This window comes from Methylocystis rosea (assembly GCF_003855495.1).
Lineage (GTDB): Bacteria > Pseudomonadota > Alphaproteobacteria > Rhizobiales > Beijerinckiaceae > Methylocystis > Methylocystis rosea_A.
The window spans coordinates 1,587,501-1,807,593 of record NZ_CP034086.1 but is presented as its reverse complement, the minus strand read 5'-3'; the positions used below and the strand labels follow the sequence as shown (position 1 = coordinate 1,807,593).

The window sequence follows — 220,093 nt, the reverse complement described above, 5'->3', positions numbered from 1 at the left end:
ATGATCGTGGATGACAAAATCGAAATTGAGAACGCCGGCGAGACGCTTCTTCGCCTCGTCGACGATGCCGACCGTTTCCATAAAAGCTTCGCGCGTCGGGATGAGCGCGGCCCGGTTCATCTGCGCCCAGGCGTAATATTGAATATGCGCGATCTCGATGCGCTGCGCATCGACCTCGACGGCGAAATCGATGATCTGCGGCAGATGCGCAATGTTCTGCCGGTGCATCGGCGCATTGATCGTCAACCCCATGCCGAATTCGCGCGTCCATCGCGCGACGTCGCGCTTCTTGGCGACGCCGCCCTGATAGCCAGAGATTCGGTCGGCGCTCTCGGGAACGACATCCTGGATGGAGACCTGCACATGATCGAGGCCGATCTCGGCGAGACGCTGCAACCGCTCGCGCGTCAGCAGAACGGCGGAGGTGACGAGATTGGTGTAGAGCCCCGCGTCGACCGCCTGTGCGAGTATCTCTTCAAGATCGCGTCGCACGGTGGGTTCGCCGCCGGAAAGATGCAGCTGCAGCGCGCCGATCGACGCCGCCTGACGGAAGGTCTCGCCCCATTCATGGGCGGTGAGTTCCGTATTCGAGCGCTCGAGCTCCAGCGGATTGGAGCAATAGGGACATTGCAGCGGGCAGCGATGGGTAAGCTCGGCGAGCAGCCCCGCAGGTCCACCCGCGAATGGCGCGATCGACGCGGCGAAGGCGGACGGCGGCGGCGCTGCGAATTCGTCGGTCCCGTCGCGCAGCAGTCGCTTGTCGGCGAGCCCCTGCAGCAGCGCGGTAACGTCGCGCGTGATGATGTCGAGGGGCGCGGAATATTGCTGCGCGAGGCGCGCGCACAGATCGGCGAGGCGCGTTGCGCCGTCGATCGCGCGCAGCACGATGAGCCCAATCGGATCGAGTTCATAGGCGCGCTCGGGCGCGAGAATAACCGTTCGAGAGCGCGCGCGGTCTTCATGCAGCCGCGCGTAGCGCGTGAAGGCCGGACGCGAATCCGGCGCAATCACGAACCGCGAGGCGTGCGCCTCAGACATTTGCTTCTCCTGGCCGCCATGCGCCGGGCGGGATCGGCCCGGGCGTGACGTAGGCGTGATGTAATGCGTCAAGCTGCGCCCACAAGACGTCGCATTTGAACCGCACGGCGCCGACGCAGGCTTCCTGTTCGGCGCGGGTTTTGGCGTTATCGAGCACATAGCCGAGCGCAAACTCGGAATCGCGCGGCGCCTGGGTCAGCCGGCGTTTGAAATAGGCCATCACCTGGTCGTCGACGAAATCGTAATTTTCCAGCATTCCGACGATGCGTTCGCGATGGATCGACGGCGCGAAGAGTTCGGTCAGCGAAGACGCGACCGCAACGACGAGCGCCTGCTCGACGACAAAGCGCACATAGGCTTCGACGGCGAATTTTGTCGCGGGCAGGGCGCCGCGCCGGGATGTCACGTAATCGCGCGAGAAGCCGAGCGCGTCGGTAAGCACAAGCCAGCGCTCGATGCCGCCGCCTTCTTCGCCAAGTCCATCATGATCATGGATGCGATGTATCCACTCGCGGCGCAGCTCGCGATCATGGACGCGGCTCATGAAAGCGGCGTCCTTGCGCGGCACCGCCTCCTGATAGCAGTAGCGGTTCAGCGCCCACGCGGCGACCTGATCCTTGTTGAGCTTGCCGCCGTGCAGCAGCTTATGAAACTCGTGCTTGTCGTGATAGCGCTCGGCGCCAACCGCCCGGATCGCAGCTTCGAATTCGTCGCGGGGGAGGGGCGCGACGCCGCGCCAATCAATGGCTACGATCTCGTTCACAGGTCGACCTCCATGCCATCCTCGCCGATTTCCCAGCCGGCCGCTTGAGCGGTCGCATATGCGTCCGAGAATTCGTTGAGCAGAGGATTGGAATTGTTGATGTGCACATAAATTTTGCGGTTCACGTCGAGCGGCGCGAACGCGGCGATGGAGCCGTCGGCGCCGCTGACATTGATGTGGCCCATGCGCGAGCCGGTCTTGCCGAGCAGGCCTTGCTCGATCATCTCGTTTTCGTGGAAAAGCGTGCCATCGAAGAAGACAAGCTTGGCGCCGCGGAGCCGATCGGCGAGGTCCGCGTCAACCTTGGCGCATCCCGGAATGTAAAAGAACGAGTCGCCAGTTCCGGCTTCGATGATCTCCAGCCCCAGTGTGTCGCCGGCGCTTGTTCCGAAATTCGGCGCATTGGCGTTTTCGAGGTAGAGCGCGATCTTGCCCGGAACGGGAAAGGCGCGGATCGCGAGACCGAGATCGATGCCCGCTCCGGTGACAGGCACGGCTTCTTCTATGCGAAGCTCAATGCGGGGCACGAGCTGCGTCTGCAGGATCGTAAAAATCGGATTGGCGCCGAGCGCATCGAGAACCCGTCCTGCGGCGTAGAGGCTGAACGGCTGCGCTTCTCGCATGTTGAGAAGACCCGCGACATGGTCCACGTCGCCATTTGTCAGCGCCACCGCCTTGATCGGGCTCGCGCGCAAACCGTCGTCAGGGCCCGGAGCAAGCTCGGGCGTGGCGGCGATTTGCTCGCGCAGATCAGGCGAGGCGTTGAGCAGCAGCCAGTCTGCGCCATTGGCGCTCACCGCCAATGAGGACTGTGTGCGCGGCAAAAAGCCGGGCGCTCCGGCGCGGACAGCCCGGCAATTCGCGCAGTTGCAATTCCATTGCGGGAAGCCGCCGCCGGCGCCCGACCCCAAGATTATGATCCGCATTGGCTTTTCGACATAGCGGGCGCGCCGCCACGTCGGATCTCCCTGAATGTTATTTTCTTGGCACTATGCGCAGGCGACCCACATTCGCGCAAGTGCGACCGATTTGCGCGGGCTTCATGAAATGTCGAGACTTTTTCCCTGTTGCGGCGGGCGTCTCGCCCCGCTTTGGTCGCTTTCTTTCGTCAGAAACGACGGTGGAGAGGCGAAGCGCCTCAGTCGAAGCGCGCCGCTGCGGATTCAGTTCCGAACAGGCGCTGGATCGAGCCAACCAATTTGCGCACTCATGGAAAAGAAACGCTGACGCGCTTATGCGCGCTCTTGATCGCGGCATCGCTTGGCGGCTGCGTGTCGGACGGCATGCGCATGGTCGACGGCCACGTCGGCAACGCCGTTTCTCTTGCCTCTGGAGCCCAGGGGGAGCCGTCGGACGTCGCCATTTTCGTCGCTTCGACGCGGCGTTCCGAAGGCGCGACAGACGACGGCCGCGCGCATTTTTCGCTGACTTCGATTGGCGTCCCGCTCAACCATCGCGCTGGAAGCCTCGAGCGTCCAAGCTTCGGCGGCGCCGATCGGCGTCGGCATTTCACAGTGCTGTCGAAGCGCAACATGGATGAGCGCGAGTTCTACGGCGAAGTCGCCTCGCACGTCTCGGGTCGCATCGGCAATTCGCGCGACGTGCTGCTTTACGTGCACGGCTTCAACACCGGAGTCGAGGAGGCGCGCTTTCGTCTGGCGCAGATTGTCGCCGACGGACGCTTCTCTGGCGTTCCCGCGCTCTTTACCTGGAATTCCCGAGGCGGGCTGTTCAACTATGAGTCCGACAAGGAAGCGGCGACAGTCTCACGCGATGCGCTTGAGAAGTTCGTCGTCGAACTGTCGCGCACGCCGGGCGTCGGACGGATTCATGTTCTCGCCCATTCGATGGGCGCGTGGCTGACGATGGAGACGCTACGCGGCGTCGCGCAGTCCGGCCATCCGGATCTCGACGGCAAACTTGGCGAGGTCATGCTGGCCGCGCCCGACATTGATCTTAATGTTTTCCGCCAACAGGTTGCGCGCGTCGATCCTAGGCATGTGTCGATCTTCGTCGCCAACAATGATCGCGCGCTGTCGCTCGCGTCGCGCATCGCCGGAGACCGTCCCCGTCTCGGCGCGATGAACCCCACCAATCCTGAAGACAAGTCGGAGCTGGATCGATTGGGCGTCGCCGTGCATGACATCTCGTCATTCTCGACGGACTTCGTCGGCCATGGCGCCTTCGCCGAAGCGCCCGACGTGGTGCGAAAGATCGGCGCGCAGCTGACGGCCCCGCGCCCTGGCGAGGCCGAGACGCAAGCGGTGATTGACGCGAGCGGCGGAACCGCCCCCGTCGGGCCGCCGCCGCTCAATCAGAAAGTCGAGGTCCAGCCGCTGGCGCCGCTCGCCGCCGCTCAGTGACAGTTACGTATGAGGACCCCCGACTCCGCCACTCTCTCCGCGAAATTTCAGATCGATCCCAAAAGCGGGTTACGAGAAGCACAAATGGCAGCCCGGCCAGGAGTTTGCGTTCATCCCCAAAGGATCTGGCGTGCTGCTCGTTCCCGTGCCGGAGCGCGATCAACTGGCAGAAGTCGCGAAGGGGGCAAAGGCGGGAAATTATCGTGATCGCAAAGATCGCTTTTGACGCGCCAGCGCTTATTGCTTACGGTCACGCCTCTTTGAGCGCCGCCGCTTTTTCCGCCTCCGCTTTCGCGAGCTTGTTATAGCGCCTCACGCTAAGCGGAATAGCGGCGAGGAACGCGACGCTCAGCACGGCGAGCAGCTCCATCGGATAGATCGCCAGCAGCAGCGCCGTTACGCCAACCCCGAAAAGCACCGGAATGACGAGGTCGCGCGGTATGCGCCCGATGCGCTTGCCGGAGAAATGCGGAATGCGGCTCGCCATCAGGAAGGCGATGCCGAGCACATAGACGATGTAAAACGGCGTCATCGCCTTGGATGCCGGCAGCTCCAAGACGGAGAAATGCAGATAGAGCGGCAGCAACACCGTCACGGCGCCGGCGGGCGCCGGCATGCCGACGAAGAATTCCGCATGCCAGGCGGGCTTGCTCGGATCGTCCATCGTCACATTGAAGCGGGCGAGCCGTAGTGCGCCGGCGATGGCGAAGACGAGCACGGCGAACCAGCCGAGGCCTTTGATCTCGTGCAGCGTCCACAGATACAGCAACAGGCCGGGCGCGACGCCGAAATCGACGAAATCCGAAAGCGAGTCGAGTTCCGCCCCGAAGCGCGACGTGCCCTTGATGGCGCGCGCCAAGCGGCCGTCCAGCCCGTCGAGCACCGCCGCGGCCATCACCGCCGTCACGGCCGTTTCAAATCGTCCTTCGATTCCATAGCGGATCGCCGTCAGCCCCATACACAGGGCGAGCAGCGTCACGAGATTGGGAAGAACGATGCGCAACGGAATGTTGCGAAATCGCAGCCGACGCTGTTCGGAGGGCGTCAGGGTTCCTTCTTGCGAATCGCGCCCGGAGAAGAAGGGATCGGCCATGACTTGTTCAACCCGCCTTGAATGACAGCGCAGGGGCGCCGGCGGTCATGTCAGCGAGGATCGTCTCGCCGGCGATGGCGCGAGACCCGATAGCCACCATGGGCCGGGCCGATGACGGCATGTAGACGTCGACGCGCGACCCAAAACGAATGAGGCCAAAACGGTCGCCGACGCCGATCTGCTCGCCTTCCTTGACGAATCCGACGATGCGCCGCGCGACGAGTCCTGCGATCTGCACCACTCCAAAGCGGCCCGACGGCGCTTCGATGACCATGCCGCTGCGTTCATTGTCGTCGCTGGCCTTGTCGAGGTCGGCGTTGAGGAACAGGCCCGGCTTATAAGCGATTCTCGAAATGCGGCCGGTGATTGGCGCACGGTTCACATGCACGTCAAAGACGCTCATGAACACGGAGATGCGCTGCATCGGCTCGGCTCCTAGGCCGAGTTCGGCCGGCGGCAGAAAGAAGCCGACCGCGCTGACGACGCCGTCCGCGGGCGAGATGACGAGCCCTTCGCGCAGCGGCGTCACCCGCGGCGGATTGCGGAAGAAATAAGCGCACCAGGCGGTGGCGATGAAGCCCATCCAGCCGAGCGTCGGCGACAGCCAATCCAGCAGGAAGGAGACGGCGGCGAAACCGGCGATGAAGACGTAGCCTTCCGGATGGATCGGGACGAGCGACTTACGGACGGAATCGATGATCGACATGCGGGCCTGCTTTCGTGGCGGGCTGATCAGCGCGCGCGTTTCCTTTGCCATGTTGCGGCGCCAAAGTCACGGATGCGCGGCCTCTGATCATGGCAGCCGAAGGATGCGGCAGGCGTCGCCCTTCGTCAGGGGCGTCGCGCCCGGCTCGCGGATCAGCAGCGCTTGCGATTGCGCCAGCTCGGTGAGCAGCGACGAGTCCTGCAGCGGCTGCGGCGTTGCGACGAGGCGGCCATTTTCGTCCAGGGCGAGCCGCGCGCGCATATAGTCGCGCCGCCCCTTATTGGCCGGAAGGGCGCTTCCTGCGATCGCCAGTTCGGTCCGATCGCCGCCGGCGTCTGGATCGCCCTGCAGCGCGCGCAGGAGCGGCGCGAGAAAGACCAGCGCGCAGACAAAGGAGGCGACCGGATTGCCGGGCAGGCCGAGGATCCGCGCGTCGCCCAGCGCGCCATGGATCAGGGGCTTGCCTGGGCGCATCGCGATTTTCCAGAAGTCGAGCGACATGCCCTGCCGCGCCAGCGCCGGACGCAGCAGGTCGCGGTCGCCGACCGACGCGCCGCCGAGCGTCACTAGAACGTCGGCGCGCGCCTCTCGCGCGAGGCCGACGCCGCGTTCGAGTTCCGCGAGATCGTCGCGGAAGATGCCGAGGTCGATCACTTCGGCGCCGGCGTCTTCGGCGATGGCGGCGACCGCGAGATTATTGCAGGAGATGATCTGCGAGGGGCCGGGCTCGGCGCCAGGCGGCACAAGTTCGTCGCCTGAAGCGATGATGGCGACGCGGGGACGCCGCGCGACAGGAACCGCGGCATGGTTCATGGCGGCGGCGAGCGCGAGTTCGGCTGGGCCGAGGCGCACGCCGGCGAAGAGCGCGACCGCGCCTTCGCGAAAGTCGAGGCCAGCTCCGCGAATATGCGGGCCGGGCGGCGCGCCTGCCGTCAATGCGCCGTCGGCGACGACAGCGTCTTCTTGAAGCAATATCGCGTCGGCGCCCTCCGGGACCGGCGCGCCGGTAAAGATGCGCACAGCTTCGCCCGGCTGGAGCGCCGCGCCATAGCCGCGGCCTGCGGCGCTTTCGCCGACGATGCGCAGCGGCCCCGAAGCAAGGTCAGCGGCGCGCAGCGCAAAGCCATCCATGGCCGAGACGGCGACGGGCGGCTGGCTGCGGCGGGCGACAAGGTCGGCGGCAAGCGTGCGGCCGCGCGCCCGCGCCAGCGGGGCCAGTTCTTCGCCAAGCCGTGAAGCCCCAGCGAGCACCCGCGCAAGGGCGTCGGGAACGGAAAGAAGCTTATCCACGCGAAATCTATCCCCCGTTCGCGACGCGGCGGAAAATGAAAGCACAGAGGCTCTCGGCCGTGAGCGCGGCCAGCACGACCATCGCAAGCGCCGCGTCAATGTCGATGTCGGGATAAGCGATGGCGCCGCCCAAGTCGAACTATTCGGCGCGTCGCCAGTCGCCGGACTTGCCGCCGCGCTTTTCGACGAGTTCGACGCCCTCGATGCGCATGCCGCGATCCGCCGCCTTCAGCATGTCGTAGATGGTCAGACAGGCGACCGAAACGGCCGTCAACGCCTCCATCTCGACGCCGGTCCTGCCAGTGACAGACGCTTCGGCCAGGACGCGCAGGCCCGGCAGCGCGTCATCGGGCGTGATCTCGACCGAGATGCTCGACAGGGGCAAAGGATGGCACAGCGGAATGAGGTCGCTCGTCTTTTTCGCCGCCATGATGCCCGCAACGCGGGCGACGCCGAAAACGTCGCCCTTCTTGGCCTGACCCTCGACGGCGAGACGCAGAGTTTCGTGCGCCATCACCACATGGCCACGGGCGAGCGCCACGCGCGACGTCTCGGCCTTCGCCGATACGTCGACCATATGCGCTTCGCCCGTTGCGCCGATGTGAGTCAGCGCGCTCATGTTACGCGCCGGCGGGGAACTTATGCGCGCCGGAGTTGTGATTGGCCGTTGCGCCTTGCAGGAGTTCGCGCGTAGCCGCTTCGACGTCGTGCTTGCGCATCAGGCTTTCGCCGACGAGAAAGGTGAAGATGTGCGATTTTTCCAGGCGCACGCAGTCGTCATGCGTCGTGATTCCGCTTTCGGCGACGATAATCCTGTCGCGCGGAATCTTCTCGGCGAGCCTCTCACTGACTTCGAGCGACACTTTGAAGTCATGGAGATCGCGATTGTTCACGCCGATCATACGCGTCTCCAGCGCCAGGGCGCGATCAAGCTCTTTCTCGTCATGCACTTCAACGAGCACGTCCATGCGCAGATCATGCGCGGCGGTGTTCAGCGCCTTCGCTTCGTCGTCGTCGACGGCGGCCATAATGATGAGAATGCAGTCCGCGCCGTAAGCGCGCGCCTCATAGACCTGATAGGGATCGAACATGAAATCCTTGCGGAGCGCCGGCAAATGCGTCGCTTTTCGCGCGGCTTCTAGGTCTTCGAGTCTGCCTTTGAACGAGGGCGTGTCGGTCAGCACTGAAAGACAGGCCGCGCCGCCGGCTTCATAGGAGCGCGCCAGTTTCGGCGGATCGAAGTCTGGGCGAATGATTCCCTTGGACGGGCTCGCCTTCTTGATCTCGGCGATGAGCGCGATGCGACGCTCGTTCAGTTTCTGCTCGATCGCATGGACGAAGCCGCGCGGCGGATCATGATCGCGCACGTTGCGCTCGAGCGTCGCGAACGGCATGCGCACCTTGGCCTCGGAAATCTCGGTGCGCTTATAAGCTTCGATCTTTCTTAGGATGTCGGTCATCTTCTCGCCTGCGGCGAAGACAGGCCGCGACCGCCCTCGCTCGAACTCGTTCCGCCGACTGCCGGCTGCTCATGAATAGCCGATAAACCCGCGCAATCCTATCCCGATCGAGGCCAAGGCCGATCAGGCGTCTCGATTGGAGCAGCGGATCAGCGCGTCGAGCTTATCGCGCGCCGCGCCGGAATCGATCGCCGCCTCAGCGAGCGCCGCGCCTTCGCGCACATTCGCGGCGCGCCCGGCGACGACCAGCGCCACGCCGGCGTTGAGGACGGCGACGTCGCGGTAGGCGTTCTTGGCGCCCTCCAGAACGGCGCGCAGGGCTCTGGCGTTATGCGCCGCGTCGCCGCCGACAAGCGCCTGAATCGTCGCGCGGGGCAATCCGGCCTCCTCCGGCGACAGCTCAAAGCTGCGGATCTCGCCGTCTTCGAGCGCGACGACATGGGTGACGGCCGTCGTCGTCGCTTCATCGAGCCCGTCGCCGCCATGCAGCAGCCAGACGCGCTTTGCGCCGAGCTCCCGAAGCGCGCGGGCCAAGGGTTCGAGCCAGTCGCGGGAGAAGACTCCAATCATCTGCCGTTCGACCCGCGCGGGGTTACACAAAGGGCCAAGCAAATTGAAGATCGTGCGCACGCCCAGCTCGCTTCTCACCGGCGCGGCGTGGCGCATGGCCGGGTGGTGCGTCGTCGCGGCCATGAAGCAGATTCCGGCGTCTTGAAGCGATGCGGCGGCGGCGGCTGGCGAAACGCCGACCTTGACGCCGAGTTCGCCGAGCACGTCGGAGGAACCCGACAGCGACGTGGCCGCCTTGCCGCCATGTTTGGCGACGATCGCGCCGGCCGCTGCGGCGATGATCGCGGCCAAAGTGGAAATATTGTATGTGCCGGCGCCGTCGCCGCCGGTCCCGACGATGTCGATTGCGCCGGCCGGCGCTTCGACCGGCGTCATCGCGGCGCGCATCGCCTCGGCGGCCCCGATGATCTCGTCGATTGTCTCGCCGCGCAGGCGCAGGCCCATGAGAAAGGCCCCAAGCTGAGCGGGCGTGGCGTCGCCACGGAAAATCAGCGAAAATGCCGCTCTCGCCTCGTCACGGGCAAGGGGCGCGCCGGAGACCAGCGCGGCGATGTAGGATTTGAAATCCTCGCTCACTGTCGTTCAGCGCCGTGGCGCAAGGGCAGGGCCGCCGGCCGAGGGCTGCAGGCGACCTTCGAAGCGGTCCTCACGCCGCCTTCTCACGCCGCCGGGGGCCCTCGTTCCACTCCTGCGCGAGATCGAGGAAATTTTGTAGAATTTTGTGGCCGTGCTGCGAGGTGATGCTCTCGGGATGGAATTGCACGCCATGCGTTGGGAGCGTCTTATGCGACAGCGCCATGATGAGGCCGTCAGGCGTCTCGGCGGTCACCCGCAGGCAGTCGGGAAGGGTGTCGCGGCTGACGATCAGCGAATGGTAGCGCGTCGCCTGGAACGGCCCCTCGATGCCGCGAAACACGGCGTCGCCGTGGTGGAGAATAGTGGCCATCTTACCGTGGATCGGCAGCGGCGCTCGAATGACGTCGCCGCCAAACACCTCGCCGATCGACTGATGGCCGAGGCAGACGCCGAAAATCGGCACGGTCTCGGCGGCGGCTGAGATCAGCTCCATGCAGATGCCCGCCTCATGCGGCGTGCAGGGGCCGGGCGACAGCACGATCGCGTCGGGTCCCCCAGCCAGCACTTCGGCGACCGAAACGGCGTCGTTGCGGTGTACCGTGACGTTCGCGCCCAGCTGGCCGAAATAGTGAACCAGGTTGAAAGTGAAGCTGTCGTAGTTGTCGATAAGCGTGACGTTGGACATTGGGCTGCTGTCCAGCCTCCTGGCGCGGGTTTGACAGTGCAATAGGCCGGGTGGCGGGCTTACGCAACCGTCGGACGGCGATCGTCTCGCGGCGAGAAGCGCCAGTCCGGCCGAACATCTTTGATCATCATGATCTCAGCCAGCGACTGGCGGGTCAGAAGACCCAAGAATCGACCCTCCTCGTCGGTTACGCCGACCGCCTCTCCGCTCGTGAGCATGGGCAGGGCGGCGTCGATGTTCTCGCGGCCATCGATCGTCGCGGGCTCCTGGCGAACGAAAGGCGCGATCGGCGCGCCGGGTTCGGCAGCCCGCAACGCTTCGATGATGTTGGCGCGCGACAGGAATCCGCTAAGCCGGCGCGAGGCGTCCACGACCGGGAATTCGTCCTGAGACGTGGCCAGAAGGATATCAACCGCTTCGCGCACGCTTGAGCTGCGTTCGATCACGGCGATGCGCGTCTCCATGGCGTCGGCGGCTTTCAGGCCACGCGCCGCCTCGGACATCGACGTCATCTGCGCTTCGCCCGCCGCCGCGATATAGACGAATATCGCGATGAACAGCAGCAGCGGATTTCCGAACAGCCCGAGAAAACCGAGCAGGAAAGCGAAGCCCTGACCGATCTGCGCGGCGATGCGCGTCGCACGGCCCTTGCCAATCCAGATCGAGAGCGCCGCCCGCAGCACGCGGCCGCCATCCATCGGAAAGGCCGGGATCAAGTTGAACGCGGCAAGAAAGATATTCACGGCCGCCAGACGTTTTAAGAGATTGACGGAGGGGTCGCTGATCTGGATCCCGTCGGACACGTCGACGGCGCCAAGAAACAGGATCAGCAAAGCCGCAATGACGAGATTGACCGCCGGACCCGCCAGCGCGATCAGCAGCTCCTGGCGGGGCTTATCGGGCATTCTTTCCATGTCGGCCACGCCGCCGATCGGCAGCAGCGTGATCACCGGCGAAACGATGCCATAGCGCCGCGCCGTCAATATGTGGCCGAACTCGTGCAGCACGACGCAGACAAAGATCGCGACGATGAACAGGATACTGTCGCGCGCTGCGACGGCGCCGCCGCGCTGGTAAGCCGCAAAGCCGATCCAGCCCAGGAGCAGCAGGAACGTGACGTGAATGCGCACGGCGGTTCCCTTGAAGGAGCCGATCGTGAGGGACCATCGCATTTGAGCTCCTGCGGTCGTGGTTAACAGCCGGTAAGATAGGACTACGCGGCGGTTTGCGCTAGAGCGCTTCCCCCTCACATGGATCATGTGATCGATCAGGAAGCGCTCAAAATCAAAATGTTGGAGCAGGTTCTCATCGAAAAAGTCTGTCAACTTTTTCGGAACCTGCTCTAAGCGCGGGATGCACGAAAAACGCCGGCGAAGCGGCCCTGGGGCGCTTGCCGGCGATAGAGAGACAACAGGCGAGAGACGAGAAGAAAGCGAGATCGCGTCAGAGGCGATAGCGGACCTGATCGGTCCAGAAGCGCTCCAGCCGTGAAAGCGACGTATTGAGGGTGCGAAACTCGTCGCAGGAGACGCCGCCGATCTGCTCGACCGTCAGCGCGTGCTTCTCATAAAGCTGCGCAACGATATCGTGAATTTGCTTGCCCTTCGGAGTCAGGCTGATGCGCACCGAACGGCGATCAAGGCGCGAGCGCGCATGATGCATATAGCCCATGTCGACGAGCTTCTTGACGTTGTATGAGACATTGGAGCCGAGGTAATAGCCGCGCGTGCGCAATTCGCTCGCGGTCAACTCCTTGTCGCCGATGTTGTAAAGCAGCAGCGCCTGCACGGAATTGACGTCGCCAAGATCCCGGCGGTCGAATTCGTCCTTGATGACGTCGAGCAGACGGCGGTGAAGGCGTTCGACGAGCGTGAGCGCTTCGAGATAAACCGGTCGGATCTCGCTGGCGCGATCCTCGCGGGCAGGGGCTGTCTTGGTCATGGCGCTCATCGTCTTCTCCATCAGGGCGGATGCATCGCGCATCTCTTGATCGGCGTTCGATGAGATCAAATTAGATCGGCGCAGGTGAAAGGCAGTTTAAACAACAGCATGAATCGTGCGTTTACCCCGATAGGGGCTGTTTGCGGTGAATGAGAGATGAACTTAAACGTTCGATTTACGCTAAGATTCCTCTAACAAACCTTGCGCATCAGGAAGCTTTTGGCGGTTTCCTGTCGAATTTGCGGCGACGGCGGCGTTCGCGCATGCGCTGCGCCTCGATATCGCGTCCGGCCTCGAAGGTCAGCCCGAAATACATGGCGATCAGCACGGCGTTGACGCCGATCAGCCAATAACCGCCGGTGAAGAATCCCGGCATGCTGAGCGTAAGAAAAATCTGCGCGCTGGCGACGAGCAGCCACAGCACGCCGCCCCAGGGCGTCGCCAGCCACAGGCCGACGCCGGCGATGAGATCGAGCACGGCGAAGAAAATAACGGCGGAGGCTGCGCTCTGCGGCATGGTTTCGAAGATCGAGCGTTCGGCAGCGAGAATGATCCGCCACTGCATCAAGCCTTGCACGAGCCAAAATAACGCGACGATGCGCATGAAGCGCGAGAGCAGCACGCCCCATTTTGCGGCGTCGCCGCCATTAGGTTCGCCGACGCGAATTGCGCGGTAGGGATCGTCGCCGTCGTCGTAGATCGTTGGGCCATCCATCAGATGCGCCGCCGCCTGTTTCGCTGTCCGTGCGCTTTGGCGGAAATGGCTACTGCCCCCGCCGCGCGCGCGTTGCGAAGCGAACCGCTTCCTCGGCGGCGCGGAAAAGCGCTTTCGCCTTGTTGACGCATTCGCGGTGTTCATACTCCGGTTCGCTGTCGTAGACGACGCCGGCGCCTGCCTGCACATGCATCTTGCCGTCCTTCACGATCGCCGTGCGCAGCACGATGCAAGTGTCCATTTGGCCGCCGGCGCCGAAATAGCCGATGCAGCCGCCATAGATGCCGCGCTTGTCGGTCTCAAGCTCGTCAATGATCTCCATGGCGCGCACTTTCGGCGCGCCAGAGACAGTGCCGGCGGGAAACCCCGCGGCGAGCGCGTCGATGCAATCGTGGCGCGCATCAAGCTCGCCTTCGACATTGGAGACGATGTGCATCACGTGACTGTAGCGCTCGATGGTGAAACTGTCAGTGACGCGCACCGTGCCGGTCTTTGCGACGCGGCCGACGTCGTTGCGGCCGAGATCGAGCAGCATGAGATGTTCGGCGCGCTCCTTTTCATCGGCGAGGAGATCCGCCGCCAGACGCTCGTCCTCCGCCTTCTCCTCGCTGCGCCAGCGCGTGCCGGCGATCGGGCGAATCGTCACCGTGCTTTCGGCGACGCGCACGAGGATCTCGGGACTCGAACAAACGATCTGGAATTCGCCGAAATCGAGAAAGCATAAAAAAGGCGCCGGGTTCACGCGGCGCAATGCGCGATAGAGCGCAAAGGCGGGCAAAGCGAAAGGCGCGGTGAACCGCTGCGACAGCACGACCTGGAAGATGTCGCCGGCGCGAATATATTCCTTGGCGCGCTCGACCATCTCCAGAAAACGAGATGGCGGCGTATTCGAAACCGGCTCCTGAGCGAGGAGTTGCGCGTCGGCGCCGCCGTCGCGATGCTCCAGCGGCGCCTCCAGCGTCGCAACGACTTTGTCGAGGCGCGCGAGCGCCGCTTCATAGGCCGCCTTCGCCGCGACGCCGGCTTTCGGCCGAGCCGGCGTGACAATGGAGATTTCGTCGCGAACCGTGTCAAAGACGATCATGACCGTCGGACGCATGAAAAGCGCGTCAGGCGCGCCGATCCTGTCTTCCTTGGCGGGTCCGAGGCGCTCCATCTGGCGCACCATGTCATAGCCGAGGTAGCCGAAGACTCCCGCCGCCATCGGCGGCAGCCGCACGGCCTGCGGCACGGCGGATTCGGCGATGAGCTGACGCAAGGCGACGAGCGGCGCTCCCTCGCAAGGCGTGAAGACGCTCGCGTCGTCGAGCGCGGCGCGATTGATTTCCGCTCTGTCGCCGAGGACGCGAAAAATCACGTCCGGGTCGAGGCCGATCATCGAGTAGCGGCCGCGGGCGGCGCCGCCTTCCACGGATTCGAGCAGAAAGGCGGCGCCGCGCCGCTCGCGCGTGAGCTTGAGATAGGCGGAGACCGGCGTTTCGAGATCGGCGACCAACCGAGTCACGACCAGCTGCGGCCGATCTGCGTCATATTCGGCGCCGAAGGCGTCGAAGTCGGGCTCGAACAGCGCGCCGCTCACTTGTCGCGTTCCGCTCCGGTCGCGGCTTCCAAGGCCTTCTGGTTGATGTCGACGCCGAGCGCCTTCTCGAGGCCGCCGACATATTGCTCCAGCAGGTCGTTGTGAAACGCAGGCTTCAGTTGCTGGGCGATCGTCTTCGCTTCGATCGAACTCGGGTCGAACACGGGAGTCGTCGAGTCGCGCACGAAAAACACCAGCCGCCCATTGTCGACGACGGCGGAGCCGGCGTTGCGCGGCGCGACATCGAAGAATCGAACGATGACGTTGGTGTTGAAGTCGGGCCGCGCTTCGCGCTTCACGTCATTGGCGCGTTGGGTCTGAACGCCCACTTCCTTGGCGACGTCTTCGATTGACCGGCCCGCGTTCAGCTTGGCGACGATTTCATCGGCCTTGGCGGCGAGCGCCTTTTGCGCCGCGTCGCTGCGCATGGCGTCGACGACGGCCGCCTTCACCTCTTCGAATGTCTTCTGCCGGGCGGGCTCGATGCCATTGACCTCGTACCAGACATAGCCGCCGTCACGCGTCGCGACGGTATCGTTATCGACGCCGATGTCCGATGCGAAGGCGGCCTTCACGAGGTCTGGACCGGAAGGAAGGCCGGCGATCGGCTTGCCGCTGCGGTCATTGCCTGCGTCGTCGACGCCGTCATAGACCTGCGTCTCCAGCCCCACGGCCTTTGCGGATTCGGCGAGAGTTTTGCCGGAGGCGCGCTGATCCTCGATGGCCTCATGGAGCCGGCGCACTTCAGGCATCGCGCCCTGCGCGGCGATTTCCGCGCGCAGTTCCGGCTCGGCCTGCTCGAAAGTCTTGTTGTAGACCGCCGGGGCGATGCTCTTTACCTGAGAGACGACGGCCCCGAAGGCGGTATGAACCGGCTCGGTGAGCCCCGGACTGGGAAGCGCAAAAACCGCCGCGCCGACTTTGGGATCGCCGAAGTCGCGCTGCTCGACGAGGCCGAGGTTGACGTCCTTGGGATTGAGTTTGAGCTCGGCCGCCATCGCCTCGATGTCGGCGCCGGCTTTGAGCTTGGCGAGCGCAGCTTCGGCTTCGGTGTCGGTCTTGAACACGATCTGCCGTACGTCACGCTTTTCCGGCATGCCGTAGCGCTTCGATTTGACCTCCTCGTAAAGCTTGCGCACCTGCTCGGCGGGCACGCTCTCCGGCTTCCCGACCGTAGAAGGGCTGACGACCAGCGCCGTCAGCTTGCGGTATTCCTTGGCGCGGAAGGTCTGCTCGCGTTCGTCGAAGTATTTTTTCAGCTCTTCGTCGGATGGCGTCGCTGCGGCGCCGACCAGCGACGGCGGCAGAATGACGTAGTCGATCGTTCGCGACTCATTGCGGAAACGATAAATCGCCTCGACCATCAACTTGGGCGGCTCGACTCCGGCGACGGCGATGTCTGTAATCGTCTTGCGCAGGTAAGCGTTCTTCTGATCCGCGACGAAACCCCGCTCGGTGAAGCCGGAGTCATTGGCGATCTGCTTGAAGCGCATGGCGTCGAATTTGCCGTCGGGCCCCTGAAACACCTTTTCAGACGCGAGCAGACGCTGGGTGGTCTCATCGCTTGCCGCCAGCCCGAGCTGGCGCGCCTTTTGGTCAAGCGCAACTTCCGTGACGAGGCGCTCGAGGATCTGAAGGTCCAGCCCCGCCTGATGCGCTTCTTCATTGGTGATTGCGCGCCGCATCCGCTGCTGAATGCGGCGGAGCTCGTTCTGATAGGCGCTGCGATAGGTCTCGACCGTGACTTCGCCGCTGCCGACTCGGGCGAGCCGCTGGGCGGTCATGCCGCGAAACACGTCTCCGACGCCCCAGATCGAAAAACTGATGACGATGACGCCCATGACCAGCGCCATGATGGTGCGGCCGATCCAGTTCTGCGAGGCGACGCGCAGGCCTTCTAGCATGGGTATTGCTTCCTTGGGTGTGTTATCCGGCTTCCCGGTTTTGGCGGCGGACTATAGGGAGGGGGCGGGCGCGTGGCAATGCGCTCCGCCCAGAACCGCCGACGCGTCGAAATGCGCTATTGCCCTGTGTTTCGAATGCCTGCAGTCTCCCCCGACGAGAACCCCGCTGAACAGTTCCAAATCGGAGCGCGCGCCGGACATGAGAGCCGATAATGGATGAAACCGTTAACGCCGTAGGTGAGGCCGGCGGAGAGGCTCTCGTTACCAAAGTCGCGGCTGAGCCCGCGGACGTCCAAGCGGCCGAGCCCGCGGCGCTTCCCCGCGCGCCACATCAGGACGTGCGTCGCCTGCGGGCTGACGCCGAGGCGGTGCGGAAGGCGTTTGAATCAGGAGAATTTCCCTACAAGACCCGCCTGAGCGAGAAGGTCTACCTGCGGCACATGGAGCTCCTCCAGGTGGAGCTCCTCAAGGCGCAAAACTGGGTGAAGGAGACCGGTCAACGCATCGTCTTGCTGTTCGAGGGGCGCGACGCCGCCGGCAAGGGCGGCACCATCAAGCGCTTCATGGAACATCTCAATCCGCGCGGCGCGCGGGTCGTCGCCTTGGAAAAGCCTTCCGAGCGCGAGCGCAGCCAGTGGTATTTCCAGCGCTACATCCAGCACCTGCCGGCGGCGGGCGAGATCGTTTTCTTCGACCGCTCCTGGTACAATCGCGCCGGCGTCGAGCGGGTGATGAATTTCTGCACCCCGAACGAATATCTCGACTTCATGCGCCAATGTCCCGATCTTGAGCGCATGTTCGTCAATTCCGGCGTTCGCCTCTACAAATATTGGTTCTCGGTGACGCGCGAGGAGCAGCAGCGCCGCTTCCGCTCGCGCATGAATGATCCCTTGAAGCAGTGGAAACTATCGCCGATCGATCGCGCGTCGATGGACAAATGGGACGATTACACCGAGGCGAAGGAGGCGATGTTCTTCTTCTCCGACACGGCCGACGCGCCCTGGATCGTCATCAAATCGGACGACAAAAAGCGCGCGCGCCTTAATTGCATGCAGCACTTTTTATCGAGCCTCGATTATCCGAATAAAGATCATAGCGTCGTACACGGGCCCGATCCGCTCATCGTCGGCGCCAGCGCACATGTTATCGGCCGCGACGAGCACATTCTGGGCAAGTCGCTTGCGATGGACGCCGAGAAGAAGCGCAAGCGTTCCCGCTAGAGCTTTACGGTATGGGCGTGGATATCGCGCCCGGAGTGCCGCGCCAAAATCTCCTGCGTTGACGAAAAGACGATCGGAGCGCTGCGCGAGGCGCTCGACGATGAGTACAAGGCTCGCGCGACCTATCAAGGCGTGATCGACAGATTCGGGCCGGTCAGACCTTTCGTGAATATCATCGAAGCCGAAGAGCGCCACGCGCATGCGCTTCTCCGTCTTTTTGAACGCTTCGGCATTGAGCCGCCGAAGGACAGATGGGCGGGTCATGTCCCGGCTCCCTCGAGTCTTGCCGAAGCGTGCGTCGATCCGGTGTATGAGCGCTCTCTTCCTTGCATTGCCGTTGCACCGGGTCTTTGCCGCTATTGTCACGGCCCAGACTGGTTTGAACATGATCGTTGAGAGAGACAGCGGTCCTTCGCTCAACGCGCCAGCATCCAACCGCCGAGGCCAATGAGAACGACTCCCCCGATCAGGCGACTGATGGCGGCATAGCGGGTATTGACAATTTTCTGCACGGCGAAGGCCGCCAATCCGAAGATGATGAGATCGTCCAGCATGAAAAAGGCGACATAGAGCCCGATGTAGGCATAGTGCAGAGCGATCGGCAGATCGGTCAACGCAAGCAAGTGCGTGTAGATCGCCGGCAATGCTGCAGAGCAGATGAATTCGATCGCGTTCACGGCGAAGGCCAGCGCAATCACCATGACGAGGCTAGCGATCCCTACGGGCGCGGCGACGATCCTGCGCCCCCACTGCATTGTGCGCTGGCGCTGCTCCATGTCGCCCACGTCGCAGACGATCTCTCCGCGGGTTGCGGCGACGCCGATGAGATGGTCGAGGCCGAAACCGATGGCCGTCAGCGCGATGAGCTGCGTGAGCGGACGAATATATCCAATGAAGAGAAAAGTGTTGAGCCACGCGGTCATGAACAGGAAGTACAGGACTCCTGAAGCGAGCACGAACGTGCCGACCAGCCACCAGATTTTTTGTCGATCCTGAATATTCACGATGAGAGAGATCAGGTAGATCAGCACCCACATCGCGCATGGATTGAACCCGTCCGACAAGCCCATGAGCGCTGTCAGCGCGAGAAGGGAATGATGCGTCGGATCAACTTCGCCGATGAGAGGAATGATGATTTTCGATTCGGCGGCGCGTCGCGCGCCAGTTTCCTGGCCGGAAAGCAGCGCGAGAATTTCGCGCCCAGTGGTTTGCGCTGAGTCAAAGCCAATGACATAGCGCGAGCCGCGCACGAAGAGGGGAACGGCTGGGTCTTCTAGGCCGTAGTGCTTCACGACTCTTCGAAAGAGCGCCTCGCTCGACGGCTTTGAAATATCATGTAGCACGTAAGCGATCTTGCGCCCCTGTTTGAGAAACTCGATGGCTTCATGGCAATGCGGACAGTCGGGCGAGAAAAACACATGCAGCCGGCCATCTTCTCGCCATTCGGTTTGCGCAGGTTGCGACCCGGGCCGCTCTGCGAATTGCAGCCACGCGAAGGCGAGGCCAAGGAGAGCGACAAGCGCAATGCGCAACGGAAGAAGTCTCAAGCTTTGGCTCCTTTGCGAATGCGGAGAATGAATGTAGCAGGCTCAAGGCCGGAACCGCCGCCGGTGAAGCGTTCTTAATTTTCATTTCGTTGAGCTTTGGCCGAGTAGGGCATTGGTTGGTCGCGACAAGCGTCATCTTCAAAAAAAATTCACCATAAAGTTAAGGCTATGCTTGCACTGCAGATAACGCCTGTTTAGAAAAGGAACGCTGAAGCTGGAAGAGGCGCGAATCGAAGCCCTTCCCCTTCCTAAAAGGGCCCGAGACGCGCGCTCGGTCGACTGAGCCCTGACAGCCATTCGGCGGCGCGACCGCCGTTTCATCGAGCGCCCCAAAAGGAACTCTTATGCTGCGATCTCTCGGTCTTGCAGGAATGATGACGGCTGTACTTTTGACGGCGCCCGCCCAGGCTTTCGATGTTATGGCGCCCGACTACGGCGGACGCGTGGAGCAATATGAAGCCAGGCTTGCCCGGGCGCGGGCTCGCGGCGAGCCGATCCGTATTGGCCCGACTGAATGCGATTCCTCATGCACGCTCTATCTGGCGAATCCCCAGTCCTGTGTTTCCGAGGGCGCGGTTTTGGGCTTCCATGCGCCTTGGTTTGGCGGGCCCGAAGGGGGCGTCGTCGATCCGCGCATGACCGCGGTCTTCGCCGCACATTATAAGCCCGGGCTGCGTCAGGCCTTCATGGCTCACGTGCGACGCCACGCGCATCAGGCCCCCGGCCCGATGCTGCGCATCACCGGCCGCCAGCTCGCGGCGTATGGCTATCGCCTCTGCTGATTTAGGGTAGATCGATGTGCGCGGAGACTTGATCGGGAGATCGCAGCGCTCCGCGCTCATACCAGCCCTTGCTCCGATTGACGATCCAGACAACGCTCAGCATCACTGGAACTTCGATCAGGACGCCAACAACCGTGGCGAGCGCCGCGCCCGAGTCAAAGCCAAAGAGGCTGATGGCCGCCGCGACCGCCAGTTCAAAGAAATTGCTCGCCCCGATCAGCGCCGAAGGGCCGGCGACGCAATGGGCTTCTCCCGCCGCGCGATTGAGCAGATAGGCGAGCCCGGCGTTGAAATAGACCTGGATCAGTATCGGCGCCGCGAGCATGGCGATGATCGCGGGTTGCCGGATGATCTGTTCCCCCTGAAAACCAAAGAGCAGAACGAGCGTCGCGAGCAGCGCGATCAGCGACGCCGGGCCGATATGCGCGAGCGCCTTCGCGAGGCCTTTTTCACCGCCTGCCGCGAGCAACCGTTTGCGGGCGACTTGGGCGACGATCACCGGAACGACGATATAGAGAACCACCGAGAGAAACAGCGTGTCCCACGGCACGACGATCGAGGACAGTCCAAGCAGCAACCCGACGATGGGCGCGAAAGCGACGATCATGATTGCGTCGTTGAGCGCGACCTGGCTCAGCGTGAAATGCGGCTCGCCCTTGATGAGATTCGACCACACGAACACCATGGCGGTGCAAGGCGCGGCTGCGAGCAGGATCAGGCCGGCGATATAAGAGTCGATCTGGTCCGCCGGCAGATAGGGTCGAAACAGATAGCCGATGAAAATCCATCCGAGCAGCGCCATGGAAAAGGGTTTTATCGCCCAGTTGACGGCGAGCGTGACGCCAATCCCGCGCCAGTGACGGCCGACTTCCGCAAGCGCGGCAAAGTCGATCTTCATCAGCATCGGCGTGATCATCAGCCAGATGAGCGCGGCGACGGGCAAATTGACCTTTGCGACCTCCATCGCGCCAATGGCGTGAAACACGCCCGGCAAAAAATGGCCCAGCGCGACGCCGGCGACGATGCAGAGCGCCACCCAGAGCGAGAGATAGCGTTCGAAAATAGTCATGGCTTACTCCGCGACCGCGTTCGGCGATGTTGCGCCTTCCATCTCGCCGATCTCGCGCAGGCGCTGACTGAGCGCGAGCTTGTCGAGGCGATGCAGCGGAATCGCACAGAACTGATCGACGCGGTTGCGCAGATAGCGAAAGGCCGTGGCGAAGGCGCGCTGCTTTTCTATGTCGCTTCCTTCCACCGCCGCAGGGTCTTCGATGCCCCAATGCGCCGTCATTGGCTGACCGGGCCATGCCGGACAAGCTTCACCCGCTGCGCTGTCACAGACGGTGAAGACGAAATCCATGCGGGGCGCGTCAGGGCGGGCGAACTCGTCCCAGCTTTTGGAATGATAGCCTTCGGAAGGAAGGCCCATCGTCTCAAGCGTTTCGAGCGCGTAAGGGTTCACCTCGCCCTTGGGATGGCTGCCGGCGGAATAGGCGTGGAACCGGCCGGCGCCGCGCTCGCGCAGCAGCGCTTCGGCCATGATCGAACGCGCACTGTTGCCGGTGCAGAGGAACAACACATTGTAGATCCTGTCGGTCATTGGCGAGACTCACATTTGATGCGTGCAAGAGAGTCGGCGGGGGCGCATGGCGCGCCGCCGCAACAGTCTTCGGCAAGGAAGCGCGCCAGCGCATTCAGCCGAGAAAGATCCGCCCGATAGACGATGCTGCGGCCGGTGCGGGCGCTGATGACGAGCTTCGCCTGCGAAAGAACGTTGAAATGGGCGGAGAGCGTGTTTTGTGGAACGCAGAGCGCGCGGGCGACGTCGCCGGCCGGCAGACCCTCGGGCTCGTGCCGGACGAGCAAGCGGAAGGCTTCGAGCCGCGTCGACTGCGAAAGCGCGGACAGACAGGCGAGAGCCGCTTCTATTTCCATAAATCCAGATATATCGAAATCAAATGACGGCGCAATGACATTTCCGTAGGGCGCGCCACATTGTTGCGTGCCTTTAGCTCTGTTACCGAGGCGTATTGTCAGGAGCATTTCGCATGACTCGTCGTCCGCTCGTCGCCGGAAACTGGAAAATGAACGGGCTGCGCGCCTCGCTGGCCGAGATCGAGGCGATGGGCGCCGCCTATGACGATGCGCTGCGCGCGCGCGCCGAACTTATCGTCTGCCCGCCGGCCACCTTGATTGCGGTTGCGCGCGATAGCGCGGCGCGCGGAGGCTTGGGCCTTGGCGGGCAGGATTGCCATGCCGCCGCCAGCGGCGCTCACACGGGCGACATTTCCGCCGAGATGCTCAAGGACGCCGGCGCGTCCTACGTCATCGTCGGCCACAGCGAGCGCCGTTCGGACCATGGCGAGACCGACGCCGACGTTCAGGCGAAGGCCGCCGCCGCCCTGCGCGCCGGGCTGACGCCGATCATTTGCGTCGGCGAAACGCGCGCCGAGCGAGAGGCAGGCGACGCGTTGAGCATTGTCGGCGCGCAGATCGAGGGTTCGCTCCCCGCCGACGCGCCCCCTTACATTGTCGTCGCCTATGAGCCGGTGTGGGCCATCGGAACGGGGCTGACGCCGACAACCGAGGACGTCGCCGAAATGCACGCCTTCGCGCGCGAGCGGATCGAAGCCAGGCTCGGCGGCGGCAAGAGCGGCGATGTGCGCATTCTCTATGGCGGCTCGGTCAAGCCGTCGAACGCCCGCGAATTGATGCATGTCGCCAATGTCGACGGCGCGCTGGTCGGCGGCGCGAGTTTGACGGCCAAGGATTTTATCGGCGTCGCGAGCGCCTATCGCCGATCAGGCGAAGCTGGACAATCGGACGGGCTCGAATAAAGTCATCTCTTCAGAGGGTTTGTTTTCAGTAATTGTTTGAAAGAGGGGCCCGTCATGAGCCAGAATGATTTCGGCGTCATCGAACTGGTCGATCAAGACCGCGTCTATCCCGGCTCGCGATTCAGCGAAGTGCGCGACGCGATGTTCGCCAATCCCTATCAAAAGGTCTGGGGCGCGCCCGGCGAGCCGCCGCTCCCCTTCGTGATGCCGACCTTTTTCGACATGTTGCGCGCGCTTTGGCGGGGCAGGCACTTTTTGACGCAAGCCGCCGAGCGATCGGTCGATGCGCGCAGTGATCTGAGGTGGGGGCCTGACGAAAAAGGCTTCAGACGCATCGTGCATCCCTGGGGCGTCGTTCTGACGGGGCTCTGGGAAATCACCGAGGACAGCGGCTACACCGGCTATTTCCAAAAGGGCAGCAAGGCGCTTGTCGTCGCCCGCTATTCCAACGGCGGCGCGGTGAAGCGCGGCAAACCGCGCGGGCAGGGCATCGCCGGCAAGCTCTTCCCGACGACTGATCCCCACCATAAAGAGCCGCTGCAGACGGCGAACTTCTTCACGATCGACGATATCGTCGGCGCGTCGACGCGCTACATCAACGATGTCGATTTCGTCAATGCGCCGAACGTCACGCTCTCAAACGATTGGGCGACGTCGCCCATCGTCATGACGGCGGGCGTCGTGTTCGCGATCACCGATAAGGATCCGACCGAGCGGCAGCTTCATGAAGTCGCGGAGCTCGGCAAACCTCGCGACCTTCCCACCCGCGCCCCCCGCTTCATGCGCTTAAAGCTTGCGCCGGGTCATCCGCGCATTGAAGGAGAGGACCTCGATTCACGCGACGAATTGCTCGCGATGATGTTCGACAAGGGCGATCCAACGCCGAGGCGCGAGATTGTTTTCACCATCGAGGTCACCGAGGATGGCGAAGTGACCGGCCGCACCGGATTTAAGAAAGGAACGTTCCGCAATTGGCGGCGGATCGGCGCGCTGACGTTCGACAACGCCGTCGTTTCCTACAACGGCGATCACGTCCTTCATTTCCACCATCCGAATTGGCGCATCGATCGCAACGATCCGGCGACCAGGTTCCGGCCCGCGCCAACGGGCAGCGAAGCGGAAAAGACCGAGGCGATGTAGGCTTGCCGCCTCGTCAAGCGACCGATATAAGCGCGACGCCTACACCATGCTCCAACGACGAGGCGACGCGCTCCTATGGCGATCGAACGCACTTTTTCCATTCTCAAGCCCGACGCGACGAAGCGCAATCTCACCGGCAAGATCAACGCGCTGATCGAAGAGGCGGGCCTGCGCATCGTCGCTCAGAAGCGCATCCGCATGTCGCGCGAACAGGCGGAAGCTTTTTACGCCGTGCATAAGGAGCGCCCCTTTTTCGGCGAACTCGTCGACTTCATGATTTCCGAGCCCGTCGTCGTGCAGGTGCTCGAAGGCGAGAACGCCATCGCGCGCTACCGCGAAGTCATGGGCGCGACCAATCCCGCTAACGCCGCGCCGGGCACGATTCGCAAGGAACATGCGCTGAGCGTCGGCGAGAATTCGGTGCATGGCTCCGACGCGCCGGAAACCGCGGCGGTGGAAATCGCGCAGTTCTTTTCCGGCAACGAGATCGTCGGCTAATCTGTGCGACATGCCCGCGCTTGGCGCGGGCATCCAGCCTTTATGACATGTGACAACGTGAATGGCCGGGCCAAGCCTGGCCATGACTCTTGCCGCGCGGCTCCTGACTATGCCGGCGCGTTCTCAGGAAAATACGCCTGCATGATCCTGTCGCGATAGGCGACGAGGTTGGCGTTCGCCAGCGCCGCGTTGCGAACGGCGCTCTCCGACATCGGCGATAAGACCGACGCCACAAAGGCGAAGACCGTAGCGTCGGCGCCGCAGGGCGCGTCGCCGAAGAGATAGGGCTTGTCGCCGATCAGCGTCGCGAGCGCTTCGATGTCGCGCACGCCGAGCGCCTCGATTTCCGACGGGCTGTGACGGCCCATGCCCTGCGCCCAAAGCGATTTGGCGATCTTGCGACGAATGAACCATTTCGCCAGCGGGCGCGCGAGGGCTGGCACGCTCGAGAAAAAACGCGCCGGACCGCGTTCGAAATTGGCGTCGTCCATCCAGCGGGTATGGACGATGATCCAATAGAGATGTTCTTCGCACATCTTTTCGACGCACCAGCCGATCGCCTTTTGCTCGGCGCTTAACTGTGCGTCGAAGTCCACGCCGTATTTCTTTTCGATATGGAAGCGGATGAAGGTCGAATCGGCGACGGTTTCGCCGTCGTCGTTGACGTAGGGCTGCTTGCCCTTCGGCGCTTTCGAGAAGCCGCTGCGGTCTTCGACGTAGTCGAGGCCGGCCATCTTCAGAAGCACCATCGCTTTCGTCACGAAAGGCGATGCGTCCGGCAGTCCGGCGACGGGGCGGAAGCAGTAAAGCGTGATCGTCATGAAATTCCTTGGGTCGGCGCGATGGCGCCGGGAACGATAAGGGCCGCCTCGCGGGGCGCCGGCGCCGCGAGCACGCGATTGCCTTCGATCCGCACGGCGCCCGACGCGACCAGCCGCAGCGCCATCGGATAGATGACATGCTCCTGCGCAAGCACGCGGGCGGCGAGGGTGTCCGGCGTGTCGTCGTCGAGCACAGGCACGGCGGCCTGCGCGACGATCGGACCTTCGTCCATTTCCGGCACGACGAAATGCACGGTGGCGCCGTGAATCTTTACGCCGTCGGCCAGCGCACGCTCATGCGTGTCGAGTCCGCGATAGGAGGGCAGCAGGGCAGGGTGGATATTGAGCATGCGCCCGCGCCAGAGGCCGACGAACCAGGGCGTGAACATGCGCAGAAAGCCGGCGAGGCAAATGAATTGGATGCGGTAGGTTTCCAGCACCAATTGCAGCGAACGCTCGAATTCCTCGCGTCCGGCGTAGATCTTGTGGTCGACCGCGGCCGTCGCGACGCCGGCGGCCTTCGCCTTGGCGAGACCTGGCGCATCGGGGCGATTGGAAAGCACAAGGGCAATTTCAGCCGGAAAGCTGGGGTCCCTGGCGGCGGCGATCAGCGCGTCCATGTTTGAGCCGCGACCCGAGATGAGAATCGCGGTGCGCAGCCGCGTCACAACGTCAGAGTCCCGTGCGTAACGACCCGCTCGGCGTCCGTCTCGATGACTTCGCCGATGCGCACCGGCTTCTCGCCGACGGCGCGTAACGCCGACTCCACCTCGCTCGCGGCGGGCTCGGAGGCCACCACCACCATGCCGATTCCGCAGTTGAACGTGCGCAGCATCTCGCTCGCCGCGATGCCTCCCGTCTCGGCGAGCCAACGGAAAACCGGCGGAGGCGCGAACGTCGACAGATCGAGCGCGACGCCGAGCCCGCTGGGCAGCACGCGCGGGAGATTGTCGGGAAAGCCGCCGCCGGTGATATGGGCGAGGGCGACGATATGCGGCGTCGCCTTTAAGGCCGCGAGCAGGGGCTTCACGTAGATGCGGGTCGGCGTCAACAGCGCCTTCGCCAGATTGAGGTCTCGCGCGAAAGGCGCGGTGGCGCTCCACGCTAGTCCGGCGTGCTTCACAACGCTGCGTACGAGCGAATAGCCATTGGAATGGACGCCGGAAGAAGGCAGTCCGAAAAGCACGTCGCCGGCATGGACATCGCGGGGGAGAAGGCGATCACGCTCCGCGGCGCCGACCGCGAAGCCGGCGAGGTCATAGTCGCCGCGCGCATAGAGGCCGGGCATTTCGGCGGTCTCGCCGCCAAGCAGGGCGCACCCCGCCTCGACGCAACCGGCGGCGATGCCCTTCACCACCGACGTCGCGACGTTCGGGTCGAGTTTGGCCGCCGCATAATAATCAAGGAAGAAAAGCGGCTCGGCGCCCTGAACGATCAGGTCGTTGACGCACATGGCGACGAGATCGATTCCGATCGTCTCATGCAGGCCGGATTCGATCGCGATCTTCACCTTGGTGCCGACGCCGTCGTTTGCCGCGACGAGGACAGGATCGGAAAAGCCGGCCGCCTTGAGATCGAACACGCCGCCAAAGCCGCCGATCTCGCCGTCGGCGCCGGAGCGCCGCGTCGAACGCACGGCGGGACGGATCATGTCGACGAACCGATTGCCTGCGTCGATGTCGACGCCGGCGCCAGCGTAGGTAAGGCCCGAATTTCTCTGTTGCATTTCATCCTTCGCGTCGTGGGCGCCGGCGTTAGATGGGCGCAAGCGGCGGCGGCTGTCAAATCCGCTCGGAACGGCTACGCTCTTGTGCGCTTGCACAAAGTTTTTTCGGTAGCGCGGCATATGAATGTCGCCGCAAAGGAGCAGCGCCATGAAGATTGTATTCACTATTGACGATCTCGCGGCGGCCCGCGACGCCGGCGCGATTGACGCCGCGTCATTCGAGCGGCTGTCGCAGTTTCTTGCATCGCGGCGCGCGGCCCTCGCGGAGGAGACGTCCCAAGCGCCGCGCTATGACGTCGTCAACCTGCTTTGGTACGCCGGCGCGCTGATCGTGCTCGGCGCCATGGGCATGTTTTCGACGACGGCCTTTGGGCTTTGGGGCGACAAGGCGCTGCTGGTCACCGCGATCGTTTACGCCGCCATGTTCGCCTTCGCCGGCGCTTATCTTTGGCATAGGCGCGGCTTGCACACGCCGGGCGGGCTGCTCATCGCCTGCGCAGTGGGGATGGCGCCGCTCGCGATCTTCGCGCTGCAGTCGATGTTCGACGTCAGTCCGGCGGGGGAGGCGCGCCCGTACCGCGACTTCTACATTTGGATTCAGTCGAGCTGGCTTCCTATGGAGCTTGGAACGATTGCGGCGGCTTCTGTCGCGCTGCTCGCTTTTCCCTTTCCGTTCCTCGTCATGATCATCGCCTTCGCGCTCTGGTTCATGTCGATGGATCTGACGCCCTGGCTGATGGGCGTTGCAGAATTTTCATGGGATCAGCGGGCGACGGTGAGCATGTATTTTGGACTCGCCGTGCTGGCCGTCGCCTGGCTCGTCGATCTCAAGCGGTGGCGGAACGGCGATTTCGCTTTCTGGCTGCATCTCTTCGGGCTGCTGGCCTTTTGGGGCGGGCTGACGGCCCAGCACAGCGGCGACGAATTGGGCAAGGCGCTCTATTGCGCCGTCAATGTGGGACTGATTTTTCTGTCGCTCTTCCTGATGCGCCGCGTCTATGCGGTATTCGGCGCCGTCGGCGTGACGACCTATCTGAGCTATCTCGCCGGCAGCGTTTTCAAGGATTCGATCCTCTTCCCCTTCGCGCTGTCGGGCATCGGCGTTCTGCTCATCGTCTTCGGTCTGTTGTTTCACCGCTATGGCGCCGCCATCGGCGAAACGATCGGCGAATTGTTGCCGGCGCATTTGCGCGGATTGCGCCCAGCGCACGCCCGCGATCAGGACTCCGCATGAGCGTTTGCCGAGTTGGCGGCGCTTCAGCGGGAGTTTCTGGATTGATTGCGCTTTAGGCGGCGGCGGATTATATAGGCAAAATCCCAACATGGACTGTCGTTCTGTGGGTCGCTGGCGCCGGGCGGCGCGGCGCCAGACGTCGCCCCCATGCCTGATCAAGGAGTTTGCAGATGGGCAACGCCCCGCTGATGCCGAAGGCCACGGCCGTTTGGCTCGTCGAAAATACATCGCTGACGTTCGATCAGATCGCCGATTTCTGCAAATTGCATCCGCTGGAGGTGAAAGGCATCGCCGACGGCGAGGTCGCGGCGGGGATTCGTGGCCATGATCCGATCACCTCCGGGCAGCTCACGCGCGAGGAGATCGAAAAGGCCGAGAAAAACTCGGACCATCGCCTCCATCTCTCCGTCTCCAAGGTCGTCGTGCCGGAGGTCAAAAAGGCGCGCGGTCCGCGCTATACGCCCCTCTCGCGCCGCCAGGACCGTCCGAACGCGATTTTGTGGCTCGTGCGCAACCATCCGGAGCTGAAGGACGCCCAAATCATGCGTCTCGTCGGCACGACAAAGACGACCCTGAAGGCGATCCGCGAGCGCACCCATTGGAATTCCGCGGCGCTGACGCCGATGGACCCGGTGACGCTCGGGCTTTGCTCGCAGATTGATCTCGACTTTGAGGTCAATCGTGCGGCGAAGGACAAGCCGGCGACCGTGGAGGATCATGGCCAGACGCTGGTTCCCGCAAGCGTCACCACCAGTCCGCGGCCTGAGCCGTCCACGACCGAGGACGTCTTCGGCAAGGCCAAGCCAGCGGCGCCGCCGGACGATGAAGACAATTTCGACGCCGACCGCGTATTCGGACGGCTCAAGGACGTCGATTTCGGCGAGTAACGACGCAAGTCTTCGCGCGAGCGCCGATTGATCAACCGGTAGCCCGCGCGTATCTTGCACATAGAGCTTAGCCGCGCGGACTGACGCACATCGCGCTGGCGAGCGTTGCTTTCGCCGTGTTCACATTCTCGCTCGCTGGCGAACCTTTGGACTCTCCGGATGACCAACTCGCCTTATGATCGCGACCTCGAACGAAATTCCGCCAATTTCCAGCCGCTGACTCCGATCACCTTTCTGGAGCGCGCCGCAGCCGTCTTTCCCGAACGCATCGCGATCGCGCACGGCCAGCTGCGGCGCAATTATCGCGATTTTTACGCCCGCAGCCTGCGGCTCGCGAGCGCGCTGGAGAAGGCGGGGCTTGGTCGCGGCGACACCGTCTCAGTCATGCTCGCCAACACGCCGGCGATGCTTGAATGCCACTACGCCGTCCCGATGATGGGCGCGGTGCTCAACACGCTGAATACGCGGCTTGACGCTTCGATCCTCGCCTTCACGCTCGACCATGCCGAGACGAAGGCGCTGATTGTCGATCGGGAATTTTCAGACGTCATTCGCGACGCGCTCTCGCTCGCGAAGGCGACGCCCGTCATCATCGACTACAGCGATCCGGAATATGACGGGCCCGGCGAGCGGTTGGGCTCGATCGAATATGAGGACTTCCTGCGCTCGGGCGACCCCGATTATCAGTGGTCGCCGCCGGGAGATGAATGGGACGCGATCTCGCTCAATTACACCTCCGGAACGACGGGCGATCCGAAAGGCGTCGTCTATCATCATCGCGGCGCCTATCTGACCGCGCTCGGCAATGTGCTTACGGGCGACATGGGCCGCCACCCGGTCTATCTGTGGACGCTGCCGATGTTCCATTGCAACGGCTGGTGCTTCCCCTGGTCGATTTCAGTCAACGCCGGAACCCATATCTGTCTGCGACAGGTGCGCGCCGGCCATATCTATGAGCTGATGGCGGAGCACGGCGTCACGCATCTCTGTGGCGCGCCCATCGTCATGTCGACGCTTCTCAACGCGACCGAATCGGAAAAGAAGCCGCTGACGCGAACCGCGCGTTTCTTTACGGCCGCGGCGCCGCCGCCGCAGGCGGTGCTCGCCGGCATGAAGGCGGCCGGATTCGAAGTTACGCATCTTTATGGACTGACCGAAACCTATGGCCCCGCCGCCGTCAATGAATGGCACGACGACTGGGATTCGCTGGACAGCGGCGCACAGGCGCAGATGAAGGCGCGTCAAGGCGTGCGCTATCTCGTTCTCGAAAATCTCGACGTGATTGATCCAGACAGCATGCAGCCGGTGCCGCGCGACGGCGCGACGATGGGCGAGGTCATGTTCCGCGGCAACGTCGTCATGAAGGGCTACCTGAAGAACAAGAGCGCCTCGGAAAAAGCCTTCCACGGCGGCTGGTTTCATTCAGGCGATCTGGGGGTGCGCCATCCCGACGGATACATCCAGCTGAAGGACCGTTCGAAGGACATCATCATTTCGGGCGGCGAAAATATTTCCTCGATCGAGGTGGAAGACGCGCTGTTTCGTCATCCCAAGGTTCGCGCCGCCGCGGTGGTCGCCGCCCCTGACGACAAATGGGGCGAAACGCCTTGCGCCTTTGTCGAGCTGAAGGATGGCGAACAGGCGACGGCGCAGGAGCTGATCGAGTGGACGCGCCAGCATTTGGCGCATTTCAAATGCCCGCGCCACGTCGTCTTTTGCGAGCTGCCGAAGACCTCGACAGGAAAGATTCGCAAATATGTTCTGCGCGAACGCGCTCGAGAAATCTGGCCGGCGAGCGCGACGGCGGCGTCCCTTTAGAGGATCCAAAAGTACGGCCTTAAAAAAGAGAGAAGCCAGCAGTCTTGACGACTGCCGGCTTCGCGTCGGGGGCGGAAGGCCGAGACTTTCCGCGCCCCGCTATGTCGCTTGAATCTAGAAGAAGAGTCCGAGGCAGCCGCCCGCGAGACCGCCGACGACAGCCGCCGCGATCGTGTTGGGGATGCCGCCGAGCGCGACGGAGGCGAGACCGCCGAGGATCACGGCGCCGATGCCAGCGAAGATGTAGGTGTTCGTGGTGATTTCGAGTTCTTTCTCAGCCATCGTTCTTCACTCCTCTTATTTTCGTTCCCTGAGTCGCGCCTTGTCCGCCGGCGCATTCTCATCCCATGGGCGCGTCATTTCGACGCAGGCCGGAGGTTAGCACAAGTTGGCGCTGAGTCAATTGCGCATGCGACAGGATGTCGCGCATGTAACTAAATGATAAATAATAGCGTTCGGAGCTTGATGCGTTTTTTGCCGTTCAATAGTGAAAAAGAAATTTCGATTTCCATGCGCTTCTGCGGCGGTTTCGGTCGCGGAGCGCTCGCTTCAATTCGTTTTCGTCGAACACGGACGTTATACCCCCTGCCGATGACAAAAAAGAACGCTGACGTCGATTCCGTCGATCCCGTGGCGCGCAAACCGGATCGCGGTTTGAAAGCCACACTCTCCCCGCTTCGGCCGTTGCTGCCTTATGCGCTGCGCTACAAGCGAACGATCGTTTTCGCTTTCGTCGCGCTCCTCCTGGCCGCGGGCGCGACCCTCACCTTGCCGCTCGCCGTGCGCGGCATGATCGACCACGGCTTTTCGGCCGACAGCGCCGGCGCGGTGAACGCCTATTTCGGCGCATTGATCGCGGTCGCCGCGACGCTCGCGATCGCATCTGGCACCCGCTACTATTTCGTCATGACGCTCGGCGAGCATGTGGTGGCCGACCTGCGCGCCGATCTCTTCAAACATCTCACAGCTCTCGACGCCGCCTTCTACGACACGGCGAAGACAGGCGAGCTTCTCTCCCGGCTGACCGCCGACACGACGCAGCTGAAGTCCGCCTTTGGCTCATCGGCGTCCGTCGCGCTGCGCAATCTCTTCATGTTCTTCGGCGCAATCGTCATGATGGTGGCGACGAGCCCCAAGCTTGCCGGTATGACGCTCGCGGCCATCCCGATCATCGTTCTGCCGCTCATCGCGTCAGGCCGGGCGGTGCGTCAGCGCTCCCGCTCCGCTCAGGACACTCTGGCGCAGGCTTCCGCCTATGCCGGGGAAAATCTCTCGGCGGTGCGCGCCATGCAAGCGAACGGCGCGCAGGCGTCGACGACGGCGCGATTCACGCGCGCGGTGGTGGCCGCCTATGACGCGGCGCAGGCCGCGACGCTGCTTCGCGCTATCGTGACCGCCGGAGCCATTCTCGTCGTCTTCACGAGCATTGTCGGCGTGCTCTGGTTGGGAGCCCAGGACGTGCTCGCCGGGCATATGACGTCGGGCGTTCTGTCCCAGTTTGTTCTCTATGCGGTGCTTGGCGCAAGCTCGCTCGGCGAGCTCACTCAGACCTGGAGCGAACTCTCCGCCGCCGCCGGCGCCGCCGGCCGGATCGCCGAAATTCTTGCCATTCAACCGCGCATCGTGGCTCCGGCGCGGCCGACTCCGCCGCCGGCGCGCTGGCAGGGACGCATCGCCTTCGATCATGTGCGCTTCGCCTATGCGACGGCGCCGGAGAAGCCCGCGCTGCAAGATTTCTCGCTCGTCGTCGCGCCCGGCGAGCGCGTCGCGCTGGTCGGGCCGTCCGGCGCGGGCAAATCGACAACCTTTGCGCTGCTCCTTCGCTTCTACGACGTCGACTCCGGCTCCATTACTCTGGACGGCGTCGACCTGCGCGATCTCGATCCCGTGGCGCTGCGCCGGGCGATCGCGCTCGCTCCGCAGGATCCGGTGATCTTCGGACTCTCCGTCGCTGAAAACATCGCCTACGGCCGCGACGACGCGTCGAGCGGGGAGATCGTCGCCGCGGCGAAGCGCGCCCAGGCGCACGACTTCATCATGGCGCTGCCGATGGGCTACGACACGCTGCTCGGCGAGCGCGGCGTCACGCTCTCCGGCGGGCAGCGCCAGCGTCTCGCCATCGCGCGCGCAATCCTCGCCGACGCGCCGGTGCTGCTCCTTGACGAAGCCACCTCGGCGCTCGATGCCGAGAACGAGGCTTTGGTGCAGGCGGCGCTGCATGACGTCATGCAGGGGCGAACGAGCCTCGTTATCGCCCATCGTCTCGCGACGGTGTTGGAAGCCGATCGAATCATTGTTGTCGACGAAGGCCGCATCGTCGAGCAGGGCACGCACGCGAGTCTGACCGCCGCCGGCGGGCTTTACGCGCGGCTTGCCAAACTGCAATTCGACACCGACCGGGCCGGCGCCGCCGCCTGAGCCCGCGGATGTGGCTTATTCGCTTGAACGGATGCGCTCGATCGTCGCCTTCAGCAGACGGATCGCCTCGTCCTTATCGGCTTTCAGGAGATCGACGTCGACGGATAGGCCCTCACGCTCCTCGTGAATGACCTCCGTCATGGAGGGGGCCTTTTTGCCGGTCGCCTTATAGGTGCGGATCGGGCCGCTGACGCCCTTCACATGCAGCGGAGATTGTTCTTCGACTTCGATCGCGTCGCTCACGAGCGTCATCGTCTCATGAGAGATGAGGATCGCGCCTGGCGCGGCCGACTGCTCAAGTCGCGCCGCCACATTCACCTGATGACCGACAATGGTGTAATCCATCCGCTCCTGGCTGCCGAAATCGCCGACGGTGCAATAACCCGTGTTGACGCCGATGCGGATCTGGAACCTCTGGTCCAAGCCTTGTTCGCGCCATCGGCGCTCCAATTGTCGGGTCATCGCCTGCATGTCGAGCGCCATGAGAATGCATGCTACGGCGTCTTCCTTGACGCCGCGCGTTTCCGGGTCGCCGAAGAAAATCATGACCGCGTCGCCGATATATTTGTCGATGGTGGCGCCATAGGCCAGCGCGAGATTCGCCATTTCATTGAGGAAATCGTTCAGCATGCGCGTGATGTCTTCGGATTCCAGCCGCTCGGCCATTTCGCTGAAGCCGACCACATCGGAAAAAAAGATCGTCAGCTTCTTCCTTTTCGCTGAAATGGACGCAATAGTTTTGTTCTTGAAAAGCGTGCCGTAGAGCTGGGGCGAAAGATATTTCGAGAGGCGCGCCGACAGTCTTTCGAGTTCGGTATTTCGCTCTTGGAGCGCCTGGGTTCGTTGCGTCACGAGCGCGTCGAGCGTCCGTTCGCGATCGAGAAAGTCGAGCGCCATTTTCTTGAAGACGCGCGCCAATTGTCCCACTTCGTCGGTGCGCTCCTCGACATCCGACAATTCGCCGGCCGTAAACGCTCTGCGCTCGACATTACGCGCGGCCTTGGTGATCGCCACGACAGGGGCCGTCTGTTTTCTCGCGATCCAGATCGCCATGCCGCCGCCAAGCAGGGTTGCGGCCAAAGCGATCCCGAGCGCCGTTTCGATCTGCGAGGCGAGCACGCTGTTCAGTCGCGCCGTCGGCATTCTGATCAGAGCCGCGCCGATGGCGCCGCCGTTATCCGCATTGATCGGCGAGATGACGCTGAGTTTGCCGACGCCATTTACCGACTTTGGCTTTCCGCTTGCGATAACGGTGCGGACGGGCGCCAGCTCCTCGTCCGTCAGCCGATCGCCGCCGTTGTTGAGCCGTGCGGCCTTCGGGCTGGCGATCAGGTTCGAATCCTTGTTGAAGATGAAGATCGCGTCGATTTCGCCGCTGCCCAGAAGATTGTCGATGGCGCGCGGAAGGCCGATCTGCTCGTCGACGTCCTCGAGAATGCGCGCATTGTAGCCGACCTGCACGATCCGCGGCTTGTCTACGCCGCGCACGCCGACATATTTGAATCGCTCACTGTCGATCTCGCGCTTCCTGGCGTCCTGGACGACCTTGTCCGTCTTGCCGCTCAGCAGCTTCCAAAATTCATGCGCCTGCGGCTGCTCCTCGGCGGATGCGCTGAATTGGAAGTCCGCGTTGTTGTCGCCGTGAATGTAGGCGTAGCCTTTTTCGTCGGTCACCCAGAACTCGTCGAGAACCGTTTTCTTGGTGATTGCGCTGAGTCGGTTTTTTATCTCGGCCGACGTCATGCCAGCCTTTTCCGCGGCGTCGATAAACTGCGCCAGAAGCTCGGCCGAGACGATCATGTGCTGCGAGAGCATTTGCTCGACTTCCAGCGGAAGTTCGCGCGCCAGGCTTGCGCTCCGCGCCAGAAGCCGCGCGACGCTCTCGCCTTCAACTTCGGCTTCGGCGAGCATGGCGCGGTAGTTGGACCAGGAGAGAAGTATCGAGGACATCAGCGTCGCGCCGACGCTTAGCGCAGCGACCAACGCAACCAGGCGCGAAGCAAAGCTAAGTTGAATAAGGCGCATAATCTTCTCGCGTTCGGATCATTACCGTAAAAGCATACCAAATTTTCTCGGCTGTCGGCCGCGCATACGCCAAACGGTGCGCCAACGAGGCCGGCGCAGCCTCAGGACTCTCAAACTGAGTTCCTGTCATTTGCCTTCCTCCTGAATAATGCTATGAGCACGCGCCAACCCCAGACGGCGCAGGCCGTCAAATTTCCATCCCGCGGCTGACGCGTTTGCATCGCCGCTCAGAGGAGTTGGCGCCAATGGCCATATCGCCCGTCACGTTGACCGAAGCATTGACCTTCGACGACGTGTTGCTGCGGCCCGGCCATTCGCGGGTGATGCCTTCCGCCGTCGATGTCACCACCCGGCTGACGCGCGAGATCACACTCAATCTGCCGATCGTTTCGGCCGCGATGGACACCGTCACCGAGGCGCGTCTTGCGATCGCCATGGCGCAGGCGGGCGGCATCGGCGTCATCCACCAGAACCTGTCGCCCGCCGCGCAAGCCGCCGAGGTGCGCAAGGTCAAGCGCTACGAAAGCGGCATGGTGATCGACCCGATCACCATTTTCCCCGACGAAACCCTCGCCGACGCGCTTGCGCTGATGGCGGGCCACGGCATTTCGGGGATTCCGGTCGTCGAGCGCGCCAGCGACGGCGGCAGGGGCAAGCTCGTCGGCATCCTGACCAATCGCGACGTGCGTTTCGCCCAGGACCGCAGCCATCCCGTGGCCGAGTTGATGACGAAAAAGCTCGTCACAGTGCAAGAAGGCGTAGGGCAGGCGGAGGCGCAGCGGCTGCTTCACGAACATCGCATCGAGAAACTGCTCGTCGTCGACGAGGATTACCGCTGCGTCGGCCTCGTCACCGTCAAGGACATTGAGAAGGCGACGCAACATCCTTACGCCTGCAAGGATCATGAAGGGCGGCTGCGCGTCGCCGCCGCCTCGACCGTCGGCGACCACGGCTTTGAGCGCGCGCTTCAGCTCATCGACGCCGGCGTCGATTGCGTGGTGATCGACACCGCGCATGGACATTCGCAGTCAGTTATCGACCAGGTGACGCGGGTCAAGAAGGCGTCGAACAAGGTCTCGATCATCGCCGGCAACATCGCCACCGCCGAAGCGGCCAAGGCGCTGATCGGCGCCGGCGCCGACGCGATCAAAGTCGGCATCGGCCCCGGCTCGATCTGCACGACGCGCATCGTTGCGGGCGTCGGCGTGCCGCAGCTCACCGCGATCATGGAGGCTGCGGACGAAGCCCGCAAAGCCGACGTGCCGGTGATCGGCGACGGCGGCGTCAAATATTCCGGCGACCTCGCCAAGGCGATCGCGGCCGGCGCCGACGTCGTCATGATCGGTTCGCTGTTCGCGGGAACCGAGGAGTCGCCCGGCGAAGTGTTTTTGTATCAGGGCCGTTCGTTCAAGGCCTATCGCGGCATGGGTTCGGTGGGCGCGATGACCGCAGGGTCGGCGACGCGCTATTTCCAGGGCGACGTGAAGGAACAGCTCAAACTTGTTCCAGAGGGCATCGAAGGACAGGTGCCCTATCGTGGCCCGATCGCGCCGATTCTCTACCAGCTCGCCGGCGGCCTGCGCGCGGCGATGGGCTATGTGGGGGCGCCGACGGTCAAAGAGTTCCAGGAGCGCGCCCAGTTCGTGCGCATCACCAACGCCGGATTGCGCGAGAGCCATGTGCATGACGTCGCGATCACCCGAGAGAGCCCGAACTATCCGACGGGCGTCTAAGACGCCAAAAAAAAGGGGCCGCGCAACGGCCCCTAAAAGGTGGGAGAAAAGTCAAGGGAGGAAACATCCTGGTAAAAGTATCACCTGAGAAGTGAGCGCCAGATAAGCGAACAATGAGAGCATTTGCGCCCGTCTAACTCCTTGCGCCTCTCACTGTTCATAAAAAAACTACGACCAAAATTGCTTTTCCGCGTCATGCGAATTGATGATGACGGCGTTTTTTTTTGACGTGTGGCTCAAGTATTCGCCGAGAGCAGGTTCCGAAAAAGTTGACAGACTTTAGGTGAGAACCTGCTCCACTATTTTGATTTTCGAGCCCTTCCGCCCGATCACATGGACCATGTGATCGGGCGGAAGCACCCTGATGGCGCACCCTCAAGCTGACGTAGGAGAATAGAGGGCCTCGCGAAGGCCCCCCAAATTTAAGCTCAAAAGGGCTGCTGAAAGGATCAGGCTCAAAAAGGCAGGCTGAAAATTGAGCGCGTAGTATCGAACCCCGAGTTAATGAAGCGTCCGCGGCAATTTCGTCCGCCCCCCCGACGTTCGAGAAGACGTTAAGACGAAACAAAAGGGCCGGCATCATCCAAACGGATGAGGCCAGCCCTCAATTCCTTGAAATCAAATGTAGACGCTTATTCGCCCCTCGACGGGTTGAGCGGGGCGAGTCCACCCAGGAGCGCGACCACTTCCGCCTGGCGGTTGCATCCGGTCTTTTCCATCACGCCGCGTAGATGCGTGCGCACGGTGTTGCGCGATACGGACTGCTCGGTGGCGATTTCCTCGAGCGTTTTGCACGCCACGAGGCCGCGCGCCACGCGCGCCTCGGCTGGCGTGAGGTCGTAGAGCGACTGAACCAGCTCGATCGCCGGCGCCTGTTGCGAGCCCACCGGCGTCATCACCAGAATGGCCGCGCAACGCACGAAAATGTCGCGCGCCGCGCCGCGGATCGGCACCAGATTGGCGATCATCGGACCTTCGTCTTCGCCGGCGCGGGCGGCGAAGGATTTCGGCGCCCCGACGAGATCGTCGTCGAGCGAGTCCATCGCCTGACGCAGCAGCCCGTCCGCCGAGGCGTCGACGAGCGATATGCGGTCGTGGGCGCGCCAGCGGACGTATTTGTTCAGCGCATTGCTCGGGTCGTTCGCGGAGATCACGCGCCCGTCGTCGTCAAGAACGAGCGCCGGGAGGCCGATAAGCGCGAAGGTTTCGCCCGCGACGCGGGCGCGCTCGAGTTGCAGACGCGTGGCGAGGAAGGCGGCGCGCGCAAGGTGCGGCCGCAATTCGTCAAGCTGACGAATGACCGACGGCTCGATGGGTCCGCGGTTATGCGCACGTTCGAGGCAGATGATGCCGGTGTCGCCTGTCGGCAGCGAAATCGCGGTCGCCGCGCTAAATCCCAGCCCACGCGGGCGTAGGAAGTCGCTGTAGTTGGTATCGCGCTCAAGCTCCTCGGCTGTATAGACGTCGTCGTCGGTCAGGAAGCCCGGATGGCGGCGACTGAACAGCCTGCCGCCGCGCGTGCAGTTGCTGAGCCAGTCCCCGCGCATAAAGTTCTCGACATGTTCGCAGATCGCCGGAGACGCCGTCCAGCGGGAGACTTTTTCGCGCGCCGCGAAGAGCACGCCGCCCTGCGCCTCGGCAAGATGTGAGAGTTCGTCGAGCACGTCGGGCCACATGTCCGGCGCGAAGGAGCATTCGTAAATACGATCGATGAGTTCCTGAACCATCTTCAAAATCTCTTGCTGGCGGTCGCGCTAAAGGCGCGTGCGCTTTGAAATAAACCGGTATGCAAACGTGCGGCCGGCGAGATGGTTCCAGCCGGCCGCGAATTTGGTCAGTGCTTGCCGGCGTCGATCGGGACTCCTTTGCGCTCCTTATGAATATAAGCGACGAGCGCCGTCATCTTCGGATCATCGGCCGGAAGCGCGGCTCCCTGCAGCGGGTTTCTGATGCACCAGTTCACCATTTCAAAGAGCTGCGCGACCTTTCCAAGCTGCTTTTGGAATTTCGGATAGGTCTCCGGGTGGGTGTTGGCGGCGTTGGGATGGCACTGCGCGCAGGCCACGCCGTTGGTGCCCACAGCTCCACTGGTCCAAAGCTCGCGGCCTTTCTTCGCCACGGAATCAAATTCGCCCTGCCAGCGGTCGACGTCGGTCCTCGTGAATTCGTCGGCGAGCGTTGCCGGCGAAAGCAGCACAGCGCTCAAAACAAGCGCAATCGTAAAGCAGCGCATGGTCATTCTCCTCGACCTAGAGCAGGTTCCAAAAAAGTTGACGGACTTTCGATGAGAACCTGCTCCGACATTTTGGTTTTGAGCGATTCCTTATCGATCACATGATCCCTTGTGATCGGGAAGCGCTCTAGTAATGGAGTTGCGGCGCCTTGCGGACGATCGCCTCTTGATATTTCTTGTCGACGGGCTTCCCAAGCTTCGGATCGTAGCCGACGACGCGCTCGCCATTGTCCCACAGCTGATAACGCGCGGTGATGCGCCCGGAGTTGACGTCGATCATCTGCCAGCCAGTGGCGTCGCGTTCGAAGAACGGGTCGGCGCGGTTCATCGGAACCGTCAGCACAGGAACATGCGCGCCGGCCTGCGCATAAGTGTCGGGGTAGGGCCAGGGCCAGGCCGTCGCCATCACCGCATTGAAGGAGATGTTGCCGATCTGATTGTACTGGATCTGGTGCACGTGGCCGTAGATCACATTGACGGTCTTGAACGGCTGCAACAAGGCCTGCACCTGCTCGGCGTCGTCGGTCCAGAAGTTCCAGCCCTTATAGATCTTCTGCAGCGGCGAGTGCGAGAAGACGATGAGCGGCGTGTCCTTGGACACTTTGTCGAGATCGTCCTTGAGCCAGGCGCGCTGCTTTTCGCCGACCATGAACGGCGAGCCGTTGGGATTATCCAGTCCGGCCATTTCGAGCATGCGCTGCTCGGCGGTCGGCCAACGATGAAACGTCCATTCATCCGTCGTGAGAATCGAATTCAACACGACGAAATGAACGCCCTTGTGATCGAAGCTGTACCACTGCGGGCCATAGAGCTTCGACCAATATTCGCCGAGGTCGAGATAATAGTCGTGCTCGCCCATGACGCTGTGGAGCTTGCCCTTCACATGCGAAAGCATCTCGGCGCCGTGGTCGAGCTCCTCCTTCTTGCCGAGCTGCGCGAGATCGCCGCCGAACATCACGAAATCGGCTTCCGGCGTAATGAGATTGGCCTCGGCGACGGCGCGCTTCAGGCCCATGTCCCAGTTGCGCACGAAGCTCGCGCCTTTGATCTGCTGAATGTGCGAATCGGAAATATAGGTGAAGCTGAAATCCTCGCGCGTTCCGCCGAAGGCGAGGCGCACCATGGAGATCGGCAGGGTCGTGAGCGTTCCGGCGGCGGCGCCGGCGGCGATGACGCTGCGTCGGGTGATGAGTCTGGTCATTTCTATCCTCCCTCGCGGCTTCGCATTAACGGGGCGAGGCCGCTTGTTTTCTCCTGAGCGTTGGTCTCGCCGTTATTTTGTCTGCGCCGTCACATAAGCAGGACTCGTCAGCGTCTCTAGAAACGCGACGAGGTCGTCGATCTGCTGATCCTTCAAATCCAGCGGCCGAATGCCGCCCGAGAGATAGGGATTGACCGGCGTCGGATCGCCCGGGCTCTTTCCGCCCTCGTTATAATGCTTCACCACATCCTTCAGCGTCTTCAGCGAACCGTCGTGCATATAAGGCGCGGTCACCGCGATATTGCGCAGAGTCGTGGTCTTGAACGCGCCGATTTCATCGAAGGAGTTCGTCACCGCGAACCGGCCGAGTTCGGAGACCATCGGATCGGCGAGCACCGTCTTGTCGACGGACGCGCCCGCCGCTTTCGCCTTGAGGAATTCAGCGGCGAGACGCGGCACGTCGCCTTGAATGCGGTTAATGCCGACGCCGATATTGTGAAACCTGTTGTCGGTGAAGAGCGCCTGCGTCTGTTCGATGGCGTGGCAGGACACGCATCGTCCCTGACCGACGTAAAGGTCGAAGCCGCGTTTGGCCTGATCGCTGATGGCGTTGCGGTCGCCGCCGAAATACCACTTGTCGAAGGGCGAATCGCCCGAGATGACCGTGCGCTCGAAGCTCGCGATCGCCTTCTTGACGTCATCCATCGTTACGTCTCGGCCGCTCTTGCCGAACGCCTTCTTGAAGCCCTCGACATAGCCGGGATCTTCACGAACGATCTTGAGCACCGGCTCGTGATCGGGCAGCCCCATTTCGACCGGATTGACCATCGGATGCTGCGACTGATCTTCCAGCGAGATCGAACGCCCGTCCCAGAACTGCGAGGTGTAATAGGCCGCGTTGATGACCGACGGAGCGTTGCGCGTGCCGGTCAACTTATGGTGACCCTCGGAAACCCGCAGCGGACTGTCCGTGAACGCTTTTTTGTCGTTGTGACAGGTCGAGCAGCTCACCGTGCCGTCGATCGAGAAGCGCGCGTCATGGAACAGCTTGTCGCCGAGCGCGATCTTTTCCGGCGACTGCGGATTGTCCGCCGGGACCGGGAGTTTTGGCAGGCCGAGCGGCTCGGCCATCGCCCAACCGCCGGCGGCGAGCAGCGCCGCCAGCGGAAGCGCAACAAGCGTCGTCTCAACGGATTTCCAAACATTAGCAACGCGCGCCATGAGCCCCTCCGCGACCGCTCGGCTTCTCGCCGGCTTTTGTTTTCACATTAAGTTTGCTCTGCTTTTAGCGGCAGGGCAAGTCATGGCTGTGACGCTCCGCGCAGCCGTCAAAGAACTCCCCGGACGAATATTGCGTCATGGCGAGTAGTGATTGTGCATTGCATTAGAATGGCGCAATAAACCGCCCGATAGGGTGCTTGGCCTGTGCTTGGAGTTCCGGTTTGGTGCTACGCTCTTCAGGTCGTGTTCATGCTACACTGGACTGTTTTTAAACAGGTCCCTCCCCAGGCGCCCTTCCGCCGCCCGCGCGGCTGTGGTAGCTGACGTCCGCAGAGAGGCCGTTCGTCGCGACGCGAAACAGCGCCTCCGCAAATCAACTGCAGGAGTAAGGGATGTATTTGACCAGGTTCGCCGCGCTCGCAGCGACTCTGCTGGCGCCGGCCATGGCCGCCGCGGACGATTTGCGCGCCGACGCCAATGCGGTCTTCAAGCCGATCGACGCCGCGAGCGTCGCGGGCGTCGTCAAGAATAACGAGATCACGCCCGCCAAGATCGACCTCGGCGGCAAGCTCTTTTTCGATCCGCGACTTTCGAAGAGTCAGATCATCAGCTGCAACAGCTGTCACAATCTCGGAACCGGCGGCGTCGACGCCGGCCCGACGTCGATCGGTCACGGCTGGGCGAAGGGACCGCGCCGCGCGCCGACAGTTCTCAACGCCGTGTTCAACGTCGCGCAATTTTGGGATGGGCGCGCCGTCGACCTTAAGGCGCAAGCAAAAGGCCCGGTCCAGGCCGACGTCGAAATGAACAACACGCCGGCGCAGGTCGAAAAGATGCTGAACAGCATGCCGGCCTATGTCGCGGAGTTCAAGGCCGCCTTTCCGGCCGACCCGAAACCGGTCAGTTTCGACAACATGGCGAAGGCCATCGAGGCTTTTGAGGCGACTCTGACGACGCCGAATGCGCCATTCGACAAATTCCTGAAGGGCGACGTCAACGCGCTCAATGACGTTGAGAAAAAAGGACTGCGTCTTTTCATCGACAAGGGCTGCGCCGCTTGTCACGGCGGCGTCAACATCGGCGGCAACGGTTATTTCCCCTTCGGCGTCGCTCAAAAGCCGGGCGTCGAGATCATGCCCGTCGCCGACAAGGGCCGCTCCAAGGTCACCAATGACGTAGCGGACGACTTCGTCTTCCGCTCTGCGCCGCTGCGCAACGTGGCGCTGCGGGCGCCTTACTTCCACACCGGCTCTGTCTGGACGCTGGAAGAGGCGGTCGATCTCATGGCCAAAGACCAGCTTGGCGAAAATCTCTCCGATCCGGACATCAAGGCGATCGTCGCGTTTCTGGGAACGCTGAGTGGCGACCAGCCCAAGGCGGTCTATCCCGTGCTGCCGCCGCGCACCAAGGACACGCCGCTTCCCCAGTAAGCGGGCTCGAGCGATTTGTCCGCATAAACAAAAAAAGCAGATGGCGCTGTCACAAATCGTGCTGTGTCGCCAATTAAATTCTCCGCGCGGCGCCGCGCCGCGCGGAGGTCGCCTGTCAATGAAAGCCGTCGGACGATTCGTAATTTCGCTCGCCATTTGTGCGACCGCGACCTGCGCGCGCGCCGCGGCGCAGGAACAAGAAAATCCTTTCGCCCGAATCGGCCATATCGTCGTCATCTTCACTGAGAATCGCAGCTTCGATCATGTGTTCGGGCTCTTTCCCGGCGCTGAAGGAATCAACTCGGCTCAGCACCCGCCGCAAGTTGATTTCGACGGACGGCCGCTCGCGGCGCTGCCGCGTCCGCGCGCCGACGATCGCTTTCCGCGGCGCTTGCCGAACGCGCCGTTTCGCCTCGAGACCTTCGTCGACATCGACGGCCACACCATGGATCCGGTGCACGACTTCTACCTCGAGCAGGAGCAGATCGACGGCGGAAAAATGGATCGCTTCGTCGAGGCGTCAAACGCAGGCGCGCTCGTCATGGGCTATTACGACGGTTCAGAGCTCAAGCAGTGGGCGCTCGCCAAGGAATTCACGCTCGCCGATCATTTTTTCCATGCGGCGTTCGGCGGCTCGATGCTTAATCATTTCTTCCTGATCTGCGGTTGCGCGCCGGTCTTCGACAATCCGGTGGAGGCGACCAGAAAGAAATTCCTGCCAAAGCTCGCGACGATCAAGGATTCGCAGGGCGCCGAGCTCACGATTCGCGAGCGCGAGGAGGATTCACCGCCAAGCGTGCTCGACGGTCCGCCGCGGCATAAGCGGTTTGGCCGTCTGACGATGGACTTGGAGGCGATCGGCACGCTGCAGCCAGGAAACCCGGTTTCCAAGCATGACAAGACCGAAGCGCAGGAGCGGCTTCCGCCAGCGCACGCGCCAACCATTGGCGACCGGCTGACGGAGAAGAACGTAACTTGGGCCTGGTACGCCGGCGGGTGGCGCGATGTCATCGAAGGCCGCCTCAAGCCTTATGAGGACAAGCCGGACGCCTTCCAAACCCACCATCAGCCGTTCGCCTATTTCGCCAATTACGCCGAAGGTCGAGAGGGCCGCGCCCATCTCAAGGACGCCGACGAGTTCTTCCGGGCGATCGAGAAGGGCGAACTGCCGCAGGTCAGCTTCTACAAGCCGCTGGGCGTCTTCAACGGGCATCCGGACTATTCCGATCTCGCGGCGGGCGACGCTCATGTCGCAGACGTCGTCGCGCGGCTGCGCAAGAGCCCGAACTGGGCCGACATGCTGATCATCATCACGGCCGATGAAAATGGCGGGTTCTGGGATCACGTCGCGCCGCCGAGACGCGATCAATTTGGCCCGGGAGTCCGCGTGCCGACGCTGATCATTTCTCCCTTCGCCAAGAAGGGCTTCGTCGACAAGACCGTCTATGACACGCTCTCGGTGCTGCGCACGATTGAACTCCGTTTCGGCGTTGCGCCGCTTTCGGAGCGCGACGCGAGGGCGGCGGATCTGCGCAATGCCCTGGTCGCGCCTTGAGTTCGATCGGATTTCGCAAGCGGCTCTGTCCAACTGGCGAGGAGACCGTCGTATACAGCCACGGTTATGCCAAAAAATTGCTGCGGATGGCGCCACACAGCATAAGCAACTGATAATAAAGATTATTATGGATAGGATGAGGAGCGCCTCCGTAGTCCAATCCAACCCATACAGGTGGTTGTGACACTATCCACTAGGGTTGCATTGGCTATTCGATAGATTGTTTTGCTCTATACTAACGGGTATTGTGATTATTGGGGGTTATTGGAATGTTGCGGCACGCTGAGCTGGGTCTACGGTCTGCTCTTTCAAGGGGCGGATTTAGGATTTTGGCTTAGGCGGCGACGTCGGTTTTCGTCCGATAACAACAAGCAGCCGGGTTCTGGGGATTTTGGGGATTTGCTCGCCTTTGGGCGGGGGACGTTCCGGGGGTTTTCGGGAAGGCTGCGGCAGACAAGGGCGGTTTTGCGTGTTTTTAGAAGAAGACGCGCTTTCGCTTTGCTTTACGAAACGAGGACGAAGCGGCTCCGTTGTGGGAGGCGGAGCGATACCGGTCACGCGCAATTCCCTGGGAGCACATTGGAGGAGAAGGGTATGAGCTCAACGACTGACACAGCAGCCCGCGCTGCTGCTGGCACGGAAGCTGTAGTAGACCTGAAGGGCATGTGGATCGGCCTGGCCGTTCTGAACGGGTTCTATCTGGTCGTCCGGATTTACGAGCAGGTTTTTGGCTGGCGCGCCGGCCTTGATTCGTTCGCTCCGGAGTTTCAGACATATTGGATGTCGATCCTTTGGACCGAGATTCCGCTTGAGCTGATCTCCGGCATTGGCCTTGCGGGCTTTCTTTGGAAGACGCGCACGCGCGACTTCTCGAACCTGGCGCCGCGCGAAGAGATGCGCCGCCTGGTTGTCGAAGTGCAATGGCTTGTTGTTTACGCCGCGGCCATTTACTGGGGCGCGTCGTTCTTCACCGAGCAGGACGGCACCTGGCACATGACGGTGATTCGCGACACGGACTTCACGCCGTCGCACATCATCGAGTTCTACATGAGCTACCCGATTTACTCGGTGATCGCGGTCGGCGGCTTCTTCTATGCGAAGACGCGTCTTCCGTATTTCTCCAAGGGCTATTCGGTTGCCTATCTGATCGTGGCGATTGGCCCGTTCATGATCATCCCGAACGTCGGCCTGAATGAGTGGGGCCACACGTTCTGGTTCATGGAAGAACTGTTCGTTGCGCCGCTGCATTGGGGCTTCGTGTTCTTCGGCTGGATGGCGCTCGGCGTGTTCGGCGTCGTGCTTCAGCTGCTGATGAACATTCAGCGCCTGATCGGCAAGGAAGGCGTCGCCCTCCTGACCGAGTAATCTGAGACTTCGCCGCCCGCTTGTGGCGGGCGGCGACTGGCTCCGGGCTTTTCGCGAAAACCAGAGAGCTTTTGCCTGTCGCTTTGGCGAGTGGGTTGGCTTGTTGCGGTCGAAAAGGGGTCTTCGGGCTCTGGGACGATCGGGGGCGAAGGGCTTTTAAGCGATGCGGCCGGCGGGATCTCCGCCGTCCGGGCGCCGGCGGCGGGAAGGCCTGCCGGAGCCATAAGGAAAGAACTCGGGCTTTACGGGTTCGAGAAACACCAAGGAGAAGAGTGATGTCACAATCGAAAAGCGGGGGGGCGGTCGGTCCGTTCAACTCCGTCGCCGAGGCGGCGGGTTGCGTTCAGACGGTCGACTGGATGCTTCTTGTTCTTCTGTTCTTCGCCGTTCTTGGCGGCTACCACGTCCACTTCATGTTGACGGCGGGCGACTGGGACTTCTGGGTTGACTGGAAGGATCGTCGTATGTGGCCGACGGTCGTGCCGATTCTTGGCGTGACCTTCTGCGCCGCGGCGCAGGCGTTCTGGTGGGTGAACTTCCGTCTGCCGTTCGGCGCGGTGTTCGCGGCTCTTGGCCTGCTGATTGGCGAGTGGATCAACCGCTACGTCAACTTCTGGGGCTGGACCTACTTCCCGATCAGCCTTGTGTTCCCGTCCGCTCTGATCGTTCCGGCGATCTGGCTTGACGTGATCCTGCTTCTGTCGGGCTCCTATGTGATCACGGCGATTGTTGGTTCGCTGGGCTGGGGTCTGTTGTTCTACCCGAACAACTGGCCGGCGATTGCGGCGTTCCACCAGGCGACGGAGCAGCATGGTCAGCTGATGACGCTTGCGGATCTGATCGGCTTCCACTTCGTCCGCACCTCGATGCCGGAATATATCCGCATGGTCGAGCGCGGCACGCTGCGCACCTTCGGTAAGGACGTTGTGCCGGTTGCGGCGTTCTTCTCGGGCTTCGTCTCGATGATGGTGTACTTCCTGTGGTGGTTCATGGGTCGTTGGTATTCGACGACCAAGATCATCGACACGATCTAATCCTCGTCGCGTGCTGCGGCGCTGAACGGGCGCCGCGGCGGCCTGCAAGAAAGAAGAGCGGCGGGCTGGAAGCTTTTTTAAGAGCGAAGGTCCGCTGCGAGAGACAAGACCGGTTGGCGCGCGAGGCGGCGACCGGGAAGAGGAACCTGGGAGGTTTATCGATGAAAAAGTTCGTCAAGCTCGCCGCGATTGGCGCGGCGGCGGCTGTGGCGGCGACCCTGGGAGCTGTTGCTCCTGCGTCGGCGCACGGCGAAAAGTCTCAGCAGGCGTTTCTTCGGATGCGCACGTTGAACTGGTATGACGTTCAGTGGTCGAAGACGACGGTGAACGTCAATGAAGAGATGGTGCTGTCGGGCAAGATCCATGTGTTCTCGGCCTGGCCGCAGGCGGTCGCCAATCCGCGCGTGTCGTTCCTGAACGCCGGCGAGCCCGGTCCGGTTCTGGTTCGCACGGCGCAGTTCATCGGCGATCAGTTTGCGCCGCGTTCGGTGTCGCTTGTTCCTGGCAACGACTACGCCTTCTCCATCAACCTTCGCGGTCGTCGCGCGGGCCGTTGGCACGTTCATGCGCAGGTCAACGTCGAGGGCGGCGGTCCGATCATCGGCCCCGGCCAGTGGATCGAGATCAAGGGCGACATGAAGGACTTCACCGATCCGGTGACGTTGCTTGATGGCTCGACGGTCGACCTCGAGACCTACGGCATCAGCCGCGTTTACGCGTGGCATCTGCCGTGGCTTGCGGTTGGCGCGGCGTGGATCCTGTTCTGGTTCGTCCGTAAGGGCGTCATCGCTTCTTATCTCCGTGTCGCCACCGGCAAGGTTGATGAGCAGGTGACTGACGACGACAAGCGGATTGGCGCGATTGTCCTGGCGTTGACCATTCTGGCGACGATCGTCGGCTACGCTGTGACGAACTCGACCTTCCCGCGCACGATCCCGCTTCAGGCGGGCTTGCAGAAGCCTCTGACGCCGCTCGTTACGGACGGCACGGCGGGCGTCGGCAAGGAGCGCGTGACGGCCGATCTGAACGGCGGCGTCTACAAGGTTCCTGGCCGTGAGCTGACGATCAACGTCAAGGTCACGAACACGACCTCCGAGCCGCTTCGCCTTGGCGAATATACGGCGGCCGGCCTGCGCTTCCTGAACCCTGACGTGTTCACGACGAAGCCCGACTTCCCGGACTATCTGTTGGCCGACCGCGGTCTGTCGACGGACGCGACGCCGATCGCGCCGGGCGAGACGAAGGAAATCGCCGTGAAGGTGCAGGACGCGCGTTGGGACATCGAGCGTCTGTCTGACCTGGCTTACGACACCGACAGCCAGATCGGCGGCCTCTTGATGTTCTTCTCGCCGACGGGTCGCCGCTTCGCGGCCGAAATCGGCGGACCGGTCATTCCGAAGTTCGTCGCCGGCGATATGCCCTAAGCGATACTGACGAATTGAAATAGAAAGCCCCCGGCCCATAAAGCCGGGGGTTTTCTTTTGAGGCGGCGCCGCGAAGCCTTGCGGTTCGCCGGAGATGCGCGGCGGTCGTGGAGCAAAGCGCCGCGGCGTAGGAAACGGCTGCGCGAAGGCGCCCGCTGATCGTCGAGAGTTGTTCGGTCGCCGCCACGCGGAGAGCCGGCGCAAGGCGATCGCTAGAGCAGAGGCTTCATCCGGTTCGATTGCCACCAGAAGTCGGTGCGTCCTTTCGACGCAAATTGTTCCGCCGTTTTTACTCGCGTCAATTTCTGGCTTTTGTCAAAAGTAGGAGGAGCGTCCAGCCGCGCGGCGATGTGCTGGCAAGGGACAATAATCGAGCCGCGTGCCAAAAATCCGCTATAGAAGATGCAGGGCTCAGGCAACGTTCGCCAACAAGAGCGACAGCCCGGCAATCAATATGGATCGAGGGATGGAAATGAAGAATAGGCGTAGCGTTGCAGCCGCAGTTCTCGGCGCGCTTTTTTCGCTGGCTTCGATGGCTCCCCTGCGCGCATCTGAGGGCGGCGCAGGCCCGGAAGCCATGTCGATGGGCAATATGTGCATGGTCATGTTCGGCTATGACATGATTCACATCACGGCCTACCAACCCGGTAAATCGCGCAGCGAATATTGCGCCGAGATCCCGACCTCCGGACCAACCATTCTGGTGTTCGACATCGAAAATCCGACGTTTCGCGACATGCCGCTGGAACTGCGAATCATTCGCGATCCGCTGACGCCGATCACCAAGGGCACCGATCTTGAGGCGCTGACCGAAGTTCATCGTCCCGCGACCAAATACGTCAAGGGCACGTTCAATCTGGAGCACGATTTCAAGGACAATGGCCATTATATCGGGCTCGTCACTCTGACCCGCCCCGACGGCACGCAGGAGACGTCCGAATTCAAATTCACGGTCGGCGAAACCCTGTGGGCCTGGGTGCCGCAGATTGCTGGGACCGTGCTCATCGCAGGCATCGTTTTCGTGTATTGGAAGCACACGCATCCCTCCGGCAAGAAGAAGGATGCCGCCGACGCCACTGCGTCTTGATCGCGGCGACAGGCGTAAATATCTCAAAACAAAGCGGGGCTCAGGCCTCTGGGAGGACGCTATGACTAACGCTGACAGAACTTCGCCGGCGCGCGCGCGCCGTCAGGGCGGGTTCGGCTTCTCGGGCGCCGCCGGGGCTTTCGCCATCGTCATAGTCGCCGCCTTTGGGACGACCTCGGCGCTCGCGCATTCTTTCCTTGTCGACGCCACCCCTTCTTCAAAGGAGCATGTCGCGGCGCCGCCAAAGACCATCAAGTTGCGGTTTGGCGGCGGAGTCGAACCGCCTTACTCGAAGATCACCATAGAAACGCCCGACGGTAAGGTGCTCGGCCAAGGCAATAGCGCTGTTCCCGACAAGCCGCGCGAATTGTCGGCCAGTGCGCCCGAACTCGCGCCCGGCAAATACATCGTGCGTTACCGCGTGCTCTCCACCGACGGTCACATCGTCGAGGGAAATTACGAATTCACCGTGGACGCGAAGTAAGCGCCCTGGGGCGAGTGACAGGCTCGCGGCTACGCTTGCGCGACACGCTGCTCGTTTCTCGCTTCTCGTGCGAGCTGAAGAGATGAGCGCCAGAGAACATCGGGCGAAACAAAAATGTATCTCTCTCTTGCGGCGATCCGCTTCCTTCTGAGCGCGCCCTCGGCCCTCGCGGTCGGGCTCCTGCTCCTGCCGCGTCTCATCGGTGAGGACGGAAAGCGCTTCAAGCCTGCCGTCGCGGCGCTGGCGCTGGCGCGCGCCGTTTTGGGCTTCGCGCTGCTGTATGTCACCGCGCGCGCGATTTTTCCCGCCGATCGTCCAATCGAATTCGACACGCTTTGGGAGTTCACCGTCAACACGAGCGTCGGAAACGCCTGGATCTGGACGCAACTGATCGCTTTCCTCTTTGCGGCGCTCGCGGCGGCGCGCCTCTTCGTCGCTTCAGATTCGCTCGATCAGGTGACGCTGTGGGTCGGCGTCGTCCTTATCGCCGTTGTTTCAGTGACCGGCCACGCCATCGACGACGGCCTGCCGCGGTGGACACAGGTGAGTTTCCTTCTCCACACGGCCGCCGGCCTCACTTGGCTTGGCGGCTTGCTCGGCCTCGTCTGGTGGATGTTCACGGCGCGCGGCAAACCGCCGGAACTGGCGGCGCAGCTCGCCGAACGCTGGTCGTTCATCGCAAAGGTCGCCATGGCGATCGTCGCCGTCTCGGGATTTGCGATCGCCTGGGAGAACGTCGGAAGCATCCCCAATCTGCTGGCGACGCCCTATGGTCGGATGCTCACGCTGAAGCTCGTTCTGCTGTGCGCCGTCTTGCTCGCTGCGCTGGCGCTCGCGCGATACATCACGCGCCGGCCTGAAGGCGAATTCAACGTCGGCTGGTACAGCAAGGTCGGCGCGGGCGAGTCGATCTTTGCGCTCGCTCTGCTTTCAATCGCCGGCTACATCGCGGTCATCACGCCAGCCTCGCATGAAACCAGTCTCTATTGGCCATTGCCATTTCGCCTGTCCTACATCGCGACGTGGGGGCAGAACCCAGCAATGTTCAGCCCGATCTGGTGGTGGGGCATTGCCGCCGTCGCACTCGCGATCGTGGCGGCGCTGATCTGGTGGACGCCATCGACTCGCCAGTATCGTCTCTATGCGACGCCAGCCATCTCCGCCGCGGCGGCGATCTCGCTCGCCGTGTCATTTGCGACAGAAGCCTACACCGACACGTACGACGATCCGACGCAGGACTACACTGCGGAATCGGTGGCGCGCGGGCTAGCGCATTTCCAGGAGAACTGCGTCGGTTGCCACGGCGGGCAGGGCGAAGGCAATGGTCCCCTCGCCAAAGACCTCAAGAACCAGCAAGGCCTTCCCGTGCAACCCGCCGATTTGACGGCTCCGCATGTCGGCACTCATACGATCGGCGACATTTTCCACTGGCTGACTCATGGCGGTCAAAGCGGCGTCATGCCGGCCTTCGGCGACCAGCTCGACGTCGATGACCGCTGGGACGTGATCAACTTCCTGCTGATGATGTCCTATTCAAACCGCGCCCGCTTCATGAGCGCTCAGCCGATGATTCAATGGCTGATCGCGCCGGATTTCGCGCTGATCGATCCCGAGGAGAATGCAACGTCTCTCTTCAAGTTGCGCGGCGTTCCAACGCTGGTCTCCTTTGCGCGCTGCGGGGCGTCAAACGGCGATCCCACGGCGCGCGCGGCAAGCGTCAAGATCGCGCATGCCGCCGCCAAGGCCGCTGGCGTAAACCAGGTGACGATCTATGACGCGGCGTGCCCGCAGGAGGCGAAAGGTCGAGAGGTCGTTCATCCAAAGGCGGTTGAGACCGCCTATTCGGTGATCAATCGCTACCCCAATGAAACGCCGTCCGAGGAAATCGAAGAGGCGCATTTCCTGGTGGATCGTTCCGGCTACATTCGGGCGCGTTTCCGCACATTCGCGCCCGACGACGGGAATACTCAGAAATTGTCCGGCCTCGCCGCCGAACTCGCCCGGGAGCCCTTGATCGAGATCAGCCTGCACTCGCATTAGCGCGCGCCATATTGTCGCAAGCGCGAACGGAGCGCGAGGCTATCGGAGCGGCGCGTCCTTGGTCATGATGCCAAGCAGTCCGGCGAGAGAAAAGTCCGGGCAAAAAGGGAGAAGCGAGATGCTAAAGCGGCGTGAATTTTTGCTGACCGGCGGGACTTTGCTCACCGGGACGGCGCTCGGGCTCTTCGCCGGACGCGGTTCCGCGGCTGCGCATGAATACGACGTCGGCAGTCTGAAAGTGGAGCATCCTTGGCTTCGCGCCCCCGTTGACGGCGACAACAAGGCGCAGTTCTACGCAATGCTGCACAATAGCGGCGCGACGCCCGACAAGCTGATCGCGGTTAAGTCGGAAAAATTCGGGAACGCCGAGATCCACGGCGACGCGAAGAAGCTGGATCTGATCACGCCGATCGTCCTGCCGCCCAAGTCGAAAGTTACGCTCGCGCCTGGCGGCGTCTATGTGACGCTTATGGACATCAAGAAGCATCTTGAGGTGGGCTGGGGCCTGGAGATGACGCTCGTCTTCGAAAAGGCCGGCGAAGTGGTGATCGACGCAGCGATCGATGCGCCGGACGCGGCCCATGCGCATGACGCGGAAGCCATGGAGCGTTGGCAGAAGGCGCATGGCCAGGACGCCGCCGGGCCCAAAGAAGGCGGGGCGGCGCATCACGAGCACCATCACATGGATAAGAAGTAGTTGCGGGGGGCTCGTTGAACTCGTCGACGCACAAGCAGAAACCGGCCGCTTGAAAGGCAGCCGGTTTGTTCGTTGAACATCGCCAAAAAGATTGCGCGCGTCGAGAGACGCGCGCCGTGTTTTCCGCGATCGAAATTTTCAGATGATTCAGCGGTCGATCGTCACCAGTCGCCCGGCGAAAACGCCGCCGTCTGACGCAACGGGGGTGGCCTTCTGGGCAGGCGAGCCAATCGGTAGGGCGAAGCCGAGAACGAAAGCGGCCATCGCCATGGCGGCGACCAGCAGGAGCGAAACTCGAAACTGGCGACGCGCAGAGTCCCTATCAAAGCTGCGCGTGAAGGCTGGCTCCATCTGATCTTCAAATTTGTCAACGAGCGACATTTTCCCTAATCCTCTCGCATTCGCCCTTGTGTAACGCTTGACCTCTCCCCAAGGCCCGCGCGCGATTGACTCGCGTCGCCGCGTTCTCAAGACAGAAACGAGGATGGGGTGAAAAGGTTGCATCATTCTTCGGAAATTTTATAAATTTTTAAGAAGTGCGTGAGACGGGGTTAACACTTGGCAATATTGATTCGATCAAGTTGAGCCAAAGCTTAGTCGCCGATTCGGGCTTTTTTGTAAAAGTTGATTGTTTTTCCTCAGAAAACCCCGACACTCAGCATGGCTGACGATGGCTGACGATGGCGGCGGCGCGATGGCGCGGTAGAGCGGCTCGCGCCCGTGCTCCGCGCGTGGTTGAAGTCTTCGTCAACAATAGACGCATGTGGTCCTGCGAGCCTCGTGAATCTCGTTGCGACGCTACGCCGCGCAAATTATGGTGCGGCGCACTATCCCCTCCGCAGGACACTCCAATGACCTTCCTCGCCAACGCCCTGTCGCGCGTGAAGCCCTCGGCAACAATCGCGGTCACGCAGAAAGCCCGCGACTTGCGCGCACAGGGCCGGGAGGTGATCAGCCTCTCCGTCGGCGAACCCGATTTCGACACACCCGCGCACATCTGCGCCGCCGCGAAAGCGGCGATCGATCGCGGCGAAACGCGTTATCCGCCGGTGCTTGGAATTCCGCCGCTGCGCGAGGCTGTCGCAAAAAAATTCAAGCGCGAGAACGGTTTGGACTACAAGGCGTCGGACACGATCGTCGCCACCGGCGGCAAGCACATCCTGTTCAACGCTTTTCTTGCGACGCTCAATCCCGGCGACGAAGTGATCGTTCCTGCGCCTTACTGGGTGAGCTACCCGGAGATGGTGGCGATCTGTGGCGGAACGACGGTCTTCGTCGATACGCGGATGGAGGACGGCTTCAAGCTCCAGCCTGAGGCGCTCGAGCGCGCCATCACGCCCAAGACCAAATGGCTCGTGCTCAACTCTCCATCGAACCCTTCGGGCGCGGCCTACGCATTCGATGAAATGAAGAAAGTGACGGACGTTCTGCTGCGCCATCCGCAGGTGCATGTCCTCACCGACGACATTTATGAGCACCTCGTTTACGGCGACTTCAAATTCGTCACGCCGGCCCAGGTCGAGCCGGCGCTCATGGAGCGCACGCTCACCATGAACGGCGTCTCGAAGGCCTACGCCATGACCGGCTGGCGCATCGGCTATGCGGCGGGGCCCAGCGCCCTGATCAAGGCCATGGACCTGCTCCAGGGCCAGCAGACGTCGGGCGCCTGTTCGATCGCGCAATGGGCGGCGCTCGAAGCCCTCGAAGGGCCGCAGGACCATCTCGCCGTGTTCCGTAAAGCTTTTGAGGAACGGCGCGACCTCGTGGTCTCGATGCTCAACCAGGCCAAATATTTGAAATGCCCGACGCCGGAGGGCGCTTTTTACGTGTTTCCCTCCTGCTCCGAGGCGATCGGGCGTAAGACCCCCGAGGGGAAGGTCATCGAAACGGACGAGGACTTCGTGACCGAACTCCTGGGAACGCAGGGCGTCGCCGTGGTGCAAGGCTCGGCGTTCGGCGTCGGTCCTAATTTCCGGGTGTCCTACGCCGCATCGAACGCGTTGCTCGAAGACGCCTGCCGAAAGATCCAGGCTTTCTGCGGAAGCCTCATCTAACCCCACAATGCATTGCGCATTGCGCCCGCCGCTCTAAACTGACGTCCAGCGCGTCAGGCGGCGGGCCGTGGGCGAGCGCTTCGTGAGAAAGCGACATCTCTCGGCTCGGAGAGCGCGGAACGAAATTGCAAGTCCGCGGGCCGTTCGCTCGACGGACCCACGCTCTTGCGGAGACCTGCACCATGTCGATGTTCGCTCTCGTTTTCCTGGCTCTCGTCAGCGCGCTGATCGCCTACATCTCCTTCCTGCCCGATAAATTCCGCATCGCCCGCTCGATCGTGATCGACGCGCCGCCGGAAGTCGTCTTTCGCCACATCAACGATTTTCATAATTGGGCCGACTGGTCGCCCTGGGCCAAGCTCGACCCGAATATGAAGGATGAATATGGAGGGACGCCGCAGGGCTATGGCGCGACCTATTCATGGTCCGGCGACAAGCAGGTCGGGGTCGGTCAGATGGAGATCGTCGAGAGCCGCCAGGGCGAGCGCGTCGGCATCAAGCTCGAATTCCAAAAGCCGTTCAAAGCCAAGAACGACGTGCAATTCAATCTCAAGCCTCTGGGCGAGAACAGCACGGAAGTCACCTGGGCGATGTCCGGCCACCATGAATTTGTGAGCAAGGCCATGCATAAGTTCTTGAACATCGACAAGACGGTCGGGGCGCAATTCGATCGCGGCCTCGCGGACCTAAAGCGAGTCGTCGAGTCGCAGCCGAAAATCGCCGCTGATTGACCGCGCCGAGCGGACGATAGGCGCAGCGAAGGAAGCCGCTGATGCTTTTTGGCCTGCAGATCGCCGCGATCACGAGCGTTACGCTATGCGTGATACCGGCGGGCGCGCATTTTTTCGAACGCGCCAACAAGATGGCGCTTTCGCCGGCCGACTACATGACTGTCCAACAGATCTACGCGGGCTGGGCCTATTTCGGAATCGCCGTCGTTCTCGTATTAGTGACGACGCTGGCGCATGCGATCGCCGTTCGCCGTAACCGGATCGCTGCGGTGCTCTCGTTCGCGTCCTTCGTGACGCTCACTGGAACGCAGGCGATCTTCTGGACGTGGACCTATCCCGTGAACGTTGCGACGCAGAATTGGACCAGGATGCCGCCGGCGTTCGAGGCGGCGCGACGGCAATGGGAAGATTCGCATGCTGTGGCGGCCTTGCTCGTCTTTGCGGCGCTTTTGCTGCTTGCCGCCTCGGCGCTTCTTCACAACTCAAAAAATGCGCGGCGCACGAATTAGGCGCGCCGCGCGGAATGAAGTGACGCTATGCCGCGTCGAACATTTCCTCGACATGCTCCCAATTGACGAGATGGTCGAGAAACGCCTTCAGGTAGTCGGCGCGGCGATTGCGATAGTCGATGTAATAGGAGTGTTCCCAGACGTCGGCGACGAGGATCGGCGCGGCGCCATGGATGAGTGGATTTTCCGCGTTCGGCGTCTTGCGAATGGCGAGCTTCCCATCCTTCGCTTCGAGCCAAACCCAGCCGGAGCCGAATTGGCCGAGGCCTTCCTTCTGGAATTCTTCGCGGAACTTGTCGACAGAGCCAAAGGACTCGATGATCGCCTTCTCGACCTTGCCGGGAATGGCGCCGCCGCCGTTCGGCTTCATCCACTTCCAATAGTGGTGATGGTTGAAATGCTGGGCGACGTTATTGAAGATTGGCGTGTTGCGATTGTAGGCGGTGACGATCACTTCCTCGATCGGCTTGCCTTCGTATTCGGTGCCTTTGACCAGATTATTCGCGTTGGCGACATAGGTCGCGTGGTGCTTGTCGTGGTGATATTCGAAGGACTCGCGGGAAAGATAAGGCTGCAGAGCGTCGTAGGGATAAGGCAAATCTTCCAGGGTGAAGGACATAATTCTCTCCTGAATACGTTAGACGAGCGTAGCCTGTCAGCCTCAGCTGCACGCGCTTAACTAGACCCGCGCGCCGCGTGCGGCAATATCGCGAGATCCCAACGGCGCAGCTATGTTCGCTTTGTAGCGACAAAAAAGCATGGCTCGTCGGCGACCGAGCCATGCTGCAATCTTCGGGCCGCTTGCTTAGGCGATTGCGTCGCCCGCTTGCGTCTTCTTCTTTGCGCCTGCGCGCAGCATCCACCACATCAGGCCGAGAAGCGAGAAGAAGCCGACGCCGTAGAGGATATATTCGATCAGCCCCCAGAAGGTGTAGAGCCCCACCGAGAAGGGAAAGCGCGAGACCCATTCATTGCCAAGATCGTCGCGCACCGTGACGATTCCGGCATAACGACCAGCGTCCTTGAAGTCGTGTTCGAAGGTCATGATGCCGTTGCGATAGACCTTCGGTTCGATATAGGCGACGGTGACCGCATCGAGGTTGGTCTTTTCCTTCTCTTCGCCGACATCCTTGACGACGCGGATGCCGATCGCCATGTCGCGCAGATCAGGCGAAACCGCGGTCAGCGCAATGACGGTCGGCCCGGTTTTGGCGATGTCTTCGCAAAACTCCGCCTCTTCTCCCGAGCGCTGATAGCCGATGAAATGCATGGTGTTCGGACCGATCCGCAGCACGCACTCGTCTTGCTCGAGCATCACGCCGCCATGCGCGAAAGCGGCTGATGGCGCGACGAAAAAGGTTGCGGCCGCAATCACTGCGCCAGCCAGCAGCCCGCGCACGCCAGTTAAACTTGCCATCTACGGTTCTCCCCACGATTGCTGACGGCGTTTTCCGGCGCTCTTCCGCCGCACGCGCGCGTCGACGCTGTGACGATGACGTTTGTATTGATTGATCGAATTACGATGTGACACCATGCCGCAGCTTTTAAATACTTTTAACTAGTTGAAAATAATACACAAAATATACCCCGGCGCGGGTATGGCAGATAAATTCAACCACTACATATTGATGTTATATACAGTAACATACGCATATATTGATTTCAAATTTCGCGGCGGCGCAGCGCTGCGCGCGCGTGCAAGTATTCGCGCGTCTTCCCCGGACTTGCGTTCCTATGGCGGTCGGCGCGGCTTGTGATAGGTTCCGGCCCGGACAATCACTGAAGGATGGCGATGAGACGATACGGCCTGGGCGTCATTTTCCTCGGGCTCGCGCTCGCGCTTTCCGGCGCCTATGGCATGTGGTCCGGGTGGGATTACATTCAGCTCGAGCGCGGTTGGAGCTTGTTCATCGGCGGCGCCACGGCGGTCTCTGGCGGCGTGGTGACGATCGCGCTGGGGCGCGCAATCGGCGTTTTGGGCCGCATTGCCGACGGGGTCCCGGCGACGCAGGCGAGTACGGCGGCGGATTCGGATAAGGAAGAGCAGGCGCCGCAACTGCAGCCGCGTGTCCCTGCCACCACTTCGCCAAAGCCGCCGGTTGAAGTCGACCGCTATATCGCCAGCGGATCCGTCTATGTGATGTTTTCCGACGGATCGATTGAAGTGCAGACCGATGGCGCCGCGCGGCGCTATCCTTCGCTTGCGGCTTTGCGCGCCGACACTGGCGTCGGCGGCGGGTGACGCGCACTCAATTTGGCGCCGCGCTCCACATGAGGAAGAGCGCAGCGTCGCCTGGCAGACCTTCGGGGAAATCGACGATTTGCGCGGCGATACGAAAGCCGCGAGGGTGCAGTTCATTACGCCACCGCTGAAAGACGTCGGCTGGCTCGCCGCGCAGAGTCGCCGGCCAATCGGGGTCCGGCGCATTGATCGCGCGGCCGCCGTCGGCGCAAAGCTGCGACGGAAACCGGATGAGCAAATGTTCGGTGAGGCCGGCCGCCGCACTGCGTCGCGCCTGCTCCAGCATCTCGCGCCATTGCGGGTCCGTCAGCCGCTGGCTCGCGAGATCACGAATGCGTTGTTCGCGCAGTTCGATCGCCACCCGTCGACGCTCGACGCGCTCGAGGTCGAGCTGGCGCTCATGCGCCGCGACGAGCTCGCGAAATTCCTGCGCCGTCGCGACGGCGCAGCGATCGCCGGTCTGCTGCGGAAGGGCGATCAGCGGACGACGCCGATGCGCCTCCAAAGCCATGGCGGTAAAGCCTCCAGCCATCGCCTCCATGACTTCTTTGCGCAGCACGAGGCCGATGATCTTGTGCCCTTCAACGACGGGGATGCGTTTGAGGCTATGGCTCTCCATAATTCGCGCGATGTCGGGAACTTTGGCGAAGTCGGAAATCGATATCGCCGGCGACGTCATCACTTCGCGCAACACGCGACCATTCGAGTGAAATACCGGCTTGGGCCTGTTGCGCAGCAGAAATCCCGGAATGGCGCCAAGGTCGGGCAGGGGTTGCGGGCGCGCCTGTTCGAGATTGCTGCGCGTCACGATTCCGATGGGCGCCAGCTCGTCGTCGACGACCGGCACGGCGCCCAGTCCGCATTCGGCGAGAAGTTTCGCGACGTAATCGAGATCCGCGTCCGCCGTCACATAAGGAAAGTCGCTGTTCATCAGATCGCGCGCGATCATGCCGCCGTCTCGCCTCCCGATCCCCGTTTGCGCTCAGTCCGATAGTTCGATCGTCACCGGCACGTGGTCAGACGGGCGGGTCCAGCTGCGCGCTTGGCGCAGCACGTCTAGACGTTCCAGCCCGCCGCCAAGCGCCTCGCTCACCAGAATATGGTCAAGCCGGCGCCCCCGGTTCGACGCCTCCCAATCGGCGGCGCGATAGCTCCACCAAGTATAAAGCTTTTCTTCGGCCGGCACGAAATGCCGCATGGCGTCGACCCAAGCGCCCGCCTGTAACAACGCGGTCAGTTTGTCGACCTCGACTGGGGTGTGGCTCACGACTTTCAATAGCGCCTTATGGCTCCAGACGTCATGTTCAAGCGGCGCGACATTTAGGTCTCCGACGAGCACCACGCGGCCACGCGAGACCCCCTCGGTGACGATCCAGTCGCGCATTTCATCGAGAAAATCGAGCTTGTGCTGAAACTTCGGATTGATGTCGACGTCAGGCTCGTCGCCGCCGGCCGGCACATAGAAATTATGCAGCGATATCGGGCCGCTTCGGGCGTCGATTTCCACGCAGATATGGCGCGCGTCGCCCTTTTCGCAGAAATCCCGCTTCTCGACGAAACGTAAAGGCCGCTTCGAAATGACGGCCACGCCGTGGTAGCCCTTCTGGCCATTGATCGCGATATGCTCATAGCCGAGCGCATGGAGATCCTTCATCGGGAATTCGGCGTCCCGACATTTTGTCTCCTGCAGGCAGAGCACGTCCGGCGCCCGGCTCTTGAGAAATTCGGCGACGAGCGGCATGCGCAGCCGCACGGAATTGATGTTCCAGGTGGTGATCTTCAGGCTTGCTGCTTTCAATGCGGATCAGCTCTTGGTTTTGTCGCCGAAGAGGAAAGGCGCGACGTCCCTGACGCCCGGCTGCTTCTCGGCGATGAAGGGCGTCGGTCGGCAGACGGCCATGGCGGAAAGGCCGACTCGCGCGGTGAGAAGCCCATTCAATACGCCCTCGCCGAGCTTTGCGGAAATGCGTGCGGCGATGCCGTGGCCGAGCGCCTGCTGAAGTATAGAGTCCCCGACCGCCACGCCGCCGGTGATGGCGAGATGCGCGCCGACCGAGCGGGCCAGCTTGAAGAAACCGAGCAGCCCCGGCTTACCGCCATAAATCTCGGCGATTTTTCGCATCAGCACGATCGCCTGGCCGACGACAAAAAGCACGTCGAGGAGCGCGCGCGGGCTGATCGCCGTGACGACGGAGACGCGCTTGGCGGCGCCGGCGATTTCGCGCCGCGCTTCTTCGTCCAGAGGCGCGACGAGATTACGCTCGGCAAGGGTGATCAGATCGCGTCCGTCGATAATTCGCTTCAAATAGTCGTTGAGCAGCGCGCGCGCCCGGCCGGTGTCCGGACGATCTTCATAGAGCTTGCAAAGTTCGCCGACGCGCTCGCGCGCAGCCTTACCGTCATCGCTCGCATGCGCCTCGGCCAGCGCGACATGCAGCTTGGCGATACGATTTTGCCGGCCGATGGCGCGAAACTCGCGCGTGAGGGAGATAATGGCCGCGACCGCGGCGAGGCCGGCAAGGACCAGGCCCAGCGTCCCCAGAATGGCGGAGTGGCGGAAGGAGTCTTCGACAACCCCCCATATCCACATCGTCAGCGCCAGGGACAGAATCCCGGTGACCGCGGAAAGGAAGACTCCGCCCCATGAGAAAACGTAGCGGCGCAGCATGCCGTCGGCCTGCGCCGCTTCAACGGCCGCTTCATCCCCGGTCATGCCGTCCGCGAGCTGGGCGGCCTCAAGCGCGAAAGCGTCAAATTCCGCTTCGACAACTTCGATAGACGGCGTCCCGGCATCGTCTGTCGACGGCGTCGCCTTGGCGGTGACCGTCTGGTCGCCTTCGAGCCGAAAAGCCCGTGGGCGCGGCCTGCGTTGCTCAGTCATTCGATTCCTGATTTTGGCCTTCTTACCGGCTCGAGTTCGAAAACGCGACGCCCGCACAGGTCGCCGGAGCTTCGAGGGAGCGATTTCAATTAAAAAAGGCGCCCACAAGGCCTCGACGGCCGCCCTGAAATATAGGCGGTCGCCGCGACTGAAAACGCTTATTGCGGCGCGATAGCGCCTCCTTTAGCATCCTCAGGCCTTTCGCTGTCGAGAAGTATCGCGTTTTCACGGATGAACTCCATCATTTACGACATCGTCGCCCTTGCGATCGGCTATTTGCTGGGCTCCATTCCCTTCGGTCTACTGCTCACGCGCGTCGCGGGCACGACGGATCTGCGCGCGATCGGCTCCGGCAATATCGGCGCGACCAATGTGTTGCGCACCGGTCGAAAGGACCTCGCGGCGGCGACGCTGCTCCTCGATGCCCTGAAAGGCGCGGCGGCGGTGCTCATAGGCGCCTCGCTTTCGCCCGAAGGGGGCATGATCGCCGGCTTGGCCGCTTTCATCGGCCACATTGCGCCGGTCTGGCTGCAGTTTAAGGGCGGTAAGGGCGTTGCGACGTTTCTCGGCGTGCTCTTCGGGCTCAGCTGGCCGGCGGCGCTGATTTTCTGCGCCGTCTGGCTCTCGGCGGCGGCGCTGTGGCGTTATTCGTCGCTGGGCGCGCTGACCGCGAGCGCGACGGCGCCATTGGTCCTGTTCATGCTCGGCCATCGAGCCGAAGCCTTTGTCGTGGCGGCGATGGCCGCAATCGTCTTCTATAGACATCGCGAGAATATCGCCCGTCTGCGCGCCGGCACCGAAACGCGCATAGGACAGAAGGCGTGAGCGAGGCGTCGCCAGGGCGACTGAGCGAAGAGCAGCTTGTCGACTGGCTGAGGCTCATCCGCAGCGAAAATGTCGGGCCGCGCACCTTCAGACAGCTCATCAATCGCTTCGGCGGCGCCGGCGCGGCGTTGGACGCGCTGCCGTCTCTTGCGGCGCGGTCCCTGCACGGGCGGGTTATCCGCATCGCCACTCGTGAGGAAGCGCTGCGCGAAATCGAGGCGGCGCGCGCGCTTGGCGTTCGTTTCGCCACCACGGGCGATCCGGACTATCCGTCGCTGCTGCGGGAAATCGCCGATGCGCCGCCGCTCATCGCGATGCGCGGCGTGTCCTGGACCGCGCAGCGCGACGGCGTCGCCATTGTTGGCTCGCGCAACGCTTCAGCCGCGGGCCTCGCCTTCGCCGAACGGCTCGCGCGCAGCCTCGCGCTTGAGAATTATGTCATTGTCTCCGGCCTCGCGCGCGGCATCGACGCCGTCGCGCATCGCGCCACGCTCGAAACCGGCACGATCGCCGTGCTCGCCGGCGGCCATGCGCGACCGTATCCCGCCGAACATGCGCGGCTTGTCGAAGAGATCGCCGAGAGGGGACTGATCGTCTCTGAAATGCCCATCGAATGGGAGCCGCGCGGCCGCGATTTTCCGCGCCGAAATCGCATCATTTCCGGCTTGAGCCGCGCGACCATCGTCGTCGAGGCGGCGCGACGTTCCGGCTCGCTGATCACGGCGCGTTTCGCCAATGAGCAGGGGCGAGAGGTCTTCGCCGTTCCGGGTTCGCCGCTCGATCCGCGCGCTGAAGGCGTCAACGATCTCATCCGGCAAGGCGCGACGCTGTGCGCGCGTCCCGAGGACGTGACTTCGGTGCTTGCCGAGAACGCGGGAACCCCGCCGCGCAAGAATCTTTTTGACGACGACTCTCTCGAAGGACAGGACACGCTGATCGACGAACTGGATCTTTTCGCCGGCCTCGATGGCGCGGCGTTTGAGGAGAGGGCTGCGCCCAAGCGGTTCTCGCCGCCAAGCCCGCCAGCGGATTGCGTCGCCGATCTCGACGCGCGCCCGCGAGGCGACGAGTCGCCTCGGCGCGACGCGCATGAGGTCATCCTGTCCCTGCTCGGGCCGGCGCCTATCGCGATCGACGATCTCATCCGTGTCGCTGGCTTGACGGCCCGCGAAGTGCAGGGAGTCCTCGTCGAACTCGACATCGAGGGGCGCTTGCAGCGTCACGGCGCCAGCAGCGTTTCCCTCGCGATCAACTTTAAGTTGTAATTAGGCCGAGCGGTCGATTGGATAGCCGCCAAGCTCGCGCGCCCGCATATCCGCCTCGGCGCGGGCAAGATTCAAGAAATAGCAGAGCATGGGCATGTCGCAGCGACTGGCAAGCTTCGCCATTTCGTCAGACATATCAGCGATATATGATGCGATTGACGCCGCTTCCTCATGAGTTTTGGCAGTCTCCGCAGGCGTTCCACGGGGTTCATTGAAATCTTTCTGAGAAGCATCTGGCCGGGGCATCGCTGTCAGTCTCCACGGACGACGAGGCGGGTTATGAATAAGGTAAGCATCAGACTTTCTTATATTTTTCTTCCATCACGCCTATCCCGTGTCAAGAACAAAATTCTATCAAAGGTTGTAATGCTGTGTGTGGCCGCTACAGACGCTTCAATCGGTCGAGCGCGCCCTGCAGGATATAGGCGGCCGCCATTCGGTCGACGACTTCGGCCCGTTTGGCGCGCGAGGCGTTCTGCGCGATCAATTCGCGCGTTACCGCCGCGGTCGAAAGGCGCTCGTCCCAGAAGGCGAAGGGCAGGGACGCGAGCTTTGAAAGGTTTCGCATGAAGGCGCGCGTCGCCTGCGCGCGCGGCCCTTCGGTGCCGTCCATGTTGAGCGGCAGCCCGACCACCAGCGCGCAAATATCGAAATCGGCCGCGCGTTTGAGCAACGCGGCGGCGTCTGGAGAAAACTTCGCTCGCGCAATCGTATCAAGGGGCGACGCGAGCCGCCGCTCAACGTCCGAAAGCGCCAATCCGATGGTTTTGGTCCCGAGATCCAATCCCATCAGCCGGCCCTTAGGCGGCAGAAGCGCCGCCAGTTCTTCAAGGGTCGTCGCGCGCATGGTCACCGCGATTTCGCTAACACGCCGCCGCATTTCCGCAAACTCAGCTGGCTCCGCGCTTCGGCTTTTTGCCTCTACGATTGGCTTCGCAACATTGCGCCGCGAAAGGCCAAGCGCTATAGCGCCCGTCGAGACCTTACTTGCGGAGCCCTAGATGTCCGTTGATTCCGCGACCGTCCGCCGGATCGCCCATCTCTCGCGTATCGCCATCGAAGACAGCGAGGTCGAGCGCCTTCGCGGCGAACTCAACGCCATCCTGGCTTTCGTGGAGACGTTGAGCGAGGTCGATGTCGAGGGCGTTGAGCCGTTGACCTCCGCCTTGCCGATGCAAATGAAGAAGCGCGCCGACGTCGTGACCGACGGCGGCATCGCCGATGAGATTCTCGCCAACGCGCCTTTGCGGGAGGATCATTATTTCGTCGTGCCCAAGGTGATCGAATAGCGCTTGTCGCGCCGGCGCCGCGCATGCGGCGGCCTCAGATATAAAGGGACAAATGTCCGACCCCACGCATCTTTCATTGGCCGAGGCGCGCGACGCGCTCAAATCCAAACAGCTCTCCGCCGTTGAACTGGCGCAGGCGCATATCGACGCCATCAGCAAATCGCGCGCGCTCAACTGCTTCATCACGGAGACGCCGGAGTTCGCGCTGGCGCAGGCGCAAGAGAGCGACGCGCGCATTGCGCGCGGCGACGCGCGACCGCTTGAAGGTCTGCCGCTCGGCATAAAGGATCTCTATTGCTCCAAAGGCGTGCGCACGACGGCGGGGAGTCGAATTCTCGACGACTTCACGCCGACATATGAATCGACGGTCTCGGCGAATTTGCTGCGCGACGGCGCGGCCATGCTCGGCAAGCTCAATCTCGACGAATTCGCGATGGGGTCGTCGAACGAAACGAGCGCCTTCGGCCCCGTAGTGTCGCCGTGGCGCCGCGCCGCGGATCCCGACGCCAAAATCGTGCCGGGCGGTTCGTCGGGCGGCTCGTCGTCGGCGGTCGCCGCGCGTCTTTGCCTTGGCGCCACGGCGACAGATACAGGCGGCTCGATCCGCCAGCCCGCCGCTTTCACGGGCACTGTCGGCATCAAGCCGACCTATGGCCGCTGCTCGCGCTGGGGCATCGTCGCCTTCGCGTCGTCGCTGGATCAGGCGGGTCCGATAACGCGCACCGTGCGCGACGCAGCGATCATGCTCAGGTCGATGGCCGGCCATGATCCGAAAGACACGACCAGCGTCGACGCGCCTGTGCCGGACTACGAAGCCGCTGTCGGCGCCTCCGTGAAGGGACGCCGCATCGGCGTGCCGAAGGAATATCGCCTCGATGGAATGTCGGCGGAGATCGCCGCTTTATGGGCTAGAGGCGCCGCTTGGCTGAAGGACGCGGGCGCGGAGATCGTCGAAATCTCCCTGCCGCATACGCGCTACGCCTTGCCGACATATTACATTATCGCGCCGGCTGAAGCGTCCTCCAATCTCGCGCGCTACGACGGCGTGCGTTACGGGTGTCGTGAGCAGGGCCGCGACGTCAGCGAAATGTACGAAAAGACGCGCGCCGCCGGCTTTGGTCCGGAGGTGCGGCGGCGCATTATGATCGGCACTTATGTGCTCTCCGCCGGCTATTACGACGCTTATTACGTCCGCGCGCAGAAAGTCCGCAGCCTGATCAAGCGCGACTTTGACGAAGCCTTCGCGTCCGGCGTCGACGCCGTCCTGACGCCGGCGACGCCTTCGACCGCCTTCGCGCAGGGAGAGAAGGGCTCGGCCGATCCCGTAGAAATGTATCTCAACGACGTGTTCACCGTTACAGTGAACATGGCCGGTCTTCCCGGCGTCGCCGTTCCGGGCGGTCTCGCGGCGAACGGCTTGCCGCTGGGGTTGCAGCTCATCGGCAAAGCATTCGACGAAGAGACGCTGTTCTCTCTCGCCGCGGCGATCGAACGGGCGGCGCCGAAGATCGAACTTCCGCAGCCATGGTGGCGCGAGGGCTGATGATGACGACGCCGAGCGCTGAAAAGGACATTGCGGAACGCCCGCAGCAAGCGCTGCAGGACGAAATGTCCGACGTGCGTCGTTTGATCGACGAGCTGGACGAAGAGCTTGTGGCGCTGCTCGCAAAGCGCCAGCGACAGATCGAGCGGGCCGCAAGGATCAAACCCGCGCTGGGAATCCCCGCCAATGTCCCCGAGCGCGTCGACGAAGTGTTGGCGCATGTGCTTGGCGCCGCGCGCCGCGAGGGACTGTCGGTCGAGGTCGCGATGACCCTGTGGCGCACGCTGATCGACTGGTCGATCCAGTACGAAGAGCGGCTGATGGGCGCTCGCGCGCTAAAGGACGTCTCTCAAGGATCGGCGGACGGCGACCGCTCTTCCTGATCGCCGTTGGGGTCCTTTCTCTTGACGCGAACGAAACCGTTGCGGATCGACCAGCGCAGGAATTTTAGCCACCACCAATAAAAACGCCGCGACAGCCTGTGAGCGCCCGGGGAGTGCGGGGCGAGGATCGCAAGGCCCAAAGGAAACATCCACACCCCGAAGACGGGAAGCGGCGCAAGAATGGTTCCGCCGAGGATCAGGCCGACGCCCACAGGAATGCTCACAAAGCGGGGCGCGCCGCGCATGCGGGAGATGAGGCCTTTTCGGCGGCTGTCCTCAGAATTCGGTTCGGTGGCCATCTCGCCCGTTTCCTCTGCCGCGCGCCGGCCGTTCCGCTCTTGCGAAGCGTGGTTTATAGGGAAGGCGTAAGTTTAGCGAGGCGGATATGACGACACAGGCGGCTCCCAACAAGCTCATCAGCGGCGCAACCGGCGACTGGGAAGTCGTGATCGGCATGGAGATACATGCGCAGGTGACGAGCAACGCCAAGCTCTTCTCCGGCGCTTCCGCGGAGTATGGCGGCGCGCCGAACGATCACGTCTCCCTGGTCGATGCGGCCATGCCGGGCATGCTGCCGGTCATCAACGAGGAATGCGTCAAACAGGCGATCCGCACAGGTCTCGGCCTCGAGGCCAAGATCAACCTGCGTTCGGTTTTCGACCGCAAGAACTATTTCTATCCCGACCTGCCGCAGGGTTACCAGATCTCTCAGTACAAACATCCGATCGTCGGCGAAGGCGCCGTGATCGTCGACGTATCGCCGAGCGAGCGCATCACCGTGGGCATCGAGCGCCTGCATCTCGAGCAGGACGCCGGCAAGTCGCTGCATGATCTTTCGGCGACCGAAAGTCACGTCGATCTCAACCGCAGCGGCGTGGCGCTCATGGAGATCGTCTCCAAGCCCGACCTGCGTTCGGCGGAAGAGGCGCGCGCCTATGTTTCGAAGCTGCGGACGATCTTGCGCTACATCGGCTCCTGCGACGGCAACATGGAGCAGGGTTCGCTGCGCGCCGACGTCAACGTCTCCGTGCGCCGTCCCGGCGCGCCGCTCGGCACGCGTTGCGAAATCAAGAACGTCAACTCCATCCGCTTCATCGGCCAGGCGATTGAGGTCGAGGCGCGTCGACAGATCGGCATTCTCGAAGACGGCGGCGCGATCGCCCAGGAGACGCGGCTCTTCGATCCGGGGAGGGGAGAGACGCGCTCGATGCGCTCCAAGGAGGAAGCGCATGATTACCGGTACTTTCCCGATCCGGATTTGCTGCCGCTCGAGTTCGACCAGCCATATGTCGACGCGCTAAGGGCGCAGTTGCCGGAGCTGCCCGACGCGAAGCGCGCGCGCTTTATCGAACAATACGGGCTGCCGCCTTACGACGCCGGCGTGCTTGTGATGGAGCGCGCGGCCGCCGACTATTTCGAGGAGACGGCGAAGGGGCGCGACGCCAAGCTTGCGGCCAACTGGGTGATCAACGAGTTGTTCGGCCGTCTGAACAAGGAGGGGCTCGACGTCACGCGCTCGCCGGTGTCGGCGCAGGCTCTCGGCGCGATCATCGACCTCATCTCGCAGAATGTTATTTCCGGCAAGCTCGCCAAGGATCTTTTCGAGATCGTCTGGACGGAAGGCGGCGACCCCAAGGAGATTGTCGAAGCGCGCGGCATGAAGCAGGTGACCGACACGGGCGCCATCGAAGCCGCCGTCGACGCCGTCATCGCCGCCAATCCCGACAAGGTGGAGCAGGCGAAGGCGAAGCCAACGATGCTCGGCTGGTTCGTCGGACAGGTGATGAAGCAGACGGGCGGCAAGGCGAATCCGCAGTCGGTGAACGAGCTGCTCAAGCGCAAGTTGGGCGTCTGACGCACGCCCGATCGTCGAAAAAACGAATCAGTTCACGACGCGCGCTGCGCGATTCTTCTCCCAGCGAAGCTGTCGCGCGCCATTTTTTTTTGATCCGACCGCGCTGACCACAATTTTTTTTTCTCTCCGAATGCGCGACCTCGCGCGCGCCTTCGAGGCGCGCGCGGTCGGCGCCGCTCCACGTCCTCCGTCTCTCCGCCAGCGTCGAGTCGCCCGACCGCTACAGGCGCGCTCCGCGATTTTTCATCGTGTTCCGATAGATCGCGTCACGGACGATCTCGGGCAGAGTGCGCGCGTCGCAACTATTCGCGGATACGAAAGCAAATCAAGTAATTGAACAGCAGGCGCGACTTGCGCCAAAGCGTGCGTGCGCACGTCTGGAGGCCTTCTCAGAGCGGATGTCGCCAACCGAATCCGCGCGCGGATCGTCGTTAATAAAACGCATGGCGCAAACCTGTCGCGATAGTCTCGCCGAAGCGTTTGCAAAGCAGCTTCGCGATCATTTTGCTTGTCGCGCGACCGCGCTCAACATGCCTCGTCATGCGTTGCGTTGATCACTTCTGCGCGCGCAGCACTTGAACGACTGCTTAACCGCGTTACGCTATTTGCGCGTATTGTCGGTGGACCATAGTTCCGGCAATTCGGATCAAGGGGACTTATTATGGCGAGAGCTACAATGAAGCGTAAGCCGGCCAAGAAGGCTGCGGCGAAGAAAGGTGCGCGTAAAACCGCGAGGAAGGCAGCGACGAAGAAGTCAGCGGCCAAGAAGGGCGCCCGCAAGGCTACGCGAAAGTCCGCTGCGAAAAAGACGGCCCGCAAGGGCGTCCGCAAGGTGGCGACGAAAAAGCGCGGCGCTGTGAAAAAGGCCGGCGCCAAGAAGAGCACGCGCAAGGCTACCGCGAAGAAGCGCACGCCGCGCAAGGCGAAAACGCCAACCCCGCCAGCTGCGCCAGTGACCGCGTAAGCCGAAGCGCCTCGCATGCGCGATGATCTTTCGCGTCATTGCGGCAGCGCTTCACGCACTCATCGCCCGGGGGCGCGCGTCCAGTGAGACGCATCCCGGGCGATAGCATTCTCACATCGCGCTGCATTCGCAGCGCGGCGCGTCCGGCGCGCTCCAGCCTTTAGATGCGTCTAGCGCGTCAGGCACTGCGTCGCGAAATCGCGCCACATCGGCAAACCCTCTTTCGACTCGCGCTTCATCCTGTCCCACTCTTCGGCGCAGGCCCGCATCTTCTCGCGCGGCGCGCGGGGAAGAGTCGGCGGCGGCTGGCTTGTATCGACCGCAGGCGGCGCTTGCGGCGGCGAGAGCGCATCGCCGCCCGGCCGCGGAGTTTGCGGAGCGGGCTTCGCGCTCGGCGTCGGGGATACGACGGTCGGAGGTCGCGTTGCGCGGGGCTGCCGCGCCGGCTCCTGTGGAGGCGAGGGGGTTCTTTGCTTTTGTTGCGCCGGTCCGGAGCGCGCTCGACTGGGCGGCGTTGGCGTCGCGGGCTTGACCTGTGCGAACGACACGCTCGCAGCGAGAAGAGCGCCGGCGGCGATCGCCGAAGCGCGCGCCAAGCGGCTCAGAGAAGAGTTGCGCGAGCCGATTTTCAATGGTTTTTCCTCGCGCAAGCGCAATGGCCGTCGATCCTCTATAGCCTGAAGTTCGATCGCCTCGAAACCGGATGACGGTGATGACCGAAGGACGGGCGCATGTCAGCGAGCAGAGAGAGGGAGCGGAGGCGCCATGAACGATGCACGAAAGCCCGTCGAAACAGCAGCGCGGCTGAACCTGCTACAGCGCCCGCGTCGGAATCGGAAGAGCGAATGGGCGCGCCGTCTCGTCAGGGAGAACGCGCTTGAGGTCTCGGACCTCATCTGGCCCCTCTTCTTGATCGACGGGTCGGATCGACGCGAGCCCGTGTCCTCGATGCCGGGCGTGTTCCGTTATTCGGTCGACGCGGCGGTTGAAGCTGTCGCCGAGGCGGCCGCGCTCGGCGTGCCGGCCGTTGCGCTCTTCCCCTATACGGATCCGGACTTGCGCGACGAGATCGCGAGCGCGGCGCTCGATCCCGAGAATCTCGTCTGCCGCGCCTGCCAGGCGATCAAAGGCGCCGTCCCTGGCATCGGCATCATCACCGACGTCGCGCTCGATCCTTACACGAGCCACGGGCATGACGGCCTTCTCGTCGGCGACGAGATTGTCAACGACGCGACCGTCGCCGTGCTGGCGCGGCAGGCGGTCACCCAAGCGCGCGCAGGCGCGGACATCATCGCGCCCTCGGACATGATGGATGGGCGGGTCGGCGCGATCCGCAACGCGCTCGACGCCGAGGGTTTCGAGAATGTTCAGATCATGAGCTACGCCGCGAAATATGCGTCGGCGTTTTACGGGCCGTTCCGCGATGCGATCGGCACCAACAAGACGCTGAGAGGGGACAAGCGGACCTATCAGATGGACCCCGCCAACTCGGACGAAGCGCTGCGCGAAGTGGGTCTCGACCTTGAGCAGGGCGCCGATATGGTGATGGTAAAGCCCGGAATGCCGTATCTCGACATCGTTCGACGCGTCGTCGACGTCTACCGGGCCCCGACGTTCGCCTATCAGGTGTCGGGCGAATACGCGATGATTACCGCGGCTGCGCAAAACGGCTGGATCGATGGCGAACGCGCCATGCTTGAAAGTCTGCTCGCCTTTAAGCGCGCCGGCGCCTCAGGCGTTCTGACCTATTTCGCGCTCAGCGCGGCGCGGGCGCTGCATGGAAGGAAGTGACGCGTGCGTCACTTCCTTCCAAAACATCATCACGCGGCGTCGCGCAGGCTCCGTACGCGGTCATGGTTTTCCTTCACGCCCTGATACTGGCGCTGGACCATCGATCTGATCTCCGGAGGCAAAGGCTGCGCAATGGCCTGCTGATAGGCGTCCTTGGCGGCGTCTTCGCCGCGCTCGACCTCCTCCAGCACCGCCAGTTCCGAGCGGCTTGTCAGGGCGGCCTTCAGATTTGTCCAAGCCCGGTGCACGGCGCCGGACATGGAGCCGCTCTTCGAAGGTTCGCCGCCCAAGCTGACGATCTTCGATTCGAGTTCTTTCGCGCCTTCAGCGCAGCGCGCGGCCGCCGTTCGAAACACAGTCTTTAGCGTCGGATTTTCGACGTCTTCAGCCGCGGCCAGAAACCCCTGCTCGCCGTCACGACTGATTTCAGCTAGCTCATTCAACGTGGTGATGACTTCAGATTTTTCCATTTTCCTGCCTCCCGACGACGCAAGCGCGTACGGGTCCTAAACAATAGCCCGATTGCTTTGTTCCGGCGGATTGCAGGGCGGGCGCGTCGGCGGGACGGGCGACGCGGCGAGCCTCCGAGGCCGCGGGGTGGACAAAGACTCGCAAGCATGGTTTGCAGGACCGCCCGCTGCGCCGCTTTCGCGCGCGTCAGCGAGCTATCTTCAGCCCCCTCCAGGCCTCGCTAAAGATATGATTCGACGCGCCGTTCTTGTTGCCGCTCTAACGTTTTGCGCCGCCGGGCCGACCCGAGCGGATTTTCGTCTGTGCAACAACACGAGCGCGCGCGTCAGCGTCGCCATCGCTTATACAGACGGGCGCAACTGGTTGTCGGAGGGTTGGTGGAACCTTCGGCCGAGCGTTTGCGAAACGCTTCTGCGCGGTCCGCTCGCCGCCCAATATTATTATATCTACGCGATGGACGAGCGCGGCGGCGAATGGAAGGGCAAGGCGTTCATGTGCACGCGTGATCGGGAATTCCGCATCGACGGCCGAGAGGACTGTTTCGCGCGCGGTTTTGATCGAACCGGATTTTTCGAAATCGACACGGGACGGGATGCGAAGAGCTGGACGGTTCAGCTCACTGACCCCAACGCCGCTCCCGCGCAATAATGACTCATTCAGGAACGGCTTCATCATGAGAAGGTCGCGGCGCGTCAAAATTATCGCAACGCTTGGTCCGGCGACGGTCGACAAAGCGGTCATCGCGGGGCTCGTGCGCGCCGGCGCCGACGTCTTCCGCATCAACATGAGCCATACGGATCATGCCGGGCTCGCCAGCTATGTTCGGATTATTCGCGAAATTGAGAACGACATCTCGCGCGCGATCGCCGTGCTCGTCGATCTCCAGGGCCCGAAGCTGCGCATCGGCGCCTTCGAGGAAGGCTCCGTGCATCTGCGCAAGGGCGACGTCTTCGTCTTCGACAGCGATCCCAAACCCGGCGACGCCACGCGCGTGCGCTTGCCGCATCCCGAGATCCTTGCGGCGCTCAAGGTCAATGATTCGATCCTCATCGACGATGGGCGCGTGCGGCTGCATGTCGTCGAAACGTCTCCGGAGCGGGCGCACGCCGTCGTCGACGTCGCGGGGCGCCTCTCGAACCGCAAGGGCGTCAGCCTGCCCGACACCGAAATTCCGATCACCTCGATGACCAACAAGGATCGCGCCGATCTCGACGCCGCGCTCAAAGAGCGCGTCGACTGGGTTGCGATCTCTTTCGTCCAACGTCCCGAAGACGTCCTTGAAGTGAAGCAGATCACGCAAGGCCGAGTGATGGTCATGGCGAAGATCGAGAAGCCTCAAGCGATTTCGAGGCTAGAGGAAGTGATCGAGGTTTCTGACGCGCTGATGGTGGCGCGCGGCGACCTTGGCGTCGAAGTGCCGCTCGAGCGGGTCCCTGGACTTCAAAAACGCATCAACCGTTCGGCGCGACGACTGGGCAAGCCCGTCGTCATCGCGACGCAGATGCTCGAGTCGATGATCCTGTCGCCCTTGCCGACGCGCGCCGAAGTGTCGGACGTGGCCACCGCCGTCTTTGAAGGCGCGGACGCCGTCATGCTCTCGGCCGAAAGCGCGGCGGGGCAATATCCGCACGAAGCCGTCGCCACCATGAGCCGGATCGCGGAAGAGGTGGAGACCGACGCGATCTACCGCTCGATCATCAACGCTCAGCGCGGCGAATTGCCTAATCCGACCTCAGCCGACGCCATCGCCGTCGCCGCCCGCGACGTGGCGCAAACGCTTCATTCTAAGGCGATCATCGCGTGGACGTCATCCGGCTCGACGGCGCTGCGTATCGCGCGCGAACGGCCGCAATCGCCGATTCTCGCGCTCACGCCCAAGCGCGACACCGCCCGTCGTCTGGCGCTCGTCTGGGGCGTGCACGCGCTTGAGACGCGCGACGCCGTCGACATTGAAGATATGGTGGGCCGCGCCTGCGAATATTCGGAGAGCGAGGGGTTCGGCGGCCCCGGCGACCGGGTCATCATCGTCGCCGGCATGCCTTTCGGCACGCCGGGAGCGACAAACATGATCCGCATCGCACATTTGGGCGAGCAGCGCCAAGGCGGCGAAGTCTAATCCTGCAGTTGCAGCTTATCGGCGGAGGACCTGCCGCTACGCTTGTCCACGACAAGTTCGTAGGAAACCTTCTGGCCTTCAGCGAGGCTGTCGAGGCCTGCGCGCTCGACGGCGCTGATGTGAACGAAGACATCCTGGCCGCCGGCGTCCGGCTGAATGAAGCCGAAGCCCTTTTGTGCGTTGAACCACTTTACGGCGCCTGTCGGCATGGCTTTTCCTTTCAAAATAGCGGGAACGCTGCGGATCGCTGCGTTCTTCTAGTCAATCGGAGCTTGGGAAAGGTCAGGCGCCGCGCGTCTTGAGACGAGAGAGCAAGATCGTTCGGCCGAAACTCGAATGCGCGATTAATATTATAGGAGCGGACGCCCAATGAAAACCCGGCAGGCGAGAATTGTTATGCTCCCTGCGGCCGCCATTCCATCACAATGGTTTCGCGCCCAGACAATGTGTTCGCGCCGCGCCCGATGCACAGAAATCCGTCGCGCTCGTAAAAACGGATGGCGCGAGCGTTGTCGGCATTGACGTCCAGCCGAATAAGCCGGGGCGAGACGTTTCGCGCCGCCGACAACAGCGACGCCCCGAGGCCTGCGCCGAATCGATCTGGAGCGACGCAAATCTGATCGAGCCAGCCGTCGGCCGGATTGATCACGACGAAGCCTGCAAGCGCCGACTGAGCGTCAAACAGGCAGAGCGTGACCGCTCCAGTCGCTTCCAACTCTCGAATGCGGCGCAGGAGCCAGTCGCGGCGCTTCTCAAAGTCGATCTCGGGATAGGTGGCCCGCCAGGAGGCGACCCAAAGGTCGAGAATGAAGGGCAAGTCATCGTCGACGCGCGAACGCAGATTGCGCGACGCATATGCGGCCGGGGCGTTCACGCCTTCCTCATCAGATCGAGCAGCTGGCGGTGAATCGCCTCATTGCCTGCACAGATCTCGCCCTTCCCAAGCATGTCTGCGCCGCCTGAAAAGTCGCTGACGAAGCCGCCGGCTTCACGCACGAGCACGATTCCCGCCGCCACGTCCCAGGAGCTGATGCCGCGCTCCCAATAGCCGTCGAAACGCCCGCAGGCGACCATCGCGAGATCGAGCGCGGCGGCGCCTAAGCGGCGAATATTGGCGATCTTTCCCATGCCGGCTGCAAGCTCGCGCTTGAAGGATTCATGATCACGGACACGCGCCAGCGGCGGAATTCCGCAGGCCACCATAGACTCGCCGAGCGACCGCCGCGCCGCGACGCGCATGCGGCGATTGTTGAAATAGGCGCCCTGGCCCAGCTCGGCGACGAACATGTCGTCGGTGGCGGGATTATAGACGAGGCCGGCGACGAGACGGTCCTCGCGCTCCAGGCCGATAGAGATGGCGAAGACCGGAACGCCATGGAGGAAATTCGAGGTGCCGTCGAGCGGGTCGATGATCCAGCGGTGGCTCTTGTCGGAACCTTCGACGACGCCGCCTTCCTCCAGAATGAAGCCATAGCCGGGACGCGCCTTCGACAGCTCGTCGAACAGAGTCTTCTCGGCGCGCTTGTCGGCCGCGCTTACGAAGTCGCCCGGACCTTTCACCGAAACTTGGAGGTTCTCCACCTCGCCGAAATCGCGTTTAAGGCCACGTCCCGCTTTGAGCGCGGCGGCGGTCATCACATTCATCAAGGCGGAGCGAATCATTTAAGGAAAGCCTAGGGGGAGGGTTGTGGGAGGTTCAACGCTTTTCAAGCGCGGCGAGCGCCGGGGACGCACGCGGAGGCCTGTTCAAATGCGCCAGTTTTCGCCCTAGAGCCAGTCCCTTTTTCGGCTTTGCCGCCACTACCTCTCCATCGGCCAAAAACGCTCGGCACAGGGGCAGTTTGGCGCGTTAACCTTAAATTAAGGATTATCGTGCAGCCTGAAAGCGTCCCTTAAGTGGGACCTTCGAGTGGCTTCTTCTCCACTCGTCCTTGATGCCTCCCTGTCAAGAAGCCTTGAGAGCCGCCCTTGCGGCTCTCTTTTTGCGTCCGGCGCCCCCGCTGCCCGTTAAGGTTAAGGAAAGGCTAAGCGCGCGCCCCTCGGTGCTCTGCGTTACAGTTCATGCCTTCAGAGACGCAGACGCGTCGCATTTGCGTGAACGTTCGTATGGCTCGTGTCAAAGACAGCGTGGGGGAGAAGCAGCCGGTCTCTTTCATCGAGAGACTGGCGGGATCCGAGGGCTTTAGCGCTCTATTTCGCGAGGGAATGAGCCTCGTCGAGGAGGCGGCCTTCTATCTCGACGGTGACGGACGTCTCGACGCGAAGACGCTGCCGCGGACCGAAGCTCTTGCCTATGCGGCTGAGAGCATGCGGCTGACCACAAGGCTGATGCAGATTGCGTCCTGGCTGTTGCTGCAGCGCGCGGTGAATCAGGGAGAGCTGACGCGCCATCAGGCCGCAAGCAACCGGCATCGCGTTAAGCTTCGTGAGCAGGAGCTGGCCTCGGCCCCCGACCTCTTCCAGCGCCTGCCGCTCCGTCTGCGCGAGCTGTCGCTGCAGTCGCTGCGCCTGCAAGCGCGGATTATCCACCTTGACCGGCTGATCCATGCGCTCGAGCCAGCGCTCGCAGCGCCGGCGCCAACACCCAGTCCGGTCGAAGCGCAGATCGCGAGATTGCGCGCCGCTTTCGCCCAGTGAGATCCTTCAGGCGAATCAACTGAAGGCGGCGGCTCGAACCGCCGCCTTCTCTTTATTTCTTGCCGAAAGAAAGATTTCCGAAGCGGGAGTTGAAGCGCGACAGGCGTCCGCCGCGGTCGAGCAGTTGCGTCGATCCGCCGGTCCAGGCCGGGTGCGTCTTCGGATCGATGTCGAGTTGCATCGTGTCCCCCGCCTTACCCCAGGTGGAACGGGTCGTAAATTCCGTGCCGTCGGTCATCACGACCTTGATCATGTGATATCCGGGGTGGATGTCCTTTTTCATAACGATGCATCCTTTTTGCGATGGAAACGACTGAAGACCCACGCCGCGGCGGCGCGGGGTCGGCCGTTCGAAACAAGCGAATTTGCTGGCGCTGATAACGCACTGCGGGCAAATGGGCAAGTTGGCCCCAAGCGGCCGGGCGCCACAGGCGAGGAATACAGGTAATGACCGGATACCGAGCCGATCTGCCGCAGCTGAAGCCGGGTCTCTTCGTCAGCGACGGCGGCATGGAGACGACGCTGATCTTTCATGAGGGCGTCGAGTTGCCGCATTTCGCGTCGTTTGTCCTGCTCGACAGCGAGGAGGGCCGGGCGCGACTCCGCGCCTATTACGAGCGCTACCTCGCGATCGCGCGGCGCCACGGACGCGGCTTGATTCTGGACAGTCCGACCTGGCGCGCTAATCCTGACTGGGGCGCGAAGATTGGCTATGACGCGGCAGGGTTGAAGCGCATCAATGAAGCATCGATCGCGCTTCTCGACGAGCTCCGGCGGACTTGGCAGACGGCCCAAACGCCAATCGTCGTCGCCGGCGTGATCGGTCCTCGCGGAGACGGCTACGCCGAAGGGCGCATGAGCGCCGTGGAAGCGGAAGACTATCACGCGCCGCAGATCGCCTCCTTCGCCCAAACGGCCGCCGACATGGTCGCGGCCTACACGCTGAATTATGTCGAGGAGGCGATCGGGATCGCCCGCGCCGCCCGCGCGCTCGCCATGCCCTGCTCAATTTCCTTCACGGTGGAGACCGACGGCAAACTTATCGGCGGGCGGAGCTTGCGCGACGCGGTTGAGACGGTGGATCGCGAAACCGACGCGGCGCCTGCCTATTACATGATCAACTGCGCCCATCCGACGCATTTCGAGCAGGCGCTCTCCGCGGACGCGCCTTGGATAAGTCGGCTGCTCGGCGTCAAGGCCAACGCTTCGACGAAAAGCCACGCCGAGCTGGACGAATCGGAAACGCTCGACTCCGGCGATCCCATCGATCTCGGCCGCAGATATCGGAGATTGCGCGAGACATATCCCGGTTTGCGCATCCTGGGCGGGTGTTGCGGGACGGACGACCGCCATGTCGCCGCGATCTGCGAAGCCTGCGGCTAGCGCGCGTTGTGTGATCTGCATTTGCGCGATCAGGCCCAAAAGCAGCACGATCTAAAGCACTTATGCCGCAAGCATTCTGTGCACCTCGGTGACCAAATCCCGCAGATGGAACGGCTTGGAGAGGATTTTCGCCTGTCGCGGCGCGTGACTGTCGGGGTTGAGCGCCACGGCGGCGAAACCGGTGATGAACATCACCTTGATGTCGGGATCGAGCTCGGTCGCGCGGCGGGCGAGTTCGATTCCGTCCATCTCGGGCATGACGATGTCGGTCAGCAGCAGTTCGAAGGGCTCGACCCGAAGCTGATCGTAAGCGGAAAGCCCGTTGTCGAATGAGGTGACGGAAAAACCGGCCTGCTGCAAAGCCTTGACCAGGAAGCGCCGCATGTCGTTGTCGTCTTCCGCAAGCAGAATTCTCGCGGTCGGTCTATCGTTCATCGCCATCCTCGCGGGTTTTTAGCCATATCGCCCGAGCTTCGTAAATTTCAGGTGAAACCGGGGTGGCGCCGCGTTAACTTAGCGCCCACTATAGCGCGACGCACCGTCCTTTTTGAGCTGAACCGCCACGCCGGCGCTCGTCTGAAAAGGCCATCGCGGCGTGGGAATGAGAAAAACGAATGAATGACGGCATGCGCGAGTGGCGCGAAACCAATTTGACGGCGACGCCCTGCTGCGAACCGGAATTTGAACGCGCCTTCGACATCATCGAGCCGGAAGCGCTTGTTTCGCCGCTGGTCTTTTCCTCACCCCATTCGGGGCGGATTTATCCTGCGCGCTTTCTCGCCGCGACGCCGCTCGACGCGGCGACGCTGCGCCGTTCGGAAGACGCCTATGTCGACGATCTCTTCGCCTCGGCCTTATCCTTGGGAGCGCCTCTGCTGCGCGCGCGCTTTCCGCGCGCCTATCTCGATCTCAATCGCGAACCCTACGAACTCGACCCCAAGCTCTTCGACGGCGCTTTGCCGTCCTTCGCTAATACGCGCTCGCTGCGCGTCGCGGCCGGACTGGGCACGATCCCGCGCGTGGTCGCCGACGCGCGCGAGATCTATGCAAGCCGTCTCACGCTCGAGGAAGGCTTGCGGCGCATCGACAGCCTCTACAAGCCCTACCATGCGGCCTTGCGCGGCCTGATGGAGCGCGCCGCAGCGCGTTTTGGCGTCGCCGTGCTGATCGACTGCCATTCGATGCCTTCGACCGGCGCGCGCGACCCCTTGCTTTCGACGCGGGGCGACAAGCGGCGCATCGACTTTGTCATCGGCGACCGCTACGGCGCTAGCGCCTCCACCGGACTCGTCGACGTCGTCGAGGATCGGTTGCGCGGCCGCGGTTATCACGTCATGCGCAATCGGCCCTACGCGGGCGGTTTTATCACCGAGCATTACGGCAAGCCCGTCGGGGGCTGGCACGCCCTGCAGATCGAAGTGTCGCGTGGTCTTTACATGGACGAGTCTACGCTCCAGAAGAACGAGCGCTTCGACGCCGTCGCCCGCGACCTTGCTGACGTCATGGCGGTGGTGGCGCGGCACGAAGACTTGAGTGAGATTTTGGGCGGCGAGCGGCGGGCGGCGGCCGAATAGCCGGGCGCTCGACGCGCCCCGCCGGGAGCTGGCATGACCGCCGTTGATTTCGATAAGTTCGTTGAGCGCCTGGCCGACGTTTCGGCGGAAGCCATCATGCCTTTCTTCAGGACCGCGCTCGCCGCCGACGACAAGGCGCATGGCGGCGCGTTCGATCCCGTCACGGAAGCCGACCGTGCCGCAGAACTCGCCATGCGGCGGCTGATCGAGGCGACCTTCCCCGACCACGGGGTCTATGGCGAGGAATTCGGACATTTGCGCGAAAACGCCGAATATGTCTGGGTGCTCGATCCGATCGACGGCACCAAGAGCTTCATCTGCGGCCTGCCGCTGTGGGGCACGCTGATCGGCCTCACGCATCGTGGGCGCCCCTGCTATGGTCTGATGAGCCAGCCGTTCACCCGGGAGCGGTTCTTCGGCGACGGCGAGGCCGCCTATTGGCGCGGGCCGGCGCGCGGGTCGGAGGGCGCGCGCGGCGTTCTTGAGACGCGCAAGATTGCCTCGCGCCACTGTCCAAACATCGCGCAGGCGACGCTGATGACGACATCGCCGCTGCTGATCGACACGGCGCTGCGCGAGCATTTTCACCGCGTTGAGCGCGCGGCGCGGCTTTCTCGCTACGGCGGCGACTGCTACGCCTATTGCGCGCTTGCGGCCGGCCATGTCGACCTCGTCATCGAGACGAATTTACACCCTTACGACATCGTCGCGCTGATTCCGATCATCGAGGGCGCGGGGGGCGTCGTCACCAACTGGAGCGGCGGCGCGGCGGCGCTGGGCGGCGCCATCGTTGCGGCGGGCGACCCGGCGCTGCACGAACAGGCGTTGAAGCTGCTCGGCGCTTAGGAGACGCGCGCTTCGCCGGGAATGAAAGCGTCAAAGCCGCGCCAGAACTGACTGCGAAACTCGTCGCGCTCCATCATGAGTTCATGCTTGGCGCCGGGGACCATCGCGACAACGCCGCTGTCGAGATTTTGCGCGAAACGCTCGATGGCGGCATTGGCGACGATCATCTCGCGCCCGCAGCCGAACATTAGAATCGTCGCGCGAATTCTTCGGGCGTAGTCGGGCGATTCAAAGCCCCTCATGAGACGGAAGGCGGCATTGACCCAGCCGATCGTCGGATCGCCGATGGCGAGTTGCGGCGCCACCCTGAGAATCGCCGCGTTTCGTTCGAAGCGGACCCGATCGGTGGTCAGCAGATTGCCTTCGAAGGGCTTCTCGATAAAGGAGGCGCCGGTTCCGCCCGGAATGTACATGCCGCCCAGTCCGCACATGTCGAGCGTGTCAGCGAGCCAGCGCGACCCGCGCGGAAAGCGCAGATTGGCGAGATCGATCATCGGGGCGGTCAGCACGAAACGCTGGAACGGCGTTTTTCCTGCATGCGCCGCGTCCAGCAGGATGGCCGCGCCCATCGAATGGGCGAGAGCAAACCAGGGCTGCGGCCGGTCGCTCAACACCTGGGAGATGAAAACCTCCAGATCGCGCTGATATTGCGAGAAGTCGTCGATATGGCCCTTGCGCGGGTCGGCGAGCTCGCGTTCCGAGCCGGCCTGGCCACGCCAATCGAGCGCCACCACGTCGAGGCGCCGACTGCGCAACTCCTCGATCGTTTCGAAATATTTTTCGATGAATTCATTGTGGCCCTGAAACAGCGCCACCGTGCCGCGCGCACTTCCGCTGCAGGGAAATGCGGCGGCGCGCAATCGCCGGCCGTCCCGCGTCTTCAGGATGTAAACGGCGGCGCCCTCGGGGATCGGGTTGCCGGGCGACGCGACAAGTTCTCGCATGGGATCTCCTCGGCGCTTCAGAGCCGAATCTTCGCGCCAAGATAATGCATTTTGGCGACAAGGCCGAACGGCGCCGTTTCAATCGGCGCAGAAGGCGGCGAGACGTTGGGGTTCGGCGAAGTTCATTCTGCCGTCAACGAGGGCGTCAACCCGTCCGGACGCGCCGATCAGATAGTGCAGCGGGGTCACCACGCCGCCGTCGGCCGTGGCGCCGTAGAAGGCCCGCGCGCTCTTTGCTTTCGCGACATCGGTTTTCGTAGAATCGCCGACGCGAAAGATCTTCCAGGGCAGGCCGTAGCTTTTGAACTTCGCCAGATCCTTGGCGTAGTCGCTTGCGCGCGCCGAGACGAAGACGATGTTCCAGCGATCCGGGCAGGCGGCGGCGATCGCCTTGAAGCCTTTCATTTCGGCGAGACAATTCGGACACCAATATGCCCAAAGGCTCACGAGCGTCGGCCGACCGTTCGCCATCAGCGCGCGCAGATCGAGCGGCGCGCCATTTGCGCCCACGAGATCGACCTCGCCCAGGGAGGCTTTCATCTCCTCCTCGGTGACAGCGCGCGGCGCGTTCGTCCCGATGATCTCGGCGTGCGCCGATGCAAGCGAAGCGCAGAGCAAAAGGGTCACAAGGAGAGATCGCCGCATCATAATCGTCCAAAGGAAAGGCGGCGCAAGAGCGCGCCGCCTTTCAAAATAGAGCGTCCCGGTCAGAACCTCACGGTCAGCCCGGCATAAAAGTTCCGACCCATGCCGGGCACCTGACGCACGCTCGCAAGACCCGCATTGCGTCCGAAGAGGAACGCATTGCGCGAATAGTTCGTCAAGTCGAACCCGCCAAGCGGCAGCGAGTAGAGCGCATCGGTGACATTGTCGACGCCAAGGTCGATGCGCATATTGCTCCAGTCATAGGCGGCGCGGAGATTGAGCAGCGCATATGCCGGGGTCGTGAACTCGCCCTTGTTCGCCGACACGTGATCCTTGGGCGCGACGAGTTGCGTTTCAGCGGCCATGCTCAACCCGCCGATCTGGTGCTCGAGCGCAATGCGCGCATTGGCCGGCATCAGGTTCCATAGACCGTCGCCCTTCTTGATCAAGAACGACGCGACGGAGCACAAGCCATTGCCCGGCGGACAATACTGCGGATTGCCGATGTCGAGATTTCGTCCATAGACGAAACTGACGACGCCCACCGCCTGCAGCCTGCCGTATTCGGGCGATTCATGCAGCTTCACTCTGCCCGAGCCGTCGACGCCATAGAGCTCCGCATTGAAATTGCGGAACTGCATGATCTGGAAAATATAGGAATTCGCCACCGGGAACGTGTTGAAGGTCCCGCCGGTTCTGGCGCCGTCGATGTAATTCTCGACATAGGTGTAGAAAGGCGAAATCCGCGCTTCCCAGTCGTTTGCGCCGGACATGTCGCGCCAAGCGCCGGTGAATGCGACATTGTGCGCCACTTCCGGCTTCAGATTGAGGTTGCCGGTATACCCATTGCCGTCGCCGAACCAGTTGAACATCGCCGTGAACGGGCCGGCGACCGGCCAGGTGTAGCGTTCATAGAGATTGGGCGAGCGCGTCTTGCGCGAATAGCCGAACTCGTAAAGGCTGCCAGGTTCCGGCTCATAGCGCGCCAGAGCGGTCATGTCGAAATTGATGTCGGTGCGCGCGCGATTTTGCGCGTTGAAGATATTGACCGCCAAATTATTCGCGCGTGCGATCAGGGGCGAGTTGGGGAAGATAAAGGGCGTGTAGCTCTGACCAGGACCAGTGTCCATCCAGACGATGTCGTTGCGCACGCCAATCAGGCTGGACCACTGAGTCGTCCAGCGGCGCTCCCACTCGGCATACGTGCCAAACCGGTTGCGCTGGCCGCCGTTGATGTTCACATTCGCGAAGGGCCGGCTCAAACTGCCGGGCGGCGTGGCGAACCCCTGCGTAAAACCGGTGGGGTCGGAAGGCCAGTAGTCCTGCAGTCGATAGCCATGGAACTCATTGCCGATGCGGAAGAGATCCTGATCGCTGTAAGGAATTTCCGCTTTTACCGAATAGCCGAAGTCGCGACCGAGCGCGATCATCGGGTGATTGAGCCAGAATCTGTCCTCCAGGAATCCCATCTTGTGGAAGACCTGATGCCAGTAGGCGCGCGCCTCCAGCGTGCCCCATTCGAAGGCGCCCTTGTAGAGAGCGTCCAGCGAATAGGATCGATTGCGCGTCATGTCCATGCGCTGGTTCGGAAAGCCCTGGTAGGGGATGTTCTGGTAGGCGCCGCGGAAGGTGAACAGATGCCCTTCGTTCTGGTAGCCGAGCGTGACGGCGTGGTTCTCGGACATGAAGCTCGTTGAGAGAACTTTGTCGCCGTTGCCGCCGGCGTGATAATTCGTCGCCCGCTGCCAGGACCCGTTGTAGAGAAGGCTCCAATGGTCGTTGGCCATGTTGATATTCGCGGAAACGCCGACGCCGTTGTTGTTGCCGCGGAAGAACGCGGAAACCGTTCCCGTCGCCAGCACTTCGTTGTTCGGGCCAAATCGCAGCGTCCCGGGAACCGGCAGCGGCAGATAGGGCACAGGCGGGTAGGGACTTGCGGCGAGGATCGGCGACACCGGCGCGCCGCCCGGACCGACGACCCCCGGCGCGATGACGGGCGTCGCAAAGACCGGCGATTTCGGGGTGACCAGAATAGAGCCGCCGATCGAATCGCCGCCTTTGCTGACGGACGAGACCGCGGTCACGACTTCAACGCGGCCGATCGTGTTCGGATCGGTGTAGCTCAATGGCGAATTCATGTGATTGGCGCAGGAGGACGTGGCCTGCACGCCGCCGACGACAATCTTCAGGCGATCGTCGGCGAGGCCACGGATCGCCGGGAGGCCGGAAACGCCGCCGCCTGTCTGAACGCTCACGCCCGGCTGATGCTCGAGAAGCTTCGCGGTGTCCGTTTCGGGTGGCTTTTCCTCCACGATTTCTTTTTGTGTGACGACCGTCTCGTTGGCCTTATCCAGCGGCGGCGTCGTTGGCGTCCCCTGCGCGGCGCCGACGACGATTTGCGGAAGAGAGACTTGGGCCTTGGCGGTCGCAAGCGAGGCCAGGATCAACGCGCAAGCGCTTGCGCCGCGTAGTAGGGCGGGACGGTACATTGGATGAGATCTCCTGATCCGCCGGCGAACGGCGGTTGAAACGGTGCGTGTTTTGTTTCGTCAGGAGAGCGCGGGAGGCGCGCGCGAGCGCGTTTCGCCGGGCCGGCGTCGCTCGCGCGGTTCGAAAGGCCAGGAGTCGAAAAAGACAAGGGCGGTCGGCGGCTGTTCGAGCCGCGCGATCGGCGGCTTTTCGGAAAGGATCGGCGCCGCGGCAATCTGGCAGGCGCCGCAGTGCGCGTGCCAGCCATGCGCTGGCGCGCCCCTCGGCGCCGTCTCGTCCGCGGCGGCGTGACTCGTGACGCAGAACTCTTGCGTCGCCGACAGGGCCGCATGCGGCGCGATCGTCGCCTGCAACAATGCTGAAACGACGAAAAGCGTCGCAGCAAGAAAGGCGCGCAGGCCTTTCCGCCTTGCGTTCGTCTTTGCTCTCGTCGTTGAAGCCGAAGTCGCCATGCCGCCGCGCCGATTCATTTCGTGCAACTTAGCCGTTACGTTTTCTTCCGTTTCCCCCCGATCGGGAGGGTGACGCTCGACGTTTGCGTAAATTCTTGTCCTTGTTGCAGTTGCGCAACACAATCGCTAAGCTGCGATCGATTGACGCCCTGGTGTTTCTACAGGTTCTTCTAGGACTCCAGGGCAGTGTGACGTTTCGCTGCGCGGCAAGCGCCATCGTGAAGACCGGCTTTGCGAAGGTGTGGCGGGAGGTCGCACCGGGTGAAGATATGACCTTGACGAAAGATGCGGATGCGCGCGTCATCGTGGCGATCAAAGCCGCGGGCGCCGACGCGCAGCACTGGCCCGATACGCTCGACGAGATTGCGCGTTTGCTGGATGCGCGCTTTGCAGCGCTGCTGTTCGAAGACCGTTGTTCGGCGCTGTTGGAGCTCAAGCATTCGACACGCGCCGAGAAAGCGTGGATCGTCGAATATCTGCGCAATCATCGCAAACTCGATCCGGTCAAGGCGCGCGTCCTGGCCGAGATTGGCGTCGGTCGGGCGTTCTCGTCGGAAGACTTCGTCTCCCTGGAAGAGCTTCATCAAAGCGGCGCCTACCAGCGCTGGATGGCGCCCTTCGGCCTGGCCGATATGATCGCCGGCGTCATTCATCGCTCCGAGACGGGCGTCTGCCTATTCGTCGCCTTTCGCGATGAGGCCGCAGGTCCCGTCGACATCGAGGCGAAGAGGCGCCTTGACGCGCTTCTGCCGCATCTCGCGAAGGCCATTGCGCGGCATAAGCCGGCGTCTGACACATCGGCTCTCGTCGAGCTGTTCGAGGAGCTGACGTCGCCCGTGCTTGTCGTCGACAACAGGATGCGCGTCGTCCATAGGAATCGCAGCGCGGACGAGATGCTCGGCGAAGGCGACGCGCTGGCGATCTTTGGCAATACGCTGACGGTGCGCGATCCGCACGCCAAGGAGGCTTTGGAGCATGCGCTCGCCCAGATCGGCGGCGCTGATGCGGAAGCCTTCGCGATCATGGTAAAACGCGGCGAGTCGCGCTGCTGCGTGATGCATGTGCTGCCGCTGTCCAAGGGACTGTCGGCATTGTTCATGCGCAGGCTCGCGCTCAACTCCAGCGAAAGTGGAGCAGTCGCCGCGGGCGTGTTCGGCCTCACCGCCCGCGAGAGTTCGGTGCTGCTCGCCATCGCCGAAGTGGGCGGCGTCCCGGCCACCGCGCGCGCGCTTGGTCTGAGCGAAGGAACTGTCAAAGGTTATCTGAAAAGCATTTTCCAGAAGACCGGCGCGACCCGCCAGGCGGATCTGGTCAAGCTCGTGCTTGCTCTGGAATCCCCCTTCCGCGCGCCGGAGCGCCATCCGCTGCCGACGGAGACGCTGTTATCCGCTTCGCCGGCGCCTCTTGAACGACGCCGCAGCGCTTCTTAAATCGTTGCCAGCGCGGGCCGTAACGGACGCGCTAAGAGGCGCGGCGCGATAACGCTAGCGCGCCGCATGTCGCTCAACTGGAGGATATGTCATGCGTCAGTTCGATCTCTCTCCGCTGTACCGCCAGACCGTCGGCTTCGACCGTCTGTTCAACCTGCTTGATCAGGCCAGCGGTTTCGAGACGTCCCAAAGCTACCCGCCTTACAATATCGAGCGCACGGGCGAGAACGCCTATCGCGTGACCCTCGCGGTCGCGGGCTTCTCGCGCGAGGAACTGTCCGTCGAGACCAAGGAAAACACGCTGTCGGTCAAAGGCTCGAAAGAGCCGGCGCAGCCTTCCGACGGTCGCGCGGTCCTGCATCAGGGCATCGCCGCGCGGGCCTTTGAGCGCAGGTTCCAGCTTGCCGACCATGTGGTCGTCACGGGCGCCAGCCTCGTCAACGGCTTGCTTCACGTCGATCTCGTGCGCGAGATTCCGGAGGCGCAGAAGCCACGCCGCATTGACATCGGCGTGACGACGCCGTCCGCGACCATCGTCGAGTCAAAGGCTGCGTAACGGCGAAAGTTCTGAAGTGAAAATGCGAGAGGCGCCCTTTTGGGCGCCTCTTTTGTTATCCGCCGGCTTTTGGCTTTGCGGCGCTGTCGGGCGTCTTCGCCGTCGCTGAACCTGTAGGGGCGGAAGCCGGCGGCGTGGACGCCGTCGGGGTCACGACAGTCGCGCCGCTCGCGCCTGACGGCGGGACGATCGCCCGGCGCGAGGAGCCTCCTGCGGCGCGCGCGGCCGCTGCGCGCTTCGCAGGCGCTGACGCGCTTTGCGCCGGAGCGGCGGGCGTTTCGGCGGTCTGCTCCGCTGGAGGCGCGGCGCTTAGCGCATGATTAGCCGAGACCGGCGCCGGCTTGCCGGCGGGCGTTTCCTCGGCGGCCTGCGCCGAAGGAGCCGCGCCAGAGTCTGGCGACTTTTCAGCAGAGGCAGGCGCCGGCTTAGCTGAGCTTTCCGTGGTTGGCTGCGAGCCCTGGGCCGCTTGCGCCGGCGCAGGGACGCTGGCTTCGTCAGACTTCGGCTCTCGCGGAGCTGAATTCGCCGGCTTGTCCCCAGCCGTCTTATCGGCTGTCGCCGCCGGAGGCGTAGCCGTTAAATCGGAGCTCTTCTGTTCCGGGCTTGGCGCGGGCGGCGTCTCAGCGCCCGACGCGGACGGCGTCCTGGCGCTAGCGTTGGACTGGGGCTCCTGCGACCGGGCTGCGGACGGCTCAGTCTTTGGCGCAGTCTTCGGCTCGGTCGACGTGGCCGCGGCCGGCGCCGGAGCAGGGGAGGCGGCAGGCGCGATTGCTATCGGTGCCGGGGAGGACGCCTCGGGCTTTGTCGTCGGGGCGATTGCGCGCGAACTCTTCGACGCGGCGCTTTTCTGAGCCGCCCGAGCGCGCTGGCTGTTCGGCACCTTATCCGCCAAAGCTGCGCCGCCGGGATGCTCGCGTCCGCGATCCGCGGCAGGGCCAACCGCCGGGGAACCGCCGGCGCCCGGGGGCGGGTACGGAGCTCCGCCACTCGACGGGGGAGAACCATAAGCGTCGCCGCCAGCTGGACCGTAATCGCCGCCGTAGCGCGGTCCCCGGTCATACATCGGGGGAGGTCCGAGTCTCACCGCGCGCAAGATGCGGCCCTCATAGGGGTCGATGATGAAGCGCATGTCGCCTTCCCGGCGACTGACGCCGGTGGCGACGATCTGTTCGCCGCGACGGCCGAGCGGCCCAACCAGTCGATAGCCCTCTCGTCCAAGAATCGAGGCGACGGCCCGTCGGGACGCGAAACCTGGCTCTTCTGGGGGAATTTGCTGGCGGTAGCTGTAGGCGAACGGCCGAAAGAAAAACTGCGCGCAGGCGTGCTGCGGAACGGCGGCGCTTGCCGCCAGCGCCAACGCAAACGGCAAAACCGCTTTCCCCTTGAATGACCGCATTGTTTCTTCCCTGTCCAGCCCTCTCGGCGGCGCGGATGCTCTGACAACATTGCGGCGAGCGTTGGACCGGCGAGCGCCGAAAGCCCAAGCGATTGCTTGTCACTTCAACGCAAATCTGGCACTAAGTTAGCCCGCAGATATGTCAGCCTTGCTGACCTTAAGGCGGCGCGCGCTCTTGGAAGCTCGTTTCATTTTATGGTCGCCGCTCGACACGCGCCGCGGCCAACGTAAATGAGAGGACTCGCACGGGTGGGCTCCCTTGCCTTGCGCCTGTCGCGACGAGGACGAGGGATTCGCAACCGACGTTGCGAATCTGCGTGCGGGGAATGCGAGAGTCGGCTGTGACGATTTCGGTCACGCCTATGACAGTTTTGTGGTTCGATGAGCGGGCGGGAGGGGCGCAGGAAAAGGCGCGCTGTCCTGTCGAGGAGACGCCGAAATGACGAAAGCCGCCGAGCACTTCGCTGAAGCCGGACCGCAGCCGCTCGGCCGCGACCCCGCTCTTCCGCAGGCGCAAGGGCTTTATGACCCCGCCAAGGAGCACGATTCCTGCGGGGTGGGCTTCGTCGCCAACATGCGCAACGAGAAGTCGCACGCCATCGTCGAGATGGGCTTGCAGATATTGCTCAATCTCGATCACCGGGGCGCCGTCGGCGCTGATCCCAAGCTCGGCGACGGCTGCGGCATCCTGCTTCAGATCCCCCATGAGTTCTTCAAAGCGGAATGCGCGAAGCTCGGCATAGAGCTTCCCGCCGCCGGCGATTACGCCATCGGGCAGTTTTTCCTGCCGCGCGATCCAGAAACGCGCGCATGCGCGCGCGGCATCATCGATAAGTCGATCGAAGAAGAGGGGCTCGTCGTTCTCGGCTGGCGCGATCTGCCCGTCGATTCGAGCGATCTCGGCGAGGCGGTAAAGGCCGTCGAGCCGCATCACACGCAAATCTTCATCGGGCGGGGGCCGAACGTCGCTGACGCCGACATCTTTGAGCGGCGCATCTATCTTGCGCGCAAAGCGGCCTCGAACGAAATTTACCGGCTCGGCAACGGCGGACGGGAGTTTTACGCCGTTTCGGTTTCGTCGCGCACCATCGTCTACAAGGGCATGGTGCTCGTCTCGCAGCTCGGCGAATATTTCCTCGATCTCAAGGACGAGCGTTTTATTTCGGCGCTGGCGCTTGTGCATCAGCGCTTCGCGACGAACACCTTCCCCTCCTGGCGGCTTGCGCATCCCTATCGCTTCGTCGCGCATAACGGCGAAATCAACACGCTGCGCGGCAATCTGAACTGGATGGCGGCGCGCCAGGCGTCAGTCTCCTCGCCGCTGTTTGGCGACGGGATCAGCAAGCTGTGGCCGATCTCCTATGAGGGCCAATCCGACACCGCCTGTTTCGACAATGCGCTCGAATTCCTTGTGCGCGGCGGCTATTCGCTCGCGCATGCGGTGATGATGCTGATTCCGGAGGCGTGGGCCGGCAATCCGCTGATGGACGCCGACCGCAAGGCTTTCTACGAGCATCACGCGGCGCTCATGGAGCCGTGGGACGGTCCCGCCGCCATGGCCTTCACCGACGGACTCCAGATCGGCGCGACGCTCGATCGCAACGGGCTGCGGCCTGCGCGCTATCTCGTCACCGACGACGGTCTCGTCGTCATGGCTTCGGAAATGGGCGTGTTGCCGATTCCCGAAGAGAAGATCGTGACCAAGTGGCGACTCCAGCCCGGCAAGATGCTGCTAGTCGATCTGGAGCAGGGACGCATCATTTCCGACGACGAGATCAAGAAGGCGCTGTCAAACTCTCATCCTTACAAGGAGTGGCTGGCGCGCACGCAAATTCAGCTCGAGGATTTGAAGCCCGTCGAAACGCGTCCTGCGCGATGGGACGTGTCGATGCTCGACCGTCAGCAGGCCTTCGGCTACACGCAGGAAGATCTCGATCTGTTGCTTTTCCCGATGGCCGTCACCGGCCAGGAGGCGATCGGCTCCATGGGCACGGACACGCCCGTGTCGGCGCTCTCCGACAAGGAGAAGCTGCTCTACACCTATTTCAAGCAGAACTTCGCGCAGGTGACCAATCCGCCGATCGATCCGATCCGCGAAGAGCTGGTCATGAGCCTTGTGTCCTTCATCGGGCCGCGGCCCAACATCCTCGACCACGAAGGCTCGGCGAACACAAAGCGCCTCGAAGTGCGCCAGCCGATCCTGACGAGCGAGGATCTCGAAAAGATCCGCTGGATCGGCACGGTCGAGGATAGTTTCGACACCAAGACGATCGACGTGACTTACGACGCCGCAAAGGGCGCCGAAGGCATGCACGCGGCGATCAAGCGGCTATGTCAACGCGCCGAGGAGGCGGTCAGCGGCCGCTACAACATCATTATCCTCTCGGACCGCATGGTCGGTCCGGACCGCATTCCCATCCCGGCGCTGCTCGCGACCGCGGCGGTGCATCATCACCTGATCCGCAGGGGATTGCGCACCTCCGTCGGACTCGTCCTCGAGACCGGCGAGGCGCGCGAGGTGCATCATTTCTGCTGCCTCGCGGGCTACGGCGCCGAGGCGATCAACCCTTATCTCGCCTTTGAGACGCTCATCGCCTCCGCTGAGGAGTTTCCCTCCGACGTCGACGGTCCGACCGCCGTCAAGCGCTTCATCAAGGCGGTCGACAAGGGTATTCTCAAGGTGATGTCCAAGATGGGCATCTCCACGTATCAGTCGTATTGCGGCGCGCAGATCTTCGACGCCGTCGGTCTTGCGCAAAGCTTTATCGACGAATTCTTCACCGGCACGACGACGCGCATCGAAGGCGTCGGGCTCGAAGAAATCGCGCGCGAGACCGTGCGTCGCCACCGCCTCGCGTTCAGCGACGCGCCCGTCTACAAGGAGGCGCTCGACGTCGGCGGCGATTACGCCTACCGCATCAGAGGCGAAGCGCACAGCTGGACGCCGCAAACCGTGTCGCTGCTGCAGCATGCGGTGCGCGGCAATGCGCAGGACAAATATCGCGCTTTCGCTAAACTGCTGAATGAGCAGGACGAGAAGCTACTCAATCTGCGCGGTCTGTTCCGCGTCAAAGGCGCCGAGGAGGACGGTCGGAAGCCGATTCCGCTCGAAGAGGTCGAGCCCGCAAACGAGATCGTCAAGCGCTTCTCGACGGGCGCCATGTCGTTTGGCTCCATCTCGCGCGAAGCGCATACGACGCTCGCCATCGCCATGAATCGCATCGGCGGCAGATCGAACACCGGCGAGGGCGGCGAGGAGGCGGATCGATTCAAGCCGCTGCCGAACGGCGATTCGATGCGCAGCGCCATCAAGCAGGTGGCGTCCGGCCGCTTCGGCGTGACGACGGAATATCTCGTCAACGCCGACATGATCCAGATCAAGATGGCGCAGGGCGCGAAACCCGGCGAAGGCGGCCAGCTGCCCGGCGACAAGGTCGACGCAGTCATCGCCAAGGTGCGCCATTCGACGCCCGGCGTCGGCCTGATCTCGCCGCCGCCGCATCATGACATCTATTCGATCGAGGATTTGGCGCAGCTCATCTTCGACTTGAAGAACGCCAATCCGCGCGCCGCCGTGTCGGTGAAGCTCGTTTCGGAAGTCGGCGTCGGCACGGTCGCCGCCGGCGTCTCCAAGGGCCGCGCCGATCATGTGACGATCTCCGGTTTCGAGGGCGGCACCGGCGCTTCCCCGCTGACGTCGATCAAGCACGCGGGGTCGCCGTGGGAAATCGGGCTCGCCGAAACGCATCAGACGCTCGTGCTGAACAATCTGCGTTCGCGCATCGCCGTGCAGGTCGACGGCGGCTTGCGCACCGGCCGCGACGTCGTGATTGGCGCGCTGCTCGGCGCCGACGAGTTCGGCTTCGCGACGGCGCCGCTCATCGCGGCGGGCTGCATCATGATGCGCAAGTGCCATCTCAACACGTGCCCGGTCGGCGTGGCGACTCAGGACCCCGTTCTGCGCAAGCGCTTCGTCGGCTTGCCGGAACACGTGATCAACTTCTTCTTCTTCGTCGCCGAAGAGGCGCGCGAACTCATGGCCTCCATGGGGTATCGCAACTTCGACGAAATGATTGGGCAGATGCAAATGCTCGATAAGGAGAAGGCGATTGCGCACTGGAAGGCGCGCGGTCTCGATTTCTCCAAGCTGTTTTTCAAGCCGCAGGGAGAAGGCGGCGCGATCCGTCACAGCAAGACGCAGGATCACGGCCTGGATAAGGTCCTCGACAACAAGCTCATCGCCGAGGCGCGCGCGGCGCTCGATCGCGGCGCGAAGGTTTCCATTGAAACGCCGATCCGCAACGTCGATCGCGCCACGGGCGCGATGCTGTCCGGCGAGGTCGCGCGCATCTATGGCCATGCGGGACTGCCCGAGGACACGATCGACATTCGCGCGACGGGCACGGCGGGCCAGAGCTTTGGGGCGTTCGTCGCGCGCGGCGTGACGCTGCGTCTGGAAGGCGAAGCCAACGATTATGTGGGCAAGGGGCTCTCGGGCGGCAAGCTGATCATCTATCCCTCGCGCGACGCCGCGCAGATCGATCCCTCAAATTCGATCATTGTCGGCAACACCGTTCTCTATGGCGCCATCGCCGGCGAATGCTATTTCCGCGGCGTCGCCGGCGAGCGCTTCGCCGTGAGAAATTCTGGCGCGCTCGCCGTCGTCGAGGGCGTTGGCGATCATGGCTGCGAATATATGACAGGCGGCGTCGTCGTGGTCCTTGGACAGACCGGGCGCAACTTCGCGGCCGGCATGTCGGGCGGCATCGCCTATGTTTTGGACGAGGATGACGCGTTCTCGACGCGTTGCAATCTGGCGATGGTCGACCTCGAGCCGGTGCGCGACGAGGAGGCCGTCATGACCGAGACCTATCACCAGTCCGGCGATCTGGAGGGCCATGGCCGAGTCGACGTGATGAGCGACATGACGCGCTTTGACGCCGAGCGGCTTCGGCAGCTGATCGCCAATCACCTGCGCTACACCGGCTCGACGCGGGCGCGCGACATTCTGGCGGATTGGCCAAATTACATGGGCAAGTTCCGGAAGGTGATGCCGGTCGAGTATCGGCGCGCGCTCAATGAACTCAACGCGCGCAAAAAGCAGCCGCAGCAGCTTAAAGCTGCGGGCGAGTGATTTGGGCTACTGACGAGCGGCATGCTTGAACGTAGCCTTAGCCTTTGCCTTTGTCGGCGGTGATTGTTAAAGAGAGGGAGTCGGGCTAACCTGCTTTAAACTCGGCGGTTTTTCCTTGACGGCGGCCAGGAAGCCTGATGCGAGAGGACTCTAGAGTTTACAGCTTGCCGCGCTGGCCCGCGATGCGCTGGCTTGTGAACCCGGGGCATGGCGCGAGTCGCGACATCCAAATGGCGTTGATTGGCGGGTTGTTCGGAACCCTGCCCGTCTTCTTTGGCGGCGTCATCAATACGATTATCGTGTCGGGAGCGATTGCGGCGCGCGAACAGACGCTCCCTTTCGTCGCTTGGTTCGTCTTTGAAATCGTGCTCGGAGTCGTGCGTCTGATCGTACTGAGCGTCTCGCGCCGCGACGCCCTCGCGCATCGCCAGACGCCGACCGATGTCTATCTCCTGCTTCAGCTTTTCTGGAGCAGCGGCGTCGGCTACGGCGCTTTTATAAGCCTCGCGAGCGGCGACTGGGTGTCCGCGACGCTCGCTTGTCTGTCTGGGACCGCCATGGTCGGCGGCATCGGATTTCGCAATTTTGGCGCGCCGCGTCTCGCCGGCGCAATGATCCTGACGAGCCTCGGCCCGTTTCTGCCGGGCGCGGCCCTCTCTGGGGAGCCGTTGCTATATCTCGTGTTTCTTCAGATTCCGTTCTATCTCGCCGCCATGATCGCGGCCGCCTACAGCCTGAACAAAATGCTCATTGCGACGATGCAGGCCGAACGCGCGAACGACCATCGCGCCAAGCATGATGCGCTCACCGGCCTGTCGAACCGCGTCGGACTCGCCGCCGCCGTCGACGCGAATCTGAATGACGCGCCGACGCACGGCGGCGATTTGGCCGTCCTTTTTCTTGATCTCGACAACTTCAAAGCGGTCAACGACACGTACGGACACGCCGCCGGAGACAGGCTGCTCAAATCGGTGGCGGAGCGGCTCCGCCAGTCTTTGCGCGCGACCGACGTGGCGGCGCGGATTGGCGGCGATGAATTCGTGGTGCTCGCCAGGAGTTTGACGAGCGAGCAGGCGGCGGAGCTGAGTCACCGGCTGACGAATTCCATATCAGCGCCGTATGACCTCGGCGACGGCGTTCAAGCGACGATCGGAGTCAGCGTCGGCATAGCGCTGGTGCCGGAACATGGGGCGGACGCCGAGGCGCTTCTCGCGGTGGCCGACGAAGCGCTTTACGAGGCGAAGGCTCAGCGGCAGGTGAAATTGCTGCACACCCTCGTCAAGGAGGATCAGTCTCGCCGCATCGCGCCGGCGGCGCGCGGCATGAGCCCCAGCACTCGATAGCGCATGCTGGGCGACGGTCAGCTCATAAGGCCGTAGCTTCGCGGCTTGACGGCGACCCCTCGAAAGCGTTTAGAAAACATCCAAGATTGCGGCAGCTCAGGGCGCTAGGGAAAGCATTTCCGCGCGAGACTGCCGCGCCGATGAGATATGCCGTTGCGGCCGCGACGCGCGGCCCGAGAGGTGCGCGATAAGATGGGTAAGGTGACCGGGTTTCTAGAGATCGACCGGCATGACCGTAAATATAAACCGGCGGCCGACCGCATTCGCCATTATCGCGAATTCGTCATTCCGTTGTCGGACGAGACCACGCGCAGCCAGGCCTCGCGCTGCATGGATTGCGGCATTCCATTTTGCCACAACGGCTGTCCGGTCAATAATCAGATTCCCGACTGGAATGACCTCGTGTACCATGGCGAGTGGCGGCGCGCGCTCGTCAATCTCCATTCCACCAACAACTTCCCGGAGTTCACGGGCCGCATCTGCCCGGCGCCCTGCGAAGCGTCCTGCACGCTGAACCTCCAAGACCAGCCGGTCACTATCAAGACCATCGAATGCGCGATCATCGATCGTGGCTTCGAGCAGGGCTGGGTGGTTCCCGAGCCGCCCAAGCGCAAAACAGGCAAGAAGATCGCCGTCGTCGGCTCCGGCCCGGCAGGACTTGCGGCGGCGCAGCAGCTGGCGCGCGCCGGCCATGACGTGCATGTCTACGAGAAGCAGGCAAAGGCCGGCGGCCTGCTGCGCTACGGCATTCCCGACTTCAAGATGGAGAAGCACCTCATCGACCGTCGCGTTCAGCAGATGGAGGCGGAAGGGACGGTGTTTCACTGCGGCGTTCATGTCGGCGTCGATCTGTCCGCCGCCGATCTGGTCGCAGGCCATGACGCCGTTGTCCTCGCCGGCGGCGCCGAACAGCCGCGCGATCTGTCGATCCCCGGCCGCGAATTGCGCGGGGTTCACTTCGCGATGGATTTTCTGCCGCAGCAAAATCGCCGGGTCTCTGGCGAGCCGCTCTCAACCAACGAGCCGATCCTCGCCACCGGCAAACATGTCGTGGTCATCGGCGGCGGCGATACCGGCTCGGACTGCATCGGCACCTCGGTGCGCCAGGGGGCGCTTTCGGTCACCCAGCTCGAAATCATGCCGCTTCCCCCCGAGAAGGAAAACAAGCTGCTGACCTGGCCCGACTGGCCGCTGAAGCTGCGCACGTCCTCCTCACACGATGAAGGTTCGTCGCGCGAATTTTCGGTGCTGACGCGCGAATTCGAAGGCGCGGAAGGCGCGGTGAAGGCGCTGCGTTGCGTGCGCGTCGACGGCAAAATGCAGGAGGAGCCCGGGAGCGACTTCAGGCTCAAGGCCGATCTCGTGCTTCTCGCGATGGGCTTTGTGTCGCCGGTGCGCGAAGGCCTGCTCGAAACGCTCGGGGTTGATCTCGATTCGCGCGGCAATGTCGCGGCGGACACGCGCGCCTATCGGGCGTCTCGAGAGAAGATCTTCGTCTGCGGAGACATGCGGCGCGGACAGTCGCTCGTCGTCTGGGCAATTCGCGAGGGACGCCAATGCGCCCACTCAGTGGACGAATTCCTGATGGGCGAAACCAATCTGCCAAGGTGAGAGTAAATGGACAGTGAAAAGCTTAATCTGTGGTATTGTGATACCTTCGTCAGCACGCCCTGGCAGTTTTACCTTCTCATCGTGCCGCTCTTGGGGGCCTTCTTCTATGGCCGCGGGAAATATAAGCTCGCCTGGTCGCTGATCGGCGTTTGGCTCTTCATCCAATTGATCTTTTCGGCGCTCACCAATCTCGTGTTCACTTGCTCGCTCGAATAGCGCGCAAAAGAAAAGGCCCCGGCAAACCGGGGCCTTTCGTTTGACCGAGAGCCGGCTTACAGCACGACGACCGTGGCGCCCACCTTCACGCGGCTGAAGAGATCGGTCACGTCGTTGTTCAGCATGCGGATGCAGCCAGACGAAACCGCCTGTCCAATCGTCCAGGGCTCGTTCGAGCCGTGGATGCGGAACATCGTGTCGCGATTGCCCGAGAAAAGATACATCGCGCGCGCCCCCAGCGGGTTGTCCTCGCCGCCAGTCATGTGGCGCGGCAGATCGGGACGGCGCTTCAACATCGCCGCCGGAGGCGTCCAATCCGGCCAGGCTTCCTTGCGGCCGATGTGCGTCCGGCCTTTCCAAGTGAAGCCCTGGCGGCCGACGCCGACGCCGTAGCGCACGGCCTGTCCGTTCGGCAGCGACAGATAGAGATAGCGGTTGTTGGTGTCGACGGTGATGGTGCCGGGACGCTCATTGGTCGGGTCCTGCACGATCTCGCGCGTCGTGGTCGGATATTCGCGCGCGAGCCGCGCGTCTTCTTGATCCCCGTAATAGGCCTGCGGGTCCTGCGCGGCGTAATTGGCCTGCTGATCCTGACCGCCGTAATAGGCTTGCTGCTCACGCGCGTCGTAGTAGGACGCGGTCATCTCCTGCGCGCCCGCCGACGGTTCAAACAGCGCCATGAAGGAGTTGTCCTGCGCGTAGACGGCGGAAGACGAAAGTCCCGCAAAAGCGGCGACGGCGGCGACCTTCAGAAAGCGGCTGGCGTTGAATTCACGGCGGGACATGACGGCGGCTCCACAATCTCTCTCTGTCGTGCAGAGAGAATGCAAAACCACCGAAAAGCGTTCCGTGCGCGAACGCACAAATCGTCAGCGCGGCTGAGAAGGAGCGTTCGCCGCCGGGTGCCAGCTGTAGTCGTCGGCGCGATTGCTGCGCGGATTCTGGTCGCCGCCCTCGACGAAAACATGTCGCGCGAGCGCCTGCGCGGGCGAGCCTGCGTCCGCCGCTTTGCCGCCCGGGGTTCTCCTGGCGAGCTCTGTCGCCGCGCCGGCGCCCGTCAGTTGCTGCGTCGGGCCGACGGCAGGTCGTTCGGGCAAGCTCGGCGCCGTAGACGGCCCGCCGACGGGCGAGCGGAATACGATCGGCTGACCGTCCGCTGGGGCCGCCGCCACGGGTTGCTGGGGCGGAGTCGCGCCCGCCGCCTCAGGCTGGGGCGTCGCCGGCGCGCCAGCGAGTGGCGCCTGCTGGCGAGAGGCGTCGTAATATTTCTTGATCTCGCCTTCGACGAAATGGGCGACGCTGCGCGCGCCGGCGTCGGTGAAGTGCACGCCGTCCGCGGAGCGCAGCTTCACGATCTGGCCGTTGATGTCCGGCCCGAAAGCGCTGTACTGCCCATGTTCGTCGGTCATCGCGTCCCAGAGATCGACATAGGGAATATTGGCGTGCGCCGCGCGCGCCTTGAAGATTTCATTGAGCTGCGCCATGTCGGCGGATAGCCGCTCGTTCTTCATGACCGGCAGACCGACCCAAATGACCGGAATATTCTTTTCCTTGAATGCCGCAATCACCGCATCGACCCGCGCTGCGTAGAGTTCGCGCCATCGCGGCGACAGCGGCTCGATTGACTCTTGGCCCTGCTGGATCGCTTGACGGTCATTGCTGCCGAGCATGACGACGGCGACATTGATCTTCTTCGGGTCCGCGGCGATCTCTTTCGCCGCCTTGGGCCAATCGTAGAAGTCTTCGCGCACGAGACCGCTGCTTTCCCGACCTTTTCGAAGGATGGCGACGTCTGGGCGATCCGAAAACCCGTCTTTCAGGCCGTTTGCGAGAAGCAGTCCCAGAGTGTCGCCGATCGTCGCGACAACGAACGTCGGCTGGGTAACGGCCGTGTTCTGAGCCTGGTCGGGGGCGGCGCCGTCCGTACGCTTCGCCGCGCGTCGCGGATTATCCGTCTGGCCGTGCCAGTATGTCGGGGCGCGATTCTCGCGGTGCGGCATGATCCGCCGCACCCTTGGCTCGCCGCGAGGCCCCCAGCCACGCTGCGGATGGCCGTCGAAGATGCCGCCAAAGAATTCCGTAAAGGGGTCCTGCGCGAAGGACGCGCCGGGCGTCGCGCTCGTCAACAAGGCGCCAAGAAAGAGCGCCATAACACGGCGCAGGGTCTGTACGCTCCTAGACATGGACGCCATTATAGCGCGTCCCGAACGCTTTGGCATCCTCGTTGCAATTCTTCACTTAATTGTGGGGCGCATAGCCTTGACGCCTGGAGCGGTTTTGGCGTCAATCGTCAGCGACTGAGCGGGATTTAGGAGAAGCGAGATGCGGCGCCGTAACCGGGGGTCTGGCGGAGTTTGGACGCGAGCCGCCGCGACCGCGCTTTTGACGCTTGCCGCCGCCACGGCGGCCGCTCAGCCTGCGCGCGAGGAAAACCCGCCGGCGGAATTTCGAATTCTGCCTTACTCAGGACTGACGCCCTACTGCATCGATCCGACGATTCTCAACGAAGTCGTCAAGGGTTTTGCTGCAAGGGAAGCCTGGTTCTGGAACTCGCCTCTGGTCATTGTGGCCTTTGACGGCGTCGAGGACATCGGCGCCCGCAACAACGGCCTGAGCTATATTCCCCGTCGCTATTGTCGCGCATTGGCGCTTTTTAACGACGGCGTGAGACGCGAGGTGGTCTACAATATCGGAGAATCCTTGGGCTTTATCGGCGCGGGACCTGGCGTGACATGGTGCGTCGTCGGGCTCGACCGCAATCATGCCTTCAGTCCCAATTGTCGAGCCGCCGGACCTTAGCGGCTTATTTGCAGAGTCGTTTGAGATGAGAAGAGTTTTCGTTCGTTGCGCCGCATGGGCGCTGCTGGTCGGCGCGGTGGCGTCGGGCGGATTTTTCGGCGCTATCGCGAAGGAAGGCGACTGCACGGGGGAGGATTGCGCCAATCGCGCGGCCTCGCGGTCGGGCGCGGCGCGTGACTTCGACTTCTACGTGCTGGCGCTCAGCTGGTCGCCCGGGTTCTGCGAAAGCGTCGAGGGCGCGCGCGACCAATGCGAGCCGGGAAAGGGACTCGGCTTCGTCGTTCACGGGCTCTGGCCGCAATATGAAAGCGGCGTCCCGAGCGAATGTCCGGGCGCGCCTTCCCCATCGCGCGTCGCGCTCGAAAAAGCGGCAGGCTTGTTTCCCGACGAGCGGCTGGCGCGTTACGAGTGGCGCAAGCATGGAGTCTGCAGCGGCAAAAGCCCGAGCGACTATTTCGCTGACGTGGCGCGCGCCCACGCCGCCGTGGCCATCCCGCCGCTTTTCGTCAAGCCGACCCGCGACCAGACCTTTACGCCGATCGACGTCGAGCGCGCCTTCTACGAAGCCAATCCACGGCTGCGGCCCGGCATGATGGCGGTGTCGTGCCGGCGGGGCGTCATGGACGGCGTGCGCATCTGCCTGTCCAAGGACCTGCACGAGTTTCGCGCCTGTCCCGCCGTTGCGCAGCGCGGTTGCCACGTTCGAGAAATCAGCGCGCCCGCGCCGCTGTAGCACATATGAACTATCGCCACGGGTTTCACGCCGGCAATTTCGCCGACGTCTTTAAACATGCGCTGCTTGTGCGCCTCTTGGTCTATCTGAGGCGCAAGGAGACGCCGTTTCGCGTGATCGATACGCACGCAGGAGAGGGCGCCTATGATCTTTCAGCGGAGGCGGCGGAGCGCACGCTCGAGTGGCGCGGCGGCGTTGGACGTCTCGGCGATCTCTCCGGCGCGAGTGCGGAAGTTCGCGCGCTGCTTGCCCCCTACATTGATTGTCTCGGGCCGCGCGATCACGAGGGAAAGCCCGCGCTCTATCCAGGTTCGCCGTCGATCGCGCAGAAATTGATGCGCCCGCAGGACCGCGCGATTTTCTGCGAGCTGAGGCCCGACGCCTTCGCCGCGCTGCGTCGCCGGTTCGCGCGCGACGAGCGCATTAAGGCGATCCATATCGACGGCTATTTGGGGCTTGGCGCTTATGTTCCGCCGAAGGAGCGGCGCGGGATCGCGCTGATTGATCCGCCTTTCGAGCGCGAGGACGAGTTCGAGGCCGCTTTTGACGCCTTCAATAAATCATATGCAAAGTGGAATTCTGGAATTTACGCCTTGTGGCATCCCGCAAAGAGCGATCGGGACGTTCGAAAATTCCAAAGCAGAATGAGGGAGAGCGGCATACGGCGCATCCTGCAGCTTTCACTGAGCATTGGCGGAGACGGTGAGGGGTTGCGCAGCTGCGGAATGGCGGTCGTCAATCCGCCATTCGTGTTCGAAGAAGAAGCGCGCACGCTTCTTGCCTTCCTCGCTGCACGGATGGCGCAAGGCGAAGGCGCTGGCTGCGAGATTGAGTGGCTCGCAGGCGAATGAGCCGATCTTCCAAGGCCGACTTTGCCGGCCCTGGAAGTAATTCGAACTCAGGAGCGTATTGTCGCGCTCACCAGCGGCGGCGCCAACGACGACGCCGAGCGCGCCGCCAGTATCGACGGCGGCGCCACCAGCTTTTCTCGATCGTTGCGTTCGCCATGTCTTCAGGCGTGGCGACGGCGGGCTCGGGCCGCGCGGGAGTCACCCCATCTTGCGGCGCCAGCCCAGGAAGCGCCTGCACTTGCGACACGACGACAGTCGCGCCAAGGCCGGCGAGCAGCGACGTAATGAATGTGCGTCGTTCCATCTTAATCTCTCCCTGCTCGCAGGACTCAAATTGCTGCGCGGTCATGCATGTCGATCTTTCGACATCTGGCCCACTATGCGCGCTTATCAAGTCCATCTGGCGGAGGCCGCAAAGGTTCACGGGCGCGCTACAGAGCCGTTGTCGGTTTCCTGCATGGATGATAGGAGCGGCCATGCTCATCTTGCGTTATTCTCCCGCTTCGCCCTACGCCAGGAAGATCCGAATCGCCGCCGAATTGCTCGGCTTGTCGGAAAGGATCGAAATCGCCGCCGCCGATGCGGCCGATCCCGCGGACAGTCTGCGTCTCCAGAACCCGCTCGGCAAAATCCCGACCCTCATTTTGGAGGACGGCTCAGCGCTCTATGACAGTCGCGTCATCGCCGAATATCTGGATCAACTCGCCGGCGCCGGGCGGATCATTCCCCGCGAGTCGACAGCTCGCTTCGGGGCCTTGCGGATGCAAGCGCTCGGCGACGGGATCAACGACGCCGCGCTCTTGATCCGCTACGAAACGTTCAATCGCCCGGAAGCCTTACGCTACGATGAGGCGATCGCGCTTCAGCAAGGCAAAATCGATCGGGCGCTCGGCGCGCTCGACGCCGCCCCCCCGACCGGTTCGGTCGACATCGGCCATATCGCGGTCGCCTGTGCGCTTGGCTATCTTGATTTGCGTTTCTCTGGCGCGTGGCGAGAGGACCACCAGCATCTCGTCTCGTGGCTTAAGGAATTTGCGCGTGCGGTCCCCGCCTTCGACGCGACGAAGGTCTAATTCGGCCCTAGCGCATATGGCGCCTGTCCGGGGGATCTGCTCTGCCAAGAAGCGAAGCTGTCAGCCTATTTGCTGGCGATTTCGCTTGGCGGCTTCCACTCGCCCCCCGCCGAGGGACCCGTCTGTGCGGCTGGGATGCGCAGGCGTTGACCCGGTTGGATTTTGTCGGGATCCGTCAGCATCGGCCGATTGGCCTCGAAGATCTCCATATATTTGGCGCCCTTGCCGGCGCCGTAATGCTCTTCGGCGATCTTCCACAGCGTGTCGCCTGGCTTCACGACGTAGAAGGTCTCTGTCGCGGACGACCCTGCCGCTGCGGGCTCATTAGGGGTAGCCGCAGCCGTTTTCTTGAGCGCGTCTGGGGCGGGCCCCGGTTTGCCTTTTCCGGTCAGAAAATCCAAAAGTCCCATGCTGGAGTCTCCTTCGTAGATCCGGCCACTCATGCCGGATGCGACTGATCTATTGTAGCGCTCCTCTATTGTAGCGCTCCGCTCGCAACTCGCGAGTGTAGGCGTGTCCGAAAAGCAGCGCCAGGGCGCGACTTCCGCGCAATCGTCGCCAGCGAGCGGCAGTTTGTGGCGGCGAAGCGCTCGCCGTCTCGCGGAACCGCGCAAAATCTCCTATACCCCTCGCCATGACAGATGCCCCCGTAACGACCGCGCGGACGGCCCTCTACCCCGGCACGTTCGACCCGTTGACCTTTGGCCATCTCGACGTGATGGCGCAGGGCGGGGCGCTCTTCGACAGGATCGTCGTTGCGATCGGCGTGCACCACGGCAAGGAGCCGTGGCTCTCTTTCGACGAGCGCGCGGCGGTCATTCGCGAGGCCTGCGCCGGCTTGGGCGCGTCTTGCGGCTTCGCGGTCGCGGGCTTTGACGGACTTGTCGTCGAGGCGGCGCGCCAGCACGGCGCCTGCGCCATTCTCCGCGGTTTGCGCGATTGCGCCGACTTCGACTATGAGATGCAGATGGCGGGGATGAATGGGACGCTCGCGCCCGACATTCACACGGTTTTCATGCCTGCTTCGCCAAGGCTACGCCACGTCAGCGGAACCTTCGTGCGTCAGATCGCGGCGCTTGGCGGCGATGTGTCGGCCTTTGCGCCGGCCGTCTCCGTCGCCGCACTCAAACGCGCCATAAAAAGGCGCGGCAATACATAGGGAGGCTTCATGAAACTCACCCGCCGTCTGCTTCTTGCCGCCGCGGCCGTCGCCGCGCTCAGCGCCGCGCCCGCTAGAGCGGCAGACGATCATCTCCTTTATCTCGACACGAAGGATGGCCGCGTCACCATCAAGCTGCGGCCTGATCTCGCGCCCAAGCACGTCGAGCGCATCGAGAAGTTGGCCAAGGAACATTTTTACGACGGCATTGTATTCCATCGCGTCATCGACGGCTTTATGGCGCAAGCTGGCGATCCAACCGGCACCGGAATGCAAGGTTCGCGCTATACGGATCTGAAGGCCGAGTTTACGGATACGCCGTTCAAGCGCGGCACAGTTGGAATGGCGCGCGAAGGCGGCGACGTCAATTCCGGCAATTCGCAGTTCTTCATCGTCTATGCAGACGCGCCGCAGCTCAACGGCAAATACACCGTTTTCGGCGAGGTGGTCTCCGGCATGGACGTCGTCGACAAGATCAAGAAAGGTTCAAAGTCCAATAACGGCATGGTCGAGAATCCGGACAAGATCATCAAGATGCGCGTCGCTGGCGACGAGAGCTGAGATTCATATGCGTTATGCCCGCGCTTGTTGGGCATAACGTAAGCCGCCCCTCCGCAAACAGCCGGGCCATGCCCGGCTGCAATGCGGAAGGACCGGCTTTCAGACAAGTGGAGAGGGAACCAGAATGACCGAAGCCGCCGACACCATGACGCTTGAGACGACGAAGGGACCAGTCGTCATCAAATTTCGTTCAGACCTCGCGCCCAATCATGTCGCGCATATCAAGAAGCTCGTCTCGGAAGGATTCTACGACGGCATCGTCTTTCATCGCGTGATTGACGGCTTCATGGCTCAGACGGGCTGCCCACGCGGCACGGGCACCGGCGGATCGCAATATCCCGACCTCAAGGCCGAGTTTAACAGCACGCCGCATGTGCGCGGAACATGCTCGATGGCCCGCGCGCAAAGCCCCGACAGCGCCAATTCGCAGTTTTTCATCTGCTTCGATGATGCGCGCTTCCTCGACAACAAATATACGGTTTGGGGCGAAGTGGTCTCCGGCATGGAGAATGTCGATAAGATCAAGCGCGGCGAACCGGTGAAAGATCCCGACAAGATCGTCAAGGCGACGTTGGGTTGATCGACTGACGCGACAGGTCGAGCCTTTGGTCAAGCATGCGCCCCGGCCTTGGGCGCATGTGCAGTAAAGACCTGAGTTGGGCGCAGGATTCGGAACTATCTCTCCAGACGCTGGTTGCAAAGTATCGTTCGCCGAGACGGGCGAGCGGAACAGTGGAGAGTATCCGATGAAATCGCTCAAGTTGTTGATCGCTACAGTAGCGGCGATCGCGCTTTCCGCCAGCGTGACAGCGAATGCAGGACGCGATCGCACTGGCGCGAACTCGACCAAGAATCAGACTCAGTCTCGCAGCACTCAGCCGGAGAAGCCGGGCCAAGCAGCCAAGGATGCGGAGGATACGACATCTCGCAGCGGCTGGCGCGAGATGGGCAGTGATGACGACGCCGCGCCGACCTGGCGAGGCAGCGCCGCGCGCGAGCGGATGCGCGGTCAGGACAGCCAGCCGGGCATGGATCGCAACATGGATCGCACGGGCATGGATCGGCAGACGACGAGAGCGCGATCCGCAGCTGAAATGCGCGAACTGGAGCAGCTCGGCTCCGCCCGCGTAATCTTCTATAGGCTTGGACCTAGCGACATGCGCATGTCGCAGCTGATCGGCAGCGATGTCCGCAATCTGCAGAATGACGACATCGGCGAGATCGAGGACGTCATCTTCGACAATAACAGGAATTTGCGCGCGGTCATCGTCAGCGTCGGCGGATTCCTCGGCATTGGCGAGCGCCATATCGCGATTGACCCGTCATCAATGGTCGTTTCCCGGAACGAAGATGGCGACGTCGAAGCGGTTGTGAACACGACTCGCGACGATCTGCGGAACGCTCCGGAGTTCCGATTCGACGAGCGTCGCCGGCGCGTCGGCTCATACCAATAAGCTCTCTCGGCGGCGCCGGTTGATCCGCAAACGGCGCCGCCGACCGTTCTCGCTTGACCTGACGGAGCTTATGGTTTTTGCAAGCTCCTTATGCGCGTCGACCTCTTCGACTTCAACCTCCCGCAAGACAGAATCGCTCTTCGGCCCGCCGATCCCCGCGACGGCGCGCGCCTGCTCGTCGTTCCCGCCAACGGATCCTTCCATGACAGGATTGTTCGGGATCTACCGGATTACCTTCGTCCGGGAGACGCGCTGGTCGTCAACGACTCGCGAGTCATTCACGCGCGGTTGTCGGGTCGGCGCTGTCGCGGCGCGTTGAGCGCCAATGTCGAAGCGACGCTGATCGAACGGCTGGACGCTTCCCGCTGGCGCGCGCTGATGCGCCCGGCCAAGAAGCTCGCGATCGGCGATCGCATATGCTTCATGGGCCATGGGGGCGCGATCGACGCTCGCGTCGAAGCGAAAGGCGACGAAGGAGAGATCACACTTGCTTTCGAGCTTAACGGACCCGTTCTCGATATGGCGATAGAGCAGGCGGGCGTCATGCCGCTGCCGCCCTATATCGCCGGCAAGCGTTCGGCCGACGCGCGCGACGAAAGTGACTATCAGACGATCTTCGCGCGCGAAGCGGGCGCCGTCGCCGCGCCGACCGCCGGCCTCCACTTCACGCCGCAGCTGCTCGCAGCGATCGAAGCGCGCGGCGTTCGTCTTCATCGGGTGACGCTACATGTGGGGGCCGGCACCTTTCTTCCCGTGAAGGCGGAGGACACGGACCTGCACAGGATGCATGAGGAGTTCGCGCGGCTTGACGCTGAAACGGCGCAGGCGCTGAACAATGTGCGAGCGGGAGGCGGACGCATCGTCGCGGTCGGCACGACCGCGCTGCGCGTGCTGGAAAGCGCGGCGGACGACGCCGGAAGGCTTGCGCCTTATGCCGCGCGCACGCGGATCTTCATTACGCCCGGCTATCGTTTTCGCGCCGTCGACATGCTGCTCACCAATTTCCATCTCCCGCGTTCGACGCTGTTCATGCTGGTCGCGGCGTTTGCCGGCCTCGAGCGCATGAAGGCCGCCTATGCGCATGCCATCGAAAGCGGCTATCGCTTTTATTCCTACGGCGACGCGTGTCTGCTGCAGCGTTCCGAAACATGAGCGAGCCTCGCGACATGCGCGTCCTCGCGCTCTGGCGCGACGATCCGCGAGAGGCGCCGATGACCATTGACGCGCGGATCGACGGCGCGCGAATCATTTCGACATGGGATCTTTTCGGCGCGTTTGCGCTCGACGGCGATAGCGTGCGTCCATTTATCCTGCGGCGCGACGGACGAATCGACTTTGGTTGTGGCGAGAGCTGGAGAACCGACTTGCGCGAGGCGACGATAAAGGTCGGGTCGGAGTTCTCCGTGTGGTTCAATGAAAGCGACAGCGGTCGCTATCGCATCGTGAAGCTCGCCGTACTCGGCGCGAAGGACAACAAGTGACGCAGGGTTTTTCCTTTTCCGTTCTCGCGACCGACGACCTCGCGCGTCAAGGCGAAATCGTTACGCCGCGCGGAACAATCCGTACGCCCGCCTTCATGCCGGTCGGCACCGCCGCGACGGTGAAAGCGATGTTCGTCGAAGACGTGCGCGCCGCGGGCGCCGACGTTCTGCTCGGCAATGTCTATCATCTCATGCTGCGACCGGGCGCAGAGCGGATCGCGCGGCTGGGCGGACTGCATGAATTCATGCGCTGGCCCTATCCGATCTTGACGGATTCCGGCGGCTTTCAGGTGATGTCGCTTGCGAAGCTGCGCAAGCTCGATGAAAGCGGCGTGACCTTTCAGTCGCATATCGACGGTTCGCGCCATCATCTTTCGCCCGAGCGTTCGATGGAGATTCAGGATCTGCTCGGGTCGGACATTCAGATGCAGCTTGACGAATGCGTTCGCCTGCCATGTTCCGAAAGCGAGGCCGAACGCGCCATGCGTCTTTCGCTGCGTTGGGCCGAGCGTTCACGTAAGGCGTTTTGCGAACGCCCGGGCAGGGCGGTGTTCGGCATTGTGCAAGGCGGCGAATCGAAGCGGCTTCGGATCGAAAGCGCCCAAGCGCTCGCCGGTATGGATTTCCATGGGATCGCGGTCGGCGGTCTGGCCGTCGGCGAACCTCAGGAAGTGATGCTCGACATGCTCGAGACGACCGCCCCGCATTTGCCCGAATCAAAACCTCGTTATCTGATGGGCGTGGGCGCGCCGGATGACATCGTTGAGGCCGTCGCGCGGGGAATCGACATGTTTGATTGTGTGATGCCGACTCGCGCCGGTCGCCACGGCCTCGCCTATACGCGCCACGGACGGGTGACGTTGCGCAATGCGCGCCACGCCGACGATCCGCGGCCGCTCGACGCGCAGTCATCCTGCCCCGCCGCGCGCGACTATTCGCGCGCCTATCTGCATCACCTCGTCAAAGCGGGGGAAATCCTCGGGATGATGCTGCTGACGCAGGCCAATGTCGCCTATTATCAGGAGCTGATGGCGGGCCTGCGCGCAGCCATCGGCGCTGGGCGCCTCGCCGACTTCATCGCCGAGACGCGCGCCAATTGGATCGAGGGCGAAAGCGCTTAAGTCACCTCAGCCGAGTTTACGGACCAGATAATATGGTTTACGAAAACAATATTCGGCGGGGGCGGAGCATGGGCCGCTACCATGAAGAGCTCACCAGAAGATTTTTGATCGGCGTTCGGCAGGAAGCGCCAGCAAATGCTCGTCGGCAGACGCATCTGCGACGCGAGAGCGTTCGCGCGCGCCCGTCAAAATCCAAACTGGCGTCGATGGAGAATGGGATGTCGCATCCTGGCGAAATTCTTGCCCGTCATCTGCAGGACCTCGGTCTGACGGCGTCGGATCTGGCGCGTGATATCGACGTGCCGGTCAATCGGGTCACCGCCATTATCAATGGCCAGCGGGGCGTCACCGCCGATACGGCGCTGCGACTCGGACACTGGTTTGGCGTCCAGCCCGAAGATTGGCTGGAGCTGCAGACGCAATATGAGCTTTCGCTCGCGCGCCGCGCGGCCGGAGCGAGGATCAAGTCATTGCCAAGCCTCGCCGATCGTCAGCGCGACTGAGGCATGGGCGCAGTTCAAAAACTCGCGGAAACGGAATTTTTTCACGACCTGCGTTGGTCCGCGGAATTCGGCGCGGCGACTCGGGCCGTTGTCGCTGATGGCGTTCCTTACTACATCAACGCCTTTTGGACCGCCGGGCAAAGGCGCGCGCATCCGCTGCACGAGATCAGCTATCGCGCCTGTTTCAAGCCACAGCTCCCGGCCTTTTTCATCGATCGGCTGACGCAGCCGGGGGACGTCGTCTGCGATCCGTTCATGGGGCGCGGCACGACCATCCTGCAGGCGGCGCTGATGGGGCGGACGCCCATCGGCTCCGACGCCAATCCTTTGTCGCTGCTGCTGACGCGCCCGCGGCTGCGGCCTCCTGCGCTTTGCGATATCGAGGCGCGGCTCGCGGCCGCGCCCTGGGGACGCGGCGACGTCGAACGCGACGACCTTCTCGCATTTTACCACGCTGAGACGCTGCGGCAGATATGCGCGCTGCGCCGTTATCTGCTGATCCGCGCAAATGATGGCCTGCTCGACGCCGTGGACAGCTGGATCCGCATGGTGGCGCTCAATCGATTGACCGGTCACTCGCCGGGGTTCTTTTCCGTCTATACGATGCCGCCGAACCAGGCTGTGTCTGTTAAAGCGCAACTGAAGATCAATGCGCGTCGCGCGCAATCGCCGCCCCAGCGCGACATCGCCGAGCTGATTTTCAAGAAATCGCGCGCGCTTCTGGCGGAGGACGCGCCGACCGCCTGCGATGCGCAACTCGTCGTGGCGGACGCCGCCCGTTTGGAGCACATCGCCGATGCGACAGTCGATCTCGTCGTCACGTCGCCGCCTTTTCTCGACGTCGTCGACTATCGCGGCGACAATTGGCTGCGCAACTGGTTTGCGGGAATCGACGTCGAGAGCATCCGCCTCTCGCAGCTTCGCGCGCCGGAAGACTGGCGCGCGATGACTCGCGACGTTTTCCAAGAATTGGCGCGAGTCGTGAAGTCGGGCGGTCACGTGGCTTACGAGGTTGGCGAGGTCAGAGGCGGGGCGCTGCCGCTCGAACAACTGGTCTGGCGCGCGCTCGACGATCTTCCCTTTGAGCGATTGGGCGTGCTCGTCAACGAGCAAAGTTTCACGAAAACCAGCAACTGCTGGGGCGTCGCCAATAATGTGAAGGGCGTCAACAGCAACCGGATCGTGATCGCGCGGCGCTTTTGACGTCGCATCAGCCAGCGCGCAGCAGGCGCACGGCGTCGTCCCGTTCGAAGAGGTAGAGCAGGGCGCGCAAGGCCTGGCCTCTGTCGCTCGCAAGCTCGGGATCGCGCCGCAGAATCAATTCGGCGTCGTCGCGCGCGACGGCGAGGAGACGCGCGTGGGCGGAAAGGTCGGCGAGCCGAAAGCTCGGCAGACCGGCTTGCCGTACGCCGAGAATTTCGCCTTCGCCGCGCAGCCGCAGATCTTCCTCGGCGATGCGAAATCCGTCCTCGGTCTGGCGGATGATCATCAGCCGCGCCTTCGCCGCTTCGCTCAGCGGACCCTTATATAGAAGTAGGCATGAGGACTTTCCCGAGCCGCGACCAACGCGTCCACGTAGCTGGTGGAGCTGCGCAAGGCCGAAGCGCTCGGCGTGTTCGATGACCATGATCGTCGCTTCCGGTACATCGACGCCAACTTCGATGACCGTGGTCGCCACCAGAATTTTGACCTCGCCGCGCTGAAAGGCTTCCATCACCGCGTCCTTCTCGCCGCCCTTCATGCGGCCGTGAACGAGGCCGACCGTCGCTCCGAAAAGCTTCGAGAGATCGGCGTGCCGCTCTTGCGCCGCAGAGAGGTCCAGCTCCTCATTCTCCTCAACAAGCGGACAGACCCAATAGGCGCGCGCGCCCTCCGCCAAGGCGCGGCGCAGCCCTGCAATTACTTCGTCGATTCTCTCGGCCGGAAGCGCGCGCGTCGAGATCGGCGTGCGGCCGGGTGGCTTTTCGTCGAGCGCCGAGCAGTCCATGTCGCCGAAGGCGGTCAGCGCCAGCGTTCGCGGAATGGGCGTCGCGGTCATCACCAGCACGTCGACGGCGTCGCCCTTGGCGCCGAGCGCCAGCCGCTGCTCGACGCCGAAGCGATGCTGCTCGTCGACGACGGCGAGGCCGAGGTCGTGAAAGGCGAGATCGCTTTGCACGAGAGCATGTGTGCCGATGACGACGTCGACTTCCCCCGCTGCAATGGCGGCGTGGAGCGCTGCCCGCTCGCTCGGTTTGGCGCGGCCTGTCAGCAGCGCGACGCGCAGTCCCGCCGATGTGAGCGTTGGCGTAAGCCGATCGTAGTGCTGCCGCGCCAGGATCTCGGTCGGGGCCATCAAGGCGCTTTGCCGGCCTGTCTCGGCGACGCTCGCGATGGCGAGCGCCGCGACGATCGTCTTGCCGGATCCAACGTCGCCCTGAACAAGCCGCAGCATGCGCTGTTCCGATGCAAGATCGGCGCGGATTTCGTCAAGCGTGCGCAGCTGCGCGCGCGTCAAGCGAAACGGCAGGGCGGTCTCGATCGCTCGGGCGTAGCGGCCGTCGCCCTTGTGCGCGCGACCCGGAGGGCGGCGCATCTTTGCGCGAATGAGGCGCAGCGCGAGCTGGCTTGCGAGCAATTCATCGAGCGCGAGACGCTGACGGGCAGGATGCTGCGGCGAGAGCGCATCGGCGCTTGCCGGCCGGTGCGCCGCGCGCAGCGCCTCGGCGAATGCGGGAAGCTTATTGGCCACGAGAACGCTGGCGTCCTGCCATTCTGGAAGGTTCGGCAGGCGCGTCAGCGCCTCTTCCGTCGCGCGTAAGACATACCGCGCCTGCAAGCCCTCGGTGAGGCCATAGACGGCTTCATATGCGGGGAGCTTCTCCAATCCGGCTTCGTCGAGCACGCGGTCCGGATGCACGATCTGGCGGCGCCCGTCATAAAGCTCGATGCGCCCCGAAACCCAGCGCGTCGCGCCAAGCGGCAGGCTGCGTTCGATCCAGTCGGGATTGGCGAGGAAGAACACGAGTTCGACGTCGCCGGTGTCATCCTCGACGAGCACGCGATAGGGCGATTTCGAATATCGGCCCTGAGGGCGACGATGCTCGGTGACGCGCGCCTTCAACACCACCATCGTCTCGAGCGGCGCGGCGGCGATCGTGGGCCGCACGCTGCGGTCGATGACGGTCGACGGAAGATGAAAAAGCAGATCGACGAGGCGCGCTTCCGTCCCCGGCTTGGCGAGCAGCCGGTCGAACAGCCTGGCGGTTTTCGGCCCGACGCCTGGCAGTGCGGCGACGCGACCGAAGAAGGGGTCGAGCAGGGAGGGACGCATGAAGGTTCAGTTCAGCTCGCCGGGGAACGGGTCACTTGATCTCGACATCATAGCTCGGCGCCCCGTCCGCGCCTTTGTAAGTAAAATGCCACCATTCGCGCGGAAAATTTTCAAAGCCGTGGCGGCGCATCAGCGCCACGAGCGCGTCGCGATGCGCCCGCGCCGTCTTTGAGGTTTTGGCTTTCGTCCATGAGCGCGTATCGAAAAAATCGAACGGCGTGCCGAAATTCCAGCCTTTGACGCCGATATCGACGGCCATTCCCGTCGAATGGGTGGAATGTTCGGCGATATAGCCCTCGGGAAACAGCGCGCTCTTGGCGAGGCGTGGATAATGTTCTGTCTTCGTCCGCTGGTCGGCGCTGCGCGACCAATCAACAAAAGCCGCAACCGCGCGCAGCGGTCGGTAGCAGTCGTAGACGACGAGCGAAATCCCGCGAGCGCGCGCATCCTTCTGCGCGGCGGCCAGCGCTTTGGCGGCTTCAGTGCGCAGCCAGCATTGCGGCGCGTCATAGCCGGGCACCGGGGCGCCGGTGAAATTATCGGCGCCGGCATAGCGCATCTCCTGAACGATGGTCGGCGCAACGTCAGCAAGGCGCGCGAAGCCTGCCGGCGGTTCGCCGGCGTGCGCATATGGCGCGGAAAGCGCCCCGATAAGAAAAAACATCACCCTGCGCATGGCGGCTCCACGTGCGTTGGCGCAATTCGTAACGCTCGAACGCTGACTATAGGTCTTTCCAACGCAATCGGGAGGCCTTTCATGTCCGAGAAACTCGCGCCTTTCGCCGGCCTCACGCTCGCCGCTCTCGCCGCCGCGATCGCATGGGGCGCGACGGCGCTCGCCGGCGATCGTTGCAAGGCGACGGGCGCCATGGGCGCTTCGATCGCCCTCCACGATCAGCGCAAGACTGTCATCGGCGCTATTGAAGACGGGAAGTCTATTATCGTGCAGCGCTATGGCGAGGACGATCACGGCAGGCCATGGGCCTATGTGGCGAGCCCCGGCGGCAAGCGGCTGGGCTGGCTCTATCGCGAATTTATCCGCTGCAGCTAAAAGCGCCCGCTTCGGCCGGCTATCCCTTCGCCTTGGCGAGGCCGCCATGCGCCGCCGACCAGGCGACGGGATCGGCGATGAAGGCTTCGACTTCGTTGAGCGCGTCATCGGGGAAATATTTGTGCTCGCGGGCCACGGCGAGCACGTCTCGCCAGGTTGCGAGCGCATGTAGGCTGATGCCAAGCGCGGCCAGCTCCTCGCGCGCGCCAGCGAATATATCGTAAAAGAAGAACACGAAGACGTGATCGCAGCGCTGGCCTGAGTCGCGCAGCGCCTGCACGAAGTCCTTCTTCGAGCCGCCGTCCGTCGCCAAATCCTCGACCAGCAGGGCGCGGCCGCCCTCCATCACATCGCCTTCGATGCGGGCGTTGCGGCCGAAGCCCTTGGGCTTTTTGCGCACATATTGCATCGGCAGCATGAGGCTGTCGGCGATCCACGCCGCGAAGGGAATGCCGGCCGTCTCGCCGCCTGCGACGATGTCGAGCGATTCATAGCCGATGTCGCGCTCGATCGTCCGTGTCGCGAATTCGACGAGGCGCCGCCGTAGCCGCGGAAAGGCGATGATCTTGCGCATGTCGATATAGACCGGCGACGCCCAGCCGGCGGTCGTTATGAAAGGCTTATCGACATTCACGAGCACCGCTTGCACTTCGATCAGCGCCTTGGCGGTCTCTCGCGCGGCGGTTTGGCGGTCGTTCGACATGGATGCGGCGTGCCCTTCTTTAGAAAAACGCCGCGCAGCCATAGCCTATTTCGCGCCGTCGCGCTCTGGGGTTTGGCCGAAAAGTATTTCGCGCTCCAGCGCCGTGAAATCGAGACGCGACCGCTCATAGGGCGCGCCCGCCGCATAGGCGCGTATCACCGCCGGCCGGGAACGGATCGCCTCGAACCAGCGCTTGAGATGCGGGAAGTCATCCAGATCCTGGCCCTGATCCTCATGCGGAACGATCCAGGGATAGCAAGCGATGTCGGCGATCGAATATTCGCCAGCGAGAAAAGGTGTCTTGGCGAGATGACCGTCCATCACGCCATAAAGGCGGGCAGTTTCGTTACGGTAGCGTTCGATCGCGTAGGGAATTTTCGCCGGCGCGTATTTGGCGAAGTGGTGGTTTTGACCGGCCATCGGGCCAAGCCCGCCGACCTGCCAGAACAGCCACTGCAGCGTTCGCGCACGCGCATGGAGTTCGGCGGGAAGAAGTCGTCCGGTCTTCTCGGCAAGGTAGACGAGGATCGCGCCCGATTCGAAGAGCGCGACCGGAGCGCCGCCATCCGCCGTCTCGCGGTCGATGATGGCCGGCATGCGATTGTTCGGAGAAATCGCGAGAAACTCAGGCTTGAATTGGTCCCCTTTGGTGATGTCGACGGGCTTGATCCGATAAGCGAGTCCCGCTTCCTCGAGAAAAATCGTGACTTTGTGGCCGTTGGGGGTCGGCCAGTAATGAAGATCGATCATGGACGCATGTCCGACGGGAGACCAGACTCTGTTTTAAGCCCTCGCGTCGCAAGATCAATCGCTCAGGTCATGCTAGGCTAACGCCCGGGAGTGGATCGCCATGTTGATCAGATATTCGAAGATTTTGCTGACCGCTGCGCTCGGCGCGCTCATTCTGCTCGTCGCAATCAACAATGTGACCGACTACGCCACGAATTACCAGTTCGTCAGCCATGTGATGTCGATGGATCAGGTGCCGGCCGGCAGCGCGCTCGAGTGGCGCGCCGTCGCCAGTCCCGCGCTGCATCGGATGTTTTACGCCTTCATCATCGCGGTGGAGTTTTCCGCCGGCGCGCTCATTCTGGCGGGCGTGTGGCGGCTGTTGCTGAGGCGCAAGGCGGAGGCCGCGCGGTTCAACGCCGCAAAAGGCGTCGCGATTGCGGGTCTTGCGCTCGCCGTCGGCCTTTACCTGTTCGGCTTCATGGCCGTCGGCGGGGAATGGTTCCAGATGTGGCGGTCCCAGCCAGACGCCGAGCAAGCCGCGTTCCGCTTCATCGGCTGCGCGGCGCTGGTGTTGCTGTTTTTAGGGCAGCGTGACGATTAACGCGTCACAGCCGCTTCAGCATATTGTAACCGAGCAGGCCGCCAAGTCCCGCCCCGACGACTGCGATGAGCGGGCCGCCGATCGCGACGCCAGTCAGACCGCCGAGAACGGCCCCTACGCCACCAAAAAGATACTTGTTCTTCTGGACGGTGGGGTTTTCGTCGGTCAGTTTGTTCTCAACGATAGGATTTTTGTCATCCGCCATTGCAAAGTCCTCGTGAAAGAGCCGCAGTGGCGAATTAAGCAGAGCGGCGCTGAAATCAAGAGCCGTCCGAAGAACGGTCAGGGTAGCGATTCGGTCACAGCGACGGATGGGCGCGGCGACCAGGAGGCGTCGACGTTGCGATCAATCTCGCCGCGCCAAATTCTACTCCGGCGTCGCGCCAAGCTCCAAGCTGATCCCCTGCATCTTGAGATGAGCCCAGTTCTTGAGGTCTTTCACGGTGAAGCCTTTCAAGAAGGGATTTCCATTGACGATTTTTTCGCGGGTTTTGCCGGGCTGTCCGTCGACGCTGGCGATCACCGTCGCCGCATCGACAGCTTCCGGCGCAGACAGGATCGCCGCCGCGCCGCCGGGTCCGGCGAAATGCGCCAGATAGAGAGATCCGGGCGTGACCGGCAGACCCTTCTTCATCAGGATCGACGTGTTTTGCTCGACATAGCGCGCCGTCATTTCTCGAGAGAGATCAGGGTCCTTGCGCAAGTCGAGAATCTCTTTGTCGCTTAAATTGCCGGCGAGGTCAGGACGGTGCTTCTTGATCAACCCCATCCAGGTCGCGTTGATGAACTGGCCCAGCCCGGCCGCGGATGAAAACTTGTTTCTAGCGTCCGGATTTCCCTGTGACTCGGACATTGTGATCCTATCGACCAGAGCCTTAAGCGACGAGGCGGCCTGATCGGGAAATACTGGAAAATGAAAGTCGTGGAAGTGCAGTTTCAGTCCGAATCCAACGGCGAAGATCAACATTAGAGCGACTGGAGAAACGCGTGTGTTTGTTTCGTCGCTGGCCTGCCTGCGCGTGGCGAAAGCCTCTTCCCGATAAGGCGCGGTCAGCCTGATATATTCAGCGGTCTGCGGTTGTATTTGCGCGTTTTTGAGAGAGGACAGAACGCTTTGCAGCATCTGGTCGTCGAACCCCAGATTGATCCTGATCTCGATCTTTCTTCCTGCGTCTGAACTCTCGCAGTCAGAAACCAATGTCGCGTGTTCGCACGCCGAAATTTTTACTGCGGCTTCGGCTCCCGCACGAGCTGGCGGAGCTTTGTCCTCGCGCGCGCGCGTAACCGCTTCGTCGGAGGTCTCAGTTGAAGAGCTTGCCTCGTCCATCAGCTCACTCCTCGCTCGTGTGGCGAATATCCAATGGCAGACGAGGGGAGCAGCATCCTGTTATCAAATTGTAAACGATGCTTCAGAGAGCGAGCTTGCGCTTGTGTCGGAAAGGCGCCGCGCCTCGGCGCTTTGAAAATCGCCTTAATCTTCTGACGCCAGCTTCGAGCCTGTACGTGACTGAGGAAGATCGGCTTTCAAATTCGCGAGAGTGCCGGGAGCCTTCATGAAGAAGCTTTTATTCCCGAAGAACGAACGATTTCCCTGCGGATCAATTCTATTTCCCGAATCATGGTGTTTGAAATCTTTGTGTGGCGGGGCGCAAGTCGCGCAGGCCGTTAATCCATTCTCAAGCAATCGGCGTGAGGCTCAAAAATCTTGCACCCCCATGCGAAGCCTTGCCATGACCGAGCAAACGGGATTAGCCGCCCTCGACCTTAGCCCTGCCGCGGCGCCTGCGGCTGACGTTCCGGAGCTGAAGGTAGGGACCGCGGACGCGGCGATCTCCGCAGATGTGTCTGATCGTTCCAAGGCGACTGTCGCGCAACGCCAGCCGCCGGCGCTCAAAAGCGCTTTCATCCACGGCTCTCGGCTTTTATGGGCGGCGCTGCTCTATGGGGCCGCCGCACTCGCGGGCTGGCTGATCGCCGAGGCCGCCTGGCCGACGGTCTCCGCCTTGCCGGGCCTCGTCCGCACGATGGCGACGCAGGAAAACGCCGAGCGCGTCGCCTTTCTACGCGCGACGCAGAAGATGGAAGAGGAGATCCGCGCGCTCCGCACTGAGATGGAATCGATGAGGTCTTCGATGCAGGCGGCGACTCCGGCCGCCGACGCCGTCGACACTCTTGGCAAACGCATCGACGCGATGAAGACGGAAACGAATTCCGCGATCGGCGCGCTGTCAGGTCAGGTCGAGGGACTGCGGCGCGACGCAGCCGCCAAGCCTGCGCCGACAGGCGCGCCCTCGGAGCAAGCCGGCGCGCGTTCGCCGCGAAGCGAATACGTCATCCTCGAACAAGGCGCGTCGCGGCGGACGACCGTCTCTGCGACGGTGAAAGTCGGCGAGGGACTGCGGCGTCCCAAAATACGTCGCGGGGACGCGTTCGAGCCGGCAAGATATCCGGAGGCGCCCGGCGCGCCGCGCCCGCTCGGCGCCTACGGCCGGTAGGACAAGGAGTCGACCGGATCGCTTACTATGGTGGCGCAGCTTGCCCGACCTGAATCGAACTTTGTACGCGCGCTAAATTGACGGACGACTTATTCGCCCATGGCGAGGTAATGGCGACCGCGATAAGCGTTGTATGCGTTAGAATGCAAAACTCGGGCGGTTTGCGCCGCGCTGCGCGACTTTGATCCTAAACTATTCATCGAAGGAGAATTTCCCTCACGCGCTGGTTTGTTTGCTTGCCTATGCTGCTGCCGAAATTGGGGAGCAGTTGCAACATTCGGACCTTCGAAAATGCTATTTGGCTTGGCCGCCTACGACACAGACGAAACCATCATTGAGATTGACCTCGACTGATCCGTAGTCGCCCTCGAAGATCATGACGCCAGCAAGACGTATCACCTGAGAGCCCTCTGCAGACATGACAAACTTGTTTTTCGCAAGCAGCGCTGCGACGTTAAACGGCCGCGGTCCAATCTTGGATATTACATATGTCAGACAGACGCCGCGGTCGTTGCAATATTTCTGACCCTCAAATCTTACGACATACGCAATATGTTCGATATTCAACATTCGCGGCGCAGCATCTGGTGGTATCTTGTCGCCTAAGAGGCGCTCTATATCCCGAATTCTTCCTGGAGGCGGCGGCTCCGTAATTTCATGTGAACTTGAGAAGGCGTAAGCTCCCGTGGAACACTCCAGCAGGGCAAGTACGATTGGGATGATGCAGGACGTCCTCACAAGCCTATCCTCGCTGAGTGGACAGCTTTCGAGATCTTAGCCTCGACGTTCGAGCCGGCAAAGTATCCGTTCCGTCAACGACCCAGCGACAGGTGCGACATACGGAAGATGCTCGATACGAGTTTTATCACGATGCCAACGAGCCCTGAGCCGCCATAAAAATTGCCTTTGTTGAGTTGGATAAAAACATGGGCCGGCGCGTCAGATTCATTGGTCACTTCGCACACAAAGAATCCTTCACGGGCGCGCATCGATTCAAAGAGGATTTTCGTGGCGGCGGCGCACTCACGCAGTCGCGCGCGGATCGAACTATCGCGGCTCGTCTTTGCGGACGCCGAAATGATTGCATTCTCTCTGGAGCGATCCTGTGCGACTGCGGCGACTCTCATATCCTCTGGATGCGTCTGGCTGGTTGGCCGCAGCTTGGAAACGACATTGGCGGTGGTCGCAATGACGTTTCCCAGAGCGTAGTCCCGACTCTCGCCGGGCTCGATCCGTTCGCACCAGATCATGGTTTTGCCGGCAAGACATAAGACCGCCGGCGTCGACGGATCGTCGAGAGGGCGTGTCTTGTAGACATAAGGCGCTCGCGCCCAACTCATGGTCGATGCGTCACAGGGAACGGATTCAATCACGACATTGGCGGATGAACAAAGATAGGCAGGCTGGAGAAACAGGAGCGGGAGCGAATTGTCGCCTGCAAGTTTCGACAGATCGATTTTCTCGACGACGTTGCCTTCGCCAGCCGTCAGCAAAATCTCTCTTTGCTTCTCCGAAGTGGCGATCCGATTGAGTTTCACGTCTCCGCCGCCGCAGAACACGTAAAGGAATGTCGCGAACTCATTCGCGATCCAGGAGCGTTTCGGCGCTAAGTAAGGAGTTTGGCGCGGAATGGTCCGTGTTCCGGGCCACCGGCAAACAGACCTGCTTGGCCGATCGAAAAAGGACGTCTCGGGACCGAGCGTCACGACGAGCCCCTCGCGCGCGCCCAACAAGCGAAAGTCGCTTTCACCTTTCCGGAGCGAGATCTGTTCGGGACTGGAAAATGGGTTGCGCATGAACGTGCGAAACCCGAGGTCGATAAAGTCGATGGGCGTCATGTACATGCGCAAAATCCCACAGCCAATTTTACAAGCATCTTGGGGAGATCGTCGCCGCGACGGATTGAAAGCTTACGGTCGCGTTTGCTGAAGCGATGACTCTATAACGCAGCTTTCGATCGTTCGTTCCGCGCAAGTCGCGAGGAAGCGAGGCCAGGCGAGGGCCGACAAATCGAACTGATAATAACTGGCTGATATTGAGGATGAACTGAAACTAAGTGGTGCCCCTGGCCGGAGTCGAACCAGCACTCCTTGCGGAACTCGATTTTGAGTCGAGCGCGTCTACCAATTCCGCCACAGGGGCCTTGCCGGCGCGAAGCCGGCGAAGCGGCGCGGATATTAGCCGCGCCTCGGCGCCCGTCAACCCGAGAAACTTCTTTCTTCAACGCTTACGTGCTATGCGCGGGCAGCGCGCCGCGCCAACCCCGGGAACAGATGAAAAAGCTCTACGACTGGACCATGTCGCTCGCCGCGAGCCGGCATGCGCCCCTGGCGCTCGGCGCAATCGCTTTTGCGGAGAGTTCCTTCTTCCCGGTGCCGCCCGACGTGATTCTCGTGCCGATGACGCTCGCCGAGCCGAAGAAGGCCTGGTATTTCGCAGGCATCTGCACGATCGCCTCGGTCGCGGGCGGGGCGCTCGGCTATGCCTTCGGCGCGCTGTTCTACGATACGATCGGCCAGTGGCTGATCAATCTCTATGGCTATGGCGAGAAGATGGAGGCGCTGCGCGCCTTTTACGCCCAGTGGGGGGCGATCTTCATTCTGGTCAAGGGCTTCACGCCCATCCCCTATAAGCTCGTGACCATCGTCTCCGGGCTTCTCGCCTATAATTTCCCGCTGTTCATCGTGCTGTCGATGGTGACGCGCGGCGCACGGTTTTTCGTGCTGGCGGCGGCGATCAATCGTTTTGGCGATCCGATCCGCTCGAAGCTCGAAAGCCACTTCGGACTTTTCATCGCGTCGCTCGCGGTGATCGTCGTCGCCGGCTTCGCGCTCGCGGCGAAGATGTTTTAAATCGTCAGGCTTCAGTCCGAGAATTGCAGAACTGAAGCGCCGAATTTTGCCGCTGCTGCTTGTCTGCACGACAATTTCTGAATCTTGGCTATAACCCGACCATCACCGAGACCGGCCGTTCCGTTAAACCGGTTTTCTCCGGGACTCTTCCCGCTTCTGCGACGGTCAATCCGCTTTATTTGCCTCCGCCGCAAGCCCAAGGCACGTCCAAGCATATCGGCAGCCCGGGCAGCTGCGCGGCCTGGGCGTCCACCTATGGTCTTGCGACCTTCGCTGCCGCGCAAAATTCGCAGACGTCGCCCAGCGATGCGTCACTGCAGGCGAGCCCGGCGCATATCTACATCGAGGTCATGAAGTGCTACGGCGCCACTCAATGCCATGGCTCGCGGCTCGGCTCCTATCTTGATCTTCTGTGCCAGAGCGGCGCCCCGAACTGGGCGACGGCGCCTTATACGCCGAACTGTTCGACGCTTTGGTCGAGCTATGATCCGAATGCGACGATCGACGCGAGCTTTCAGATTCCGGGCTGGGCGATGGCGGAGACTTCCGATCTCGACTCGGTCAAGACGGTCATCGCCAATGGCGGCGCGCTCTGTTACGGCACGGCGCTGAATTCAACGTTCATCGCCTATGACGGCTCACCCAGCCCAATGAGTGGGCCCTTCGACAAGATCAAGAACCCCGATGGCGGTCTCGTCGGCCACTGCATGCTGATTATCGGCTATGACGACTCCCAAGGGGCTATTCTGATCCAGAACAGCTTCGGGCCGGACTGGGGCGCCACATGGAACGGCGGCGGCGGCTATATCTGGATGGCCTATGATCTCTTCCAGTTCTTGGCGCAGGGGCAGGCGCAGTATATTACGTTCTGATGGTCGGATCTCGCATGGCGCTGCTTGAGTCGAGCGGCCTTTTAGCGCCCCGCAATATCGCGCTGCTGATCCTCGCCGCCGCCGTCGCGGCGATCGGCGGGGCCTTCGCCTATGAGTCGTTCGGCTATCTGCCGTGCGAGCTCTGCTACAAGGAGCGCACGCCCTATTACGCGGCGTTCGCGCTCGCGCCGCTCGCGGCCTTCACCGCGCAAACGGGGAGGGGGGGAATGGCCCGCGCGGCCTTCCTGCTGATGGCCCTGCTCTTCGTCGGCAACGCCATCCTTTCGATCTATCATTCGGGCGTCGAGTGGAAGATTTTCGCCGGGCCGTCCGATTGTTCCGGGCCGCTTTCGACCGCGCCGTCGGTCGCCGATTTCATGAAGCAACTTCAATCGGTGAAGGTCGTGCGCTGCGACGAGCCGAATCTATGGATTTTCGGCCTGACGCTGGCGAATTGGAACGTCGCGATTTCCGCGGCGCTAGCTGGTCTAGCGGCCTACGCGTGTCTGAGTCATTGGCGTAAGTTCAGCGCTGTCTTTCTTTCTCGATGACATGGCGCCGCAACACGCGGTTGATCTCCGTTTGATAGCCTCTTCCCTCTGTGTGGCGCTTGAACCAGTCCAACACGTCCGCATCGATGCGAATATTCACCGGCTGTTTGATGGGCTTGTAGAACGCGCCGCGGTGAGCGAAAGCCCAATTTTCGGCAGGAGCTTCAGGAATATCTTTCGTGTCGATCTCGTCGTCAGGCAAGACGGCGAGCTTCTCAAGCTCGCGGCGTTCCTTTGGGCTAAACTCCTTCTTGCTCATAGCGTCTTCTCTCGTGAGGCGTCGCCTTTCGGGCGCCGATGATCCGTACGTGCTCGGCGTCGTCTTCGTCAGGATAACAATGCACGACAACGAGCAAGGCCACTCCGCCGACAATGCCGATCGCATGCCAACGTTCTTCGCCATCCTTGAAACGGTCGGGCAGGATGACATGCAAGGGATCGTCCCAAACGCGTCGCGCGACTTCGAATGAAACCCCATGCTTGGCGGCATTGCGCCGCGCCTTGTCAGCGTCCCATTCGAATTTCACGCGCTGCAATCCGACTTAACTGTATATACAATATTGTAGATTATACAAGCGCGGCAGTATTCACCCCGCAGCCACCCTTGCGCTGGCGCGCAACTTCTCCGTCTCGCTCTTCAGCTGTCCGCAGGCGGCGAGAATGTCGCGCCCGCGCGGCGTGCGCACCGGGCTGGCGTAGCCGGCGTTGAAGACGATGTCGGAGAAGCGCTCGATCGTCTCCCAGTCCGAACATTCGTAAGGCGCGCCAGGCCAGGGATTGAAGGGGATCAGATTGATCTTTGCCGGCAGGCCTTTCAGGAGCCGGACCAGTTCCCTGGCGTCGGCGGGCGAGTCGTTCACGCCCTTCAACATCACATATTCGAAGGTGATGCGCCTTGCGTTCGACGCGCCGGGATAGTCGCGGCAGGCCTGCAGCAGCTCTTTGATCGGATATTTTTTGTTGAGCGGCACAAGATCGTTGCGTAGCTCGTCGCGCACCGCGTGCAGCGAAATCGCCAGCGCCGGCCCGCATTCGGCGCCCAAGCGTTCGAACTGCGGCACGACGCCGGAGGTCGAGACGGTGATGCGCCGCTTCGACAGCGCCAGCCCGTCGCCGTCGGCCATGATCTCGATCGCCGCCATGACATTGTCGAGATTGTACAGCGGTTCGCCCATGCCCATGAAGACGATGTTGGAGACGGCGCGCACGCCTTCGCCTGCCGGCACCAGCCCGTCGGTCGGTCGGTCGCGATCGGGAAAATCGCCGAGCCGCTGCCGGGCGACGAGCAATTGCCCGACGATTTCGGCGGTCGTCAGATTGCGCACGAGCCGCTGCGTGCCCGTGTGGCAGAAGCTGCAATTTAACGTGCATCCCACCTGCGAGGAGACGCAAAGCGTTCCGCGGTCGCTTTCCGGGATGTAGACGCACTCGACTTCGGCGCCCTTGTCGAAGGCGTCGACCGGTTGCAGCCGCAGCAGCCATTTGCGCGTGCCGTCGACCGAAATCTGCTCCTCGACGATTTCCGGAAGGCGCAGCGCGAAGGCCTCCGTTAGCTGGACCCGCATCGCCTTCGAGACATTCAGCATTTCGCTAAAGTCGCGCGCGCCGCGGAAATAGACCCAATGCCAGATCTGCGCCACGCGCATGCGGATCTCGCGCTCCGGCAGGCCGAGCGTCCGCAACGCGTCGGCGATCTCGGCGCGGGTCATTCCCGAGAGCGAAGGCTTGTCGGTCAGGCTCATGAAATCCTCGGAACTGCGCCTCTTATATCATGCCTTCGCGCGATCTTTATCAGAGGCGGCGCTCGACGCCTTCTCGGTTGTGAATTGGTTGAATATTAAGCAGCGTTGACGCTGCGTGCCTTCAGCCTCATTTGGATGTTATGTCTAATTTTCGGGCCAAAGCTTCATCAAGTACTCGGTTGGTAGCTGGTATCGATCCGACCACGGTGGACGGCCTAAGCCGCGCTTTTCGGATTGGTGCGTGCGAATGCCTGACCGGCGCGCACATGCTGGACAAGGATTTCGATAATTCAACTGGTGGATATATTTTAACTTTTCACGCGATCGAACTCGGTTTGAAGGCTTTTTTGTTAAAGCAAGGACACTCTCTTGAATCGCTTCGGAAAAAACCTTTTGGTCATGACCTGGTCGAATTATTTGATGCGGCTAAGAAAAGCGGGCTGACGCTCAACTTTGAACATGCCGATGAAATGATTTCATGGGTGAACGAGTGGCACTCGACAGTAATGATTCGCTACGAATTCACCCAACATAGGGAGCTGCCCATTTGCGCTGAGCTATTTACACTGGCGCATGAGATACTGGACTGGAGCAAATAACTACTCAGGCTGTACGTTGCGGCCGTCAGATTTTAATCTGAACCGTATGTCGTTCCTTGATGTCACTCTTCAAAACCGATAAACGCTGCGCGCTCACGGCCAAGAGCCCGACGGAGCGACTCCTTGCATAGCGCCGCGCCAGACACATCCGATCCTTCGCTCAAGGCGACGCGCCGGGAGTGGATCGGGCTCGCCATCCTCGCTCTGCCCTGTCTGGTCTATGCGATGGACTTCACGGTGCTCAATCTCGCCATTCCGGCGCTGACGGCGGAGCTGCGGCCGAGCGCGTCGCAACTGCTGTGGATCATCGACGTCTACGGCTTCATGGTCTCCGGCTTCCTGATGATCATGGGCGGGCTCGGCGATCGCATCGGCCGGCGCAAGGTGCTGCTGTTGGGCGCCGCGGCGTTCGGCGCCGTATCGATCCTGGCGGCCTTCTCGAAATCGGCGCAGATGCTGATTTTCGCGCGCGCCGCGCTCGGCGTCGCGGGAGCGACCCTCGCGCCGTCGACGCTGTCGCTGCTCGCCAACATGTTCCGCGATCCGTCGGAACGCACCTTCGCGGTCAGCATGTGGATCTCGAGCTTCTCCGCCGGCGCCATCATCGGGCCGCTCGTCGGCGGCGCGCTCATTCAGTCTTTCGGTTGGGGCTCGGTCTTTCTCGCGGGCGTCCCGGTGATGGTCCTTCTGCTTGTTCTCGGGCCGGTGCTTCTGCCGGAATATCGCGATCCCAACGCGGGCCGGCTGGATCTCGCCAGCGCGCTTCTGTCGCTCGCGGCGGTGCTGTCCTTCGTTTACGGATTGAAGCGCGCCGCGGAGGCGGGCTTCGGCGCCGACGCGATCGGAGCGATGGCGGCAGGCGTCGCGCTCGCGCTCCTGTTCCTGCGCCGACAGGCGCGGCTTGAAGATCCTTTGATCGATCTCGCGCTGTTTCGCTCGCGGTCGCTGAACACCGCGCTTTGCATCAACATGCTTGGCGTCTTCTTCATGTTCGGCGCGTTCATTCTGCTCGCCCAGTATTTTCAGCTCGTTGCTGGTTTGACGCCGCTCGATGCAGGGCTGTGGTCGACGCCATCGGCGATCGTCTTCATGATCGGCTCCTTCGCCACGCCCGCGCTCGCGCGCCGCATCAGGCCCGTCAATCTTCTCGCCGGCGGACTCATCGTCGCTGCGGCTGGATTTGTCGGCCTCGCGCTGGCCGGCGGATTCTATGGCGTGTTTTTATCTTCTCTGCTTCTCGTCGGATTCACGCCGGTGATCGCGCTGACGACGGAAATCATCGTCACATCGGCGCCGCCCGAGCGCGCCGGCGCGGCGTCAGCCTTGTCGGAAACGGCGATTGAACTTGGCGGCGCGCTCGGCATCGCCGCGCTCGGCAGTCTCGGCACGCTGATCTATCGAGCGAAAATGGCGGGCGTCATCGCGGGACTTCCGGCGGACGTCGCTCGGGCGGCCGGCGCGACGCTCGGCGGCGCGGCGGATGCGGTCAAATTCTTGCCCCCGGAACAGGCGGAGCGGACGCTTTCCGCCGCGCGCGACGCCTTCTGTGCCGGTTTTCAGGCGATCGCCTTGTTGAGCGCCTTGGGGCTCGTCGGCGCCGCGTTCGCGACGAAGATTGCGCTCAAGCAAGCGCGTCACCCTTCCGCGGAAGGCGCAGGCGAAAAGCCGAGTTCGGCCCCGGCGTAACGCAAGCGGCCCGTCATGCGCTTGTCACCGCGCGCGTCGAGCTTTAGCCTACAGCGCATATTGTTGTTTTTTGCGCTTGGGGGATTTCATGAGACTCGCCTCATACAATGTTGAGAATCTTTTCGACCGCGCACGCGCGATGAATCTCAAGAGCCTTTCGCAAGGCAAACCTATTCTCGAACGCTTCGCGGAGCTGAGTACGTTGCTGGCGCAGCCCTCGTACAGCGCCGCCGACAAGACGCGCATGGCGAAACTTGTCATTGAACTCGATTTGGAAAAATCCGACGTCGGCGATTTCGTCATTCTGCGGCGCAATAGGGGCGGATTGATCAAACGCCCTAAGTCGGGCGGCGTTCAGATTGTCGCGAGCGGGCGCGCCGATTGGGTCGGCTCGCTGGAGTTGCGCGACGAGCCCGTCGACGAACAGGCGATGCGGAATACGGCGCGCGTGATGAGAGATATCGAAGCGGACGTTCTCGGCGTCGTCGAAGTCGAGAGCCGGCCGGTGCTGCGGGATTTCAACGCGGACGTCGTCGCGGCGCTCGGCGGCGAGGCATTTCGGCACGCGATGGTGATCGACGGCAACGACACGCGCGGCATCGACGTCGGCCTGTTGACGCGGCAGGGGTTTCCCATCGGCGTGCTGCGCAGCCACGTCGACGAAATGCTGGACGAGCGCAATCCGATCTTTTCGCGTGATTGCGCCGAGTTCGAGGTGTCGTCGCCGTCCGGCGCGCGCCTGCTGGTGATGCTCAATCACTTCAAGAGCAAGGGTTTCGGCTCGCAGCAATCGTCCAACGCCAAACGTCGCGCGCAGGCGAAACGCGTCGCTGAAATCTACGACGAACGTGTCGCCATGGGGATCAAGAACATCGCCATCATGGGCGACTTCAACGACACGCCGGACAGCGAACCTTTGAGGCCTCTCATCGAAGGGACGGATCTGAAGGACATCTTTTTGCATCCGAAATTTGACGACGGCGGTTTCCCAGGCACCTACGGCAGTTGCGCCGCGGACAACAAGATCGACTTCATTCTGCTTTCGCCGGCGCTGTTTGACAGGGTCACAAGCGGCGGCGCGTTTCGCAAAGGCATGTGGCCCGGGGCGCGGGCCAAACGCTGGGAGGCCTATCCGGAAGTCGGGCGCAAGGAAGACGCCGCCTCCGATCATGCGGCGATATGGGCCGACATCGATCTTTAGCGGGAGAGTCGCTCGATCAGCGCCATGGCGGCGGCTGGATTGCGTTCCTTAGCGCCGCTGATGACGTAGAGAAAAACATCGCGAGGCGTCGCGGCCTTCTGTTGCGTTCGCGCGACATAGTCTAGCCCGCCCGGCGCAGCGCCGCTCGCCCATTGTCGCGCACGCTGCGTCCATTGCTTGAGCGCGTTATCGTCATAGCCGAGTGGAGCATCGGGACGCGTTCCCATGATGCGCGCATAGACGAAGGGCGTCGTCAGATCGGCGATAAGCGGATATTTTGAATCGCCAGCGACGACGATGGCGACGCCATGCTGGCGCGCCAGCGCGATGAATTCAGCCGTCTTGAAGCTCTCATGGCGCGGCTCAATCGCGTGCATCAGCGGTCGGCCGCCGATGTTCTTTGGCAGCAGGGAAAGAAAGGCGTCGAAGAACCCCGCGTCGAATTTCTTGTTGGGCAGGAACTGCCACAAGATGGGTCCGAGTTTGTCCCCAAGCTCCATCACGCCGCTTGCGAAAAAGCGTTCGATCGACTCGCCCGCTTCGCGTGGCGTCTTGCGCATCACCGCGAAGCGCGGCGCCTTGACGCTGAAGATGAAGCCTTCGGGCGTTTCATCGCGCCATTTGGCGAAGCTCGCGGCGCTCTGGGTGCGATAATAGGTGCCGTTGATTTCAATGGAGGCGAGCTTGCGGCTCGCATATTCGAGTTCGCGGTTATGCGGGAGGTCAGCGGGATAAAAGGATTCGCGCCAGGGGGCGTAATTCCAGCCGCCGACGCCGACATAGACGCGTCCGGTCTTTCGACTCATTTGCGTTCCAGCGTAGTATGGACTGGCGAGGGCTTGAGACTTACCGCCGCCGCGCCATCTTAGCGGCGTCGTCGATTAACATATTTGTCTTCGTCGCCGGCTGTCGATGGTTGAAGCTTCGGCTTCTCGTATTTACCGGGATTCGTTGGGGGAGGAGGCGCCATGGCGGCGAATTTTTTCTGGAGATTGCTATTCACGCTGACCGCGATCGCGCTTGCCGCCTGCGATCGCGGCCCCGAAATGCCAGAGAGCGCTGGCTATGGACCCAATCCGACGCTGCCGTCGCCGCATCCGACCGGCGCATTTCCATACGTGAATATCGCTCGCGCCGTGGGCTGGCCAAGCGGCGAAAAGCCCACGCCCGCCGAGGGTCTGGACGTTGAAGCTTTTGGGACGGGGCTCGACCATCCGCGCTGGCTGTACGAATTGCCGAACGGCGACATTCTTGTCGCGGAAACCGATGCGCCGCCCAAGCCCGAAAACGAAGGCGGCGGCGTTCGCGGCTTCTTCATGGGCCTTTATATGCGCCAGGCCGGCTCGAATAAGCCGAGCGCCAACCGCATCACGCTGCTACGTGACGCGGACGGCGACGGCGTCGCCGAAACGAAGGAAGTCTTTCTGGAAAACCTCAATTCGCCGTTCGGCATGGCGCTGGTGGGCGATCAGCTTTATGTCGCCAACGCCGATTCGCTCGTGCGCTTTCCGTACAAGGTAGGCGACACGCGCATCGAAGCGCCGCCGGAGAAGGTCGTGGATCTGCCGTCGGGTCGCAATCATCACTGGACGAAGAGCCTTGTCGCGGATCCGGTGGGATCGCGTCTATATGTCGGGGTCGGGTCCAACTCCAACGCCGCCGAGAACGGTATGGAGGAAGAGCAAAACCGCGCCGACATTCTGGAGATCGATCCGGCGACCGGCGACACGCGGGTTTTCGCTTCGGGACTGCGCAACCCGGTCGGGATGGACTGGAATCCCGCGACAGGCGACCTGTGGGTCGCGGTGAACGAACGCGACGAGATCGGCGACAATCTCGTGCCCGACTACATGACAAAGGTGCGAGATGGCGCCTTTTACGGCTGGCCATACAGCTACTACGGACAGCATGTCGACGAGCGCGTGCAGCCGCAGGATCGGGAACTCGTCAAGCAGGCGATCCGGCCGGATTATGCGCTCGGCTCTCACACGGCCTCGCTTGGATTTACCTTCGTCGGCGATTCCGCCCTCGGGCCGTTCCAGAACGGCGCGATCATCGGCCAGCACGGATCGTGGAATCGCAGTCCCCGCGTGGGCTACCGCGTCATTTTTGTAAAGTTCGAGAATGGCGCGCCGGTGGGCGCCCCGAAAGAGGTGCTGACCGGCTTTCTGAACGAGCGCGGCGAAGCGCGGGGCAGGCCGGTCGGCGTCATCGTCGATAAGCGCGGCGCGCTACTGGTGGCCGACGACGTCGGCGGCGTCGTGTGGCGGGCGAGCGCCGCCAAGAAGCAAGCGGAATAGCTAGCGGAATCGGATGAGGAATACGCGAAAACGGGGTTCCTCGCCCTTCGAAAGCCCTTCACCTGATCGCCCCGGCGGAATAGCCGGCTGCGCTCGCATTTGGCCGCCGCCTATGCTATCGGCTGCGGTCAGCCCGGTTTTTTCGGGCGGAGTCAAGGGTCTGGCGCACATGTCCGATATTTTCCATGAGGTCGATGAAGATGTCCGGCGCGACAAGGCGGCGGACCTTTGGCGGCGCTATCACACGCCGATCCTGATCTTCGCCGTGCTGATCGTCGCTGCGACCGGCGCGTGGAGCTATTACCAGACCAACCGTCAAAAAACGGCGGAAGCCGCGAACGCCCGCTTTGAAGCCGCGATCGCGCTCGCCAACGAAGGCAAGGCTCAAGAGGCAGCGGCCGCTTTCGACGCTGTCGCTAAGGACGCTCCCAAAGGCTATGCAACGCTCGCACGCATCCGGGCTGCGGAACTGCGCGAAGACAGGGCGCGCGCGCTCCAAGAATTGGAGGCGATCGCCGACGACAAGAATGTCGACAAACTGAATCAGGAAGTCGCTCTGCTGCGCGCTGCGCTGATCATCCTCGAGAGCGGAGACCGCCAGAAGATGGAACGCGCGCTCGGACCCATGATGACGTCGAACGGCGCATTCCGCTTTTCGGCGCAAGAATTGAATGGTCTCGACGCGCTGGCCAATGACGATTTCGAAGAGGCCGAGAGGGATTTCAACATTCTGCTCAGCGATCGCGACGCTCCGCAGTCCGTGCGTCAGCGCGCCGCGGCCTATCAAGGGTTGCTGCACGCGAAACGTGGACCTAAGCCGGCGGCGGCGCCGACGGCGGGAGCCGGGGGAGCCGCGAGCGGCGGCAATGTCACCGTGACGCCGGTGATCGAGCCGGAACAGGAGGGCGCTGCGCCGTCCGGCGAGGCGCCGTTCGAGGTGAAGCCCTCGAAGTAGCGGCGCAGGGCGCGGCAGCGCAGCGAGAAACGAGTCATGTCCTTTTCGCTCGCGATCATCGGTCGGCCGAACGTCGGCAAATCGACGCTGTTCAACCGGCTGACCGGCAAGAAGCTGGCGCTTGTCGACGATCGTCCCGGCGTCACCCGCGATCGCCGGGAGGGTGACGCCAAGCTCGCCGATCTGCGCTTCACCATCGTCGATACGGCGGGACTCGAGGAGGGCCGGGGCCCGACACTGGAAGGGCGCATGCGCGCTCAGACTGAGAACGCGATCCTCGCCGCCGACGCAATTCTCTTTCTCATTGACGCGCGCGTCGGCGTCACGCCCGACGACAAATATTTCGCCGATCTCGTCCGTCGCGCCGGCAAGCCGGTTATCCTGATCGCCAATAAGGCGGAAGGAAAGGCCGGCGGGCCAGGCGTCTACGACGCCTTTTCGCTGGGTCTTGGCGATCCCGTGCCGTTTTCCGCCGAGCATGGCGAAGGCATGGGCGCGCTCTATGACGCGCTGCGCGAGGCTCTGCCCGAGGAGACCGCCGAGCCCTTCGAAGACGACCTCGCCATAGAAGAAAATCTGCGCAACGACGATGAGGACGGCAGCGACCTCGATGTCACGAAGCCGCTGCGCATCGCGGTCGTCGGACGGCCCAACGCCGGGAAATCGACGCTCATCAACCGCATTCTCGGCGAGGATCGTCTGCTGACGGGACCCGAAGCGGGAATCACGCGCGATTCGATCTCGGTCGATTTCGTGTGGCGCGACCGCAAGATGAAGCTCTTCGACACGGCCGGTCTGCGCAAGCGCGCCCGCGTCGTCGACAAGCTGGAAAAGCTGTCAGCCGCCGATGCGCTGCGCGCCGTGCGGTTCTCGGAAGTCGTCGTGCTGCTCGTCGATTCGACGATTCCCTTCGAGAAGCAGGATCTCTCGATCGCCGACCTCGCGGCCCGCGAAGGGCGCGCCGTCGTCATCGCGCTCGGCAAATGGGACCTCGTCGAGAACCGCGACGCGACGCTCATCAAGCTGCGCGAAGACGCAGAACGCCTGCTGGCGCAGCTGCGCGGCTGTCCGGTGGTTCCGGTGTCGGGCGCGACGGGGCAGGGGCTGGACAAGCTCATGCAAGCGATCCTCTCGGTTCATGAAATTTGGAACAAGCGCATCGGGACGGGGCGGCTCAATCGATGGCTGCTGACGCAAATCGAGGAGACGCCGCCGCCGGCGGTTTCCGGGCGGCGCATCAAGATACGCTACATGACGCAAGCCAAATCGCGGCCGCCGCATTTCGTGCTCTTCGGCAATCAGCTCGACGAACTGCCGACGAGTTACGAGCGCTTCCTGATCAACGGACTGCGCAAGACCTTCGACCTGCCCGGCGTGCCGATCAGGATCTCGAAAAAGTCGGGGGAGAACCCGTTCGAAGGACGTCACAAAGGCTGAGCGACTCTTGTGTCATGACGTCGCTCACGAGATTGTGTCGCCATGCTCAAGCCTTCTCCTGAAAAACTTCTCGCTCTCGGCATGTCGTTCTGGAACGCCAAGGCGCTGCTTTCGGCAGTGGAGCTGGGCGTCTTCGACGCTCTCGCCGACGGCCCCGCCGACCTTGCGACGCTGACGCCGAAACTCGGCTTACACAAGCGCTCCGCGCACGACTTCTTCGACGCGCTCGTGGCGATGAAAGTTCTGGAGCGCGATGCGGCCGGGCGTTACGCCAATACGCCCGAAACGGATTTTTTTCTTGTTCGCGGTCGGCCGAGCTATGTCGGCGGGCTGCTGGAGATGGCCAATGCGCGCCTCTACGAGAGCTGGGGACATCTGTCGGAGGCGCTGAGAACCGGCCAACGCCAAAGCGAAAATCAGGACGAGAGCGATTTCTTCGCGGCGCTTTACGCCGATCCGCAACGTCTGCGCGGCTTCCTCTCCGCGATGAGCGGCGTGAGCGCCGGCGCCGCCCAGGCGATCGCCGACAAATTCTCCTGGCGGGACTATCGGACCTTCGTCGATGTCGGCGCCGCGCAGGGCATGGTCCCCGTCACAATCGCGCGGGCGCATCCGCATCTTTCGGGCGGCGGCTTCGATCTCCCCCAAGTCGGGCCGATATTCGAAGAATTTGTCGCCGCCAATGGGCTCGCCGAGCGACTGCGGTTCTACCCCGGCGACTTTTTCAAGGACGATTTGCCCACGGCCGACGTCATCATCATGGGGCACATCCTTCATGATTGGGATCTTGAGCAAAAGCGGCTGCTGTTGAAGAAGGCCTATGACGCTCTCCCCGAAGGCGGCGTGCTCATCGTCTATGAAGCCCTGATCGATAATGATCGTCGCGAGAACGCTTTCGGTCTGCTGATGAGCCTCAATATGCTGATCGAGACCGACGGCGGCTTCGATTTTACGGGGGCCGACTGCGAGGGCTGGATGAAGGAAGCCGGGTTCTCCAGCTCCCGGGTCGAGCATCTGACGGGGCCGGATTCCATGGTGGTCGGCGTCAAATAGAGCGCACCGCGCGCGCGAACGCTTCCAGGGCGCCTGCGACGAATCCCCACGTCGCCGCGCGGGATTTTGGTTGGACAGAAGCTAGTTTTGAATTATTCTAATTCCTGTGTCGCGGCCTGACGGCCGCGCCGACTCGAATACTCGGAGGCAAAAAAATGGCTATGCTCAAGGGCAGCAAGACCGAAGAAAATTTGAAGGCCGCTTTCGCCGGCGAATCGCAGGCGAATCGCCGCTATCTCTATTTCGCTCAAAAGGCCGACGTCGAGGGCTACAATGACGTCGCCACCGTGTTCCGCTCGACCGCCGAAGGCGAGACCGGCCACGCCCACGGCCATCTGGAGTTCCTGGAGACGGTCGGCGATCCTGCGACCGGCCTGCCGATCGGCAAGACCGCCGATAACCTCAAGGCCGCGGTCGCCGGGGAAACGCACGAATATACCGACATGTATCCCGGCATGGCGCGCTCGGCCCGCGACGAGGGCTTCGAGGAGATCGCCGACTGGTTCGAGACGCTTGCCAAGGCTGAGCGTTCGCATGCCGGCCGCTTCCAGCGCGCCCTGGACGAGCTGAAGTAAGTACAGCGGACTTAGCTGAGAAGAGTTCCCTTCGCGTCGTGGCCGGGCTTGACCCGGCCATCCAACGCGATGGGACCGCGAAAGGCTCAAAGCCTGACCCGCGCGCCAGCGGCGGGCTTCAGCATCCCTGTCGTGCGGCGACCGCTCCGCACCCCGCGTGGATGGCCGGGACAAGCCCGGCCGTGACGACCGTGTTTTGGAACAACAAAGATGAGAGAAGGCAGCCTCGAGGCTCCGATCCGGCATCCGCTGGATTGGCGCAGCGCCGATTTTTATGACGATGCGAAGCTGGACGCGGAAATGCGCCGGGTTTTCGATATTTGTCATACGTGCCGGCGCTGTTTCAATCTGTGCGACTCCTTCCCGCGGCTGTTCGATCTCATCGACGAATCCAAAAGCGGCGAGCTCGACACCGTCGCGAGCGCGGATTTCAAACAGGTCGTCGACGCCTGCACCCTCTGCGACATGTGTTTCATGTCGAAGTGCCCCTATGTGCCGCCACATGAATTCAACATCGACTTTCCGCATCTGATCCTGCGCTATCGCGCGGTCGAAGCGAAGAAGAACGGCGTGCCTGCGGTCGATCGCGCGCTTGCCGATACTGACCGCTACGGCCGATGGGCGACGCTGATCTCAGGCGCGGCCAATTGGGCGACGCGCCGCGACAACGCAATGATGCGCGGCCTCGAGGAAAAAGTCGCGGGCGTCGATCGCAACGCCGAGCTGCCAAAATACGCCAGCAAGACGCTTGAAGCGCAGGCCGCCGCGCATCCGCCGATGCGCGACGAGTCGGCGCCGGCCAAGGCGCGCAAGGCGGTGCTCTACGCCACCTGCTACGGCGACTACAACGATACGTCGATCGGCATGTCGGCGCTCGCCGTGCTCGCGAGGAACGGCGTCCAGACCAAAGTCGTGCACCCGGCCTGCTGCGGCATGCCGAAGCTCGAACAGGGGATGCTCGACGACGTGGCGGAGGCGGCGCGCACGGTCGCCGCGGCTTTCGCGCCTTACATCGACCAGGGCTACGACATTGTCGCGCCCGTGCCGTCCTGCGCGCTGATGCTGAAATTCGAATGGCCGCTGATTCTGCCGGAAGACCAAAGCGTCAAGCGTTTGGCTGAGGCGACATTCGACCTTTCCGAATATGTCGTCGACATCGCGCGCAAAGAGGGGCTGGCCGAAGGCATGGCGCCGCTCGATGGCGGCGTCGCCTTCCATGTGTCCTGTCATTCGCGCGCGCAGAACATCGGCCAGAAAGGCGCCGAGCTGCTTGCGCTGATCCCTGAAGCCGATGTGGCCGTGGTCGAGCGCTGCTCGGGTCATGGCGGCGCCTGGGGCTACAAGAAGGGCAATTTCGAAACGGCGATGAAGGTGGGCAAGCCCGCCGCGCGGCAGTTGCAGAACGCCAACAAGAAGCACGTCGTTTCCGAATGCCCGCTTGCCGGACTGCATATCGAACAGGAGATCGAGACGCTAGGCGGCGAGGCGCCGAAGCCGGAACGCGTCGGCCATCCGATCGTACTGATGGCGAGAGCTTATGGGTTGTCAAACCCGTAGCGGCTGGACCCGAACCTTACCCTCCCCTTGAGGGGGAGGGTCGCGCCGAAGGCGCGGGGTGGGGTGGCCCGCCCCTCGTTTTCGTTGTAGTCACCCCACCCGAAGCGCTTCGCGCTTCGACCCTCCCCCTCAAGGGGAGGGTGTTAGATGCGAGGCGCTTCATGACAGATCGTCACCAACTCACCGCCGCCGATATTCTTCCCTGGGCGGAATACGCCAAGGACCGGGCGGAACATCGCAAGCGCATCACGGCGCTCAAGCGGCATCGCCGGGTTGAGGTCGGCCCTTACGTCACCTTCTACTTCGAGAATTTCGATACGATGTGGTTGCAGGTGCAGGAGATGCTGCACATCGAAAAAGGCGGCGAGGCGCAGATCACGGACGAGCTTGCGGCATATAATCCGCTGATTCCAAAGGGTGATGAGCTCGTCGCGACGTTCATGATCGAGATCGACGACGCGTTGCGGCGGGCCCGCGTATTGGCGCAACTCGGCGGCGTGGAAGAGACGGCCTCCATCGAAGTCGGCGGCGAGCGCGTCGCCGGCAAGGCCGAGCAGGATCAGGATCGCACCACGGCTGAAGGCAAGGCGAGCAGCGTGCAATTCGTGCACTTCCCCTTCACGAAGGCGCAGATTGCGGCGTTCAGAGAGCCGAACACGCGCGTGATTTTGGGCCTGGCGCATCCCAACTACAGCCATATGGCTGTCTTGTCGGAAGCGACGCGCGCATCGCTTGCGGAGGATTTTGCCTGAAGGCGCGCTTGGCGGCGGGCGATGATGCCTCGGCCTTTGATGAAGCAAGATTGCAGTGAGCCTCGCTTGCCATTAAGTCGTCTTCAAGCGTTTCCCTCACAATCGACAGTGCATTGACAACCCCCGCCAACGACCCCGTTTCACGCCGCCGCACCTTCGCGATCATCTCGCATCCCGACGCCGGCAAGACGACGCTCACCGAAAAGCTGCTGCTTTTCGGCGGCGCGATTCAGCTTGCGGGCGCCGTCAAGGCCAAGCGCAACGCTCAGCAGACGCGTTCGGACTGGATGAGCATCGAGCGCGAGCGCGGAATCTCGGTCGTCACCTCGGTCATGACCTTCGAATACGGCGGTTGCGTCTTCAATCTCTTGGATACGCCGGGCCACGAGGACTTTTCGGAAGACACCTACCGCACGCTGTCCGCCGTCGACGCCGCGGTGATGGTGATCGACGCCGCCAAAGGCATCGAGGCGCGCACGCGGAAGCTCTTTGAAGTCTGCCGCCTGCGCGACATTCCGATCGTCACCTTCATCAACAAACTCGACCGCGAGGCGCGCGACCCGTTCGATCTGCTCGATGAAATCGAGAAAACTCTCGCGCTCGACGCGACGCCGATCACCTGGCCGATCGGTTCGGGCAGAAGCTTCGCCGGCACCTACCGCTTCGCGACGAAAACCGTGCGCCGGATCGATGAGGACGCCGAGCTGCTGCAAACCAGCGGCCTCGACGATCGGCTCTTCGACACGCTTTTGCCGAACGGCGCGGATGCATGGCGGGAGGAGGCGATGCTTGCCGAAGAAGGCAACAAGCCCTTCGATCTTTCGGCCTTCCGCGAGGGCCATCTGACGCCCGTCTTCTTCGGCAGCGCGCTGCGCAACTTTGGCGTTCGCGATCTGATCGACGCCATGGCCGAGTATGCGCCAAGCCCGCGCGCGCAGGAGGCCGACAAGCGCCTCGTCGAGGCGAAGGAGCCGAAGATGACCGGCTTCGTCTTCAAGATCCAGGCGAATATGGACCCCAACCATCGCGATCGCATCGCCTTCATGCGCGTCTGCTCGGGTCGGCTCACGCGCGGCATGAAGGCGAAGCTCATTCGCACCGGCAAGAATATTCCGATTAATGCGCCGCAGTTCTTCTTTGCGCGCGACCGCTCGATCGCCGACGAAGCATATGCCGGCGACGTTGTCGGTCTGCCCAACCACGGCCAACTGCGCATCGGCGACACGCTGACCGAGGGCGAGGAGATCGTCTTTCGCGGCGTGCCGAGCTTCGCGCCGGAAATTCTGCGCCGCATTCTGATCGGCGACGCCATGAAGGCGAAGAAGCTGCGTGAAGCCTTGCAGCAGCTTGCGGAAGAGGGCGTCGTGCAGGTCTTCACGCCGCACGACGGCTCGGGCGCGATTGTCGGCGTCGTCGGCGCGCTGCAGCTCGACGTGCTGGCGACGCGGCTCGAGGGGGAATATGGATTGCAGACGCGCTATGAACAGCCGCGCTTTACCGTTTGCCGTTGGATCGCCTCGGACGAGCCGGCGAAGCTGAAGAGCTTCATCGATTCGAACGGCTCCAGCATCGCCGACGATCTCGACGGGTCGCCGGTGTTCATGAGTTCGTCGGCGTTCCAGCTCAATTATGACGCCGAACGCAATCCGGCGATCACATTCTCGGATGTGAAGGACTATCAGAAGCGGGCGGCGTAGGCCGCCAACAGCGGCGAAGAAAAACCGCTCACCTGCAGTAATCGATCGCGAAGACGTCGTTGGTGAAGGCGCCCGAATAAAGGATCTGCCTCGGAAGCGAAGTGATCAGCGTAATGTGCGCGTTCAGCAGCTTGCCATAGGCCTGAATGACGTATCCCCCGTTCTCTTTTGCAACGTCTTCGACGGCGTATGCGTCGGTTCGTCCATCGTCCACGATCGCGAGCGTCGAACTGATCGGGGAATAGGCCACCATATAGGGGGCTGCATAGAGATTGTCGCTATGGCGGCAGAGCAGCGTCAAAGGCTTCGCTTGCGCCGAATTTGCAAAAACCGAGGCGGTCGCAACCGCTAACAACGCCGCTGCAATGTTCACTTTCATCACCCATGTGTTGCTTGGGGCGAGTTGAAACATGCCTTGTTTGCGCGACGACGACAAGAACGCGGCGCCCGGCCGGCGCAAAGGGCTAGGCGCCCTTGATCAGCGCCAAGAACGCCCCGACGAGCGCCACGGTCGCCGCGAGAATGAGGACGTTTGCGGAGAACTCCAGGGCCTTTTGGGTCTCGGTCAGGACCGCGGAGAAATAATTGCTGTGCAGCAGAGCTGTCATGTTTGTTCCCTAAGACGCACCGCGAGCGGACGGGAGCGATTGGTCAGGTTTAGACTCCGGCGAGTCCACGAAGACTTAAGCCCGCCAGCGTGTCGACGAGCCGCTCGAGCGCGTCTTCGTCGAATTTGAGCGAGAAGGGCGGCTGCGCCAGCCGCTCCGCGTCTCGCACGAAGAACATCGGCTGCTGGGCAAGCCACAGCATCGCGAATGTGACGGTCTCCGCAGAGGCGTCTTGCGGCAGGAACCGCCGCACGACCCGTTCCGCCAAACGAAAGATGCGGGGCGGCGAATGCGCGATGAAGGCGCTGAAGACCTCACTTGGCTGCACGCTTTCCCAGGCGAAGATGCGCAGAAAGCGGCTGACGCGATCGCGCTTGACGAGCGGCAGCAGAAATTGATGCAGATAACGCCGGAGCGCGTCCTCAGGCGAAAGCGCATCGAGCTCTTCGGGGTCCAAGAACGCATTCTCTTCGAAGGCCCGCGTCGCAGCGATCAGCACTTCGCGATAAAGTCCGTCCTTGCCGCCGAAGTGGTAATTGACGGCCGCTTGGTTGGCCATCGCCCTTTGGGTGATGAGCCGCACCGAGCCGCCGTCATACCCATATTCCGCGAAGACCGACGTCGCCGCTTTGATGAGCGCGGCGCGCGTCGTTTCCGTCGAGCGAGACGCGACGCGCGCCTGATCCAGATTACTCAAGGCATCATCCTCAAAAAGGATACAGGTTGACGAGGCTAGTCACTGCGCCGCCGAGCGACGTCGCGCTATTCCACGCCTTGCGGCCGAGCGGAGCCAGTTTGGATGAGAGCCCTATCGGGTCGAGCCTGGCCAACAAACTCCGTTCCTGTTGCTCCGCGGTCTCGCCCACTGTCTGGGGAGAGGCGGGCGGCTCGGCGTTGGTGGTCGGGAGCGCCGGCGGCGTCGACTCGACAGCGGTTCTCTTTTCCGGAGACGACTTGCGCAGAGCGACGACTTTCGTCGGCCTGACAGGTATCGTCTCCGTCTTTTCAGCGGCGGCTTCGGTTGACCAATCCGAGATGCGCTCCTGCGGATAGACGGCGAACAGCGCCGGAGCCGGCGAAGCGTTTTTCAACTTCAAGGATGGGCGCTCCGTCTCCGCGGAAGCGATCCGGTCGATGATTTTGCCGCTCACCGGGTCGGTCGTGAAAGCGATTTCCTTCAGCGCTTCGCCATTCTTCCATTGCGGCGGCAGGAAAGCGATGAGCCAGGTCGCGACGAAGCAGACCGCAGCATCGATGAGCAACCTCCGTGACTTGGCGCTAAGCGCCGCGAATTTTGTTTCCAGATGATCGCTCATGACGAACCTCCGTTTAAAACGACTGATTGAAATTCAAACGCTCGTTTGAAGCGAAAATATGGCGACGCGGCAACGCGTTATTTCTGGCTATTTAGGCGAGCGCAGCATGCGTCATTTTGGCGCTTCAGGAAACGGAGACGCTGGCGCGCGAAGCTTGCGCGGCCCACCCAAAGCCCCCACAACAAAACTGGGCTGACGAAGCCCGCGCGAGACTTGGCGTGGCCTTAGACCGCGACGACGGCCGCTCTTCCCGTCGCGGCTTCGCCGTGATAAGCGACGCGTCTCACGATGCGCGTCCTAGGGACCGGCTTCGCCGATTAAGACCGGGAGCCGGTTTTTGTTTTCGTTCAGCGCCGTTAGGCATAGAGGTCCATTCCAATGAGCCAATCCGGTTTCTTCACCGCCTCCCTCAGCGCTTCCGATCCGGAAATCGCGAAGGCGATCGAACTCGAACTCGGCCGCCAGAGGCACGAGATCGAACTGATCGCGTCGGAGAACATTGTCTCAAAGGCGGTGTTGGAGGCCCAGGGCTCGGTTCTCACCAACAAATACGCCGAGGGCTATCCGGGAAAGCGCTATTACGGCGGCTGCCAATTCGTCGACATCGCCGAAAATCTCGCGATCGACCGCGCCAAGAAGCTGTTTGACTGCGGCTTCGCCAATGTTCAGCCCAACTCCGGCTCGCAGGCCAATCAGGCGGTGTTCCTCGCGCTTCTTCAGCCGGGCGACGTCTTCATGGGGCTGGATCTCGCCGCCGGCGGTCATCTGACGCATGGGTCGCCGGTCAATGTCTCCGGCCGCTGGTTCAAGCCGGTGAGCTATACGGTGCGCAAGGACGATCAGCGGATCGACATGGAGCAGGTCGCCGCGCTCGCCAAGGAGCATAAGCCGAAGCTCATCATCGCGGGCGGCTCCGGCTATTCCCGCATCTGGGACTTCGAAGGCTTCCGCAAGATCGCCGACAGCGTTGGCGCCTATTTCATGGTGGACATGGCGCATTTCGCCGGTCTGGTCGCTGCGGGTCTTCATCCGTCGCCGCTGCCGCATGCGCATGTCGTCACCACCACCACGCATAAGACGCTGCGCGGTCCGCGTGGCGGCATGGTGCTGACGAACGACGAGGCCATCGCCAAGAAGATCAACTCGGCGGTCTTCCCCGGCCTGCAGGGCGGTCCGCTGATGCATGTCATCGCCGGAAAGGCCGTGGCGTTCGGCGAGGCGCTGACCCCGCAGTTCAAGACCTATCAGCAGCAGGTCAAGGACAATGCGCAAATGCTCGCGCAGACGCTCGTCGACGCGGGTCTCGCGATCGTCTCGGGCGGCACCGACAATCATCTGATGCTCGTCGATCTGCGTCCCAAGAAGATCACCGGCAAGGCGGCGGAAGCCGCGCTTGGCCGCGCGCACATCACCTGCAACAAGAACGGCATTCCCTTCGATCCGGAAAAGCCCTTCGTCACCTCCGGCATTCGTCTCGGCTCGCCTGCGGCGACCTCGCGCGGCTTTGGCCAGAACGAGTTCAAACAGGTCGGGCAGATGATCGTCGAAGTGCTCGACGGCCTCTCCTCGCAGGGCGAAGAAGGCAACGCCGCGACGGAAGCCGCGGTGAAGGAAAAGGTTCACACGCTGACCGCGAAGTTCCCGATCTATTAAAAAGTGGGACGCTCCCTTCTCCCGCTTGCGGGAGAAGGTGTCGCGCCGAAGGCGCGACGGATGAGGGTTCTCTCCGTCGCATCATTTGTGATAGCCCTCACCCGACCCCGCTTCGCGGGGCCTCCCTCTCCCGCATGCGGGAGAGGGGAAAGGCGCCCGAAATGCGCTGTCCCTATTGCGGTTCCGTCGACACGCAGGTGAAGGACTCCCGTCCTGCGGAGGATTCATCCTGCATAAGGCGGCGCCGCGTCTGTCCGACCTGCGGCGGCCGTTTCACGACCTTTGAGCGCGTGCAGCTGCGCGAAATCATCGTCGTGAAAAAGTCGGGTCGCCGTGCGCCGTTCAATCGCGACAAGCTGATGCGATCGGTTGAGATCGCCTTGCGGAAGCGTCCGGTCGAAGCGGAACGCGTCGAGCAAATGATTTCCGGAATTGTTCGTCAGCTCGAAAGCCTCGGCGAAGTGGAGGTCGAAAGTCAGCGGATCGGCGAACTGGTCATCGAAGGCCTGCGTTCGCTCGACCCCGTCGCCTATGTGCGTTTCGCCTCAGTGTATCGCGATTTCCGCGAAGTTCGCGACTTCTCCGCGGTGATCGATGAATTGGAGAGCGGCGGCGACGGCGCGGCTTTTGCACCGGACGCCGACGACCCAGAGAAGGCATGACGATCCACGAAGCCTTTCCGCAGACCGCGACCGACGACGCCTATATGGCGGCGGCGCTTGCGCTCGGCCGGCGCAATTTGGGCCGCACCGCGCCAAATCCCGCGGTGGGCGCGTTGCTCGTGCGCGATGGGGTCGTTATCGCCCGCGGCTGGACCGCGCCGGGCGGGCGCCCGCATGCGGAGGCGATCGCCATGGCTGCGGCGGGCGAGGCGGCGCGCGGCGCAACGCTTTACGTCACCTTGGAGCCCTGCGCGCATCATGGGGCGACGCCCCCTTGCGTCAACTCGATCATCGCCGGCGGCGTCGCGCGCGTCGTCACCGCCCTCGAGGACCCGGACCCGCGCGTCTCGGGCGACGGCTTCGCCCGGCTGCGTGAAGCGGGAGTCGACGTCCTTATTGGTCCCGGCGCTGCGGCGGCGCGCGCCGATCATCTCGGGCATATTTTGCGCGTCACGCGTCGCCGCCCGATGATTACGCTCAAGCTCGCGCGGACGGCGGATGGCTACGCCGCAGGCGCGGCGCATGATCCGCGCCTGCACATCACCGGACCTATCGCTGACGCTTTCACGCATGTGCAGCGATCGCTGCATGACGCGATCATGATTGGCGGCGGCACGGCGCGCGACGACGATCCGCTGATGACCGTACGCTTGCCGGGGATGCAACAATGCAAGCCGCTTCGCGTTGTGCTCGACGAGAAGCTGTCGCTGTCGCCGCGTTCGCGCCTGGCGTCCACCGCGCGCGAAATGCCGTTGCTCGTGATCGCTGGAGCGGCCGTCGCCGATGAAGCGGCCAAAGCGTTTGAAGACGCCACTGGCGCGGAGGTTGTTCGCATCGCGATGCGGGACGGCCTGCTTGATCTTACCAGCGCCCTAAGACTTTTGGCAGATCGTGGCGTCACCCGCGTCTTCAGCGAAGGCGGACCGCGCGTCGCGGAAAGTCTGCTCGCCGCGGATCTTGCCGATGAGGTCATCTTGCACACTGCGGTCAAGCCGCTTGGGAGGGCAGGCCGTCCGGCGCTGACTCCTGCGGCGCGCGCCGCCCTCGATGACGACTCGCGCTACCGTCTGATCGAAACGCGCGCGCTCGGCGCCGACACGATGACTCGATACGCGCGGGTCGACTGATGTTCACCGGCATCGTCACCGATGTGGGCGAAGTTATTGCGATGACGCCGCGCGGCGAACTACGCCGCCTGCGCATCGCCTGTTCATACGATGCCGACGGCATTGCTCTGGGCGCCTCCATCGCCTGCTCGGGCGTGTGCCTGACGGTCGTCGCCGTCGCGCGCGAGGGCGGGCGAACGGTCTTCGAAGTGGACGCCGCCGCCGAGACGCTCGCCGTCACGACGGTCGGCACATGGGCCTGCGGAACGCGCGTCAATCTCGAACGCGCGTTGAAGATCGGCGACGAACTCGGCGGCCATATCGTCACCGGCCATGTCGATGGCGTTGCGCGCATCCTATCGCGCGATGACTTTTGCGATAGGGCGCCCGAAGGACGCCCGTCCGAAGAAACAAGCATGTCCAGATTCTGGGTTGAGGCGCCGCGAGCGCTGTCGCGCTTCATCGCCAAGAAGGGCTCCGTGGCGCTCGACGGCGTTTCGCTCACGGTGAACGAGGTCGACGGCGATACCTTTTCCGTGCTGCTCATTCCGCATACGCTTAGCGTGACGACGCTCGGCGCGCGCAGGGCAGGGGACGCAATCAATATCGAAGTCGATCTGATGGCGCGCTACGCAGCGCGGCTGAGCGAAGCGGGGTAGGCTGCTGAGTTTGGCGCGAGGATGTGTATAACGGCCATACCGGCTGACAGAGCGCCGCGCGTGTGACATAACGCGCCCAGAAAATTGGTTCGCGGATTCCCTCCCATAAGGAGAGGGTGATCCAGCAAAGGGCGTCCGTAAGGACTCCCATTGTAAACGACGGGCTTTTGGCCGGGTCGGGTGAGGGATTTGCGCCTCAGCGATAATGCGTGCGCTGCGGCGGCGCGTCCCGCACCTTTGCAATTGAGAACGCTAACCCTCACTTGGCTGCTTCGCAGCCCGACCCTCTCCCGGCGGGAGAGGGTTGCGTGCACTCCTGGAGTCGCCTGAATGGCTGGTTTTGCACCCGACGACGCTGACGTCGCGCCCGTGCCGGGCGCGCATATTCTCGTCGTCACGACGAAGTTCAACGGCGAAATCGTCGCGCTGCTGCGTGAAGGCGCGCTTGACGCGTTGCGCGCGCTCCAGGCGCAGGCGACAGTGATCGAAGTCCCCGGCGCGCTGGAGATCGCCACAGCGGCCGCGATCGCGCTCGACGATGCGGAGCTTGCCGGCGCGCCCTATGACGGCGTCGTTGCGCTCGGCTGCGTCATTCGCGGCGAGACCTATCACTTCGAACTCGTCGCCAATGAAAGCACGCGCGCGCTGATGAATCTTTCCGTCTCGCGCCGCCTGCCGCTCGGCAATGGCGTGCTCACCGTGGAGAATGAGGCGCAGGCGATCGTGCGCGCCGATCCTAAGCAGGGCGACAAGGGCGCCGACGCGGCGCGCGCGGCGCTCGCGCTCGTGCGCCTCAAACGGGGCGTCGTATGAGCGTCGATCAACGCTCGGCGTCGCGTCTGGCGATCGTGCAAGCGCTTTACCAAATGGAAGTCGCCGGCAAAGGGCTCAACGAGATTTTCGCCGAGTTCGAGTCTCACTGGATCGGGCGCGAGATCGAGGGCGCGCAATATAAGCCGGCGGACGCCGCCTTTTTTCGCGACGTGCTGCAAGGAGTCCTGACCGACCAGGTCGCGATCGACCAGCAGATTGATCGCGCGCTTTCCGGCGGCTGGCCGCTGTCGCGACTGGAGTCCGTCATGCGCGCTGCCCTGCGCGCGGGCGTCTATGAACTGCGGTCGCGCAAGGACGTTCCGGCGCGCGTCGTCATCAAGGAATATGTCGACGTCGCCGGCGCCTTTTTCGGACCGACCGAGTCGGGGATGGTGAACGCCGTGCTCGACAGGATCGCGCATGAAGAGCGCGCCGAGGAGTTGAGTTAGGATGTCGCGCCCTCCTTCTCCCGCTGGCGGGAGAAGGTGTCGTCACGAAGTGACGACGGATGAGGGTCCTCACCCGACCCCGCTTCGCGGGGCCACCCTCTCCCGACGCGAACCGGGTGTTCCCGGTTCGCGCAAACAATGCTGAAGTCGGCAACAGCCGACTTCAGTTTGGGAGAGGGACGCCAAAGGCTTCCGCATGCCGCAGCGCTATAGCGAAGACGACATCATCGCCCGCGTCTTTGCGCCGATCGCGGGGCCGGCCGCGCTCGGCCTTAAGGACGACGCGGCGCTTCTCGCGCCCGAAAGCGCGCCGCTCGTCGTCACGACCGACATGGTCGTCGCGGGCGTGCATTTTTTCGCGGACGATGACCCTTCGCTGATCGCCAAGAAAGCCCTGCGCGTCAATCTCTCCGACCTTGCGGCCAAGGGCGCAGAGCCGATCGGCTTTCTGCTGGGCCTGGCGCTGCCGGCCGACTGGACCAACGCTTGGCTCGACGCTTTCGCCGCCGGGCTCGCCGAGGATGCGCGCGCGTATGGCGCGCCGCTCATCGGCGGCGACACGGCTGCAACTCCTGGCCCGCTGACCATCTCGATCACGGCGCTCGGTCGCACGCGGCGCTTCGTGCCCCGCACCGGCGCAAAGCCAGGAGACGCCGTCTTCGTCTCGGGCCCGATCGGAGACGCGGCGCTGGGTCTCGCGCTGCGCCGCGACTCGGCGCTCTCGCAAAGACTGTCCGATAATGCGCGAGACTATCTGATCGGGCGCTATCTGCTGCCACAGCCGCGCGTCGATCTCTCGGCGTGGCTTTGCGCCAACGCCAGCGCCGCGATGGACATTTCCGACGGCCTTGCCGGCGATCTTGCAAAGCTTTGCCGCGCCTCTGGCGTGAGCGCGGTTGTCGATCTCGCCTCGGTCCCGCTTTCAGCGGCGGCGCGAGAGGCGATCGCCATCGATCCCGCGCTCTTTGAAACGGCGATAACCGGCGGAGACGACTACGAAATCCTCATCGCTGTGGGGAGCGAAGCGCCGCCTGCCGCGCCCGCCTGTCGGATCGGCGATTTTATGGCGGGAAGCGCGCCGCCGATTTTTCTCGACGGACACAAAAAGCCCGTCTTTTTCAAAAAATTGTCCTTCCAACACTTCTGAAAAATACGGGATCGCGCAGCATTGCCGTGCGGCCACGTTTCTGGCAGAAAGCCCGCTGGAAAGCTGCTGTCCCCGCCCGATTCGCTCGGCGGGGCAGCCGCTCCTTTTTTTGTTGCGCGACTCCGTTCGCGGCGACGCGACCAATTCGGCCAATCCCCGGTCGAGGAACGAAAAGGCGAAGCCAAAATGGTTCTGTTTCTAACCATCGTCTTCGGATTGATGTCTATCGTCTATGGCGTGAAGACCTCGCAGGAATTGCTCGCGGCCGATCCGGGGTCGGCGCGGATGCAGGAAATTTCGGGCGCCGTCGCCGAGGGCGCGCAGGCCTATCTCAACCGCCAATACAAGACCATCGCCATGGTTGGCGGCGTGATCTTCGTCATCCTCGTCATCCTGCTCGGCTGGGCGGTCGCCTTCGGATTCATGCTCGGCGCGGTGCTCTCCGGCGCGGCCGGCTATATCGGGATGAACGTCTCGGTGCGCGCCAATGTCCGCACGGCGCAGGCGGCGACGAAATCGCTCGCCGGCGGCCTGGACATCGCCTTCAAGGCCGGCGCGGTCACCGGACTTCTGGTCGCCGGCCTCGCGCTGCTTGGCGTCGCCGTTTATTACGCGATCCTCACCTGGTTCGCCGGCTATGCGCCTTCCGATCGCACGGTCGTCGACGCGCTGGTGGCGCTTGGCTTCGGCGGATCGCTGATTTCGATTTTCGCCCGTCTTGGCGGCGGCATCTTCACCAAAGGCGCGGACGTCGGCGCCGACCTCGTCGGCAAGGTTGAAGCCGGCATTCCCGAGGACGACCCACGCAATCCCGCCACGATCGCCGACAATGTCGGCGACAATGTCGGCGATTGCGCCGGCATGGCGGCGGACCTCTTCGAGACCTATGCGGTGACGGTCGTCGCCACCATGGTGCTCGCCTCGATCTTCTTCGCCGGTCAGGATGGTCTGTCGTCGGCGATGATCTATCCGCTCGCGATCGGCGGTCTTTCGATCCTCACCTCGATTGCCGGCACCTATTTCGTGAAAATGGGCGACGACGACACGGAATGGGGCAAATTCGCCGCGCCCTATTTCAAGAAGCTTGGCATTGACGATTCAATCATGGGCGCGCTGTACAAGGGCCTCATCGCCGCCGGCGTGCTATCGGTCGGAGGGCTCTTCCTGGCGACGACCTTTACCGTCGGCTGGGGCGAGATCGGCAAGGCGAATGGCGAAGCCATCCACGGCTATGGCCTGTTCCTTTCCGGGGTTCTGGGCCTGATCGTCACGGGCGCCATCGTCTACATCACCGAATATTACACCGGCACCGGCAAGCGTCCGGTGGTGTCGATTGCTCAGGCGTCGGTGACGGGCCACGGCACCAACGTCATCCAGGGCCTCGCCGTGTCGCTTGAATCGACAGCGGCGCCGGCGCTCGTCATCGTTCTCGGCATTATCCTCACCTATGAGCTTGGCGGGCTCTATGGCACGGCGATCGCGGTGACGACGATGCTCGGCCTCGCCGGCATGGTCGTGGCCCTCGACGCCTTCGGCCCCGTCACCGACAACGCCGGCGGCATCGCCGAAATGGCGGGTCTGCCGAAGGAAGTGCGTCGCAACACCGACGCGCTCGACGCCGTCGGCAATACGACGAAGGCCGTGACCAAGGGCTACGCCATCGGCTCGGCGGGCCTCGGTGCGCTGGTGCTCTTCGCCGCCTACACCAACGATCTGAAGCATTTCATCGACACCGACGTGCCGTTTTTCAAAGGGCTGGGGAAGATCGACTTCGAACTCTCCAATCCCTATGTCGTCGCGGGCCTGATCTTTGGCGGCCTCATCCCCTATCTCTTCGGCGGCATCGCCATGACGGCGGTGGGGCGCGCGGCGGGATCGGTGGTCGTCGAGGTGCGCCGCCAGTTTAAGGAAAAGCCCGGCATCATGGCGGGCACGGACCGGCCGGATTACGGCCGCGCCGTCGATATGCTGACGCAGGCGGCGATCAAGGAAATGATCGTGCCATCGTTGCTGCCGGTGCTGGCGCCGATCGTCGCCTTCGTCGTCGCCTGGATCCTCGGCGGCAAGGCCAACGCCTTCGCGGCGCTGGGCGCGTTGCTGCTGGGCGTCATCGTCAACGGCCTGTTCGTCGCCATTTCCATGACGTCGGGCGGCGGCGCTTGGGACAACGCCAAGAAATCCTTCGAAGACGGCTTCATCGACAAGGACGGCGTGAAGCATGAGAAGGGCTCCGAGGCCCATAAGGCGGCGGTGACCGGCGACACGGTCGGCGACCCCTATAAGGACACCGCCGGCCCCGCCGTGAACCCGGCGATCAAGATCACCAATATCGTGGCGCTGCTGATGCTGGCGATCCTGGCGCACTGAGAAATTGCTCAAAGCAATTCGCGAAGGGGCGGGGGAGACCTCGCCCCTCTTCCTTTTTTGAACTTGTCTTTAAAATAGATGAATATCAGTAGCTTCTCCTGGGTTCAGGAATATGGCACGCGTTCGCGAGAACTTTACGACCCAAGTCGAAAGCGCTTTGCTCGCCGAGCTTCGGATGCTCGCAAGGCATGAGGGCCGGCAGCTTGAATCCGTCGTAGAGGACGCGCTGCGAACCTATGTCAAAAAACGCAGCAGGACGAAGCCGCGACATCGCGTCATGGACGCCTATCGATCGAGCCTTGGGCGCTACGGCGCCCTTTATGAGAAGCTCGCCAAATGAACCGACCTGCGCGTCACGATGATTGGCGCTAGCATCGGCGGCGACGGGCCCAGGGCATGTGACTTTCCCGCGGGCGTCTTGCATTATCATCGTGGACAAGCGCTCCAGTCCAACCTTTGGCCGCCCGGGCGGACTTCATGACCCATCCCTTCTATTGTCTGCACACGCATGGCTTCATCCGAGTCGCCGTTGCGACGCCGAACGTGCGAGTCGCCGATCCGGCTTTCAACGCTGCGCGGACGATCGAACTGGCGCGTGAGGCCGATCACCACGGCGCTTCGCTGGTGCTGTTTCCCGAGCTGGGGATGTCCTCTTATGCGATCGACGATCTCTTGCAGCAGGAGGCGTTGCTCGAGGCCGTCGACGCGGCGCTCGTCGAACTCGTCGAGGCTTCCTGCGGCATTCATCCGCTGATCGTCGTCGGCGCGCCGCTGCGCCATCGTGGGCGTCTCTACAATTGCGCCGTGGCGATCCTGCGCGGCCGCGTGCTCGCCGTGACGCCCAAGGTCTATCTGCCGAATTATCGCGAGTTTTACGAACAGCGCCATTTCGCCTCGGGCGCTTTCATCACGGGCGAGGACATCGCCGTCGCCGGACAATGCGCGCCCTTCGGCTCCGATACGCTCCTCGAAGCGACGGATTTTCCCGGACTCGTGATCCATACGGAGATTTGCGAGGACGTATGGGTTCCCATTCCCCCTTCGGCGCGCGCCGCGCTGGCGGGCGCAACCGTGCTGCTCAATCTTTCCGCGTCGAACGCGATCGTCGGCAAATCCGACTATCGCGAGACGCTCTGCGCCGCGCATTCGGCGCGCTGCCTAGCGGCCTATCTCTATTCGGCGGCGGGGCAGGGCGAGTCGACGACGGACCTCGCGTGGGACGGAGAAGCGCTGATCTGCGAGAAGGGCGACGTTCTCGCCAAGGCGCCGCGCTTTTCCGATGAACCGCAGCTGGCTCTCGCCGATGTCGATATCGGTCGTCTTCTTGCAGAGCGCATGCGGCAGGGGACATTCGGCGCCTGCGCCGACGTGGAGCAGGGCGCGACGCATTATCGCCGCATTGCGTTTGAACTTGCCCCGACCTGCGATCGCGATCTCGGGTTTCTGCGCGAGGTCGGACGCTTTCCCTTCGTCCCGGCGGACGAAACGCGGCTCGCCGAACTTTGTTTCGAGGCGTTCAACATACAGTCGCACGGCCTCGAACAACGGCTGCGCGCCACGAAAATAAAAAAGGCGGTGATCGGCGTCTCTGGCGGACTCGACTCCACGCAGGCGCTGCTCGTCGCGGTGACGGCGATGGATGCGCTCGGCCTGCCGCGCGAAAATGTTCTCGGCTTCACGCTGCCGGCCTTCGCCACGAGCGAGAGCACCAAGGCCAACGCCTGGCGGCTGATGCGCGCGCTCGGCGTCACCGCGCAGGAAATCGACGTCACCGCGGCGTGCAAGCAAATGCTCGCCGACATCGATCACCCGGCCGCGCGCGGGGAAGCGGTTTACGACACGACTTACGAGAATGTGCAGGCGGGCGCGCGCACGTCGCTGCTGTTTCGCCTTGCCAATCGCCATGGCGCGCTCGTCATTGGCACTGGCGACCTGTCCGAACTCGCCCTCGGTTGGTCCACCTATGGCGTTGGCGATCAGATGTCGCATTACAACGTCAACGCCTCAGTGCCCAAGACGCTTATTCAGCACCTCATCCGCTGGTGCGCGCGTGACGCGCGATTCGGCGCCGAAACGGCGGCGGTGCTTGAAGACGTTCTTGCGACGGAAATATCCCCCGAGCTTGTGCCCGGAGAGGCGAGACAGCGGACCGAGGATACGGTCGGGCCGTATGCGCTGCAGGATTTCAATCTCTATTATACGACGCGCTACGGATTTGCGCCTGCGAAGATCGCCTTTCTCGCCTGGCGCGCCTGGCGGCATGCGTCCGCCGGCTCATGGCCTGCAGGGATCGTGCAAGAAGACAAAATTGCCTATGATCTCTCGACGATCAAACATTGGCTCGGCGTTTTCGTGAAGCGATTCTTTGAGGGAAGTCAGTTCAAACGGTCTGCGTCGCCAAATGGTCCCAAAGTCAGTTCGGGAGGATCCCTGTCGCCGCGCGGCGACTGGCGCGCGCCATCAGATTCGGTTGCGGACGCGTGGCTGAGTTCGCTGGACGACATTCCCTAACGACGACAAGCCGGCCGCTCACGAAAAGCGGTCGGCTCATAACCTTCGACGAACGATGATCGGTTAGGCGCGCCGGACGAGTCCGAGAACGACCGAAACGATCAGGAGAACCAACGCTAGCCAGAACAATATCCGCGCGCCGTCCACCGCGACGCCGGCGACGCCCCCAAAGCCCAGAAATCCGGCAATGAGAGCGACGACCAGGAACACCACGGCCCAATACAGAAGGTTGCCCATTTTGACCTCCGCTTGTGAACTCTCGTCCTAAAACGCGTCTGCAGCGCACATGTTCCGAGCCCACAGTCGCGGATACCGTCGCCTGGCCATTGCTCAGGTCTCGACGCGCGCGAAATCCGCATTAAGATAGGTCAAAGCGTTACCTGCACAGTGGCCGATCTATGTGCTACTCGCTTGAGGCAAGCATTGCGGCCGGGCTCGGCCTGGGATTGGCGGGCTGCGGCATGGTTGCAAAAGCGCTGCGCCACGACCGGCGCATGGTGCTTTTCGCCGCGTTTCCGCTGGTGTTCTCGGCGCACCAGTTCGTCGAAGCTGCGGTATGGCTCACGCGGAACGATCCCGTCGCCGGGCAGCCTTATCGTTATCTCTACACCTTAATCGCTTTTACGATGTGGCCTGTGCTGACGCCAGCGGCCGCCGCCTATGCGGAATCGGATCCGGAGCGAAATCGTCTTTGGTGGACCATGGGCGGCGTAGGCATTGTCCTGGCCGCCTATCTTATCGCCAAACTCGTGGGCGCCGATGGCATCGACCTGTCGGTGTATCGGCATTCGCTCGCTTACGATCCGCTGTTCGAGCGTCCGCCGCTCGTGACGGATTTTCTCTATCTCGTACTTACGGTGTCGCCGCTCATTTTCAGCCAGCGAAAGGCGATCAATGTTTTCGGCGTCGCGGTGTTGGCTACGTTTTTCTTGGCGCTCGCCGCTAACCGGCCGGCTTGGTATTCGGTTTGGTGTCTCGCTGCTGCGCTGTTCAGCCTGATCATCGCGCTCGCGATTGAAGAAGAGCGCAGCTCCGACTTCGACGGACTGGAAATGCAGCGCTAGCGAGCGATGGCCGCGTTCGTCGCCCATTCGATGTAGAGCCGGCGCAGCAGGCGACTCGTATCGCCCGGCGCGCCGGATCCGATGGGGCGGCCATCAAGCGAGACAACCGGCAGGACGAGATTGGAGGCGCTCGTGAGGAAGGCTTCCTTCGCCTCATAGGCCTCGGCGACCGAGAAGCTGCGCTCCTCGACGGTCAATCCTTCCCGCTCGGCGATCACCTGCACGGCTCTCCGTGTGCAGCCCGGAAGAACCGCGGAGGAGTTTAGACGCGTCACGAGCACGTTCGCGCCGGTGAGGATGAAGGCGGTCGAGGATGAGCCTTCGGTCACGAAACCGTCCTGATCGACCATCCAAGCCTCCTGGCAGCCGCCCTCGAGCGCCGCCTGCTTCGCCAGCACCTGCGCGAGCAGCGCCGTGCTCTTGATGTCGCGTCGCGCCCATCGCAGATCAGGGACGGTGAGCGCCTTCACGCCGGTTTCTGCGGCGGGCGAGGCGATGATGTTTTTCTTCTGAGTGAAGGCGACGAACGTCGGCGCCGCTTGCGCGGGAAACCCGAACTCGCGTTCGGCGGCGGCGCCTCTGGTGATCTGCAGATAGACGAGGCCCTCGCTCAAGCCATTCTTGGCGATGAGTTCGGCCTCGATTTCCGCGATGCCCGCCATTGGAACAGGATTTTCGATACGCAGTTCGCGCAGCGAACGCTCAAGACGCGAAAGATGCGAGTCATTGTCGATCAGCCTTCCGCCGATGACGGCCGCAACCTCATAAACGCCGTCGGCGAACAGGAAGCCGCGGTCGAGAATCGACACGCGCGCGTCGTCGAGGGGGATGTAAGCGCCGTTCACGTAAGCGATATCAGACACGGTAGGCTCCCAGGAGAAGGGAGCGCAATCTACAGCAGCGCTCGCGGCTTGTCCTGCCGACGCTTCGGACTCTATCGATACGGTCGGGAAGGACTAGATAGATGATCTGCGGCGGATCGCCCATGAGGGCTCTTCGCGACCTCGGTCGCGGACGCCGTTGCGCCGGTGCGCTTTGAGAGGCGGATAACTGCGCTTACGAGCGGAAGGAGGATCCTTGGGCGAGGACATCAAAACCACGGGCTTCACGCCCGCCGACAAGGCGCGTTTCGCCGGCCGGCTCGCGCAGGAAACGGATCTCGCACGGGTCCTGTTTGAACAGGACAAATTTTCGCGCGACGGCCACATGGTCGGCTTCGAAGTCGAAACCTGGATCGTGGATCACAATTATGCGCCGTCCTCGATCAACCAGGATGTCCTCGAAACCCTCAATGATCCGCTCGTCGTGCCGGAACTGTCGCGCTTTAACGTCGAGTTGAATTGCGCGCCGTTCCACCTCAAAGGCGATGCGCTGACGAAGGCGCACAATTCGCTGACGGATCTCTGGACGAAATGCAACGACGTGGCTCACCAGCTCGACGCCAATCTGGTGATGATCGGCACGCTGCCCACGATCCGCGACAGCGATCTGACGATTGCCAATATGTCGCCGCTCAACCGCTACTATGCGCTCAACCAGGAAGTGCTTCGTCTGCGCGGCGGGCAGCCGCTGCACGTCAATATCGCGGGCCGCGACCGCCTTGCGTCCGAGCACAAAGATGTGATGCTCGAGGCTGCGACGACCTCGTTTCAAATCCATCTCAAGGCCCCGGCCGATCTGGCGCATCTCTATTACAACGCCTCGGTGGCGGCGTCGGGGCCGATCCTCGCCGCCTGCGGCAACGCGCCGTTCCTCTTCGGCAAGGCGTTGTGGGAGGAAACGCGCATTCCGCTGTTCGAACAAGCGGTGAAGATGCCGGGCCCGGCCAGGGTCTGCATGGGCTCCGGCTACGCCGAGCGGTCTCTCATCGAGATCTTCGAGGAAAATTTACGCGACTATGAGGCGCTGCTTCCCGTGGCCTATGACGACCCGCCCGAGGCGATGCGCCACCTGCGGTTGCATAATGGCGTCATCTGGCGGTGGAATCGTCCGCTGATCGGCTTCGACGAAAGCGGGGCGCCGCATCTGCGGGTCGAACACCGCATTCTGCCCGCCGGACCGACCTTCATCGATATGATGGCGAACGCCGCGCTTTACCTGGGCCTCGCGCGAGCCATCGCCGTGAGCGGGGACGGCGGCGCCGGCGGCCTCGCCTTCGCTGACGCCAAGCGAAATTTCTATGCCGCCGCGCGTTTTGGCCTCGACGCCAAGCTCGAATGGCCGGGCGAAGGCGAGATCGCCGCCGATCGGCTACTGCTCGACCGGCTCATTCCCGACGCCCGGGCGGGGCTTCGCGACCTGGGCGTCGCCGAAGCCGATTTCCTCGATATTATCGAAGCTCGGGTGCAGACGCGGCAGACCGGCGCGGCTTGGCAGCGAAAAGCCCTTGAGGCGCGCGGCGGGGACCTTTATGCCCTGATGGCGGCCTATTGCGAGCGCCAGCGCAGCGGCGCGCCCGTCCATCAGTGGGAAACATGAGGAGAACAGTGACCGACGCGCCTTGCGCCTTGCTCGACCGGCTGCCTGACGGATTTCTCGACTGCCCCGCCAATCGCCTGAAGGACATCCTTCCCCGACCGACGCTGTTCGACCTCCCGGGCCGCGACCCGCAACCGCTGTTCGTGTCTACGCTGCTGCACGGAAATGAGACGAGCGGGCTCGCCGCCGTGCAGGAGATTTTGCGTCGTCACGCGCGCGGGCTCAATCGGTCGCTCATTCTGTTCATCGGCAATGTCGAAGCCGCGGCGGCGAATGTGCGCACGCTGCCGCACCAGCGCGACTTTAACCGGGTGTGGCCCGGCACGGCCTTTCCCGATGATTCGCTCGCGCATATGGCGCGCTGGATTTACGAATACGTCGAAAGGCGCCGAGCTTTCGCCGCCGTCGACATCCACAACAACACCGGCTTCAATCCTCACTACAGCTGCGTCACCAGGCTTGAGCCAAAATACGTCGCCCTTGCGCAGCTTTTCTCCCGCATTGTTGTGCATTTTCAGCGCCCGCGCGGCACCAGCGCAGCGGCCTTCGCCGAACTATGTCCGGCGATCACGGTCGAATGCGGCAAGTCGGGCGCCGATGCCGGCGTGGCGCATGTCGTCGAATTGCTCGACGCCTGCCTATCGATCGCAGAGCTTCCCGATCACGCGCCGGCCCCGCAGGACATCGAGTTGCTGCGCACATGCGCCATCGTGAAGCCGCCCGCCGGCGCAAGCTTTTCCTTCGACGGAACGCCGGCGGACTTTGTCTTCCGCCCCGATATCGACCATCTGAATTTCAGCGAATTGGGCGCTGGCGCCTCTTTCGGCGCGTTGGGCCACGAAGACGCGCGTCTCGAAGTCCTCTCCGGCGAGGGATTCGACACGCAGCCGATCAACTATTTCGATTACGCGGGTGGCCAAATCAGGCTCGCGCGCCCCGCCATTCCGGCCATGCTGACAGTTGACCCGCGCGCCGTGCAGCAGGATTGTCTATGCTATCTGATGCACCGCATCGGCATGGACGGACTGGGATATAGCCGCACGGACGCGAGCGCGCATTAGGGTTTCTCCGGCCGTACGTCCTCAATCACATAGAGGCCTTTCGCGTCGCGACTGATCGTGAATTTGATCTTCATGCCCTTCGACAGGCTGGAGAGATCGACGTTTGGCGCCACGCGAAAAGCCATTGTCATCGGCGACATTTCCAGCGGTCCGGCGATCGGCCCATGGGTGATCATGAGCCTGCGATCGTCCGCGTCGACCGCTCTGACGACGCCCTCGCCTTGCCCTGTCGTCTTTTCCGCCTTTTCCGTCGCCTGGGCGACGACAAAGCGCGAGTAAATGACATTTGTCTTCGCGAAGGCGCCGCCAATCCCGACAGAGATGGCGACGCAGGCTGCGACGCGACCAAATAAAACACACATGGCCTTCACCGCAGCCTCCAATCCTTTTTGGCGTCGGCTAGACCTTACGGCATTCGTCGGCGCATTTCTGGCACGATTTGCCGCACTCCACGCATTCCTTGACCTTCGGAAATTTGTCGCATTGTTTTTTGCAGTCATCGCAAATCATGGCCACCGTTTTCGCCAGCGGACCGACATGCGAGGAGTTGACCGCCGCAAGCGACGCCAGCGCGTTACAGGCCGCGACAAGCTGGTAAGCGGCGTCCGCACACTCAGCCATGCTCGTGTCTTTCATCGCGAACATGCCGAAACAGTGGCGGAGGCAGTCGTTGCCGGTGGAGACGCATTCGATGCTCGCATTTTCCAGGTTTTTGTAGAGCGGCGGATGCATATCCTCCATTTTGGCCGCGCTATCCTGTTGACCGGTCGCCTGAGCAAACGCTTGGGTGGCGGATGCGACGGCGGCGGCGGTTCCGACTGCGATGAATTCGCGACGTTCCATGATGTTTCTCCAGGTGGGCTTCACTACACGCGCCGAGAGGACCCGTTCGCGGGTTCCATCGGCATGGCTGCGCTCGTGTCATCATTTCGAGACACGCGGCAACGCTGGCTCCAGGCTAGTGCGCGTCAACGTTTTCGTTACCGGCGAAAGATGACGCTGAGATTATGGGCGGGCATGTCCACGATTTGAGGCTCTCCAAATCCTTTCGCGCGCGCGCAGGCCGCGACATCTTCGAGATCGCGGATGCCCCACGCGGCGTTGCGCGCGCGAAGGCTCCCGTCGAACTCAGCGTTGCTTGGCGCAGTATGCGCGCCGCCCCGCCTGTATGGACCGTATAAATAGAGCGGGGCGCCCTTGCGCAAAGCCCTGCTCCCGCCTTCGAACAACGCCTCGGTCGCGCTCCAGTGCGAAATGTGGGTCATGTTGATGCAGATGATGGCGTCCGCCGCATTGATCGGCCAAGGAAATTCCTCGACGTTCAACGCAAGCGGCGCATTCACATTGGCGAGTCGCGTGGAGGCGATCCAGGCCGAAATGCTCTCTCGCGCTTCAGCGTTCGGGTCCGACGGACAGAATGTCAGTCCGGGCAGATGCTGCGCGAAAAATGTGACATGTTCTCCCGCGCCGCTCGCAATCTCGAGCGCCACCCCTTTTGCCGGCAAGACGTTGCGCAGGACGTCGAGGATCGGGCCGCGATTGCGCGCGGTCGATGGCGCGAAGAGGCGCTTGTCATTCATCTGTTTCTCTCACGGCGAGACCCTTGGATGGATCGTAGGCATGAAATTTGATGCGCTCAGCTACGAAAGGCGGGCTCCTGACCGTCCTTCAAGAAGGGCGCCTGCGCGACGGCGTGCAAAAACTCGTCTCTTGCTGTCGCGAACCGCCGATGGGGTCTCAAAAATGTCTCAGCTCTTCGAGCTTGTCGCCTCAAAGCATCGATCATTTGTCGTATTGGCGACGCTCCGCCTTCCCGGCCACCCCCTGCGGCGCTTTACCAAAGAAGAGGCGGCGATCCTTTCGCGCGCCCTCGACTCCGTGGCGAAGGGCGACCGCGGCGAACAACAGCAAATCTATATGAGCCCCATCGCCAGCGATCATGACTTCGATGCGAGGGTCGAGCAGAGCGGCATCATCGTCTCCTCCGAAGGTCAAGCGGACGTTGAACTGGACTGGAGCGAAACGCGCGCCATGGCCGAACAGTTAAGATCGTTCGCCTCCGTGTGACGCGCGGCCTTACGCTCGAGCGGCGCGCTCGGGTTCACAAGCGGCGCCGCGGTCATTTTTCGACCAGATCAAACCGCGCGCACACGGGCGCGTGAAGCGATCCCTCGACAGGCTCTTGCGCGTAGACTTCGTCCTGCAGCCCGTCGTTCAGGATGGTGGTCTCGCGCCAATTGGCGGCTAATGTCCGTGAGGCGAGGAGATGGTCGATCAGCGTTTGGCGTCCCGCATGTCTCACGGTGAAGCGCCGCGACGGCGCGACGCGCTCTTCCAAGGCGACGAGGGCCCGGTCGCCTTCCGCCGCTTCGTCTCCGCCGCCGCGCAAGAGTCTGGTCGGCGCGTCATGCTCGTCGGCGTTGAAGTCGCCGGCGATTGCGATCTGCGCCTGCGGCTCCGCGTCAAAGAGCGTTTCGGCGAACAGCCGGGCCTCCAGCGCTTGGCCTTCGCGCTTGAGCGCCGCCACGAATTGGCCCTCGATCTGTGCGCGGCTCGACCCGAAACCGCGCGCCGTCGCGATAGGAATGGCGCGCGGCGCGCGGAGATGCAGATTGACGACGTGGAGCGCGCATCCGTTGGGAAGCTCGACAGCAGCGTAGAGCAGGGGCCTGTCCCAAGCGATCTCCACCGGCTCCGGCTGGGAGCCGTCGGCGTCCCGCGGCGGGGGCCAGACCCATCGCGCCACAATGTCGTGGTGGATCTGCCGCTGCGCGCGCATCGGCCATCGTGAAAGGATCGCCAGATTATGCACGTCGGCGGGCGCGTCGCCGCCGGGCCTAACGGTCGTCGCCCGATGAAAATTCGCGTATCTGGTCGTCGCAAGCAACCGGTCGAGCGCGATATATTGCCGCGCGTCATGCTTGTGACGCCTCTGCGCATGAATTTCCTGCAGGCACAATATATCGGCGTCGAGCGTCTCCAGCAGGGGGCGCAGCGCGTCGGTTCGGCGCGCAAACGCCTCCGGTTTGGTCCCCGACCAATCGAGATTTTCCAGATTGAAGGTCGCGAGTCTGAACGCTTGCATCATCAATCATCGCCCGAAGAGTCTGCGTCCGCCAGCAGATTGCGCCTCGACGAGGTCGACATTTAGCGGCAATATCGGCGGCATTTCCAAATTCAGGAGCGCGATGTGTCCCTATTTGACGGGATTCCTTTCTTTGTTGGCCTTGACCCGACGCGCGGCGAGCAGCTCGCGCGCCACTGCGTGCGCAGGCGCTACGCCGAGCATGAGCTGGTCCTCGATTTCGACGATCCTTCGACCGATGTATATTTCATCGTCAGCGGCGACGTTCGTGTGCTGATACGAACCGCCGCCGGCAAGGAAATGATCTTCGGGGACTTCGGACCAGGCAAATTCTTCGGCGAGATGGCGGCGGTCGACGGGGCCAAGCGCTCCGCCAATGTGACGGCGCTCACCAACGCGGAACTTTTGCTGGTGCCGCCAGTGGTCTTCAAGGAAATCCTGTTTGGCGAGCCGGAGATTTGCGAGCGGCTGTTGCGACTGCTGACGGCGCGGGTGCGGGAACTGAATACGCGTCTGTTCGAGCGCTCGGTGCTCGACCTCAAGCATCGGCTCTATTCCGAATTGTTGCGCATGTCGGCGCCGCGCAAAGGGTCGACGGGACAGTCGATCGTATCGCCGCCGCCGTTTCAGCATGATCTCGCCGCCCGTATCGGTTGTCGGCGCGAACAGGTCAGCCGCGAACTTTCGGCCATGATCGACGAAGGCCTCGCCGAAAAAATTCGCGGCGGTCTCGTGCTGTTGCGCCCGTCGGTCCTGGAGAAGCGGGTTCAAGAGGCGCTCAACGAAGCCGAATGACCCCTGTGCGTTCTCGCACAAACAGATGAGGAACAGGGCGCTACCGTCGCTATGCTGCCGACAAGAGGCAAAGGACCCGCGGCAGAGCAAGCGATTGGGAGAACCCCGAAATGATTCCCGAATTGACGCCGATCGAGCGTTGCGCCGAAGTGGCGGGCCTGCGCGGCCATGAACTCATCCTGGGCGTGAGCCCCAGCGACAAGCACCATCGCATGCTGGCGCGATACCGCCGGGCCGTCTCGATCGACGTCGCACGTGGGCGAGTCGTCGCCGACATCCGCAACGCGGTGGAGATCGGCGCGTCGCGCCGCGCCGCCGACTTGCTGATCGTGCTGCGCTGGCTCCTCGCGCCGGGCGCGTCTTGCGAAGATTCACGCGCCATCGCGCGTCCGCGCCGCCGCGCGTTCTCGGCGCGCTGGCGTAGGGGCGTCATTCCCTCGTCGTCGTCGGCCGCCGAGCAGTCGTCGACGGAAAGCGGCGAAGTTGTCTCTCTCTTCGATGGCGGGCTCCGGCGTTAGCCAGGCGTCGCGCCTGTGCTTTCAAGGCAACACCCGAGAATTTGTTGTGTCCGCCGTTTGTGCAAGGAGGATGGGCAGAAAAGGCCTTAAGATGTTGCTGCATCGGATTAATTCGCAGCAGACACATTGCGCCGTCGTGTCATTCGCATCGGCGCATCGTCCGGCGCTAGCTTGATACTCCAGGCGACATGAGTCAGCTTCCGGTTCAGCTGACGGTCCGGCTTCGATCGCCGTTTTCCGATTTTTTACGGGGGCTTGCCATTTATGTTCGCATATAGAGCGGCGCCGAGGCTTTTGGGCGCACTGTTTGCCGCATTCGCACTTTTCAGTCCGGCTCTGGCGCAGGAGGATCCGCGCGCCGAACAGGAGCGCCTCGCAGCCTATATTCAGCATAATCCAACCGACTATGACGCGACCTATCGCTACGTCCTGCTGTCGACGGAGCTACGCGACTATGAAGCGGGAATCGGCGCGCTTGAGCGCATGCTGATGTTCAACCCGAACTTGTCGCGCGCCCGAAAGGAGCTTGGTTTCCTTTATGCGCGGCTCGGCGCCTATGAACTCTCGGCGCAGCATTTACGCAACGCGCTCGCCGAAGGCGGCCTCGATCCGGTTCAGGTGGCTCAGGTCGAAGCGCAGCTGCCCGATATCGAGAAGCGCACGCAAGCCAACCGGCTTTATCTGCGGATGCACGTCGGCCTGCGAGCGCAATCGAACGCCAATTTCTTCCCGACCAATAATCTTTTCCAGGTCGGCGGCGTCGGCGTCGCGTCGGCCGCCTCGCGCAAGGGCGACATCAACAGCTTTCAGTTGGTGCAGGCCGCGCATGATCTGGATTTTCAGAATGCGCGCGGCGACCAGCTCGAGACGCGCGTGACGGGCTACGCCACAGAGCAATTTCGCCTGCCGCAATATAGCGTCGCGCTGTTCGCCGGCTCCGTCGGACCACGCATCCATATCGCGCCCGATCTTTATCCGGGTCTCTCCATCAAGCCATACGTGACCGGCGCGGTGGCGCTGCTCGGCGGCAGCAATTATCTGAACGCCGGCGGCGCGGGCATGAGTTTCGGCGCGGAACTCAGTCGCGACCTGTGGTTCGAGCCGGGCGCCGAATGGCGGGCGATCTGGGTTGATCCCTCGCCGGGCTTCCTCGGCTATGCCGGTTTCTCGCCCTATTCGACAGTATCGACCTTGGCGACTGGCGACGTCGTCACGGGCTATTTGAGCAGCTCCTACCGACTGACCAACGACCTGAGGCTTGAAGGTCGCGTCGCCTACACGCGCGCGTGGGCGGGCAATCCGCAGCAATCTTCCGATCAGGTCGACGTTCAGGCGATGCTGCGGCTCGAGGTCGACCCGCCATTTCCAATTATTCCGCGCAGATGGACCTTCGCGCCTTATGGCCGCTTTACGCATCTTGCCTTCGACGCCGCCAATCCGGTGATCAATCCCTTCGTAGCGCGTCGAGACACCGTCTGGATCGGCGGCCTGATGGTGGACTTGCCGGTCACGCCGTATTTCGGTTTCGCCGGCAACGTCGAGTATGCGCGCAACGATTCAAATCTGCCGAATTTCAAGACTGACAACGTGTCCGTCAGTTTCGGGCCAACGGCAAAGTTCTGACGGAGACGATAAATGAAAAAGTTCTCCGCGGCCGCCACAACCGCTCTCGCGCTCGTCGCGGGTCCCGCGCTCGCAGATAACGTCGGGAACGTCGGCGCGGTCAATCAGAGCGCGCATGGCACGCCGCCGGGCGCCGCGAAGCGCTCGCTATCCGTTGGCCTTGGCGTGCAGCGGCGCGAACGCATCGAGACGAGTCCGTACGGCAGCGCCCAGATCGTCTTTAACGACACATCGACGATGACCGTCGGACGCAACAGCGCCGTCACCGTTGACGATTTTGTCTATTCACAAGGCGGCGGCGGTCAGCAGGGCGTGTCGATGGCGAAGGGCGTCATGCGCTTCGTCGGCGGCGGCGTCAGCCACGAAGGCGGCACAAAGCTGCGCACGCCGACGGCGTCCATCGGCGTGCGCGGTGGGACGGCGCTGGTTCGGGTTGGCGGCTCATGCGGCACGCTCGTCGTGCATCAATATGGTTTCATCGACGTTGGCGGCCAGGCGCTCACGCGCCCGGGCTATGGCGTTTGCGCGCCGAGCGGCGGGCCGGTGTCTGAGCCTTTTCTCGTGCCGCCTGAAACGATCGCGCAAATCGTCGCCGCGTTGGAGAGCGGCAAAACGCAGCGTGGCGGCGCCAAGCGCTCGCCGACAAACGAAGAGGCGAATCTTGCGCTCGGCAATGATCGTCCGCCGGACGTCGTCAGTCCGCCAGGGCTCGACGCGCTGGGTCCGGTTTGGTTCGGCAATGCGCTCGTGCAGAGCCGCGCCAATGTCGACAATCAGCCTGCTCCGCTGCCGACGCCGGCGCGCCAAGGCGGAAATGACGGCCACCACGACGATCATGATCACGGCGGCCATGGCGGACATGATCACGGTGGTCATGAAGGCGGCGAGGGGGGCCATGGCGGACATGGCGGCCACGGCGGTCATGGCGAGGGCGGCCACGGCGAGGGCGGCCACGGCGGACATGGCGAAGGTGGTCACGGCGGCGAGGGCGGCCATGGCGGCGGTTATGGAGGCGGCCATGGCGAAGGCGGCCATGGCGGCGGCTATGAAGGCGGCGAGGGCGGCCAGTACGGCGGTGGCGAGGGTGGCCACGGCGGCGAAGGCGGCGGTGGAGGCCTCTTCGGGGGCGGCGGCTCGGGTAGCGGCGGCGGCCAAGGGGGTCACGGAAGCGGTCATGGGAGCGGCGGTCACGGAGGCGGGCCTGTTGCGATTGACGGGCCGGGCTACTAGTTCTGCGGCGGCGCCAGCCTCGCGGATCGCCCCGGCGACGGCGTGACCGTCATGCGAGGTGGAGATGTTGAAGCGGCGTCGCGCCTACCTTCTCGCGATCGTCGCCGCTGCGGTTCTCATTTTTCCCTGGGGCGTCATTCAGCCCCGGGCGCTCGACGACCTTCGCAACTTTGTCTTCGACACGTTTCAGCGTCTGGCTCCTCGCGCCTATGATCCCGAGGCGCCGACGCGGGTCGTGGGCGTCGACGAAAAAAGTCTCAGCGCCTATGGGCAATGGCCTTGGCCGCGGGCCCGGCTTGCCGAACTTCTTGACCGTCTGCGCGAACTCGGCGCGGCGTCCATCGCCTTCGACTTTATCTTCGCGGAGGCGGATCGCGCCGGGGCGTCCCAGCTGATCGAGGCGATCGTTGACCCACGCGCCCGCGCCGAGGTGGCGAAGCTCGTCGCAAAAGCGCCGAGCGGCGATCAAATCTTGGCTCGGGCGCTCTCGAAGGCGCCCGCCACGCTTGGAGTCACGCTGACCGACGCGGTTTCGGCGCCGCTGTTGGCGAAGTCGGGGCTGGTCACCGCTGGCGACGATCCCGTCCCGTTCCTCGCCGCTTTCGCAGGCGCGGTCGGACCGGAACGAACGCTTGCGGAAGCGGCGCGAGGGCTCGGCGCGACAAACTGGCTGCCCGATCACGACCAGATCGTTCGTCGGGTGCCGCTGGTGACGCGCGCCGGCGACGTTCTCATGCCCTCCCTGGCGCTCGAAGCCCTGCGCATCGCCCAGGGCGAGCCGGCCATCATCATTCGGTCTTCAAACGCCAGCGGACAAACGGCTTTCGGCAAGCAGACGGGCGTCAACGCGATCAAGGTCGGCGCCTTCGAGATTGCGACCGGCCCCAACGCGGAAGTTCGGCCACGCTATTCGCATACTGACGCTGCGCGAGACATTTCAGCCAAGGACGTGCTCGAGGGCCGCGTTGCGCGCGACGAAATCGAGGGACGCATCATCTTCGTCGGCGCGTTGGCGACGGGTCTCGGCGACGTCCGCGCGACGCCCCTGGAGCCGGTCGTTCCCGGCGTCGACGTGCATGCGCAGATCGTCGAATCGATCGCGTCGGGCTCGCTGCTCGCGCGCCCGGACTGGGCGCCCGGACTGGAGTTTGTCGTCGCCGCCTTCGCGTTTTTGCTGATCATGAGCCTGCTCTTCATCGCGCCGCCGCTCGTCTCGGCGGCGGCGGCGCCGCTCGCCGTCGCGGGGCTATTCGCCGGCGCCTTTTATCTGTTCGATCGCCGCGGCCTGCTGCTCGATCCCTCTTATCCGAGTCTCGCGATCATTGGCGGCTATCTCTTTGGCGCAGTGACGCTCTGGCGGTCCGAAACGTCCGCGCGTCGCCATGTCCGTCAGGCCTTCGGTAAGTTCGTCTCACCTGCCGTCGTCGATCGTCTCGCCGAACATCCGGAGCGGCTGGTGCTCGGCGGCGAGACGCGCGAATTGACCGTGCTGTTCTCAGATCTGCGCAATTTCTCAGGGATTTCGGAGGGCATGAGCGCGCGCGAACTCACGCAGTTCATGAATGAATATTTGACTCCGATGACCGACGCGATCCTCGAACAGGAAGGCACGATTGACAAATATATGGGCGATGCGGTGCTCGCCTTCTGGAATGCGCCGCTCGATACCGACGACCATCCGCGCAAGGCTGTTCAGGCCGCCCTGACGATGCGTGAGGCTCTCGTCAGCCTCAACAAAGGGCGCGCCGAGGCCGCGGCGTCGTCGGGCAAGGATGCGCAGCCCGCGGCTATGGGGCTTGGCCTCAATCTCGGCCCTTGCAGCGTCGGCAACATGGGATCCATTCGCCGCTTCGACTATTCGATTCTCGGCGACACGGTGAATCTCGCGTCGCGGCTCGAAGGGGCGAGCAAGGCCTTTCAGACGGACATTGTGGCCTCTGGCGCGGTGCGCGACGCCGCGCCCGACTTCGCCTGGCTTGACCTTGGGCGTGTCCGCGTCGTCGGAAAGAGCGAACCGACGAGGGTTTTCGCGCTCGCGGGCGACAGCGAGATGGCGGTCTCGGACTCGTATGTGCGCTGGCGCAAGTCGCATGACCTCATGCGCCAGGAATATGAGTCCGGCCGATTCGAAGCCGCCGCCGAGGGGGCCTCGGCGTTGGCGCGATCGGTTCCCGAGCCCTGGCCCGCGCTCTATGTCGTCCTGGAGCATCGGTATCGAGGTCTCGCCAGGGAGGGGTCGCAGGATAACTGGTCTTCGGTATGGAATCTTTCGAGCAAGTGACGTCTTCGTCCGGGAGCGACTGCTGTCCTGCCGTGTAGCCGCACGTATTATGGGTTTCTCTTATGATCGCTACTCGCGCATGATCTCTAATCCGGTACGGAATTATTGGGCCCTGATCGCCGGGCGTCATGACACGAATGCTTTTTCGGTTATCGACGCCGCCTATCGCGAATCGCAACGCAGGTATCATGATTGGGGCCATATCGTCGATTTGCTAACGAAGCTGGACTGCTTGAAAGCGCTCGCCGTTAGGCCAGATCTGATCGCCGCCGCCATCTTCTGGCATGACGCCGTCTATGTGACACGCGACGACGACGGTCTGCTTCGTCCCGACGCCGAAAATGTTCGCGCCAGCGCAGCGCTCTTCGAACGTCACTCGAAATTCGACGAAACCGATACGCAGGCCATCCATGATCTGATCATGGCGACAGCGAACCACCTCAATGCGCGCGCGACGGTTGAGCATTACCCCGGCTTTTCGCGCGATCTGGACCTCTTCCTCGACCTCGATCTTTCCTCGCTCGGCGCGTCCTGGTCCGAGTTCGAGCAAAATCTGGCGCGGCTTCGTTTCGAATACGCCTGGGTGCCCGAGCCGCTCTTTTGCCTTGGGCGGCTCCAGATGATCGATACATTCGCCGCGCACGGAGACGCGCTCTACCGCCTCGACGAGACGCGCAAGCTCTGGTGCGCGCGGGCGCATCAAAATCTCGCGCGCGCGCAGGAGGAATTGCGGCGGCAGGTGGCGCGGCTGGCCTCGTCGGCCTAGAGCGCTTCCCGAGCACATGGACTCATGTGATTGATTAGGAAGCGCTCATAATCAAATGTTGGAGCAGGTTCTCATCGAAAAAGTCTCAACTTTTTCGGAACCTGCTCCAGTTACAGAGCGAGCGCCGAGCGCACCTTCGCCGAATAGCCGTAGATGTCGTCGTAAAGCTTCAGTGCGCCGTCGTCGTTGACCACGGCCGTGAAATATTCGATGTGCACCGGAATAGGCTTCGCCAGATTGATGCGGCGCTCCTTCTTGCCGATCAGAGCCTTCAGGCGCTTTTCGTCATAGCCAGGACGTCCGATGACTTCTTCCGCGAGTTTGAACGGATTCTGGACACGTACGCACCCGTGACTGTATGCGCGCTTAGCGCGGGCGAAGAGTTTCTTCTGCGGCGTGTCGTGCATGTAGATCAGGAGATCGTTCGGAAATACGAATTTGAGCCGGCCAAGCGCGTTCTTCTCGCCGGGCTCCTGCTGAACGAATGGCTTTCCATTGCGATAGGTCACCGTGTATCCGCGCGCGCGGAGCTTGGTGAGCTTGCCGCCGGTTTTGGGCTCCAGCTCCTTCTCGATAATCGACTCCGGAACGGTCCAGGTCGGATTGATGATGAGATATGGCATCACGTCGGAAAACACCGGCGTTGGCGACGTCTTCTTCCCGACGACAACGCGCGCGCGAAACACAATTTGATTGTCTCGCGTGAAAGTCGTCTCGAACTGCGGAATATTGACTTCGAGGCGCGTCGCGCCCATGTCGCGCGGCTCCCAGCGCCACCGCTCCATATTGGCGATGATTTCCGCCTCAACGCGCTTCGCCTTGGCTTCGGGCAGCGACGCAAAATTCGTGATGGGCCGCGCATCCGACTCGTGAGCCGCAGTGGCCTCGCGGCGCGGATGGCCGCGCGCGGCGCGCAGTTCGGCGAGTTTCTCGCGCAGGGCGGCATAGGCCGGGTGCGGCGGATTGAAGGCGGCAAGCCGCGCGCCGGCGTCATCCCCAGCCTCGGCGATCGCGTCGAGCGCTTGCGCCGGCTTCACCACCGATGGCCGCTCCTCAATGTCGGGCGAAATCGTTGCGGGATTGACCCGGGCGCCGCTCGCTTGCGCCGCATAATCGGCCACGGCCTCCGATAGCGCCAGTTCGGCCTCGGCGTTCCAGGAAGACTCTTGCGCAGGAGTCTTTACGCGCAGGCCGTCGCGGCCGGCGTCGCGCAGAGTGTCCAGCGCGCTTTTCGCTGTTTTGGTGAAGCCGTCCGCATCGCGCCAGATCGGCGTATAATCGCGGTTCTTGTAATAAGCGGCGATTTCCGAACGCTGGACGCTTCGGCTGTCGTCGGGCTCCTCATTCGACCAGTCGCGCAGCGCCCGCGCGAGGCTTTCGCGCGCATCGGTCGCTTGCCGCTCATCGACCCTCTGCTGTTCATCGACGCCTTGCGGCGCGTCGGCTTCCTGCTGCTTTTCGAGTCCCTGGCGCTCATGAGTCTGTTGCTGCTCATCGGCTTCCCGCGGCGCGTCGGCCGTGGGCCGGTCGAAGTTCTCGCGCTCTAGCGCCGGCCTCGCCCTGCGCTCTGTGGCCGCTGGCGAGTCGGGCGCATCTTTTTGCGCGTTCGACATTTGCGCGATGGCCGGGGCGGCGAGCAGAGCGCATGCGATGACGAAAGGAGCAGCCCGCGGGAGGAACGAAACGCGCAACATGACTCGTACTCCTGTGACCCTCTTACAGGGCCTTGCGGCAGACGAAACGGATCGTTTGTCCGCGCACGCCATAGCCCTCGTCGGTCTCGACGGCGACGCCATGGCAATTCTGGGTAGGATCTGACTGCGCGACGGCGGTCGACTCCTGCCAGTCGACGGGGAGGATGAAGGGCTTCACCGACGAGACGTCGGCGGCGACGCGCGCAGGCTGCGAGTCCGGCGCCTTGACGAGAAGCGCCTTGGCGGCGGCGAAGCTGACATTGGCGGCGAGGATCGCGAAGGCGATCTTCATGGCCAGCGCGACGCGGATCGGTCGCGAAGCGAAGCTGGTCTTGGTCGTGCGGTTCGTCGTGTTGTTCATTGAAGGGTTCATGGCGAGTTCCCCGTGGTCCGTCCGCTCGATCAGCGGATGGTCAGACCCTAGAACGACGCTTGGGGAGTCGCGGTGCGCTGGCGCACAGGGCGCCAGATGCGAGAACTCCCGGCCTTGTGGGGCCGGGAGCCAAGCTGCATCAGACGTCGAAGCCGCCGTCGCCGCCGCTGTCGAAGCCGCCGCCGTCATCGAAGCCGGGGTCCGCGCCATAATCTGCGTCCTCCACCCCTCCTGCGTGGTCGCCGGAGTCATAAGCGGCGTCGGTGGCGCCCGAGCCCGATTCATCGCCATAATAGTTGTTGATCACCGTATCGCCGCCGGTTGGCGTAAAGCCGGAGCCGATGCCGAGATTCCCCATCCCGCCATAGCCGCCGCCATGCGAGAACAGGCTGCGGATGCCATCGGCGAGCAGCACGCCGCCCGCGACGCCTGCGGCGGTGCCGAGCGCGCCCTTCAGAAATCCGCCGCTTTCAGGCGCAGGCGGCTGCTGTTGGCCCCAGCCCTGAGGCGCGTAGCCGCCGGCCACGGGGTTCATGCCGCCCTGCTGGGCGCCGCCCCAAGGTCCGCTCGGACGAGACTGCTGAGGAGGACGCGGCGGCTCCGGACGGGGGCCACCCCCGAACAGGCCGCCAAGGAAACCGCCGGCGGGCTTTGACTCAAGCTCCTGCACGCGCGCCTCGAGCTCCTCGATGCGCGCATTGGCGCCTTGCAGCGCCTGATCCTGCACGATCACGGTCTGCGCCAGGAGATAGGGCGCCGCCGGCTGAGCCTTGATCTGTTCGCTGATGAAAGCCTCCGCCGCCTGGTCGCGCGGCGTCGAGGCGGCGCTCTTGGTGCGCTCGAACAGTCCAGCGATGAGTTGGCGTTCTTCCGGTGACATAGGGTTCTCCATCGTTGCCGCCCTCGAAGGCGCGGCGCAGGAAGATATGGCCCCGGCGCAAAACGCCGCCAAGCCCCAAGCGCGAACGCGGCCGATTAAACTTTCGAAATCTGGCGGTAAAGTGGGACGCGCCCCAATTCTTCCGCGCTACGCGTGCGGCCAGTGGCGTTCGCGGAACCAGTTGCGATAGTCCGTCATCTTCGCGCGCTGCGCGGCCGGCGCGCGCCGCGTGCATGTCGCCGCCTCGGCGCTCCCGTCCGAAGCGCCCCACCGCAGTTCGACGCAGTCGTTGGGGTTGTAGCCCATCTCAAGGTCAGCCGCGCGGTCCATGACGTCTTTGAGCGAGAGGGTCCAGGCGGAGCCGTCGCTGCGCGTATAGGAAAAGGTGCGGGACGCGAGTTCGTTCGCCAGCGCGCTCTGCAACTGCGCCTGAACGCCCGCCAGACCTCTGCCAAACGGCATGGCGTAGCGATCGCTGCGCCGCGCGACGCGATCGGGAAATCCGCGCACAACATCGATCGCGATCAGCAGGCGGAGGTCGCGCGCCGGCGTAGAAAAGTCCTCCCATGCGCCGCTGGTCGCGAAGATCGCGGGGCCGTCGGGCATCGACGCCTCGCCGCGCCCACCACTCTGAAATTTCCGGCCGTTTTCGACCGCAACCGCGCGCGTCTTCACCTGCTCTTCAAGCGCGGTGATGGCCGCCATCATGGCGCGCGTGGGATCGAGCGGCTCCGGCGACATCACTTCGTCCATGCGATCGTAAAAATCCTCGGCGCTGAGTTGTGATTGCTCCAGAGAGAAATCGCCGTAATCCGTATTCTTGGCGATCTCGGCGTTGGTGAGCGCCCGCAACCCGCCGTTCTCCCGCAGGATCGGCCGGAAGCGCTTGAAGCCCGGGCTGCCGAGGGAAGCTCCGTTCGCGAAAAGGAAATTGCCGCGCCAGAACCGCTTGCGCGTGACGGTGCCATCCGGCTCGGCGTCGACGGCGAGAAACACGCCGGCGGCGTCCGCCGTCTGCGGAATGCGTTGCACCAGCATCATGACGTGCCCGTACGGATCAGCGTAGGCGGTTCCGGGACGCAGGGTCTCCTGCGTCAGCGGGATCGTGTAAAAATCGGATTTGTCGCTGTTTGCCGGCGCGCGCACCGAACCGGAATGAACGACGTCGCCCACGGCCCGTAAATATCCGGCGACGCCGGCCGGCCGTTTAGGCGCAGGCGGTTTAGCAGGGGCGAGCGGCGCAGTCGTCGGCGTCGCGGCCGGCTGGGCCTGCTGAGGCTGTGCAAATAGCTGCTGTAAAAAGTTCGTGGGAGGAGCCGCTATGCGGGTAGGGGCTGGCGGCGCGGCGGCCGACGCCACGGCTTGTTCGGGCGGCGGCGCGGGTCGGGTCAGTTGGGGATGCAGTATATCGAATCGTTCATTGCATCGCGGCGGCGCGCCGCCGGCCCCGCGCGAGCAATTCGAATAGGCGAAAGGCAGCCCCATCTTGTAGGCGAAATAGGCGCGCAAGAAGTAGACGAAATCGGCGCAGTCGGGTTTCAGCGATTGAGTAAAGCTGTCTTCGCCCATGCCGAGATGATTGAACAGGACATTGCGCGAGGGATTGCGCAGCACTTCATGCCACGTCTTCCACGACTGCTCCGCTTCGAGCGGCGCGTCAAAAAGTTTGGCGATCCACGCCGAATACAAATTCTCAGTCGCGCGGTTCCATGAATTGTGCACCTGCCAGACGCTGCCTTCGGCCGCGTGCGCGGCGGACGATTTGTGCCCGCTCACGGCGATGTCCTTCGTGATCGTGCCGCAGGTAAACGAAGACGTGTCGAGCGTCGCGCGCCACGCGCCGGCGACCGGCGACGCAACTTCGGCGAACCAGACATACGGCGGTCCGCCACGCTGTCCGCGCGATCTGGCCGCGACCCTTCCATCAGGCCCAATCAGCGAAAGCTCGCCGTCGAGCGGCTTTTCCGCAGCGACGAGGATGCGCAAGGGCGCGCCTGCCCAAGGCGACGCCGGCGACGTTACAACCGCGACCTCAGCCGATTCCTCGCAGGGCGAATCTTGAGCTTGGGCGTTTGAAAAGGAAAAAATAAAGGCGAATAAAGCGCCTGCGACAGGCAAGGACGCAGCGAATCGGCGCGCTGGAAACATTTGTGACCCTCTCTTGGACCGCCCTCGATGGATTTTCTTCGTCAGAGGCCGGTTCGCAGGACACGGAGTTGGCGGCAATCCGGCTGGCGACTTGAGGCGCGCCTTTCGCACAGCGGCCCATTGCGCACGGCCTATTGTTTGGAAGAAATGGGTCAAAATGGCGACATCCGCCCGCCACGCTCCCGATGCAGCGCTCGTCCGGTCTGCTCAGGCCTTCAGCATTGGCGCAATGTCCCGGCGTGGATGGCCGGGACAAGCCCGGCCATGACGCGGAACCCCGCTCACGCCGCGGTAAATTTCTCGCTGAAGATGCGATCATGCGGGACGCCGGCGGAACGGCCAGCCTCTTCGGCCGCGGCGATCAGCGCAGGCGGGCCGCAGACGTAAATGTCCGGTCGCTCCGGCGCGGTCAACAGCGCCTGCGCAAGCGCTTCGACCGGCGTGCCGGTAAACTCGCGCCATTCCTTTTCCGGCTTCCATACGCAAAGCGTCACGACGAGCTGCGGCAATGCCGCCTTCAGCGAGTCGATCGCGTCGAGCGCGAAAAGCTCGTCGACCTTATTGACCCCGAAGAACAGCCGGCAGGAGCGCGGATCGGCGAATTCGCCCATCTGCCGCAGCATCGAGAGCGCCGGCGCGAGGCCGGTGCCGCCAACGACAAACCAGCGCGGCGCCGCGCTCGCCTCATCGAGGGTGAACTGCCCCTGCGGACCGCGCACAAGAAGCGTATCGCCGATGGCGGCGCGATCGCGAAGATAATCCGAAAAGGCGCCGTGCGGCTGAAGGCGGATGAATAATTCGAGCGTTCCGTCCCAGTTCGGCGCGTTGGCGAGCGAATAGGAACGCTTCGAGGAGCCGTCGGGAAGCGTGAGTTCGATGAATTGGCCGGCGGTAAACTGCGCCGCGCGCCCGAACGTCGGATCGTCTTTATATTGAAGCTGCAGGCGCAGCGTTCCGGAGCCGACGGGCTCAATCGCGACGAGCGTCGCCCGCCGTTTGGGAACCGGCGCAAAGCCGACCGCCGCTTCGTCGAAGGGCGCCCGCAAAGCGAGATCGCTGCGCGGCTGCGCGCGGCACAGCAATATGTCGCCCGCCATGCGCTCGTCCTCGCTTAGCGCTACGCTGCTGTAGGCCATGAGTTCGACGTCTCCGCTTTCGCGAGAAACGCGGCATGCGCCGCAGCCGCCCTCCCGGCAGGAGGAGGGGAGATAAATGCTCGCGCGTTCGGCGGCGTCCAGTAGCGTGTCGGAGGGTTCGGCGTCGAAGGCGATCGTCGCGCCGTCGCGCGTGAGAAGGCTGACCTTGTACATGACGGATTCCCTCGAAGGGCGGACGCCCGATGTTGGGCGTCCGCCGTATGGGCCTAAGCGGCGCGGGCGAGCGAGGCTGCGATGTCGGATTTGGCGTCGCCAACAGGCTGCACGCCGAACTTCTCCACCAGCACGTCAACGAGCGCGGGCGTGAGGAAGGCGGGCAGCGTCGGGCCGATACGCACATTGCGCACGCCAAGCGCGAGCAGCGTGAGAAGAACGGCCGCGGCCTTCTGTTCGAACCAGGAGACGATGAGCGACAGCGGCAGTTCATTGACGCCGACGCCGAAGGCCTCAGCGAGTTTCGTCGCCACCACCAGCGCCGAATAGGCGTCGTTGCACTGGCCCATGTCGAGAAGCCGCGGCAGCCCGCCGATCGTCCCGAAGTCGTGCTTGTTGAAGCGATATTTGCCGCAGCCGAGCGTCAGGATCAACGTATCCTTCGGCGCTTCGTCGGCAAAGTCGGTGTAGTAGTTGCGGCCCGGCGCGGCGCCGTCGCAGCCGCCGACGAGGAAGAAGTGGCGGATGGCGCCGCTCTTGACCGCGTCGATCACCTTGTCGGCGACGCCAAGCACGGCCTCGCGCCCAAAGCCGATGGTGATGGTATGTTCCGGCGCGTCCTCAGTGAAGCCGGGAAGGGCCTGCGCCGCCTGCGCGACAATCGCGAAATTCTCATCAGCGATGTGGCGCACGCCCGCCCAGCCAACCGGCCCCGCGGTAAAGATGCGTCCGCGATAGCGCGGCTGCGGCTCGATCAGGCAATTCGAAGTCATGACGATCGGGCCGGGGAATTCGGCGAATTCCTTCTGCTGATCCTGCCAGGCGCCGCCGTAATTGCCGGCGAGATGCGGATAGGCCTTGAGCTTGGGATAGGAATGCGCCGGCAGCATTTCGCCATGCGTATAGACGTTGATCCCCTTGTCCTTCGTCGCTTCGAGGATCGCGTGCAGATCCTTCAGATCATGGCCGGAGACAAGGATCGCTTTGCCCTTGATCGGCGTCACGCGCACGCTCGTCGGCGTCGGCGCGCCAAATGCGCCGGTGTTCGCGGCGTCGAGCGCCTCCATGGCGAGGAAATTGGCGCGGCCGAGCGCCAGCGCTTCGTCGAGCAGCGTCGCGACGTCGCGCTCTTCGCGCGCCAGCATGTCGAGCGCATGTTCGACCGTCGCATAGATCGCGTCGCGCTCTTCGCCCAGAACGCGCGCGTGATGCGCATAGGCGCAAACGCCCTTGAGGCCATAGAGAATGAGCGCGCGGGCGCCGACCGCGTCCTCGCCGAGGATCGCGGCGTCTTTGCGCACGGCGGCCTCGGAGGCCTGGGCGAGAAGTTTGGCCATGGTGTCGGCTGGCGCGAAAGCGGCGGGGCCGGAGAGAGTTTCGGGCGTCTTGCCGGCGGCGCGCGCGGCGTCTTCGTAAAGCGCCTTGGCGCGATCGCGGATCTGCGAGGCCTGCTGGATCATTTCGACGAATTTCGCCGCGTTGAAATTGACGTTGGTGAGGGTCGTGAAGAAGGCGAAGAGGATGAAGCGGTCGGCTTCGATGTCCGTCGCGCCAAGCAGGCGGGCGCGGTGCAAATATTGGCCGACGCCTTCACAGACATAGAGCAGAATGTCCTGCAGATCGGCGGTCGTCGCGTCCTTGCCGCACATGCCTTTCGCGCCCGCGCAGCCCGCGCCCTCGTCCGACCGGTAAGTCTGCTCGCATTGATAACAGAACATGTCGCTCCCTCCTGTCTCCCTTAATAGGTATTTAGAATGCGTATTAAAAAGGTCGGAAGTCAAGCCGTGACGAGCGATGCTCGCGGCGCATGTTCAGGCGGAGAGATCGGCGAGGGGAAAAGCGGCGGATTTTTCGAGGCAGTCGTGCAGAGTGTAGCGATCGAGTTCGCGCATGAATCCCTGTTCGGCGCGGGCTAACATGCCCTTCAGTCGACAGCGCGGCAAAAGCGCACAGTTGCTGCCTTGCGGGCTGAAACATTCGACCAGCGGCTGGTCGTCAAGCCTGCGGACCACCTCGCCGATTCGAATGTCGCGCGGATCGCGCGCCAGTCGAACGCCGCCTTGCGCGCCGCGGATGCCCTCGACATAGCCGGCCGCGGCGAGCTCCTGGAGCACTTTCGCCATATGGTGGCGCGAAACGTCGAAATGATCGGCGATCGCCGCCGCGCTCATCACTTGCGGACTGCGGTCGGCGAGAAGTATGAGGGCGCGCAGGCCAAAGTCGGTGAAGGTCGTGAGCCGCATGGAGTCAATCTAACACGGTATTTGGAGTTCTGAAATATTGCGTCTCAACTCAGCGTGTACGGCCGCGAGCCCCCTGCGTCATGCCCGGCCTTGTGCCGGGCATGACGCGGGGGCAACCGTTGCCTGACTAGCAAGCATTGCGCAACGTTCCGGCGTGGATGGCCGGGTCACGCCCGGCCATGACGCTAATGAAACCGGCCCCTCGTCCTTCGAGACGCGCGCTTCGCGCGCTCCTCAGGATGAGGGGCCTTGAATCGCGCAAACTTCATGTAGCGTGATTAGCTGCTGCGCAGTGCGATTAGCGGCGCTGCTCCAAGCAGTCCTCATCCTGAGGAGCGCCTGTAAGGCGCGTCTCGAAGGACGAGGACTGCGAAGCATCGCCTCTACACGCTTCACCCTCCGCCCAGCGCCATGTCGTCGCGATGAATAATCTCATCGGGGCCTTTGAAGCCGAGCAGCGTCTCGATGTCCTTCGTCGAGCGCCCGACGATCTTCGCCGCGTCTACCGCGTCATAGGTCACGAGGCCGCGGCCGATCTCGCCGCCCTTGGCGTTGCGGATCAAAATGCAGTCGCCGCGCGCGAAGCCCCCTTCGATTCGCGTCACGCCCGCCGGCAGCAGGCTCCGGCCTGAGCGCAGCGCCTTCGCCGCGCCGTCGTCGATATGCACCGCGCCTTTCGGCTCAAGAGAGCCCGCGATCCATTTCTTGCGCGCGGTCACCGGATTGGACGGCGTCAGAAACCAGGTGCAGCGTCCGCCAGCCGCGATGCGCGCGATCGGCGCCTCTTCGCGGCCGTCGGCGATCACCATATGCGCGCCGCCGGTCGTGGCGATCTTCGCCGCCTCGATCTTGGTGCGCATGCCGCCGCGCGAATATTGCGAGGCGGCGCCGCCGGCCATCGCTTCGATCTCGGCGGTGACGCGCGGCACGATCGCGATGTGTTTGGCGTCGGGGTTGGAAACGGGCGGGGCGCTGTAGAGCCCGTCGACGTCAGAGAGCAGGATCAACAGATCGGCGCTCGCCATGGTGGCGACCCGCGCGGCGAGGCGATCATTGTCGCCATAGCGGATCTCGGCCGTCGCGACCGTGTCGTTCTCATTGATCACCGGCACGGCGCGCAGCGACAAAAGCCGCGTCAGGCATTCGCGCGCGTAGAGATAGCGGCGGCGCTCCTCGGTGTCGCCGAGCGTGACGAGCACCTGCCCGGCGACGAGGCCGCGATCGTGCAGGATCTCGGCCCAGAGCCGCGCCAGGGCGATCTGGCCGACCGCGGCCGCCGCTTGGCTGTCTTCGAGTTTCAGCGCCCCGCGCGGAAAGCCCAGCACGCTGCGTCCCAGCGCCACGGCGCCGGACGACACGACCAGCACGTCGGCGCCGGCGCGGTGCAGATCGGCGACGTCGTCGGCGAGGCGCTTCAGCCAGGCGCGTTTCGCCGACGCCTTATTGGGGTCGACGATGAGCGAGGAGCCGACCTTCACGACGATGCGTTTGAAGTCGGCGAGGACGGGAGCGCGCTTGGTCATGCGAGCGAGGCGAAATGTCCGAGGATAGGGGTTTGCGAGCGCGGCTTAGGGAACGCTTGAGTTAGCTCAGCCCGCCAACGACCGCAAATGGACGCTTACGGCGCGCCGTTCTGCCAGCGGCGGATGAACTCGAAAGGATAGATGAAACTCAGCAGATTGAGCGTGAAATTGTCTCTGATGTTCAGTGCGACTCCGACTTCAAGAAGCACGGATATTGCGACGACGGCCAAAGCCGGGAGCCGCCACGCAAGGACGAAGCCCAGCGCCATCGCCAGCGTATCGGCAAGCGAATTGACGATGCTGTCTCCTGCGTAGTTCTGCGCCGGCGGCTGCTTGCGGTAGTGGCGGATGGCGAAGGGCGTATTCTCGAGGATCTCCCAGCCGACTTCGAGGGCCAGCGCGATCATGAAGCGCTGCCCGACCGACAGTCCGGGCGCGGCAAGCCAAAGCAGGAAATAGAACAGCACGCCGTGGATGATATGCGTGAAGCTGTACCAGTCGGTGAGCTGCTGAGAGAGGCCCGGAGAGGCGGCGTCGCCCTCCCAGAGCTTGAATTCGCCGCAGGCGCAAAGAAACGGCCGGCCGAGCGCCCAAAGCGCGCCAGCCTGAACGATAAGCGCGGCGATCGCCGCCGCCGTGACGTAATACGCCGTCGATGCGCTCATACTCATATCTTCTCAACTGAAGATCGACGATGGAAAACTAGTCTCCCAGTCCGACGACCTCGGCCTCTGGGGTCCTCTTGCCGCCGACCGTAGCCGAGAACTCCTCAAGCTCCTCCGTCCAGCATTCGAATTGCCGGCGGCCGTAGTTGACCATGGCGTCGGCGACGTCGTGCGGCGATCTCGCTGCCCATACGTCTTGCCCAAATTGCAGCGCCGACCGCGTGTTGATCAGGCCGAAGTCCATGAATCGCGATGCGCAGTCCTGACAAGTTTTGACCGAAGTGAGGAGGAGGGTAGGCCCTGGCGAGATCATGTTATTTCCCCTGGAGCTGTCGCTGTGCGCGCGCCAATTGCAAAAGGGGAGACGCGGCAGCGCCAGCGTCTCCCCAACGACTGAAAAAGGGCTGCAATATACCCTCTAGATAGCGTCCGCTTGATACGAACCTATGACTGGAACCGAGTTTTGGCGCGAGGTCTTGAGTTAGGTCAAGCATATGAAACTATTGCATAATTTTCATTTTGGTTCTATCCGTCTTTCAGCGTGTGGCTGTTGACGGGCGACTCGTGAGGCGGAATTCTCGGGTCGGATGGCGGCGGCGTTGGGAGGCCACTGATGCATCGACTTGTCTATTTCAGTAACGCCAATCTTGATCTGAACCTCTCCGCGATCGAGGGAATGGTCGAAAAGTCCGCAGAGCGGAATCGACCGCTGCGCATCAGCGGGGCGCTGCTCTACAACGGCCTGAATTTTTTGCAAATTCTGGAGGGTCCCAGACAAGCGCTGACGCCGCTCTATTTGCAAATCCGGTCCGACTCCCGGCACTCCGGCGTCGTCAAGCTCGTTCACGAACCCATTTCGATGCGCAGTTATCCCGATTGGGGCATGAAGCTCGTGTGCGACGCGCCGGAATACACGGCCGCCACGCGGGAAACGGCGCCGCGTGAAGGCGGTCTTTTTGCGATGGTTGACGGTTTTTTCAGATTTGGCCAGGCGGCGGCGTTCGCCGAGCTCAGGTGAGCGCAATTCTTGCTTAGCCAGTTCGCGGACATCGGGCGCGCTGTCCGCCCTTCGGAGCGACGAATGTTAGGAATTGCCAAGAAAATCGGCTCGTCTGAGAGCGAAAACAAGGCGTCGGCTAGGGGCCGGGACGGCCGGCTTTTATCCGGCTATTTGGTCAATCTGCATCGTGGCGCGGCGCCGGTGAGAGAACTGATGCTCGCCGACATCGAAAGGTTCCAGTCGCTGGGCGCGACGGGATATGCCGACGATTTGCGCACTGCGCTCAAGCGGTTCACATCCGAATTCATCGACCTGAAGGATCGACGCTAGGCTCCGCTTGCGCTCATTTTCTGTCTGCGCAGAGAGGATTTCGCCAGTTTCGCGGCCTAGCGTTCGGCCAAGCCAATTTGGCAAAACATCACTCGATCAAATGCGCGCGAGTTTCGCGCTCATAGCTGGCGAGTTCGTCGCTGATGGCCACGTCATAGCGCGCCTCACGCGATTGCAGCATTCGCAGATGGGGCGGCAGCGCGGCGAGCTGCGCCTTCGCGTAATCGCGAATTTGCGGAAGGTCGCATGACTGCTCCGCGACCCGGCGACCTGACAGCATGACCGGCTGCAGCAATGGGACGCCTGGCAGAGTTTCGCCCTCTCGGGCGATGACGTCCCTCACCGCGACGCCGTCTCTAAACTCTCGAAAAACCTGTTTGCGGCCCGGCAGCGAGCGCTTGCCCGCCGAGAGTTTCATCCGTCCCTTGCCGGCGTATTCGGTCAGCTTATAGGCGATATCGATGTTTGGCGCGTCGCTCGACGCCGCCATATCCGTCCCGACGCCAAAGACATCGATAGGCGCGCCGCGCGACGTCAGAGCGTCGATTTTGGTTTCCTCGAGGCCGCCGCTGGCGACGATCCGCACGTCGGTCAAGCCAGCGTCATCGAGGATGCGGCGGGTTTGGCGCGACAGCATGTCGAGATCGCCGGAGTCGAGACGCACCGCGCGAATGTTGAAGTTCGGCCCGCGCGCCTTCGCGAGCGCGACGACCTTCTTGACGCCTTCGAGCGTGTCATAGGTGTCGACGAGCAATGTCGTGTCGGGAAAGACCTCGCTGAAAGACTGAAAGGCGTCCATCTCGGAGGCGCAGGCTTCGACAAAACTATGCGCCATCGTTCCGGTGAGGGGCAATCCATAGGCTTGCCCGGCCGCGACATTGGAGGTCGACTCGACGCCGGCGATATAGAATGCACGCGCGCCCTTTGTCGCCGCATCCATGCCTTGCGCGCGTCTTGCGCCGAAGTCGACGACGCTGGCGCCGCGCGCCGCGGCGACGACGCGCGCCGCTTTGGACGCCAATATCGTTTGCAGTCCGATCTGGTTGAGAACGAGCGTTTCGATGAGCTGCGCTTCGGCGATGGGCGCAACCACTTCCAGGATCGGTTCGTTTTCAAAGAACGGCGTGCCCTCACGCATCGCATAGATGTCGCCGGAGAAGCGGAAGTCTGCGAGCCAGTCGAGGAACGGCTGCGAAGAAATTTTGAGCGAGCTTAGATAGTCGATGTGGTTCGGCTCAAAACGCCAATGCTCGATCTCATGAAGGAGATCGTCCAAGCCGGCGGCGATTAGAAAATTGCGTTGCCGCGGCAGCTCGCGCACGAAGAGGCTGAACGTCGCTTTCGCGTTCATACCCAATTCGAAATAAGCGCGCAGCATCGCAAATTCATAGAGATCCGCGAAGAGCGCGCTGCTGGACACGACCGCTCCTTGTTTACGCGTCGACGGGAGAGCGCTGGAAGCGCTCGCGCGCCGGTCGGACCATAGCTATGCCGCTACGCCCGGGCAAATCTTCATCGCTGTAATGTGCGCATGCCGTTTAATTCCTCTTGGCTCTCTTCGACGACGACGCCCGCCTTCCGCATCCTTTCGACGGCGTCTCTTGCGCCTTCCGGCGCAATGGCGCGCGTTCCGGACAGCCGCACATGCGTTTCAAATTCTTCCGAGACGGCGTCCAGCGCCGTCTCGAGCACGCAGACGTCGAGCGCCAGTCCGACGATCAAGACGCGACGCACGCCAAGACGCCGCAGCCGCTCGGCGAGCCCCGTGCCGTTGAGCGCGGAAAGCTGGTCGCGCTCGAGCGATTCTCCTTTGCTGACGATGATGGCGCGCTCGGGGAGGCGCAGATCGGGATGGAACTGCGCGCCGGCGCTGCCCTGAACGCAATGCGCCGGCCATGGTCCGCCGCAGTCGCGAAAGCTCGCATGGCCGGTTGGATGCCAGTCTCGCGACGCGACGATGGGAACGCCGGCGGCCACGGCTTCCGCGATCAGTTCATTGACCACGGAGACGATCTTGTCGGCCTCGTATACCTCTAAGGCGCCGCCCGCGCAGAAATCGCGCTGCACGTCCAGAACGATGAGCGCGTCGCCAGACGTCAGCCGCATCGCGTCGCTGGCCATGATGTTGCTCCGCTAGAGACGGGGCGCTCGCGCTGGCGCCGCTCCTGGGGAAATTCTAGCTGCGGGCGCGGCCCAGCGCGAGCAACCACGAATGGATGAGCCGCTAGCGCCGCAATGAGCGAACTCACGAAGGCCGCGGAGATTTGGCGCTGGCCGGAATTCGACGGTTACCGCGCGTCGGGCTCCCGCCGCCGCCCCCAATCCAATTCGGCCATTAAATCCATGATCTTCTGGGGCAGCGGCTCTGTGAGGACTTTGGCGAACTTTGATCTCAGATGCTCGCTAATCGATTCCATTGCGGCGTCGGGCCGCGCTCCCATCTTGCCGGCGGCCGCGTTCCGCCAATCGCCCGGGGCTCTGTCCGGCATGACGCATCCTCCTTGAAGGGAGAGAAACTGCGTCACATTTGCATTGTTCCCCCGCAAAGGGTTTAAAATTAACGCCTTAGCATGACCAAAGCTTTGGACAGGATGCGGCGGCGCCGACCATTATCTGACACAGCTACTGTTGGAAAACCGCATACGTGCAAAACGGGACTCGGTGGCTATTCTGCCGAAATCGAAGGACAACATCCGTAGCTACGTTTTGGTGCCGAAGAACCCGCTGCCGGCTTTCGGTCGGTCGAGTAGAGATGACGAGATTCCATTCTAACGCCTGACTGGTCGAGGCTTCCTAATTTCCGAATCGCAATGCGCGCCCCAAGCGTCCATCAATTCTCGGCGGCGATCAAAGAAGCTCGTTCGCCTGTAGGCCCTCTCGACGGCGTTCCCCACCTGATGCGCACGCAAGGGCAGTTTGGAACAATCCTAGAGCCCAAGGTGTTTTACCCTAGTCAGCATAGGGTTGCTGAGCGCTCATTATTGGGAGGACAGCCTATGTCGCTAATTCATGTCTCACGGGGCGCGCTTTTGACGATCGGCGCCGTCGTTGCTTTCAGCACGGCGTGTTTCGCCGGAGAGCAAGTTTCCGACACGCAGAAATGGGCGCCGCCAAATGTTGTGGGTATGCCGGGCTACACTCCCCAAGCCCCAAAGCCTGCCGTGCGTCAGACGATCACCAACTGGAATGTCATCTCCGGCGGCTGGAAGCAATTTTCCGGTAAGGTCAAGGAGCAATGGGGCCGTCTCACGGATGACGAGCTTGTCCAGATCAACGGCAAACGTGAAAGTTTGGAAGGGATGCTTCAGCAGAAATACGGATATACGCCGGACGAAGCAAAGAGAGAAGTTGATAACTGGATTTCGCGTAACTGAGATTGAGAGATCAGTGCGGCCGGCGCAAGTGTGCAGCGGCTCAACTTGAATGGTGCGCAAGCATCGGCCGTTCAGACGCCAATGCGCATGGGTTGTCCACAGCTCGGGCGCGTTGTGATTAGGGAACATCCGATGCAGGCGGCATAGGACAGGCGCGCTGGAGTAATGCGGGGCGCTTACCTCGACGCTTACCTTTATCGGACAAGCGCTCGATTTTTGATCGCCGCTCTCGCCATAACTATCTGAATTTAGTGGCAGGAGTGGCCGGGATCGAACCGACAACCCCCGGTTTTGGAGACCGGTGCTCTACCAGTTGAGCTACACTCCTGCGGGCGCCCAAAAGGCGCGCGTCTTCATTGCCGCAACGACGCCCCGGACGCAAGGGGGCGCGGCGGGCCTCCAATCAGGAATTGCCGCCGGAAAGCACCGTGACGGCGCGACGATTCTGCGACCAGCAGGAGATGTCGTCGCAGACGGCGACAGGACGCTCCTTGCCGTAGCTCACCGTGCGGATGCGCGACCCCTGGACCCCGCGCGCGACGAGGTAATTCTTGGCCACTTCGGCGCGTCGCGCGCCGAGCGCGAAATTATATTCGCGGGTGCCGCGTTCGTCGGCGTGGCCTTCCATCGTGAAGCTATAGCGTGAGTACCGGTTGAGCCATTGGGCCTGCTTATCGAGCGTGGCCTGCGCGGTGGACGTCAGATCGGTGGAGTCGGTCTCGAAGAAGATGCGATCACCGACATTGACCACGAAATCCTGATGGCTGCCGGGACTCGCTACGCCGCCGCCGCGTCCATAGCCTCCGCCCGCCAAATCATTCGCGGCTTCATCGGCGGTGTTCTTGGCGCAGGCCGAGAGCGCCAGGACCGCCATGAACGCCGTCAGCGCGACGACGAGTTTGGCGCCGAAGGCGCGTTGCGAAAGCAGCATGAAGAACTCCTGTTACGACGACCGACTGGGCGATAGTCCTAGGCGTCCAGGGTTAAGCGAAGGTTCCGTCAACCTTGATCGCAGGTATCTTCGGCCTGTTGCATTTGAGCAAATTCGTCCTTTCGTTAATAATGGGTTAATTGGTTAACAGAAGCTTAACGCGCTGTTTCGCGGCGAAATTGACGTCCTTCGGCGCGCCGCGCGTCTGCGCGCCATACAGCATTTAGCACACACGTATCGTGTGGATTGATGGCGCCCGCGCGGGCTCCATCGATTTCGCATCGCAGAAAAGAATCTGCGCCGGCTGTGAAGCGATGCGCGCGCGGTTGCTTTGCAGAGAGTCTCGCTCTTAATATTGATCAATGACGCGCGATGCGGCGGCGCGCGCGATCAGGAGCGTGACATGAACGAAGGCATTGCGCCTTTTTTGTCGCCGTTGACGCTGCTTCTGGGCGGCGGCCTTCTGGCGATAGGATTGCTGTCGCTACTCGATCTTCACTTCTTCAAGACCAAGTGGCAGGGCAAGCTGTCACTGGCGGTCGGCCTCGTCTTCATTCTCGCCACCGAGGCGATGTTCGTCACGAGCGGCGCCAGCGGCCGCTATTTCGAAGGCCAGAAGATGGATGTCACCGACTGCGAATACCAGGCGGAGCGGGATTTTCCGGCCGAGCGGCGATCCAACCCGAAGCTCATTCACGACAAGATCGTCGCCTGCATGGATACGCTCGGCTACGACTGGAGCAAAGAGCACTATCATTGCGTCGAGGCGCCGATCTCCACCAATGTGTTCTGCTATCTGCCGCGGGCGGCCATGCAGCGCAGCATCGTCGCGTGGCAGATGCGATTCGAATAGGTCAGAACAAAGATCCCTGATCGTCGCTGTCGGCTCGTCTCAGGCGGCGCCGCGGGCGCGGGCGCGCCGGCGGATCTGGAATCGCAATGCCAGCGCGCGCCGGGATTCTGCCGTCGGCGATCTCGATGTCGAGACCCGTTCCAGGAGGAGCCTGCGCGACGCTGCGCACCAGCGCGCCGCTATCGTCATGCACCAGCGCAAAGCCGCGCGCCAACGCCGAGCGATGGCTGAGCGACTCCTGCAGCCGGGCCAGTCTGTCGATCCTGTCCTGGTGGCCGCCGATCAAGCCGGCGACGGCGCGGTCTAGACGCTGCGCCGCGCCGGCGAGGCGCTGTCTGGCGGCGGCGTTCTCCTGACCCGCGAGCACGCGCCGGGCGCGATAGCCCTGTTGCAGCCGCGCGCCAAGACCGCGCAGTTGCTCGCGCACGCGCGCCAGCTCCGCTTGCGGCGAGTGGCGGGCGAGGAGCGTTGCGGCGCGCGACAGCCGCAGACGCCTTCCGTCTCGGGCGGCGCGGGCGCCCGTGCGCAGCCGCTCCGCCGCCCGGTCGAGACGCTGGCGAGGATTGGCGAGCAGGGCGTCGCCAGCGGGCAGCAGGCGCGCGTAGGTTGAAAGCTGGACGCGACGCTGCTCCATGGCGCGGCGGCGCGCGCCCTCCAGTCGGCTTGTGCGTACGGCGAGATGTTCGAACAGCTCGACGCGCACCGGAACGGCTTTCTCGGCCGCGCCCGTCGGCGTCGGCGCGCGAAGGTCGGCGACGAAATCGATGAGCGTCGTATCGGTCTCATGGCCGATCGCCGAAATGAGCGGAATGACGCTCTCCGCCGCCGCGCGAACGACGACCTCCTCATTGAAGCCCCACAAATCCTCGAGCGAGCCGCCGCCGCGCGCGACGATCAGCACGTCGGGGCGGGGAATGGCGCCCCCGGCAAGCAGCGCGTTGAAGCCGCGAATGCCCGCCGCGACCTCCTCGGCGCAACTCTCGCCCTGCACCCGCACGGGCCAGACCAGCACGCGGCGTGGGAAGCGGTCGTTGAGACGGTGCAGGATGTCGCGGATGACGGCGCCGGTCGGCGAGGTCACCACGCCGACGACGCGCGGCAAAAAGGGCAGGGGACGCTTGCGCGCTTCGTCGAAGAGGCCCTCCGCCGCGAGCGCCTTGCGGCGGGCGTCGAGCAGCGCCATCAGCGCGCCGACGCCGGCCGGCTCCAGCGATTCGATGATGATCTGATAGGAGGACTTGCCGGGGAAGGTTGTGACGCGGCCGGTCGCGACGACTTCCAGTCCCTCCTGCGGCCGCGTGCGCAGGCGCAGAAAAGTCGACCGCCAGATCACCGCGTCGAGACGCGCATTCTGATCCTTGAGACAGAAATAGGCGTGACTTGAGGCGTGCGGGCCGCGATAGTTGGAGATCTCGCCGCGCACGCGCACGCGACCGAAGCGATCCTCGATCGTCTGCTTCAGCGCGTTCGCGAGTTCGGAGACGCTGATCTCAGGCGTATTGGTCTGAGGCGCATCTCCGCCGATTTCGGTCAGGTCGGACATGGATGAGAGATATGGCCCGATTCAAGTCCGCGCGCGAGGACCAAAAAGGGCGCGTGAGCGTCGCCATGCGCTCCGGTTCGGAACGAAAGCAAATTTCCTCCCGCCGCTCACGGCGCGTCGATCTCGCAAACGCGATCGGTCGTCGAGCGGCCGCGGAACATGATTGCTTTGCCACCGACGTCGACCATGTGGAACAGGCCCCGATCGGTGAGGAAATACCAGGCCGTCGTCGGCGCGCCGGCGAATTCGCGGGTCGGATCGCCGACGGTCACGCGGTCGAGCCGTTGTCCCGCCTTGGCGACGAGGGCGCGAATGAGCTTCATGTAGCGGGGCGCGGCGGCCTCGGCGGCGGCGATGCGCGTCGCGCGGTCGGGAAGTTGCTCGCCGCGCCGCCGGACTTCCGCCGCTATACGCTCCGCGCTCGCCGGCGCGAGAAGGGGGTGTGCGCGGAGCCAGACGCGATTGAGGTCGCGGAGGTTTTCCATCTTGTCCAAAGCGAAAAATCGGTCGTCGATTCCTTCCAGCGCAGCGCGTTCCGTGCTCTCGCCGTAATCATGGATGGTAGTCGCGAGGAATTTCTTCAACCGCGCCTCTCCCAGCGAGTCGACGAGGCGGCTCCCCTCCTCGAACAGCGCGAGATGCTTCTTCGCTCCGATCGCCGCGAGACCTTCGCGGATCAGCCGCACCGAATCGACATGCCAGCGCGAATTGAAGACGAGTTGCGGGAAGCCGCCATTCTCCATCTGCGCCAGATAGTAATCGACCTCATAGCTGCGCAGCGCCTCGGGCGACATTTCGTCGAAGCGAATATATTGCGCCAGCAGATCGTTGAGGAAATCGATATTGGCCTGGACGATGTCATAGTCGGGATCGGTGGAGTCGACCGCGCTCTCATCAACGACGATCGCGTTCTTATCGGTGATCGAGATCATTTTGCGCCCCGCCATGGCAGTCCGCCGCGTCAAATCGGCGGCGCCTTCCCCGATGCGCGGATGCGCCTCGGCGCCGACCGCGCTGATCGATACGAGGATGAAGAAATAAATTGTGAGTTCACGACGCCGTCGCCGCATAAATGCGCCTCCCGCAGCAGTTCTAGCTCATTTTCGGGATCGTCGCCCGCCTCTACCCCGCCTCATATTCTTTATCCGCCTCCATGCCGAGCGCGGTGAGATATGCTCACGCTTTGCTTCTTGCTTCATCCTTACGCCCATCATGTAAATGCCCAAAGCCAGCAAGAAAACAGCGCCGCCATTTGTGCCGCTCGGAGCTTCGCGACGGTGGCCGCTGAGCGGGCGGCTGTTCTCCATCCTGGAAGTGCTTGGGGTTTCTCTGCGCCTCGGGGTGACGAGCTTTGGCGGGCCGATCGCCCATCTTGGCTATTTCCACGCTGAGTTCGTCACGCGCCGCAAATGGATCGATGAGGCCGCCTACTCGGATATCGTCGCGCTCTGCCAATTCCTTCCCGGCCCCGCAAGCAGTCAGGTCAGCATCATCATCGGCATGTTGCGGGCCGGCCTCGCCGGCGGTTTGGCGGCATGGATCGGGTTCACCATGCCATCAGCGCTTGCGATGATCGGCTTCGCTTATGGAGTCGGCCGCCTCGGCGACCTCTCGCAGGTCGCGTGGCTGCACGGCCTCAAAGTGGTCGCCGTCGCGGTCGTCGCGCAAGCAGTGTGGGGGATGGCGCGAAATCTTTGTCCGGATCGGGAGCGGGCGACCATCGCCGTGGCGGCGACGCTGCTGACTTTGGCGGTCCCCACCGCCAGCGGTCAGATTTTGGCGATTGCGGCGGGGGGCGTCATTGGTTGGCTGTTCCTGTCGGGGGAAAACAAAGGAGCGACGACCCCTCTATCGATCCCCATCACCCGGCCCATAGCCATCGCCTCGCTCGCGCTGTTTGCCGTTTTGCTCGTGGGGTTGCCCATCCTGGCGAACGCAAACCCCAATCCTACGATCGAGCTTATCAGCGGCTTTTATCGCTCAGGGTCGCTTGTTTTCGGCGGCGGGCACGTCGTGCTGCCGCTGCTGCAGCAGGCCTTCGTATCTCCAGGCTGGATCGACCGTGATGCATTTCTTGCCGGCTATGGCGCAGCGCAAGCGGTTCCCGGCCCACTATTCACTTTCGCGGCCTATCTCGGCGCAGCGATGAAGTCCGAGCCAAACGGCTGGGCGGGGGGGCTGATCTGTCTCACCGCGATTTTCCTGCCGTCTTTCCTTCTGGTGGTCGGCGCGTTGCCTTTTTGGGACGCTTTACGTCATCGAACGGCGGCGCAATCGGCGCTCAAGGGGATCAACGCAACGGTCGTCGGCATTCTGCTCGGGGCGCTCTATACCCCTGTTTGGACGAGCGCCATCCTTGGCCCAGCGGATTTCGGGCTAGGCCTTCTTGCTTTCCTCTTGCTCGTGCTCTGGCGAACGCCGCCGTGGCTGGTCGTCATCCTCGGCGCATTTGGCGCCACGCTCATCGCCATGGTCGCTTAAGGCGCTTTAAACGCGCGCAGAACGGTCCGCTTTGCGCATTGCTGAAATATGAAATCGCTCTGGCTCGCGTAAATCCGCGGCCGAGGCCGAGTTAATCGCTGCGAAGACCACGTTGACGCATGTTCGTTGACGCCCTATTTTTAGCTATAGACCGATCTGCAAGGCAGGGCGCCTTCGTTTCGCAACGGCGCTGATGGCAGCGCGCGAGGAAAAATCGTGGATCAGTCGGCGAGCGGCGATCCGGAAAAGACTACGGTCGGCATCGCCAAATCGGAAACAGGCATCGACGGCTTTGACGAGCTGACGTTGGGCGGCCTGCCGACAGGCCGCCCAACTCTCGTTTGCGGCGGCGCGGGCTGCGGCAAGACGCTCTTTGCTTCGACGTTTCTAATATACGGCGCCCGTGCGCTCGGCGAGCCAGGCGTATTCGTCACTTTCGAGGAAAGACCGACGGACATCGTCAGCAATGTCGCGTCGCTTGGCTTCGGCCTCGACCAACTGGTCGATGAAGACAAGATCCATATCGAACATATTGCGATCGACCCGTCAGAGTTCGTGGAGATCGGCGATTACGACCTCGAGGCGATTTTCATCCGGCTCGAGGCGGCAGTCGAGAGGATCGGCGCAAAGCGGGTGGTCCTCGATACAATCGAGTCGCTGTTCGCCGCATTTTCCAACCCCGCCATACTTCGCGCCGAAATTCGAAGACTGTTCGACTGGCTGAAAGAACGCAAGCTGACGACGGTCATCACGGGCGAGCGCGGCGACGGCGCATTCACGCGCCAAGGACTCGAAGAATATGTTTCGGACTGCGTCTTGTTGCTCGACCACCGAATACAGAATCAGATTTCGACGCGGCGACTGCGCATCGTCAAATACCGCGGAACCGCTCACGGAACGAATGAATATCCATTCCTGATCGACTCGGACGGCTTCAGCGTTTTGCCTGTCAGCGCGCTTGGCCTCAATCACAAGGTTTATGACGAACGCATTTCATCGGGCGTCGACGACCTCGACGATATGTTGTCCGGCAGGGGGTTTCATCGCGGATCAAGCATTTTGATCTCGGGCGTCGCCGGTTCTGGTAAGAGTACGCTGGCCGCCTCGTTCGTCCATGCCGCTTGCAGAAATGGGGAGAAGGCCGCTTATTTTTCCTTCGAGGAATCCGCCGATCAGACCGTGCGCAACATGCGCTCAGTCGGCATGGACCTGAAAGATTATATTGACGGCGGGCGTCTGAATTATTTCGCGGCGCGGCCGACCTTTTACAGCCTCGAGATGCATCTGGCCGTCATGCTGCGAGAAATTGCCCGCTTGAAGCCGCGTATCGTCATTGTCGACCCCATTTCGGCCTTCGATCGATCGGGCGAGTCAAACGAAGTCCAAACCATGCTGCTGCGGATGGTCGATTACCTCAAATCTCATGGCGTCACTGGCGTGTTTACCAATCTTACACATGCCAAGGGCGATGAGACGCTGACCGACGTCGGTCTGTCATCGCTGATGGACGCATGGATTCTCATGCTCAATCGTGAGGCGGGCGGCGAATTCAATCGTGAACTTTATCTCCTCAAAGCAAGAGGACTGCAGCATTCAAATCAGGTTCGCGAGTTCATCATGAGCGAAAATGGCCTGCAGCTGCGCGCCCCGTATCTCGGACAGGAAGGCGCGCTGACCGGATCGAGGCGACGCGCAAAGGAAGCCGAAGCGAGACGGACCGAGGCCGTTCGCGCCGCTGAGGTCACGCGTCTTCAGCAACAGGGGGAGCATCGCCGTCGCAAACTCGAGGCGCAGATCGAGGCGCTGCGTGCAGAGATGGCTGCGGAAGAACTGGAGGCAAGGCGACTGATCGATGCCGAAAGCGCGTACCTCAAACGGGCGAAGCTCGACGAGGAGGAAGCGCGAGCGATGCGAGAAGGCGTTGCTGTGCGAAAGCGACTCGATGGTGGCGGCAATGGCGCAGAATGAAACGACGAAATTGATACTCTATGTCGCGGGCGAGACCCCCAAATCGCTGGCGGCGATCGCCAATCTCGAACGCATTTGCAAGGAAGACCTCGACAACAGATACGAAGTACAGGTGATCGATCTCAAGAAAGAACCGCGTCTTGCGCGAGAACACAGCATCGTCGCCATCCCGACGCTCGTCCGTCAACTCCCGGCTCCCATTCGAAAGATTATTGGCGATCTGTCCGACGCCGAGAAGGTTCTGGTCAGCCTGAATGTCAAAGGCGCTCAATGACGACCTCCGACTCAATGCCAAGGACGCCGCACTCGCACCAGGAGTTGCTGCGGCGCCTTGAAGAGGCGGAGGAGACAATTCGCGCAATCCGCGAAGGCGAAATTGACGCGCTCGTCGTCCGAAAGACCATGGACGAAGAAATATTCACGTTGCAGGGCGGCGAACACTCCTATCGCGCTTTTATGGAGACGATGGGACATGGGGCCGCGGCGCTGGGCGCCAAGGGCGAAGTGCTCTACGCCAACACCGTGCTCACCACGCTCATCGAAAAGCCGCTGTCCCGCTTGCAAGGACAATTGCTTCTAGATCATTTTGAAGCGCCAGTATCCTTGCAGCTCAAGACGCTGCTCAGCGAGGCGGAGCGCTCGGGAAGCGGCGCCAGTTCCTGCGAGATCTCGCTCGTCCGCGGCGGCGAACTTCGGCATTACCTCGCGTCCGCGGAACCATTGCAGATCGGAGTCGTCGACGGCTGGGCGCTGACTCTGACGGACCTCACGGATCGCGTCCGGGCGCAAGAGAGTATGGCGGCCGAGGGCGCGGCGCGCGCGATCATCGCCTCCGCCAACGAAGCCGTGGTCGTTTGCGATGCAGCGGGCCGGATCACCCATGTCAACGCAGCGGTTCTTGCGATCGAAGACGGCGCGCTTATTGGTCAGCCTTTTCATGAAGCGATCCGGCTGGAAATCAAGGATGCAATCGGTCTCGTCAGCGCCGAGGAACTGGTGCGAATGGCGATCGCCGGCACGGAAGTAAAAAGCGTGGAGGCGCACGCGCCGCATGCGCCGCATGCGAAGACCTTGCTTATCAGCGCCGCTCCTCTGTCTCCAACGAGCGGAACGAACAAGGGCTGCGTCATAACATTGGTCGATCTTTCTCAGCGCAAGTCCGCCGAGGAGCGCCAGCAGTTCTTGATGGCCGAACTCGACCACCGCGTGAAGAACATTCTGACGCTCGTTATGGCGATCCTTCATCAAACCGACGACGCAGACATTAAAAGCTTCAAGACGACGTTTGCCGGCCGCATTCAGGCCCTTGCCGCCACACATAATTTGCTCGCCACCAACTCCTGGGCGACTTTGCCGCTTGACGAATTATTCAAAGCGGAACTTGCTCCCTCGAGCGATCGCATCGAAATTATCGGCCATAGGCTGGAGTTGAAGCCGAGATCAGCGGTCGCAGTAGGCTTGATCCTGCATGAACTCGTTTCGAATGCGGTGAAGTATGGCGCCCTGTCCACGCCGAATGGGCGGATCGTTTTCGCGGTGAAACACTCTTTGGACGGGAAGAGCGCTCAGGTCGAATGGCGAGAGACTGACGGGCCATCGGTCGGTTCGCCACTGCGAAAGGGCTTCGGTCGGACCGTGATCGCCAACAGCCTGAAATATTCGCCGGGCGGAGGAGCCGATCTGGAATTCCTGGAAAGCGGCGTTCGCTGTGTGCTCCGCATACCCTCCGAAGACATTGCCGAGGGAAGCGCGTCCTAGAGCGCTCCGATCACTAACGCAGCTCGCTCATCGAATAATGCGTCGGTCGGGCGGGGCCATTCGTCAAGTCGGCGAGAAGGTTGGGCGAGAGCTGCGACTGCCCTTCCGTCAACTGCGCGGGCGCGTCGACATTGCCGCGAAGATACCAGCCGCTGACATCAAGAGGCGGTGGCGACGGCAGATTTTCGGCGCGCGCGTTTACAGCGCCAGCAATCAAGATGAACGACAGGAGGGCGATGGAGCGTCGCATGATGTGCTCCCATTTTCGCGCGCGACATTGCTTTCGAATGGCGCAGCGCCGAAAAGGAAGCATGGGCGATAACGGTTAAGGGAAGGTTAACCCTATTGCTTAACCATTTTCCTTAACCAGCGCGCGCCTGCAAAGCGTATCCGCGCATCGCACGCCGCGACCTTCTCGAGGCTCAGGCCGCCTCGGCGGATTCCTTCAAAACGCTGCAGATCCCGGCGACGAGAGATTCGACCAATTCGCGGTCGTCGCCTTCGCCCATGACGCGGATCACGGGTTCAGTGCCGGAGGGGCGAACAATGAGTCTGCCGGAGCCGCCGAGTCGCGCCCGCGCATCGTCGATTGCCGACGCCACCGCTGTGCGCTCCAATTCGCGACGATTGGCGCGCACATTCTCCAATACCTGCGGCAGCGGTTCGAACCGATGGCAGACTTCGCTCACCGGACGATTCTGACGCTTCACCTCTGCGAGCGCCTGCATCGCCGTCACGAGCCCGTCGCCTGTCGTGCAATAGTCAGAGAGAATGACATGGCCCGACTGTTCGCCGCCGATGTTGTAGCCGGCTTCGCGCATGCGCTCGATCACATAACGGTCGCCGACGGGCGTTCGCTCGAGCGTGAGCCCGATCGAATTCAGATGACGCTCCAATCCAAGATTGGACATGATCGTCGCAACCAGGCCGGGCTTCGACAGCAGCCCCTGATCGCGCCAGCTTTCGGCGACGACCGCCATCAGCTGATCGCCGTCGATCAGGCGTCCATTTTCGTCGACCATGATGACGCGGTCGGCGTCGCCGTCGAGCGCGATGCCCACGTCGGCGCGCAGCTCGCGCACCTTGTCACGCAGCGCCTGCGGCGCTGTGGAGCCCACACGATGATTGATGTTGAACCCGTCGGGTTCGACGCCGATCGCGATCACTTCGGCGCCAAGCTCCCACAGCGCCTCGGGAGCGACTTTGTAAGCCGCGCCATTCGCGCAATCGACGACGAGGCGCAACCCTTCCAAGCTCATATTGCGCGGCAGCGTGCGCTTGGCGAATTCGATATAGCGCGCGCGCACGTCGTCGATGCGGCGGGCGCGTCCGAGATCTCTCGGTCCCGCGCGCTTGCGCAACATATCGCCGTCGATGAGGCGCTCGATGTCGTGTTCGATCTCGTCCGAAAGCTTGTGGCCGTCCGGTCCAAACAGCTTGATGCCGTTGTCCTCGAAAGAATTATGAGAGGCGGAAATCATCACGCCAACGTCGGCGCGCATCGACCGCGTCAGCATGGCGACCGCGGGCGTCGGCATTGGCCCCAGCAGCAGCGGATCCATGCCGACCGACGTGAAGCCGGCGACAAGCGCATATTCGATCATATAGCCCGAGAGCCGCGTGTCCTTGCCGATGACGACGCGATGCCGACCTTCGCCGCGATGAAAGATCAGCCCCGCCGCCTGCCCAACCTTGAGCGCGAGCTCCGGCGTGATCTTCTCGTTGGCGAGGCCGCGAATGCCATCGGTGCCGAAATAGGTGCGGGTCATTCGAGATCCTCAGCGAGCGCCTCGGCGCCAAATCGGCGCATCCTTCACGCTATCTGTCACACCAACTCGGCGCATCTATGGCCATAAGGCCAAATGCGCGTTTTCGCCAGCCTTACGAACGGGTAATGAACAGTCGCACATCGTCTGAACGGAAGTCCACATGGAAGTCAAAATCTACCATAATCCGGCCTGCGGCACCTCGCGCAACGTGCTCGCCGCACTGAGAGAAGCCGGCTACGAGCCACAAGTGATCGAATATCTCAAAAACCCGCCCGATCGGGCGACTTTGAGGGAGCTTCTGCGTCGCATGGGCAAGAATGTGCGCGACGTCCTGCGCAAGCGCGGAACGCCCTACGAAGAACTGAAACTCGACGATCCCGCCCTGTCCGACGACGAGATTTTCGCCGCCATCGAAAGGCATCCGATTCTGATTGAGCGGCCAATCGTTTCGATGGGCGACAGTGCGGCGCTCTGTCGTCCCGCCGAGACGGTCAATGATTTGATCGCGCGGTCCAAGACTTAGCGGCCCAAGTCTTAGAGGCGTTCTCGGTATCGGATGCAAAAAACCCAGCGGAGGACCGCTGGGTTTTTCTTTTTAGATCGGATGCGGCTCCAGGCCCCCGACGTCGGGCTCTGGCTTTTGGCCAGTCGTCGGCACCGCCGAGCCGCGCGGCGGCGGCGTCGGCGACGACTCTTCGCGCACCGGCCGTTTGCCGGCCAGCAGGCCCTTGATCTCGTCGCCGGACAGCGTCTCGAATTCGAGAAGCGCATTGGCGAGCGTATCCAGATCCGTACGCTTGTCGACGAGGATCTGCCTGGCCTTCTCGTAAGCTTCCTGCACCAGCCGGCGCACCTCCGCGTCGATCGTCTCCTGCGTCTGTTCGGAGAAGGTCTGCGTGCGTCCGAGCGAGTAGCCGAGGAACTGCTCCTGCTGCGGGTCGGCATAGGCGACGGTGCCCAGCTTGTCCGAGAAGCCGAGCTGAGTGACCATCGCGCGGGCGATGCGCGTCGCCTGCTGAATGTCCGAGGCGGCGCCGGAGGTCGTTTTCGCCGCCCCAAAGATCAACTCTTCGGCGACGCGGCCGCCCATCGCCATGGCGAGCATCGCCACGAGCTGCTCGTAGCTCTGCGAGATCTGATCGCGCTCGGGGAGACCCTGCACCATGCCGAGCGCTCTGCCGCGCGGAATGATCGTCGCCTTGTGGATCGGAATCGAGCCCGGCACATTCAAGGAGACGAGCGCATGGCCGCCTTCGTGATAGGCGGTGAGTTTCTTCTCCTCGTCCGTCATCACCAGCGTTCGCCGCTCGGCGCCCATCATGATCTTGTCGCGCGCGTCCTCGAACTCCTGTTTCGTGACGATCCGCTTCGAGCGCCGCGCCGCGAGCAGGGCCGCCTCGTTGACAAGATTCATCAGATCGGCGCCCGAGAAGCCCGGCGTGCCGCGCGCGACGATCTTCAAATCCACGTCCGGCGCCAAAGGCACCTTGCGGGCGTGAACCTTGAGGATCTTCTCGCGGCCGATGAAATCCGGGTTCGGCACCTGGATCTGCCGGTCGAAACGGCCCGGACGCATCAGCGCCGGATCGAGCACGTCCGGACGGTTGGTCGCGGCGATCAGGATGATGCCCTCATTCGCCTCGAAGCCGTCCATCTCGACGAGCAGCTGATTCAGCGTCTGCTCGCGCTCGTCGTTGCCGCCGCCAAGGCCGGCGCCGCGATGGCGGCCGACCGCGTCGATCTCGTCGACGAAGATGATGCAGGGCGCGTTCTTCTTCGCCTGTTCGAACATGTCGCGCACGCGCGAAGCGCCGACGCCCACGAACATTTCGACGAAGTCAGAGCCCGAAATCGAGAAGAACGGCACCCCCGCCTCGCCGGCGATGGCGCGCGCCAGCAGCGTCTTGCCGGTGCCGGGCGGTCCCACCAGCAGCACGCCGCGCGGAATGCGCCCGCCGAGCCGCTGGAACTTCTGCGGATCGCGCAGGAATTCGACGATCTCCTGCAGATCCTCCTTAGCTTCGTCGACGCCGGCGACGTCCTCGAAGGTGACGCGGCCTTGAGTCTCCGTCAGCAGCTTCGCTTTCGATTTCCCAAAGCCCATCGCGCGGCCTGCGCCGCCCTGCATCTGCCGCGAAAGGAAAATCCAGACCGCGAGAAATGCGACGAGCGGCAGCGCGTTGAGAAGAAGCGTCATCAAGAAGCTGCCGCCTTCATTATTCGGCTTGGCGCTGATTGAGACGTTTTTGGCTTGCAGCCGCGGCACGAGATTGGCGTCGTCCGGCGCATAGGTCGTAAACGGCCGATTGTCGTTGAAGTGGCCGACGACCTCGTTGCCCGCGATCGTCACGTCGTGAACGCGGCCCTGATCGATCTGCGTCAGCAGTTCGCTATATGAAATGTCGCGGATCGGCGTGCGCTGGCCAGGCTGCTGAAACAGCATTACAAGCGCAACCACGAGCAACCCGATGATTGCCCAGAGCGCGAGGTTTCTGAAGTGTGGGTTCATGTGGGAAGCCTGTCGGGAGCCGCTCGGTCGGGCTTATCCCCCGAAGCGCTCCGGTCATGTGCTTAATTTAGGCGCACCAGGACCCGTTGCCAAGTCTCGGAAAAGCCCGTGAATCCAAGCGTCGTTGCGCGGCGACTTGGCCGTTTCGGACAAGTTCGTCCCGCCAAAGCCAAATTTGCTAAGTCAAGCTTTAGCGGCGAGGCGGCGCCGGACGCAGCCGAATTCGTCGGCCGTTCGCTTCAATCGAGACATCTGCAAGCGTCAGGCGGACCGACCCGTGCGCAGCCAGCGCAGCGGCCACTCGCGCGCTGGCGCGCTCCAAGCGTTCGAGGCGAAGCACAGCCGCGGGCGCGATGCGCAGGATCGCGATTGCGAGCACGCGTTGAAGAATTTCCAGCGGCGCCTCGCACAGCGTCGCAGCGTCGAACTCAATACATGACGCTTCGTTCCGATGCAGCGCGCGCGCCAGCATTTCGGCGGCGCAATGCACCAGCGCGGCGTCGGCGCGCGCCGCACGCGATCCAAGCCGCAGAAGCGCGTCTCGACCGAGCCCCTGCGCGGCGAGCATGGGCGCCAGCCTGCGCAGCCGCACGCGCGCGAAGCTTTCGTCTTCATTGGACGGGTCGCGAAAGAACGGTTGATCTGCGCGCGCGCAGACCGCCTCCAACTCCTCTTTGCGAAAGTCGAGCAGCGGTCGCAGCAGCGTGATGTCCGCGCAACGCGCGACGCGCGCCATGCCGGCAAGCCCGGCGACGCCGGAGCCGCGCGTCAGACGAAACAGGATTGTTTCAATCTGGTCTTCCGAGTGATGCGCAAGCACGATGGCTGATGCGCCGATTCGCTGCGCGCAGGCGCTCAGCAGCGCGTAACGCGCGCGCCGCGCGCGCTCCTGGAGGCGCGTCGAGGGCTTCTCTCCCTCCCACGTCAACAAATGGTGATCGTAGCCCAAAGCGCGCGCCCAGCGGCCGACCTCTTCAGCCTCCGCGCGCGCTTCTTCACGCAAGCCATGATCGACCGTCGCCACGGCGATGTCGTGCGACGACCGCAAAGACCACTCCGCGCAAAGCAGCATCAAGGCGACGGAGTCGGGGCCTCCTGAAACCGCGAGCAGCAACGAGGGGTAGGGCGCGAGGAGATCGAGCGCGTTTTCACGATTTCCCTCGCGCGAGTCGTCGTCGATGGCGGCGAGGTCTTCCGTCTCCGTGCGCGGCATGCCCTAGGCCGTAAGGGCGCCGACCGCAGCGCGGACGGCTAGCATTGAATTTTTTTGCTTTCGCGTTGAGCCGCTTCGCGGACTCGCGTCGCCGCCTTGGGAAATTTGACGTTGATCTCGGAATAGGAGGCGCACGCCTGCTCCTTCGCGCCCATTGCGCTCAGCGATTGGCCGAGCCGCAACAGCGCTTCCGGCGCCTGCGCCGAGTCGCCGTATTTCGTCGAGATTTCCAAATATCTTTCGGCCGCCTCGCGGTGCCGTCCGCGCAAAAAGAAGCTCTCGCCCAGGTTGAATGTCGCGGCGGCGGCGAGCTTGCTCTTGCCGTTCTTGGATAGAAACGTCGAGAGCGACCTCTCGGCTTCCTCATATTTGCCGGCGCGCAATGCGCCCACCGCCTCATCATACTGCTCCTTGGGCCCGGCGACCGGCGGCGCGGCGGCGATCTCCGCGGGCGCCGGCTGGTCGCCGACAAGCCGGCCATGGGCGATATCCAGCGGCTGACCTGCTTCGCGCACAGGGGCCGTCGTCACCGAGCCCGTTGTTCGCGCGGCGCTTTCCAGCGGCGCTGACGGAGTGGTTGTGCCGAGCGGCCGCGGCGCGCCCGGCGCAGACGGCTGTATGGAGGGATCAAAGGCGTCGCCGCGCTTGCCCGCGTTGGCGCTCGTCTCGGGCGCCGTCTGCGCCACGGTTGATGGAGCCGTTGGCCCGTGCGGCGCAGCCTCCGAGTGCGGCTCGGGCTTTGCGGCGCGCAGCTGCTCTTCCAAAAGCTGTACCCTATGCTGCAGCTCCTCGTTCTGCCCGGTCAATCGGCGTAGCTCGCGCTCCAACCGATCAATCCGCATCGCCGCCGCACCCGACCCCGGTCCAGCCTCGGGACTTTCATAAATATCCGATGGCGGAACATTGTAGGTTTGAGCATGACGGAGGTCGCCCTCGGGTCGAGGATCTCCATAGACGTCAAGCGCCTGAGCGGCGCCCGCCGCAAATAAGGGAAGGGCGAAGATGAGGGCGTAGCGTGTGAACATGGTCGCGAAGGCCGAGACTTGCGCTAGAGCAGGTTCTAAAAAAGCTGACAGACTTTTTCGGTGAGAACCTGCTCCAGCATTGCGAATTTGCGCAATTCCTTATCGATCACATGATTCCCTGTGGTCGGGAAGCGCTCTAAGGGCGTCGCTCAATCGACGCAGCGTGACAGCGCCTTACCATAGGCGCCCATTCGGCTAAAATTAGGCGATGCGGTCGTTTGGTCTCATTTGGGTTCAAACAATGGCGGTGGCCTCGTTTGTGGCCGCTGGTTGGCCGTCCTGCGCCGAGTCGCTGCCCCCTGCCGCCGAAACCGGAGAGTGCTCGCTCGAAGGCGCGGTTCCGGCGACCGTCGCCGCCATCGATGATGACTTCGAACTGCTGCTCGATGACGGCCGCCGCGCCGCTCTCGCGGGCCTCGACTTTCCGCCGCGGGAAATGGCGGAGCTGCGCGCCGCCATCCGCAGCCGCCTGTCGTCGTGGCTCGTCGGCCGAGACATATTCCTGGGGGCTTTCGCTTCGACACTGGACCGCTGGGGCAGGGCGCCGGCGAGGATTTACGCAAGCCCGGCCGACGGCGGCGATGCGGCGCCCCTCGCATCCGTGGCGGCCGCGCTGCTCTCGGCTGGCGAGGCGCGCTTTCGTCCGGATCCGACGGCCGCCGCCTGCGCCAAGGCGTATCTGGCCGCCGAAGCCCCGGCGCGCGATGCGGGCGTCGGACTTTGGTCACGGCCGGAGTTCCGCCCGATCGACATCTCCGCGCCCGGCGCAGTGGAGGATTTGAAGCGGCGTAAGGGAATGATGGTCGTTGTCGGCGCCATCCGCTCCGTCGGCGAGTCGCGGCGCGCTTTTTACCTTAATTTTGGCGACAAATGGCGCGATAGCTTCACGGTCGTGATTCTGCGACGCAATTTGGCTGTGTTCGGGCAAATCGAGCCCCGCTCGCTCGTCGGGCGGCGAGCGCGCGTACGAGGGCTTATTGAGACCGGGGCTCGCATCGAAATCGCTACGCCAGCCGAGATCGAGTTTGTTGACGGCGTCCCCTCTCGTTAGGCGGACGGCGCTCTCCCTGCTGGCTGTCGTCGGCTTGGCGATCGGAGGCTGCGCGGAGCTCGAGCGGCAAGGACAGATCTTTACCGCTCCATTGCCTCCCACGCGGCCGACTGGTCCGCGAACCGATAATCGCAGCACGGTTCAGCATAAGGAGCTCGTCGCCCAATTCGGCGGCGAATATGAGGCTCCGGGCGCAGAGCATTACCTTGATGGCATTCTCGCCAAGCTCGCCAGCGTCAGCGAAACGCCCGGCCAGCCAACCTACAAAGTGACAATTCTCAACACGCCGGTCGTCAACGCCTTCGCGCTGCCCTCCGGCAATCTTTACGTCACGCGCGGACTGCTGGCGCTTGCCGGCGACGCTTCGGAGGCGGCGGCCGTGATGGCGCATGAAATTGCCCATGTTTCGCTGCGTCACAGCGCGCTCCGCGCCGAACGCGAGCGTGAGGCGGCGATCATCTCGCAGGCCGCGGCGGTGATTCAGAACCGCCAGAAAGGCGACGAGGTGCGGTCCAGTCAGCGGCTCTCCGTCGCGAGTTTCTCCCGTCAGCAGGAACTCGACGCGGATGCCGCCGGCGTCCGCGTCATCGCCAGAGCCGGCTTCGACCCGTATGGCGCTTCGCGCTTCCTGACGGCGCTGGGTCGGTCCTCGGATTTGCGCGCGGCGCTTTACGGAAAGAAGAAGTCGCTCGACTTCGACATTATGTCGACGCATCCCTCCACCCCCGACCGCATCACAAAGGCTGTTGCTGCGGCGCGACAAATCGGAGCGCCAGGGATCGGAGTCGCCGACCGGAGCGGCTATCTCGAGGCCATCAAGGGCGTCGCGTTCGGCGACGATCCAATGGAAGGCTACGTCCGCGACCGCAAATTCACCCATCCGCGACTGCGCTTCGCCTTCACCGCGCCAGAGGGCTTTCTTCTGGAAAATTCCAACGAAGCGGTATTCGGCGTGCGCGAAGCCGACAATGAAGCCTTGCGGCTCGACAGCGTGCGCCCGCCGTCGGACGAGAATCTCGAAGCCTATGTCGGCTCCGGCTGGGTCGACGGCCTGCTTCCTTCCTCCGTGCGCAAGATGGACATCAACGGGCTACCCGCCGTCATCGCTGTCGCTCGGGCGGGGGAGTGGAATTTCCGGCTGGCGGTGATCCGGTCGGGTGAGTTTCTCTACCGCCTGATTTTTGCAGCGCGCACATTGACCGACCAGGCCGACGCGCTCTTCATGGAGTCGATCAGATCCTTCCGCCGGCTCGGCCCAGATGAAACCACTGACGCGCGGCCCTTGAAGATTGCGGTGGCCGTCGCCGCACCGGGCGACGCGATCGAAACGATGGCCGCAAAGATGGTGGTTCCGAACCGGCCAGCCGAACATTTTTTGCTGCTCAACGGGCTGTCCGCCGGCGACGCCCTCACCGCCGGCGAACATTACAAAATCGTAACCGAGTGAATCTCGGTTTTTGCTCCCTTTGGGAACAACTCCAGCGCCTGACGGTTATTCGAAACAAGGGAAATCTTGGCGCGCGGACTCCCACCATTAGTGGCGGAAAGCCGCGTATGGAGGGCGTCATGGCTTATATGCCTGGATTGGGGCGCGAATTAATTAAGGCTGCGGCCGAGGCGCCTTTTTTAGAACGCGATGAAGAAAAGCAGCTTGCGATCGCCTGGCGCGAGCGGGGTGAGGCTCCAGCGCTTCATAAGCTGGCCGCCGCACATATGCGCCTCGTCATCGCGCTTTCGGCGAAGTTCAGACATTACGGATTGCCCCTCTCGGATCTTGTCCAGGAGGGTCACGTCGGGCTCTTGGAGGCCGCGGCGCGGTTCGCGCCGGAGCGAGACGTACGCTTCTCCACCTACGCGACATGGTGGATCAGGGCGTCGATCCAGGATTACGTATTGCGCAACTGGTCGATCGTGCGGGGCGGCACAAGTTCGTCGCAAAAGGCGCTGTTCTTCAATTTGCGTCGCTTGCGTGCGCGGTTGGCGCGCGAAAATCACGGCGCGAGTTCAACCGATACCTATCAGGCGATCGCAAACGCGATCGGCGTTTCGCGAGCTGACGTGGAGATGATGGATTCTCGGCTATCGGGGTCCGACGTTTCGCTGAACGCCCAGCTCGTCGACGACGATACCTCCGGCTCCGCGCAGAGGATGGATTTTCTTGTCGACGAGAAGCCGCTCCCCGACGAAGTCGTCGAGGAGACTCTGGATTCGGATCGGCGCGCGCGCTGGCTCAAGGATGCGCTGACGATTCTTTCGGAACGCGAGTTGCGTATCGTGCGCGAGCGTCGGCTGGCGGAAAATCTGGTGACGCTTGAGACGCTGGGCGACCGCCTTGGCATTTCCAAGGAGAGGGTGCGGCAGATCGAAAGTCGCGCCCTGATCAAATTGAGGCGCGCGCTGTCGCGGATGCAGGAGTCGGCGACGCCCGATGAGGCGGCAAGAGTGTAAGAAAAAACCCCGGAAGTTGCTTCCGGGGTTTTTTGTTGCCGATTAGGCGGCTCGGTCTACGTCAGCTTCATCCCCGCCATCATCGCCCGCGTCCCCCTCCGCCTTCGGCCCGCGGCGCGGGCCCTTTAGCAGAAAGGACTCGATCAACTTCAGCGATTCCGAATCGATGAGCTTGCGCACGGCGGCGACTTCACGCGCCATGCGGTCCAAGGCGGCCTCGTAAAGCTGGCGTTCCGAGTATGACTGCTCGGGCTGAGTATCGGACCGGTACAGGTCGCGAACCACCTCGGCGATGGTGATGAGATCGCCCGAGTTGATCTTCGCCTCATATTCTTGAGCGCGGCGCGACCACATGGTGCGCTTGACGCGCGCGCGGCCGCTCAGCGTTTGCAGCGCCCTGTCAACGACGGCCGTCTCGGCGAGTTTCCGCATACCGACGCTGACGACTTTGCTGGTGGGCACTTTGAGGGTCATCTTGTCCTTGATGAAGCTCACGACAAAGAGCTCCAGGCTGAAGCCCGCGACCTCTTGCGTCTCCACGCCGACGATCTGTCCGACGCCGTGCGCGGGATAGACGATGTATTCGTTGAGCTTGAAGCCGGGCTTGGCGGAGGGCGTCGCCGGCTTCGGCTTGGCGGGTATGCCCGGGCGTGCGCCGACGCCGGGCGCCGCCGAGGTCTCCTGAGAAGTCGCGAGGGGCGGGGGCGCGACGACCGTCTCTACAACGGATTTTTGCTCCGCCTCCACGAGGGGACGCGGCTTTGCCGCCGCGGGCGCGACTGGCGCGGCCGGCTTCTGCTCGACGGGCCTGGCTGTCGGCTGCTTGGCCGCCGGCTGCTTGGCCGCCGCGGTCGGCGTCGCCGCTTCGGCGGGCTTCGCCGCCGCGGTCTTGGGCGTGACAGGGGTCGCCGCCGGCGTCTTCGCGCTGGCGCTCACCTTTTCCACCGCCGTTTTGGCCGCCTTCGCGGCCACGGCGCGCTTCGTCGCGCTCTTACCTGCGACCGCGGTCTTGCCTGCGACCGCAGTCTTGGCGCTCGACTTCGCCGCCGGCTTAACGGCGGAGGCGCGGGCGACGCTGCGAGCGCTCGTCGCTGTCCGACGCGTCGCCGCAGCGCGGGCCGGGGTCTTGGCGCTTTTGTCTTTTGCAGGTGATTTCGATTTCGTCGTCGTTGTTTTGGCTGTCATCGTTCTCGCGGCTTTTGCGGAGGTTTTTGCGCTTGCTTTCCGGCTCGAAGCGGCGGCGGCGGCGCGCGTGGGCTTACCTGCCGAGGCGGCGCGGTTGGCCGGTTTCTTCGACGTCGAACTCTTTTTCGTCGCGCCGCTCTTGACGGCTCGCGTAGCAGCCGTCTTGGAGCCAGCGGCCGAGCCCTTGCCGCGCGCTGCTGCGGTGGAGGCAGTCGCAGGCGACTTTTTCTCGGTTTTGTTGGAGGGCATACGCGGGCTACTCCTATGCTGTCCCGCTGTGGAGACGGGACCATCGCTGACTCGCGCATGCCGCCGGCGAAAAAGCCACGGCGGCGCCGCGAAGGCGGCTAGTGGAAACCTTGCTAGCGCCGCATACCCAACAGCCGGCCAACGGGCTGGCCCTCGAGAAGAGAGGCTTCGAATTTCTCGCGAGACGGTGACTGGCGCCGCATCGCCCCTTCGACAAGGCGTGCATTTAGTGTGTGATTTATAACACGCCCACACGTGAAAATCAAAGGCATATGCGCGCGAGCGGCGCCTGCGCTGAGACCGCAAACTACGCTAACTTATTATCAGAGCTTACGTTTTAGATTAATTAAGGATGTGGAAACTCATCATGCGCAAACTTGCGCGCCGGGATTCGCAAGTTGGGCGCCAGAAGCTATGAACGCCGTTCAGTCTCCCTCGCCAGCCTCCGGCGAAAAGAACTGCTCGAATTTGGCCGGCTTGCCGTCCCATTCCTTGGCGTCCGAGGGCGGCTCCCGCTTGACGGTGATGTTGGGCCAGTTCTGCGCCATCTCGGCGTTAAGCTGCAGCCACTGCTCCAAATTCTCTTCCGTATCAGGCTTGATGGCGTTAGCTGGGCACTCGGGTTCGCACACGCCGCAGTCGATGCACTCGTCCGGGTGGATCACCAGCATATTTTCGCCTTCGTAGAAACAGTCCACCGGACACACTTCAACGCAGTCCATATACTTGCACTTGATGCAGTTTTCCGTGACGACATAAGTCATAAGGGTGATCTCTCCCGCGACCTTGCCGCTTGCTAGCTTTTTTGCCAGCGTCACGCAAGGCGAGCAGAACGAGGGCGTGCATCAGAGATATAATTGCGCTTGCAACCCACAAGGTCAGCAAATGGTCGAAACGATAAATTCGCCCGCGACGACCGCGATCAGCCGGCAGGCGCTGACGGCGCGCGCCCTGCTGCTTGGCGAGCGGATCGACACCGACGGGCTCGAACGGGCGGATCTCGTTTCCACGGCGCCTCTCGCGTTTCACGCCGGGCAGAGCGGATTCGCCGTGCTCTACCGCTTCGGGGTCGCCGTTCTCTTCGGCCTTTCGCCGCTGGAGGAGGATGAGATCGTCCAAAAGATCGGCCTTCGCGTTGCGGGCGCGTCGCGGGGCGACGACGAGACGTTGATCATCGAAGCGACTCCCGACGGCGAGGAGAAGGCGCTGCCGGATGGACGCCTCGCGGTAAAGGACCTTTCCGAAGCGCGGTTGCTGGTGATCGCCGACGTCTTGGCGAAAAGCGTCGCCCTGGGGCGCGACGAGCGGCGCGTCAACGCCGTCTTCGACACGATCGAGCCCTTCGCCGCCGAACTCGCGGCGAGGGGCAGCCCGCCATGGAAGCGTAAATCCATGTTGGAGCTCATGGGCCAGACTCTGCTCGTGCGGCACCGCGTTTCCGGCCGCGTCGCCGTTGACGACAAGCCGGATGTGCTTTGGGACCGGCCTGACCTCGAAAGGCTCTATGCGCGCCTCGAGGATGAGTACGAACTCACGCCGCGAGCCCGCACGCTCAACGCCAAGATCGATGTGATTGGCGAGACCGCCCGCGCGCTGACCGATCTCATCGACGCGGCGCGCTCGGTGCGGCTGGAGTGGACGATCATCATATTGATCGCGATGGAGATCGTCCTCACCCTGTTCCAGATGTGGGTGGCGCGCATGAGCTGAGCGCGTCTTCGACGTCGCGCAGCGGCGTTTCGCCAGCAATCCATTCGAAATTCGGGAGCTGGTGTCGCGCGAAGGTGAACTGACGCTTGGCGTAACGGCGCGTATCGAGCTGACTGCGTAAAATCGCTTCCGCAAGCGTCAGTCGTCCGTCGAGATAAGCGATGAGGTGGGGCACGCCATGCGCGCGCATCGCCGGCAGCGACGGATCCAGTCCCCGCGCCTTGAGCGCCGCGACCTCGTCGAGCGCGCCCGCTTGCGTCATTCTCTCGAAGCGCGCGTCGATGCGCGCGTAAAGCGTCTCGCGCTCGGGCGCGAGGAAAAAGGCCGCGCATTCCGACGCTTTCAGAATCGGCGGGCTGCGCGGACCCTGAAAGGAAACGAGCGGCTTGCCTGTCGCCTCCAGGACTTCCAAAGCCCGCAACAGCCGCTGCGGATCGGTCTTGCGCAGCACGGCGGCCGTTGCGGGGTCGCGCGCGGCAAGTTCGGCATGAAGCTGCTGCGGGGTCTTGTCCTGCGCCCAGGCGCGCATCGCTTCGCGCACGTCGCCGGGCACGGCCGGAATGTCCGAAAGTCCGTAAAGCGCCGCCCTGAAATACATTCCCGTGCCGCCGACGAGAATAGGCGTCAATTCGCGCGCATCGAGGTCGCATAGAGCGCGTGCGAGATCCTCGAGCCAGCGTCCGACGGAATAGTTCGTCACCGCATCGACGTGGCCAAAGAGAAGATGCGGCGCGGCGGCTTCCTCCTCGATCGTCGGGCGCGCGGTGACGATCCGCAAGTCGCGATAGACCTGCATCGAATCGGCGTTGACGATTGCGCCGCGCCGGCGGCGCGCGAATTCGAGCGCTAGCGCGGACTTGCCCGAAGCGGTTGGACCTGCAATGAGAATGGCGCGTGCGCGCATGGCGCTATTGCCGCTGAAACGGTGGAGATGTCAAAGCCCATCGAGTACGTCGCGACCTTCGTCGCCGGACGGGGCGCGGCGCTGAACGAACGCGCGGTGTCGGGCGCGCTATACGACTCTGGATTGATCGACGCAGAGCGTGATTGGCTCGCGCCCGATCATGCCGTTGACGCGTTCCTGTCGGGGGCGGGGCATGACCTTGCCGATTTGCGCGCGCGGCTGCAGGTGGCGGTCGCGGACGATCCGATCGACGTCATCGTTCAGCCGACGATGGGCCGGCGCAAGAAACTGCTGGTCGCCGACATGGATTCGACCATGATCGGGCAGGAGTGCATCGACGAGCTCGCTGACCTCGTCGGCTTGCGCGAACATGTCGCGGCGATCACCGAGCGCGCGATGCGCGGCGAGGTCGCGTTCGAGGGCGCCTTAAGGGAGCGGGTCGCGCTGCTTGCGGGCGTGACCCTCACGCAGCTCGAGACGCTGCTGACGCGCATCACTCTGACGCCCGGCGCGCGGCGGCTTGTGCGCACCATGCGGGCGCATGGCGCCCATACGGCGCTCGTGTCGGGCGGCTTCACGCAATTCACAGAGCCCGTCGCCGAGCGCATCGGCTTTCATGAGACGCGCGCCAATCGCCTCGAAATTGCTGATGGCGCGCTGACGGGCGCGGTCGTTGCGCCGATCCTGGGAAGCGAAGCCAAGCGCGCGTCCCTTATCGGATTGCGCGAGGCGCAAGGACTGTCGCGGGAAGCGACGCTGGCGATCGGCGACGGCGCCAATGATCTTGCCATGCTGCGCGAGGCGGGTCTCGGCGTCGCCTTTCACGCCAAGCCGAAAGTGGCGCAGGCGGCGGATGCGCGTATCGACCATGCCGATCTGACCGCGGCGCTCTTCGCGCAGGGGTATAGGCGCGAGGAGTTTGTCGACTGACAGCCTCCTCCTTCTGCCTCCCCCGGGGGTGAATCCCTCTCCCGCCGCAGGCGGAAGAGGGCTAGGTCACTCCACCGGCAATGCGACGAAATGCGCGTCGCCTTGGCCGTTCGCGACGATCAGCAGCGCCGTCTTCTTGCCCGCGCCTTTGAGGGTCTTGATTTTCTTGAGCACGTCCGCCGGGTCGCTCACCGCTTCCTGATTGACCTCAAGCAGCACCTCGCCCGCCTGCAGGCGTTTCTCGGCCGCCTCAGACCGGGGATCGACGGCGGTGATGACAACGCCGACCTTAACGGTGTCCTTGATCTGATAGCGCGACCTCAACGCATCCGAGAGACGCGACAGTTCCAGCCCCAGCACGCTCTGCGAGGACCCGTCGCCGCCGCTTTCAGACTTCTCCTTTTCGTCGCCGTCCTTTGACGCGACCTTCTCCCCGTCCTCAAGGCGACCGAGCTTGACGGTCTTGGTCTGCTCCTTGCCGCTGCGCACGACGACGAGTTCGACATCCTTGCCGACCGGGGTCGCGGCGACGAGCTTGGGCAAATCGCGCGACTCCTTGATGGGCTTGCCGTCGAATTTGACGATCACGTCGCCGACCTTCAGCCCCGCCGGCTTGGACGGGCCTTTGTCGTCGACGCCGGCGACGAGCGCGCCGCGCGTCGCGCCGAGGTTGAGCGTTTCCGCGATGGCGTCGTCGATATTTTGAATCCGGACCCCGAGCCAGCCGCGGCGCGTCTCGCCGAATGCTTGCAATTGCTCAATGACGGGCTCCACGGTATTCGCCGGCGTCGCGAAACCGATGCCGACCGAACCGCCAGATGGCGACAGGATCGCGGTGTTGATGCCGATGACTTCGCCGTCCATGTTGAACAGCGGTCCGCCGGAATTCCCCTTGTTGATGGAGGCGTCGGTCTGAATGTAGTTGTCGTATGGACCGCTATCGATGTTGCGGTTGCGCGCCGAAACGATGCCCGCCGTCACCGATCCGCCGAGTCCGAACGGGTTGCCGACGGCGAGCACCCAGTCGCCCACTTTCGCCTTGTCGCTATCGCCGAATTTAACGGCTTTCAACGGCTTTTCCGGCTTCACCTTCAGAACCGCCACGTCCACTTTCTGGTCCTTGCCCAGGACTTCCGCCTTGAGCTTCTGACCGTCGTTGAGGATCACCGTCACCTCATTGGCGTCGGCGATGACATGGTTGTTAGTGATCACGATGCCGGAGGGATCGATCACGAAACCGGAGCCGAGCGAACTCGATCTGCGCTGACGCGGCATTTCCGGCATTCCCTGGCCACGCCGCCGGAAGAATTCCTCGAAAAGATCGTCGAACGGCGCGCCAGGTCCGACTCCGGGCGGCAGGTTGGGGCCTTCGTTCCGGGAGCTGCGTTTCGCGTCCACCGTGGTGGCCGAAATATTGACCACGGCGTCCGAGACCTGGGTGGAGAGTTCGGATAGCGAATCGGGACCTTTCGCCTGCGCCGGAGCGACGACGAGGTAGAGTACGGGCGCGGTCGCGAGGATCGCTCTCGCGGCGCGACGAAGTGCGGACGTCATGCGTTATGTCTCCTGTCGAGGGACAAGATATGCCCGGGCGCGGCTCAACGCACGCGCTTGCGGGTCACTTTTTTTGGTTTCGCTCCGGTTCCGATTGGTCCGCGCTCAGCGCGGCGCTCGCCTCCGGAGCTGAGAAAAAACGGAAGAATTCCGATCGCGGACTGATCAAGAATCGCGTCTCCCCCGGCTTGAAAGCGCTCTCATAGGCTTGCATCGACCGATAGAAAGCAAAGAAGTCGGGATCCCGGCCAAAAGCTTCGGCGAAGATGCGGTTGCGCTCGGCGTCGCCTTCGCCCTTCATCTGGTCGGCCTTTTGTTGCGCTTCGGCTTTTAGCACAACGACGTCGCGGTCGGCCCTGGCGGTGATTTTTTGCGCCTGCTCCGAACCCTGGGCGCGATATTCGGCCGCCTCGCGCTGGCGCTCGGTCTGCATGCGCCCGAAAACCTTTTCGGAGATCTGCTGCGGGAGATCGACGCGGCGAATGCGCGCGTCAACGACCTGCACCCCGAACTTTCGCGCCTCGCGATCCGCCTGCTCCTTGATCTTCACCATCAACCCGGCGCGCTCGTCGCGCACGATCTGCTGCTGGTTGGCTTCGCTCAGCACGCGTCGGACGGCGGAGTTCAACACCGAACCAAGCTGATTATTCGCGCCCATGACGCTGTTAACGGTCTGATAGAACCGCAACGCGTCGACGATGCGATAGCGGATGAAGCTGTCGACCTCGAGTCGTTGATTGTCGGCGGCGAGAACTTCCAGATTCGGGCTCTCGACGTCGAGAATGCGGTTGTCGAAGGTGACGACATTTTCGACAAGCGGAAATTTGAAGTGGAGGCCGGGCTCGGTGATGAGTCCTCGGCCGGGGACGGGCTCGCCAAACCGCAGCACCACCGCTTGTTCGGTTTGCGATACGGTGAAGAGGGCTCCGCCAATGGCGATGACGCCGATAAGAAGCGCGACGGCGAGCGCGAAGAGAAGGCCGGACCTCATTTGCGGCCTCCTTGGAAGGGCGTAAAGGCGGGCAGGGGCACGAAGGGCGTCACGCCGCCGCCGGCTTTCGACGGATCGTCGAGAATGATTTTCTCTGAGCCGCCCAGCACGCGCTCCATCGTTTCAAGATAGAGACGCTGGCGGGTGATCGTGGGCGCGTTTTTATATTGAGCGTAAATCTGCTCGAAACGCGACGCCTGGCCGCGCGCCTCTGCGACGATCTGTTCGCGGTAGGCTTCGGCCTCCTGCAGAATGCGTGCGGCCCCGCCGCGCGCTTCCGGAACAACTCGATTGGCGTAAGCTTCGGCCTCGTTGCCGAGACGCTGCAAATCCTGCTGGGCGGCGGTCACGTCGCGAAAAGCCGCGATCACCTGCTGCGGCGGATCGACCGAAAGCAAGAGCACCTGCAGCACCAGCACCCCGGCGTGATAGTCCTCGAGCACCTTCTGCATCAACGCCTGACTGGCGGGCTCGATCAACTTGCGATCGGCGGTCAGAATCTTTTGAATTTGCGTCTGGCCGACGATCTCGCGCATGGCGCTTTCGGCCACGGCCTTCACCGTTCCTGGCTGATTGGCGACGTTGAAGGCGTAATCTTCCGGCTTCGCGGGATCAATTTGCCAGATGACGCGAAACTTGACGTCGGCGATGTTCTCGTCGCCGGTCAGCATCAGGCTTTCTTCCGGCGCTTCCGGCCCTCGAGGCGCGGAGACCGACCCACGGCGGCGCCCTTCTGAGACGACGCTCGGCTCTTCTCGGAAACCGACGTCGGTGATGTTACGGTCGGTAACCGCTAGCTTGACAACCGACCCTATCGGACCCGGAAGATTGTAGTTCAGGCCCGCCTGAGTCTTTCCCATATATTTGCCGAAGATCAGGTTGAGGCCGATCTCGTTGGGTCCGACGGTGTAAAGCCCGGAGAGTAGCCATGCGAGCACGGCGACCAGCACAAGTATCGCGAGCCCGCGTCCGCCGAATCCGCTCGGCAGAATCTTTTTCAAGCCTTCCTGGCTACGGCGCAGCATCTCTTCGAGGTCCGGCGGCTGACCGCCGGAGCCTTGTCCCCAGGGACCTCCGGGCTGACCCCACGGATTGTTATTTTGATTACGCGGCCCGCCTTGATCGCTCCAGGGCATGTCGTCTCGCATAAAGAGGAATGGGGCGGCGCTCGCGCCGCGTTTGGCAATGTTATAGGCATTCGCCGGCGCTGCGGCAATGACGCGCCCGGTTAGCGCTCGTGCGGAGGAGAGGGGCATGATTCGCGATTACACCAACATCGCGGCCAATGAGCGGACCTTCCTCGCCTGGGTTCGAACAGGCATTGCCGTCATCGCTCTCGGCTTCGTCATCGAGCGATTCAATCTCTTCCTATTGAGCATCGCCGGCGCGGTGAGCGTCGACGCCATACGACTGCACATTCATCGTTTGGATCATCCGGCGGGCCGCTACGGCGGCGAGGCGCTCATTGGCGCAGGCGTGATGCTGATCGTGATTTCGACGATTCGTTTTATCCATACCGCACGATTGCTCGCGCGCGACGAGCCCTATACGGCGCGCGCGACGAGCGTCAGCCTGTATTTCCTCGCCGTGCTGCTGCTCACCATCGCCGCGTTCAGCGCCTATCTCGCGATCGCGTGAGCGTCACGTCGATGTCGCGGCGGAGAGGGAAGCGCTCGTTCGTCCGCGGAACGACGCGGGCGCGCCCCGTCGATGTGCAGGCGCGGCAGAACGATATCTAACTGGCGGAGACGGTGGGATTCGAACCCACGATAGGGTTTCCCCTATAACGATTTAGCAAACCGTCGCCTTCAGCCTCTCGGCCACGTCTCCATGCGCCCGCAATAATGCCGCGGAGCGCAAAGGACATATGCCAAAGCCTCGGCGCAATGGCAAGAGAACGCCTGCTAGGGCGTCGCGCCGAACGCTGAGCCCGGCAATCACAAATCCAAGGGGCTTTTCTTCGCCAACGCGCGGCCTGCGTCGAGGGGCAATCTGCGTCACCTCAATGAATTTGCTCGACTGCCGCAGCCATATCCGGGACCAATCGCACCCGATAGCGGGCGTTCGCGCAGGTCAGCAGCCACACCTGCTCGTCCGGTCTGGAAGCACGCGGGTCGCGCTTTGCGGCTTGGGGCGAGTCGCAGGTGTATCCCTGACTTCGGATATGCGCCGCGACAATGTCCGCGGCCGTGGCCTGCGCCCAAGCGGGGGCCACAAACACGGGCGTAAAGGGCAGAAGAACCGCTAGCCGAAATATCCGCATCGTCGCCTCCATCGTCCCGGCGCATCGCTGGCGCCTCGGGTTATCGCCGCGATAATAGCGGAGCGCCGCGACGAGAGGGCGCCGGCAAGCAGCGGGACGTGACGCCTGAGCCAGTTGGCGCCCGCAGCAGAGCATCAGGTTTAGGACAATTCGGCAAGACGAGTTTGAGGAGACGCGCCTCGGCTCTTCATTCTCTCGCTTGCGTGCTCGCGCCGCCTCGACTCCCGTGGCAAGCGAAGCGAAAGCAGCGCCGGCACGAAGGAATAGGCGCGATCACCCGGCCTCAAAAAAATTGGCATGCGCGCCGATCAGACAAGGCGCCGCTGTGACCGAGCCAGCGAAATTATTGGCGAAGATCGCTCCAGCCTGCGCGTTATGTGTTAACATTCAACACGGCGCGCCTCGCGCCGGGCGAAACGAGCCCGAGGAGGCGACGATGAACAATCGAATATGCTCTTGCATCCCGCCGCCGGTCGGATGGAGCGTCAACCGGCAAACCCATCCTGCAATCACTCAAGCGATTTTCGCTCTATCGAATAACGAGCGAACGCCTGAAGCGATCTGGGAGGCGCCTGCGCCAGAAGAGTGGCGGAGGATTTCCGAACTCGTCGTCGAATATGTCATTGACGGCGATTTCGCCGTCGACAATGGCAAATTCGCCTGGGGACCGTTCGAAACGCTTCGCCTCTTGCCGGCGCGTCGCAACTGACTGCGATCGCGTCGAAGGCGCACGCGAGCGCGATGACTTTCTCCGGGCTGCGCGCTCGCGCCGATGATCAGTAGCGAGGATACATCGGCGGTTCGAAGGGGCCGGGCTCAAAGCCGTCGAGTTCTCGCGCGAATTGGCGCTGACGCGGAGCCGCGGCGCGCGATTGTCCGCGCGCATTCCCGAGAATTTCTCCGCTCTCCGTGACGACCACCCAACGACCGCCGCGTTCCTGAATGGCGATCACCCGACCAACGCCCGGCACGACTTCGCCGGGCTCGACGCCGATCATGCCCCTGTCCGATTCAATAAGCGCGGCGCCGTGATAAACGTCGCGCACCCTGTAGCCGCCAACCACTTTCGAAGCTGGCGCAATCGTCTGAACGGGCGTCATGTCGACTTTGGCGTTTTCGTTCCCAGCGGCGCGCGCGACTTTGGCCTGATTCTTTTCGGGCAAGCGCGTCGCGGGCGCAGCTTTCGCCGCGACGGCGGCAGCTTGGTTTTCGACAGCGGGCGGAGGAGGGCTGGCGGCCTGCGCGCGATCCCGGTCGGCCTGTTGTTGTTTCGCCACGGCGTCGAGTTTTGCGCGCAGCTCCTGAACTTCATCTTGAAGAGCGGCGATCCGACGCTTCGACGCTTCGTCCAACACCGGGATCGTGACTTGCTGGGGCGCCGGCGCCTCAGCCTTTTGAACTGCCGCGTCCTTGGAACGGTCTGGCGTATAAAAATGCGTGGCCGCAAGTCCGGCAAGACCGATCAACGCGGCGATCAGACCATAGCGGACCGGTCGGGCGCCGCGGCGGTCGATGACGATCTCCACCGGCAGTTTTGCTGGCGGGCCGTGTCTTTTCGGCTGTGGCGGCTCCGGCGGAATGATGAGGTCGTTCATGCGTGGAATCCCACCTTCGGAATAGGGCGGAGATTCCTGCATGCGCTTGAATCGCGGCGAAATGGCGTCGATTCTGTTGCGCGGCTGCGCCTTACGCAGAGGCCGTGCGGTCATGAGATGAGAGCGTCGCCCGGCGTGAATCGCTCAAGTTATTTGAAGGAATGTGGGACAGGCGGCGTATTGAGAGGCCGGGGACCCGGCGAGGCCGTCATCACCGTATAGAGTCGCTCAAAGAAGCAACTCGAATCATAAGGCTCCACGCCCCTGTTGCATTCAGGCCGGGGAATATAGAGCGGGGGTTGCAGGTGATCGGAGAGGGCGATGCAGACAGGGTCGATGTAAGGTTTTCCGACGTTGTCCGTGACGATCGGGTGGCCGCATTGATCCACAGGCGGCGCCGTGTCTGCGCCCGCTGTGATTGGCGGAGGAGCCGCATGCTTCTGCTTCGCCTCGGCGGCGCTGGAGAGCGCGACGGCCAAAACAGCAATGGCAAGGGCTCCTTTGTTGAACGTGGCGCACACGCTTCGACCTTGATTTCGGCGGCGGCGTACAGCGGAGACCGCGAGACAAGTGCTTTTCAACGAGATCCTCACGGTGCGCCTCTCGAATTCGGTGTCGGTCCGATCCAGCCTTATAGCCGATAGCCTGCTGCCCGCGAAGGCGGAGGGCAGAGCGCCGAGGCTGAGCGGTCGGCTTGGCGCCGAGTTCGACTCTGGAGCGGCGGTGAGCGGATGAGGACTTGGAAAGACGGCGCGCGTTTTCCGTGTCGTCTAACCCTCTATCAACTAGGTATTTTCCACAGGTGGAGCACTGCTGCGCCGAAGGCTAGGAAGAACCATTGATCTGAACATTGCGGCAATCACAACAGTTGTAGTGGGCTGCGGCTTGGTCTCATTGATCGGACCGAATTTCGCGGCGTATGTCTAGGGCGAGACGCTGGCCGTCTCGCCCTTCTTTTCAGCGCTCTACAGAAATCTTCGTCGCTCGATCGAGCCGATCAGCGCTTCTAACCTGGCGCGCATTACCTTGGCCTCGACAAAAACGTTTTGAACACCAAATATAAGGCGACGATCCAGCTTCTCGCGTGGGCGTCGCAATTGGTTTTCAGACGAGCGGAGGCAGACATGCGAATTACATTGAAATCGATCGTCACGAGCGCCCTGTGCAGCGGCTTGATCGCGACGACCTTGTCAGCCAATGCTTGGGCAGGCCCGATGAACGTCGTGCGTTCCGAGGGCATGGCGCCACCCTCTTTAACGGATCAAATCTACTATCGGCGCTACCGGGGCGGCTATTATCGGCCTGGGTATAATCCGGGCGCAGCTGCAGCGGCTGCAGCCGCCGTGGGCGTCCTCGGGGCCGCCGCAGCGGCAGGCGCTTACGCACAACAACCGTATTATTATGGTTATCCAGCCTATGGCTACCCAGCTTACGGGTATCCCGACGGCTACGGATGGTAATAGCGGCGGTTCGCCATTAAGCGGCGGCGGTTTTATGATGACCACCGCCGCCAACGCGCAGGTTCAGGATGCGCGCGTTTAGTGCGCGCGCTTCATCGCTGTCGCCCAAGCGCGAACGGCAACGATAATTCGATGTTGCAGTCTCTCTGACGCTTCTCCTTCTCGCCACGCGGACCATTTACATCTGTGTGGAGACATTTCATGCTCGATCTCGCCTATGTGACGTTACTAGACTTTCTCTCTCGATCGCCGCCTCTGAGGGTCGGCAGAGATGAGCCCTGTGAGCCGCGGTTCGTGCCAATCGTCGGCGAGGGTAAAGACAGTCGCGAAGAAGCGGCGCCGCCGGACATTGCCGGCGATCGCCCCGAGAAATCCTCGCGGGCCTAGCTCAACGCTCAGCACTGCGCTGTGAAGCCGATGACTGTCAGTCGTCGGGGCGCACTGGGTCAACGTCGCTTCTGACGAAATGTAGAGCTCAGGGCGTCATTTAAATTGCGGCGCGGCCCCTACCACAACTTAGTGACAGAAATATAACTCCCCGCATGCGCTCACTTCGTCGCGGCGCTGCTGGGAGAGTAAGATGTCAAAAGCAATCTTGGCCGCAGTTTTGGTTGTGCTGTTTGGTTCAAGTTCGGCTCTCGCGAAGAGCCCCAGATGTTTTGAAGGTTACGTCAGGTCGCCCTGCGGTCCACCTCCGCCATACTACGTCGAGGGCATGACGTATTGGGGGTATGGGCTGCCTCATGCCGAGCCGCAGGATCCCACCGGCCGAATAGTGCTTGAAGGCGCGGCGGGGGCAGGAGCGCCGGACGGCGATTAGCCGCCATACTGCGGTGACGGCGGGCGCAGCGCGAGTCGCTGCGCCTCATTCCGCCGGCCGACGCCGGTCGGCGCTGTTGAGCATCGTCGCCAAAAGTGCGAAGCGGAGGGCGATTGAATCGCGCTCCACCGAAAGCGACTATGCCGCACGCCGCCCATGCTCACGCTCCCGCCGCCCCCCTCAGCGCCCATAAATCCGGGCCGCTTGCGGGCCGCGTGCGCCCGCCGGGCGATAAATCCGTCTCGCATCGCGCGCTGATCTTCGGCCTGCTCGCGATCGGCGAAACGAAGATCGAAGGGCTTCTCGAAGGGGAGGACGTGTTGCGGACGGCGCAGGCCTGCCGCCAGCTTGGCGCGAAGATCCTGCGCCATGACGACGGCCGCTGGAGCGTCTGGGGCGCCGGGCTCGGCTCGCTCCTGCAGCCCACCGAGACCCTCGATTTTGGCAACGCCGGCACCGGCTCGCGGCTGATGATGGGCGTCGTCGCCGGCCACCCGATCCTCGCGCGCTTCGACGGCGACGCTTCCTTACGCAAGCGGCCGATGAAGCGTATTCTCGATCCTCTGGCGCTGCAGGGCGCCCAGGTTCTGGAGCAGGCCGAGGGCGGCCGCCTGCCGCTGGTGCTGCAGGGATCTAGCGAGCCCTTGCCGGTCGAATACAAGACGCCCGTCGCCTCGGCGCAGATCAAATCCGCGGTGCTGCTCTGCGGACTGAATTCGCCCGGCCAGACGACGGTGATCGAGGCCGAGGCGTCGCGCGATCACACCGAAAAAATGCTCGCGCATTTCGGGGCCAAGGTCGTGAGCGCGCCTCACGGCCCGCATGGCCGCAAGATTACGCTCGAAGGGCGCCCGGAAATGATCGCACGCGACGTGCGGGTTCCCGCCGATCCGTCATCGGCCGCCTTTCCGCTCGTCGCCGCATTGATCGTCACGGGCTCCGATATTGTCATCGAAGGCGTCATGACCAATCCGCTGCGCAGCGGTCTGCTGACGACGCTGCAGGAAATGGGCGCCGATGTCGCGTTGGAGAACAGGCGCGAGGAGGGCGGCGAAGAGGTCGCCGACGTTCGCGCGCGCTTCTCGCATCTTGCCGGCGTCGACGTGCCGGCGGCGCGGGCGCCCTCAATGATCGACGAATATCCGATCCTCGCCGTCGCGGCGTCTTTCGCGAACGGCGAAACGCGCATGCGCGGGCTCTCCGAATTGCGGGTCAAGGAATCGGATCGGCTGGAGGCGGTCGCCGCCGGGCTTAAAGCCAATGGCGTCGACTGCGAGATCGTCGGCGACGATCTTATCGTGCGCGGCGGCAGGGTCGCCGGCGGCGGCATGGTCGAGACGCATCTCGATCATCGCATCGCCATGAGCTTTCTGGTCATGGGGCTCGCCGCAGAGAAGAAAGTCACAGTCGACGACGAGACGATGATCGCGACGAGCTTTCCGGCGTTTCGACCGCTCATGGAGCGACTCGGAGCGCGCTTCTCGTGAGCTTCGTCATCGGGATCGACGGCCCCGCGGCGTCGGGGAAGGGCACGCTGGCGCGACGTCTTGCGGCGCATTACGGCCTGCCGCATCTCGACACCGGCTTGCTTTACCGCGCAACGGCCTGCGCGCTGCTGGAGGAGGGGCTGCCGCTTGACGACGTCGAAGCCGCGGTCGCCGCCGCGCGCAGCCTATCGCTCACCGACTTCGACGAACAGCGGTTGCGCGCCCGCGACATGGGCGAGGCGGCGTCCGTCGTCGCCGCCATGCCGGCGGTGCGCGCGGCGCTCGTCGACATGCAGCGCGGCTTCGCGGCGCGGCCGGAGGGCGCCGTCCTCGACGGTCGCGACATCGGCACGGTGATCTGCCCCGACGCGAAGGTGAAGATTTTCGTCACCGCAGCGCCGGAGACGCGCGCCACCCGCCGCGCTCTGGAGCTTGCGCGCGCGGGCGAAGACGCCGACTACGCCGCCATTCTCGAAGATGTGAAGAAGCGCGACGCCCGCGACAGCGCCCGCAGCGCCGCGCCGCTGAAGGCCGCCGCCGATGCGGTGACGCTCGACACAAGCGATCTCGACATCGAGGAGGCTTTCGCGGCCGCGCTTGCGATCGTCGAGGCGCGGCGCTGAACTTTACTTACAACTGAGACTGTTCAAGTTCGAGCGGCGGACGCCAAAGCTTTGGCTGCGCCGCCAACAGCGCGACAATCTGGGATTGCCTGTTCGCGCCGGTTTTCGCGAACACCGATTTCACCTGGCTGCGAATGGTGCTCAACTTCACCTTGTGACGTTGCGCGATCTGATCGAGGCTCAGTCCCTCGGCGAGACTCCCCGCGACGCGCGCCTCGGTCGGCGTCAGATCGAAGAGGCTTTGCACCAGCGCGGCGTCCAACGCCGCTGGCCGCGTAAGATGCGTGATCGTCAGCACGCCCAATCCGCCGCCAAAAAGATCGCGCGCATTGCCGGTGACGGGGATCAGATGCATCACCACCGGTCGTTCGCCAGTTCCCTTTGAGGGAAAAGACCTTACCGAGGCTGCGGCAGGATTGCCGAGATCGGCGATCGCGCCCCGCAACAATTTGTCAGCGGCGGGCTCAATGAGCGCGATCCGGTCGCGCGGCATCCAGACATGATGCGAGGAGAGATCTTCGATCAGCCCATTGGCCGCAAGCACGCGCCCGTCGACATCCAGTATCGCCGCCGGAATGCCGAGGGTCGCGAGCGCCTCGGTCGCCGATCGTAATCTCTCAAGTCGCCAGCGGGCGGCGAGCAGACCGGCGCGGGCGAGATGTGGGCGCAGCGCGTCGAGGCGGTCCAGTTCCGCGGGGCCGAAAGGCGGGTCTCCCTTTCGCCGCTTGACCTGAAACATCACGAGATCGCCATTGAGCATCGGCACCGCGGTCGCCGTGCAATGATGAATGCCGTTGGGCGCGCACCACTCCTTGATGACGGGCTCCTCCGCATATTCCTCTTCGGTGAAGCCTTCCTGGTCCGAGACGAAGCCGGCGCGATTGAAGGCGAGAAGCCGGCCGAGAACCTGGCTTCGCTGAAGACCGCCGCTGCTAAAAAATGCTTCGGCTCCTTTTTCGAGAGCGCCTGAGCAGCGCCAGCCGAGCCATGCGTCGGCCCGACGGGCGATGAGGACGCCGCCGGCGGCTTCCGCAACCTTGCCGATGTCATGCATGATGCGCGGCCAGCAATCAGGATCGGCGGCGGCTTCGTAGATGTCGTCAACAAGAGATTCGAAATCTGGCATGCCTAAATCCAATGGCTTAAAGACTTTAATCGAATCATTTTGAAGCAAGCCTCGGCGCTCGTCCACTGGCGCCGGAATGCCTGCAGTCGATCCGCCGGCGAGTCAGACGCCGCCCGCCCAGTAGGCTGATGACGTCCAAGGAACAACGCGTTTTCCGCTTTGCGCCGTCGCCGAACGGCTTTTTGCATCTTGGCCACGCCTATTCGGCGCTTCTGAATTTCGATCTCGCGCGCCAATGCGGCGGGCGCTTGCTGTTGCGCATCGAGGACATCGATACAGGCCGCGCGCGCCCCGAATTCGAGGCGGCGATCTATGAAGATCTCGCCTGGCTGGGGCTCGATTGGGAGCGGCCGGTCCGCCGCCAGTCCGAGCATTTCGGAGACTACGCCCGCGCGCTCGAGCGCCTGGACACGACGGGGCTCCTTTACGCCTGCGACTGCAAGCGTTCGGACATCGAGCGGATTGCAGCTGGCAAGCCGGGCTGGCCGCGCGACCCGGATGGCTCGCCGCTCTATCCGGGGACATGTTGCGTTAAACCGCGCCGTAAGGCTTGCGAGGTTCTCGCAAAGGGCGGCGTCGCGCTGCGGCTCGACATGCGCATGGCGTCGACGCTCGCGGGGCAGGGGCTGATGTGGCGGGAATTCGGGGCGCTCCCGGGGGCGGAGCGAAGCGATCCGGCCGCTTCGCCTCGCGATGACGGAGAAGGGAGGCTTGTTCCTGCCGATCCGGCGGAGTGGGGCGACGTCGTCCTCGCGCGCAAGGATACGCCAGCGAGCTATCATATCGCCGTCGTCGTCGACGACGCGCTGCAGGGCGTGACTGACGTCGTGCGCGGGAAGGATCTTTTTGCGGCGACGAGCCTGCATCGACTGCTGCAGCGCCTTCTCGACCTGCCGGCGCCAAATTATCGGCACCACGGCCTGGTTCTGGACGAGAAGGGCGAGAAGCTTGCGAAAAGCGTCGCCTCGACGGCGCTGCGCGCCTTGCGCGCAGATGGTTGGACGCCGGCCGATGTGCGTCGGCGGATAGGGTTGTAGAGCGTAGATTCTACTTTGCGGGCGTTCGCCGTCTCGGAGTCATTCGAAGATGTGATTCCGAGCCGCCGAGTCGCGCTAGTCGTCGGGCGCTCTCTCGCTCAAGGAGCGCCTTGAGCGCTTCGCGAACCAGCGCGGATTTGTCCGTAAGTCCGGTGAAATCCTGGGCCTTGGCCACGAGCTCATCGTCGAGCGCGATCTTTGTGCGCATGTGTGCTCCCAACTGAGAAGCACAGAAAGAGCATCGTTTAATGCCGATCACAATGCCGACGCCGATTTTCCGCAGGGCGATCGGGTGAAGGGCTTCCTCATCCTGAGGAGCGTGCGCAGCACGCGTCTCGAAGGACGAGGAAGCCCGTTTTCACGTATTTCTCCTCGCCCTCGTCCTTCGAGACGCCGTCTGCGGCGGCTCCTCAGGATGAGGGTGAGGAAAACAATTCTTCACCCGATTCCCCTGCGGTTCTCCGTGTGTGTCGGCGCACGAACATTTTCTCGGGCTCCCGATAGCCTTGGATCATCGAGTTCCAAAGCGGCAAGGGAGAGCGAAATGTTCGAGACCATCCAAAGCCTGATCGACCAGGAAGGCCAGATCTGCGTTCCGGCGCGCCATCTGACGCCGCGCGCCAATCTCTACGAACTGGGAATGACGCCCTATACGGCGATCCGCCTGCTGCTCGCGATCGAGCGCGAATTTCGCATCGAATTCCCCCGCGACTCGCTCAATCGCCAGACGATGGCGACGATGGAGAATATTGTCCGCGGCGTCCGCGCCGCCCAGTTCGCTCCCGCCTATGAATGGCTCCAGGCGGCCTAAGAGACTGTCGCCGGGCCGCCAGCCCGGAGGCGACTCCAGTGAACGTCGCTTACCGGGCCTGACGAGTCGCCACTTTGGCGCTGTTGTTCGGCGCCTTCGCCATCAGCGAATCAATGCGATCGCGCTCTTTCCTGAAATCTGCGAGAAGCCGGCCCTCGATCTCGCGCGTGCGCGCCAGCTTGACGCGCATCGGATCGACGAAATGGCCATTGACCATCACCTCATAGTGAAGGTGCGGTCCCGTCGACAATCCGGTCGAGCCGAGGAAGCCGATCACCTGGCCCTGCTTGACCCGCATGCCTTCCTTCACGCTGCGCGCAAAGCCTGACATGTGATTGTAGGTGGTGATGTAGCCGTTGGCGTGCTGGATCTCGACGCGCCGACCATAGCCCGAATCCCACTGCGCCTTGATGATCGTGCCATTGCCGGCGGCGAGAATCGGCGTGCCGATCGGCGCCGCCCAATCGACGCCCGTGTGCATCTTGTAATAGCCGAGGATCGGATGGCGGCGCATGCCGAAGCCTGAGCGCGTCTCGCCGATGGCGATCGGTTTGCGCACCAGGAATTTGCGGCTCGAGCGGCCGTTCTCGTCATAGTAGTCGAGCAGACCGTCGTCGGGCGTGAAGAAGCGATAGTAGCGATAGGTTTCGTTACGAGTGGTCAGCGACGCATAGAGCAGCGCGTCGCGACCCGCGCTCGCGCCGTCCTCCGCTTCGTCGTAGAAGATGTCGAACGTATCGCCGCCCGAGACGCCGCGCTGCAGATCGGCGTCATTGGCGAAAACCCGCACCAGCTCATTGATGATCGGCCGCGGGATCTGCTGCTTGAGAGCGGTTTCGTAAAGGGAATCGTAAAGGCGCATGGCGCCTTCGTCTTCCTCGCCCTCATTGTG

General features: G+C 62.9%; 222 protein-coding genes, 3 tRNA genes and 1 pseudogene (2 of these 226 only partly in view). 118 read left to right on the top strand and 108 right to left on the bottom strand.

What is annotated here, in order from left to right:
- The 3 genes in view from pqqE to pqqB are tightly spaced (each overlapping or abutting the next) and all read right to left on the bottom strand, a layout consistent with a single transcriptional unit that may run on beyond the window.
- On the bottom strand, positions 1-1,038 hold the 5' portion of the coding sequence (gene pqqE, locus EHO51_RS08825; RefSeq protein WP_124738574.1) for a pyrroloquinoline quinone biosynthesis protein PqqE. The gene continues 435 nt to the left of window position 1, outside the view; only the first 1,038 of its 1,473 coding nucleotides appear in the window; the start codon lies at positions 1,036-1,038; the stop codon falls past the left edge of the window.
- Entirely contained in the window at positions 1,031-1,801 is a 771-nt protein-coding gene (pqqC, locus tag EHO51_RS08820) for a pyrroloquinoline-quinone synthase PqqC (protein ID WP_124738573.1), read from the bottom strand. Before pqqC ends, pqqE begins: the two co-directional genes overlap by 8 nt.
- On the bottom strand, positions 1,798-2,727 hold the full coding sequence (gene pqqB, locus EHO51_RS08815) for a pyrroloquinoline quinone biosynthesis protein PqqB (RefSeq protein ID WP_124738572.1): 930 nt from the start codon (positions 2,725-2,727) through the stop codon (positions 1,798-1,800). The genes pqqC and pqqB overlap by 4 nt, the downstream gene beginning before the upstream one ends.
- A 318-nt stretch (positions 2,728-3,045) precedes the next feature.
- Between pqqB and EHO51_RS08810 the strand changes: the two genes are divergently transcribed.
- On the top strand, positions 3,046-4,164 hold the full coding sequence (locus EHO51_RS08810) for an alpha/beta hydrolase (RefSeq protein WP_245434854.1): 1,119 nt from the start codon (positions 3,046-3,048) through the stop codon (positions 4,162-4,164).
- Between the two features lie 250 nt (positions 4,165-4,414).
- Here EHO51_RS08810 and pssA read toward each other — a convergent pair whose 3' ends face one another.
- The 13 genes from pssA to EHO51_RS08745 all read right to left on the bottom strand — a co-directional run bounded on the left by pssA (position 4,415) and on the right by EHO51_RS08745 (position 16,683).
- The gene (gene pssA / locus EHO51_RS08800; protein WP_124738570.1) at positions 4,415-5,257 is read right to left on the bottom strand and encodes a CDP-diacylglycerol--serine O-phosphatidyltransferase; all 843 of its coding nucleotides are present in this window, start codon (positions 5,255-5,257) and stop codon (positions 4,415-4,417) included.
- Between the two features lie 7 nt (positions 5,258-5,264).
- Complete coding sequence (locus EHO51_RS08795; RefSeq protein WP_026223026.1) at positions 5,265-5,963, bottom strand: phosphatidylserine decarboxylase; 699 nt, start codon at positions 5,961-5,963, stop codon at positions 5,265-5,267.
- An 87-nt stretch (positions 5,964-6,050) separates the two neighbouring features.
- On the bottom strand, positions 6,051-7,253 hold the full coding sequence (locus EHO51_RS08790; protein ID WP_124738569.1) for a molybdopterin molybdotransferase MoeA: 1,203 nt from the start codon (positions 7,251-7,253) through the stop codon (positions 6,051-6,053).
- Positions 7,254-7,260: 7 nt separating this feature from the next.
- Complete coding sequence (locus EHO51_RS21225; protein WP_281024517.1) at positions 7,261-7,386, bottom strand: hypothetical protein; 126 nt, start codon at positions 7,384-7,386, stop codon at positions 7,261-7,263.
- Positions 7,387-7,392: 6 nt separating this feature from the next.
- Entirely contained in the window at positions 7,393-7,872 is a 480-nt protein-coding gene (gene moaC, locus EHO51_RS08785) for a cyclic pyranopterin monophosphate synthase MoaC (RefSeq protein ID WP_124738568.1), read from the bottom strand.
- Position 7,873: 1 nt separating this feature from the next.
- Complete coding sequence (gene trpC / locus EHO51_RS08780) at positions 7,874-8,713, bottom strand: indole-3-glycerol phosphate synthase TrpC (protein WP_124738567.1); 840 nt, start codon at positions 8,711-8,713, stop codon at positions 7,874-7,876.
- Between the two features lie 123 nt (positions 8,714-8,836).
- Positions 8,837-9,859 carry an anthranilate phosphoribosyltransferase gene (trpD, locus tag EHO51_RS08775; RefSeq protein ID WP_124738566.1) on the bottom strand — a complete coding sequence of 341 codons (1,023 nt, stop codon included), beginning with the start codon at positions 9,857-9,859 and terminating at the stop codon, positions 8,837-8,839.
- A 70-nt stretch (positions 9,860-9,929) separates the two neighbouring features.
- Positions 9,930-10,544 (bottom strand): anthranilate synthase component II, encoded by a 615-nt coding sequence (locus tag EHO51_RS08770; RefSeq protein WP_124738565.1) that lies wholly within the window; start codon positions 10,542-10,544, stop codon positions 9,930-9,932.
- Positions 10,545-10,603: 59 nt separating this feature from the next.
- Positions 10,604-11,716 (bottom strand): site-2 protease family protein, encoded by a 1,113-nt coding sequence (locus EHO51_RS08765; protein WP_124738564.1) that lies wholly within the window; start codon positions 11,714-11,716, stop codon positions 10,604-10,606.
- Positions 11,717-11,987: 271 nt separating this feature from the next.
- Positions 11,988-12,494, bottom strand: a complete 507-nt coding sequence (gene ldtR / locus EHO51_RS08760) for a transcriptional regulator LdtR (RefSeq protein WP_109026472.1) — start codon at positions 12,492-12,494, stop codon at positions 11,988-11,990.
- A 199-nt stretch (positions 12,495-12,693) separates the two neighbouring features.
- Complete coding sequence (locus tag EHO51_RS08755) at positions 12,694-13,200, bottom strand: DUF6163 family protein (RefSeq protein ID WP_029651755.1); 507 nt, start codon at positions 13,198-13,200, stop codon at positions 12,694-12,696.
- Positions 13,201-13,249: 49 nt separating this feature from the next.
- Positions 13,250-14,779, bottom strand: coding sequence for an anthranilate synthase component I (trpE, locus tag EHO51_RS08750; RefSeq protein WP_124738563.1), 1,530 nt, complete (start codon positions 14,777-14,779; stop codon positions 13,250-13,252).
- Complete coding sequence (locus EHO51_RS08745; protein ID WP_124738562.1) at positions 14,776-16,683, bottom strand: peptidylprolyl isomerase; 1,908 nt, start codon at positions 16,681-16,683, stop codon at positions 14,776-14,778. The genes trpE and EHO51_RS08745 overlap by 4 nt, the downstream gene beginning before the upstream one ends.
- Before the next feature lie 212 nt (positions 16,684-16,895).
- On the opposite strand from EHO51_RS08745, the gene ppk2 reads away from it, so the two are divergent.
- A complete protein-coding gene (gene ppk2, locus EHO51_RS08740; RefSeq protein WP_124738561.1) occupies positions 16,896-17,903 on the top strand; it encodes a polyphosphate kinase 2 in 1,008 nt (335 codons plus the stop codon).
- Positions 17,904-18,319: 416 nt separating this feature from the next.
- Here the strand turns inward: ppk2 and EHO51_RS08730 are convergent, their stop codons facing one another.
- The gene (locus tag EHO51_RS08730; protein WP_124738560.1) at positions 18,320-19,450 is read right to left on the bottom strand and encodes a glutaredoxin family protein; all 1,131 of its coding nucleotides are present in this window, start codon (positions 19,448-19,450) and stop codon (positions 18,320-18,322) included.
- Positions 19,451-19,794: 344 nt separating this feature from the next.
- Between EHO51_RS08730 and EHO51_RS08725 the strand changes: the two genes are divergently transcribed.
- Positions 19,795-20,232: a hypothetical protein gene (locus tag EHO51_RS08725; protein ID WP_124738559.1), complete on the top strand. Its 438-nt coding sequence runs from the start codon at positions 19,795-19,797 to the stop codon at positions 20,230-20,232.
- A 1-nt stretch (position 20,233) separates the two neighbouring features.
- On the opposite strand, the gene arsB is transcribed toward EHO51_RS08725, so the two are convergent.
- The 3 genes from arsB to EHO51_RS08710 are packed head-to-tail and all read right to left on the bottom strand — an operon-like array spanning position 20,234 to position 22,167.
- The gene (gene arsB, locus EHO51_RS08720; RefSeq protein ID WP_124738558.1) at positions 20,234-21,301 is read right to left on the bottom strand and encodes an ACR3 family arsenite efflux transporter; all 1,068 of its coding nucleotides are present in this window, start codon (positions 21,299-21,301) and stop codon (positions 20,234-20,236) included.
- 3 nt (positions 21,302-21,304) lie between these two features.
- Entirely contained in the window at positions 21,305-21,832 is a 528-nt protein-coding gene (locus EHO51_RS08715; RefSeq protein ID WP_124738557.1) for an arsenate reductase ArsC, read from the bottom strand.
- Positions 21,829-22,167, bottom strand: coding sequence for an ArsR/SmtB family transcription factor (locus EHO51_RS08710; protein WP_124738556.1), 339 nt, complete (start codon positions 22,165-22,167; stop codon positions 21,829-21,831). Before EHO51_RS08710 ends, EHO51_RS08715 begins: the two co-directional genes overlap by 4 nt.
- Positions 22,168-22,280: 113 nt before the next feature.
- Here EHO51_RS08710 and tpiA point away from each other — a divergent pair, with 113 nt between their 5' ends.
- The 3 genes from tpiA (at position 22,281) to ndk (ending at position 24,707) form a co-directional block, all read left to right on the top strand.
- Entirely contained in the window at positions 22,281-23,069 is a 789-nt protein-coding gene (gene tpiA, locus EHO51_RS08705; protein WP_124738555.1) for a triose-phosphate isomerase, read from the top strand.
- A gap of 54 nt (positions 23,070-23,123) precedes the next feature.
- Positions 23,124-24,209: a hypothetical protein gene (locus EHO51_RS08700; protein WP_124738554.1), complete on the top strand. Its 1,086-nt coding sequence runs from the start codon at positions 23,124-23,126 to the stop codon at positions 24,207-24,209.
- Between the two features lie 75 nt (positions 24,210-24,284).
- Positions 24,285-24,707: a nucleoside-diphosphate kinase gene (gene ndk, locus EHO51_RS08695; protein WP_124738553.1), complete on the top strand. Its 423-nt coding sequence runs from the start codon at positions 24,285-24,287 to the stop codon at positions 24,705-24,707.
- Positions 24,708-24,814: 107 nt separating this feature from the next.
- Here the strand turns inward: ndk and EHO51_RS08690 are convergent, their stop codons facing one another.
- The 3 genes from EHO51_RS08690 to purM are packed head-to-tail and all read right to left on the bottom strand — an operon-like array spanning position 24,815 to position 27,254.
- Positions 24,815-25,528: a glutathione S-transferase family protein gene (locus EHO51_RS08690; protein ID WP_124738552.1), complete on the bottom strand. Its 714-nt coding sequence runs from the start codon at positions 25,526-25,528 to the stop codon at positions 24,815-24,817.
- Positions 25,525-26,196, bottom strand: coding sequence for a phosphoribosylglycinamide formyltransferase (gene purN / locus EHO51_RS08685; protein WP_124738551.1), 672 nt, complete (start codon positions 26,194-26,196; stop codon positions 25,525-25,527). The genes EHO51_RS08690 and purN overlap by 4 nt, the downstream gene beginning before the upstream one ends.
- Positions 26,193-27,254 carry a phosphoribosylformylglycinamidine cyclo-ligase gene (gene purM / locus EHO51_RS08680; RefSeq protein WP_198008819.1) on the bottom strand — a complete coding sequence of 354 codons (1,062 nt, stop codon included), beginning with the start codon at positions 27,252-27,254 and terminating at the stop codon, positions 26,193-26,195. The genes purN and purM overlap by 4 nt, the downstream gene beginning before the upstream one ends.
- 148 nt (positions 27,255-27,402) lie before the next feature.
- On the opposite strand from purM, the gene EHO51_RS08675 reads away from it, so the two are divergent.
- From EHO51_RS08675 to EHO51_RS08665, 3 genes are all read left to right on the top strand, one after another.
- Positions 27,403-28,488, top strand: a complete 1,086-nt coding sequence (locus tag EHO51_RS08675; protein WP_124738550.1) for a hypothetical protein — start codon at positions 27,403-27,405, stop codon at positions 28,486-28,488.
- Between the two features lie 170 nt (positions 28,489-28,658).
- Positions 28,659-29,375, top strand: a complete 717-nt coding sequence (locus tag EHO51_RS08670; protein WP_124738549.1) for a DUF1013 domain-containing protein — start codon at positions 28,659-28,661, stop codon at positions 29,373-29,375.
- 159 nt (positions 29,376-29,534) lie between these two features.
- Positions 29,535-31,193, top strand: coding sequence for an acyl-CoA synthetase (locus EHO51_RS08665; RefSeq protein WP_124738548.1), 1,659 nt, complete (start codon positions 29,535-29,537; stop codon positions 31,191-31,193).
- A gap of 114 nt (positions 31,194-31,307) precedes the next feature.
- Here EHO51_RS08665 and EHO51_RS20510 read toward each other — a convergent pair whose 3' ends face one another.
- Entirely contained in the window at positions 31,308-31,475 is a 168-nt protein-coding gene (locus tag EHO51_RS20510) for a hypothetical protein (protein WP_164479370.1), read from the bottom strand.
- 309 nt (positions 31,476-31,784) lie between these two features.
- Between EHO51_RS20510 and EHO51_RS08660 the strand changes: the two genes are divergently transcribed.
- Positions 31,785-33,611 (top strand): ABC transporter transmembrane domain-containing protein, encoded by a 1,827-nt coding sequence (locus EHO51_RS08660; RefSeq protein ID WP_124738547.1) that lies wholly within the window; start codon positions 31,785-31,787, stop codon positions 33,609-33,611.
- A gap of 15 nt (positions 33,612-33,626) precedes the next feature.
- Here EHO51_RS08660 and EHO51_RS08655 read toward each other — a convergent pair whose 3' ends face one another.
- Complete coding sequence (locus EHO51_RS08655) at positions 33,627-35,561, bottom strand: adenylate/guanylate cyclase domain-containing protein (protein ID WP_245434848.1); 1,935 nt, start codon at positions 35,559-35,561, stop codon at positions 33,627-33,629.
- Between the two features lie 320 nt (positions 35,562-35,881).
- Between EHO51_RS08655 and guaB the strand changes: the two genes are divergently transcribed.
- Positions 35,882-37,369 carry an IMP dehydrogenase gene (gene guaB, locus EHO51_RS08650; protein ID WP_029651738.1) on the top strand — a complete coding sequence of 496 codons (1,488 nt, stop codon included), beginning with the start codon at positions 35,882-35,884 and terminating at the stop codon, positions 37,367-37,369.
- Between the two features lie 632 nt (positions 37,370-38,001).
- On the opposite strand, the gene EHO51_RS08645 is transcribed toward guaB, so the two are convergent.
- From EHO51_RS08645 to EHO51_RS08625, 4 genes are all read right to left on the bottom strand, one after another.
- On the bottom strand, positions 38,002-39,096 hold the full coding sequence (locus EHO51_RS08645; RefSeq protein WP_124738545.1) for a helix-turn-helix transcriptional regulator: 1,095 nt from the start codon (positions 39,094-39,096) through the stop codon (positions 38,002-38,004).
- 107 nt (positions 39,097-39,203) lie between these two features.
- Positions 39,204-39,602: a c-type cytochrome gene (locus EHO51_RS08640; RefSeq protein WP_124738544.1), complete on the bottom strand. Its 399-nt coding sequence runs from the start codon at positions 39,600-39,602 to the stop codon at positions 39,204-39,206.
- A 127-nt stretch (positions 39,603-39,729) separates the two neighbouring features.
- Entirely contained in the window at positions 39,730-40,803 is a 1,074-nt protein-coding gene (locus tag EHO51_RS08630; RefSeq protein ID WP_124738542.1) for a metallophosphoesterase family protein, read from the bottom strand.
- 72 nt (positions 40,804-40,875) lie between these two features.
- Positions 40,876-42,024, bottom strand: coding sequence for a cytochrome-c peroxidase (locus EHO51_RS08625; RefSeq protein WP_124738541.1), 1,149 nt, complete (start codon positions 42,022-42,024; stop codon positions 40,876-40,878).
- 392 nt (positions 42,025-42,416) lie between these two features.
- On the opposite strand from EHO51_RS08625, the gene EHO51_RS08620 reads away from it, so the two are divergent.
- From EHO51_RS08620 to EHO51_RS08580, 9 genes are all read left to right on the top strand, one after another.
- Positions 42,417-43,454, top strand: coding sequence for a cytochrome-c peroxidase (locus EHO51_RS08620; RefSeq protein WP_124738540.1), 1,038 nt, complete (start codon positions 42,417-42,419; stop codon positions 43,452-43,454).
- 118 nt (positions 43,455-43,572) lie between these two features.
- Complete coding sequence (gene acpA, locus EHO51_RS08615) at positions 43,573-45,009, top strand: acid phosphatase (protein ID WP_164479369.1); 1,437 nt, start codon at positions 43,573-43,575, stop codon at positions 45,007-45,009.
- Positions 45,010-45,603: 594 nt separating this feature from the next.
- A complete protein-coding gene (amoC, locus tag EHO51_RS08610) occupies positions 45,604-46,374 on the top strand; it encodes a bacterial ammonia monooxygenase, subunit AmoC (RefSeq protein WP_026222791.1) in 771 nt (256 codons plus the stop codon).
- 275 nt (positions 46,375-46,649) lie between these two features.
- Positions 46,650-47,408: a bacterial ammonia monooxygenase, subunit AmoA gene (amoA, locus tag EHO51_RS08605; protein ID WP_014892304.1), complete on the top strand. Its 759-nt coding sequence runs from the start codon at positions 46,650-46,652 to the stop codon at positions 47,406-47,408.
- 161 nt (positions 47,409-47,569) lie between these two features.
- Positions 47,570-48,832 carry a bacterial ammonia monooxygenase, subunit AmoB gene (gene amoB, locus EHO51_RS08600; RefSeq protein ID WP_124737477.1) on the top strand — a complete coding sequence of 421 codons (1,263 nt, stop codon included), beginning with the start codon at positions 47,570-47,572 and terminating at the stop codon, positions 48,830-48,832.
- A gap of 472 nt (positions 48,833-49,304) precedes the next feature.
- The gene (locus tag EHO51_RS08595; RefSeq protein ID WP_124738538.1) at positions 49,305-49,919 is read left to right on the top strand and encodes a hypothetical protein; all 615 of its coding nucleotides are present in this window, start codon (positions 49,305-49,307) and stop codon (positions 49,917-49,919) included.
- A 61-nt stretch (positions 49,920-49,980) separates the two neighbouring features.
- Entirely contained in the window at positions 49,981-50,403 is a 423-nt protein-coding gene (locus EHO51_RS08590) for a copper resistance CopC family protein (protein WP_124738537.1), read from the top strand.
- 114 nt (positions 50,404-50,517) lie between these two features.
- Positions 50,518-52,443, top strand: coding sequence for a c-type cytochrome (locus EHO51_RS08585; RefSeq protein ID WP_124738536.1), 1,926 nt, complete (start codon positions 50,518-50,520; stop codon positions 52,441-52,443).
- Positions 52,444-52,561: 118 nt separating this feature from the next.
- A complete protein-coding gene (locus EHO51_RS08580; protein WP_124738535.1) occupies positions 52,562-53,140 on the top strand; it encodes a copper chaperone PCu(A)C in 579 nt (192 codons plus the stop codon).
- Positions 53,141-53,287: 147 nt separating this feature from the next.
- Here the strand turns inward: EHO51_RS08580 and EHO51_RS08575 are convergent, their stop codons facing one another.
- Positions 53,288-53,521, bottom strand: coding sequence for a hypothetical protein (locus EHO51_RS08575; RefSeq protein WP_018408658.1), 234 nt, complete (start codon positions 53,519-53,521; stop codon positions 53,288-53,290).
- Between the two features lie 470 nt (positions 53,522-53,991).
- On the opposite strand from EHO51_RS08575, the gene EHO51_RS08570 reads away from it, so the two are divergent.
- The 3 genes from EHO51_RS08570 (at position 53,992) to EHO51_RS08560 (ending at position 56,434) form a co-directional block, all read left to right on the top strand.
- Complete coding sequence (locus EHO51_RS08570) at positions 53,992-55,194, top strand: pyridoxal phosphate-dependent aminotransferase (protein WP_124738534.1); 1,203 nt, start codon at positions 53,992-53,994, stop codon at positions 55,192-55,194.
- A 182-nt stretch (positions 55,195-55,376) separates the two neighbouring features.
- Positions 55,377-55,925 (top strand): SRPBCC family protein, encoded by a 549-nt coding sequence (locus EHO51_RS08565; RefSeq protein WP_124738533.1) that lies wholly within the window; start codon positions 55,377-55,379, stop codon positions 55,923-55,925.
- Positions 55,926-55,966: 41 nt separating this feature from the next.
- Complete coding sequence (locus EHO51_RS08560) at positions 55,967-56,434, top strand: hypothetical protein (RefSeq protein ID WP_124738532.1); 468 nt, start codon at positions 55,967-55,969, stop codon at positions 56,432-56,434.
- 25 nt (positions 56,435-56,459) lie between these two features.
- Here EHO51_RS08560 and EHO51_RS08555 read toward each other — a convergent pair whose 3' ends face one another.
- Positions 56,460-57,053: a superoxide dismutase gene (locus EHO51_RS08555; protein WP_029651728.1), complete on the bottom strand. Its 594-nt coding sequence runs from the start codon at positions 57,051-57,053 to the stop codon at positions 56,460-56,462.
- A 186-nt stretch (positions 57,054-57,239) separates the two neighbouring features.
- Positions 57,240-57,851 (bottom strand): hypothetical protein, encoded by a 612-nt coding sequence (locus EHO51_RS08550; RefSeq protein WP_124738531.1) that lies wholly within the window; start codon positions 57,849-57,851, stop codon positions 57,240-57,242.
- A gap of 375 nt (positions 57,852-58,226) precedes the next feature.
- Here EHO51_RS08550 and EHO51_RS08545 point away from each other — a divergent pair, with 375 nt between their 5' ends.
- Positions 58,227-58,676, top strand: coding sequence for a hypothetical protein (locus EHO51_RS08545; RefSeq protein ID WP_245434844.1), 450 nt, complete (start codon positions 58,227-58,229; stop codon positions 58,674-58,676).
- A 7-nt stretch (positions 58,677-58,683) separates the two neighbouring features.
- Here EHO51_RS08545 and EHO51_RS08540 read toward each other — a convergent pair whose 3' ends face one another.
- From EHO51_RS08540 to EHO51_RS08530, 3 genes are read right to left on the bottom strand one after another with little or no spacing between them, the layout of a single operon-like run.
- Positions 58,684-59,625: a CBS domain-containing protein gene (locus tag EHO51_RS08540; RefSeq protein ID WP_124738529.1), complete on the bottom strand. Its 942-nt coding sequence runs from the start codon at positions 59,623-59,625 to the stop codon at positions 58,684-58,686.
- A gap of 33 nt (positions 59,626-59,658) precedes the next feature.
- Positions 59,659-60,474, bottom strand: coding sequence for an exodeoxyribonuclease III (locus EHO51_RS08535; protein WP_124738528.1), 816 nt, complete (start codon positions 60,472-60,474; stop codon positions 59,659-59,661).
- Positions 60,475-60,480: 6 nt separating this feature from the next.
- Positions 60,481-61,557, bottom strand: coding sequence for a YcjF family protein (locus EHO51_RS08530; RefSeq protein WP_124738527.1), 1,077 nt, complete (start codon positions 61,555-61,557; stop codon positions 60,481-60,483).
- A 231-nt stretch (positions 61,558-61,788) separates the two neighbouring features.
- Here EHO51_RS08530 and plsY point away from each other — a divergent pair, with 231 nt between their 5' ends.
- Together plsY and dprA are read left to right on the top strand one after the other, a co-directional pair.
- Entirely contained in the window at positions 61,789-62,382 is a 594-nt protein-coding gene (gene plsY, locus EHO51_RS08525; protein ID WP_124738526.1) for a glycerol-3-phosphate 1-O-acyltransferase PlsY, read from the top strand.
- Complete coding sequence (gene dprA, locus EHO51_RS08520; protein ID WP_124738525.1) at positions 62,379-63,647, top strand: DNA-processing protein DprA; 1,269 nt, start codon at positions 62,379-62,381, stop codon at positions 63,645-63,647. The genes plsY and dprA overlap by 4 nt, the downstream gene beginning before the upstream one ends.
- Here dprA and EHO51_RS21220 read toward each other — a convergent pair whose 3' ends face one another.
- Both EHO51_RS21220 and ruvX read right to left on the bottom strand, forming a co-directional pair.
- Entirely contained in the window at positions 63,648-63,782 is a 135-nt protein-coding gene (locus EHO51_RS21220) for a hypothetical protein (protein ID WP_256035183.1), read from the bottom strand.
- Positions 63,783-64,029: 247 nt separating this feature from the next.
- Complete coding sequence (gene ruvX, locus EHO51_RS08510) at positions 64,030-64,494, bottom strand: Holliday junction resolvase RuvX (RefSeq protein WP_018408645.1); 465 nt, start codon at positions 64,492-64,494, stop codon at positions 64,030-64,032.
- Between the two features lie 154 nt (positions 64,495-64,648).
- Here ruvX and gatC point away from each other — a divergent pair, with 154 nt between their 5' ends.
- Genes gatC through EHO51_RS08495 form a run of 3 tightly spaced genes read left to right on the top strand, consistent with a single transcriptional unit; the run spans position 64,649 to position 66,862 of the window.
- Positions 64,649-64,936, top strand: a complete 288-nt coding sequence (gene gatC, locus EHO51_RS08505; RefSeq protein ID WP_018408643.1) for an Asp-tRNA(Asn)/Glu-tRNA(Gln) amidotransferase subunit GatC — start codon at positions 64,649-64,651, stop codon at positions 64,934-64,936.
- Positions 64,937-64,988: 52 nt separating this feature from the next.
- A complete protein-coding gene (gene gatA / locus EHO51_RS08500) occupies positions 64,989-66,479 on the top strand; it encodes an Asp-tRNA(Asn)/Glu-tRNA(Gln) amidotransferase subunit GatA (RefSeq protein WP_124738523.1) in 1,491 nt (496 codons plus the stop codon).
- Positions 66,479-66,862 carry a chorismate mutase gene (locus EHO51_RS08495; protein ID WP_245434841.1) on the top strand — a complete coding sequence of 128 codons (384 nt, stop codon included), beginning with the start codon at positions 66,479-66,481 and terminating at the stop codon, positions 66,860-66,862. The genes gatA and EHO51_RS08495 overlap by 1 nt, the downstream gene beginning before the upstream one ends.
- On the opposite strand, the gene EHO51_RS08490 is transcribed toward EHO51_RS08495, so the two are convergent.
- Positions 66,829-67,161 (bottom strand): hypothetical protein, encoded by a 333-nt coding sequence (locus EHO51_RS08490; RefSeq protein WP_124738522.1) that lies wholly within the window; start codon positions 67,159-67,161, stop codon positions 66,829-66,831. The two genes, EHO51_RS08495 and EHO51_RS08490, sit on opposite strands and share 34 nt — an antisense overlap.
- Positions 67,162-67,247: 86 nt before the next feature.
- Between EHO51_RS08490 and gatB the strand changes: the two genes are divergently transcribed.
- The 3 genes from gatB (at position 67,248) to hemB (ending at position 71,472) form a co-directional block, all read left to right on the top strand.
- Positions 67,248-68,717, top strand: a complete 1,470-nt coding sequence (gene gatB / locus EHO51_RS08485) for an Asp-tRNA(Asn)/Glu-tRNA(Gln) amidotransferase subunit GatB (protein WP_124738521.1) — start codon at positions 67,248-67,250, stop codon at positions 68,715-68,717.
- 676 nt (positions 68,718-69,393) lie between these two features.
- The gene (locus EHO51_RS08480; RefSeq protein ID WP_124738520.1) at positions 69,394-69,681 is read left to right on the top strand and encodes a histone; all 288 of its coding nucleotides are present in this window, start codon (positions 69,394-69,396) and stop codon (positions 69,679-69,681) included.
- 765 nt (positions 69,682-70,446) lie between these two features.
- Entirely contained in the window at positions 70,447-71,472 is a 1,026-nt protein-coding gene (gene hemB, locus EHO51_RS08475; protein WP_124738519.1) for a porphobilinogen synthase, read from the top strand.
- Between the two features lie 29 nt (positions 71,473-71,501).
- Here hemB and EHO51_RS08470 read toward each other — a convergent pair whose 3' ends face one another.
- A complete protein-coding gene (locus EHO51_RS08470; RefSeq protein WP_124738518.1) occupies positions 71,502-71,942 on the bottom strand; it encodes a PA2169 family four-helix-bundle protein in 441 nt (146 codons plus the stop codon).
- A gap of 229 nt (positions 71,943-72,171) precedes the next feature.
- Here EHO51_RS08470 and EHO51_RS08465 point away from each other — a divergent pair, with 229 nt between their 5' ends.
- Both EHO51_RS08465 and pyk read left to right on the top strand, forming a co-directional pair.
- Entirely contained in the window at positions 72,172-72,591 is a 420-nt protein-coding gene (locus tag EHO51_RS08465) for a DUF1036 domain-containing protein (protein ID WP_018408632.1), read from the top strand.
- 25 nt (positions 72,592-72,616) lie between these two features.
- Positions 72,617-74,059 carry a pyruvate kinase gene (gene pyk / locus EHO51_RS08460; RefSeq protein ID WP_018408631.1) on the top strand — a complete coding sequence of 481 codons (1,443 nt, stop codon included), beginning with the start codon at positions 72,617-72,619 and terminating at the stop codon, positions 74,057-74,059.
- Here pyk and EHO51_RS08455 read toward each other — a convergent pair.
- The 3 genes from EHO51_RS08455 to EHO51_RS08445 form a co-directional block, all read right to left on the bottom strand.
- Positions 74,056-74,268 carry a cold-shock protein gene (locus tag EHO51_RS08455; RefSeq protein ID WP_014893040.1) on the bottom strand — a complete coding sequence of 71 codons (213 nt, stop codon included), beginning with the start codon at positions 74,266-74,268 and terminating at the stop codon, positions 74,056-74,058. The two genes, pyk and EHO51_RS08455, sit on opposite strands and share 4 nt — an antisense overlap.
- A gap of 185 nt (positions 74,269-74,453) precedes the next feature.
- On the bottom strand, positions 74,454-74,933 hold the full coding sequence (locus tag EHO51_RS08450) for a GNAT family N-acetyltransferase (RefSeq protein ID WP_124738517.1): 480 nt from the start codon (positions 74,931-74,933) through the stop codon (positions 74,454-74,456).
- Positions 74,930-75,721: an inositol monophosphatase family protein gene (locus tag EHO51_RS08445; RefSeq protein WP_029650496.1), complete on the bottom strand. Its 792-nt coding sequence runs from the start codon at positions 75,719-75,721 to the stop codon at positions 74,930-74,932. The genes EHO51_RS08450 and EHO51_RS08445 overlap by 4 nt, the downstream gene beginning before the upstream one ends.
- 444 nt (positions 75,722-76,165) lie before the next feature.
- Between EHO51_RS08445 and EHO51_RS08440 the strand changes: the two genes are divergently transcribed.
- Positions 76,166-76,696, top strand: a complete 531-nt coding sequence (locus EHO51_RS08440) for a DUF1465 family protein (RefSeq protein WP_124738516.1) — start codon at positions 76,166-76,168, stop codon at positions 76,694-76,696.
- Positions 76,697-76,748: 52 nt separating this feature from the next.
- Here the strand turns inward: EHO51_RS08440 and rpmE are convergent, their stop codons facing one another.
- Positions 76,749-76,979, bottom strand: coding sequence for a 50S ribosomal protein L31 (gene rpmE, locus EHO51_RS08435; protein ID WP_018408626.1), 231 nt, complete (start codon positions 76,977-76,979; stop codon positions 76,749-76,751).
- Positions 76,980-77,143: 164 nt separating this feature from the next.
- Between rpmE and EHO51_RS08430 the strand changes: the two genes are divergently transcribed.
- Positions 77,144-78,079 carry a homocysteine S-methyltransferase family protein gene (locus EHO51_RS08430; RefSeq protein ID WP_124738515.1) on the top strand — a complete coding sequence of 312 codons (936 nt, stop codon included), beginning with the start codon at positions 77,144-77,146 and terminating at the stop codon, positions 78,077-78,079.
- Positions 78,080-78,139: 60 nt separating this feature from the next.
- Here EHO51_RS08430 and cpdR read toward each other — a convergent pair whose 3' ends face one another.
- Positions 78,140-78,514, bottom strand: coding sequence for a cell cycle two-component system response regulator CpdR (gene cpdR, locus EHO51_RS08425; RefSeq protein ID WP_124738514.1), 375 nt, complete (start codon positions 78,512-78,514; stop codon positions 78,140-78,142).
- Positions 78,515-78,693: 179 nt separating this feature from the next.
- Here cpdR and EHO51_RS08420 point away from each other — a divergent pair, with 179 nt between their 5' ends.
- Together EHO51_RS08420 and hisN are read left to right on the top strand one after the other, a co-directional pair.
- Positions 78,694-79,653, top strand: a complete 960-nt coding sequence (locus tag EHO51_RS08420; RefSeq protein ID WP_124738513.1) for an N-formylglutamate amidohydrolase — start codon at positions 78,694-78,696, stop codon at positions 79,651-79,653.
- Between the two features lie 33 nt (positions 79,654-79,686).
- The gene (gene hisN, locus EHO51_RS08415) at positions 79,687-80,499 is read left to right on the top strand and encodes a histidinol-phosphatase (protein ID WP_124738512.1); all 813 of its coding nucleotides are present in this window, start codon (positions 79,687-79,689) and stop codon (positions 80,497-80,499) included.
- On the opposite strand, the gene EHO51_RS08410 is transcribed toward hisN, so the two are convergent.
- The 4 genes from EHO51_RS08410 to EHO51_RS08395 all read right to left on the bottom strand — a co-directional run bounded on the left by EHO51_RS08410 (position 80,496) and on the right by EHO51_RS08395 (position 85,030).
- Entirely contained in the window at positions 80,496-81,443 is a 948-nt protein-coding gene (locus EHO51_RS08410) for an alpha/beta fold hydrolase (protein WP_124738511.1), read from the bottom strand. The two genes, hisN and EHO51_RS08410, sit on opposite strands and share 4 nt — an antisense overlap.
- 78 nt (positions 81,444-81,521) lie before the next feature.
- Positions 81,522-82,070, bottom strand: a complete 549-nt coding sequence (locus EHO51_RS08405) for a TlpA family protein disulfide reductase (protein WP_245434838.1) — start codon at positions 82,068-82,070, stop codon at positions 81,522-81,524.
- 80 nt (positions 82,071-82,150) lie between these two features.
- Entirely contained in the window at positions 82,151-84,577 is a 2,427-nt protein-coding gene (locus EHO51_RS08400) for a TonB-dependent receptor (protein ID WP_124738509.1), read from the bottom strand.
- A 60-nt stretch (positions 84,578-84,637) separates the two neighbouring features.
- Complete coding sequence (locus tag EHO51_RS08395) at positions 84,638-85,030, bottom strand: DUF2946 family protein (protein ID WP_124738508.1); 393 nt, start codon at positions 85,028-85,030, stop codon at positions 84,638-84,640.
- Positions 85,031-85,299: 269 nt separating this feature from the next.
- On the opposite strand from EHO51_RS08395, the gene EHO51_RS08390 reads away from it, so the two are divergent.
- The 8 genes from EHO51_RS08390 (at position 85,300) to EHO51_RS08355 (ending at position 96,716) form a co-directional block, all read left to right on the top strand.
- A complete protein-coding gene (locus EHO51_RS08390; protein ID WP_124738507.1) occupies positions 85,300-86,460 on the top strand; it encodes a helix-turn-helix transcriptional regulator in 1,161 nt (386 codons plus the stop codon).
- Between the two features lie 91 nt (positions 86,461-86,551).
- Positions 86,552-87,016, top strand: coding sequence for an Hsp20 family protein (locus EHO51_RS08385; protein ID WP_124738506.1), 465 nt, complete (start codon positions 86,552-86,554; stop codon positions 87,014-87,016).
- Positions 87,017-87,150: 134 nt separating this feature from the next.
- Positions 87,151-87,336: a hypothetical protein gene (locus EHO51_RS08380; protein WP_124738505.1), complete on the top strand. Its 186-nt coding sequence runs from the start codon at positions 87,151-87,153 to the stop codon at positions 87,334-87,336.
- 210 nt (positions 87,337-87,546) lie between these two features.
- Positions 87,547-87,867: a hypothetical protein gene (locus tag EHO51_RS08375; protein WP_124738504.1), complete on the top strand. Its 321-nt coding sequence runs from the start codon at positions 87,547-87,549 to the stop codon at positions 87,865-87,867.
- A 984-nt stretch (positions 87,868-88,851) separates the two neighbouring features.
- Positions 88,852-93,546 carry a glutamate synthase large subunit gene (gene gltB / locus EHO51_RS08370; protein WP_124738503.1) on the top strand — a complete coding sequence of 1,565 codons (4,695 nt, stop codon included), beginning with the start codon at positions 88,852-88,854 and terminating at the stop codon, positions 93,544-93,546.
- 137 nt (positions 93,547-93,683) lie between these two features.
- Positions 93,684-94,889 (top strand): GGDEF domain-containing protein, encoded by a 1,206-nt coding sequence (locus EHO51_RS08365; RefSeq protein WP_124738502.1) that lies wholly within the window; start codon positions 93,684-93,686, stop codon positions 94,887-94,889.
- 192 nt (positions 94,890-95,081) lie between these two features.
- Entirely contained in the window at positions 95,082-96,500 is a 1,419-nt protein-coding gene (locus EHO51_RS08360; RefSeq protein ID WP_124738501.1) for a glutamate synthase subunit beta, read from the top strand.
- 6 nt (positions 96,501-96,506) lie between these two features.
- On the top strand, positions 96,507-96,716 hold the full coding sequence (locus tag EHO51_RS08355; protein ID WP_124738500.1) for a hypothetical protein: 210 nt from the start codon (positions 96,507-96,509) through the stop codon (positions 96,714-96,716).
- 56 nt (positions 96,717-96,772) lie between these two features.
- On the opposite strand, the gene EHO51_RS08350 is transcribed toward EHO51_RS08355, so the two are convergent.
- Together EHO51_RS08350 and EHO51_RS08345 are read right to left on the bottom strand one after the other, a co-directional pair.
- Complete coding sequence (locus tag EHO51_RS08350) at positions 96,773-97,501, bottom strand: L,D-transpeptidase (RefSeq protein WP_124738499.1); 729 nt, start codon at positions 97,499-97,501, stop codon at positions 96,773-96,775.
- 84 nt (positions 97,502-97,585) lie between these two features.
- Positions 97,586-98,899 (bottom strand): SGNH/GDSL hydrolase family protein, encoded by a 1,314-nt coding sequence (locus EHO51_RS08345; RefSeq protein WP_124738498.1) that lies wholly within the window; start codon positions 98,897-98,899, stop codon positions 97,586-97,588.
- A gap of 139 nt (positions 98,900-99,038) precedes the next feature.
- Between EHO51_RS08345 and EHO51_RS08340 the strand changes: the two genes are divergently transcribed.
- Genes EHO51_RS08340 through EHO51_RS08330 form a run of 3 tightly spaced genes read left to right on the top strand, consistent with a single transcriptional unit; the run spans position 99,039 to position 101,099 of the window.
- A complete protein-coding gene (locus EHO51_RS08340) occupies positions 99,039-99,515 on the top strand; it encodes a hypothetical protein (protein ID WP_124738497.1) in 477 nt (158 codons plus the stop codon).
- A gap of 25 nt (positions 99,516-99,540) precedes the next feature.
- Entirely contained in the window at positions 99,541-100,248 is a 708-nt protein-coding gene (locus tag EHO51_RS08335; RefSeq protein WP_124738496.1) for a ribonuclease T2 family protein, read from the top strand.
- A gap of 5 nt (positions 100,249-100,253) precedes the next feature.
- Positions 100,254-101,099: a 23S rRNA (adenine(2030)-N(6))-methyltransferase RlmJ gene (locus EHO51_RS08330; protein WP_124738495.1), complete on the top strand. Its 846-nt coding sequence runs from the start codon at positions 100,254-100,256 to the stop codon at positions 101,097-101,099.
- A 67-nt stretch (positions 101,100-101,166) separates the two neighbouring features.
- Here the strand turns inward: EHO51_RS08330 and EHO51_RS08325 are convergent, their stop codons facing one another.
- Entirely contained in the window at positions 101,167-101,403 is a 237-nt protein-coding gene (locus tag EHO51_RS08325) for a hypothetical protein (RefSeq protein ID WP_124738494.1), read from the bottom strand.
- A 172-nt stretch (positions 101,404-101,575) separates the two neighbouring features.
- Here EHO51_RS08325 and EHO51_RS08320 point away from each other — a divergent pair, with 172 nt between their 5' ends.
- Complete coding sequence (locus tag EHO51_RS08320) at positions 101,576-102,172, top strand: glutathione S-transferase family protein (RefSeq protein ID WP_124738493.1); 597 nt, start codon at positions 101,576-101,578, stop codon at positions 102,170-102,172.
- A gap of 65 nt (positions 102,173-102,237) precedes the next feature.
- Here the strand turns inward: EHO51_RS08320 and EHO51_RS20845 are convergent.
- Positions 102,238-102,459 (bottom strand): annotated as a pseudogene (locus tag EHO51_RS20845) (LysM peptidoglycan-binding domain-containing protein); the annotation flags it as partial.
- A 347-nt stretch (positions 102,460-102,806) separates the two neighbouring features.
- Between EHO51_RS20845 and coaD the strand changes: the two are divergent.
- From coaD to EHO51_RS08270, 9 genes are all read left to right on the top strand, one after another.
- Positions 102,807-103,331 (top strand): pantetheine-phosphate adenylyltransferase, encoded by a 525-nt coding sequence (gene coaD / locus EHO51_RS08310; RefSeq protein ID WP_124738491.1) that lies wholly within the window; start codon positions 102,807-102,809, stop codon positions 103,329-103,331.
- 9 nt (positions 103,332-103,340) lie between these two features.
- Complete coding sequence (locus EHO51_RS08305; protein WP_124738490.1) at positions 103,341-103,892, top strand: peptidylprolyl isomerase; 552 nt, start codon at positions 103,341-103,343, stop codon at positions 103,890-103,892.
- A 124-nt stretch (positions 103,893-104,016) separates the two neighbouring features.
- A complete protein-coding gene (locus EHO51_RS08300; RefSeq protein ID WP_018408601.1) occupies positions 104,017-104,472 on the top strand; it encodes a peptidylprolyl isomerase in 456 nt (151 codons plus the stop codon).
- A gap of 166 nt (positions 104,473-104,638) precedes the next feature.
- Complete coding sequence (locus EHO51_RS08295) at positions 104,639-105,346, top strand: PRC-barrel domain-containing protein (protein WP_124738489.1); 708 nt, start codon at positions 104,639-104,641, stop codon at positions 105,344-105,346.
- 90 nt (positions 105,347-105,436) lie between these two features.
- Positions 105,437-106,498 (top strand): tRNA preQ1(34) S-adenosylmethionine ribosyltransferase-isomerase QueA, encoded by a 1,062-nt coding sequence (gene queA / locus EHO51_RS08290; protein ID WP_124738488.1) that lies wholly within the window; start codon positions 105,437-105,439, stop codon positions 106,496-106,498.
- A complete protein-coding gene (locus EHO51_RS08285) occupies positions 106,495-106,827 on the top strand; it encodes a hypothetical protein (protein WP_124738487.1) in 333 nt (110 codons plus the stop codon). Before queA ends, EHO51_RS08285 begins: the two co-directional genes overlap by 4 nt.
- The gene (gene tgt / locus EHO51_RS08280) at positions 106,824-107,948 is read left to right on the top strand and encodes a tRNA guanosine(34) transglycosylase Tgt (RefSeq protein WP_124738486.1); all 1,125 of its coding nucleotides are present in this window, start codon (positions 106,824-106,826) and stop codon (positions 107,946-107,948) included. The genes EHO51_RS08285 and tgt overlap by 4 nt, the downstream gene beginning before the upstream one ends.
- A gap of 218 nt (positions 107,949-108,166) precedes the next feature.
- Entirely contained in the window at positions 108,167-108,451 is a 285-nt protein-coding gene (locus tag EHO51_RS08275) for a HigA family addiction module antitoxin (protein ID WP_245434835.1), read from the top strand.
- Between the two features lie 3 nt (positions 108,452-108,454).
- Positions 108,455-109,654 (top strand): DNA methyltransferase, encoded by a 1,200-nt coding sequence (locus EHO51_RS08270; RefSeq protein WP_124738485.1) that lies wholly within the window; start codon positions 108,455-108,457, stop codon positions 109,652-109,654.
- A 7-nt stretch (positions 109,655-109,661) separates the two neighbouring features.
- On the opposite strand, the gene recG is transcribed toward EHO51_RS08270, so the two are convergent.
- Together recG and EHO51_RS08260 are read right to left on the bottom strand one after the other, a co-directional pair.
- A complete protein-coding gene (gene recG, locus EHO51_RS08265; RefSeq protein ID WP_124738484.1) occupies positions 109,662-111,764 on the bottom strand; it encodes an ATP-dependent DNA helicase RecG in 2,103 nt (700 codons plus the stop codon).
- Between the two features lie 31 nt (positions 111,765-111,795).
- Positions 111,796-112,440, bottom strand: a complete 645-nt coding sequence (locus EHO51_RS08260; RefSeq protein ID WP_124738483.1) for a M15 family metallopeptidase — start codon at positions 112,438-112,440, stop codon at positions 111,796-111,798.
- Positions 112,441-112,521: 81 nt separating this feature from the next.
- Between EHO51_RS08260 and EHO51_RS08255 the strand changes: the two genes are divergently transcribed.
- Entirely contained in the window at positions 112,522-112,815 is a 294-nt protein-coding gene (locus EHO51_RS08255) for a peptide-binding protein (RefSeq protein WP_124738482.1), read from the top strand.
- Between the two features lie 19 nt (positions 112,816-112,834).
- On the opposite strand, the gene EHO51_RS08250 is transcribed toward EHO51_RS08255, so the two are convergent.
- Entirely contained in the window at positions 112,835-113,518 is a 684-nt protein-coding gene (locus tag EHO51_RS08250; protein WP_124738481.1) for an orotate phosphoribosyltransferase, read from the bottom strand.
- Positions 113,519-113,563: 45 nt separating this feature from the next.
- Entirely contained in the window at positions 113,564-114,268 is a 705-nt protein-coding gene (locus EHO51_RS08245; RefSeq protein WP_124738480.1) for a glutathione S-transferase N-terminal domain-containing protein, read from the bottom strand.
- A gap of 100 nt (positions 114,269-114,368) precedes the next feature.
- On the opposite strand from EHO51_RS08245, the gene EHO51_RS08240 reads away from it, so the two are divergent.
- Positions 114,369-114,851, top strand: coding sequence for a DUF2165 family protein (locus EHO51_RS08240; protein WP_124738479.1), 483 nt, complete (start codon positions 114,369-114,371; stop codon positions 114,849-114,851).
- A 4-nt stretch (positions 114,852-114,855) separates the two neighbouring features.
- Here EHO51_RS08240 and EHO51_RS08235 read toward each other — a convergent pair whose 3' ends face one another.
- Together EHO51_RS08235 and EHO51_RS08230 are read right to left on the bottom strand one after the other, a co-directional pair.
- On the bottom strand, positions 114,856-115,056 hold the full coding sequence (locus EHO51_RS08235; RefSeq protein ID WP_029650568.1) for a hypothetical protein: 201 nt from the start codon (positions 115,054-115,056) through the stop codon (positions 114,856-114,858).
- 162 nt (positions 115,057-115,218) lie between these two features.
- Positions 115,219-116,178, bottom strand: a complete 960-nt coding sequence (locus tag EHO51_RS08230) for a lytic transglycosylase domain-containing protein (RefSeq protein ID WP_245434832.1) — start codon at positions 116,176-116,178, stop codon at positions 115,219-115,221.
- 403 nt (positions 116,179-116,581) lie between these two features.
- Here EHO51_RS08230 and EHO51_RS08225 point away from each other — a divergent pair, with 403 nt between their 5' ends.
- The gene (locus EHO51_RS08225) at positions 116,582-117,346 is read left to right on the top strand and encodes a hypothetical protein (protein ID WP_124738478.1); all 765 of its coding nucleotides are present in this window, start codon (positions 116,582-116,584) and stop codon (positions 117,344-117,346) included.
- A gap of 294 nt (positions 117,347-117,640) precedes the next feature.
- Here EHO51_RS08225 and EHO51_RS21215 read toward each other — a convergent pair whose 3' ends face one another.
- The 3 genes from EHO51_RS21215 to EHO51_RS08215 form a co-directional block, all read right to left on the bottom strand.
- Complete coding sequence (locus tag EHO51_RS21215) at positions 117,641-117,766, bottom strand: hypothetical protein (protein ID WP_281024516.1); 126 nt, start codon at positions 117,764-117,766, stop codon at positions 117,641-117,643.
- 392 nt (positions 117,767-118,158) lie between these two features.
- A complete protein-coding gene (locus EHO51_RS08220; RefSeq protein ID WP_124738477.1) occupies positions 118,159-119,190 on the bottom strand; it encodes a hypothetical protein in 1,032 nt (343 codons plus the stop codon).
- Between the two features lie 213 nt (positions 119,191-119,403).
- Positions 119,404-119,488 (bottom strand) — tRNA-Leu (locus tag EHO51_RS08215).
- Positions 119,489-119,619: 131 nt separating this feature from the next.
- Between EHO51_RS08215 and EHO51_RS08210 the strand changes: the two genes are divergently transcribed.
- Genes EHO51_RS08210 through EHO51_RS08200 form a run of 3 tightly spaced genes read left to right on the top strand, consistent with a single transcriptional unit; the run spans position 119,620 to position 121,621 of the window.
- On the top strand, positions 119,620-120,198 hold the full coding sequence (locus tag EHO51_RS08210; protein ID WP_018408582.1) for a YqaA family protein: 579 nt from the start codon (positions 119,620-119,622) through the stop codon (positions 120,196-120,198).
- Positions 120,199-120,257: 59 nt separating this feature from the next.
- On the top strand, positions 120,258-121,070 hold the full coding sequence (locus EHO51_RS08205; protein WP_124738476.1) for a C1 family peptidase: 813 nt from the start codon (positions 120,258-120,260) through the stop codon (positions 121,068-121,070).
- Positions 121,071-121,084: 14 nt separating this feature from the next.
- Positions 121,085-121,621 (top strand): disulfide bond formation protein B, encoded by a 537-nt coding sequence (locus EHO51_RS08200; RefSeq protein WP_245434824.1) that lies wholly within the window; start codon positions 121,085-121,087, stop codon positions 121,619-121,621.
- Here the strand turns inward: EHO51_RS08200 and EHO51_RS08195 are convergent.
- The 3 genes from EHO51_RS08195 to rlmN are packed head-to-tail and all read right to left on the bottom strand — an operon-like array spanning position 121,596 to position 123,363.
- A complete protein-coding gene (locus EHO51_RS08195; protein WP_245434822.1) occupies positions 121,596-121,823 on the bottom strand; it encodes a BrnA antitoxin family protein in 228 nt (75 codons plus the stop codon). The genes EHO51_RS08200 and EHO51_RS08195 overlap by 26 nt on opposite strands.
- A gap of 37 nt (positions 121,824-121,860) precedes the next feature.
- Entirely contained in the window at positions 121,861-122,148 is a 288-nt protein-coding gene (locus tag EHO51_RS08190) for a BrnT family toxin (RefSeq protein WP_124738473.1), read from the bottom strand.
- A 60-nt stretch (positions 122,149-122,208) separates the two neighbouring features.
- Positions 122,209-123,363, bottom strand: coding sequence for a 23S rRNA (adenine(2503)-C(2))-methyltransferase RlmN (rlmN, locus tag EHO51_RS08185; RefSeq protein ID WP_124738472.1), 1,155 nt, complete (start codon positions 123,361-123,363; stop codon positions 122,209-122,211).
- Between the two features lie 140 nt (positions 123,364-123,503).
- Here rlmN and EHO51_RS08180 point away from each other — a divergent pair, with 140 nt between their 5' ends.
- From EHO51_RS08180 to EHO51_RS08170, 3 genes are all read left to right on the top strand, one after another.
- Complete coding sequence (locus EHO51_RS08180; protein WP_124738471.1) at positions 123,504-123,962, top strand: hypothetical protein; 459 nt, start codon at positions 123,504-123,506, stop codon at positions 123,960-123,962.
- A 123-nt stretch (positions 123,963-124,085) separates the two neighbouring features.
- Positions 124,086-125,648: an MFS transporter gene (locus EHO51_RS08175; protein WP_124738470.1), complete on the top strand. Its 1,563-nt coding sequence runs from the start codon at positions 124,086-124,088 to the stop codon at positions 125,646-125,648.
- Between the two features lie 88 nt (positions 125,649-125,736).
- Entirely contained in the window at positions 125,737-126,849 is a 1,113-nt protein-coding gene (locus EHO51_RS08170) for an endonuclease/exonuclease/phosphatase family protein (RefSeq protein ID WP_124738469.1), read from the top strand.
- On the opposite strand, the gene EHO51_RS08165 is transcribed toward EHO51_RS08170, so the two are convergent.
- Positions 126,846-127,655: a DUF72 domain-containing protein gene (locus EHO51_RS08165; RefSeq protein ID WP_124738468.1), complete on the bottom strand. Its 810-nt coding sequence runs from the start codon at positions 127,653-127,655 to the stop codon at positions 126,846-126,848. The genes EHO51_RS08170 and EHO51_RS08165 overlap by 4 nt on opposite strands.
- Before the next feature lie 162 nt (positions 127,656-127,817).
- Here EHO51_RS08165 and EHO51_RS08160 point away from each other — a divergent pair, with 162 nt between their 5' ends.
- The 8 genes from EHO51_RS08160 to EHO51_RS08125 all read left to right on the top strand — a co-directional run bounded on the left by EHO51_RS08160 (position 127,818) and on the right by EHO51_RS08125 (position 137,175).
- Complete coding sequence (locus EHO51_RS08160; protein ID WP_124738467.1) at positions 127,818-129,149, top strand: PQQ-dependent sugar dehydrogenase; 1,332 nt, start codon at positions 127,818-127,820, stop codon at positions 129,147-129,149.
- A 169-nt stretch (positions 129,150-129,318) separates the two neighbouring features.
- Positions 129,319-130,104 (top strand): tetratricopeptide repeat protein, encoded by a 786-nt coding sequence (locus EHO51_RS08155; RefSeq protein ID WP_124738466.1) that lies wholly within the window; start codon positions 129,319-129,321, stop codon positions 130,102-130,104.
- 36 nt (positions 130,105-130,140) lie between these two features.
- Complete coding sequence (der, locus tag EHO51_RS08150; RefSeq protein WP_124738465.1) at positions 130,141-131,541, top strand: ribosome biogenesis GTPase Der; 1,401 nt, start codon at positions 130,141-130,143, stop codon at positions 131,539-131,541.
- 42 nt (positions 131,542-131,583) lie between these two features.
- Positions 131,584-132,594, top strand: coding sequence for a methyltransferase (locus tag EHO51_RS08145; protein ID WP_124738464.1), 1,011 nt, complete (start codon positions 131,584-131,586; stop codon positions 132,592-132,594).
- Between the two features lie 155 nt (positions 132,595-132,749).
- The gene (locus EHO51_RS08140; RefSeq protein WP_026223003.1) at positions 132,750-133,169 is read left to right on the top strand and encodes a rubrerythrin family protein; all 420 of its coding nucleotides are present in this window, start codon (positions 132,750-132,752) and stop codon (positions 133,167-133,169) included.
- Between the two features lie 210 nt (positions 133,170-133,379).
- Positions 133,380-134,726, top strand: a complete 1,347-nt coding sequence (locus EHO51_RS08135) for a heterodisulfide reductase-related iron-sulfur binding cluster (protein ID WP_124738463.1) — start codon at positions 133,380-133,382, stop codon at positions 134,724-134,726.
- 161 nt (positions 134,727-134,887) lie between these two features.
- Positions 134,888-135,478 (top strand): DUF3501 family protein, encoded by a 591-nt coding sequence (locus EHO51_RS08130; RefSeq protein WP_124738462.1) that lies wholly within the window; start codon positions 134,888-134,890, stop codon positions 135,476-135,478.
- Between the two features lie 113 nt (positions 135,479-135,591).
- A complete protein-coding gene (locus tag EHO51_RS08125) occupies positions 135,592-137,175 on the top strand; it encodes a peptide chain release factor 3 (RefSeq protein WP_124738461.1) in 1,584 nt (527 codons plus the stop codon).
- Positions 137,176-137,203: 28 nt separating this feature from the next.
- On the opposite strand, the gene EHO51_RS08120 is transcribed toward EHO51_RS08125, so the two are convergent.
- The 4 genes from EHO51_RS08120 to EHO51_RS08110 are packed head-to-tail and all read right to left on the bottom strand — an operon-like array spanning position 137,204 to position 139,099.
- A complete protein-coding gene (locus tag EHO51_RS08120; protein WP_124738460.1) occupies positions 137,204-137,587 on the bottom strand; it encodes a hypothetical protein in 384 nt (127 codons plus the stop codon).
- 52 nt (positions 137,588-137,639) lie between these two features.
- Complete coding sequence (locus EHO51_RS20505; RefSeq protein ID WP_018408563.1) at positions 137,640-137,783, bottom strand: hypothetical protein; 144 nt, start codon at positions 137,781-137,783, stop codon at positions 137,640-137,642.
- 49 nt (positions 137,784-137,832) lie between these two features.
- Positions 137,833-138,480 (bottom strand): TetR/AcrR family transcriptional regulator, encoded by a 648-nt coding sequence (locus EHO51_RS08115; RefSeq protein WP_109025342.1) that lies wholly within the window; start codon positions 138,478-138,480, stop codon positions 137,833-137,835.
- 10 nt (positions 138,481-138,490) lie between these two features.
- Entirely contained in the window at positions 138,491-139,099 is a 609-nt protein-coding gene (locus EHO51_RS08110) for a hypothetical protein (protein ID WP_124738459.1), read from the bottom strand.
- 378 nt (positions 139,100-139,477) lie between these two features.
- On the opposite strand from EHO51_RS08110, the gene glyA reads away from it, so the two are divergent.
- From glyA to EHO51_RS08060, 10 genes are all read left to right on the top strand, one after another.
- Positions 139,478-140,752 carry a serine hydroxymethyltransferase gene (glyA, locus tag EHO51_RS08105; RefSeq protein WP_124738458.1) on the top strand — a complete coding sequence of 425 codons (1,275 nt, stop codon included), beginning with the start codon at positions 139,478-139,480 and terminating at the stop codon, positions 140,750-140,752.
- A gap of 161 nt (positions 140,753-140,913) precedes the next feature.
- Positions 140,914-141,414 carry a transcriptional regulator NrdR gene (gene nrdR, locus EHO51_RS08100; protein WP_036242014.1) on the top strand — a complete coding sequence of 167 codons (501 nt, stop codon included), beginning with the start codon at positions 140,914-140,916 and terminating at the stop codon, positions 141,412-141,414.
- Positions 141,411-142,541, top strand: a complete 1,131-nt coding sequence (gene ribD / locus EHO51_RS08095) for a bifunctional diaminohydroxyphosphoribosylaminopyrimidine deaminase/5-amino-6-(5-phosphoribosylamino)uracil reductase RibD (protein ID WP_124738457.1) — start codon at positions 141,411-141,413, stop codon at positions 142,539-142,541. Before nrdR ends, ribD begins: the two co-directional genes overlap by 4 nt.
- Positions 142,541-143,179 (top strand): riboflavin synthase, encoded by a 639-nt coding sequence (locus EHO51_RS08090; protein WP_124738456.1) that lies wholly within the window; start codon positions 142,541-142,543, stop codon positions 143,177-143,179. The genes ribD and EHO51_RS08090 overlap by 1 nt, the downstream gene beginning before the upstream one ends.
- Before the next feature lie 330 nt (positions 143,180-143,509).
- Positions 143,510-143,992: a 6,7-dimethyl-8-ribityllumazine synthase gene (ribH, locus tag EHO51_RS08085; RefSeq protein ID WP_124738455.1), complete on the top strand. Its 483-nt coding sequence runs from the start codon at positions 143,510-143,512 to the stop codon at positions 143,990-143,992.
- A complete protein-coding gene (gene nusB / locus EHO51_RS08080; RefSeq protein WP_124738454.1) occupies positions 143,989-144,441 on the top strand; it encodes a transcription antitermination factor NusB in 453 nt (150 codons plus the stop codon). The genes ribH and nusB overlap by 4 nt, the downstream gene beginning before the upstream one ends.
- 196 nt (positions 144,442-144,637) lie before the next feature.
- Positions 144,638-145,588 (top strand): thiamine-phosphate kinase, encoded by a 951-nt coding sequence (gene thiL / locus EHO51_RS08075; protein WP_124738453.1) that lies wholly within the window; start codon positions 144,638-144,640, stop codon positions 145,586-145,588.
- Positions 145,589-145,774: 186 nt separating this feature from the next.
- Positions 145,775-147,955: a sodium-translocating pyrophosphatase gene (locus tag EHO51_RS08070; protein ID WP_124738452.1), complete on the top strand. Its 2,181-nt coding sequence runs from the start codon at positions 145,775-145,777 to the stop codon at positions 147,953-147,955.
- Positions 147,956-148,130: 175 nt separating this feature from the next.
- The gene (locus EHO51_RS08065; protein ID WP_245434819.1) at positions 148,131-148,295 is read left to right on the top strand and encodes a hypothetical protein; all 165 of its coding nucleotides are present in this window, start codon (positions 148,131-148,133) and stop codon (positions 148,293-148,295) included.
- Between the two features lie 137 nt (positions 148,296-148,432).
- Positions 148,433-150,466: an NAD(+) synthase gene (locus EHO51_RS08060; protein ID WP_124738450.1), complete on the top strand. Its 2,034-nt coding sequence runs from the start codon at positions 148,433-148,435 to the stop codon at positions 150,464-150,466.
- Positions 150,467-150,529: 63 nt separating this feature from the next.
- On the opposite strand, the gene EHO51_RS08055 is transcribed toward EHO51_RS08060, so the two are convergent.
- A complete protein-coding gene (locus tag EHO51_RS08055; RefSeq protein WP_124738449.1) occupies positions 150,530-150,703 on the bottom strand; it encodes a DUF1328 domain-containing protein in 174 nt (57 codons plus the stop codon).
- Between the two features lie 161 nt (positions 150,704-150,864).
- Here EHO51_RS08055 and EHO51_RS08050 point away from each other — a divergent pair, with 161 nt between their 5' ends.
- Positions 150,865-151,530: a DUF6629 family protein gene (locus EHO51_RS08050; protein WP_124738448.1), complete on the top strand. Its 666-nt coding sequence runs from the start codon at positions 150,865-150,867 to the stop codon at positions 151,528-151,530.
- On the opposite strand, the gene EHO51_RS08045 is transcribed toward EHO51_RS08050, so the two are convergent.
- Positions 151,527-152,393, bottom strand: coding sequence for a D-amino-acid transaminase (locus EHO51_RS08045; RefSeq protein WP_124738447.1), 867 nt, complete (start codon positions 152,391-152,393; stop codon positions 151,527-151,529). The genes EHO51_RS08050 and EHO51_RS08045 overlap by 4 nt on opposite strands.
- A gap of 214 nt (positions 152,394-152,607) precedes the next feature.
- On the opposite strand from EHO51_RS08045, the gene EHO51_RS08040 reads away from it, so the two are divergent.
- Both EHO51_RS08040 and EHO51_RS08035 read left to right on the top strand, forming a co-directional pair.
- Entirely contained in the window at positions 152,608-154,008 is a 1,401-nt protein-coding gene (locus EHO51_RS08040; protein WP_124738446.1) for a hypothetical protein, read from the top strand.
- Positions 154,005-155,069: a M14 family metallopeptidase gene (locus EHO51_RS08035; protein ID WP_124738445.1), complete on the top strand. Its 1,065-nt coding sequence runs from the start codon at positions 154,005-154,007 to the stop codon at positions 155,067-155,069. The genes EHO51_RS08040 and EHO51_RS08035 overlap by 4 nt, the downstream gene beginning before the upstream one ends.
- On the opposite strand, the gene EHO51_RS08030 is transcribed toward EHO51_RS08035, so the two are convergent.
- The 3 genes from EHO51_RS08030 to EHO51_RS08020 form a co-directional block, all read right to left on the bottom strand.
- Positions 155,066-155,431 carry a copper-binding protein gene (locus EHO51_RS08030; RefSeq protein WP_124738444.1) on the bottom strand — a complete coding sequence of 122 codons (366 nt, stop codon included), beginning with the start codon at positions 155,429-155,431 and terminating at the stop codon, positions 155,066-155,068. The two genes, EHO51_RS08035 and EHO51_RS08030, sit on opposite strands and share 4 nt — an antisense overlap.
- Before the next feature lie 37 nt (positions 155,432-155,468).
- The gene (locus EHO51_RS08025) at positions 155,469-155,912 is read right to left on the bottom strand and encodes a four-helix bundle copper-binding protein (RefSeq protein ID WP_124738443.1); all 444 of its coding nucleotides are present in this window, start codon (positions 155,910-155,912) and stop codon (positions 155,469-155,471) included.
- Positions 155,913-156,049: 137 nt separating this feature from the next.
- The gene (locus EHO51_RS08020) at positions 156,050-156,649 is read right to left on the bottom strand and encodes a DUF938 domain-containing protein (protein WP_124738442.1); all 600 of its coding nucleotides are present in this window, start codon (positions 156,647-156,649) and stop codon (positions 156,050-156,052) included.
- Positions 156,650-156,812: 163 nt separating this feature from the next.
- Here EHO51_RS08020 and EHO51_RS08015 point away from each other — a divergent pair, with 163 nt between their 5' ends.
- A complete protein-coding gene (locus EHO51_RS08015; protein ID WP_124738441.1) occupies positions 156,813-157,136 on the top strand; it encodes a hypothetical protein in 324 nt (107 codons plus the stop codon).
- A 52-nt stretch (positions 157,137-157,188) separates the two neighbouring features.
- On the opposite strand, the gene EHO51_RS08010 is transcribed toward EHO51_RS08015, so the two are convergent.
- Positions 157,189-158,157, bottom strand: a complete 969-nt coding sequence (locus EHO51_RS08010; protein ID WP_124738440.1) for an endonuclease/exonuclease/phosphatase family protein — start codon at positions 158,155-158,157, stop codon at positions 157,189-157,191.
- Positions 158,158-158,259: 102 nt separating this feature from the next.
- On the opposite strand from EHO51_RS08010, the gene EHO51_RS08005 reads away from it, so the two are divergent.
- The 6 genes from EHO51_RS08005 (at position 158,260) to EHO51_RS07980 (ending at position 165,367) form a co-directional block, all read left to right on the top strand.
- Positions 158,260-158,949: a Crp/Fnr family transcriptional regulator gene (locus EHO51_RS08005; RefSeq protein WP_029651342.1), complete on the top strand. Its 690-nt coding sequence runs from the start codon at positions 158,260-158,262 to the stop codon at positions 158,947-158,949.
- A gap of 110 nt (positions 158,950-159,059) precedes the next feature.
- Positions 159,060-159,467 (top strand): polysaccharide deacetylase, encoded by a 408-nt coding sequence (locus EHO51_RS08000; RefSeq protein WP_124738439.1) that lies wholly within the window; start codon positions 159,060-159,062, stop codon positions 159,465-159,467.
- A gap of 294 nt (positions 159,468-159,761) precedes the next feature.
- Positions 159,762-161,090: a tetratricopeptide repeat protein gene (locus EHO51_RS07995; protein ID WP_245434815.1), complete on the top strand. Its 1,329-nt coding sequence runs from the start codon at positions 159,762-159,764 to the stop codon at positions 161,088-161,090.
- A 12-nt stretch (positions 161,091-161,102) separates the two neighbouring features.
- Positions 161,103-162,320, top strand: coding sequence for a FecR family protein (locus tag EHO51_RS07990; protein ID WP_124738437.1), 1,218 nt, complete (start codon positions 161,103-161,105; stop codon positions 162,318-162,320).
- 64 nt (positions 162,321-162,384) lie between these two features.
- Positions 162,385-164,601 (top strand): CHASE2 domain-containing protein, encoded by a 2,217-nt coding sequence (locus EHO51_RS07985; protein ID WP_124738436.1) that lies wholly within the window; start codon positions 162,385-162,387, stop codon positions 164,599-164,601.
- A gap of 49 nt (positions 164,602-164,650) precedes the next feature.
- Positions 164,651-165,367: an HD domain-containing protein gene (locus EHO51_RS07980; protein ID WP_124738435.1), complete on the top strand. Its 717-nt coding sequence runs from the start codon at positions 164,651-164,653 to the stop codon at positions 165,365-165,367.
- 110 nt (positions 165,368-165,477) lie between these two features.
- Here the strand turns inward: EHO51_RS07980 and EHO51_RS07975 are convergent, their stop codons facing one another.
- The 10 genes from EHO51_RS07975 to EHO51_RS07930 all read right to left on the bottom strand — a co-directional run bounded on the left by EHO51_RS07975 (position 165,478) and on the right by EHO51_RS07930 (position 176,447).
- Positions 165,478-167,133 carry a L,D-transpeptidase family protein gene (locus EHO51_RS07975; RefSeq protein WP_245434813.1) on the bottom strand — a complete coding sequence of 552 codons (1,656 nt, stop codon included), beginning with the start codon at positions 167,131-167,133 and terminating at the stop codon, positions 165,478-165,480.
- Positions 167,084-167,434 carry a hypothetical protein gene (locus EHO51_RS07970; protein WP_124738434.1) on the bottom strand — a complete coding sequence of 117 codons (351 nt, stop codon included), beginning with the start codon at positions 167,432-167,434 and terminating at the stop codon, positions 167,084-167,086. The genes EHO51_RS07975 and EHO51_RS07970 overlap by 50 nt, the downstream gene beginning before the upstream one ends.
- 139 nt (positions 167,435-167,573) lie before the next feature.
- Positions 167,574-168,314: a DUF2076 domain-containing protein gene (locus EHO51_RS07965; protein WP_124738433.1), complete on the bottom strand. Its 741-nt coding sequence runs from the start codon at positions 168,312-168,314 to the stop codon at positions 167,574-167,576.
- Positions 168,315-168,461: 147 nt separating this feature from the next.
- On the bottom strand, positions 168,462-170,462 hold the full coding sequence (locus EHO51_RS07960; protein WP_124738432.1) for a hypothetical protein: 2,001 nt from the start codon (positions 170,460-170,462) through the stop codon (positions 168,462-168,464).
- A gap of 281 nt (positions 170,463-170,743) precedes the next feature.
- Entirely contained in the window at positions 170,744-171,772 is a 1,029-nt protein-coding gene (locus EHO51_RS07955; RefSeq protein ID WP_124738431.1) for a 2Fe-2S iron-sulfur cluster-binding protein, read from the bottom strand.
- A gap of 53 nt (positions 171,773-171,825) precedes the next feature.
- Positions 171,826-173,490, bottom strand: coding sequence for a hydroxylamine reductase (gene hcp, locus EHO51_RS07950; protein WP_124738430.1), 1,665 nt, complete (start codon positions 173,488-173,490; stop codon positions 171,826-171,828).
- Positions 173,491-173,583: 93 nt separating this feature from the next.
- Entirely contained in the window at positions 173,584-174,015 is a 432-nt protein-coding gene (locus EHO51_RS07945) for an Rrf2 family transcriptional regulator (protein ID WP_124738429.1), read from the bottom strand.
- A gap of 392 nt (positions 174,016-174,407) precedes the next feature.
- On the bottom strand, positions 174,408-175,538 hold the full coding sequence (gene proB / locus EHO51_RS07940; protein WP_124738428.1) for a glutamate 5-kinase: 1,131 nt from the start codon (positions 175,536-175,538) through the stop codon (positions 174,408-174,410).
- Positions 175,539-175,633: 95 nt separating this feature from the next.
- Complete coding sequence (locus EHO51_RS07935) at positions 175,634-176,203, bottom strand: DUF2585 domain-containing protein (RefSeq protein ID WP_245434811.1); 570 nt, start codon at positions 176,201-176,203, stop codon at positions 175,634-175,636.
- Positions 176,204-176,240: 37 nt separating this feature from the next.
- Entirely contained in the window at positions 176,241-176,447 is a 207-nt protein-coding gene (locus tag EHO51_RS07930) for a hypothetical protein (protein ID WP_245434810.1), read from the bottom strand.
- A 369-nt stretch (positions 176,448-176,816) separates the two neighbouring features.
- Here EHO51_RS07930 and EHO51_RS07925 point away from each other — a divergent pair, with 369 nt between their 5' ends.
- Positions 176,817-177,221 carry a BLUF domain-containing protein gene (locus EHO51_RS07925; protein WP_124738425.1) on the top strand — a complete coding sequence of 135 codons (405 nt, stop codon included), beginning with the start codon at positions 176,817-176,819 and terminating at the stop codon, positions 177,219-177,221.
- A 63-nt stretch (positions 177,222-177,284) separates the two neighbouring features.
- On the top strand, positions 177,285-177,533 hold the full coding sequence (locus EHO51_RS07920) for a hypothetical protein (protein ID WP_124738424.1): 249 nt from the start codon (positions 177,285-177,287) through the stop codon (positions 177,531-177,533).
- An 88-nt stretch (positions 177,534-177,621) separates the two neighbouring features.
- Here the strand turns inward: EHO51_RS07920 and EHO51_RS07915 are convergent, their stop codons facing one another.
- The 3 genes from EHO51_RS07915 to EHO51_RS07905 all read right to left on the bottom strand — a co-directional run bounded on the left by EHO51_RS07915 (position 177,622) and on the right by EHO51_RS07905 (position 180,022).
- Positions 177,622-178,953, bottom strand: coding sequence for a nicotinate phosphoribosyltransferase (locus tag EHO51_RS07915; protein WP_124738423.1), 1,332 nt, complete (start codon positions 178,951-178,953; stop codon positions 177,622-177,624).
- Positions 178,954-179,045: 92 nt separating this feature from the next.
- Positions 179,046-179,654 carry an isochorismatase family protein gene (locus EHO51_RS07910; RefSeq protein WP_124738422.1) on the bottom strand — a complete coding sequence of 203 codons (609 nt, stop codon included), beginning with the start codon at positions 179,652-179,654 and terminating at the stop codon, positions 179,046-179,048.
- A 167-nt stretch (positions 179,655-179,821) separates the two neighbouring features.
- A complete protein-coding gene (locus tag EHO51_RS07905; RefSeq protein WP_245434809.1) occupies positions 179,822-180,022 on the bottom strand; it encodes a hypothetical protein in 201 nt (66 codons plus the stop codon).
- Between the two features lie 684 nt (positions 180,023-180,706).
- Here EHO51_RS07905 and EHO51_RS07900 point away from each other — a divergent pair.
- Complete coding sequence (locus EHO51_RS07900; protein ID WP_245434869.1) at positions 180,707-180,907, top strand: CsbD family protein; 201 nt, start codon at positions 180,707-180,709, stop codon at positions 180,905-180,907.
- A 252-nt stretch (positions 180,908-181,159) separates the two neighbouring features.
- On the opposite strand, the gene EHO51_RS07895 is transcribed toward EHO51_RS07900, so the two are convergent.
- Together EHO51_RS07895 and pal are read right to left on the bottom strand one after the other, a co-directional pair.
- Positions 181,160-181,235, bottom strand: a tRNA-Trp gene (locus tag EHO51_RS07895).
- 75 nt (positions 181,236-181,310) lie between these two features.
- Complete coding sequence (gene pal / locus EHO51_RS07890; RefSeq protein WP_124738420.1) at positions 181,311-181,838, bottom strand: peptidoglycan-associated lipoprotein Pal; 528 nt, start codon at positions 181,836-181,838, stop codon at positions 181,311-181,313.
- A gap of 403 nt (positions 181,839-182,241) precedes the next feature.
- Between pal and EHO51_RS07885 the strand changes: the two genes are divergently transcribed.
- On the top strand, positions 182,242-182,691 hold the full coding sequence (locus EHO51_RS07885; RefSeq protein WP_245434807.1) for a hypothetical protein: 450 nt from the start codon (positions 182,242-182,244) through the stop codon (positions 182,689-182,691).
- A 1-nt stretch (position 182,692) separates the two neighbouring features.
- Here EHO51_RS07885 and xseA read toward each other — a convergent pair whose 3' ends face one another.
- Both xseA and EHO51_RS07875 read right to left on the bottom strand, forming a co-directional pair.
- Positions 182,693-184,234, bottom strand: a complete 1,542-nt coding sequence (gene xseA, locus EHO51_RS07880) for an exodeoxyribonuclease VII large subunit (RefSeq protein ID WP_124738419.1) — start codon at positions 184,232-184,234, stop codon at positions 182,693-182,695.
- Between the two features lie 107 nt (positions 184,235-184,341).
- On the bottom strand, positions 184,342-185,304 hold the full coding sequence (locus EHO51_RS07875) for a DMP19 family protein (protein ID WP_124738418.1): 963 nt from the start codon (positions 185,302-185,304) through the stop codon (positions 184,342-184,344).
- A 148-nt stretch (positions 185,305-185,452) separates the two neighbouring features.
- Here EHO51_RS07875 and chrA point away from each other — a divergent pair, with 148 nt between their 5' ends.
- The 4 genes from chrA (at position 185,453) to EHO51_RS07855 (ending at position 190,441) form a co-directional block, all read left to right on the top strand.
- Positions 185,453-186,715: a chromate efflux transporter gene (chrA, locus tag EHO51_RS07870; RefSeq protein WP_245434806.1), complete on the top strand. Its 1,263-nt coding sequence runs from the start codon at positions 185,453-185,455 to the stop codon at positions 186,713-186,715.
- A gap of 216 nt (positions 186,716-186,931) precedes the next feature.
- The gene (gene kaiC / locus EHO51_RS07865) at positions 186,932-188,683 is read left to right on the top strand and encodes a circadian clock protein KaiC (protein WP_124738417.1); all 1,752 of its coding nucleotides are present in this window, start codon (positions 186,932-186,934) and stop codon (positions 188,681-188,683) included.
- Positions 188,658-188,957: a circadian clock KaiB family protein gene (locus EHO51_RS07860; protein ID WP_164479368.1), complete on the top strand. Its 300-nt coding sequence runs from the start codon at positions 188,658-188,660 to the stop codon at positions 188,955-188,957. The genes kaiC and EHO51_RS07860 overlap by 26 nt, the downstream gene beginning before the upstream one ends.
- Positions 188,954-190,441 (top strand): sensor histidine kinase, encoded by a 1,488-nt coding sequence (locus tag EHO51_RS07855; protein ID WP_124738415.1) that lies wholly within the window; start codon positions 188,954-188,956, stop codon positions 190,439-190,441. Before EHO51_RS07860 ends, EHO51_RS07855 begins: the two co-directional genes overlap by 4 nt.
- A 13-nt stretch (positions 190,442-190,454) precedes the next feature.
- On the opposite strand, the gene EHO51_RS07850 is transcribed toward EHO51_RS07855, so the two are convergent.
- Both EHO51_RS07850 and glmM read right to left on the bottom strand, forming a co-directional pair.
- On the bottom strand, positions 190,455-190,691 hold the full coding sequence (locus EHO51_RS07850) for a hypothetical protein (RefSeq protein WP_124738414.1): 237 nt from the start codon (positions 190,689-190,691) through the stop codon (positions 190,455-190,457).
- 172 nt (positions 190,692-190,863) lie between these two features.
- Positions 190,864-192,210, bottom strand: a complete 1,347-nt coding sequence (gene glmM / locus EHO51_RS07845; protein ID WP_124738413.1) for a phosphoglucosamine mutase — start codon at positions 192,208-192,210, stop codon at positions 190,864-190,866.
- A gap of 160 nt (positions 192,211-192,370) precedes the next feature.
- On the opposite strand from glmM, the gene arsC reads away from it, so the two are divergent.
- Complete coding sequence (arsC, locus tag EHO51_RS07840; RefSeq protein ID WP_124738412.1) at positions 192,371-192,733, top strand: arsenate reductase (glutaredoxin); 363 nt, start codon at positions 192,371-192,373, stop codon at positions 192,731-192,733.
- 72 nt (positions 192,734-192,805) lie between these two features.
- Here arsC and ftsH read toward each other — a convergent pair whose 3' ends face one another.
- From ftsH to ybgF, 3 genes are all read right to left on the bottom strand, one after another.
- A complete protein-coding gene (gene ftsH, locus EHO51_RS07835; protein WP_124738411.1) occupies positions 192,806-194,719 on the bottom strand; it encodes an ATP-dependent zinc metalloprotease FtsH in 1,914 nt (637 codons plus the stop codon).
- A gap of 190 nt (positions 194,720-194,909) precedes the next feature.
- Positions 194,910-195,932 (bottom strand): tRNA lysidine(34) synthetase TilS, encoded by a 1,023-nt coding sequence (gene tilS, locus EHO51_RS07830; RefSeq protein WP_124738410.1) that lies wholly within the window; start codon positions 195,930-195,932, stop codon positions 194,910-194,912.
- 38 nt (positions 195,933-195,970) lie between these two features.
- Positions 195,971-196,957, bottom strand: coding sequence for a tol-pal system protein YbgF (ybgF, locus tag EHO51_RS07825; protein ID WP_124738409.1), 987 nt, complete (start codon positions 196,955-196,957; stop codon positions 195,971-195,973).
- A gap of 241 nt (positions 196,958-197,198) precedes the next feature.
- Between ybgF and EHO51_RS07820 the strand changes: the two genes are divergently transcribed.
- From EHO51_RS07820 to EHO51_RS07810, 3 genes are all read left to right on the top strand, one after another.
- Positions 197,199-198,008, top strand: a complete 810-nt coding sequence (locus EHO51_RS07820; protein WP_245434804.1) for a nuclease — start codon at positions 197,199-197,201, stop codon at positions 198,006-198,008.
- Entirely contained in the window at positions 197,986-199,455 is a 1,470-nt protein-coding gene (locus EHO51_RS07815) for a M48 family metalloprotease (protein WP_124738407.1), read from the top strand. Before EHO51_RS07820 ends, EHO51_RS07815 begins: the two co-directional genes overlap by 23 nt.
- A gap of 119 nt (positions 199,456-199,574) precedes the next feature.
- Positions 199,575-200,456: an RNA polymerase factor sigma-32 gene (locus EHO51_RS07810; protein WP_205789003.1), complete on the top strand. Its 882-nt coding sequence runs from the start codon at positions 199,575-199,577 to the stop codon at positions 200,454-200,456.
- Between the two features lie 42 nt (positions 200,457-200,498).
- Here EHO51_RS07810 and EHO51_RS20840 read toward each other — a convergent pair whose 3' ends face one another.
- Both EHO51_RS20840 and fdxA read right to left on the bottom strand, forming a co-directional pair.
- Entirely contained in the window at positions 200,499-201,641 is a 1,143-nt protein-coding gene (locus EHO51_RS20840; protein ID WP_245434802.1) for a CarD family transcriptional regulator, read from the bottom strand.
- A 674-nt stretch (positions 201,642-202,315) separates the two neighbouring features.
- On the bottom strand, positions 202,316-202,654 hold the full coding sequence (gene fdxA, locus EHO51_RS07800) for a ferredoxin FdxA (RefSeq protein ID WP_124738405.1): 339 nt from the start codon (positions 202,652-202,654) through the stop codon (positions 202,316-202,318).
- A 121-nt stretch (positions 202,655-202,775) separates the two neighbouring features.
- On the opposite strand from fdxA, the gene EHO51_RS07795 reads away from it, so the two are divergent.
- Positions 202,776-203,600, top strand: coding sequence for an RMD1 family protein (locus EHO51_RS07795; protein WP_018408482.1), 825 nt, complete (start codon positions 202,776-202,778; stop codon positions 203,598-203,600).
- Here EHO51_RS07795 and miaA read toward each other — a convergent pair.
- On the bottom strand, positions 203,563-204,504 hold the full coding sequence (gene miaA, locus EHO51_RS07790) for a tRNA (adenosine(37)-N6)-dimethylallyltransferase MiaA (protein ID WP_124738404.1): 942 nt from the start codon (positions 204,502-204,504) through the stop codon (positions 203,563-203,565). The genes EHO51_RS07795 and miaA overlap by 38 nt on opposite strands.
- Before the next feature lie 27 nt (positions 204,505-204,531).
- Between miaA and serB the strand changes: the two genes are divergently transcribed.
- Complete coding sequence (gene serB / locus EHO51_RS07785; protein WP_124738403.1) at positions 204,532-205,434, top strand: phosphoserine phosphatase SerB; 903 nt, start codon at positions 204,532-204,534, stop codon at positions 205,432-205,434.
- Between the two features lie 66 nt (positions 205,435-205,500).
- Here the strand turns inward: serB and EHO51_RS07780 are convergent, their stop codons facing one another.
- The 3 genes from EHO51_RS07780 to hflK all read right to left on the bottom strand — a co-directional run bounded on the left by EHO51_RS07780 (position 205,501) and on the right by hflK (position 209,115).
- Positions 205,501-206,988, bottom strand: a complete 1,488-nt coding sequence (locus EHO51_RS07780) for a Do family serine endopeptidase (RefSeq protein WP_124738402.1) — start codon at positions 206,986-206,988, stop codon at positions 205,501-205,503.
- 64 nt (positions 206,989-207,052) lie between these two features.
- Positions 207,053-207,979: a protease modulator HflC gene (hflC, locus tag EHO51_RS07775; protein WP_124738401.1), complete on the bottom strand. Its 927-nt coding sequence runs from the start codon at positions 207,977-207,979 to the stop codon at positions 207,053-207,055.
- Positions 207,976-209,115, bottom strand: coding sequence for an FtsH protease activity modulator HflK (hflK, locus tag EHO51_RS07770; protein ID WP_245434801.1), 1,140 nt, complete (start codon positions 209,113-209,115; stop codon positions 207,976-207,978). The genes hflC and hflK overlap by 4 nt, the downstream gene beginning before the upstream one ends.
- 118 nt (positions 209,116-209,233) lie before the next feature.
- Here hflK and EHO51_RS07765 point away from each other — a divergent pair, with 118 nt between their 5' ends.
- Positions 209,234-209,617, top strand: coding sequence for a YidH family protein (locus EHO51_RS07765; protein ID WP_124738400.1), 384 nt, complete (start codon positions 209,234-209,236; stop codon positions 209,615-209,617).
- Positions 209,618-209,719: 102 nt separating this feature from the next.
- Here the strand turns inward: EHO51_RS07765 and EHO51_RS07760 are convergent.
- Positions 209,720-209,809, bottom strand: a tRNA-Ser gene (locus EHO51_RS07760).
- A gap of 869 nt (positions 209,810-210,678) precedes the next feature.
- Here EHO51_RS07760 and EHO51_RS07750 point away from each other — a divergent pair.
- A complete protein-coding gene (locus EHO51_RS07750; protein WP_124738398.1) occupies positions 210,679-210,951 on the top strand; it encodes a hypothetical protein in 273 nt (90 codons plus the stop codon).
- A 67-nt stretch (positions 210,952-211,018) separates the two neighbouring features.
- Here EHO51_RS07750 and EHO51_RS07745 read toward each other — a convergent pair whose 3' ends face one another.
- A complete protein-coding gene (locus EHO51_RS07745) occupies positions 211,019-211,951 on the bottom strand; it encodes a hypothetical protein (RefSeq protein ID WP_245434800.1) in 933 nt (310 codons plus the stop codon).
- Between the two features lie 1,010 nt (positions 211,952-212,961).
- Here EHO51_RS07745 and EHO51_RS07735 point away from each other — a divergent pair.
- From EHO51_RS07735 to cmk, 4 genes are all read left to right on the top strand, one after another.
- The gene (locus EHO51_RS07735) at positions 212,962-213,297 is read left to right on the top strand and encodes a hypothetical protein (protein ID WP_124738397.1); all 336 of its coding nucleotides are present in this window, start codon (positions 212,962-212,964) and stop codon (positions 213,295-213,297) included.
- A gap of 201 nt (positions 213,298-213,498) precedes the next feature.
- Entirely contained in the window at positions 213,499-213,684 is a 186-nt protein-coding gene (locus tag EHO51_RS07730; RefSeq protein WP_124738396.1) for a hypothetical protein, read from the top strand.
- Between the two features lie 573 nt (positions 213,685-214,257).
- Positions 214,258-215,604 (top strand): 3-phosphoshikimate 1-carboxyvinyltransferase, encoded by a 1,347-nt coding sequence (gene aroA / locus EHO51_RS07725; protein ID WP_124738395.1) that lies wholly within the window; start codon positions 214,258-214,260, stop codon positions 215,602-215,604.
- Positions 215,601-216,227 carry a (d)CMP kinase gene (gene cmk / locus EHO51_RS07720; RefSeq protein WP_124738394.1) on the top strand — a complete coding sequence of 209 codons (627 nt, stop codon included), beginning with the start codon at positions 215,601-215,603 and terminating at the stop codon, positions 216,225-216,227. Before aroA ends, cmk begins: the two co-directional genes overlap by 4 nt.
- A gap of 7 nt (positions 216,228-216,234) precedes the next feature.
- On the opposite strand, the gene EHO51_RS07715 is transcribed toward cmk, so the two are convergent.
- A complete protein-coding gene (locus EHO51_RS07715; RefSeq protein WP_124738393.1) occupies positions 216,235-217,353 on the bottom strand; it encodes a helix-turn-helix transcriptional regulator in 1,119 nt (372 codons plus the stop codon).
- A 128-nt stretch (positions 217,354-217,481) separates the two neighbouring features.
- On the opposite strand from EHO51_RS07715, the gene gluQRS reads away from it, so the two are divergent.
- Positions 217,482-218,390 (top strand): tRNA glutamyl-Q(34) synthetase GluQRS, encoded by a 909-nt coding sequence (gene gluQRS / locus EHO51_RS07710; RefSeq protein ID WP_124738392.1) that lies wholly within the window; start codon positions 217,482-217,484, stop codon positions 218,388-218,390.
- 10 nt (positions 218,391-218,400) lie between these two features.
- Here the strand turns inward: gluQRS and EHO51_RS07705 are convergent, their stop codons facing one another.
- Positions 218,401-218,598: a type II toxin-antitoxin system VapB family antitoxin gene (locus EHO51_RS07705; RefSeq protein ID WP_124738391.1), complete on the bottom strand. Its 198-nt coding sequence runs from the start codon at positions 218,596-218,598 to the stop codon at positions 218,401-218,403.
- Positions 218,599-218,934: 336 nt separating this feature from the next.
- Between EHO51_RS07705 and EHO51_RS07700 the strand changes: the two genes are divergently transcribed.
- The gene (locus EHO51_RS07700; RefSeq protein WP_124738390.1) at positions 218,935-219,201 is read left to right on the top strand and encodes a phosphopantetheine-binding protein; all 267 of its coding nucleotides are present in this window, start codon (positions 218,935-218,937) and stop codon (positions 219,199-219,201) included.
- Positions 219,202-219,250: 49 nt separating this feature from the next.
- Here EHO51_RS07700 and EHO51_RS07695 read toward each other — a convergent pair whose 3' ends face one another.
- Positions 219,251-220,093, bottom strand: partial view of a M23 family metallopeptidase gene (locus tag EHO51_RS07695; RefSeq protein WP_124738389.1) — the 3' portion only. Its footprint extends 1,173 nt past the window's final position; only the last 843 of its 2,016 coding nucleotides appear in the window; the start codon falls outside the window, past its right edge; the stop codon is at positions 219,251-219,253.

Excerpts from the sequence above, each read along its gene's own strand:
- EHO51_RS20505 (WP_018408563.1), bottom strand. The coding sequence starts at position 137,783 with ATGACAGCTCTGCTGCACAGCAATTATTTCTCCGCGGTCCTGACCGAG.
- EHO51_RS08400 (WP_124738509.1), bottom strand. The coding sequence starts at position 84,577 with ATGTACCGTCCCGCCCTACTACGCGGCGCAAGCGCTTGCGCGTTGATC.
- EHO51_RS07860 (WP_164479368.1), top strand. The coding sequence starts at position 188,658 with ATGGTGGCGGCAATGGCGCAGAATGAAACGACGAAATTGATACTCTAT.
- miaA (WP_124738404.1), bottom strand. The coding sequence starts at position 204,504 with ATGCGCGCACGCGCCATTCTCATTGCAGGTCCAACCGCTTCGGGCAAG.
- purM (WP_198008819.1), bottom strand. The coding sequence starts at position 27,254 with ATGCAACAGAGAAATTCGGGCCTTACCTACGCTGGCGCCGGCGTCGAC.
- EHO51_RS08675 (WP_124738550.1), top strand. The coding sequence starts at position 27,403 with ATGAAGATTGTATTCACTATTGACGATCTCGCGGCGGCCCGCGACGCC.
- EHO51_RS08365 (WP_124738502.1), top strand. The coding sequence starts at position 93,684 with ATGCGAGAGGACTCTAGAGTTTACAGCTTGCCGCGCTGGCCCGCGATG.
- EHO51_RS08755 (WP_029651755.1), bottom strand. The coding sequence starts at position 13,200 with ATGGATGGCCCAACGATCTACGACGACGGCGACGATCCCTACCGCGCA.
- hisN (WP_124738512.1), top strand. The coding sequence starts at position 79,687 with ATGACCGCCGTTGATTTCGATAAGTTCGTTGAGCGCCTGGCCGACGTT.
- EHO51_RS08220 (WP_124738477.1), bottom strand. The coding sequence starts at position 119,190 with ATGTACATGACGCCCATCGACTTTATCGACCTCGGGTTTCGCACGTTC.
- EHO51_RS08560 (WP_124738532.1), top strand. The coding sequence starts at position 55,967 with ATGCTTTTTGGCCTGCAGATCGCCGCGATCACGAGCGTTACGCTATGC.
- EHO51_RS08665 (WP_124738548.1), top strand. The coding sequence starts at position 29,535 with ATGACCAACTCGCCTTATGATCGCGACCTCGAACGAAATTCCGCCAAT.
- EHO51_RS08230 (WP_245434832.1), bottom strand. The coding sequence starts at position 116,178 with ATGGACGAGGCAAGCTCTTCAACTGAGACCTCCGACGAAGCGGTTACG.
- EHO51_RS08625 (WP_124738541.1), bottom strand. The coding sequence starts at position 42,024 with ATGGCGCGCGTTGCTAATGTTTGGAAATCCGTTGAGACGACGCTTGTT.
- EHO51_RS08395 (WP_124738508.1), bottom strand. The coding sequence starts at position 85,030 with ATGGCGACTTCGGCTTCAACGACGAGAGCAAAGACGAACGCAAGGCGG.
- EHO51_RS07960 (WP_124738432.1), bottom strand. The coding sequence starts at position 170,462 with ATGTTTCCAGCGCGCCGATTCGCTGCGTCCTTGCCTGTCGCAGGCGCT.
- EHO51_RS07780 (WP_124738402.1), bottom strand. The coding sequence starts at position 206,988 with ATGACGTCCGCACTTCGTCGCGCCGCGAGAGCGATCCTCGCGACCGCG.
- EHO51_RS08390 (WP_124738507.1), top strand. The coding sequence starts at position 85,300 with ATGACCTTGACGAAAGATGCGGATGCGCGCGTCATCGTGGCGATCAAA.
- EHO51_RS08010 (WP_124738440.1), bottom strand. The coding sequence starts at position 158,157 with ATGATGCAAGCGTTCAGACTCGCGACCTTCAATCTGGAAAATCTCGAT.
- EHO51_RS07705 (WP_124738391.1), bottom strand. The coding sequence starts at position 218,598 with ATGCGCACAAAGATCGCGCTCGACGATGAGCTCGTGGCCAAGGCCCAG.
- EHO51_RS08385 (WP_124738506.1), top strand. The coding sequence starts at position 86,552 with ATGCGTCAGTTCGATCTCTCTCCGCTGTACCGCCAGACCGTCGGCTTC.
- EHO51_RS07920 (WP_124738424.1), top strand. The coding sequence starts at position 177,285 with ATGTTAGGAATTGCCAAGAAAATCGGCTCGTCTGAGAGCGAAAACAAG.
- EHO51_RS07885 (WP_245434807.1), top strand. The coding sequence starts at position 182,242 with ATGAACGAAGGCATTGCGCCTTTTTTGTCGCCGTTGACGCTGCTTCTG.
- amoA (WP_014892304.1), top strand. The coding sequence starts at position 46,650 with ATGTCACAATCGAAAAGCGGGGGGGCGGTCGGTCCGTTCAACTCCGTC.
- EHO51_RS08015 (WP_124738441.1), top strand. The coding sequence starts at position 156,813 with ATGTCTCAGCTCTTCGAGCTTGTCGCCTCAAAGCATCGATCATTTGTC.
- EHO51_RS08360 (WP_124738501.1), top strand. The coding sequence starts at position 95,082 with ATGGGTAAGGTGACCGGGTTTCTAGAGATCGACCGGCATGACCGTAAA.
- EHO51_RS08035 (WP_124738445.1), top strand. The coding sequence starts at position 154,005 with ATGAGGAGAACAGTGACCGACGCGCCTTGCGCCTTGCTCGACCGGCTG.
- EHO51_RS07855 (WP_124738415.1), top strand. The coding sequence starts at position 188,954 with ATGACGACCTCCGACTCAATGCCAAGGACGCCGCACTCGCACCAGGAG.
- EHO51_RS08620 (WP_124738540.1), top strand. The coding sequence starts at position 42,417 with ATGTATTTGACCAGGTTCGCCGCGCTCGCAGCGACTCTGCTGGCGCCG.
- EHO51_RS07970 (WP_124738434.1), bottom strand. The coding sequence starts at position 167,434 with ATGAACCCTTCAATGAACAACACGACGAACCGCACGACCAAGACCAGC.
- EHO51_RS07990 (WP_124738437.1), top strand. The coding sequence starts at position 161,103 with ATGAAAAAGTTCTCCGCGGCCGCCACAACCGCTCTCGCGCTCGTCGCG.
- hemB (WP_124738519.1), top strand. The coding sequence starts at position 70,447 with ATGAACGATGCACGAAAGCCCGTCGAAACAGCAGCGCGGCTGAACCTG.
- EHO51_RS07985 (WP_124738436.1), top strand. The coding sequence starts at position 162,385 with ATGTTGAAGCGGCGTCGCGCCTACCTTCTCGCGATCGTCGCCGCTGCG.
- plsY (WP_124738526.1), top strand. The coding sequence starts at position 61,789 with ATGAACTCCATCATTTACGACATCGTCGCCCTTGCGATCGGCTATTTG.
- nrdR (WP_036242014.1), top strand. The coding sequence starts at position 140,914 with ATGCGCTGTCCCTATTGCGGTTCCGTCGACACGCAGGTGAAGGACTCC.
- EHO51_RS08250 (WP_124738481.1), bottom strand. The coding sequence starts at position 113,518 with ATGTCGAACGACCGCCAAACCGCCGCGCGAGAGACCGCCAAGGCGCTG.
- moaC (WP_124738568.1), bottom strand. The coding sequence starts at position 7,872 with ATGAGCGCGCTGACTCACATCGGCGCAACGGGCGAAGCGCATATGGTC.
- EHO51_RS08305 (WP_124738490.1), top strand. The coding sequence starts at position 103,341 with ATGAAACTCACCCGCCGTCTGCTTCTTGCCGCCGCGGCCGTCGCCGCG.
- EHO51_RS08000 (WP_124738439.1), top strand. The coding sequence starts at position 159,060 with ATGATTCCCGAATTGACGCCGATCGAGCGTTGCGCCGAAGTGGCGGGC.
- pssA (WP_124738570.1), bottom strand. The coding sequence starts at position 5,257 with ATGGCCGATCCCTTCTTCTCCGGGCGCGATTCGCAAGAAGGAACCCTG.
- ftsH (WP_124738411.1), bottom strand. The coding sequence starts at position 194,719 with ATGAACCCACACTTCAGAAACCTCGCGCTCTGGGCAATCATCGGGTTG.
- EHO51_RS08710 (WP_124738556.1), bottom strand. The coding sequence starts at position 22,167 with ATGGAAATAGAAGCGGCTCTCGCCTGTCTGTCCGCGCTTTCGCAGTCG.
- hflK (WP_245434801.1), bottom strand. The coding sequence starts at position 209,115 with ATGCCCTGGAGCGATCAAGGCGGGCCGCGTAATCAAAATAACAATCCG.
- tilS (WP_124738410.1), bottom strand. The coding sequence starts at position 195,932 with ATGCCGCGCACGGAGACGGAAGACCTCGCCGCCATCGACGACGACTCG.
- acpA (WP_164479369.1), top strand. The coding sequence starts at position 43,573 with ATGAAAGCCGTCGGACGATTCGTAATTTCGCTCGCCATTTGTGCGACC.
- EHO51_RS08595 (WP_124738538.1), top strand. The coding sequence starts at position 49,305 with ATGAAGAATAGGCGTAGCGTTGCAGCCGCAGTTCTCGGCGCGCTTTTT.
- EHO51_RS08165 (WP_124738468.1), bottom strand. The coding sequence starts at position 127,655 with ATGAGTCGAAAGACCGGACGCGTCTATGTCGGCGTCGGCGGCTGGAAT.
- ndk (WP_124738553.1), top strand. The coding sequence starts at position 24,285 with ATGGCGATCGAACGCACTTTTTCCATTCTCAAGCCCGACGCGACGAAG.
- EHO51_RS07745 (WP_245434800.1), bottom strand. The coding sequence starts at position 211,951 with ATGACCGCACGGCCTCTGCGTAAGGCGCAGCCGCGCAACAGAATCGAC.
- xseA (WP_124738419.1), bottom strand. The coding sequence starts at position 184,234 with ATGTCCGACCTGACCGAAATCGGCGGAGATGCGCCTCAGACCAATACG.
- pal (WP_124738420.1), bottom strand. The coding sequence starts at position 181,838 with ATGCTGCTTTCGCAACGCGCCTTCGGCGCCAAACTCGTCGTCGCGCTG.
- EHO51_RS08540 (WP_124738529.1), bottom strand. The coding sequence starts at position 59,625 with ATGATCGCGCGCGATCTGATGAACAGCGACTTTCCTTATGTGACGGCG.
- EHO51_RS20840 (WP_245434802.1), bottom strand. The coding sequence starts at position 201,641 with ATGACAGCCAAAACAACGACGACGAAATCGAAATCACCTGCAAAAGAC.
- EHO51_RS07905 (WP_245434809.1), bottom strand. The coding sequence starts at position 180,022 with ATGCCGGACAGAGCCCCGGGCGATTGGCGGAACGCGGCCGCCGGCAAG.
- EHO51_RS08430 (WP_124738515.1), top strand. The coding sequence starts at position 77,144 with ATGACCGGATACCGAGCCGATCTGCCGCAGCTGAAGCCGGGTCTCTTC.
- gltB (WP_124738503.1), top strand. The coding sequence starts at position 88,852 with ATGACGAAAGCCGCCGAGCACTTCGCTGAAGCCGGACCGCAGCCGCTC.
- EHO51_RS08055 (WP_124738449.1), bottom strand. The coding sequence starts at position 150,703 with ATGGGCAACCTTCTGTATTGGGCCGTGGTGTTCCTGGTCGTCGCTCTC.
- EHO51_RS08765 (WP_124738564.1), bottom strand. The coding sequence starts at position 11,716 with ATGCGATGGTCCCTCACGATCGGCTCCTTCAAGGGAACCGCCGTGCGC.
- aroA (WP_124738395.1), top strand. The coding sequence starts at position 214,258 with ATGCCGCACGCCGCCCATGCTCACGCTCCCGCCGCCCCCCTCAGCGCC.
- EHO51_RS08575 (WP_018408658.1), bottom strand. The coding sequence starts at position 53,521 with ATGTCGCTCGTTGACAAATTTGAAGATCAGATGGAGCCAGCCTTCACG.
- EHO51_RS07945 (WP_124738429.1), bottom strand. The coding sequence starts at position 174,015 with ATGCGGCTCACGACCTTCACCGACTTTGGCCTGCGCGCCCTCATACTT.
- ruvX (WP_018408645.1), bottom strand. The coding sequence starts at position 64,494 with ATGCGCGCGACGACCCTTGAAGAACTGGCGGCGCTTCTGCCGCCTAAG.
- EHO51_RS08555 (WP_029651728.1), bottom strand. The coding sequence starts at position 57,053 with ATGTCCTTCACCCTGGAAGATTTGCCTTATCCCTACGACGCTCTGCAG.
- EHO51_RS08480 (WP_124738520.1), top strand. The coding sequence starts at position 69,394 with ATGAAGCGTAAGCCGGCCAAGAAGGCTGCGGCGAAGAAAGGTGCGCGT.
- EHO51_RS08335 (WP_124738496.1), top strand. The coding sequence starts at position 99,541 with ATGAGAAGAGTTTTCGTTCGTTGCGCCGCATGGGCGCTGCTGGTCGGC.
- EHO51_RS07875 (WP_124738418.1), bottom strand. The coding sequence starts at position 185,304 with ATGCGGCGACGGCGTCGTGAACTCACAATTTATTTCTTCATCCTCGTA.
- ribH (WP_124738455.1), top strand. The coding sequence starts at position 143,510 with ATGGCTGGTTTTGCACCCGACGACGCTGACGTCGCGCCCGTGCCGGGC.
- EHO51_RS08070 (WP_124738452.1), top strand. The coding sequence starts at position 145,775 with ATGGTTCTGTTTCTAACCATCGTCTTCGGATTGATGTCTATCGTCTAT.
- EHO51_RS08235 (WP_029650568.1), bottom strand. The coding sequence starts at position 115,056 with ATGGCGGATGACAAAAATCCTATCGTTGAGAACAAACTGACCGACGAA.
- glyA (WP_124738458.1), top strand. The coding sequence starts at position 139,478 with ATGAGCCAATCCGGTTTCTTCACCGCCTCCCTCAGCGCTTCCGATCCG.
- EHO51_RS08455 (WP_014893040.1), bottom strand. The coding sequence starts at position 74,268 with ATGCCGACAGGCGCCGTAAAGTGGTTCAACGCACAAAAGGGCTTCGGC.
- EHO51_RS08700 (WP_124738554.1), top strand. The coding sequence starts at position 23,124 with ATGAGCCAGAATGATTTCGGCGTCATCGAACTGGTCGATCAAGACCGC.
- arsB (WP_124738558.1), bottom strand. The coding sequence starts at position 21,301 with ATGACTATTTTCGAACGCTATCTCTCGCTCTGGGTGGCGCTCTGCATC.
- EHO51_RS08320 (WP_124738493.1), top strand. The coding sequence starts at position 101,576 with ATGCTCATCTTGCGTTATTCTCCCGCTTCGCCCTACGCCAGGAAGATC.
- EHO51_RS08470 (WP_124738518.1), bottom strand. The coding sequence starts at position 71,942 with ATGGAAAAATCTGAAGTCATCACCACGTTGAATGAGCTAGCTGAAATC.
- EHO51_RS07730 (WP_124738396.1), top strand. The coding sequence starts at position 213,499 with ATGCTCGATCTCGCCTATGTGACGTTACTAGACTTTCTCTCTCGATCG.
- EHO51_RS08270 (WP_124738485.1), top strand. The coding sequence starts at position 108,455 with ATGGGCGCAGTTCAAAAACTCGCGGAAACGGAATTTTTTCACGACCTG.
- EHO51_RS08020 (WP_124738442.1), bottom strand. The coding sequence starts at position 156,649 with ATGAATGACAAGCGCCTCTTCGCGCCATCGACCGCGCGCAATCGCGGC.
- proB (WP_124738428.1), bottom strand. The coding sequence starts at position 175,538 with ATGACCAAGCGCGCTCCCGTCCTCGCCGACTTCAAACGCATCGTCGTG.
- EHO51_RS08645 (WP_124738545.1), bottom strand. The coding sequence starts at position 39,096 with ATGGTTCAGGAACTCATCGATCGTATTTACGAATGCTCCTTCGCGCCG.
- amoC (WP_026222791.1), top strand. The coding sequence starts at position 45,604 with ATGAGCTCAACGACTGACACAGCAGCCCGCGCTGCTGCTGGCACGGAA.
- EHO51_RS07795 (WP_018408482.1), top strand. The coding sequence starts at position 202,776 with ATGGTCGAAACGATAAATTCGCCCGCGACGACCGCGATCAGCCGGCAG.
- cpdR (WP_124738514.1), bottom strand. The coding sequence starts at position 78,514 with ATGAACGATAGACCGACCGCGAGAATTCTGCTTGCGGAAGACGACAAC.
- pyk (WP_018408631.1), top strand. The coding sequence starts at position 72,617 with ATGAGAAGGTCGCGGCGCGTCAAAATTATCGCAACGCTTGGTCCGGCG.
- queA (WP_124738488.1), top strand. The coding sequence starts at position 105,437 with ATGCGCGTCGACCTCTTCGACTTCAACCTCCCGCAAGACAGAATCGCT.
- EHO51_RS08325 (WP_124738494.1), bottom strand. The coding sequence starts at position 101,403 with ATGGAACGACGCACATTCATTACGTCGCTGCTCGCCGGCCTTGGCGCG.
- thiL (WP_124738453.1), top strand. The coding sequence starts at position 144,638 with ATGCCGCAGCGCTATAGCGAAGACGACATCATCGCCCGCGTCTTTGCG.
- gluQRS (WP_124738392.1), top strand. The coding sequence starts at position 217,482 with ATGACGTCCAAGGAACAACGCGTTTTCCGCTTTGCGCCGTCGCCGAAC.
- EHO51_RS08590 (WP_124738537.1), top strand. The coding sequence starts at position 49,981 with ATGACTAACGCTGACAGAACTTCGCCGGCGCGCGCGCGCCGTCAGGGC.
- EHO51_RS08030 (WP_124738444.1), bottom strand. The coding sequence starts at position 155,431 with ATGTGTGTTTTATTTGGTCGCGTCGCAGCCTGCGTCGCCATCTCTGTC.
- EHO51_RS08285 (WP_124738487.1), top strand. The coding sequence starts at position 106,495 with ATGAGCGAGCCTCGCGACATGCGCGTCCTCGCGCTCTGGCGCGACGAT.
- EHO51_RS07975 (WP_245434813.1), bottom strand. The coding sequence starts at position 167,133 with ATGGCGTGCGCGGACAAACGATCCGTTTCGTCTGCCGCAAGGCCCTGT.
- EHO51_RS08495 (WP_245434841.1), top strand. The coding sequence starts at position 66,479 with ATGATGACGACGCCGAGCGCTGAAAAGGACATTGCGGAACGCCCGCAG.
- EHO51_RS08545 (WP_245434844.1), top strand. The coding sequence starts at position 58,227 with ATGAGACGATACGGCCTGGGCGTCATTTTCCTCGGGCTCGCGCTCGCG.
- EHO51_RS08170 (WP_124738469.1), top strand. The coding sequence starts at position 125,737 with ATGAGACTCGCCTCATACAATGTTGAGAATCTTTTCGACCGCGCACGC.
- EHO51_RS08060 (WP_124738450.1), top strand. The coding sequence starts at position 148,433 with ATGACCCATCCCTTCTATTGTCTGCACACGCATGGCTTCATCCGAGTC.
- coaD (WP_124738491.1), top strand. The coding sequence starts at position 102,807 with ATGACAGATGCCCCCGTAACGACCGCGCGGACGGCCCTCTACCCCGGC.
- EHO51_RS08255 (WP_124738482.1), top strand. The coding sequence starts at position 112,522 with ATGTCCGAGAAACTCGCGCCTTTCGCCGGCCTCACGCTCGCCGCTCTC.
- EHO51_RS08660 (WP_124738547.1), top strand. The coding sequence starts at position 31,785 with ATGACAAAAAAGAACGCTGACGTCGATTCCGTCGATCCCGTGGCGCGC.
- EHO51_RS08300 (WP_018408601.1), top strand. The coding sequence starts at position 104,017 with ATGACCGAAGCCGCCGACACCATGACGCTTGAGACGACGAAGGGACCA.
- EHO51_RS08155 (WP_124738466.1), top strand. The coding sequence starts at position 129,319 with ATGTCCGATATTTTCCATGAGGTCGATGAAGATGTCCGGCGCGACAAG.
- serB (WP_124738403.1), top strand. The coding sequence starts at position 204,532 with ATGTCAAAGCCCATCGAGTACGTCGCGACCTTCGTCGCCGGACGGGGC.
- EHO51_RS08690 (WP_124738552.1), bottom strand. The coding sequence starts at position 25,528 with ATGACGATCACGCTTTACTGCTTCCGCCCCGTCGCCGGACTGCCGGAC.
- hcp (WP_124738430.1), bottom strand. The coding sequence starts at position 173,490 with ATGTTCTGTTATCAATGCGAGCAGACTTACCGGTCGGACGAGGGCGCG.
- EHO51_RS08580 (WP_124738535.1), top strand. The coding sequence starts at position 52,562 with ATGCTAAAGCGGCGTGAATTTTTGCTGACCGGCGGGACTTTGCTCACC.
- ldtR (WP_109026472.1), bottom strand. The coding sequence starts at position 12,494 with ATGAGCGCCATGACCAAGACAGCCCCTGCCCGCGAGGATCGCGCCAGC.
- pqqB (WP_124738572.1), bottom strand. The coding sequence starts at position 2,727 with ATGCGGATCATAATCTTGGGGTCGGGCGCCGGCGGCGGCTTCCCGCAA.
- arsC (WP_124738412.1), top strand. The coding sequence starts at position 192,371 with ATGGAAGTCAAAATCTACCATAATCCGGCCTGCGGCACCTCGCGCAAC.
- amoB (WP_124737477.1), top strand. The coding sequence starts at position 47,570 with ATGAAAAAGTTCGTCAAGCTCGCCGCGATTGGCGCGGCGGCGGCTGTG.
- gatA (WP_124738523.1), top strand. The coding sequence starts at position 64,989 with ATGTCCGACCCCACGCATCTTTCATTGGCCGAGGCGCGCGACGCGCTC.
- rlmN (WP_124738472.1), bottom strand. The coding sequence starts at position 123,363 with ATGAGCCTGACCGACAAGCCTTCGCTCTCGGGAATGACCCGCGCCGAG.
- EHO51_RS08640 (WP_124738544.1), bottom strand. The coding sequence starts at position 39,602 with ATGCGCTGCTTTACGATTGCGCTTGTTTTGAGCGCTGTGCTGCTTTCG.
- EHO51_RS08530 (WP_124738527.1), bottom strand. The coding sequence starts at position 61,557 with ATGACTGAGCAACGCAGGCCGCGCCCACGGGCTTTTCGGCTCGAAGGC.
- EHO51_RS07735 (WP_124738397.1), top strand. The coding sequence starts at position 212,962 with ATGCGAATTACATTGAAATCGATCGTCACGAGCGCCCTGTGCAGCGGC.
- EHO51_RS08130 (WP_124738462.1), top strand. The coding sequence starts at position 134,888 with ATGACAGATCGTCACCAACTCACCGCCGCCGATATTCTTCCCTGGGCG.
- EHO51_RS08295 (WP_124738489.1), top strand. The coding sequence starts at position 104,639 with ATGAAATCGCTCAAGTTGTTGATCGCTACAGTAGCGGCGATCGCGCTT.
- EHO51_RS08350 (WP_124738499.1), bottom strand. The coding sequence starts at position 97,501 with ATGTCCCGCCGTGAATTCAACGCCAGCCGCTTTCTGAAGGTCGCCGCC.
- EHO51_RS08410 (WP_124738511.1), bottom strand. The coding sequence starts at position 81,443 with ATGCGAGAACTTGTCGCGTCGCCCGGCAACCCGATCCCCGAGGGCGCC.
- der (WP_124738465.1), top strand. The coding sequence starts at position 130,141 with ATGTCCTTTTCGCTCGCGATCATCGGTCGGCCGAACGTCGGCAAATCG.
- EHO51_RS08180 (WP_124738471.1), top strand. The coding sequence starts at position 123,504 with ATGTCTAATTTTCGGGCCAAAGCTTCATCAAGTACTCGGTTGGTAGCT.
- tpiA (WP_124738555.1), top strand. The coding sequence starts at position 22,281 with ATGACTCGTCGTCCGCTCGTCGCCGGAAACTGGAAAATGAACGGGCTG.
- EHO51_RS08725 (WP_124738559.1), top strand. The coding sequence starts at position 19,795 with ATGCTGCGATCTCTCGGTCTTGCAGGAATGATGACGGCTGTACTTTTG.
- EHO51_RS07935 (WP_245434811.1), bottom strand. The coding sequence starts at position 176,203 with ATGAGCGCATCGACGGCGTATTACGTCACGGCGGCGGCGATCGCCGCG.
- EHO51_RS08275 (WP_245434835.1), top strand. The coding sequence starts at position 108,167 with ATGTCGCATCCTGGCGAAATTCTTGCCCGTCATCTGCAGGACCTCGGT.
- EHO51_RS08225 (WP_124738478.1), top strand. The coding sequence starts at position 116,582 with ATGACCGAGCAAACGGGATTAGCCGCCCTCGACCTTAGCCCTGCCGCG.
- ribD (WP_124738457.1), top strand. The coding sequence starts at position 141,411 with ATGACGATCCACGAAGCCTTTCCGCAGACCGCGACCGACGACGCCTAT.
- EHO51_RS08440 (WP_124738516.1), top strand. The coding sequence starts at position 76,166 with ATGGCTCGTGTCAAAGACAGCGTGGGGGAGAAGCAGCCGGTCTCTTTC.
- EHO51_RS08160 (WP_124738467.1), top strand. The coding sequence starts at position 127,818 with ATGGCGGCGAATTTTTTCTGGAGATTGCTATTCACGCTGACCGCGATC.
- EHO51_RS08090 (WP_124738456.1), top strand. The coding sequence starts at position 142,541 with ATGTTCACCGGCATCGTCACCGATGTGGGCGAAGTTATTGCGATGACG.
- EHO51_RS07765 (WP_124738400.1), top strand. The coding sequence starts at position 209,234 with ATGATTCGCGATTACACCAACATCGCGGCCAATGAGCGGACCTTCCTC.
- EHO51_RS08065 (WP_245434819.1), top strand. The coding sequence starts at position 148,131 with ATGCTCGCAAGGCATGAGGGCCGGCAGCTTGAATCCGTCGTAGAGGAC.
- ybgF (WP_124738409.1), bottom strand. The coding sequence starts at position 196,957 with ATGTTCACACGCTACGCCCTCATCTTCGCCCTTCCCTTATTTGCGGCG.
- glmM (WP_124738413.1), bottom strand. The coding sequence starts at position 192,210 with ATGACCCGCACCTATTTCGGCACCGATGGCATTCGCGGCCTCGCCAAC.
- EHO51_RS08110 (WP_124738459.1), bottom strand. The coding sequence starts at position 139,099 with ATGAGCGATCATCTGGAAACAAAATTCGCGGCGCTTAGCGCCAAGTCA.
- EHO51_RS08570 (WP_124738534.1), top strand. The coding sequence starts at position 53,992 with ATGACCTTCCTCGCCAACGCCCTGTCGCGCGTGAAGCCCTCGGCAACA.
- EHO51_RS20510 (WP_164479370.1), bottom strand. The coding sequence starts at position 31,475 with ATGGCTGAGAAAGAACTCGAAATCACCACGAACACCTACATCTTCGCT.
- EHO51_RS08345 (WP_124738498.1), bottom strand. The coding sequence starts at position 98,899 with ATGTCTAGGAGCGTACAGACCCTGCGCCGTGTTATGGCGCTCTTTCTT.
- EHO51_RS08655 (WP_245434848.1), bottom strand. The coding sequence starts at position 35,561 with ATGTCCTCGATACTTCTCTCCTGGTCCAACTACCGCGCCATGCTCGCC.
- EHO51_RS08420 (WP_124738513.1), top strand. The coding sequence starts at position 78,694 with ATGAATGACGGCATGCGCGAGTGGCGCGAAACCAATTTGACGGCGACG.
- EHO51_RS08670 (WP_124738549.1), top strand. The coding sequence starts at position 28,659 with ATGGGCAACGCCCCGCTGATGCCGAAGGCCACGGCCGTTTGGCTCGTC.
- EHO51_RS08795 (WP_026223026.1), bottom strand. The coding sequence starts at position 5,963 with ATGTCGATCATCGATTCCGTCCGTAAGTCGCTCGTCCCGATCCATCCG.
- EHO51_RS07910 (WP_124738422.1), bottom strand. The coding sequence starts at position 179,654 with ATGGCCAGCGACGCGATGCGGCTGACGTCTGGCGACGCGCTCATCGTT.
- EHO51_RS08260 (WP_124738483.1), bottom strand. The coding sequence starts at position 112,440 with ATGCGCAGGGTGATGTTTTTTCTTATCGGGGCGCTTTCCGCGCCATAT.
- EHO51_RS08135 (WP_124738463.1), top strand. The coding sequence starts at position 133,380 with ATGAGAGAAGGCAGCCTCGAGGCTCCGATCCGGCATCCGCTGGATTGG.
- chrA (WP_245434806.1), top strand. The coding sequence starts at position 185,453 with ATGCCCAAAGCCAGCAAGAAAACAGCGCCGCCATTTGTGCCGCTCGGA.
- EHO51_RS08355 (WP_124738500.1), top strand. The coding sequence starts at position 96,507 with ATGGACAGTGAAAAGCTTAATCTGTGGTATTGTGATACCTTCGTCAGC.
- EHO51_RS07810 (WP_205789003.1), top strand. The coding sequence starts at position 199,575 with ATGGCTTATATGCCTGGATTGGGGCGCGAATTAATTAAGGCTGCGGCC.
- EHO51_RS08715 (WP_124738557.1), bottom strand. The coding sequence starts at position 21,832 with ATGACCGACAGGATCTACAATGTGTTGTTCCTCTGCACCGGCAACAGT.
- EHO51_RS08245 (WP_124738480.1), bottom strand. The coding sequence starts at position 114,268 with ATGATCGATCTTCATTACTGGCCGACCCCCAACGGCCACAAAGTCACG.
- rpmE (WP_018408626.1), bottom strand. The coding sequence starts at position 76,979 with ATGAAAAAGGACATCCACCCCGGATATCACATGATCAAGGTCGTGATG.
- EHO51_RS07930 (WP_245434810.1), bottom strand. The coding sequence starts at position 176,447 with ATGGACTTCGGCCTGATCAACACGCGGTCGGCGCTGCAATTTGGGCAA.
- EHO51_RS08330 (WP_124738495.1), top strand. The coding sequence starts at position 100,254 with ATGAACTATCGCCACGGGTTTCACGCCGGCAATTTCGCCGACGTCTTT.
- EHO51_RS07715 (WP_124738393.1), bottom strand. The coding sequence starts at position 217,353 with ATGCCAGATTTCGAATCTCTTGTTGACGACATCTACGAAGCCGCCGCC.
- EHO51_RS08770 (WP_124738565.1), bottom strand. The coding sequence starts at position 10,544 with ATGTCCAACGTCACGCTTATCGACAACTACGACAGCTTCACTTTCAAC.
- EHO51_RS07700 (WP_124738390.1), top strand. The coding sequence starts at position 218,935 with ATGTTCGAGACCATCCAAAGCCTGATCGACCAGGAAGGCCAGATCTGC.
- fdxA (WP_124738405.1), bottom strand. The coding sequence starts at position 202,654 with ATGACTTATGTCGTCACGGAAAACTGCATCAAGTGCAAGTATATGGAC.
- EHO51_RS08465 (WP_018408632.1), top strand. The coding sequence starts at position 72,172 with ATGATTCGACGCGCCGTTCTTGTTGCCGCTCTAACGTTTTGCGCCGCC.
- EHO51_RS08630 (WP_124738542.1), bottom strand. The coding sequence starts at position 40,803 with ATGACCAGACTCATCACCCGACGCAGCGTCATCGCCGCCGGCGCCGCC.
- EHO51_RS07965 (WP_124738433.1), bottom strand. The coding sequence starts at position 168,314 with ATGTCACCGGAAGAACGCCAACTCATCGCTGGACTGTTCGAGCGCACC.
- EHO51_RS07850 (WP_124738414.1), bottom strand. The coding sequence starts at position 190,691 with ATGCGACGCTCCATCGCCCTCCTGTCGTTCATCTTGATTGCTGGCGCT.
- EHO51_RS08120 (WP_124738460.1), bottom strand. The coding sequence starts at position 137,587 with ATGTTTCAACTCGCCCCAAGCAACACATGGGTGATGAAAGTGAACATT.
- EHO51_RS21220 (WP_256035183.1), bottom strand. The coding sequence starts at position 63,782 with ATGTCTGACGAAATGGCGAAGCTTGCCAGTCGCTGCGACATGCCCATG.
- gatB (WP_124738521.1), top strand. The coding sequence starts at position 67,248 with ATGACGACACAGGCGGCTCCCAACAAGCTCATCAGCGGCGCAACCGGC.
- guaB (WP_029651738.1), top strand. The coding sequence starts at position 35,882 with ATGGCCATATCGCCCGTCACGTTGACCGAAGCATTGACCTTCGACGAC.
- trpC (WP_124738567.1), bottom strand. The coding sequence starts at position 8,713 with ATGACCGACATCCTAAGAAAGATCGAAGCTTATAAGCGCACCGAGATT.
- EHO51_RS08140 (WP_026223003.1), top strand. The coding sequence starts at position 132,750 with ATGGCTATGCTCAAGGGCAGCAAGACCGAAGAAAATTTGAAGGCCGCT.
- EHO51_RS08025 (WP_124738443.1), bottom strand. The coding sequence starts at position 155,912 with ATGGAACGTCGCGAATTCATCGCAGTCGGAACCGCCGCCGCCGTCGCA.
- EHO51_RS21215 (WP_281024516.1), bottom strand. The coding sequence starts at position 117,766 with ATGTCTGCAGAGGGCTCTCAGGTGATACGTCTTGCTGGCGTCATGATC.
- EHO51_RS08445 (WP_029650496.1), bottom strand. The coding sequence starts at position 75,721 with ATGATTCGCTCCGCCTTGATGAATGTGATGACCGCCGCCGCGCTCAAA.
- EHO51_RS07750 (WP_124738398.1), top strand. The coding sequence starts at position 210,679 with ATGAACAATCGAATATGCTCTTGCATCCCGCCGCCGGTCGGATGGAGC.
- EHO51_RS07925 (WP_124738425.1), top strand. The coding sequence starts at position 176,817 with ATGCATCGACTTGTCTATTTCAGTAACGCCAATCTTGATCTGAACCTC.
- EHO51_RS08585 (WP_124738536.1), top strand. The coding sequence starts at position 50,518 with ATGTATCTCTCTCTTGCGGCGATCCGCTTCCTTCTGAGCGCGCCCTCG.
- EHO51_RS08745 (WP_124738562.1), bottom strand. The coding sequence starts at position 16,683 with ATGCTAGAAGGCCTGCGCGTCGCCTCGCAGAACTGGATCGGCCGCACC.
- EHO51_RS08565 (WP_124738533.1), top strand. The coding sequence starts at position 55,377 with ATGTCGATGTTCGCTCTCGTTTTCCTGGCTCTCGTCAGCGCGCTGATC.
- EHO51_RS08050 (WP_124738448.1), top strand. The coding sequence starts at position 150,865 with ATGTGCTACTCGCTTGAGGCAAGCATTGCGGCCGGGCTCGGCCTGGGA.
- ppk2 (WP_124738561.1), top strand. The coding sequence starts at position 16,896 with ATGGATGAAACCGTTAACGCCGTAGGTGAGGCCGGCGGAGAGGCTCTC.
- EHO51_RS07980 (WP_124738435.1), top strand. The coding sequence starts at position 164,651 with ATGGGTTTCTCTTATGATCGCTACTCGCGCATGATCTCTAATCCGGTA.
- EHO51_RS08340 (WP_124738497.1), top strand. The coding sequence starts at position 99,039 with ATGCGGCGCCGTAACCGGGGGTCTGGCGGAGTTTGGACGCGAGCCGCC.
- EHO51_RS08490 (WP_124738522.1), bottom strand. The coding sequence starts at position 67,161 with ATGGCCACCGAACCGAATTCTGAGGACAGCCGCCGAAAAGGCCTCATC.
- EHO51_RS08550 (WP_124738531.1), bottom strand. The coding sequence starts at position 57,851 with ATGGCAAGTTTAACTGGCGTGCGCGGGCTGCTGGCTGGCGCAGTGATT.
- nusB (WP_124738454.1), top strand. The coding sequence starts at position 143,989 with ATGAGCGTCGATCAACGCTCGGCGTCGCGTCTGGCGATCGTGCAAGCG.
- EHO51_RS08240 (WP_124738479.1), top strand. The coding sequence starts at position 114,369 with ATGTTGATCAGATATTCGAAGATTTTGCTGACCGCTGCGCTCGGCGCG.
- EHO51_RS08200 (WP_245434824.1), top strand. The coding sequence starts at position 121,085 with ATGGCGCTGCTTGAGTCGAGCGGCCTTTTAGCGCCCCGCAATATCGCG.
- EHO51_RS07955 (WP_124738431.1), bottom strand. The coding sequence starts at position 171,772 with ATGTACAAGGTCAGCCTTCTCACGCGCGACGGCGCGACGATCGCCTTC.
- EHO51_RS07820 (WP_245434804.1), top strand. The coding sequence starts at position 197,199 with ATGGCGGTGGCCTCGTTTGTGGCCGCTGGTTGGCCGTCCTGCGCCGAG.
- EHO51_RS08210 (WP_018408582.1), top strand. The coding sequence starts at position 119,620 with ATGAAAAAGCTCTACGACTGGACCATGTCGCTCGCCGCGAGCCGGCAT.
- EHO51_RS08145 (WP_124738464.1), top strand. The coding sequence starts at position 131,584 with ATGCTCAAGCCTTCTCCTGAAAAACTTCTCGCTCTCGGCATGTCGTTC.
- hflC (WP_124738401.1), bottom strand. The coding sequence starts at position 207,979 with ATGAGGTCCGGCCTTCTCTTCGCGCTCGCCGTCGCGCTTCTTATCGGC.
- gatC (WP_018408643.1), top strand. The coding sequence starts at position 64,649 with ATGTCCGTTGATTCCGCGACCGTCCGCCGGATCGCCCATCTCTCGCGT.
- recG (WP_124738484.1), bottom strand. The coding sequence starts at position 111,764 with ATGCGTCCCTCCCTGCTCGACCCCTTCTTCGGTCGCGTCGCCGCACTG.